This window comes from Rhodococcus qingshengii JCM 15477 (genome assembly GCF_023221595.1).
GTDB lineage: Bacteria > Actinomycetota > Actinomycetes > Mycobacteriales > Mycobacteriaceae > Rhodococcus_F > Rhodococcus_F qingshengii.
Genome location: NZ_CP096563.1, coordinates 1063482 through 1294167, shown reverse-complemented (window position 1 = coordinate 1294167; position 230686 = coordinate 1063482). Strand labels below are relative to the sequence as shown.

Here is a 230686-nt window from a genome sequence, read left to right as displayed (position 1 = left end):
CTGGTCATGCCGCGCGGGAATGCCCAGAGGTTTGTTCCGAGGTCGACCTTCCAATCCATCGATCGAGCAGTGATCACAGTGTCGTTGGGCCCCAAGTAGACCAAGCGTGTACACATCGAAAGCTATCCCTTCGTTACGGCGTGACGATATTGAAACTGGGATCGAAGGTATCGAGCAACCCTCCCAGCGTCTCGAGCGCTGATTCGTCTCCGTCGAGCGAAATCTGCCCGGCCTTGGCCAGTTCGGCGGCCGCGCCCGGTTGCAGAAGCGCTCCCACGAGCGCCGCCTTCGGGCCCGAGACCGTCAGTTGTGTGTTCGGTGACGCACCCTTACGTGCATTGAGGACACCGCGCTTGACCCACGCAGTCCATGCCTCGTCGCCGCGATCGGTGAACACGAAATCGATCCGCAGTTCCGCGTCGGTGGCCTTGTCGCCGATGAGATGTATTGCAACGAAGTCGAAGAGGATGTCGATGGGCATCGCGAGGACACTGTCCTGACTTGCCGTGACGTACGGGGCAGGCTGGGCGCCCTCGCGTAGTTCCAATGCGGCCGAGAGATAGATCCCACGCCACTGCGGCCCTTCGGCTTGATAGCCCATCTGCTCGTAGACGTCGGCTTGCAGGTTCCTCGCTTCGGCGTTCTCCGGTTGCGCGAACACCAACTTGTGCAGGATCTCTGCCGCCCATCGGTAGTCCGCGGCGTCGAATGCCCGCTTACCCTCGTCCAGGATCTTCTGCGCGCCAAGGAGATCGACGAACCTCTTCGCCGATTCGACCGGCGGATGAGGATGAAGCGACACCGGATCGCCGTCCCACATTCCCAGTTCCTTGGTGTACACGGCGCGAACGTCGTGGTGCAGAGTGCCGTGATATCCGCGGTTGTACCACTTGCGCCCGAGTTCGTCCGGTAGTTCGATCACCTCGGCAGCTTCGAGCGGCGTGTACCCCTTGTTCGCGAGACGGAGTGCCTGGTCGTGAATGTACTTGTAAGTGTCCCTTTGCGATTCGATGAACGGCACCAGGTTCTCGTTACCCCACACCGGCCACGTGTGCGGTCCGTAGTGAACAGCCGCGTCGTCTCCCCACCGTTCGAGAGTCTCGTCCAGATACCGCGCGAAGTTCCGAGCGTCGCGAGTGCGCGCACCTCTTAAGGTCTGGATGTTGTGGAGCGAATGATTGGCGTTCTCCGCACAGGTCAGCGCGGCGAGTTCGGGGATCCAGATGTGCATTTCCTCCGGGGCCTCGGTATCCGGCGCGTAGAGGAACTCGAATTCCAGACCGGCTATCTCACGCTTCGTTCCGGTCTCCGTGATGCTGTCAGTGGGGGAAATATACGAGACAAGTGGACCTTTCGTGCTGATCGTGCCGATGCCGCAGGTAACCATCCCTTTGGCATCGAGATCGAGCAATCCACCGAAGGCGTAGAAGGACCGTCTCGCCATGGCATTTCCGGCGACGACGTTTTCCCCGATCGCGAACTTGTCGAACGACGCGATCGTGCCCGGTGCGATGATCGGAACTCGCCCGGACGTCACGTCGTCCAGATCGACGATCCCTTTGACTCCGCCGTAGTGGTCGATGTGGGTGTGCGTGTAGATGATCGCCGAAACTGGCTTGTCGCTGACGTGCTCACGAATCATCTTCATACCCTGGCGCGCCGATTCGACCCCCGCCATACAGTCGATGACGATCAGTCCCTCGCCACCTTCGACAACCGTCAAATTTGCCAGGTCGTTGTTCCGTACCTGGTAAAGGCGATCCGTCACCTGATACAGACCACCTCGGCGCATCAGTTGTCCTTGACGCCACAGGCTCGGATTGACTGTCTCCGGCGCGGCAACATCGTCACCGAGGTATGCCATCGCATCGGGATCGAAGACCGTATGCCCGTCATCGGCGACAACCTTGCCCGGCAACGGAGCGATCAATCCTCGATCCGCGTCGGCAAAATCCTGCCGGTCGTCCATGGCATACCGTGCGACTGCCTCGCGATTCGCCGTGACTGTGGCCGGTGTTGCGTCCTTAGGTGTCTGGCACATGGCACTCCCCGCTCGGATACGACGATCTGATACCCCATCATCTGTATCGGTTGGGCACGCGCTTGGAATCACCCGCGCAGGGTGAAGCTCGCACGAACACGCGAGGTGATCAGCCGGGGAGTTCCTCGGAATTCCGAGATGCGAGTGCAATCACCAGGACCGCGATCCCACATCCGGCAACCAGGATCCATCCCGACCTCGATGCCTGCGCGACATCCACCGATGCACTGCCGCCGATAATGCCACCGGCCAGCGCAACACCGAGAGCAGCACCGAATTGGCGTGCACTGGAGGTTATTCCACCAGCAAGCCCCGCCTGCGATCTCGGCAACCCGTTGACGGCGGTGTTGGTGATCGGGGCATTCGAGAACCCGAATCCGATACCGAGGAACAGGTAAGCGGCCAAGAGCATCGGAATCGCCGTATTGTTGTCGAGCGAGACCAGGCACAGCCCACCGAGTGTCGTGAAGCTACCAGCAATGAGAAGCGGCCGCCGCGGGCCGAAGCGTCCGACGAGTATTCCGGACAACGGCGCGCAGACCGTTGCCGCAACAGCCATCGGAAGGGTGATCGCGCCGGCCAGTGCCGGACTCATTCCGCGGGAGTGCTGCAAGTAGAACGTGCCGAGCAGTAGCGTCGCGTTCAACGCTACGAACACCACGACAGCGCCGACCACAGCCGACGAGAACGGTCTGCGGCGGAAGAGTGCGAGATCCATCAGTGGCTCGCGCTTGCGTGATTCGACGCGGATGAATGCGGCCAACGCTGCAGCAACAACGACATACCCTGCCGTCGCCGCGGCAGAGAACCATCCGATTCGCGGACCCTCGATCAGAAGGGCAACCGCCCCGCCGACAAGAATCACCAGTAGCAACTGACCGGGAAGATCGAGTCGTCGCGACTGCTGCGCTCGGGACTCCGGAACAAACACAGCAGTCAAGACGAGCACGGCCAAGATCACCGGCACGTTGATCCAGAAAACCGATCGCCAGCCGAAACTTTCGATGAGCACGCCGCCGACGATCGGCCCTGCCGCCATACTCAGGCCGAAGACCGCGGCCCACACCCCGATTGCCTTGGCCCGCTCCTTCGGGTCGGTCATCACGTTGACGACGATCGCCAAGGCAACCGGACTGAGCATCGACCCGCCGACGCCTTGGACGATCCGCGCCGCGATCAACATCTCGACGGACGGAGCGAGCGCGCAGGCAATCGACGCCACCCCGAAGACGACGAGCCCGATCTGAAAGACTCGTCTCCTGCCGAAACGATCGGCCACTGCTCCGGACGAGATCAGCAAGCTCGCCAGGACGAGTGTGTATGCGTTGACGACCCATTCCAGACCACGGGTTCCGACGCGAAATCCCTCACCGATCGTCGGCAGGGCCACGTTGACGATGGTGGTGTCCAACCCGACGACGAACAGGCTCGTGCAGCAGATCGCCAGGATGCCCCATCGCCGCCCTGCATCGAGTCCGATCACTTGCGGTTCGATCCCGCTCGAAGGTTTCATGGTCGGACTCCATCTCTCGAAGTGCTCTGCCGTACTCGACTGTCGAAAGGATCGTTGCTCTCCAGCGTCCGAAGTTGGTAAGAATTTTGCGGAAACTGCAAAGATGGACGGCATGGATGCTGAATTCGAGCAGTTGATCACCGATATCGGACCGAGACTGCGCACGCTCCGACGCGATCGCGGATTGACCCTCGAGGGCCTGTCCGAAGCCACCGGCATCTCTGTCAGCGCACTCTCACGCCTCGAATCGGGGAAGCGTCGTCCCACCCTCGATCTGCTGTTGCCGCTTGCCCGAGCGCACCGGGTCGCGCTGGACCAACTCGTCGGCGCCCCCGCTACGGGCGATCCTCGGGTCCATCTCACCCCGAGCCGACGCAAGAACGGCAGTGCCGTCGTTCCGTTGACGCGCTATCCCGGCCGCGTGCAGGTCTTCAAGCAGGTGATCGGTCCGCGTCCACCGAAGCTGGTCACCCACGCCGGCTACGAATGGCTCTACGTCCTCGCCGGGGATCTGCGTCTCATCCTGGGGGCGAACGAGGTTCTCCTACACCCCGGGGAAGTCGCGGAGTTCGACACTGCCGAGCCCCACTGGTTCGGGCCTGCCGATGAACAGGTGGTGGAAATCTTGCATCTTTTCGGCCCGCAAGGCGAGAAGGCACATGTGCGCACGAAGGCAAAAACTACTACTGCACAAGACCTGGTTCCCGAAAGTTAGTTCACTGCATGCGTTTTCAATCGGTTCGACAGTGTGTGAGCGTGCTCGAGGAGCAGCGTTCCCAACTCGGCATGACGCGCGGGCCGGAAGCGTGTTTCCACTCCGGTCAGGCTCAGCGCCCAGGCCGGGCGACCGTTGCGATCGAACACCGCGGCACCCATCCCCCAGCTTCCCTCGACGATGAGGGCTGGATTGACCGCGTACCCGGTGACACGCGTCGACTCGATTCGCTCTCGAATCGATGTCTCACTGTGGATCTCACCCCACTCCGAATCCAGATTCACCCGGGCGAAATAGTCGTCGACGTCCCGCGCCGGTAGGTGGCTCAAGATGGCAAGCCCCGCCGACGCGACCCCCAACGGGAAACGCTTCCCCTCGTGCAGCACGTGAGATCGCAGTGGAAAACTGCCTTCCTGACTCAGGATGCAGACGGTCTCGTCACCTCGGCGTGCCGACAAGAAGGCGCTCTCCCCCGTAACCCGGGCAAGTTCGTCGACGACGTCGCGAGCCCGGTCGGTGATGTCGTACCGATTTCCGGCCGCCGCCCCCAGGAGGTACAACTCCGGGCCGAGAGACCATCGACCGGTTCGTGCGTCACGGTCGACCAGTCCTTCGGCAGCCAGGGACGTGAGCAGTCGGTGCGCAGTGGGCCGAGCGAGGCCGGTGACCTTGCCCAATTCCGTGGTGGAAGTGCCCGTTGGTTCGGACGCGCCGAGGGCTCGCAGAAGTGCAGCCACCCGCGCGACCATGGCCGGCGATTGCCCGTGAGTTGGCATGCAGCCATCCTAGCGTCCATTCAATGAACGAAATTCCTTCATACGATCAGTAGTCGATCAGTTCTCGGTTGATGTTCGAGATTCCTTGAACCTGTGAACTGGAGATAGTTCACTGGATATCGAAGTGAGTGAGTGTCTACTCAATGAACGCTTGGCAGGGAGAGAACATGACAGCAAAGGTGTACGAGTCCGCAGCGGAGGCGGTCGCCGACATCGTCGACGGCGCAACGCTGGCCGTCGGCGGATTCGGCTTGTGCGGCATCCCCGACGTGTTGATCGACGCGATCGCAGCTACGAGTGCAACCGACCTCGAGGTGTTCTCCAACAACTGCGGCGTCGACGATCACGGTCTCGGAATCTTGCTGAGCGCCGGACGTATCCGACGGGTGACCGCGTCGTACGTCGGTGAGAACAAGGAGTTCGCCCGGCAGTACCTGGCCGGCGAACTCGAAGTGGAACTGACGCCGCAGGGCACGCTCGCCGAGCGTCTGCGCGCCGGCGGAACCGGAATCCCCGCATTCTTCACACCGGCCGGAGTGGGTAGCCCCATCTCCGACGGCGGAATGCCATGGCGCTACGACGCCGACGGCTCGATCGCTATTGCATCGCCTCCGAAGGAGACTCGTGTCTTCGGAACCAAGCGTTACGTAATGGAAGAGGCGATCAACGCCGACTACGCACTCGTGCACGCTGTTCTCGGAGACACCGACGGCAACCTCGTGTTCGACAAGACCGCGATGAACTTCAACCCGCTCGCCGCGATGGCGGGACGGGTCACCATCGCGCAGGTGGAACGTCTGGTCGAGCCCGGTGAAATCGACCCGGCATCGGTGCACCTGCCCGGAGTCTTCGTGCAGAGAATTGTGCACACCGGCCCTCAGAACAAGCGAATCGAAAAGCGAACCGTCAGCGCTTCGGAAGGAACCTCACGATGACCGCACCAGTGACAGTGACGGGTTGGACGCGCCAGCAGATGGCAGCGCGGGCGGCTGCAGAGATGATCGACGGGGAGTACGTCAATCTCGGAATCGGCCTTCCCACACTGATTCCCGGATACCTGGGCTCGGACGTTCGTGTGGTCCTGCACTCGGAGAACGGAATTCTCGGCACCGGACCGTATCCCACCGAGGACAAGGTCGATCCTGACCTCATCAACGCCGGCAAAGAGACCGTGACCGTCAACCCCGGTGCGGCATATTTTGATTCGGCCCTCTCGTTCGGGATGATCCGCGGCGGCCACATCGACACCGCAGTCCTCGGCGGTATGCAGGTGTCGAAGACGGGTGACCTCGCAAACTGGATGGTCCCCGGCAAGATGGTCAAGGGCATGGGCGGCGCAATGGACCTCGTCCACGGTGCCCGGCGTGTCATCGTCGTCATGGAGCACAACGACCGCGACGGCAACCCCAAGATCGTCGACGCGTGCACCCTGCCCCTGACCGGCCAGGGCGTGGTGAATCGGATCATCACCAACCTCGCCGTCATCGACGTGAGCGAAGAAGGTCCACTCGTCCTGCGTGAACTCGCCCCCGATGTCAGCGTCGAAGACGTAGTCGCCGCAACCGGCACCGAACTGAAAGTTGAACTGGCATGACCGACACGACCACTGTGATTGTTGCGGGAGCTCGTACCCCGATGGGTCGACTCCTCGGATCGTTGAAAGACCTCTCCGGGTCCGACCTCGGCGGCATCGCCATCAAAGGCGCCCTCGACAAGTCCGGAGTCGCACCCGAACAAGTCGACTACGTCATCATGGGACAGGTCCTCACCGCCGGCGCCGGCCAGATGCCCGCCCGCCAAGCCGCCGTCGCCGCCGGCATCCCCATGAACGTCCCCGCCCTGAGCATCAACAAAGTGTGCCTCTCCGGCATCGACGCCATCGCCCTCGCCGACCAACTCATCCGCGCCGGCGAATTCGACATCGTCGTCGCCGGCGGGCAGGAATCGATGTCCCGCGCACCCCACATGCTCGAAAAAAGCCGCGAAGGCTTCAAATACGGCGACGTCACCCTCCGCGACCACATGGCCTACGACGGCCTCCACGACATCTTCACCGACCAGGCCATGGGCCTGCTCACCGAACAGGTCAACCAACAAGAAACCGCCCACATCACCCGCGCCGAGCAGGACGCCTTCGCCGCCGCCTCACACCAGAACGCGGCCCGCGCCTGGAAAGACGGCCTCTTCGACAACGAAGTCGTCCCCGTCTCCATCCCCCAACGCAAGGGCGAGCCCATCGTCTTCGCCCAGGACGAAGGCATCCGCGCCGACACCACCACCGAATCCCTCGGCAAACTGCGTCCCGCGTTCAGCAAGGACGGCACCATCACCGCCGGCTCCGCCTCCCCGATCTCCGACGGCGCCGCCGCCGTGATCGTGATGAGCAAAACCAAAGCCGAAGAACTCGGCCTGACCTGGATCGCGGAAATCGGCGCCCACGGCGTCGTCGCCGGACCCGACTCCACCCTCCAGTCCCAACCCGCCCGGGCCATCGCCAAAGCCTGCGCGAAGGAAGGCATCGACCCCACCGACCTCGACCTCGTCGAAATCAACGAAGCATTCGCCGCCGTCGGGATCGCCTCCACCCGCGAACTCGGCCTCGACCCCGCCAAGGTCAACGTCAACGGCGGCGCCATCGCCGTCGGCCACCCCCTCGGCATGTCCGGCGCCCGCATCGCCCTGCACCTCGCCCTCGAACTGCAACGCCGCGGCGGCGGCATCGGCGCAGCCGCACTCTGCGGCGGCGGCGGACAAGGCGACGCACTCATCGTCCGCGTCCCCAAGGCGTAATTACTTCCTGCTCACCAGACAGGTCGCCGAGCCCTCATCATGCTCGGCGACCTGTCTGTTTCGTGCCGGAGGTTATTGGTGATCGAGCGTCGTCGAGCGGTTACGCAGCAACGTCTCGATCTCCGATCGCCGGTACCTCCGATGCCCGCCAAGCGTTCTCAGAGTGCCGACTTTGCCCTCCCTCGCCCATCTGGACACCGTGGTCCTGTCGACGTGGAACAGTGCTGCAACCTGTTTGGTCGTCAGCCACTCGTCGACAGGTGCTGTGTGCTCTTCTTCTCGGCTCATTGGCAGTCATTCGTAGCTGCCGACCGAAGGGATGGGTCCGACGATGAATTGGCAACCCCTGGCGTGCTGTGAAAGACTCGCTGCAAAACTTTACTATTCCTTGGGGAAATAATGTCGAAGTCGGTAACTCTGATCCGTTCCACGTCACTCTCTTCGGTGGCTGAATATGCCTATGCAGCAACGGCTCCCGCCGATGCACGGCTGATCTTCCTGGCCGGATCCTGCCCGTTGAACGAGGACGGCTCCACTGCCGCCATCGGTGACTACGCAGGACAGGCAGCCAAGGCCGTCGACAACTTGAGAACAGCTCTCTCGGACGCGGGCGCGTCCATCACCGACGTGATCAACACCCGCGTTCTGGTGGCGTCGAGCAAGCAAGCCGACCTGGTTGCGGCGTGGGAGGTAGTCCGCGACGCGTTCGGTGATCACGACGCCCCGAGCACTCTGATGGGTGTGACCGTTCTCGGTTACGACGATCAACTGGTCGAGATCGAGGCAATCGCGGCCGTCGTCGACTGAACTCGAACCGAACCGGGCGTTCCTACCGAGGATCTTCATGAGCAAGGGCCCGGTAGCCCTTTGCCCCCGCGCGATCCACTGCGGCTCGCACAACAGCGAAGATGGCTCCCTGCAGGGCTGCGGCGATCAGGACTTCCTTGCTCGACCTGCTCAAGTCTTTGGGCTCGGGCGCATTCTTGTCGTCACCGATGCGCTTCCACACCTGCTGGAAGACAGCGCCGGCCAAGATGCCGCCCAGAACGCTGGTCGCCAGTGAGAGTGGCTTGTACATCGCTTTCGATACTGCGCTCATTGCGCGGATCCTCCGTGGTTCGATACGTACCGCCTGAGCGGCTGACCGACTCTCACTACCCAGCAGGCGAGGTGTCGAAACATTGCACCGGCAAGGCACGAAGACGACTGTCGCACGTTGTGTTCCACGGGTTTGCCACTTCTCGAGCCGGGTAGGATCGTCTTAGCGAAAGAAGGTTGTGTAAGTCATGGAAAACTACAGAATCGAACTACCGGACGGTACAACGGTGATGGAAGATTTCGTCTCGGATCGCGCCGCAATCGCATACGCGGTCGATCTGAATCACGGTTGTAGCGAGAAAGTCTCGGTATTCCGTATCACCGCCGAGGGAGAAACCATCCCGACTCGGATGTGCCCCAAACCGAATCCTGGTTCTCGGCGTCGCGCGCGAAGCGTCCGATAGAAGCCGGTCAAGAAGCGTCGAGGCGCGGAAAGAGCGTCTCCCTTGCAAGCAGCAGCAAGGCCGCAGCGACCGGAATCGCCAGCAACGCACCGACAATACCGAGCAACGCTCCACCCAACAGAACCGCGACAACGGTCACCAGTGCCGGGACCGCCACCGTCTTCCCGATGATCTTCGGAACGAGCAGGTAGTCCTCGAGCAGACGTAACGCAATGAAGAACGCAACTGTCGCCAATGCCGTTGGGACAGAGACTGTCAGGGAGACCAGGGCGACGACAACCCCTGCGATCGTGGAACCGACTATCGGGATCAGATCGAGCAGAGCGACCAGCAGCGCCAGGATCAACGGATACGGCACGTCGAAGATCAACAACCACGCGAAGGTGCACACTGCGGTGATCACGGAGATCAGAACATTGCCGAGGACGTACCCACCCACACCTGCCAGTATCTGATCACCGATGGCGATTGCTCGTGGCCGCCGCGAATGTGGCACCAGCCGATACAGATTCGTGCGGATTCGTGGGTAGTCGATCAAGAAGTACGTCGTCAGTACAGCAACGATTCCAGCGTCGGCGACTGCGCTGAACACCGCCCGCCCCGCTCCGAGCAAACCCGTCGCGAGCGCAGACCCCGAACCGTCCAGTTGGGTGGTGAGGTGCTCCTCGAGGTGATACTTCTCGTCGAGGTCGCTGACGATCGGATACCGGTCACGAATGTGTGTCAGAAGTTCGGGAGCGTGTGATGCGAACTGACGTCCCTGCTCGACCAGCGGGGTGATCGCAGCAACCAGAAACAGCGCCAACATCACTGCAATTCCGAGGAGTACCACAGTGACTGCGATCCAGCGTCGGAAATGTCTCCGCTCCAGCCAGACGATCATCGGTTCGATGCCCACCGCGAGAAACAGCGCGACCACGATCAGGATCAGCATGCCTCGCGCCGCCAGGAGCACTTCGATCACCGCGTACGTCACGGCAACACCGGCCGCCGCGCTCAGACCGATGAAGAACGGTGAACGACGATCGAATCTCGGCCCCGGTTCGCCCAGCGGCCGGACGGGAGTCGCCAATGCTGCGGCTTCACGTTCGGCTTCCGCCATCGGATCTGCCGCTTTGACTTCACTGTCGGAGTCCGGTGAGGTGTCCGCGGAACTGGGATCCATTCAAGCCACCTCACGATCCGCGCGACTTCCCGGCACGGGAGTGAGTACCCGTGCCGTGGCCGGATCAACCTCGAGGCTTCTCCGCTCCGCTTCGGGTCAGCGCGAGACCGGTTCCTACCACTCCGATGATCGACACAGCGATGGCGATGCTGGGCCAACCGTCGCTCTGCCAGTAGACGTCGTCGAGAGTGATCAGTAACGCAGCCTCGTCGACGATGAGCCCGAGTGCGATGCCCAACGCGATGCCCATCCATGTTCTTGCGCGAGGGCTTCGGTCTACGAGTCCGAAGATCGCCACCCCGGCCAACAGCAGAATTCCCCATAAATAGTGATGCAGATGAGTGCCACCGGCGCTGATGTCGCCGACGTCTCTGGTGTCGATCTGGATCAACCACGTCACCAGACGTGCTCCGCCGAACGTCAACGTGAAGGCCACCCACGCCAACACCAAACCGCGGCGCGATTCGTCAACCTGATTCCATCTGCGAGGGAATCTGAATCGCTCGGCAGATTTCTCTTCGTCATGGTCTCGAGAAAGCATCCTTCATGTTTACCCGATGCCGCTCAGATCGATAATTTGGGGTAGAGAGACCGAAAACCAGTTGGAGCACAAAAAGCGGTACCCGATCTCCGAAGAGATCGAGTACCGCCTTCTCAGCTACTCGCGCAGTATTGATCAATACCAGACTTTTCGTCCGCCCACTGCGCGCCCGGTAGCACCGAGGATGGACAAAACTGCACCTACGACGACCAAGATGATGCCGACGGTGGTCAGAATGCTCAACCCCGTGAAAAAGCCGATCAACGCCAGAATAATGCCGAGAACAATCATGTGAGAACCTCATCCGGTATGCGTATCAAAATGATCTACTCAACTGACGCTACTACAGAAACTTCACAATCGATAAATCCGATAAATACATTCATAAATGCGAAACTCGTATTACTACCCAATAGTGTCACCGTTAAAACATCAGCCTTTCTCTTATCTCTACGTCACAGTTCCACGTCCTCGATCTTCGCCTCGACCGCCGGCGTGATGTGGCTCAACACGCAGCACCAACGACCGTCTCGCCGCGCGAACACGTCGGTGGTCCACTCGTCGGCGTCGTATTGTCTGCCGCCGTAGTGCGCGGTATTGACGATCCGCGTAGTGAACAGTGCGACGTCACCGAAGAAACGCACGCGAGCGCTCCCGACGCGGTCCATCGCCGAATGAGTCAAGTCGCCCGAGGCCACGAAGCCCAGGAACTCCGCTTTGGTCGACACTCCGGATTCCGAGACGATCACCCAGTCGTCTGCCATGAAATCGCCGATCCGTTCGGCGTCGTTCGAGCACATCGCGACGTTCCACTCGTCTGCGACAGCGACCAATGCCGCACTCTCCTGATCCGACATGTCTTCTCCCTCTACCGTCGTCACCCTCGGCGGGTGATGCCCCGACGGCAGGGTTCCCGCAGGGTGGACTTCGAACCGACGTGCACGACGAGAGGGCAGAGATGACAGACACCAGTCGCACCGAGCTTGCAGCTCAGGCGTATATCTACGGATTTCCCCTCGTTTTCAATCTCGACCAGGTCCATCGGTATGTTCACAACGGTGTCGGAGCGAACCCCGCCGCACCTTTCAACACCTTCAGCCACGCCCGCACACTGGCCGGGCCGGCAGACACTTTCGTCACGATCAACAACGACACCGTGTATTCCATGGCGCAGATCGATCTCTCTGTCGGCCCCGTTTCGCTGCACGTCCCCGATACCGATGGCCGTTACTACGTCCTCCAGTTCGTGGACGCCTGGACAAATAATTTCGCTTACGTCGGGCATCGGGCCACCGGCACGAAGAGCGGAGACTTCCTTCTCGTCCCACCCACCTGGACGGGAACCCCGGCGGACCAGACCACGGTGATCAGATTTCCCACGAACATTGCGTCGATCGTGGGCCGGTGGGCATGCGGTGGCGACGACGACCTCCCTGCGGTGCACGCCTTGCAGGACGCCACCACACTGACCGTCGTCGACTCCACCGGAAACTCGGCGGGTCTCCCAGTGCCCGAACCCGGGGTAAGCCAGGACCTCCTGTTCCTCGAGAAACTCCGCATCTGGTCACAGGCGTTTCCGCCGGCCCCACGCGATCGAGAACTCCAGGATTCCTTCTCCCCGATCGGAATCGACGAGCCCGGGGCCTCTCCCTATAGCTCACACTCTGCCGCTTCACTCTCTGCCGACGAGGCAGCCGCGTTGGCTGACGGATTGACGATCGGTGAGAAGAACCTGCTCGAGGCCCTCACCAAAGGCTCCAGCCCCGAAGTCAACGGATGGAAGCTCACATTCCACGCCTTCGACTACAACCTCGACTACTTCGAGGTCGGCACAATCGACGATCCACAATTCAAGATCGCCGATCCCAAGTTGCGCATCGTCGAACGCGCCGCGGCTGCCAAGGGCGGGCTGTGGGGCAACCACCCTTACGAAGCGGCGTACATCATGACCTACGTCGACGATCAGGGCGAGCAGTTGAACGGAAACCAGACCTACACAATAAGACTCGACCCCACTCCGCCGGTGAGCGCCTTCTGGTCGCTGACGATGTACTCGGTGCCGGACTTCTTCCTCGTGGCGAACCCCGTCGACCGATACTCGATCGGCGACCGCACTCCAGGAATCGTCCACGACGCCGACGGTGCGTTGACGATCACGATCAGCCACGAGGAGCCGAAAGATCCCACGGCGAAGGCAAACTGGCTGCCCGCACCGCGCGGGGATTTCCGACCGGTACTGAGAATGTACGAACCTTCGCCCGCCGTGCTCGATCAGTCCTACGTCGTCCCCGCCATCACTCGCTCGCAAGAATGACGGCTCGCGTCTGACGGCCTGCCTGTGCGGGCCGTCAGACGGACGCAGAATCAGGCGTGCGTGCCGCCGTCGATCCGGATCTCCGTGCCCGTGATGAAGGCACCATCGTCGGATGCCAACATCGCGATAACTCCCGCAACACTTTCCGGCCCGGCCATGGGGGCACCACCGGACTCCAGATCAGTGCTCAGAATCGGTGACAACTTGCCGAAGAGTGACCAGTCGGTGTCTTCCGGCAAGTACGACGCCGTAGTATCGGTGATCCCGCTCTTCACACTGCCCGGAGCCACCGCGACGGCACGCAGACCCTGCTTGCCGTATTCGAGAGCCAGTGCGTGAGTGAAGGACTGGATTCCTCCCTTACTTGCGGCATACGCGGCCATGTACGGGTGCGCGAAGGCAGCGGAGGTGGAACTGAAATTCACCACGACTGCGTTGCCGGTGGCAAGGAGAGCCGGCAGTGCCTGGCGCGTGACGAGGAAAGTGCCCGTCAAATTCACGGAGAGCACCTGATTCCACAGGTCCAGCGAGGTCTCGTGGGTGTGCCCACCACGCAGTATCCCGGCGGCGTTGACCAGTACGTCCAATTCCCCGAGAGACGAAATCGCCTGACCCACAACCTTGATGACGGAACCCTCGTCACCGATATCGACGACGACGGTGTCGAGGCGATCCTCCGTCGAAGCATGTTCTGCCGATTTCCGGGTGTTCGCCAAACCCTGCTCGGAGATGTCGGCAGCGACCACGCGGCCACCTTCGGCGAGCAACCGCAGCGCGGTGGCCTGCCCGATTCCAGATCCTGCGCCGGTGACGAGAATACGACGACCTTCGAAACGATTCATTGCTGTGTACCTTTCACGAAAACGAGTTGGCTGGCATTCCAGGCTCGGTGGCGCCGACACTCACAACTCACCCGCGAGCAACTTCAGGTACGGGAAATGCGCAGCACTGCAACAGGTGTGGCACTGCGAAATCTCGGCGAGGCAATGCTCGCCGAAGTGGCGAATGTCAGACGGATCCGGCCGGTGCGGCCAAGGCTCTTTCGATCCAGACAAGACCGGACGGGCGGCGGTCGATCGCCTTACGCCCACGTCGGAAAGTCGCTACGCCGAATCGGGCCGTGCGCAGTGCACGGCCGGAAGCGAGAGAACAGCGGCGTATGGACATCACAGGCACGGTAGCAGCGCCGGCACCACTCGCTCAACCGCGTCGTTTCGAGACCCGAATCATTCAGGTAATCAGATGTCACTTCTGGACAACTCGCTCGACTTAGGCAGCACTAACCTGGCGGCATCCCGAAAACCCGATCCAGGAGCACAGTCGATGACACATGCAGACGCCTCGCGCACAACAACTCCCCCGACGACCGTCCTACGGACCGCTGACCACAATCGCGGACTCAACGACGTTCTCGCGATCGTCGAAGCGATGGAGCGACCGAGCGATCACCTGCTGCGGATCACAGCTCGTTTGACGGAGTCGACCGACGATCCGACCTGGTCACGCCCGAATGTGACCGTACGCATGAATCTCGGGCCGGCCTTCGACGACGCTTCGCGCGTGTACACGGTGCGTTCCTACGATTCAGCGAGCGGATCGATCGTCGTCGATGTGGTCCTGCACGGACAGACCAGTCCGATGATGAGGTGGGCAGCAGCGTTGGCCGTCGGTGACACCTTCGGCCTCACCGGTCCGCGGCCACACTTCTTGATCCCTGATGTTCCTGGTCGACGTATCGCACTTTTTCTGGACGGCACCGCAATACCCGCATTGCACTCGATCATCGAGCAGTTACCTACCGACGTCGTCGGAATCGGCTGGGTCACAACAGATGACGAGGTCGCCTTCGCCGAACTGCCCGCCCTCCCCGGCCTGGAGCTTCACCGCGTGAGCGCAGATCCGACCGAGCCCGACGGCCCACTGGCGGTACGAGCACGCGAGCTCGCCAATCCCGCGAGCTACGTCGTGTGGGGCGCCGGTGAACGCAACGAGATGCGCGCAATCCGGAAGCACTTTCGATCGACCGTCGGACTCGACAAAAACGACGTCGCGATATTCGGATATTGGAAGGAGGGCGTCAGCAACACCGAAATCGACCTCCGTCGACGCGAGAACTACGAGCGCATCCTCGCCGACGGCGGAACCCTCACCGACATCGACGACCTGGCCATCGAGATCTGATTGCCTCACACCAGCCGACCTGACCGGCGGTGCACTGCGGTGATAAGTTCCTCTGTGCCAGCGGACCTCCACACAGGGGGTCAGGGAATCCGGTGTGAATCCGGAACTGACGCGCAGCGGTGAGGGTGACCGCCCGGGCTTACGCCACTGGATGAGAATCTGGGAAGGCGCTCGGGTGGGGCGATCTCGAGTCCGAATACCGGCTGGCAGCAGGGGTCAACAGGCGCCTGTTCACACGGTAACGGGCTCCGCGAACGAGCCCCTGCGAGAACGAGATTCCATGCGTCTGTCCAGACTTCGCCTACCCGCCGCCGCCGTCGCTGCCCTGTTGAGCGCGTCGTTGGTTGCCTGCTCCTCCGACGACAGTGCTGCCCGACTATCCAACTCTTCCGAACAATCGCGCGTGACAGTCCAGAACTGTGGCCGAGACGTCACGGTGGAGCGACCGATCGAACGGGCAATCGCGGTAAATCAACCTGCAGCAGAGATGCTGTTCGCGCTGGGAGTGCAGGACCGGATGGCCGGGTACGCCATGAGCGATGACGATGTCCTCCCAGAACTGCGCGAGGCGCGTGGTCAGGTCCAGGCGTTCGACACCGAGTTCCCGTCATTCGAAAGTGTCCTCGAACGCGAACCGGACATGGTCTACACGACGTTCAACTACACGTTCACCTCGGAGGGCATCGCCGACCGGATCAAGTTCACCGACCTCGGTGTCGCGACATATCAGTCACCCAGCGAGTGCACCGGTCAGGATGCCGAGCAGAGCAAGGCCCTCACGCTCGACGACTTGTACGACGAAATCGACGACGTGGCAACACTGTTCGATGTCAAGAACAAAGGTGTCGAGCTCACCGAGAATTTGAAGGATCGCGCGGCCACCGCCACGGCGGCACTGGGAGCTGAGAACGTGACGCTGGCGTGGTGGTACGCAGCCACGAAGACTCCGTACTTCGCCGGGTGCTGCGGTGCACCGGGAATCATGACCGACGCGGTGGGTGCGAAGAACGCCTTCGACGACAACAAGCAGTACTGGCCCGAAATCGGTTGGGAGAGTGTCCTCGATCGAGACCCGACCGTGCTGGTGCTCGCAGATCTCGACCGCGGTGGAGACGGCGACAGTGCCGCAGACAAGATCGCGTTCCTCGAATCGGACCCGGTCGCCAGCAAGCTCACCGCAGTGAAGAACAAGCGTTACATCATCCTCGAAGGAACGACGATGGATCCCTCGATCCGCAATGTCGGTGGCATCGAACAGCTCTCCGACGGGCTGCGCCAGTTGGGTGTGGTCTAGATGTCCGCGGAGATCTGTGAACTGGTGCGCCAGTGGGACGACCAGCAGGCGGCATACATCGCCGACCGTGAGAAGCGCTTCGACGTGATTCTCGACGTTCTCGAATTGCAGCACGCGCACACCCCGTTCACGGTTGTCGACCTGGCCTGCGGGCCGGGTTCACTGAGCGCCCGAATTCTCGAGAAGTTCGAGCATGCGAGCGTTGTGGGGATCGACTACGACCCGATGCTGCTGGAGCTCGCCCGCCAGTCGTCGACGCGTTTCGGTGACCGACTGCAGCTGATCGACGCAGATCTGGCGGGAGCCGATTGGCCGAATTCGGTGGCTGCGCCGGTTCAGGCGATAGTGTCGACAACCGCGCTGCACTGGTTGCAACCGCAGCAGCTCGTCGAGGTGTACCGGCAGTGCCGCGAACTGCTGAGTCCGGACGGAGTCCTGCTCAACGGTGATCACTTTCGTTTCGACAGCCGCTTCCCTGTCATCGGGCGATGGGCGAAGGCTCACGACGAGCAGACGCAACGCTCCGCCTTTGCTGCCGGTGCTCCCGAGTGGGAGAGCTGGTGGGAGGAGTTGCGGGCAACTCCCGGCATCGGACCAATGACCGACGAGCGAGAGCGCAGATTCGCCGGACGTGACGCCACTGCGCCCACGGCCGTCGACTTCCAGTTGGCGGCGCTCGCGCAAGCAGGTTTTCGGGAGTCAGGGACGGTCTGGCAGCTGTTCGACGACTACGTGGTCTACGGCGTGAGATGACGACAAGAGTTCGGCTGCGTGACAACCCGACGACCGTCACCCTGCTGTGGATGATCGGTGTTGTCACGCTGGCCGGATCGGCTGCCGTGGCGATCACGTTGGGGCCGGCCGGTCTGTCGGTCGGTGAGGTGGCTTCGATCGTCGTCGGCCATCTCCGCGGTACCGCGGCGGACGTCACCCCTATCCGTGACGGCATCGTCTGGGACCTCCGTCTGCCGCGTACCCTGCTCGCCGCGCTCTGCGGTGCCGGTCTCGGGTTGTGCGGTGCGATCATGCAGTCGCTGCTTCGCAATCCGCTGGCCGATCCGTTTGTCCTCGGTATCTCGTCCGGCGCCTCGACCGGTGCCGTACTGATCGTGATCCTCGGAGTCGGGTCGGGAGTGATCGGCTTGTCGAGCGGCGCCTTCATCGGCGCGGTGATCTCCTTCGCCCTTGTGTTGCTGCTCGCCCATGCGGCCGGCGGCACGCCGGATCGGGTGATCCTGGCCGGTGTCGCCGCGACCCAACTGTTCTCCGCGCTCACCTCGTTCATCGTCATCACCTCGGCCGATCCCGAGCAGACCCGCGGCGTGATGTTCTGGCTCCTGGGCTCACTCGGCGGCGCCGACTGGCTCGACGTCGCACTCTGCGCTGCGGTGGTCGCAGTCGGCCTCGTGGTCTGTCTGACTCACTCCCGCGCACTCGACGCCTTTGCCTTCGGCGAGGACGCGGCGTCGTCGCTGGGGGTGAACGTGTGGCGGGTGCGTGTGACCCTGTTGTTGGCAACAGCCTTGATGACCGCAGTGATCGTGAGCGTCGCAGGCGCCATCGGCTTCGTGGGCCTGGTCCTCCCGCACGCGGCGCGGGCTCTCGTCGGTTCGAACCACCGCCGACTCCTGCCCGCGTCCGCACTGATCGGCTCCATCTTCCTTGTCTGGGTCGACGCTGTGGCACGCACAGCCATTGCGCCGCAGGAACTCCCGGCCGGTGTGGTGACCGCGCTGGTCGGTGTGCCTGCGTTTGCCGTCATCCTCTGGAGACGGAAGGCCAGGCCATGACACTCGAAGCTACCGGCGTCAGTTGGCGGGTCGGCGGGGCGCTCATAGTCGACGACCTCGACGTCTCGCCTACAACCGGAAGTACGGTGGGGCTTCTCGGCCCCAACGGTTCGGGGAAATCGACGCTGCTGAAACTGCTTGCCGGGCACAATCGTCCGACATCCGGTGTCGTGACCCTGGACCGAACCCCGTTGTCCGACTGGAAACGCCGCGACATCGCGCGTCGGATCGCGACCGTTGATCAGCACAGCAACACCGAGATCGATCTGACGGTCGCGGAGGTAGTCGAACTCGGACGCACACCTCACCGCGGACTGTGGGGTGGGCAGTCGGATTCCGATCGCGACGCCGTTCGGGCAGCGATCGAACACACCGACCTCGCCGGCATGCTGGACCGGTCGTGGCACACCCTGTCCGGCGGGGAGCGCCAACGCGTCCAGATCGCGCGCGCCCTCGCTCAGGAACCTCACGAGTTGCTACTCGACGAGCCGACCAATCACCTGGACATCAACCATCAACTCGAATTGCTCGCGCTCGTGCGACGCCTCCCCACCACCACGATCATGGCATTGCACGATCTGAATCTGGCCGCCATGTTCTGCGATTCGATAGTGATGCTGAACCGGGGATCCATCGTTGCCCACGGAAGCCCGACCGAGGTCCTCACCGCTGACCTGATAGCCGAGGTCTACCAGGTCGACGCCGAGGTTCGCCTGGACGGTCCCGGCGGAGTACCTACCGTGCGATACCTTCCGCCTTGCCACATGTAACCGTTCCGAGTGCCAATATGGATACGTGACCCTCGATGATGTCGCCAACGAACTGTACGGGCTCGACCCCGGCGAGTTCGTCGAGGCGCGTACACATCATGTGAAGGCCGCCCGGGAGGACAACGACCGCACATTGGCCGCGGAAATCGGCAAACTTCGGAAGCCGACCACCGTGGGGTGGTTGGTCAATCTCATCTCGCGCGATGCACCAGAGGATCTGGATGCACTTCTCGCGCTTGGCGAATCGCTACGCGACGCTCAACGCCATCTCTCGGGCCCGGACTTGCGACGGCTGACGACACAGAGGCAGCAGGTGGTGCGGAGTCTCGCCCACAAATCCGGTGAGATCGCGGCTTCACGGGGAAAAAGCGTCAGCGAGGATGCTTTACGTGATGTCGCGCAGACCCTCAATGCCGCTCTGGCCGATGAGGAGACTGCCGCGCAGGTTCGACTCGGACGGGTCGTGACCGCGGCGAGTTACAGCGGTTTCGGACCCGCCGGGCTCGCCGTGGTGAATGAGAAATCACCGCAGCACGCCGCGATTGAAGAGCCGACGACTCCGAAGTCGAAAACTCCGGAACCGAAGGCCGAACAAGCCAGAGCAAAAGCAGAATTGAAGGAAGCCACGGCGCAGGCCGACGAGATCCGCCGCCGGGTGAAGTCCGAGACCGCCGAACTCCAGGAAGCCAGAACGACGCTCTCCGACGTCGAACGGCGCGTTGAAGAACTGCGCACCGAACTCGAGCACGCTGAGCAGCAACGGCAGTTCGCACGGAACGCCGAGAAGACCAGTGACGCTGCGGTTCGAGAATCCGAGAAGGAACTCCGTGTTGCTGAGCGTCGCGTCGACAAAGCAGAACAAAACCTCGCCGCAATCAATTCGTAGACATCCTGTTCATTAATCGATAGTCTGCCAATTATCGATCAGGTTGATCATCCTGGGATCCAGCAGTTACGAACAATGCCGTGCCGATGAGGGTTTGGCGTTATCGGCTACTGCCTCGACAGTCTTCGGAGTGTGAACATGGACAGCGACAACACGTCGGAATGGAGTTTCTTACACGGCAAGCGCGTTCTCGACCTCTCTCGCCTTCTGCCCGGCCCGTTTGCGACGACGCTGCTCGCAGATCTGGGCGCCGACGTGGTCAAGGTCGAGAACCCGAAGCGACCTGATCCCACGCGGGCAGCTGGTGAACGGATGGCTTCGTTGAACAGGAACAAGCGATCGATCGCGCTCGATCTCCGTCTCGAATCCGATCGCGAGACGTTCCTTCGACTAGTCGAGACTGCAGATGCAGTGGTCGAGGGGTTCCGGCCACAGGTACTGGCAGGCATGGGACTCGGCTACGACGTACTTCGAAAAGCCAACCCACGCATCGTATTATGTTCGATCACCGGTTACGGGCAGTCCGGACCCTATGCCGACAAGCCGGGGCACGAATTGAACTTCCTCGGCCTTTCCGGCTTTTTCGCAGTTCCCGGGTGCACCGACGGAGTCGTCACCCGCCCTGGTATCCGGGCCGGTGATCTGGTGGGTTCGATGTACGCAGCACTGTCCATCTCGGTTGCTCTCGCCAGCGTGGACAAGCACGGACGCGGACAACACATAGACATTTCCCTCGCCGAGGCTGCAACCGCCTGGTGCGCGCCTTTCGCGCTCATGATCCGCGATATCGAGAACCCTACCGATTCACCGACCGTCCAGGGAGACAACGACATTTTCGAGACGTCCGACGGTTGCTTGCTTTCACTTGCCACTTTCGAAGACAAGTTCTGGATCGAGTTCCGAACAGCATTCAGCGCTGAGTTTCCGGCACTGAACACACTGCGCTACGACGATCGATGGACCCGAACACAGCACAAGGCAGAGTTGCGGGAACTCCTGGTCACCACCTTCGGTACGCACACATACGGGTGGTGGGAAAAATCGTTGACTGCGATCAATGCCCCGTGGGCGCCGGTGTTCACCGACGCCGGACAACTGATGAGCGATCCCCATGTCGTCGCTCGAAACCTGTTCAGCGAGGTCGCGACCGAAAACGGAGAAAGCTGGCCCCAGATGAGATTCCCGGCGCAGTTCAGCTTGGGACTGAACAGTTTTCGACTTCCGACTCCGTACGTGGGCGAGCACACCGAGTCGGTTCTCGACGAAGCCGCCGCGGCAACGGCGAGACGTGACAGCGGCTATCCGGATTTCAATTCGCCGTCGAAACCCGAAGACCAGTAACGTCCCCGCAACGAAAGTTCGAGCAGCATCTCGGTGACTTCTTCCGGCGTCAGCGGTGGCGGGTCGGACTCGAGCCACCACTGCATGACCGCGATCTGTTCACCCACCCATGCCCGCGAGAGTACTTCGATGTCGATTCGCGGAGTAACCCCGAGCGCTTCTGCCCGTGCGGAAAATATCCGCACAGCGGCGACGCTGCGGTCTTCGACGAACTTTCGCAGCGCCTTGCCATCCCCCTCACCACGCAGGATCACACGGTAGACGTCACGTTCCTCAGCGGCATGCCTGAACATCTCGAGCACAGGCTTGCCGGTGAATCCGATCGAAGAGGCGGGAATGAGTGGACCGAGCCGCTCTTGCAGGTCATCGGCCAGATCGGACACGACTTGACCGAGCAAATCGTCTTTGTCGGTGTAGTGACTGTAGAACGTCGCCCGACCCAAATCTGCACGGTCCGTGATGTCTTCGACGGTGATCCCGGCATATCCCCGTTCCAGAACGAGCGAGACCAAGGCATCCCGCAGCAATCGTCGGGTACGCCGGACACGTCTGTCTTCTGGAGGCATTGGGTTCCCTTCCTTCGCACTGTTGTACGAAGCATAGTTCAACATTGACAGGACGATCGAATATAGACAGACTGTCCATTAACATTCGTGATGTCGATTTTCTCTGGAGATGTCCATGAACCTCGGTACTTATCTCGCCCGAAGCGCCAGCTACTACCCCGATCTCGAAGCCCTTGTCTGCGGCGAAGGCCGGTGGACCTACAGCGAGCTCGATACGGCCGCAAACCGTCTCGCGTCCGCTCTCGCAGTGACCGGGACACGGCCCGGACACATGATCGGAACCTTTGCCGGAAACTGCGGGGAACTCGTAGTGACCGAAATGGCCTTGTACAAGGGAGGATTCGTCAGGGTGCCGATCAACGCACGACTGGGCGCCGACGAACTCGGGCATATCCTCGCCGACGCCGATGTGCGTGTCCTCTTCGTCGACCCCGCCCATGCCGAGATGGCGCTGAAGGTCGTCGCCGACGCAGGGCTGAACTGCAGGGTGATCGACTACAGCACTTCGACTCCCGGCGCGGACAGTTATCACGAACTGACGACAAGGGGCAGCGAAGACAACGTCGAGGTGGACGTCGACATTGACGCCCCGGCTGTCCTCAACTACACATCCGGGTCCACCGGCAAGCTCAAGGCTGCGGTCCAGAGTCACGGCAACCGCTTGGCGAACATGCGCAAGCGACTGATGAGCCCCGAAGGCGCGCCGACTGTTGGTGATCGCTACCTCGCCCCCGGCCCGATCACACACGCTTCCGGCATGGTGATGCTCGGAATGTTCGCCAGGGGCGCCGCAGTGGTGATCCTGCCGGCATGGGACACGAGGACGTTCCTGCAGACCATCGAACGTGAGCGGATCACCACCACCATGGTGGTCCCGACGATGCTCAACTTGCTGATGGACCATCCGTCGGTTACCGACGTCGACCTGAGCTCTCTGCGCTGCATCGGCGTAGGCGCAGCGCCGGTTTCTCCACAACGGTTGCGCGACGCGGTAAAGGTGTTCGGTCCCATCGTCATTCAGGGATACGGGCTCGGCGAAACGACCAGCGTCGTCACTGTCTTGACCGCTGAAGACGTGGTGCGCGGTATCGAATCCGACCCTGAGCTTCTTCTCTCGTGCGGCCGGCCGGCATACGACACCGATGTTCGCGTGGTCGACGACAACGGCGTACAGGTCCCGGCCGGCACGATCGGCGAGATCGTAGCCAGTGGTCCGGACTGTGTCCGCGAATACTTCCACGAACCCGAGCTGTCGGCTGAGACGTTCAGGAACGGCTGGGTCCACACGGGCGATGTCGGCTATTTCCGCGAAGACGGCTACCTGTTCATCGTCGACCGCAAGAAGGACATGATCATCTCGGGCGGATTCAACATCTACTGCAGCGAGGTGGAGGCCGCTTTGTACGAACATCCCGCCGTTTCCGAAGTCTGCGTAGTGGGAGTTCCCGATCCGAAGTGGGGCGAAGCAGTCAAGGCTGTTGTCGTGACCAGAGATGGAACTGACACCACCGCAATGGAATTGATCGCGCACTGCTCGACGCGTCTGGCAAGCATGAAGAAGCCACGTTCGGTCGACTTCGCAGATTCGTTGCCTGTCAACCGAAACGGCAAGATCGATCGCCGCGCGATTCGCGCGACCTACTGGACCACCGCTGACCGTCACGTCAACTGACAGGAAATAGACATGTCATTCGCTCTCACCCCTACCTACGAAGACAATCCAAGACTTCAATCGCTCGTCGAGCGTCTACGCGACTATCTCGACGGCGAACTAGCCGAGTACGAAGCCGAATTGGGTCTCACTCAAGAATCCCACTACATCCGTGAGACACTCGAGCCAGTGTGGAGACGCAGCCGCGAACTCGGCTTCTACGGAATACACCTCCCCACTGAACTCGGCGGCCAGAACCTCACCTATACCGAACTCGCCGCACTCAAAGAAGAGGTCGGTGCATCGCCGCGGGTCCTCGCGACGTCCGTGCTCGGAGACATGGGTGGCCCACTCCGCGCGGGATCGATCTTTCAATACGCCACCGAGCACCAGTTGGAAAAGTACTTGATTCCGGTGCTGCGAGGAGAGAAGGCATGCTGCTTTTCTCTCACCGAGAACGACGCAGGTTCCGATGTTCGCGGCATGCTCACCACAGCTACCCCGGACGGTGCCGGATGGCGCCTGAACGGCCACAAGGTGTTCTCGTCCGCGGGCCCCTTCGCCGACTTTTCGGTCCTGATCGCAAAGATGGCATCCGACGGCGACGGACCGGATTCGTACTCGGCCTTCCTGGTCGACTTGGATTCTCCTGGCTGCACAGTGGCGGACGGTGACGTCCCGATGTCCGGTCAGCACATCGAAGCGGACATCATCCTCGACGGCTGCTACGTGGGGCCGGAACAGCTTCTCGGAAATGTGGGCGAAGGCTTGAGAATCGGACTCGGTCGAGTCACAGTCAACCGGTTGTTGCACTGCCCCACCGTCCTCGGCGGAGCCCGCCGAGCACTGGAATTGTCGTTGGAGTACAGCAAGACTCGCCAGGTGCAGGGCGCTCCTCTTGCGATGTTGCAGTCCATCCAACACAAACTCGCCGACATGGCGACCGACTACTACGCTGCGCGCTCGATGACCTACGACGCACTCGCCACACTCGATGCCGGTGGGAGTCCGCGTACCGAAGCATTTATGTGCAAGCTGTTCGTTGCCGAGAAGGCCTTCACCATCGCCGACCACGCAGTTCAGATTCACGGAAAAGCCGGGGTCATCCGTGGTTCGGAGGTCGAATCACTGTTCCAGCGGTTGAGGATGTTCCGAATCCTGACCGGCTCCTCCGAGATTCAGAAGAACGGAATCGCGCGTCAATTACTCACCACCTGAAGATCATTCAAGGACAGTCGTATCCAATTTCGCGCCCGCCAGGTCGTCATACGCTCGACGTGACGGCCTGGCGGGCACTCGACATTTCGGAGGCAATCACCGTGATCGATCACGAACCGGACTACAGATTCAGTCTTGCGAACGAACGAACATTTCTGGCTTGGATACGAACTGCGTTGGGGTTGTTGGCAGGCGGCGTCGCAGTCGGTCAGTTCTACGTATCCGAAAACGACAACAATATGTACAAAATGCTCGGAGTCGTGTGCACCGTCGTGGCGTCGGCTGTAGCGCTCGGCGCGCTCAGACACTGGAAGGCCGTCCAAACCGCGATGAGGCGTGATCTTCCCTTACCCACGTCACCGATGATCGCGCTTCTCGTCGGTGGGGTGTGTGTCGTTGCGGGTCTCGGCGTAGGGATGACCGTGTTGTGACGAAAAACGAGCCGCCCGGACTGCAACCCGAGCGAACCGTGCTCGCCTGGCGACGAACTGCCCTCTCCTCTGTGACTGTGTCAGTGATCACCGGTCGCGAAATCGCTTTGCATCCGTCCGTTCTACGAATCGCAGTGTTCGCCACGCTCATCATTACGACTGCCGGAGTCATCGTGGGCACGACAATCCGTCATCGTCGACTCAGTCTGGACGACAAGGATTCTCGAGAAATACCGTTCATTGTCATGGCGACTTTGGCCGTAGGCGTCACGGTTGCGGGACTCGGCACCTGCACTGTCATCCAACTTTGAACAAAGAGATAGACAGTATGTCTATTTATGTATATTGTCTCCATTAATGCTCACTGTGACTCAGTGCACAGTCGACCGCCGAGCGCTGCCCACCGCGCCCAAGCAATCATCGGCATTTTTCGAGAGGGAACAATGACCACAGAACTTGCGGCACCTACTCAGTTTCCACGCAGTCGGCGAGGTAAGAACCTCGCACTCCTGACCGGCTCCACGGCAATGGACAACGCCGAAAGCAGCGTGACGTCCGTGCTCTTCCCGCTCATGCGCGAGGCCATGGGATTGTCATCGGCGGCGCTCGGCACGATCGTTGCAGTGGCCAAGGCCGTCGGGGTCTTCACGGCAATCCCCTGGGCGTTCCTTGCCCGACGATATTCTCGTAAGTCGGTACTTGCCATCTGTTCAGGGTTCTGGGGTGTCTGGGTAATCCTGGCCGGATTGTCCGGCAGTTTCACTCAGTTTCTCGTCCTCTATGCGATCGGCGCCGCAGGTTTCGCCGGCGCCGGCTCGATTGCATTGTCCATCCTCGGAGATCTGTACGAGGACGCCCGGAGGGGCCGCGCAACGGGATTGGTATACGGCGGCGTCGCCGTCATCACCGGCGCGACCGCCCCGATATTCGGGCTTTTGTCTCGCTTCGAAGATGGATGGCGCTACGGATACATCATCACCGGTGCAATCTGCATCGCCATCGGTGTGCTTATCATGCTTTTCCTCGACGATCCTGAATCCGCCGATGCGCCCGCACAGACGACCACCGACGATCTCGGCTCCAAAGCAAGATTCTGGCGCGAAGGGATACGAGAGCTACTCGCTATCAAGACATTCCGATACTTACTCGTACAACGCGCATTCTCGGGCCAGAACGTCATCATGAGCTTCAGCATCGTATTTCTCGTCGAGGAGCACGGATTCACGACCGCAACTGCTTCGATCATCGCACCGCCCTTCGCAATCGGGTACCTGCTCGGCACGTTCGTCGGCGGACGAGTCAACGACGCCGTACACGTCAAACGACCCCGAAACGGCCGCATCATCATGCTTCAGGCCAGCCAACTCGGATTCGCGGCCGCAGCACTGATCGCTACGCAGATTTCCTGGAACAGCATCGGCGTCTACGCGGTCTTGTTCGGGATCGTCGGCGTCCTTCAAGGTCAGGTCCCAGTGGTCAATCGGCCGATTATCATGGCCGTAGTTCGTCCGGAACTGCGAGCCCTGGCCTTTGCCGTCTCCGTCTCGACAGTCGAAGCGCTGGCCTACGCCGGATACGCTGTCTTGGTCGGAACCCTCGGCGACAGAATCGGATTGCAAGGCGCGCTCTTCATCGTCACCGTAGTGCTGACCACCGTCAACGGGGTCGCTTCAGGCGCACTGTATCGCCCCTACGCCCGCGACAGTGCGGCCCTACTCTCCGGGCCATCCGCCAACCCCCTACATGAACAGAATGCGCTTCGGCACTAGGCAATTCAGTTCATCAACTACGAACGCGGCAATCAACACTCCAACTCGGCAATCAAGACGGAAGCAGACCTCAGATGGCACGAAACATCGCAACGGATGACATCCCCTGGGCGCGCGGATTCACCGACCCGGCCGACGTGCGCCAACAAGCCACAACCATACGAGAGATGGTTGCGACTCGCCGTGTGTGGCGCGGCGACGGACCCAAATGGACCCTCCCGACCGACTACACGGATCTGTCCGGTGTCACATTGAACCTTCCGGATCAGCCGAAGCAGACGGTGTCCGAGTTCCTCGCGGGTGCGCACAGTGACGGTATCGCAGTGCTACATCGGGGACGCATCGTGTACGAGAGTTACTTGCACGGTTGCGAACCGCACGAACCGCACCTCAATGCATCGATGGCGAAATCCTACGTCGGTTTGATGGCTGCACTGGTCGAAGCACAAGGATTGTTCGACCGCGACGATCGGGCGTCGAAATTCATTCCCGAGTTGGCAGGAACTGCGTTCGGAGACAATCGGATTCAGGACCTTCTTCACATGGGCACTGATGTAACGTACGGCGGTCGGCCGTTCCATCGCACCATCGAAGCCAGCCGTTTCTGGGCCGTAGTCGCCCCGAAGCTGCGCCCCATGAATTACCGCGGCCCGGAGACCATTCTCGAGCACCTCGCCACGGCACGCACTGCGGGCCCGACCGGCGTCGAATTCCGCTACGAGAACGGCAATGTCGAGACTGTCGGAGAAATACTGCGCCGCGTGACCGGAACTTCACTCGCCGAACTACTCAGTGAGCTGGTCTGGTCAAGAATCGGAGCCGAAGAAGATGCGTTCTACATAGTCGACTCCGCTGGAACGGAAATGGCGGCGGGCGGATTCAGTGCGACCCTTCGAGACGTGGCCAGAGTGGGTGAGATGATTCGTTGTGACGGTGCCGTCGAGGATCGTCAGGTGATCCCACCGCACATCGCGCGATCGATGACCGGGGGGGTGCCCGCAGGCTATCCTTCGGAGGTCAGAAGCCCGCGTGCCCCTGTCGATTCCCCCGCGACGATGAGCTACCACGACTACTGGTGGATCCTCAATGATCCGTTCGGATCGTTCATGGCAAGCGGAATCCATGGCCAGAGGCTCTTGATCTCACGCGACCTGGAGTTTGTGGTCGCGCATTTCGGAGCCCACATCCTTTCGCCTGCAATCGACACCCCGAACTTCGTACCCGCGTTCCTTCAGATCGGCACTCACTTGGTATCGAACGCTCGCGGAGCGGTCCCCGTCAGCTGAGGTTTCCTCACGCATTCAAATTGCGGCGGCTTCGAGCTCACTCAAGGATTCCTCGAGATGGCCGAGGAGCCGCTGCAAGTGCGGAACATTGCGGCGGCAGCCGACGAGCCCGAACTGCATGGTGTCCGCGTAGCCGATGACGGTGATGTTCATCGCCTGCCCGTCCAACGGAATCGATGCCGGGTAACAGCTCTCGAGTTTCGCGCCATTCCAATAGCGCGTCGTTGTCGGGCCGGGGACGTTGGAAATCACCAGATTGAAGACTGGACGCCCAGTGATCAGTCGGGATGAACCAGGGATCAGCGGCAGCCCGAGACCCGCGACGTTCAATGCACTGAGCGCCGTGATCTGCAGGGGCGTCAGGCCCGACATCAGGGACTTGGCGCTACTCATCGAGTCGTGAACTCTCTGAAGTCGGGCCGCCGGATCTACCAATTCGGTTGCCAGATCACACAACACCGCACCCACGGCATTGCCGGAAGCCTCACCCTCTTCGCCTTTGCGAAGGGATACCGGCACCATCGCGATCAACGGTTTGTCCGGCAACTCGTCCAGTTCGATCAGGTATCGCCGTAGCGCACCCGCGCACATTGCCAACACCGCATCGTTGAGCGTCACGTCTGCAACGCAGCTGACCTTGCGCAGGCGCTCGATCGGCCACGACTGCGCGGCGACACGCCTCGCTCCGGTGATCGGGACGTTGAAGATCGATTTCGGGGCAGCAAACGGCAACGGTGCGACGTGGTCCTTCACTGCCGAGGCAGCGGCGTTCACTATCGCAGGGCCGACCCCGACCACATCTTGCACAGTCTCGATCACGGAGCCCACCCGCCTCTGCAGGTCCAGCCCGCGACCGGCACGAACCCGCCCCGAAGAAGGTCGCTGCGCCCACGGAGGCATCGATTCTCGATCGAGCGGGTCCGACGAGAGGCTGCGGTACCACGCCTGAACAGCAGACACACCATCCATGAGCGCGTGGTGCGTCTTCATGTACACGGCAACTCGGCCGTCGGCGAGACCTTCGATCACGTACGCCTCCCACAGCGGCCGATGCCGATCGAGCAGCGTGCCGTGGAGCATGGAGGTCAGCTCGAGCAACTCGCGGACTCGCCCCGGCTTGGGCAGCGCGAGCAACCGGACGTGATATTCGAGATCGACGTCCTCGTCCTCCGTCCAACGCACCGGCGCGAAGTTCGACAAGAACTGCACCGGCTTGCGACGGAAGAGGGGCCGAATCGAGTCGACGTCGGTCAGCGAACGGTAGAGCGACCTGGCGAATTCGCCGTCGTCCCCTTCCGGCGGAACGAAAAGCGACAGGCCACCGACGTGCATGGGATGCTCCCGTGACTCCATCAGAAGGAACATCGAGTCGAGCGGCAGCATCAGCGTCATGGCGATCCGTTCTCTCGGGCAGCTGCCCGGAGTACCGATCAGCCGCTGTTCGACAAAGTTACTCGCCCTGACTTCCCTCATTGGCGACTCCGACAAAACATTGCCCCCTCGATTTCGACAGGAGTCCGATATTCCCGTCGACGAACGCCTTTTCGGGTCGAAGCACCTCACAGCGATTCGTGGGTGAATGACGAGACACAGAGCACTGCAACAAATTTCAATCCTCACAGCCACAAGTAGTAGCGGAGGCGATCGCAGTAATACTTTTGTCGGAATTGTTTCAAATTGTCTGTACATCCAAGTCACACGTGACTACCGTCACTCATCATCACAATCCCGACTGGTCGGTTGTACCCAAAGGAGAAATACATGTCCCGACGTTCGACGTCGCGTGGGCTTTTCGGCGCACTCGCCACCGCAACTGTGTTCGCCACCGCCGCTGCGGTGGGAAGCTTGTCAGCAAGCATTGCAGGAGCCGCCCCGGCAGCGGAGATCCCCTTCGGCGGTTGGGATTCATGTCCGATCGACAATCCCGAGACCAGCACCTGTATGGACGTCACGGTCACCGGCGGAAACATGAAGATCGGCAAGCTTTCCGTCAGCATTCCCGCCGGGGCGATGCGCATCGCAGGCGGAGTTGCATACCGGGAGAATCCAGAGGCTGAATTCGGATTCGACCAAGTATTCATCCCGCCGAACGACAACAGTCGGGGGATCTACGCCAAACCCATCGACATCCCCGGGGGCGCACTCGGAATCGACCTGCCATTCAACAATCTCTTCGGACTGAACAAGGCTTCGGCCACCGTAGAGTCGACGTCTGCACTCCCCACCGTGGATGCATTTCAGCTTGGTGTGAAGCTACCCGTCAAATTGAAGATCGCGAACCCTCTCCTCGGCGGCAAATGCTACCTGGGCTCGGACAACAACCCCGTCCAACTCAACTTGGATGTGACCGAATACGGTGTCCTCGAAGAGGTTCCAGGTTTCCCGGATACTGCCGTCGTTCGAAACACCGGGCACACCGGACAGCCCTTCGCGGTCCCGACAGCTTCCGGGTGTGGCCCGTTCGGCGTTCTGAATCCAATCGTCAACTGGCGCGCCGGGCTTCCCTCGTCCACCACGTCCAACTCCCTCGCCACGACGAGTGACGTCTACAACATCGGTGCCGACAGCCTCAGGCCCCAGCCGGCCGGCTCACCCGAACCCGCTGCCGTCGTTGCCGAACGTAGTGCCAACTAGCAATCCAACCCACTGCCACAGAACCGTCATCGACGACAGATTGCCACCTCGAAACGGAGTTCACTTGTCCATGCGCACAATACGATTCAGAGCCGCGCTCGCTGTCGTCGCAGCGGGAGTCCTCACTCTCGGGGCGGTGTCAACCGCGACGGCGGCCCCGCTGCCCAATGCGCCGTTCGGGGGCTGGGGAAAATGCCCGATAGCCAATCCGGAGACAAGCACCTGTGTCGACGTCGTCGTCAAAGGCGGCGAAATGAACATCAACGGGCTCAAAGTACCGATTCCTTCCGGCTCGTTGAATATCGCCGGCGGTGTCGCCTATCGCGAGAACCCCGACGCAGAATTCGGGTTCGACCAGATCTTCATTCCTCCCACTGACGGCACCAAAGGCGTCTATTCCAGCCCCATCGAGGTACCAGGAGGAATCTTCGGGCTCGGTATACCGTTCCCCGGCGGCTTGACCACCATCAAGGCAACAGTCGAACCGGTCGCGTTGCCAACAGTCGACGCATTCCAACTCGGTGTCACACTTCCGGCAAGATTGAAGATCTCCAACCCCTTGCTGGGCGGCAACTGCTATCTGGGTTCTGCGAGCAACCCGATCATGTTCAAACTCGGAGTGTCCGAGAATGGTGTCCTGGAAGAAGTTCCAGGATTTCCGGATACCGCCGCCGTCAGAAACGTGACGCACGCCGACCAGACGTTCGCGGTACCGGGCGCATCTGGATGTGGACTGTTCGGCGCATTGAATTGGGCAGTCAATCTTCGCGCCAACGTTCCGTCTTCGAGTGGTCACAACTCGTTGACCACCACAAGCGATGTGTTCAACATCGGCGCCGACAGCCTGCGGACGCAGTAGAGCAAGCACCGGCGACTCACGAAGTATCACCGACAACAAGGAGATATCGATGTCCCATGCAGTTCGCCGCACCACCATCGTCACAGCTGCCGCCGCAGCCGCGATTGCAGTCGCAGCCGGCACCGCTCTGGCTTCGACCGTCGTCACTCCAGCGGGTCAAACCGTGACTGCTTCGAGCAGCAATCTCAGTATCAAGACAGGAACGATCACACTTACCTGCTCCAGTACGACGGGCTCCGGGACCATCCCATCCGCGCCGGGTAATTCCAACACCGGCACCGGCGGAGTCAACGTCAATATCGGCACCCCCAGCCTGACCGGGTGCAAGGCTAACGGCCTACCCGCTGTGGTCACCACCTCCGGCTCGTGGCTATTGAACGTCTCGGCAGACACCGGATCGGCTCAGGGATCCCTGGTCATTCCTGCAGGAGGCGCAGTCGTGACGATGCCCGGATCCACGTGCACAGTCACCGTCGGGGCCAGCACTGTCGGACCGCTGCCATTCGATATTCCCAACCAGCGCGTCGTGGCCAGCAACACCGGCACTGTGAACTACACGCGTACCGGCACCGGGCCCGTCTGCCCCGCCGCAGCCACTGGCACGGCAACCATGTCCGGCACACTGCAGTTCGCGTCGGCCTCGCCGATCAACGTGACGCCGTAACGATCGACAGCTAGACAATAGGCTCGTTGGGGGATCGACGCTTCCGTCGCTCCCCCAACGAACGTCCTGTGGACCGGGTCCGCACACGATCGCCTTCGGTTACGCCACGAAGCGGACCGGCGCGTTATCCATCTCCTGCTTCGGTGGCGTCGAGTAACGCGCCAAGGGCGCGGTGGAGCTCGGCGAGTTCCCGCCCTCCGGTTTTCGTCAGCACTTCCGTATTCTTTGCATCCAATTGGCGGACAATGTCTTTAGCGAGCTCTATGACTCGTTTGCCCTCGTCACTGAGATCGAGGCGAACGGCTCGCGCATCGCGACTATCGCGTTCACTGACAACAAACCCGCTCTTCTCCAACGCTCGCACGAGCTTGGATATGTAGATTCGCTGCAATCCTGTGTGCACTGAGAGTTCTCGCTGACTCGGCCTCTCCCCCGCACTCACCAGACCATGCAGAGACGCGAGCACTGAATACTGGGCGTGAGTCAACCCCAGGTGCGCGATCGCTCGGTCAACCCCCGCCCGCCAGCGCAAGCCAAGGTGCCACACCAGCGACCCTGTCGTCCATGTTTCTCGATCTTGCATACAAATAGAATACATGGCTACTATCTCAATTAGAGTATATGGAAACTATTTGAGGAGTCGCAATGCCCACAATTCCCGTGCTCGACTCGACCATGGCCTACCGCTCGCGCGGTGAAGGACCACCCTTCGTACTCATCCACGGAAACCCCACATCCTCGCACTTGTGGCGAAACATCCTGCCGCAGATAGGAAATCTGGGCCACGCACTTGCCCCTGACCTCATCGGAATGGGGCGGTCAGGCAAACCGCCAATCAACTATGGCTTCCTCGACACCGCCCGCTACCTCGACGCCTGGTTCGACCAGATGGAACTCGACGACGTCGTACTCGTCGGACACGACTGGGGCGGGGCGCTTGCACTGGACTGGGCTGCCCGCCACCCCGATCGCGTCCGAGGTGTGGCCTTCTTCGAAACGATCCTTCGTCCGATGACCTGGGACGAACACTTCCCGGGAGAGGCACGGGCACGGGTGGAAGCTCTGAGGGACTCCGACACAGGAGAGACGAAGGTACTCGACGAGAACTTCTTTCTCGAAATAGCGCTTCACAGAACGGTTCTCGGTGAAATGACCGAAACCGATGCCGAGGCCTATCGCTCCCCTTATCCGTCACGAGAGAGTCGCCGACCGCTTCTCGAGTGGCCACGATCCTTCCCCATCGAAGGAACTCCCGGTGACGTGAATGCACGTGTGGCGGCGTACAGCGATTGGCTCGCAGAAAGCACCGACGTACCCAAACTTCTTCTCACCTTCAGCGGCCCCGCAGAACTTCTCATGATCGGACCTGACGAAGTCACGTGGAGCCGATCGAATATCGCAAATCTCGAGGTGGAACAGTGCGGTCCCGCAGGACATCTCGCCCCCGAGGATCAGCCTGCGGCCATCGCGGCGGCGATCACCGAATGGACACAGCGGCAACACTGTTTCAACCGCGAGTGACGTGGGACCGTCGCCAAGTACTCTGAGGGCCGGTTTCCCCGACCCATGCGGTAGCGATCCAGACGATGCTCCGAAATATGGGACCGACACCACCTCCGCCGGATTTGTCCGATATAACTAACTGGCGAGTACGCCGGTTGGGACGAGGTCGAGAACGAGGGGGCGTGTGTGGTGAACGAGGACGGGTTGGGGCGAACGTCAGGATCGGGGGCTCCACACCGGGTGGGCGGCTTTCTCTATCACCGCAACGGCGATCGGTGGGAGTGGTCGGACGAAGTTGCACGGATTCACGGATACGAACCCGACCAAGTAGCTCCGACGACAGAATTGATGCTCTCGCACAAGCATCCCGACGACCGAAGACACGTTGCTCAAACACTGCACGCCATCCGCACTTCAGGCGGACCGTTCAGCAGCCGCCACCGCATCATCGACACTGCAGGGGACACTCACTCGGTAATCGTCGTCGGCGACAGCGTCGTGGACGAGTCGGGTGCCGTGGTCGGCAGCTCAGGCTTCTACATCGACGTCACCGAAACCCTCGACAGTACGGTGAAAGCGTCTGTCGACGTGCTGGTCAACGAAATCACCGCTTCTCGCGGAGTAATCGAGCAAGCCAAAGGCATGCTCATGGTGATCTACGGCATTTCGGCCGATCGCGCCTTCGACATCCTCGTGTGGCGTTCTCAAGAGACCAACGTGAAACTCCGGGATGTTGCCGAACAGTTGATAGTTCGAACGCTTGACGACTTCCGGGTCCCGACACTACTGCGGACCCGATTCGATCACGTGCTGTTACAGGGTTGAATGACAACAGGGTTGAGGGATCTGCTTAAGGCGGTTCCCGTGGCTGGCTGCTCAACCTCGAGGAACCTCGCCCGCATTGATTCCGGGACGGTCCGATGCGGCCTATCCCCGTTGTTACCCAACGCGGAGTAAAAGGAAACTACTCGTCGTCAGACTTCTCGTCGGAGGTCTCCTCGACCAGTTCAGGCGCCTGTTCTCGCGTTGCCATTCCCCCGTCGCCGCCCTTGTCCACGGGTCCTGGGTGCCCGCCCTTGGGCGACTGGTCGTTGTCGTCTTTGTCGGTCATGCGATCGTCCTCATCATCTCGTCGTCTCGGTCCTGGAGCCGGCGCAAAGAGACCGGGACCCAGCTCCATCTCAATCTAACGCGCTCAGGACTTCTCGCAACCCTCACCGATTTTGTTTGCATTTCAGTGCTTTCGGGCAGGTGACTGCGAACAGCATTTCCACGATGAGAGGTCGATCCCAGTGCGCGCAGTGACTTGGCAAGGCAAACGGAAAGTAAGCGTCGATACGGTTCCGGACCCGAAGATCGTCGAACCCACCGACGCAATCATCAAGGTCACCACGACGAATATCTGCGGATCCGATCTGCACCTGTACGAGACTCTGGGTGCGTTCATGAATGCCGGCGACATTCTCGGCCATGAACCGATGGGAATCGTCGAAGAAGTCGGTTCGGAAGTCACGAATCTCGAGATAGGTGACCGCGTCGTGATTCCGTTCCAGATCTCGTGTGGCAACTGTTTCATGTGCGATTCGAGCCTCTACACACAGTGCGAGACGACGCAGGTCCGCGATCAGGGAACGGGCGCAGCATTGTTCGGCTTCTCCGAGCTCTACGGCTCGGTGCCCGGCGGGCAGGCTGAGTACCTCCGAGTACCGCAAGCACATTTCACACACATCAAAGTTCCCGAAGGTCCCGCGGATTCGCGATTCGTCTACCTCTCCGACGTGCTCCCCACCGCTTGGCAGTCGGTCGAATACGCCGACATTCCGCCGGGTGGGTCCGTGACAATCCTCGGCCTCGGACCGATCGGTGACATGGCGGCTCGTATCGCCCACCACAAGGGGTTTCGAGTAATCGGTGTGGACCGTGTACCCGAACGTCTTGCGCGCCTTGCCGAACGCGGTATCGAGACCCTCAACCTGGACGACTACGGCAGCAAGATCGGCGATGCCATCAGAGACGCGACAAACGGCCGCGGAACCGATTCGGTGATCGACGCTGTCGGTATGGAAGCGCACGGATCTCCGATCGGAAAGCTCGCGCAGCAGTTCGTCGGACTCCTTCCCGATGCTCTTGCCGCGCCTGCGATGCGTAACGCAGGAATCGATCGCCTTGGCGCTGTCTATTCGGCCATCGACATCGTTCGGCGCGGCGGAACCATTTCTTTGATCGGTGTCTACGGCGGAATGGTCGATCCGCTGCCGCTGATGACCATGTTCGACAAGCAGATTCAGCTCAGGATGGGCCAGGCGAACGTCAAGAAGTGGGTAGAGGACATCATGCCCCTGCTCACTGACGACGACCCACTCGGTGTCGACACCTTTTCCACCCATCAGCTGCCGCTCGATCAGGCGCCACACGCCTACGAGATCTTCCAGAAGAAGCAGGAAGGCGCGGTCAAGATCCAACTGAAACCGCACCTGTAGTTCAACGCCGATCAGGTCGACGGTTCATCCGCCACGTCCGCATCTTGTTCGCGAAACCACCGATCGTCATACTCACCTCACACACGCTCGACAGAAAGAACCTGAAACCGAAATGGCTCGCGAACTTACCGTCTCCGACAGCATCGTCGTCAGCTCCCACGCGCTTTCCCTCTACGAGGTCATCAGCGATCCCACTCGTATGGGTGCCTGGAGTCCCGAAAACATAGGCGCAACCTTGCGGGGAGACCGCGAAAGCGCTTTCCTGGGCATGGAGTTCGACGGGCACAACAAGCGTGGGCGCGCGCAGTGGACCACGCGATGCACAGTCACCGCTGCCGAGGCCGGGAAGCTCTTCGAATTCCGTGTTCACAAGATCGGCCTCGGTACTCCCCGGATCCCCGCCTCTATCGCAACCTGGCAGTACCGATTCTCGCCGGTGCCCGACGGAACCCGAGTTACCGAAACGTGGACCGACGACAGGCGCGGCTGGCCGGACTTCGCCGCCGACATGTTCGACAAAATTGCCACCGGAGGAAAGACCTTCGCCGACTTTCAGCGCGGCAACATCCGCAAGACGCTCCTGAACCTCAAGAACGCAGTTGAGCAGGAGGTTTCCGGAATCGAAGGTAACGTCGGCTGACCGGCCGACACCATTTGTGGCAGTTTCTGCCACTTTTGGTACAGTGCGGATATGGCAACAGCCCGCCGCACTGCACTACTTCTCCGCGTCTCGCAGAGTTGTGCTGCCGCTTTCGTCGAACGCGGCGACACTTCGACGACCATCGCGGAGCTCGCCGAGCGGGCAGAAATCTCCGAGCGAACGTTCTACCGTTGCTTCGCCACCAAAGAGGAGAGCATCTGGCCGATGCTCGACGAGGGAAACCGCAGTCTGGCCACGGCACTCAGCGCGCAAGCCCGCGAATTCGGGCTCGCAGCGGCTGTGAAGAATGCCTTTATCGCATCGGTCGGCGAGTCCTTCGAGCCGATGACCCGATCACTGATGCCCATCATCTTCGGTGATGCGGCACTCCGGAGAGTTTGGGAATCAGCAACTTTCGAGACGATGGAACTGATTCGCCCAGAAGTCGCACGCCTGATCGACCGTCCGGAAACCTCGCTCGACACCACAGCGGCTTCGGGCCAGGCAACACTTGCGGTAGTCGCCGCACTGCGTGAGATGGCAGACCTCCGGACGCCCGCACCCGAGGCCATCACCCGCGCGCTCCGGGCGTTCTCGAAGCCATATCTCGCAACACCAACAGGTAAGGAACAATCATGACTCAGGATCTCTCCGGAAAAATCGTTCTCGTCACCGGCGGCGCACGCGGCCTGGGCGAGGCGTTTGCCCGCGGCATCGTCGCGGGCAACGGCCGCGTCGTCATCGGCGACCTACTCGACGACGACGGTCGAGCAGTGGCCGAATCTCTCGGCGACGCAGCGCGTTACGTTCACCTCGACGTCACCGATCCAGCGTCTTGGAAGTCCGCCGCCGAGTACGCGGTATCCGAGTTCGGCGCGATCAACGGTTTGGTCAACAACGCCGGAATCTCGGCGTCCGGCCAGACAGTCGCCGAGGAACCACTCGAGACGTTCCAGCGCATCATCCAGATCAACCTGGTGTCCGTGCACACCGGTATCCACACGGTGGTGCCGTTCATGAAGGCAGCCGGCGGCGGATCCATCGTGAACATCTCCTCGGCCGCCGGCCTGATGGGCATGGCTCTGACCAGCGGTTACGGCGCAGCCAAGTGGGGCGTGCGTGGGCTGAGCAAGATCGCCGCCGTCGAACTCGGCCGCGACAAGATCCGGGTCAACTCGGTTCACCCCGGCATGGTCCTGACGCCCATGACTGCACCGACGGGCATCAGCCTCGAAGAGGGCGCATTCCCCAACAATCCGTATCGCCGTGTCGGTCGCCCGGAGGAGTTGGTCGGAGCGGTCACCTACCTGCTTTCCGACGATGCCTCGTACACAACGGGTTCCGAGATCGCCGTCGACGGCGGTTGGACTGCCGGCCCGTCGATCGAATACATCGCCGGCCAGTAAGGGAGGGATCCGTTCCCGCCCGAATCTGCGCATTCCGAACGCCCTCAGGTGAATACCAAGCTCTCCCTGATTGCATTCGGAGAAGACAACTTTCGCAGTCGCCGCAGCGCCCGATGCAGGTCGAGTGACACCTCGTCTGTCGTACGGGCAAGCGACGTTGCGGTCGCCTTTGTATCGAGCCCGACGATCAGCCGCAACACCAGGACATCGCGTTCGACAATCGGGAGCGTTGTCGGAGGCGGGAGCGATCCACCGCTGAACCCGTCGGATGCCGCCCGAGCAATCGCGATGCTTGTACTCGCGTACAGCACGCGTAGAAAAGGCTGATACGTCTCCGATCCGTCGCACACTGCCGTGAGAACGGCGACGCACGCGGCATCCGCGGCGGAATCGGAAACGGCCTGATCAAGCTCGGCGCGGCACCGCAGCACAACCATCGGACGAAACGCCGCATACAAACTGGCCATGGACTCACGGCTACCGCTCCGCGCCGCGGCGGCCAATACATCCAGCGAGCCTTCCTGCAACATGGGCTCACATCTCTCTTTCTCGACGGGACATTCGTTGTGCGGTCCGAGAGATCAACTGGAACCGAACGGTCCCACGAAGTGGTTCCGGCGGATGGTCATGCCACGATCAATCCCCTGCCCGAAGGATTCTCGAGGCTCTCTCTCAGCCCTGAGGCACACCCCAGTGAAGTCCTGCATCCTTGCCGCTCACTGGCACTGACCTGGCAAATTCCTGGCAGGATGCTGATTCAAACCGAACGCCTTGCACTGCAGAATTTTTCGATCCGGTCAGCGTGTATTTGCTGCTCCAGGTCCGACCGTTCCGTTCCAGGCGACGAGGGGTCACACGGGCGTAGGGTCGAGAGAGTTCGGCTCAGTCGTCAAGAGCGGAAGGACACCCAGACAATGCGGAGCGATGGAGATACGTGGGACATCGTCAGTAGCGTCGGACTTACCGCGCTGGCAGTGGCAACGTTCCGAGCACTGGAGAGCACCCGTCCGGACGCGATCATCGAAGACAAGTTCGCATCGTGGTTCGTAGAAGCTGCAGCCGAGCCGCATTTCACAGCTCTTCTGAAAGATCCCACACTCCTCGAGGACACCCCCTTCGGCGGTTTCATGGGGTTGCGAACCAGGTTCTTCGACGAATTCTTCTCGTCGTCAACCGAATCCGGAGTAAGGCAGGCGGTAATCGTTGCAGCAGGGTTGGATTCGCGTGCGTACCGGCTGGATTGGAGCTCAGGATCGACGGTATTCGAAGTGGATCAGCCAAAGGTGCTGGACTTCAAAGCCGAAGTGCTCGCGGCGCACGACGCCCAGCCGAAGACCGATAGACGCACTGTGCCTACTGATCTGCGAAACGACTGGCCGGCCGCACTCGAGGAGGCTGGTTTCGACCCGAACGAACCCACGGCCTGGCCGGCGGAAGGCCTGCTCGCCTATCTCCCCGGCCCGGCCCACGACGCCCTGTTCGAGCGGATCGACGAACTCTCGGCCACCGGTAGTCGCTTGGCGGTGAACGACTTTCCGGCCGGAACCGACCCGAGCAAGCTGGCGGCCATCAGATCCAAGTACTTCGCCGAGAACCCATTCGGAGACCTGGACATTTCGCAACTGTTCTACAGCGACAAGCGATCCGATCCGGGCCAGTGGTTGGCTGAACACAATTGGACTGTCCGACGCTTCAGCTCGGTCGAGTTGGCAGAACTGTACGATCGCCGGATCCCCGAACTCCCCGAAGAAATCGCAGCGCTGTCAACGCAACCCTCCTTTTTGGCCGCGACCAAGAACTAGCTCTCGCAGTCATCACGAAAGTTCTTCGAGTGCAGCCTTTCTCCCATTTGTCCAGCTGCAAGGTGCGTGTCACCACTACAAGCAGTTGACGGTACTCGAGGATGAACCGATTCAGTACCTCAGGCTGAGTATGTCTACACCTCAGACGGACGCGCGCCGAAGAAGATGCTGATGAAATAAGTCCATGAAACTCGAACACCCACGCAGGAAAGGCCGCCCGCTCGCGCTGGTAGCACTTGCGTCCGCAGCGGTATTCGCCCTCGCCGCATGTACCTCCGGGACTGATTCCGCACAAACCTCTGAAAACAGCACAAAGACCTCTCCCACCGCGGCACCCGCTACGGTCACGATCCCTGACAGCTCCGTCGGCAAGCAGATCACCTGGCTTCTCAATGCGTTCAACACGAGCACGCCGTTGACCCAGGAAGAAATCGCCGAACACTTCGGGCCCACTGCATCCGTCGTCCTGACACCTCCGGACTTCGACTCCATCCGAGCCGGACAGCCTTGGACAACAGTGAAGTACAAGGGAGGCGACTCCGACGGCACAGTTTCCATCACCAGCACCACCGGCGGTGCGTTCGACGTCAACGTCGTCGTCGACGGCAACGGGCTGATCCTCGGAATGGCGATCACACCGACCAAGGACGTTCATGTGCCGGCCGCATCTTGGCAAGAACTCGAGGCAGCCGTCAAAGCGCTTCCCGCGCCGACCAATCTGACCGTCACCGAGGTCACCGAGGGAAAGAACGCCGAAGTCTTCAGTGTCGGCGACACCTCACCACAGCCCACAGGGTCAACGATCAAGCTGTACGTTCTCGGCGCGGTCGCGACGGCCGTCCAAAACGGGACACTCTCCTGGGATCAGAAGCTCACCATCACCGACGACCTCAAATCGATGCCCGGCGGGACCATGCAGGACCTGCCATCGGGAACTGAAGTCACGGTCCGAGATGCCGCCGGCAAGATGATCTCGATCAGCGACAACACCGCCACCGACATGCTGATCGCTGCTGTCGGGCGCGAGCAGGTAGAAGCCGAATTCGCCCCGATGGGCATGGCAAATCCTTCGCTCAACATCCCGCTCAAGCCGACCCGCGCACTGTTCCAACTCGGCTGGGGTGACCAAGGCGCACAACGTATCGCTTGGCGCGACGGAACTCCGGACGAGCGTCGAGCGATACTCGCGGCACTACCTGACGGCCTGGTGGACATCCCGGCGTCTGCATTCACCACCCCCGCATGGCCTTTCGACATCGATTGGTTCGCCTCGCCCGCCGACCTGCGTGCCGCGTTGGTCACGTTGCAAGAGAAGGCGAAGACCGAGAGCGGCGCACCGGTTCGAGACATTCTCGCCGAGGATCCGGCGCTCAGCGACGAGTCCGCGAAATGGTTCACTTACGGCGGATTCAAGGGCGGCAGTTCCATCGGGGTCCTCGCGGGTGCCTATTACGTGGAACACGACGATCGTGCCTGGGTTGTCACCATGCAAACTCATGGTGACGACGCTGCACTGGTTGCCGACCCGGCTCTGTACTTCGATCCGGTCGACGACGCGATGCTCTTGATCCAGACGGATGCAACCAGTTAGTGCCCAGTGGCGGGCCGAAACCACGCACGCCGATTCATTGCCTTCGCCGATGAAGGCGCCGGATACAGAGAAGCCGCTGCACATCCAGTGTCATCCGGATGCACAGCGGCTTCGCTAAGTCTTAGCCCGTGGGGGTCTCGGTCTCGTCCGACGAGAATCCGTCGAAGAATGCGATGACCTTCTGAAGAAGTGCCGCGATGTCGAAATCTTCCAAGCTACCCATTGCGTTCGTCCTTTCGTTTAACACTGAGGATGAAACGTGCATCTTGCAATTTCCAATGTAAAGCATGAAAAGCATTATTTCTCGACCGCGCGACACTTCGGTTGCAAATACGTCACTCAGCAAGATATGGGCAAATCACCGGAAATAACAGCTCCCACCCGCAATATTTCGGTCTTCCGCAACCCGCTTATTTCCCCAACTCGCAAGTGGGTAAATCTTGAGAAAAATTTCCGGGCGCGTCGATCACGAACGATATTCCTGGTGGAACTCTCAATCCAAGAGCACCAGGCAGAAGGAGCGCCGACACAGCTGACACGCAGTTTTGCCCGCATTCAAGAGTCGCCATCCACGCACATAGTGGACATTCGTCTGCAATAACGAACCGGTAGCAACACAATCCCAGGCACTTTCTCCCATCTTCTGACTTTTACACATGACCACTGAAGATGTTCGCTGGTGAAACGCAATACCAGTTCGAAAGTTCCATAACTTCTCCGGATGCTGTGCACGCGATTAACTGATCAAATATCTGCTGACTCACCGACCCCCCACACTCCGCCAGAACGTCACATCCGAATGCTGGACGTTAGTTTAGATGGGTTCGTAATTCTCGGAATCTGCTCGATAACGGCGGCCCCACGGATAAAACCGAGACTGCACCACCGCAGGCCGCCAGGTCATGATCCGCGACTCGGCGAAGGGTGTGCGGACAAGTCCACACGAGGGTGAAATAGGGGGTGAGACATGCCTTGGGGTCTCGTTTTACCGAGTCCGACACAGTACGTTTTCCGAGGCACGCCAGTCCCCAGATTCATACGGTGTGCAAGGACTCGTTGACGCTTCCGAGATGTTGGCAAGGCCGACCACAGGCCCCGTTCTCCCGACGAGAACGGGGCTTCCTCGGGTCGGTTTCCGCCTTCGACCGACCGGGTAGACGCGAGCATGGGCGCCACCTGCTCGACCGAATCCACCGCTGGCCGCCACGAATCGACGACCCCGACCGTCGGCGTCGAAGAAGAATTCATCCTCGTCGACCCGACCTCCTGGTTGCCGTCCACCGACAATGCTGCGGTTGCGGAAACCGCGTCGACACTGGGTTTGGATCTTCAGCTCGAGTTGTCCCGCTGCCAAGTCGAGACCAACTCTCCCGTGTGCCATGGCATCGACGAACTCCGAACCCACTTGACCGACATGCGTCGGCTCGCGGCAAAAGCTGCCGAGTTGAACGGCTGCAGGCTGTTGGCCGTCGGCGCACCTCTTTCGGGGCCTTCGCGTTTCGAGATCAGCGACTCGCCTCGTTACCGCCGGATGGGCGAACGCTTCGGCGCCCTCGCTGCCGAACAAAGCATCTGCGGTTGCCACATCCATGTGGGCGTCGCTGATCAAGTACAGGCCGTGCAGGTCTGCAATCACGTGCGCATCTGGTTGCCCGCCTTGTTGGCACTGAGCGCCAATTCCCGTGTCCACCAAGGAGTCGACACCGACTTCGCGAGTTGGCGGGCGATCCAATGGTCCAGGTGGCCAGTCGCCGGGCCGCCGCCGTACTTCGAGACCACCGGGGACTTCGACACCGCGGTTGCGAAGATGGTGGATTGCGGCGTGATGCTCGACAAGCGGATGGCCTACTGGGATATCCGACCTTCCTGCCACCTACCGACCGTCGAGATCCGAGTCTGCGACGTTCAGCCGACAGCAGAGGATGCAGCGTTACTTGCAACCCTTGGACGGGCTCTGGTGGCAACTGCGTTACGCGCGATAGACCGGGGCATCGAGGCTCCGAACATTTCCCTCGAGAGCCTCCGCCTCGCAACCTGGGTGTCCGCGAAGGAAGGCGTCCTGGGAGCGTCGATCGATCCGATTACCTCACAAAGAATTTCAGCCACGGAACTGTTGCACCGGCTCCTGATCCATGTCCGTGACTCCCTCGACGAGGGAGGCGAGTACTCGAGCGTGGAGTCGGCGCTGCAGCTCAAGTCAGTCACAGGCAACGGCAGCGACTGGCAACAGCGAACGCTGCGCCAGGTCTGCCTTCGGGAACTGATTGCGCGTGCCGTTCAGCGCACCGTACCGACCGCGCCGACTGGCACGGATACGCACGACGAGCCGACAACGGATCAGTAGTAATGCCGCCGACCACCGATGGCGTGCCCGGCCGCGCCCAGCGCGTACAGGATGATTCCGATCACCAGCAAGACGACACCAATCGTCCACAGGATCGGAATGTTCACCACGAAACCGATTATCAGCAGGATCACGCCGAGGATGATCATCACAAGCTCCTTCAGTGCGTTCACTCGGGCGGATACGCCCGCCTCGAGCCGCATACACCGCGGATACCCGTCGGCAGAGCGTTTCATACCCACTCTGACCGGGTATTTCGCTGGGCACCATAATATTTGAAGAATCGAGCCCGCCATGATGAGAATTGTGACTCTGATCGTTCTGATCTGGCTGATAGTCGGGGCCGTCGCGGCCGGCCAACGCGGCTACTACAGCAGTTCGCCGACCAACTGCGCCGGCGTCGGGACCATCGCGCTCACGGTCATCGCGGGTCCGCTGAACTACTTCGGCGTCAACCCCAAAGTCACCGATTGCACGCTCCCCCAGCCCACCGAGTGAGCTGCCGGAAATCCACGCTAAACCGACTAGTCGTTACCCTGGAGGTGAGTCGACACACATCGAAGTGAGGGGCCACCATGACCACTGCACCAGATCGCACCCGAATCGAGTTCCCGGACATCAGCTCGCGTGCGTGGGAACACCCAGCCGATCGGGCTGCATTGGTGACGCTCCGGACGCTTCGGGGGTTCGACACTGTCCTGCGGACGCTGTCCGGACTGCTCCAAGAACGTCAGCACCGCCTCATGTACCTCGCCACGTCGGTGCGAGTCGACGAACGGCAGTTCAGCGACCTGAACGACCTGCGCCGTGACTGCGTCGACATCCTGCAGGCCGACGAGACACCCGAGCTGTTCGTACTCCAGACCCCGATGGTCAACGCCTTCACCATCGGCATGGACAAGCCGTTCATGGTGGTCACTACCGGCCTATTGGACGTGATGAACTACGAGGAACAGCGGTTCATCATCGGCCACGAACTTGGCCACGCGCTGTCCGGTCATGCTGTGTATCGGACAATCCTGATGCATTTGATGCGACTGGCCGGAACCATCGGATGGCTGCCCGTCGGCGGGTGGGCATTGCGCGCGATCATCGCCGCCCTCATGGAATGGCAGCGCAAGTCAGAACTGTCCGGTGATCGTGCCGGACTGTTGTGCGGGCAGGACGTACACACCGCGATTCGCGTCCAGATGAAATTGGCGGGCGGATCCCGAGTCAGTGAAATCGACATCGACGCGTTTCTTGCCCAGGCCGCCGAGTACGACGCCAGCGGCGACCTCCGCGACGGTGTACTCAAGCTCCTCAACATCGAACTGCTCTCTCACCCGTTCTCGGTGCTTCGCGCCGCCGAGCTCAAGAAGTGGGTGGACAGCGGAGACTACGCCGCGATTCTGCGCGGAAACTACCCCCGTCGCGGCGATGACGACGGAGCGAAGATCAGCGACGAGTTCAAGAATGCAGCCAAGACCTACAAGCAGAACTTCGACGAGTCGGAGGACCCTTTGATCCGCATGGTGCGCGACATCGGTAGCGGATTGGGCGGTGCGGTGGGCGCCGTGGGGAATGGCGTCGGCGATGTAGCGTCGGACATCAAGGAACGATTCACCCACTGGCGCAAGAGTTCCGACAGGTCGAAGGGCACTGACGACGCCGAGTAAGCAGAATCGGGACCTGCCGCCGAAGGCAGTCGGCGGCAGGTCCCGGGCTCTTGGCGTGAAGGTGATGCAGGCTTCCCTCTGCACCACCCTCACGTTCACAGACAGTACCAGCAGTCGAACAAACGTGCGAACTGAAAGCGGTCGTGTCGAATCACCGGTTGTCGGGTACGCGGCATAGGACCACTACAGAAGGGAGCCGACATGCATGCTGGGCGACTGAAGAAGGTCGGTTCGAGTGACGGCCCGTTTGCCTCCGTGTACTTCGAAGACGTCCGTAACCGGGAAGATGCGCGCGAGCGCTTCGAACTCGAATGGCGCTCGATGCGCAATCAACTCACGAAACAGGGAGCATCGGAATCGCTGATCGCACGACTGGACGAGGTGAAGGACAACCATCACGGCATCTCAGGTCGCGCCGGACGCGCGATCGTCGCCACTTCCGAGGCAGTGCTGATCGACGATATTCTGCTCGAACCTGCCGGCTCCACTATCGCGACCTTGGGCGAACTGCCCTACCTGATTCCACTGATCGCACACGGATACGACACCGAACCGTTCCTCATCGCCAAGGTCGACCACACTGGCGCGGACCTGTGCGTGCGCGATGCTCGCGGGCGTGACGTGTACGGCGAAACGGTAGACGGAGACGGCTTCCCGGTCCACAAGGCACACGTGGGCGGTCAGGAGCGATACACCGACAGCCAAAGCCTCGTGGAGGAGAATATCCGGAAGAACCTGACTCAGGCTGTGGAGCGCGCGGCGGCGCTCGCCCGTGAACACAAGGTCGCGCTGGTAGTTGTCATCGGAGAAGTACAATCCCGCAAAGCTTTTGCACAGCTTTTGCCGTCGACGCTACGGGTGGTGGACGTCGAAAAGGGTTCGCGTTCAGTCGGTTCGACACCCGCCGAGGTGTCCAAGTCGATTCGTGAACTGATCGACACGCAGCGACTGCGCAGAATGGATGTGGAAACCGAACGCTACGTCGCCGAGCAGGGCCGGGACTCCGGCCTCTCCATCGACGGGACCGCACGCGTCCTCGACGCCCTCGAACAGGGCAAGGTCGAGACGCTGCTGCTCACCGATCCTGACGACAAGGAAGTCACCAGTGGAGAGTTGATCGGGCCCGCCGATCGCGTACTCCCCTACATCGCAATCGGGACCGGCACCGAGTTGGTACAGATCGACGAACGCCTCGTTCTCGCCGACGGATACGGCGCGATACTTCGACACCCTTGAACGCCGGAGCCTGCTGATCAGATTCGGTGGCGAGCACGTTCTATCGAGAAGCGTGCTTGCCCACCGAGTCCGGGAACCCATCGGCAATTGCTGCGACGAGTTCCAGATATGCCCGTGCCGTGCGCTTGTTCAACAACTTCAAGTCGATCGGACCGCCTTCGCCCAGGTGATCGTCGTAGGGCAACGTCTTGACCGCTCGCACTCCACGCTGAGCGAAAACGTCCTCGAGTTGATCGAGGTCGAGCGAAGACGAACCCGGCCGCGTCGAATTGATCGCCACGACCGACCTGCTCACCAGATCTGCGTATCCGTGCTTGGTCAGCCAACTGAGCGTTGCTGCAGCACTACGGGCACCATCCTGAGCTGTCGGGCTGACGACAACCAAAGCATCTGCTTCGTCGAGAATTCCGTACATGGCCGAGTGCATGATTCCGGTGCCACAGTCGGTGATGACGATGTTGTAGTGCACCTCGAGAATTCGGAGAGTATCGAGGTAGTCCTGCTCGTTGAACGACTCCGAAGTTTCCGGATCTGCCTCACTCGCAAGGATTTCGAGTCGGCTATCGCCTTGCGAGGTGTAGTAACGAACATCGCTGTACGTACGAATGTCACCGTCGGCCAACAGATCACGAACGGTCAGGTGATGTTCACGTCGTTCGCGATCAGCCAGGGTCCCCAGGTCGGGATTGGCGTCGATGGCTACGATTCGATCCCCACGGATCGATGCGAACGTCGAACCGACAGTTTTGGCCGCCGTGGTTTTCCCCACTCCACCCTTGAGTGAGATGAAAGCAATCTTGTACACGCCGCGCACCGTTCGGTTGGCACGGCGCACGAGAGCCTGGTGTTCGAGTTCGGCAGCCGACTGCCCAGTGTTGATCCGGCCCCCGGTGAGTTTGAACAACACACTGCCCAAACCGCGTTCGGGTGGACGCTTCGCCCGCTTGATGATGTCCAGGTCGTCGACGGAGGTCATAGGCCTGGGCGTCGAGGTCCGGAAATCGGTCGGCTCTTCACGACGTTGCTGGCGCATCCGCTGACTGGGCAACGGTTTTGCTGCAGGCTCGTCGAATTGTGGTGTGAAGGTGACGGTTCGAATCGACGTTGCATAGCCGTCGTCGGACGCGTCGAAATGGCCGTCGCCCTGAGTCGTTCCGGAGTTGTTCCCCAGGACTCCGTTATTCGAACCGTTGTTATCGCTGCGCACCGTTTTCCTAGGTCGAGTTCGGAATCATTTCGGACATAGCCTCTCGGACGCTATCACTCTGGCGGGCTTGCCGTTCTCTGCTCAATACCGTCGTGGCACAACAGACCGTTACACCCGCACTTCGATGACTTTGGTCCCCAAGCTTGTGCCGATCTCAGCAAATACGAACGTCGTAACGATATGCGGCACAGATATCTTCATCTGCCGCTAGAAACAGCCTTCCGCAATGTCAGGGCAAATCCCTTGGTAACAAACGAGAAAAGGGAGGGCGATCGCCTCGGCGATCACCCTCCCTTCATGGACAAGTGTTCAGCTGCTGCAGAATTCCGAACTACCGAGACTTCCGAAAATCGTCGACAGATCCACACTTCCGAACGAACTGCCCGTATCGCAGCCGTCGGCAGTGAGCGCGAAGTCGACACCGGTGACGTCATTCGTGCTCAGATTCACCGGAATTACTGCTGGATCGGCACCGCATCCGCTGCCGGGAACCACTTCTACGGAATAGCCGTCCTTGGCCGGCTTGTACTGAAAGAAGTAGTCACCGGAATCATCCGTCGTTGTCGTCGCGATTTGCGTGCCGGCATCGAGGAGATTCAACGTCACGTCAGACGCCCCGACCCCGTCAGCACCCGGACACCCAGTGACAGTTCCGACGATGCTGAACACCTTCACCAACTCGAAGTCGATCCCGGTCGCGTCGGACGTCGTCAGATCTACCGCCGTCCTGTCGGGTACGGATCCGCATCCAGCCGGCGAGTATGGACTGACCGTGTAATTGCCCGGAGGAACGTTCGTGATCGTGTATGCGCCACCCACCCCGACAGTGGCCGAGGATATCTGCGTCGAGCCATCCCATACGACCATCCATATCCCGACCGGATCGCCAGTATCGCTACACGAGTTGACAAGGGTGCCCGACACGGAGCGTGTGACCGGGTCCGCCGAGGCCACCGAAGACAGGAAGAGACCGAACGCACCCATCAGGGCGAATATCGCAAAGAATCGACGCCTCATGAAACTCTCCTATGTGTTTGCCCTGCCGTCGACCCGTTGCCGGCGACCAGAGCCAAGTCTGGCACCGGAAAATGACCGTCACGTTTGTTTCACCCGGTCCTCGGCAAAGTTTGGCGAATCGGACAAATCCCCCACCTAACGCGTTCGTCGGTCGGCCACCGAAACGATCTCGACCGATCACCTACTAAGCCCGGTAGTAGGCGCCTGTATCCTTTCGCGTATGACGCCGGGTCCGAAAGATGTCGCGCAGCTGCGCGGCGCTTTCGTGGGCGGCACCTCCGGCGCGGTTTCCGTCGCAGCCCACGCGCTCGGTGGTGGCGGCATGGCCCCGTCCGAAAGCGCTGTCGTGTTGCTGATCCTCGCCTGCGCGAGCGTCGGCGCGGTGGTCACGTCCATCGACACCCGTCGCTCCCCCGCGCTCTTGCTCGCCCTCATGCTCGCTGCGGGTCAGGCCATCGGTCACGCGACGTTGACCATCGCTTCGGATCATCAACACGGCCTGCTCCTGTCCCTTCCGATGCTCGCGGCACACATCGCTGCCGTCGGAGTGTGCGCAGTGCTGATCCGCGGCGCAGAACGCGGATACGTCGTGGCCGCATCGACGGTAGCGGCAATCGTCGCCGTTCTATTGCGCCCGTGGGCAGCTGAACCGTCACCGTTCGCTGCACGTACTCGATACCGCGCCAAAGTTGTTCTACGTCAACTTCTCACCTCAGGCCTGGGCACTCGCGGCCCACCGGCATTCGTGTAACTCACCTCCCCTTTCCTTTCACGCACGTGATTACGTGCGCCACTTTGCTGTGCGCCTTTATTAACCGCCCGCGGTTAACAAAGGCGCACAGCGGGATCGAGTACACGCATGTCCGCACCCGAATTGGAGCGCGCACAGACGCGCGCGTCCAACGACAGTTCTCCGCCGAAGAAGCAGGTTGGCGGCGCCAGACCACTGATCCTGCGTCTGCACTTCTACGCCGGCGTCCTGATCGGACCGTTCATCCTCATCGCCGCTTTGAGCGGTGGCCTCTACGCGATGGCACCCACCATCGAGAAGTTCGTTTACAGCGACTACCTCCAGACCGACACCACCGGACAGATCGCGTCACTGAACGACCAGATCCGTTCCGCTCAGCAGTACCGCCCCGACTTGACGGTCTCGGCAGTACGTCCGTCCCCTGCTGCCGGCGAAACCACCCGAGTCCTGTTCACCGATCCGTCACTGGGCGAATCGGAGAGGCTCGCCGTCTTCGTCGATCCGGTGCTCGCACAGCCGGTCGGCGAGTTGGCGGTCTACGGAAGCAGTGGTTCGCTGCCACTGCGAACCTGGATCTCCCAACTGCATCGCCACCTTCATCTGGGCGAACCCGGCCGCCTCTACAGCGAATTGGCCGCGTCGTGGATGTGGGTGGTCGCACTCGGCGGTGTCTACCTCTGGTTCCGTCGATACCGCACCGCCCGGAACGCTCGACTGCTCACGATCGACCGAGCATCCACCGGACGAAGCCGGACCCTGAACTGGCACGGTGTCGTCGGCATCTGGATAGCAGTTGCATTGGTCTTCCTCTCGGCGACCGGCCTCACGTGGTCGACCTACGCCGGAGAGAACGTCAGCAATCTGAGAACCGCGTTGAGTTGGACGACGCCCTCAGTTGTGAAAACTCTCGGCGACGCTCCCCCTCCGGCGACAGGCGGGCACGAGGGTCACGACATGGCCCCTGCCGCCACCGGCACGCTGACGGACACCAACGTCGGACGCGTCGACACCGTCCTCGGTATCGCCAGGTACAACGGGATCACCGGTCCTGTCGAAGTATCGATACCCGCGAACACCGAGACGGCGTTCACCGTCGCCCAGACACGTCAGCCCTGGGTGTACAGCAACAACACCATCGCAATCGACGGAGCGACGCAAAAGGTCACCGACGAGTTGTGGTTCTCGGATTGGCCACTCGCGGCCAAACTTTCGGCCTGGGGAATCCAACTCCACATGGGTCTGCTGTTCGGCCTTGCCAACCAGATCGCACTCGCCGCACTGGCACTCGCACTGGTCAGCGTGGTCATTCGGGGCTACATCATGTGGTGGCGCCGACGCCCCACTCGTGGCTCCGACTGGGCAGTCGGCCGGGTTCCTGCCCGCGGCGGAATCCGCAACCTCTCCCCGGTCGGCCTCGTTGCTCTCGTCGCGATCACGGCGTTGGTCGGCTGGTTCGTTCCGCTACTCGGCATCAGCCTTCTCGCATTCCTGCTGATCGACCTGTGCATTGCGGCGTTCAAACGCCGTGCCACCACCTGACACTTCACGAATTACGGAGACACACATGACTGTTCGCACAAAGATATTCGCAGCTGTTGCACTGTCCGCAGCTCTCGCCCTGACCGGCTGTTCTTCCAACTCCGACAAGGAAACCGAAGCTGCACAATCCATCACAGTTCAGGATCAATGGGTCAAGGCCGCGCCGGAAGGAATGAGCGCGGCGTTCGCCGAACTCGTCAACTCCAGTGACAAGGACGTACGCGTGGTCTCGGCCACCAGCCCCGCGTCGTCTCGACTCGAACTGCACGAAGTCGTGACCGGCGACGGCGGAACGATGACGATGCGTCCCAAGGACGGCGGTTTCCTGGTCCCTGCCAACGGGTCCGCCTCCCTCACCCCGGGCGGTGACCACCTCATGTTCATGGACCTGTCCGCGCCGCTGCTCCCAGGCGCAGAAACCGACCTCACCTTGATCTACGACGACGGTTCCAGCACCACGTTCACAGCCCAGATTCGCGACTTCTCCGGTAATCAGGAGAACTACGACCCGAATCACGGTGGCTGAGAACACGAACCCGCCCAGCCGAGCAGTCAGTCGGCGGCGCCTTCTCGGAGGAGGCGCCGCCGCGCTCGGCGTGGCGGGAATAACCTGGGGCGCAACCACAGTGGTCGAGCGCAGCCAACAGGAGCAGCAAGCAGGCAAGCTGGTGGAACCGTTCTACGGAGTCCACCAAGCCGGCATCGACACCACGCCGCAAGCGCACGGCACCTTCATCGGGTTCGACCTCTTGCCTGGAACCGATCGAACAGTCGTCGTCGGAATCATGAAGATGTGGTCCGAGGATGCGTCACGGCTCACCGCGGGCAACCCGGCGTTGGCGGACACCGAACGGGAACTGGCTGTGGATCCGGCACGCTTGACGGTGACCGTCGGCTACGGTCCTGGCCTGTTCACCAAGCTGGGATTGCAAGCACGTCAACCGGACTGGTTCGAGCCGTTGCCGAGCTACGAGATCGACCGACTTGACGACCGATGGGGCGGGTCGGACCTGTTGCTGCAGATTTGTGGCGACGATCCGGTGACCATTGCTCATGCTGTGCGAGTTCTGACCAAGAACGTCCGATCACTGACGACAATCCGGTGGACACAAAAGGGATTCCGCAACGCTCGCGGCACCACGCCCGAGGGAACCACGATGCGCAATCTCATGGGCCAAGTGGACGGGACGGTCAATCCTGCTCCGGGAACAGTGGATTTCGATTCACTGATCTGGCACGACGGCGCCGGTCAACCGTGGCTGGCGGGCGGAACCTCGTTGGTACTGCGACGCATTCGCATGGAAATGGATACCTGGGACGAACTCGACCGTTCGGGGCGCGAACTCACGATGGGGCGCACGTTGTCCAATGGCGCTCCGCTCAACGGAACCAACGAATTCGACGAAGCGGATTTCACACTCACGGACAAGTTCGGGATTCCGGTGATCCCGCCAGGATCACACATCGCGCGAGCCCACCAGACGCATGAGAAGGAGCAGTTCTTCCGTCGGGCATACAACTACGACGACGCACCCGAGAGCGGGCAGACCTCGAATTCGGGATTGATCTTCGCAGCATTCCAACGGGACATCGCCGAGCAATATCTACCGGTCCAACAGCGATTGAGTGACTTCGACGCACTCAACGAGTGGACGACGCCGATCGGTTCTGCGGTGTATCTCATTCCGCCGGGATGCACCGAGAACGACTATCTGGGAAGCGGATTGCTCGGCTGACAACCCCGGGCAACGATATTGTGGGGGCTGGATCCGAACGGATCCCGCCCCCACAATTCCTTCTACCTGAAGTTGTTGCGTTACTTGGACTTACGAGGTCCCGGCATGACCGCACCTGGACGGGCGGTAGTCAACCTCGTGACCCAACCACTGACGGGCCACTTCTTCAGTCCGACGTTGTGTGGGGTGACCTCGGTTCCGACGTACTTGGCAGCAAGCTCGTCGTCGACGGTTCCGTTGAACCGCCACAGTTGGCTTCCGTCGGCATTGCGGGTGGACACCTCCCATGACTGAGCACGGAAGGCACCACGAATGATGCTGTCGGCAAACACCAGAACGGGAATTCCGATCTCGGCACGAACAGCCGCACCGGCAGACCACTCGGCGCGCGCGAGTTCGTAGATCTCTTCCGGCGTTGCTCCCGGACGGGCGGAGGCCGGTACGTGGAGGACGATGCTCGGCGTCGGGAGTTCCGGCGCGGGATCAGCCGAGTAGCGCAATGCGAGTTCCTCGACGCGGGTCGCTCGGGCGTCCTTGTCCGAGGTATCGCCTGCGAGATTGGTCAGACCCTCTCCCGCGTCGGTGATCCGCAAGGCTTCCACGATGCCGCGGACGACCTCGTCGGTAGTGGCGGCCGAATCCGTGGCGGCAGAGACCGAGCGGAGGAGTACGAAGTGCTCCACCGCCGAACCTGCGTCGTAGATCTCGCGGATCCGAGCGATCTTGGCTGCCGTCACAGCACCATTCGACTCGGCCGGAGCGTCCGCTCCTTCGAGGTTCGCGAGTTCACCGAGCGCTTCGAATACCGGCGCGAATACTTGATTTCCCGTGCCGTGCCCGACATGGAACACCTGGTCGTTACGCGGGTCACGCAAAGCAAAGACATACTGCCCCAGCCTCTTCCCGACCTTCTCGGAGAACGGCTGCGGAGCGGGCTTCCTGACGACGACCTCGGTGGACAGAGTGCGCATCACGGCCAGACGTAGTGCGTCTGGCACGCTGGTGGAACCGGCAGCACCGGAAAAGATTGCCGCCGAAGCAGCGCTGATCGAGGTGAACGTGCGGCCGACTTGCTTCTCGAGAGAGGCAGAGACCGTACCGACCGCAGTCAGTTTTGCATCGAGGGTGCCGTCACCCTCGACAAGGAACTCCTTGATCAACGGAGCAACGAGCAAGGTGGAGCCGATAGCGCGAGGAACTGTCCAGACAATAGCCATGCCACGAGCCTAGGCGATCACCTCGAGGCGCGAGGCGAACGCGACTCAGCCCGCCGCTGCCGGCCCGGCCAGTCCCTGCACAAGTAGGTTCCAGGCCGAGTGCGCGACTTCTTTTCGCGAGCTCTCGGCAGTCCGTTCCATGATCGCGGCGAACATCGCGATCGCCAGGATCACGTCCTCAGCAGTCACGGACTCGCGTATCTTCCCAGCTCGACGCGCCTCCTCGAGGCGTCCTTCGAGGAGATCGGTCAGGCGGGTGCCTGCCGAATTCAGTCGTGAGTCGCCGAAGGAGACGGGCTTGATGACCTCCACGAACACGATGGAGGTGGTGATCTGGTCTACCAACAATCGAAAAAGATCGTCGAGAGTCGAATCCGGATCGGCAGCCATATCTTGCAGCTCGACGATGTTCTCGTCGAACACCGCGAGTGCGAGGCTTTCGCGAGTGGGAAAGTGCCGGTAGAGGCTGCCCTGACCGACGCCGGCCGTGCGGGCGATCAGGCTGAGCGGAGCAGCAAAACCCTGAGTGGCGAACACCTCGCGAGCTGCTGAGACGAGTGCCGCACGATTGCGCGCCGCATCTCTCGGCCCTCTGTTGAGGGATCCGCTATTGACGCGGCCAGACGATGTCACGCACACTACGATACCAACCGGACAGCATTGTCCGGTTGGTTGCGGCCCGACACCGGTTCACACCCCGACCCGATCGTCGTGAGCGCTCGAACACGCGCCTGCCCTCCGTGCTGCCTGTCCGTGAGATACGTCTGCCCGTGAGATACGAAAGGCAATCCCGCACCGGGAGTTGGACTCGATGAAATCGTTCACGACCATCAGAACCAGATCTGCCATCGCACTCGTCGCCTTGATCACCGTGCTTCCCGTGTGCGTCGCGTCGGCTGAGCCCGCCACTGCCCCGGGCTCGATCCACGAGAACCCGGGTGTCGCTTCCACCGCCGCAAGCCGCGCCGAATGCGGCCCGGGATCGATGCCCGAGACCGGGTTGCAGGGTGATGTTCCGGCCGAGGACCGAAACAGCGGACGCAGCCGAGACGGCTACAGCTGCAACATGTCTCAGATCGGCGGCTACTCGGGTCGCGGCGGCGGGATCACGTCCACCAACTTCGAACACTGCTCGTACGTCGGCAGTTTCTTCCCCGGGAACCTCCTGGGCCCCGCACAGGGCGTCCAAGTTCTCGACGTATCGGATCCTGCCAATCCCGCTCTCACCGCCACGCTGACCGAACCCGCGATGCTGGCCGGAACGTGGGAGAGCCTCAAGGTCAACACCGCGCGAAAGCTGCTGGTGGGCACGGGCGTTCCGCTCTTGACCGGCGTCGGCCTGATGTCGGTCTACGACATCTCCGATTGCGCGCACCCGAAACTACTCAACCCCGGACCAGGAACCGATCTGGGGATGCTGCTGCCCATCACCAATCACGAGGGAGGATTTTCACCGGACGGGAACACCTACTGGTCTTCCGGCACCGCTCCCGGCGTGGCGAGCGCCGTCGATCTCACCGATCCCGCCAACCCACGCGTCGTCTGGCAGGACCTCATCGGGTTGTCGACGCACGGCTTCGGAATCAGTCCCGACGGAAATCGCATGTACTTGTCGAACAATCTCGGCGGAATACATGTCCTCGACATCAGTGAGGTTCAGCGCCGCGTCCCGAATCCTCGGGTGCGCCAACTGTCCCAGCTCTCGTGGACCGACGGGTGGGCCACCCAACACAGCATTCCGGTCACCTACGACGGTTCGCCGTACCTGTTCACCGTCGACGAAGGTGGTTCCGGCGGAGTCAAATTGATCGACGTCTCCGATGACGACGAACCGTCGGTCGTCAATTCGGTGAAGCTCGAAATCAATCTGCCGGAGAATCAAGACGCTGCGCTGGCGTCTGCTGCCGGTGGATCGCTGTTCGCGTACGAATCTCACTACTGTTCGGCAGATCGCCCGGTCGACCCGACGGCGCTGGCATGTGGATGGATCTCGAGCGGGATTCGGGTCTTCGATGTTCGAGATCCCTTCGACGTCCACGAAATTGCGTACTTCAACCCACCTGCTCGGACCGGCGGCAATCTCGAACTCGCCAACTCGCCACACGCTCTCGCGTCGCTCATCGGGGTACCCGTTCTCAGCACCCCGGCAATCGCGCAGTCGATCGCGCAGGGCCAGTTCGACCCCGGCCAAGCACTGAGTTCGCGGTCGGGCATGGTCGCTCTCGGCGACATCTCGACCGATTGGTGCTTCTCCCCGCCCGAATGGCGCGGGACCACGTTGTGGGCGACGTGCGCCGACAATGGCTTTGTTGCCATGCAACTCGAAAACGGTGTCTACACACCACCGGCTGACCAGAAGACGACCGTGGGATCATGACGGCGCCGCGAGCGGTCAAAGCCGTCGCACTCGTGGCTGCAGCACTGATGCTGCTCGTACTCGGCGCAGCACTACGTCCGCTGTTCGCACCCGAGAACCACACGCAGAGAGCTGTTCTGAGCGAAACCGAAATCGGATTCGTGCACGACATGGCGGCCCACCATCAACAGGCCCTCTTCATTCTCGCGCGTCTGAGTCCCGATGTGGACTCGGCGGTGACGAGACTGGCCCAGCAGATCGACGATGTTCAACGAACGGAAATCGGTGTCATGCTCGGTTGGCTGAGGTTGGCCGGTGTCCCGCCGAACAGTAGAACGCCGATGGCGTGGATGGAGGCGTCGCCGAGCGGCGCGGGCGACTCTCGTCATCACCCGGCAACGCTGGACACCGAGACCGACTCCATGCCTGGTATGGCTACGACCGAAGAACTCGAGAAACTGAGCAGCGCTCGCGGGCTCGACGCCGAGGTCCTTTTCCTTCAACTGATGGAACGCCACCACCGTGGCGGGATCGCCATGGCGCAGGCCGCCGACGCCCTACTCGAGAGCGGGCCGGTGAAACAGTCCGCCCGCGACATGATCAACACCCAGAGTCAGGAATCCGGGCTGATGACGCTGATGCTCGAACAACGTGGGGCACAACCACTGCACTGACCCGCATGTGCAGTGACTACCATAGGTGTCGACCTGCGAACTACAGAAGGAATCGACACTTCATCATGACCCTGCTTGTTCGCGGAATCGATTGGTCGAACCCGACAGCACCGCGGATCCGATGCGTCGACGACACCACTTCCGCTACGACCTTCTTCACTCACGACTCGGTGCTGCGATTCTCCGTCGACGAGACGAAGGGCCGCCGCTGCCTCGGCTGGCGAGATCTCACCGCCGAAGGTCCAGGACACTCGCCGTGCGACCGCGGGGCGACGGTCACCGCAGGACGCCAATGCGACCGATGCCGAAATCGTGAGGGGTTCACCACGGTTCATCAGGCACACGTCAGCGGCGCGCACATTCATCCGAATGTGCGTACCTACCTCGCACAACCACAATGGCTCTACGTCGACGTATTCGCCGGCGGCCAGATGAAGGTGGGGACGGCGTCCGAGTTCCGCAAGCATCCGCGAGTCGCCGAACAAGGGGCAGTCTGCGCATTGTTCGTAGCGCGGTCGACGGACGGTTACAGCATTCGCGCCCTCGAAGCCCGAGTTTCGGAGCACTTCCACTTGAGCCAGGCAATACGTACGTCTCGGAAAATCGAAGCGTTGACAGGGCCCTTGGATCGAGAGAAACTACGAAAGTCGTTGCACCACTTCGTATCGTCGATCAAAGACGAGCTGAATGACATCGGATCGGACATCGACGGAATCGAGATCCTGGAGGCTCCCGAAGAATGGACGGCGCCGGCGTGCGCTGACATGGTCTTCGATGCGGCACCGTTGATCGCGTACCCGCACACTTTCGAGTCCGGCGAACATTCCTTGTATTTGGAGGGCCTTGCCGGTTCGATCGCCTCGCTGCGGATCGACCCCGACTCTGAATCGCCACGCTTTGTCGCGGACGTGTCCGGACTGGTCGGTCGAACCATCACCGTCGGCGAGTTCGAGTCCCCTGGCGTGGCGATTCAGGAATCGTTGTTCTGAAAGTAGGTCAGCAACTTCCCGCAGTCGCTGCGGCGAATCCGCGAGTGACCTCGGCCTGCTCGTCGGCAGACAGGCTCGACCATTCGGGATAAGCCTGGATGGAGGTCAGCATGTCGTTTGCCAATGATTCACGCGTCATGCCCATTTCCTCTCCGGACTCGTCGATGGCCGGCTGGTAGGCGTCGAGGTACCGGAGAACGTCGGAGCACGCCTGCGCGTAGGTCCGTGGCAGTGCCGAACTCACATTCGGGTCGGACGGGACCTCAGCCGGAGCACTCGAGTCGACCGAAGGGGTCTCGGTAGGTATTTCCGACGACGTCGCCGGAGCCTCGGATGACGTCGTCGACGTCGCCGTGGTGGTCGCCGAAGCAGAGGAAGTGAGTGTTCCGACCTCGGTCGGCTTGTCTCCGTCAGAACCGCAGGCAACCAGCGCCACCAGCGAGCAGGCACCGATGAACCCGGTGATCGTTTTCTTCATCCCTCAAGGATGCCAGAGGGCCACTGGCGTTCGAACGGACCGGCATCGCCCGTCAGCGCCGATTGCCCGAGCATCCTGCCGAATCCGAGCGCCTCGCCCTCCCGACTGCGGGATTGGACTGTATGCCCCGTTCGCGAACCCATGCTACGGTGACTTAACTGCAAAATAACTACGGGTGGGATTGTCCGGTCTGCCGCGTTCATCCGGAACGCTCCGATCGGAAATAGTTCGTCTATAAGGGGCTGGAACGAGTGGGACTTTTTCGTCGACGAGGTTCCCGCGAGGAAGACGACGATCGCGGGCAAAACCTCGATCGCAGCGACCCCGGGTACGCCGCCTGGTTCGCGAACGTCGCCGACGCGGGTGGTCAGCCGATTCCGTACAAGCGACCGCTGACCGCACCGGTGTATCCGCAACTCCAGCCGCCGGCCCCGGACTACGAGACGGATACGAGACGGCCACTCAACGCACCCGCCGGAGACGGCTGGCTACCCGCAGACCGCATCGACGAATTCGAGTCGTCGAATGGCCGCCCATCTGCACCGAACGGAACGAGCCCACAAATCTCCCAAACTGAAAAGTTGCCGCCCGACCCACTCCCGACGCCGCAACCAACGATTCCACCTCGAAATGTACCGATGACTTCACCACCGAAGCATCACCTGGAGTCGCCCCGCGCGACTCGGCCCTACCAAGGAGAAGCAATGAGCAACATCGACAAGATCCTCGGCGAATTGATGCGCATCGACGGTGCCAGCGGTGCAGCCGTCGTCGACGCCGACAGCGGAATGGTGCTCGGCATGAGCGGCAACCCGTCATTCAGCCTCGAGTACGCCGGCGCCGGCAACTCCGAGGTTGTGCGAGCAAAGCTCCGCACCATGAGTAACTTGGGGATTACCGACACCCTGGAAGACATCCTGATCACCCTGAGCAACCAGTACCACCTCATTCGCGTCCTCGAGACGCCCGGACTGTCGACGCTGTTCGTGTACCTCGTTTTGGACCGTGCGCGTGCGAACCTGGCGCTGGCCCGCCACAAGCTGGGCGAACAGACCCCCAAGATCGAGATCTGACCCTTCCACTCCCTTCCCGACAATGCCCGGTCCTCGCCAACGGCGAGGGCCGGGCATTGTTCGTTCCGAACACTCGATTGGTGAACCTCGCGCCGGCGCCGATACTGGGACCGTGACTATCGCGGATGCTCCTTGCGTGTGGTTGACCACCCTCCGAAGCGACGGCTCGCCGCACACGACTCCGGTCTGGTTCTTACTGCATCAGAACACATTCTGGATACCGAGCGCTGAGCAGAATCGTAAGGTTCGGAACCTGCTGGACGATCCTCGGGTCTCGTTGGCAGTCGACGGATCCGCTGGCGACCCGTGGGTCGCACAGGGCCTCGCGACAATTCATCACGACATCGGCGAATTCGTCGACCTCCTGAGACTTTTCGGCGAGAAGTACGACGGCTGGGATGCCGCAGACGAAACTCGTGACGGTCCGCGGGTCCTCGTCTCGGTCCCGGTGACTCGATGGTTCCTTCGACCAGACTGACAGACAGTGCCGGTTAGGCCCGAATTGTCGTGAATGACATACTTGTAGTTCATCTCTCGCAGAAATGGACTCTCACACATGGCACGCACGGCACATCACAGGCGCGGCATCACCGGCGTCACCATCGGCATTGCTGCCGTGATCGTGCTGGGAGGTTGCGCCAATTCCAACGCCGACGCGCCCGAAACATCTTCTCTCGGTTCGGGAATCGGATCCGGTGTCACCACGACGGTCGTGACCGAAGCCTCGGCTCCTTCGTCCGCCGCAATTGAACTGCTGGCACAGATCCCCGTCAAGGGACGCGCACCCAAGACCGGATACGACCGCGCGCTGTTCGGTACCGCCTGGACCGACGACGTCACCGTCGAATTCGGCCACAACGGCTGCGATACTCGCAACGACATCCTGCGGCGTGACCTCACCGACCTGACATTCAAGGACGGCTCCAAAAGCTGCTCGGTCCAAACCGGTACGCTCCGTGACCCGTACACGAACAAGACCATCGCGTTCACCCGCGGCCAGGACACGTCTTCTGCAGTCCAGATCGATCATGTAGTCGCACTCTCGGACGCCTGGCAGAAGGGCGCACAACAGCTCGATACACAGACGCGAACCAATCTGGCCAACGACCCTCGAAACCTGCGCGCTGTCGACGGGCCCACGAACCAGAAGAAGTCGGATTCCGACGCGGCGTCGTGGCTGCCACCCAACAAGGCCTACCGCTGCCAGTACGTGACTGCTCAAGTGGAAGTCAAAGCGGCATACGGTTTGTGGGTCACCCAAGCCGAACACGACACCATCGCAGACATTCTCGCGACCTGCTGAACTCTTGCGGTGATCAGCGGCCCTTGATCAGATACCGCACAATCGCCATTCCGAGCGCGAGGCCCACTACGGTGGCGAGCGCTGCAACCAGACCGTGACCGGTCAGTGCGACGAACACACCGGTGATGACTGCGACGACGGCAATGATCCCCGCGTCCACTCTGCTTTGACCACGTTCAGGCATGGCACTCTCTCGTGCCGTCTGGTCCGTCCGCTCCCCTCGTAGCGGACGGACCCAGCGGCAATCTGTCGAAATGCGCGAACTCCGGTGGCCTCACCGGGCTGACTTTGCGGGCGGTCCTGCGAGGCCGGCACGTCCCCCGGAGCCAACTCACATCGGTTCACGAAGTCCGTACCTTCGCAGAATATACCGATTGGTAGGTAATTACCGAGGGCTAAAGTCCCTGGTCATGGACTCATGCGACGAGTGGTCGGAAACTCGAGACGAACGAGCACATCCGCGAGGCGAGCGTTAGCCGAGATAGCAGAGGTCCGTGGCCACGGCCAGAGGCCCATCTGGAATCAGAGCGGAGACGTCTATGACCCGAAAAGTGATCCGAGATCCAACGATCCGACTGACGACACTCGCTTCCAATCAGCGCAATATGCGGTGGTGAAGCGAGAATCCGTCAAGAGAATCGTGACTGTCGCCGGTTCGAGGGTGCTTTCGAACTCGAGGACATTCAATTCACCATCGCCGTCGACCTTCGCTCGGCCGTATATGCACGGCATGTCAGCTGATACGGGCCCAGACGTCGTGTAGGTTCCCGGCAACACCTCCCACGGCACGTCGAACAGTCCGTGACCAGGAATCGTTCCCGGCGCTGCTGAGGCCGCAGACGTCCCGATCATTGCCACACCGACAGCTACTGCTGCAGCGGACGCGAGCAAACTAACCTTGCGCATTTTCCCTACCTTGTTCATACCTGAACCGCAGCGGCGAGTTCGAAGGCTTGTTGATGTAAGAACCCGCGGTTCGCGCAGTTCTTCAACTAACGGTAGTAAAAGGGCACGAGTTTTGGTGAGCTACCTTTTTGTGGTTCTGGCCCGATTTCCGTGACGGAGACTCCCATTGAGAAGATCAGAGAACGCCGGCGTTGCGGCTCTCGGCATGATTCGAACCTGTCATTCCAGTATTCGATCACACACCCGTCTTCGAGCCGAAACGTCGACGCTCCCCTGCCGTTTGGGTGACTCAGCCTCCGAGTGAGCCCGTCGGCAGCTTCGAGAAGATGTCCCCGAGGCTTCCGGTTCCACCAGGAGTTTCCGGTTCCGTCGGATCCACCGGCTCGACGACGATGACACCAGGCACGGTGACGGTCACGGTCTTGTCCGCAGATTCCGAAGAACTGAACTTCTTGGTACCCAAGAACTTTGCGGTGATGCGATGCTCGCCCTGGTCGCGGAACGGCCAGACCAGTTCTGCATGGCCATTGGAATCGACTGTGGCGCTGCCGATCTTCGTGTCGCCGTCGAAGAACTCGACCGTTCCCTCACCCGGGTTCGGGTCGATACTCGCCGCAATCTTGACGTCTTCGCCCGTCAGTGCCTCCAGTGCGACAGCGACCATCGTCTCGGTCTGGTTGGTCGTGAAGACCTCGGTAGTCGAGAGGGCGTTGCGTCCTTCCCCCGCAGCAACACAATACCCAGCGGCATTGACCCACCGGGACTCACCGAAACTCATGCTCGTGTCTTTGATCTTGATGCTCGGGCTCGTCGCCCCGGCGCGCAGGTGCGTCGTCGCATTTCCCTCGTCGGACCGAGCTTCGAGTTTCAATTCGACTGCCGGCAAACGAAAGTCCGTGTTCGCCTTGACTTGCAGCCCTTCCTTGGGCTTGTTGTCGTTCGCGCTCGGACCGTCGTTGACTGTCTTGTTGCCGGCACCGGTAATTCGCAGGTACTCACCCGCCGGGTTTGCGTTTCCGTCTGCGCCCACCCGGAGCAGCACCGCAGTCTCGCCGGTCAAGTTGGACGACGAATCACCGACGAGGGAGTACGAAACCAGGGTTGCCCCTTGCGGTAATGCGATGTCGTACTTGATTCGACCGGTGTCCGAATCCGAACTACGCATGGTGCCTGGATGCAATTTCACTGTGAACTGTTCGCCGGGACGCACGGACGTGGGTGCCGTTACCTCCATGTTGTCGGAGAACGACGAATCCCAATCGGTGGCGCCGTCGACCCGGCACTTGTGTTCGAAGGAAACTGTCCGCGTCACGGTATCGGAAGCCGCTGCCACCGGCGCGGACACAGCGAGGAGTCCGGCCGCGAGTGCTGGTACGACAGCGCAAACTGCCAGAGTGCGGGGGTTCATGTGTTGCCTTTCAGAAGAACTCGGCCATTGAAAGTTCAGTGAGGTAGGACCGTGATCACTTGCCACCGAGCGAACCCGTCGGCAGCTGCGGCAGAACGGACTCGAGGCTGCCGAGACCGCCCGGAGTGCCCGGATCGGTCGGGTCGGGATCGACCGGACCTGTGGTGTCACCGGTCACCGTGAGTACGTGTGCCGCCGACGTGTACTTCGCCTCGTCTCCGGTAGCGGTGAATACTGCAGTCACGGACTTGGTACCCGCCTTACCGAAGGTGAGATCCAGGCGCGCAATACCGCGAACCACCGGCCGCGGGTCACCGACGGGTTTGCCGTCGACCATGAACTGTACTGTTCCCGTTGTGTTTTCCGGATCGACGTGAGAAGCAAAAGACACCTTGGTACCGGTCGCGGCGGTAGCCGGTCCTTCGAGCTTAGTCACGATGTCCGCGCCTGGCTCAGGATCAACGGGCCCCAGGTCCCCGTCGATCTTCGTGGATGCCAGGGCGCCGGCACCGGCATTGAGGGGGCCGGTCTCAGCGTCGCGCGGCGAGCAGGATGTGGGCGCCCAGATGGTTCCCGCGAGCCAGTGACTGACCTGAGGGAGGAAGGTCAAAAATGACTCCGGCCCGCCGAAAGTACCTGCAGCACCCGAAGTCCGGACATTGGTTTCGACTGCGCCGGAAGGCCCGGCCTTTACGGTGATTCTGATCTTCGGAAAGACGATGTTGGTCTCGGCACCGGACTGAGCATTGATCGCAAGCCCGCCGTGCGCACCCGACGACGATGACGGACTGTTGCCGATCGCTTCGTTTGCGCCGGACAACCGGAGTATCGGACCGTCCGCTGCGGGAGTGCCGTCTTCGTTGACACGAATCACCGAAGCAGGTTTCCCGGCAATAACATTGCCCGGATCGGTGACCGTCGCCGAAACGAACTCCGCGTTGGTCGGAATCGGCAGATCAATCTTCAGACGCGAGATCTTCTTGACGCTTGCGCCGCTCACATCGTTCGGGATCTGGACGCTACCCGGATCCACGTCGATGTCGAAGACCTGACCTGGCGCGACTACCGTCGGAGCCGAAACCCGCACCGTAGCAGGCTTTCCGTCTGACGAAGGACCGGAGAACGCACTCGGAACTGCGCGGCACGTGACCTGGAACGTTGTCGACGTGGTTTCTGCAACGGGCGCCGCGGTTGCCGGAATCACGGCCACAGCGGTTCCACCGGCAAGGAGGCCGGTAAGGAGCGCAGCATTCAGTAGGCGTTTTGACATGATGTCCTCTCGGAACAACCTGATTGACGTTTGCCGCCGAACTGTAACGGAGCCAGCGCCCGAGTTGACCCGTTTTCAATAAACAAAAACCACACAGTAGGTAAATACTTGGTAAGGGTTACTGGTCGTCACATCTGATCGCCACCGCGAGCCTTGCCCCTCTCGATCAATCTCGCGAATCGAGATTCACTGCGGGGAAACACAATTCGACAGAAGTTCGCACCGTAGCGAGATCTCCGGTCATACTCTACCCTTACAGGAGGGTAGAGTATGAGAACCTCGTCAGGACGGAATCTCATGGCAGTAACCATCGCTTCATCCACCAACGACAATTCGGTTCGGGCCGCGCTCCGGTCACCTCACCGTCTCAAAACGGAGGTTTTGGCCGGACTGGTCGTGGCGTTGGCACTGATTCCCGAGGCGATCTCGTTCTCGATCATCGCCGGCGTCGATCCGCGGGTAGGACTGTTCGCGTCGTTCACGATGGCAGTGACCATCGCCGTCGTCGGCGGACGACCCGCAATGATCTCCGCAGCTACCGGCGCCGTCGCACTGGTCGTCGCTCCACTGACGCGCGAGTACGGAATCGACTACCTGATTGCGACAGTCCTTCTGGCCGGCCTGCTCCAGATCGTGTTGAGCCTCCTCGGCGTCGCCAAGCTGATGCGCTTCATCCCGCGTAGCGTCATGGTGGGATTCGTCAATGCACTGGCCATCTTGATCTTCATCGCCCAACTCCCCCACCTGATCGATGTTCCGTGGCTCGTCTACCCACTCCTTGCAGTCGCACTTCTGATACTCGTATTCCTGCCGAAACTGACGAACGCCGTCCCGGCTCCACTGGTGGCAATCGTGCTACTGACAACCGCCACAGTCGTTTTCGCGTTCAATATCCCCAACGTCGGCGACGAGGGCGAGCTTCCGTCGAGCCTACCGACGCTACTGTTCCCCGACGTCCCCCCGGGCATGCACACACTGTCGATCATTGCGCCGTACGCATTGGCCATGGCGCTCGTCGGACTCCTCGAATCGTTGATGACGGCCAAACTCGTCGACGACGTCACGGATACTCACTCGAACAAGACCCGAGAAGGGTGGGGCCAAGGCGTCGCGAACATCGTCACCGGCTTCTTCGGGGGCATGGGAGGGTGCGCGATGATCGGCCAGACCATGATCAACGTCAAGGTCTCCGGCGCTCGCACTCGAATCTCGACTTTCCTGGCGGGCGTGTTCTTGCTGATACTCGTCGTCGGCCTCGGCGATGTGGTGGCGTTGATTCCCATGGCCGCATTGGTGGCCGTCATGATCATGGTCTCGGTCGGCACTTTCGATTGGCACAGCATCAATCCGAAGACCCTGCGCCGCATGCCGATCGGCGAGACAGTGGTCATGTTGGTCACCGTGGTAGTCACCGTCGCCACCCACAATCTTGCCTACGGCGTGATCATCGGAGTGATCACCGCGATGGTCATCTTCGCCCGCCGCGTCGCGCATCTCACCGAAGTGATCGACGTCGCGCATCCGGACGAGGACACCCGTGTCTATGCGGTTCGAGGCGAACTGTTCTTCGCATCCAGCAACGATCTGATCTACCAGTTCGACTACGCCGGCGACCCGAAGAACATTGTCATCGATCTGTCCGAGTCTCATGTCTGGGACGCGTCGACCGTCGCGACACTGGACGCCATCACCACCAAGTACGCGGCCAGAGGCAAGAATGTCGAGATCGTGGGGCTCGACGACGCATCGGCCGAGCGCCACCTGCGCCTGTCCGGTCGCCTGGGTGACGGTCACTGAGAGTATGGAGGCCCAGCGCGAGGAAAGTGGGAGTGATGTCTGAGCCGGAACATGCGGGCCAAGGGCCGAACATGCAGATCGGACAGGTTGCCGAACGCACCGAACTGTCGATCAAGACGATTCGTCATTACGACGAGGTCGGTCTGGTTACTCCGTCCGAGCGGAGCGCCGGAGGATTCCGCCTCTATACCGAGGCCGATGTCCAACGGCTACTGGTAATCCGACGAATGAAGCCGCTCGGATTCAGTCTCGAAGAAATGAAACAACTTCTCGATTCTCTGGCAGTGCTCGGCGACGAAGCTTCGGACGCGTCAACGCGCACCGCTGCAACCGAATTCGTCACCGACTGCCACACCCGGGCGGAAGAAAGCTGCACACACTTACGTAAGCAACTCGCCTACGCCGAAGAGCTGACGGGTTTGCTCGCCGACCACAGTCTCAACGGTGAACGGCATTCGTGATCTGCAAGCTGAACTAAGCTGAGTTGATGGCCCGATACTTCGACGTTCACCCGGAAAACCCGCAGCCGCGCGCGATCAGCCAGATCGTCGAAATGCTGCGCAACGACGCGGTCATCGCCTACCCCACCGACTCCTGCTACGCCCTGGGCGCCCGAATGGACAATCACTCGGGCACCGATCGGATCCGCGAGATCCGTCATCTGCGTTCGGACCATCACTTCACGCTGGTCTGTGCCGATTTCGCGCAGCTCGGGCACTTCGTCCACGTCACCAACTCGGCGTTCCGCGCGGTGAAAGCGGCTACGCCTGGGCAGTACACGTTCATCCTTCCCGCCACGAAGGAAGTTCCGCGTCGGCTGGCACACGCCAAGAAGAAGACCGTCGGAGTGCGTATCCCCAGCCACCCGGTAGTGCGGGCACTCTTGCAAGAGTTGGGTGAACCCATCCTCTCCAGCACCCTTCTCCTGCCCGGCGCCGAGGAACCGATGACGGACGGCTGGCAGATCAAGGAAGAACTCGACCACCAACTCGACGCCGTCATCGACTCGGGTGACTGTGGAACCGAACCCACCACAGTCGTCGACTATTCGTCCGGTGTTCCCGAAATCGTGCGGGTCGGCGCGGGAGATCCTTCTCGTTTCGAATGATCCCCCGCCCGGGCCACATCATGGAGTCGACCAGTCACGGCGTGACGATATCGAACCACAGATCGAAGTCCTCCAGCAGCGAGATGAACGTCTCCAGTTCGGACTGATCTCCCACAGCTTTTGCCGTTCCGGCCTTGATGGATTCGGTGAGCGAGGTCGTTCCCAGATACACCTCGTTGAACACGGCACGGGTCAAGGTCAGAGTCAGGGCGGCCGAAGCATCTGCCTTGTCCATGTCGTAGTTCAGCACGCCGTTGCGCACTGTGACCAGGACGTTGTCCGCGGTGTCCGACAACACGAATCGCAACGACAGGTCTACATCGGCTGCTTTGGGACCGTCGAGGCGAACTGCCCAGAAGTCCAGCATCTGCTCGAGCGGCATCACTGCGACCACGGCCGGGCCAGTGGGGTTGTTGGACGGCATCGGCGCCAGCGGATGCCGCAATTCCATCGCTCCGACCAGGTAGAAGTTGCGCCACGTACCGTTCTCGGCTTGGTAGCCGAGTTGTTCGTACGTGTCCGCCAACAACTCTCGCGCTTTCTGGTTACTCGGATCGGCGAACACCAGATGGTTCACCAACTCGGCGGCCCAGCGGTAGTCGCCGTCGTCGAACGCCTGCTTGCCCTTGGTCAAAAGTGCGTCCGGCCCGCCGACGGCTTCGACGTAGCGCTTGCCGTTCTCCACCGGCGGATGGGGATTGAGATGAGCGGGAACGCCGTCGAACCAACCGAGATAGAAGGTGTAGATCGCTTTGACGTTGTGACTGAGCGAGCCGTAGTACCCACGGTTGTACCACTGCTTTCCGATCGCGTCGGGTACCTCGATCTGGTCGGCAATCTCTACCGGTGTCAGTCCCTTGTTGGCAAGGCGCAACGTCTGATCGTGCAGATACTTGTACAGATCTGCCTGATCCGACATCAGCTTCAAGATCTTGTCGTTGCCCCACGTGGGCCAATGATGCTGCGCAAAGATGATTTCGACGTCGGGGAACAGTTCCATTGCCAGACGCACGTAGTGCGACCACGCTTTGGCGTCGCGAGTCTTGGCGCCGCGCAACGTGTACAGATTGTGCATCGTGTGCGTGACGTCCTCAGCTGACCCGAGCGCCTTGAAATCTGGTAAATAGAAGAGCATTTCGGATGGCGCTTCGGTTCCCGGCGCGAGCATGAACGTCACGCGCACACCGTCGATGACCTCTTCGTGCACCGGTTCGGTGATGACGTCGGTAGGCACGGCAAACGTCGAAGTGCCGTGCGAAGTGGACAGGCCGAGACCACCGGATACCTGCCCTTGTGGCCCCGGACGCAGGAACGATCCGTACATGTACATTCCGCGACGTGTCATCGCCGTGCCGGCAAGTACGTTCTCGGAAATCGCTTCCTCCGTGAAACTGTCTGGTGCGTAGACCTTTACGGCACCGGACTCGATCTCTTCGTCGGTGACAAATCCTTTGACACCGCCGAAGTGATCGCCGTGGGAGTGCGTGAAGATGATTGCCTTGACCGGAACCTTCGGGCGGTGCTGGTAGTACAACTCCAGCGCGAGAGCGGCTGTTTCCGCGGACATCAGAGTGTCACCGATGATCAACCCGGTGTCGCCCTCGATGATCGTCGTGTTCGACAAGTCCTGGCCGATCACCTGGTACAGACGATCAGCCAGCTTGAACAGTCCACCGCCCTTTCCCATCAAAGTGGCTTGGCGCCACAGACTCGGGTTGACGGTATCCGGTGCATCGCCGTCGGCGAACCCGTAGGCGTCGTACGAGAAGATGAACTGCCCTTTGTCACCTTTGACCAGTCCGCCATCGATGAGCGGTGCCACGAGACCTCGAGAAATCAGTTCGAAGTCGAAGGTGTCGTCGAAAGGAAGGTCACGGAGAACCTGGGCATTTGCCAGGCGAGTCGCTTCGGTGGCGGGCTTGGGGTCGAGTTCGGACGGTGTAGTCATCTTCTCTTACGCTCCTCGGGAACTCGCGGTGACCTGTGTCGGGATATCGGTTCATCCTCGATTCCCACGCAGCCCTCGCGCATCACCCGGAAGGGATGATCAGGTGGCCCGTCCAGCAATCAACAGCGCAACGACGAACTCACGCACCAACGTCCGCTCGTCGTTCTCGTCCGCCCCCGGCACCATGAGCAGCGAGAGGATCACCCGCACGATCCAGCGTGCCCGCGACGCTGTGCCTGCTCCGAGTTCACCGAGCATCGCGACACCAAGTCCGTTGATGACGTCGGACGAATTGGCGAGTTCACCGGCAAGACTCGCATCGCCCGGGGCGAACCATGCAGCCAACGTCGGAGTGCTACGCACCGCGGACACTGCAGTGAGTATGGCCGTCTCCAGACGCTCACTCGGATCGTCGATGGTCGCTACCGATTCCGCGATCGCAGTTCCCAGCCTGCGAGCTTCGCGGTGAACGAACGCAATGTGAAGAGCCTGCCGATTCTCGAAGTACCGATACAAGGTGGCCCGGGAACATCCTGCAGCAGAGGCTATCTCCGCCATACCGACCGCGTTGACGCCTTTCGCGACGAACAATTGTGCCGCGCTGTCGAGGATCTTCTCGGCTGCCGCCAAGGCGCGCCCCTCGCCGAGCCAGTCGTTGCTCATGGCCGAGTCACCGACATCGGAGCCGAGAGCGGACGGCGCACGTAGTTGCCCGGCGCGTATTGCATCGCGTCGATGTCGACATGGAAGTCGGGAATCCGGGAAAGCAACTCTTCCAAAGCAACTCGCGCCTGCATTCGAGCTGCCGACGCGCCCAGACAATGGTGGGCGCCATGGCTGAAGGTGAGGATCTTCTGCGGTCGACGCAAGACGTCCAACTCCGCCGCGTCGGGTCCGTACTTCTCGGGATCACGATTGGCCGCACCGTACATCAGCAGAACCTTACGTCCTGCCGGAATCACTTTGCCACCCAAGGCCACATCTCGCGTCGTGGTGCGTGCCAGTCCTTGGACCGGCGAGGTGAGTCGAAGCAACTCGTCGACCGCGTCGGTGATCAATGCGGGATCGTCCAGCAGGATCTGACGCTGGTCGAGGCGTTCGGTCAGCATCGCCACCGAACCACCCAGCATTCCTGTCGTGGTGTCGTTTCCCCCGGCCACCATGGTGAAGGCGAAGCCCAGAATCGACAGCAGGCCGGACATGTCGCCGTCTTCACCGAGTCCAGCGGCGAGTAGGTGCGAAATCGTGTCGTCACCCGGTTCGACCTTGCGGCGTTCGATCAGCGAAGCGAAGTACATCATCAGCTCACCGGTGGCGGCCTGCGCCGTCGTCGCTGCCGCGGCCACACCACCTGCCGAATTGGCAGCGACAATGGCTTCGGTCCAGCCGTCGAACTGGTCACGGTCCGATTCCGGCACACCCAGATAGTGTGCGACAACCATAGACGGCAACGGTTTGAAGAGCTCGACGACGATATCGCCGCTGCCACGCGCTTTCAGCGCCTCGATACGTTCGACGACAAATTCGCGAACCATCGGCTCGACCGCCGATACCTGACGCGGAGTGAAACCCTTCGACACCATGCGCCGGAACTCCGACTGCACTGGCGGATCCTGCATCACGAACGGCGGATTGTCCTGCATCCCGATCTGTTCGAGTTCACCGTAGACAGTGGTCAATCCCTTTGCCGACGAATATGTCTCGTAGTCGCGAGCGGCGTTGTAGACGTCTTCGTGACGGGTAAGCACCCAGTAGTCGTCCTGCGGCGCAGCTTCCGGCACAACGTTGTGCACCGGGTCGTTCTCGCGCAATGCGTCGTACATGGCCCAGGGCGAACGCCAGGACTCCCCGGTTGAAGGTACAAACCGTGGCGAATGTGACACAGAAGTTGTCATGACTCGACTATGAGACAAATTGCCGAATGTGTCAACGTTCTACGATCAACCGTTCACACGAGCAGCATTGAGTAACTCGCATCCACGCAGAGCACTATCGTGTGTCGGGTGATCACGGATCCGAAGAATCATCCGAACAGCTCTGACGCCGGGCGCCGCGCCGTGGTTGCGGTCCTGCTCCCCCGCGAACATCTTCCCTTCATCAGGGACTGGTGCCTGCACCACATCGAGCAAGGCTGGGAGGTTGTTCTCTACGACAACACCGGTTCCGTCGGGTCCACCCGCAAGACAAGCGCATTCAGTCTCAACCGTTGGCACGGCCGCAGCGAGGACAAGAGAGGCAACTCTTACGGCGCCTTCACCCGATCGATGTCGGACAGTGAAGTTCAGGTCGCATTCCGCAAAGAACTGCACGACCTTCCGGTGACGATCGTCGACTGGCAACCGCGCGACGCGGACGGTCGGATCGTGCACGGACAGGTAGAGGCGTACGTCGATTACGTGAGCCGGTACCGCGACACCGTCGCATGGGCAGCATTCATCGACGCCGACGAATACCTCCAACACGCACCAGGATTGGACTGGGAGGTTCTACTTGCCGGCGTTACTCAAGCGGGTTCGCACCGCGTCGTTCTCGATGCTCTGGTCTACGAATCCAGGTGGACGCGCGACGGGCAATTGCGAGACGTCGAGGAATTGAAATGCCTTGGGCTACAGAGCCATGGTTGCAAGAACATACTGAGGCTGTCGGAGATTTTGCGAGCAGACGTCCACTGGGGATGGAAGACAAGCGAACCGGACAGCCTGGTGCGGCCCGACCGATCCCTCTTCTACTTCCGCCATTACCGCGGTTCGGAGGCGGCACTCGACTTCACTCCGCTGCCGAACTTCGGGCCCCAGGTCCACGAAGAAGGTGTGGATGTGCCGGCAGCAATGGACGTATCACAGAATTGAATGTTCCTGCAAGACACAGATATTCAGGTGCAGATAAACCTCCGGCTCGCATCCACGAAGGCAATATCTTCAGAATGCGAGCCGGAGGAAATCTGACTGCAGAAGCAGATCAGGAAGCGCTGTTGCCACCGAAGAGTGCAGCAATCGTGGCGACGGCTGCGATGCCGCTAACGATGCCGGCGATCGGGCCGAGAACCTTGGCCAGGTCCGTGAGCGGTCCGGTGGTTGCGTTGGCTGCAATGCTGCTGGTGTATGCCATGTCTAGCTCCTCATCATGGAATGTGTACGCGGTCCGCGCGCCCGGTATGTAACGGCGCTCACAATATACGTAAGACGACCGAAAATTGAAGCGGCACCGCTGAGTGGGACGTAACTCACATCTCATCCAGCGGGAACCCACGAGTAACAATGCGCGATTCGGACAACGCTTCGGGAACCGTTGAATGACGAGCAGGAGAACAGCAGTGGGCAAGTTGGATGGAAAAGTGGCCCTGATCACTGGCGCAGGGCAAGGCGTCGGCCAGGGAGTTGCGTTTGCGCTCGCCAAGGAGGGCGCTTCCGTCGCGGTCGCGGGCCGCACTGAGTCGAAACTCGTCGTCACATGTAACGAGATCGCCGAACGCGGAGGCCGTGCCGAACCGGTACTTATGGATATCGCCGACGCGGATTCCATCACCGGAGCCGTGGCGCGAACGGTGGAACTGTTCGGCGGCGTCGACATTCTGATCAACAACGCCAGCCTCAACCCGCTCGGCAACGTCCTCGACCTCACTCCGGAGCGCCTTGCCGACGGATTGACGTCCGGCCCCGTCGCGACTCTGCGAACCATGCAAGCCTGTTACCCGTTCATGAAGGAGCGCGGCGGCGGGGCAATCATCAACATGGTCAGCTCCGTGGCCGTCCGCTGGGACGCTGCCGGCTACGGCGGCTACGCGGCCGTGAAGGAATCCGTCCGAGCCCTCAGTCGCGCGGCAGCATGCGAATGGGGCGTCGACGGGATCCGGGTCAACGCGGTTGCTCCCCACGCGTCGTCGCCGGGGCTGCAGCGGTGGGCAGATGCACGCCCGGAGGAGGCTGCCGCCTTTGTTGCCGGGATTCCGCTACGGAGGATCGGCGACTGCGAAGCGGACATCGGAACCGCGGTGGCTTTCCTGGTCGGCCCGGATGCCGCGTATCTGACTGGAGCAACAATTCCGCTCGACGGTGGTCAGTCGCGCTGGGGCTGAGAGCTGGCGTCGTCGAAGGCAAGCACCGCCGACTTGGCTTCGGCGATCGGGCGGCGGAAAACGAAACCGACCAGAACGGATGCCAAAACCAAGGCGGCCAGAACAATGAGCCCGACCATCCACCACATGGTTTTCAGTATGCCCGAACCGACCTCCGCCGGACGCGCGCCACGGCCGTCGGAAAGCGGCGACAGCCTCGAAAAGTGCTGAACACCAGTCAAATTCCGTTTTGCCCGTTTCCTGAGCTTCTTGAGAAGCCGTGATCGATGACACATATTCGGATCCCGAACCGGAACGAGTGCGTGACTACGACGACACCTCGGTGCATCCTGGCATGTATGGAATCCGCTGTTTCGGCCCAACTCGTCGACGGAAGCACCCTCACACACCCGTGGGGCGGGACAAGCAACATCACCGATCTCGGCGGTGACGTTCACTGGATCGACTTCGGCGGTCCCAGCGGAGCGCCGCCCATCGTGCTCGTTCACGGTCTGGGCGGCTCGCACCTGAACTGGGTGCGGGTCGCACCGGCGCTGGCGGCGCGCACGCGCGTGTACGCCCTTGACCTCGCCGGATTCGGACTCACCTCTGCCCGTGGGCGACACACCGGCGTCGATGCCAACACAGCACTTCTGAATCGCTTTCTCGACACAGTGGTGGGTGAGCCCGCCGTCCTGTTCGGCAATTCCATGGGCGGAATGGTCTCGGCAATGTCGACCCATGCCAGTCCCGAATCAGTCGCCGGCCTGGTCCTGGTGGATCCGGCGCTCCCCCTGCCCGTCCAACTTCCCGATCTGACCGTCGCCGCCCAGTTCGCGCTCTACTCGATGCCGTACGTCGGTGAGCAGGTTCTCGGCTTCGGACGCCGAAAGATGTCAGACCGGCAGTTGGCCGCTCAGATGACCAGATTGTGTTTTGCCGATCCGACGCGAGCCGACCCCGCGGTCCTCGACGCGGGCGCTGCCTTGACGGCGATTCGCCGCAACGAACCTACCCAGGATGCCGAATTCCTTCAGGCAGCACGGTCACTGCTGATGACCCTCGCCCGTCCTGCCTCCTATCGAAAGACATTGCGAGAGATCACGACTCCGACGCTCCTGATGCACGGCGATCGCGATCGGCTTGTCCCGGTCGAGGCCGCACGGGCAGCCGCTGCTGCACATCCACACTGGACCACCATCATTCTCGGCGACACCGGCCACACCCCACAATTGGAGATTCCGGACGAGTTCACCCGTCATGCGCTCGCGTGGCTCGATCGCACGGGGCTGATCAGGAGCTGACACGTACCGGCACTACACCCGCGGAACGGCCTCGCCGATCGAGCAAGTGCCCCATAAACTTCGGAGTATCAAGAACGATTCGGCGGTCGTCTGCGTTGGCAGGTCCGGCCCACCGGGGAACGCGAAACGGTCACATACCCCAAAGCTCTCGAACCCTGGGAATGTGTCGGGGTACGCGCGTAGCGTGAGATTCAGGCCTTCCTCGGCCAAGCATTTCCGCGTCCCCTGCTTGTGTATCCGTTTCGGTTAAGGAGAGTTTTCAGATGCCCGCACGCACAGCGCTCGACGGAACACCCTGTTGGATCGACCTCACCAGCTCCGACACCGAGGTTGCCAAATCCTTCTACACCAACGTGTTCGGCTGGCAGGCTGACACAAACGACGACCCGCAGTACGGCGGTTACGCGATCTTCAGCAAAGACGGGCAGCCCATCGCCGGGCTCGGGCCCCAGCAGGAGGGAAACCCGTACGGCAACGTCTGGACCACCTACATCTCCTCTACTGATGCGGCGGCGTCGGCGTCCAAAGCCGAAGCTGCCGGCGGAATGATCATGATGCCGTCGATGCAGGTCGGCCCCCAGGGCAGCATGGCGATCGTAGGCGATCCGGCCGGTGCCGTCGTCGGTATCTGGCAGGCAGATCAGCACAATGGCTTCGGTCTGGTGGGCGAGGCCGGAGCGCCGGTCTGGCACGAGACCTTGTCCAAGAACTATGCCGCGGTCCTGCCGTTCTACACCGACGTGTTCGGCTGGACTTACGAGTCCATCGGCGACAGCGACGAGTTCCGGTATTCACAAGCCAAGCAGGGCGACACCGTCGTCGCCGGTCTGATGGATGCCAGCTCGTTCCTCCCGGCAGAGGTCCCGTCGTTCTGGCAGGTGTACTTCGGGGCGGACGACACCGATGCTGCCGTCGCCAAGGTCGTCGAATTCGGCGGCAGCGTATTGCGTGATCCCGAGGACACGCCCTTCGGCCGTCTCGCGTCGGTTGCCGATCCACTCGGTGCCAAGTTCCAGATCTCCACGATCATGGAATGAATCTCCGCGCAGAGGCCGCCCCGGTCCGCGGTCTCTGCGCGCCGATCATCTGCAATGTCCGGATCTGACCGCACAGATTTGAACACTCGCCCAGAAGGTATGCAGTTTTCTGCGTCCAACGCCTAATCTCATGGGATGCCCGCCCCCGCACCTCTCCTCGATGTGTACTCCCAGCCGACTCTGTCGACGCTTGCGCCGTCGGTACTCGCTTCTCTCGGAGTAAGCGGCGAAGCAAACCGTCTCGATCTGAATCCCAGCAAGAAGACCGTAATTCTGCTGGTAGACGGGATGGGCGCGAACTTGCTCGCCCGCAACGCCGAACACGCACCATTCCTGAACTCACTCGCCGGAACGCCGATACGGGCAGGTTTCCCCACGACGACGGCCACCAGCATCGTCTCGCTGGGGACCGGGCTGCCCTCGGGAGCGCACGGAATCACCGGCTACCAGTCCTATGTCGAAGAAGCCGATTCGGTGTTCAACTGGCTGGGTTGGCACAGCGCCGGCAAGAAGGAATCTCAGACCGACTCCATCGTTCCGGAGACCCTGCAGCCGCAGGCCACGACCTTCGATCGCGCCGCGGCCGCCGGAATCACCGTCACCACCGTCGTTCCGTCCAAGTTCGACGGCAGCGGCCTCACTCGGGCGGGGATGCGCGGTGCCCAGTTTGCCGGAATCCAGGCATACGGTGACCTCCTCGCTCGCACCGTGGCGGCGTCGAAATCTGCCGAACGGACGTTCACGTACTGCTACATCAGCGAGATCGACGCACTCGGCCACGTCTACGGACCCGAGTCCGAGCCGTGGATCTTCCAACTGATGCTTGTCGATCGACTGGTCGAACAACTCGCAGCCGCTCTCGGTCCGGACGTGAGATTGCTGGTGACGGCAGACCACGGAATGGTCGACGTGCTGGACGAGAACAAGATCGACTTCGACAACACCCCGATGCTGTCCAAAGACGTACTCGCCCTTGCCGGCGAGCCCCGGTGCCGGCACATCCACACCAGAGAAGGCGCTGCACAAGATGTTGCGGACCGCTGGCGCGCCGAACTGGGTGACCGCATGTGGATCGGGACCAGATCCGAGGGCATCGTCGCGGGATTGTTCGGGCCTGCAGTACATTCCGAGTATCACGGCCGGATCGGCGATGTCATCGCCATTGCTTCCGGAGACGTGGCGGTCGTTCGTCGATCGGTCGAATCGGGACTGTCCGGTCTCCGTGGACAGCACGGCGCCCTGACCCCGGACGAACTGCTGGTACCGCTCCTGTCCTCAGGACAGCAGTAGGGCTCGCGCCCGGCGAATCTCGGGAACGCCGACGACCTTGCATGCGCCCAACAGGACGACGACACCTACGGCCGCACCCGCCGACAATGAAATAGCAGCAGCAAGCCTGGGCTCGGGGATTCGGTTCTGAACCGCCACCACCAAAGCGAGCGCACAACCTCCTGCCAGAACTGCCGCTGTCGAAATTCTCCCGACGGTCGCCTGCACCCGACGGAATCCCAACAGCCCGTATCGCTTTCGAAGCAGGACGTGACCGAGCACCGCTCCGCACACGTAGGAGAACGAGCCGGCCGCACAGACGGCCAGGATCAGCGTTTCGTCACTCGCCGACAATGACGCAAGAAGAACGAGCGCCGTCTTTGCAACTACCATCACCACGGCTATCACCGCGGGAGTGCGGGTATTGTTGTCGGCGTAGAACACTCGTAGCTGAAGCATGACCATCGCAAAGGGCACCAACCCGAATGCACTGACTGCCACGGCCGTCCCGATCAACCGGGCGCTACTGCCGTCGACCCGGCCGAAGAAGATCAGGGTGGTCAACGAGGGGCCGAACACCATGAGAGCCACGGTGACCGGAATCAACGCCACCACCGAATACCTGGCTCCCCGGCCGAGATCGGATACGACACCGACGTCGTCACCCGCAGCGACCGACCTGGCGATTCGCGGCATCAGCACCGTCAACAGCGACACTCCGAGGATGCCGTACGCCACCTGAAACAGCAGATCCGCATGCGTGTACATCGAGTACACGTGACGGGAGAGAGTGACCTTCATCGTCACCCACACACCGACCTGACCGGCTACGACGTACACCAGTACCCAACCGAGCAACGGCGCCCCGACGCGCACCGGGCGCCAAGTGTGCGGCACGACCCGCACGCGAAGGCGCCACCGAAAACCGTTGCGGTGCAGCGCTCGAGCAACGACAGCGGTTTGCGCCACTATCCCGAGCAAAGTGCCGATACCGATCACCAGAACCTGCGCGGTGGTCATCGACTCGGGAGTCAGAGCCACCGGCCCCGGAATGCACAGGAAGACCGCGACCGTCACCAGAAGGACGACGTTGTTGATCACCGGCGCCCAGGCCGGCGCGCCGAACACCGATCGAACGCTGAGCACAGCCGTCATCATCGCCGTGACGCCGTAGAAGAAGATCTCCGGCAGAAGCAAGTACGCGAAGAGCGTCGTGAGCTCGCGTTGAGCCGGATCATCGATCACGGCCGAGACCAGAGGCGGCGCGCACAGCACCGCCACAACGGTCACGAGCGCAAGAGCAAGCGCTCCCACAGTGAGAACGCGCTGCGTCTGCTCTCGTTCGAGCGTCCGCCCACGGCTTCGCTGCCGTGTCAGATACGGAAGCAGGACACTGGCGAGAATCCCGCCGAGAAGAAGCTGATAGACCATGTTCGGAAAGCTGTTGGCCGCGTTGTACGCATCACTGACCAGGGCGATCCCGAGGACTGCGGCAAGGGCAAGGGTGCGGACGAAACCGGTGATCCGGCTGACCGTGCTGGCGAGCGCCACGTGCCCGCCCATCTTCGCCAAGCTGCCGCCCGTCTCACCCGTACGTTCGGACTCCCCCACACTCTCGACCATCTCGCCAGAGTGCCACATCGCAGAGGTTCGACGAGCCGGACCGGAAACGACTGCCCTCCTGGAAACGACCGAGCGCCCCGAACCGTGGGTTCGAGGCGCTCGGCGCAAGAGACGATCAGGCTGATTCTGCTCCAGCCAACGGCGGCATGACGACAACCTGACCGGCGAAGGACAGGCCCGCACCGAAGGCGAGAAGCAATGCCTTGTCGCCCGGCTTGCACTGGCCGTCGCGCAGCATCTGCTCCATGGCGAGCGGGATCGAGGCCGCGGACGTGTTGCCCGTCTCGGCGATGTCGTTGGAGACGGGGAAGCCCTCGGGCAGCTTCATGCTGCGAGCGATGACCTCGTTGATGCGCTGGTTTGCCTGGTGCGGCACAAAAGCGTCGATGTCCTCGATACCCAGCCCCGACTTCTCCAGGGTGCGGGTGGCGACCTTGCCCATCTCGAAGGCAGCCCAGCGGAACACCGCGGTACCGGCCATCTTGATCCACGGACGAGGTCCGGTCGGGTTCTTGGTGTAGTCGAGCCAGCTCGGCTCCTGAACGATGGCGTCGGACTGGCTGCCGTCCGAACCCCACTCGACCGGGCCGATTCCGACGGTGTCACTCGGGCCGACGACAACTGCGCCTGCGCCGTCACCGAAGATGAAGCGCACGCTGCGATCGGTGGGCTCGGTGGCCTCGCTCATCAACTCGACGCCGACGACGAGTACGTGATCAACCGTGCCACCGCGAACGAGGTCGCTGGCCACTGCAAGAGCGGTACAGAAACCGGCGCAACCTGCCGCGACGTCGAAAGCAGCCGGACCCTTGATGCCGAGCTCGTGGGCGACGATGGACGCAGCCTGGGGAGTCTGCAGGTCCCACGTCGACGTCGCGATGATCACTGCACCGATCTGCTCGGGTGCAATGCCGCTGACGTCCAGTGCTTTACGGGCCGCGCTGATCGACATCGCGAGGATGCCTTCACCCTCGCCGGAGAACCGGCGCGACTTGATACCCGATCGCGTCTGGATCCACTCGTCGGTGGAATCGATCAGCTCGCAGATCTCGTCGTTGGTCACGACTCGCTCCGGGCGGTGAACGCCGAGCCCGAGAAGGACGGACTGCCGACCTCCGGCCACACTGGCAATCGGCTTACCCATTGATCGATCTCCTCGTTGGTTTCTGGTGATGACGCGCATTCGACATCACACGTTACGTACAGGACATAAGCCCCTGCCTCTCAGGTCACCGTTCGATCACGGCAACAACATGAGGCTGGCTCACATTACGCTTCGGTCAGGTATGTAGTCCAGATCCACGATCAGGCGCGCAAATGAGCTAGAACTGCCAAAACACGACGATGCCCGCTTTCGGAAGCCGACAGGCCGAGTTTTGCGAAGATATTTCCTATGTGCTTGCTCACAGCGGTGTCGCTGACGACCAGTTTCCTGGCGATTTCCTGATTTCCCAACCCCTCCGCCATCAGTCCGAGAACCTCGGACTCGCGTGGCGTCAGCGATCTGATCGGATCGTCGGCGCGTCGACGGCTCATCAGCTGGGATACGACCTCGGGATCCATCACGGTTCCGCCGTCGACGACCCGGTTCAATGCGTCGACGAACTCGGCTACCTTGCCGACCCGTTCCTTGAGCAGGTACCCGACCCCGCCGGCGCCTCCTGCCAACAATTCACCGGCGTAGCGATCCTCGACGTAAGCGGAAAGGACCAGGACGGGAAAGCCCGGGCGAAGCTTGCGCACCTCGATCGCCGCTCGAAGTCCCTCGTTGGTGAAAGTAGGAGGCATCCGGACGTCGAGCACCGCGGCGTCGGGGGCGGTCTCCTCGAACACCGTGAGGAACTGTGCGGCGTCGGAGACGGCAGACACCTCGAAGCCCTCGCCGCGAAGCAGCAGTGCCAGCCCCTCTCGCAGGAGAGCGTCGTCCTCGGCAATCAGAATCCGCACGGTAGTTCCACCCTCATCGTTGTCGGTCCACCCTCCGGGCTCTCCAATACTGCGGTTCCTTCGAAAGCCTCGACCCGGCGTCGGATACCCGCCACGCCGCCGCCCGGGCGTTCGTTCGCGCCGCCGTGACCGTCGTCGATCACGTCGATGAGCATCGTCTCACCCGACGAGTCGTCCGACGTCTCCGTCCGTGCCGTGACGGTGACACTGCGCGCTCCGCTGTGTTTTGCGACGTTGGTCAAGGTCTCGGCGACGACGAAGTACGCAGCAGCCTCGACGGCAGCCGGGGCACGGCGGAGTTCGTCGATCTCGAGTACGCAGGGCACACTCGAGCGCCCCGCGAGCGCGGAGATCGCACCCTCGAGGCCGAGTTCGTCGAGGATCGGCGGATAGATGTCGTGAACCAATGTCCGGAGTTCGCTCAACGCCTCGGTGGCCGCATCTTGGGCCCGATGCAGTTGCGGCAGAGCCTGGTCCGGGTTGATCTGCAACGACCGCTCCGCCATTCCCAGCATCATCACCACCGCGACCAGGCGGTTCTGCGCACCGTCGTGCAGATCGCGCTCGATGCGTTTGAGTTCGGCCGAATGTGCGTCGAGCGCTGCAGCGCGGCTGGCCGTCAGGGCGGTGACGCGCTTCGAGAGGTCCGAACGCGTATCCGGCGCAAGCAAAGTCGTGGTCGACCAACTGATCCACTTCGCCATCGCGGGGATCAACCACCACGCGATCAGGAAGTACAGGATGCCGATCAACGGCATCCCCGCAGCGCCCAACCACGACGTCACGGGGTACGGGTTGTTGACGGGTTCGCCCGCGGGCATCTGCTGCCAGTACAGCGGGACGGCAATCGCATTGAGCGCACCGAGTGGCAGAGCAATGGTCAGCATCGCCGCGACGAAAGCACCCAGACCATGAATCGACAACCAGGCCGCGTCGCGCCTCGTCGACTGATCGGTGAGGAACCGGCTCCAGTCCCCGAATGTCGGATTGCTGGGCATCGGTGGGTATCGCTGCAGAACAGGGCGTCCGGTGTACGCAGCGGTGCGTTTGCGAGCCAGGCCGGCCCACCACCGGAGCACTCGCACGTACGACGGCAACAGCAACCAGCCGACGATCAGAATCGAGAGCGACAACAGAATGAGACCGACCATCAGCAAGAACAGGGAAACCACAGCTGCCGCGCCCTCGACGAGCACGTACACCGCAGCCCTGGTTCTCTTCTTCACTGCCCCAGCATGCCGCACCACACCGCACGATCCACTACAGCTGGCTACACCATTGATTCGGGACTCTGCTGGATGTCGACGAATGGCGAATCTCCATAGTGTTCTTCCCATGAAGAATCGACACTCGGTCCTCGCCCCGCCGGCTCCTGGTGCCACGGGAGCTCGAACATCTGCCGTGCGACTCGAAGGGGTCAGCAAGGTCTACGGCAACGGCCGCGGCGCCGTGACCGCCCTCGACAACATCAGCCTCACTCTGCCGCGCAGCACCTTCACCGCCGTGATGGGCCCGTCCGGATCAGGTAAGAGCACTTTCCTGCACTGCGCCGCGGGCCTCGACCGACCGAGCAGCGGATCGGTGTGGCTGGGCAATACCGAAATTTCACAGCTGAAGCCGAAGGCCCGCAGCATCTTCCGTCGCGATCACATCGGTTTCGTCTTCCAGGCCTACAACCTGCTCGGCGCTCTCGACGTCGAGCAGAACGTCACGCTCCCCCTACTCCTCGCCGGGCGACGAGCCGACAAGCAGTACCTGACCTTCGTCCTGGAATCCGTCGGACTCGGATCACACCGAAAGCGCAAACCCTCCGAACTGTCCGGCGGTCAGCAGCAACGCGTCGCCATCGCGCGCGCCCTCGTCACTCACCCCGACGCACTCTTTGCCGACGAACCGACCGGCGCCCTCGACTCCCGCAGCGCCAAGCAGGTTCTGGAGTTGTTGCGCCGGACAGCTGCCGAGTTCGATCAGACTATCGTCATGGTCACGCACGACCCGGTGGCCGCGTCGTACGCCGATCGTGTGCTGTTCCTCGCCGACGGGAAACTTGTCGGGCACATCGACCGCCCGACCCCGCAGCAGATCGCCGAGCGCATGACACACCTCGGGGACTGGTGATGATGAAAGCGCACACCTTTGCGCACCTGAAAGCGCATCGCTCCGGTTTCGTCGCCGTGTTCGTCTCCGTATTCTGCGCAGCGCTCCTCACCTGCGGTCTGGGTGTGCTGCTGGAATCGGGAGTGCGAGGCGGTGTCTCACCACATCTCTACGCCGGTGCCGACGCCGTCGTGAGTGCGCCACAGGCGCTCGAGGTCAAGGAAGACGCCGATCAGCCCTTTGCCGAGCGAGTTCTCCTCGCCGGCGATACGGTCCGCAAGCTCGACGCACTCGATGTCACCGTGGTTCCCGACATCTCCGTCCCCGTCAGCACCGCCGAGGGCGTCGTACTCGACGCACATCCTTGGGAAACAGCACAATTGGCGCCGTACTCGCTCATCGAGGGGCGCGCTCCGCAGAGCCGCGACGAGGTGGTCTCGACCACGGGCGCCGCGCTCGGCGAGCGAATCACGCTGGCTCACGGCGCGGTAACGGACGAGTACACCGTCGTCGGCACAGCTGATTCGGCTTCGGTGCCGTCACCCGACCGTCCGGCACTCGTCTTCCTCGACGACGCAGAGGCCGAACGGTTGTGGCCGCACCAGAACGCTGTCACCGCAGTCGGATTGATCGCTCCCGAAGGCGTGGATGCTGCCGCTCTCGCCCACGATGCACTCGCCGGAACCGGTGCGGAGGTCTCGACCGGCACTGCACGCGGAGGCATCGAATTCCTCGACGCCGGTGCTGCGCGGACGCAGTTGATCGTGCTCTGCGCGTCGTTTGCCGGTCTCGCGTTGATGGTCAGTATGTTCGTCGTTTCCAGCACGCTGTCGCTCTCGATCAACGCCAGGCGCCGAGAGTTCGCTCTGTTGCGGGCAATCGGGGCCACCACGCGGCAAGTGCACGTCATGATCGGACGTGAAGTGCTGCTCGTTGCTGCTGCGGCGGCAGCTCTCGGCGCGGTGCCCGGATACCTGCTCGCCCGAGTACTGGGCGCGCAGTTCGCCGACGCCGGGGTCATGCCCACCGATTTCGCGCTGGCGTACAGCCCGCTTCCGGCGATCGCAGCTCTCCTGATCTGCGTACTCACTGCCCGCGCGGCAGCGGCGATCGCGGCAAGACGACCGGCGAAGCTCGACCCCGTCGAAGCGCTTCGCGAATCCGAAAGCGGCCCGGCGAAACTGAGCCGCGGACGCATCGTCACCGGGCTGATCTTCGGCGCCGCCGGCCTCAGCGCCTGCGTCCTCCCTGCTTTCCTGCCCGGCAGCGTGGCGGCCGCTGGAGCCGGTTCGAGCGCACTGTTGTTGATCTTCTCGGTCGCGCTGCTCGGCCCCTTGTTGGTGCGCGGCATCATCAAGGTGATCGGCGGTCCGCTGCGCCGCAGTGGGTCGGCGTCCAAAGTTCTCGCTGCCGCCAACGCCGAATCCAATTCGAGACGGCTCTCGTCGGCGGTTGTTCCGTTGGCTCTCGCAATCGCACTGGGCTCGGTGCAGTTCTTCAGCCAGAGCACCGTCGCCGCCGAGGCGACCAACCAGTCGATCAAGGGCGTCACCGCCGACCTGATCGTCGGCGCACCGGCCGGTATCGCTCCCTCGCTCCTCGAGTCGATCGCATCGGTGCCCGGAGTGAGTGCGGCAAACCCGGTGGTCCGCAGTCAAGTCCTCCCGGTACCCAGCGGTGAGGAAGGCGGCTCAGCCGACAGCGCGATCGCGGCCCAGGGCATCGACGCCGCCAGCGCCGACGCGACCCTCGATCTCGCGGTGACCGAGGGCGACCTCAGCGCTCTGACCGGCGATACCGTTGCCGTGAGCGAAGACGGCGCCTTCACACTCGGAGCCAAGGTAGGCCAGCGCGTCGACCTCTATCTGGGTGACGGAACACTGGTACATCCCATGGTCGTCGCAAAATATGGTCGCGGCCTCGGATTCGGGGACGTGACCATGCCGATCGAGACTTTGCGTCAGCACTCCACCGACGCTCTGATCGACACCGTTCTGGTTGCTGCCGAACCCGGACGGTCGGCCGAAGTCCAGCAGTCGTTGCGCTCGTTCCCCTCGATCGCCGCGATGAACCAGGACCAGTTCGGGGCCGCGGGCGAAGATCAGCGCCGTATGCAGTCGTGGGTCAGCATCCTCGCCGTCCTCGTCCTGCTCGGCTATCTCGCAGTCGCAGTCGTGAACACCCTGGTCGCCGCCACTGCCGAGCGTTCCCGCGAGTTCGCGCTCCTTCAACTGGTGGGCTCGCGGACGCGGCAGGTCCGAGCAATGATGCGCATCGAGTCGTTGATGGTGGTGGGAATCGCCGTCGTGGTCGGATCACTGATCGCCCTGCCGCCTCTGATGGGCATTGCCGTAGCGGTGTCCGGGCAGCCGATCCCGGCGATTTCACCGGCGATTTACGGTTCCATCGTCGCGGTGACCGCTGTTCTGGGATTTGTCTCCATCGCGATCCCGACGCGCGCCGCTCTACGCAAGAACCCGATGGACGGAGTGCGTAACCACTGAGTGGCACTACCGTCGTCATCTATGGATGCGGCGGCCTGGGACAAGAAGTACGAAGAAACCGAGCTCGTCTGGGGCGCTCCTCCCAACGAATTGCTGGTGGAATACGCGACGGCCCTCCCCCACGGCCAGGCACTGGACCTGGCGTGCGGCGAGGGCCGTAACGCGTTGTGGCTCGCGACTCGCGGTTGGGAGGTCACCGGCATCGACTACTCGGCCGTCGCGATCGAGAAAGCCCGCACGATCGCGGCCCGCTCACCCCGATCGGTTCTCGACCGGCTCGACTACCGATGCGGCGACGTCACCGTCGCGGATTACGCCTCGAGGAACGGGCAGGGATACGACTTGGCCCTGCTTCTTTACCTTCATCTGCCCGCACCACAACGCACCCTGGTTGTGAACCGTGCCATAAATTCTCTGAAACCTGACGGAATCCTCATGATTTTGGGTCACGACCGAAGCAACATCGACTACGGCGTCGGCGGGCCGCAAGATCCCGAAATCCTTTACACACCAGAAGAATTGATGCAGGAGTTCCGCGGAAAGCTCGAGTTCGAGATCGCCGGAAATCCCCACAGGCACACCGAAACGGGAATCGCGGTCGACGCGCTTGTCATCGGACGCAAATCCGGTGTTGGCAATGCAAAGAACGGCTAGTAACATGTATTAAGTTACCGACGAGTAATAAACTTCGGGCGGTACTAGGAGTGCTGGACCGCACCACCTCACTGGGAGAAGCAGAAGACATGGGCCATTACAAGAGCAACGTTCGGGACCTGGAGTTCAACCTCTTCGAGGTTCTCGGACTGGAGAAGCCACTGAGCGAAGGCGCTTGGGGCGACCTGGATGCCGACACTGTCCGCAACATGCTGGCAGAGGTCGCACGCCTGGCCGAGGGACCGCTTGGCGAATCTTTCGCCGATGCGGACCGCAACCCCCCTGTCTTCGATCCCGAGACGCACACCGTTGCACTTCCGGAATCCTTCAAGAAGTCGTTCAAGGCTCTGTGGGATGCCGAGTGGTACCGCATGGGATTGAGCGAAGAGGTCGGCGGCGTGCCGGTTCCCCGCTCCGTCGTGTGGGCCATCGGTGAGCTGATCCTGGGCGCACAGCCTGCAGCACACATGTACCAGGCCGGACCCGCCTTCGCGGACGTGCTGTTCAACAACGGCACCGAAGAGCAGAAGAAGTGGGCAGCCACCATCGTCGAACGCGGATGGGGCGCCACCATGGTCCTCACCGAGCCCGACGCCGGCTCCGACGTCGGTGCCGGACGCACCAAGGCAATCAAGCAGGACGACGGCTCCTGGCACATCGAGGGCGTCAAGCGCTTCATCACCTCGGCAGACTCGGACGACCTGTTCGAGAACATCTTCCACCTCGTTCTCGCTCGCCCCGAAGGCGCCGGACCCGGCACCAAGGGCCTGAGCCTGTTCTTCGTCCCGAAGACGCACTTCAACTTCGAGACCGAAGAGTTCGGCGAGCGCAACGGCGTCTTCGTCACCAACGTCGAACACAAGATGGGCCTGAAGGTCTCCGCCACATGTGAGGTCACCTTCGGCGGCCACGGCATCCCCGCACAGGGCTGGCTGGTCGGCGAGGTCCACAACGGCATCGCCCAGATGTTCGACGTCATCGAGCACGCTCGAATGATGGTCGGCACCAAGGCAATCGCCACCCTCTCGACCGGTTACCTCAACGCTCTCGACTACGCCAAGCAGCGTGTTCAGGGCGCAGACCTGACCCAGATGACCAACAAGGCAGCACCGCGCGTGACCATCACGCACCACCCCGACGTGCGTCGCAGCCTGGCAATGCAGAAGGCATACGCCGAGGGCCTGCGCGCGGTGTACCTCTACACCGCAGCACACCAGGACGAGGTTGTCGCCCAGCTCGTCTCGGGCGCAGACAAGGACACCGCGTTCCGCGTCAACGACCTGCTGCTCCCGATCGTCAAGGGCGTCGGCTCCGAGCGTGCGTACCAGTACCTGACGGACAGCCTGCAGACCCTCGGTGGCTCCGGCTTCCTGCAGGACTACCCGATCGAGCAGTACATCCGCGACTCCAAGATCGACTCGCTGTACGAAGGCACGACGGCCATCCAGGCTCAGGACTTCTTCTTCCGCAAGATCGCTCGTGACCGCGGCGTCGCGCTCGCTCACGTTGCGGGACAGATCAAGACCTTCATCGACAGCGAAGCCGGCAACGGTCGTCTGAAGGCGGAGCGCGCACTGCTCGCCACCGCACTCGAAGACGTCCAGGCCATGGCTGCCACGCTCACCGGCTTCCTCATGGGAGCTCAGGAGCAGCCCACCGAGCTGTACAAGGTCGGCCTCGGCTCCGTCCGCTTCCTGATGTCCGTCGGCGACCTGCTCATCGGCTGGCAGCTGCTCCGCCAGTCCGAGATTGCTCTCGCAGCACTCGACAACGGCGCTTCCGACAAGGACAAGGGCTTCTACGAGGGCAAGGTCGCCATCGCGTCCTTCTTCGCCAAGAACGTCCTGCCCGAGCTCACCGCTTCACGCGAGATCATCGCGAACACCGAGAACGACATCATGGAGATCGACGAAGCAGCATTCTGATTCGTTCCTGATTCATGAAAAGTGCCGGTCCCGAGAACGTTTCGGGGCCGGCATTTTCGGTTGTCGGCACTCGGTGGTGACTGGTGTCATCTGCGCTCGATGGTCGGGCAACTGATCTGCGCGGACAGTACCGACGTCGTCGGTTGCTCGCCCGGTCGTGCCGCCGTACCCGCCAGGGAAAGCGCCACGCGCCTGCGGTCCGGAGAACTGACTATTTCGACGGACTTGTCGTCGCCACCGCCGAAGGACACGAACTGTCCGCTCTGATCCGAGAACTTCATGATCGCGGACCCGTGCTGACCTGGTTCGGGTTTCTCGTTCACGTAGACCTGCAACTGGAAATCACGTCCCGGATATTCGCCGCCGCCGTCGTACTCGTAGAAGGAACTCGTGTGCACCTCGTAGGCCCACTGACGGTGACCGGCGGGCAGCGAATCCGCCCAGTTGTGCTCGAAACACGTGACGGATCCAGGCAGCGAGACATTGGCTGCGCCGCTCCACCCACCGGACAGGGTGATGGCTCCGTATGGCGCTGCTTCGGACTCGTGCCGATCGGAGGGCAAGGGCGGCACCGTCAAGGGTCCGACATTGCGACCGGTGAACTCGAAAAGCCTTTCGCTCGACACGAACGGGGGCGACTCGCGCTCACCGGCACAGGAGACAACCGACAGGGTGGCCATGACCAGCACCGCGCACATCCCGCGTCTACGAACCGGCACCTCGACTCCCCCGTTCCGTTTCCAACAGAATACATACCGTTCGGTCTCCAAGTTGCCGGACGTGTCCGACACATCCCATTCATGGGACAGCTCGCCCGCTACCGATGTGATTGGGTGAGCACGAACGTCCACTGAACCAGCACTCGGTTCTTTCGAAGGCCGAGTAGATCAACAGACAGGGGATCATCCTGGTCGCACCAGAGCACGCACAACCCGATTACGCCCCTGACCTGGCATTGACCGCCACGGACTTGGCGCTCGACGGCCCATGGGGGCCGGTGTTCGGACCCGTCAATCTCAAGATTCGTGCGGGCGGTGTGACCATCCTCGAAGGCTCGGCCGGTTCAGGACGTACGTCCTTACTTCTGACACTCAGCGGGCGAATGAAAGCCAGTTCCGGATCACTGTCCGTCTTCGGTCGAACGCGTCCCCGAGAGATCTTCGAGATCGCCGGGATCGCCGGGTTCGAGGACATCGACGAGCTTGCCGAGTCCGTCACCGTCCGCGATCTGATCACCGAACAAATTCGCTGGGATGCTCCCTGGTACAAACTCGTCGGACGCGCCGGAGACCGCGAACTCGAAGCGGTGTGCGCTCCCGTCTTCGGCGATCATCCGTTGCCTGCGCTCGGCCGATACGTCAGCGATCTCGGGGAACTCGAGGCGACCCTGCTGCGTATCGCCGTCGCGAACACGAAGAAGCCGGCCTTGCTGGTCGTCGACGATCTCGAACAGGTGCGGCGTGACTCCGAGCGCGCATATCTCGTCGAGCGACTGGTCGAGATGGGGAGCTACCAGACCATCATCGCGTCGACCGTCAACCCGCTGCCCGACGGATCACCCATCGATGCCGTCACCCTGCTCCAAGAAGTCACCAATCCCGACCAAGAAGGGGCGAGGTAACCGCGATGCTCGCTGGAATGTCTCTCGGAACCGAACTCAAGCGGTTCTCCCGCGGCGCGATGCCCAGGATCGCACTCGTCACCATCATCTTGATGCCACTGCTGTACGGCGCGATGTACCTGTGGGCCTTCTGGAATCCGTTCGGTGAGGTCAACAAGGTCCCCGTCGCGCTGGTCAACACCGACCGCGGTGCGATGGTGCAGGGTCAGGAACTCAACGCGGGCGACGAGGTAAGCCAAGCGCTGCTCGATTCCGGTGAGCTCGATCTCCACCTGGTCTCACAGCAGGAAGCCGCTCAGGGAGTCTCGGACGGCACGTACTACTTCTCTCTCACATTGCCTGAGAATTTCAGCGAGGCCGTGGCCTCCCCGACGACCAAGGACCCCCACAAAGCTCAGTTGCAGTTCACCTTCAACGACGTCAACAACTACCTCGGCACCATCATCGGCCAAAACGCCGCCCAGCAGGTCCTCAGTCAAGTCAGCGACAAGATCGGCGCGCAGTCCGTCGAGACGGTCCTGGTCGGATTGACCGACGCGGGTGCAGGTTTGAAGCAGGCCGCCGACGGAGCACTCCAGCTCTCGGCCGGAGTGAACACTGCCAACGCCGGAGCCGGCGAATTGGCGTCGGGCTCGAAAACGCTGGCCGACAACATGGTTACCGCACGTGACGGCGCAGCCACTCTTGCCGGCGGTACAGCGCAACTCTCGACCGGTATCAATACCGCCACGGACGGTGTCCTCGCACTGACCGACGGTTTGGGGCAGCTCGATCTCGGGGCCGTCCAACTGGGCGACGGCGCAAGCCAACTCAGTGGTGGCGTCACCCAGGTCGTCGACCAGCTGAGCGTACTCGGGAACACACAAGCAGACGTCGCACAGCTGGTCGGTCAGGCAGTGGCCAGCCTTCGACTGAACCCGGATCCCGTCAGCCAACAGATCGCCAACGCCCTCGCGCCTGCCCAGGACATGCTGCGCACTCAGGGCTTCGGCGAAGCGACCATGGGTCAACTGGGCGAACTCAAGAGCGGCGCACAACAACTCGCTTACCAACTCGACGATCCCTCGAGCACCTTCCGCGCCGGGCTCAGCGCCGCGGCCAACGGCGGCGGTGAACTCCGCAACGGCCTGGTACAGCTGCGTGACGGCGGTCAGCAAGTCAACGACGGCGCTCAAACCCTCAGCAGTGGACTGGTTCAACTCACCGACGGCAGCGTCCAACTCTCCGACGGTGCAGCCAAACTCGCCGACGGAACCGAGCAACTCCGTGCCGGGTCTGCCGAACTCGCAACCAAACTCACCGAGGGCGCCGGCCAGGTCCCCAGTTGGAGCGATCAGCAGCGAACCGCAACCGCTCAAACCCTCTCCAGCCCGGTCGAACTACAGGAGACGTACGAGAACCGGGCAAGCACGTTCGGTACCGGTTTTGCACCGTTCTTCCTGCCCCTCGCGCTGTTCGTGGGCGGCATCATCACCTGGATGCTGCTCAAGCCGCTCCAGAACCGGCCCATCGCAAACGGACTCGGCGCGCTGCGAGTGGTCCTCGCCTCGTACTGGCCGGCATTGCTCATCGGCATCTGCCAGGTGATCGTGATGTACCTGGTCGTGCACTTCGCCGTCGGCCTGCACCCCACACACGCCCTCGGCACCGTCGGATTCCTGATGCTCATCACTGCCACGTACATGGCGTTGATCCAGGCATTCAACGCCATCTTCGGAGTCTCCGTCGGACGCGTCATCACCCTGGCGTTCCTGATGCTGCAACTGGTTTCGGCCGGCGGCATCTATCCCGTCGAAACCACCGCGAAACCGTTCCAGATCATCCACCCCTTCGACCCGATGACCTACGCGGTGAACGGGCTACGACAACTCACCGTCGGCGGTATCGACTCGAGACTGTGGGTCTCGATCGCCGTCCTCGGCGGCCTTCTCGTCGCCTCACTCGGCGCCAGTTCACTTGCTGCACGCCGAAATCGGCAATGGACCATGGACAGGCTGCATCCGCCGATCGAAGTCTAGGCGAGGGTCTCCGGCCAAGGCTCCACGGTCAGCGCAGGCCATTCCCTGCGCCACCGTGCTGCCTTGGCCTCGTAAACCTCTCGCGGCGCCAGCACCGGGAGGGGCGGACGATCATGTTTTGAAGCTGCCTCGCACGTGATGCAGACCCTGCCAGGAACCTTTACGACAGGGTCTGCATTCGGCTATCTCAGATATCGTCGGAGCTGCCGATCAGCTCACGTCGAATATTCTATTTCGCGCTCATCGATCGAGGCTTGCCCACCCGCCGCCTTCCATTGATGCGGTCCACAACCCGACCAACGTCAGCCCGTAAAACGCTAGCGTGTTCTTGACACTTCCGGTCCAGAAATCAGACGACATGAGTTCACCCTTCTTTACGAGAGTCCGACAAGGAATTGTTGAAGCGGAAACCTAAGGGCGTAGAACGTCATGGTTGCAAGTTCAGCCAGGTCCGTGCTCATTGCGTTGAGCGACATCTAGTTTCTCCTCAGATTGAACAGGGTCACCGGGGGTAACCGAATGACAGTTGGAGCGGGATATCCATCAGATATGTAAATAACATCGGAAGCATCTGTTCTACGGTCTGCCCCAGCGACGCGGTACCTTGCTGCACGGATCCCATCAGCCCTCTCCTCCACTCGCGGACATGTCGAGCGAGATTGCGTTCAATCCATCAAGCCCGTCGCCTAACGATGTTGCAAAGGACGGGATAAATGCCCGCAGGAGGGCCATGAACTGACCTAACATTTGTTACTCCGTTTCCAGTAGGTAATTGCTCTGACTGTGGCGCGGGGCCAGGTCGGTTTATCCGGCACAACAGTGGTTGCCAAGCGAGGTTTTGGGGAAGCCCGCAACTCCTCGTGGTGCCGACAACTGTACCCAAAATTTGCAAATTAGGAACTCGTTCTAGGAATTTTTCTTGCCATAGATGGAATTCATTTAGTTAGCACTAAAGTCCTAGTACTATAGTTCGGTTCATTAAATCTTTAGGACTAGAAATTTTGCACCGAAAGCGAGATGGAACCGCTTGCAGGATCAGAAAGCCACCCGAATCACGGATTCAGGTCGCGCAGCCAACTTCCCGATCACGGCTTCACGAACACTATTCGGTGGCACAAGAATTGATTGCGAGCCAACCTTACGGCGATTGCCCATAAGCCATGACTTCGAGACGATACCGATGCCGTCCAATCCGTGCCGGACGACCGAATTACATCGAGCAGGCTGCGAGACAAAGCCGCAGAGACAGGCCTGCATTCGTCACAGCCGAAGCAGCATTCGCCATCTCCCTGGCGACACCCGCGCCCATTGTCACAATTGCCGAAACACACACCCGAACTCGCAACACGGCGTCATACGGCGAACGGGTTGGAGCACGGAGACCCGCACTCCAACCCGTCCAGGTTCTTACGATCAACCTTGCAGCCGATCGACTTACTGGTAGTAGAAGTTCACCTTCGAGGCCCTATCCGAAAAGATGAACGCATTGCCATGGAGGAGGAACTCCCCTGCATCGATGACGGCGTCCGCCCCGCCGCCCGACCACTGCCCTGTGCGAGTTGTTGTGCCGTCCAACACGGTCGGAGTGTCGGTGGACATCCTGACCTCACCACCGCTCGTCACGGTGCTAGCCATCGCCGAGTCACCCTGCATGCACCATCCACCCGCGGCATTCGTTGTGGCGGTGAAGGTCGTGATCGGAGTCGTGCTGGAGGATGAGCTGTATAGCTTGCCAGTGACCTGGGCGCCCACTACCGCTTTGGCACCAGAAGGCACGCCCGCCACGTGGGCGTCCGGGCCGACGTAGAAATTGCCACATACCTGATACGCAGAGGATGCGGAAAGAGTTACGGCGGAGCCAGCAGCGCCGACGGTGGCAGCGGATGCAATACCGGTTCCGGCGAGCACCATCGCACCGGCTGCGGTACCGAGCAGGACACCTCTGACGGAATTCTTGGCAGTCAACTTCACGAGTTCTTCCTTCGGTTGAATTGATAGACCCCAGGCGTTCAATTCATAGGCGAGAGCGCGGAGTCCTTAACACTCCAACCCGATCTGTTCTGACCATCTCTTATTACCAACCGACCTGCTATCTTCGGGGCTATCGCCAACTTCGCATTTATGGCCCTGCTCGCAGGGCTACAGCTTTCCCTAAAAGGGAATGCCCTGGTGAGAGCTCGCATTGAACAGGACCCGAAGCTCTGGTGACGTGAGTCACTGTACTCACATTTTGTCCATCCGGGAACAGGTTCTAGAAATTTTTCTTCCAACCTCGATATTTTTCTCAATGAAATTTCGAGCATCGAATGCAAAGCGTTTAAACCGACAATCCAAATAGTCGAGAAGTTTGAAAAGCCACGACAGTCGTCGAGCAGAAAATATTCCGATATATCGCACGTTGCACGAAAAGTCACATAGACAAACCACACTTTCACCGTAGAATGTTCATTTGTTAGTGATGATTGCTATTCACATTGGAGAAACCTTATTAGCACTAAAGAATTAGACGTAAAGTATTAGAAACAATCCACCAAATATCGGAAGAGATTTTCACCATGAGGGGACCCAGACAATCATGGATGAACGTCGCAGCACACTGAAAGTTCGTGAAATTAGCGCAGACGATTCCGAAAGGCGCAAGGTCTTGCGGGGGTTCAACTACCAGAACTACAGCTGGATGCGTTGAATCCGGCCGGTTGTCTCCATGCACGGACGGACGAGACAGCAGGGTCGACACGGATCGGCCACAGTTCGTGGCCGTGGCGGACGCACTGCGACCAGGGAAGACACGCCTCTCACGCCGAAATCGGCAATGGACCATGGACAGGCTGCATCCGCCGATCGAAGTCTAGGTCAGGTTCTCCGGCCAAGGCTCCACGGTCAACGCGGGCCATTCCCTGCGCCACCGTGCCGCCTTGGCCTCGTAAACCTCTCTCGGCGCCAGTACCGGATTGGGGCGGACGATCATGTCGAAAAGGTCGTCGTATCCATGCGGGGCATACACGTCGACGGTGCCGTCTGATCCCTTGGTGATCCCGAAACAGCAAGTTGTGGAAGCGAAGTGGTCGATAGCGTCGCAGCAACTGGTGAACGGAACGCCGGGAATCCCGAAATGCTGCTCGTACCACAGGTGCACGCGGGCTTCGTTGCGTACTTCGACATCGGCATCCACATCGGCGAACAGTTCTGCCGCCGAACGAATCACACGGTCCTCCGCGTCGTAGCTCAGATCGCCGGCGTCGAAGTAGAACAGGTCGTAGTCCTTGATTCCGGCGCCGAGATCACGGCCGTCGATGTGATTCCAGACGGTTTGGAAGAGCCCACCCGCCGTCAGGTACCACTCCGGCAATCCCAGCTTCGGCGCACGATCCACGATCGTTGCGACCACCGGATTGGCCAGGGCGATCTCGAGAAATCGTTCACGCATGCTCTTCAGCCTCTCATATGACAAGCAAACTTGACATCTAGTGACAAGTATTCTTTACTTTTTGCATGACTGGAAAGGCCGGCGACAACAACGTGCGGGAGCACCGACGCCTCGCCGGCCTCACCCAGGCGCAACTGGCCACGGCAGGTCAGGTGAGTAGACAGAGCATCGTCTCCGTCGAACGCGGTGACTATGCACCGAGTGTCTACCTGGCACTTCGCCTGGCCCTGGCGCTGGGGACCACCGTCGAAGCGCTCTTCCCCTTACCCGAATCGGAACTCACCACAGAAATTCCAGAGGAGACGGCATGAGCACCATGATGAAGGCAATGCGGTTCGTCGGCGATCTGGACGACGACTTCTACAAGGACGAGCGTCAGCGCGACGTCTGGAACGAAGCCTCGGCGGTGGGACTCCAGAGTGTCTTCTGGGCAATATTCGTCAGCTCGGCGATTCTGCCCTGGGTCGCCGGCCGAACAGGGGCGTGGATCTCGCTCGCCCTGCTGATCGTTGCGTTGTTCGGCTCGTTGATCACGATCATCTATGCACTTCGGTGCGACGTCGATGTCTACGTATTGTCCAACTACAACCGCCCCCGGGTCGTGATCGGCATCGCGCTGTACCTCGTCGCCGCAGTCGGCATCATGGCGCGTCTCAAATTCGATTCCTACGAAGAATCGTCTACCTGGGTCGGCGCTCTCGTCGGCGGAATTGTCGGTGGCGGCATCGCAATCGCGGCAGTCAAGCTTCACCAGCAGCGAGCCAAGCGACGCGAAGCGGCCGAAGAACTTCTCTGACTTCCGGAAGTCTGCCCAGCACAACGGAATCCATAGAGTTGGTAAAATCGTGCCAGGTCAACCGATCGCGAGTAACGTCGAAACGGTGAGCACTCGCCTCGGATACCAGATGCCCAACTTCAGCTACGGCGGTCCGGTCAAGGACCTCTTCCCCACCGTCATAGCGCAGGCCCGCGAAGCCGAAGCCGCAGGCTTCGACACTGCATTCGTGATGGATCACTTCTACCAACTCCCCGGAATCGGAGCGCCGGACGCCCCGATGCTCGAGGCCTACTCGGCGCTCTCCGCGCTGGCGACGGCCACCGAGACCATCCAGTTGTCTGCACTGGTCACGGGAAACACCTACCGCAATCCGCCCATGCTCGCCAAGACCGTCACCACCCTCGACGTGGTGAGCGGCGGTCGGGCCATCCTGGGCATCGGCGCCGGTTGGTTCGAACTCGAACACAATTCGTTCGGATACGAGTTCGGAACGTTCACCGAGCGCTTCCAGAAACTCGACGAAGCACTGCAGATCATCGCGCCGATGCTCCGCGGTGATCGCCCCACCTTCGACGGCAAGTGGTACCACGTCAAGGACGCCATCAACGAGCCTCGCGTCCGCGACGACCTGCCGATCCTGCTGGGCGGTGGCGGTGAGAAAAAGACGTTCGGCCTCGCCGCTCGCTTCGCGGATCACCTCAACATCATCTGCGACCCGTCGGAACTGCCGCGCAAGATGGAAGCACTTGCGGCACGCTGCGACGAAGCCGGTCGCGATCCCGCAACCCTCGAGACCAGCTTCCTCACGTTCATGATGATCGACGAGGACGGCGACAAGGCTCGCGCCCATCAGCGAACGTTTCTCGCGGAGCGTGGCCTCGACATCACCACGGCGCCGGAAGACGTGGTCGCCAAGGCCACCGAACGCCATTTCGTCGGCAGCCCGGACGACGTCGCCGAGCAGGTTCAGACGCGCATCCTCGACCACGGCATCGACGGCGTCGTGATCAACCTGATCACCAACGGCGAAGAGCCAGGCATCGTCGACCTTGCGGGCCGCACCCTCGGCCCACTCGTCGGCAAGTAATCCCCTACTCGCACTTCACGATCGGCACCGGGTCGTACTTGACGGTTCGGGTGTTCGAGGAAATCTCGGCGCCACTCGCGTGGTCGGTGATCACGCGAGTGTCGCTGACCGTGAACCCGGGTGCACCGCTCGAAGCCACACAACCAGGCCCCTCCGGCAACGTCACGGTGTTCGGCGACGTCGGCGACGTACGCGGGCCGGTCGTCGACGTGACATCGACGGTTTTGGTTCCCCAGATCCGAACTGTGATGTTCGACGACGTCGCAATCGTCTCGATCATCACGCCGGTCTTCGCCGGATTACGGAACTGCAGGTCGATCGCACCATCGAAGATGGTCGCCTCACGAGCCTCGGGGTACCGCGAGATGTAGTAACTGTGCTCGGTGTGCGCGACGTCCTCCATACCTGCGAAATACGTCGCGTTGTAGAGCGTCGTCGCGAGCTGGCTGATACCGCCGCCGACAGCCTTGTCCGGGCGACCGTTGTTGATGATCCCCGACTCGATGTATCCCTGCGCCGCACCGCGCGGGCCCGTGTACTCGTTGAGCGAGAACGTGTCACCGGGCTTGATCACGGCCCCGTCGATCTCCGACGCGGCCAGGCCGATGTTCACACCAGACGCGTATTCGAAACCACCGGTAGTGAATTCGCCGATCACCTCGTTGATGCCGAGGGCCTCCGCGGCTTCGGTGGTCAACGCCGGCGGGACCGGTCCGTAAACGGCGGGCGTTGCCCGAGAAGCCGTGCTGCCCAACAGAACCGGAAGTTCCTTGACCGTGTCCGGCCAGTTGATCAGATCACCGACGACACCGGGCACAACCGACGGTTTGCCACCGGCGAAGGTGAACGACGCGTCCTTGGGTTGTACTTCCGTCGACGCCAACTGCGGAGTCAGAATCTTGATCGCAGCATCCGTGTTGTACTGCGGAGTCAGCCCACCCGAGCCGTCGGGTGTGAAGGTCAGAACCTCGCCGATCTGATCGACGCCGAGTGTCGCGACCTTGCCGTCACGGCCGTTGACCACTACGTCACCCGAGACAGCTGGAATAGCGATCTCCTGCAGCGCACGATCGACACCGGCCTGAGTGACCGTCACCGGAACCTCGTCGACCGGAAGATCGACGACGCCACCATCGGACCATTCAGCGGCGAAGGTCGAACCCGCCTGCTGCGTTTCGAGCGCCTGACCGGCAGCGGGCGAAACACCAGTCGCCTTCCCGTTCTCGAACACGACTGCACCTTCGACGGGCGCACGATCGCTGTTCGCCGCGAGCTGCGCCATCGACGCATCCAACGCACCCTGGTCGATTGCCGACACCACGGGCACCTCGCGGGAGCCGAAGAACGACGTGATGCGGGTGATCGGGTTGATGGGCTGAGCGTTCACGCCCGACAGCGTCGCCGACCAGTCGACGTCCACACCCGCAGACGCGGGAACGATCTCGGAGTCGACGCCGCCTGCATGTACCGCTACCGGTTCGACGAGCCTCGGGCCGAGTTGGGCGCGCAGCGTGGCTTCCGCGTCGGCGGGCGTGAGATCACCGATGTCCACCCCGGCGACCTGAGTGCCGCGTGGTGTCTTCCCGGACGAGGTGAAGATGTCCACTCCGTAGGCAATCGCTGCGACGGCAAAGATGGCGCCGACTGCTATCGCCGGTTTGACCCACTTGCGGGAAGACTGCGAAGCGGGCGCCACCGGTTGTTGCGGCGCCGGGGGTGCAACTACCTCTGGTTCTCGGACAACAGGCTCGTACTGCTGCTGGATGGGTTCGAGTTGCTGGGTGTCGTACTGCTGCACGAACTCGGGACGCGGCGGCTTCGGGGGAACCACCACTGCCGGGGGCTCGAACTGCTCTGTCTGCTCGTCGATGGCTTCTGTCGCCGGAGCCGAGTTGACTACTTCCGTCGACGGTGCGTCCTCCGCTGGGACGACAGGGATGACGGTGGTGACCTCGTTTGCCGATTCGTCGACTGTCGCTTCCGTGGAATCGCTTGCTTCTTCGTCGACAGGTCTTGGTGCTTCGGCTGGTTCAGGTTCTACTGATTCAGCCTCGACAACGGCCTCGGTGTCCTCAGGGGCCTCGGGTTCCTCGACCGACTGGGGTTCCTCGACCGACTCGGTCTCTTCGACCGCCTGAGGTTCCTCGACCGACTCGAGTTCCTGTTCCGGGAGGGACGAGTCCTCGCTGTTCGTCTTCTCGACGGACGGACCCTCTTCGTCACTCACCTGTTGGCTCCTCGCTGCATCAACCGTCGCTGCGGCGCTCACCGACAACTCAATACAGGATATCCGGACATACGAGAGCCCCGCGCTGCTGCCAGGTCGGGGGTCAGGCAGCAACACGGGGCTGTCATGAATATCGGTAGCTATTCTGCAGCGTTACACGCCTGCGCGAAAAAGTTTGCAAAGAGTTCGGGGATCCGGCCACCCCTCGTGGCCGGATCCCCGATTACGCATCCCCTCGCGACGATCACTGCAGGTGAGCGCAGTTTTCAGTCGCATGGGGAGATTGTGGAGCGGTTACCGCTCGATGATCGCCGTGACACCCTGGCCACCGGCCGCACAGATCGAGATCAGGCCGCGGCCCGAACCCTTCTCCGCGAGCATCTTTGCGAGGGAAGCCACAATACGTCCGCCGGTTGCCGCGAACGGGTGACCTGCAGCCAAGGACGATCCGTTGACATTGAGCTTGCTTCGGTCGATCGATCCCAATGCGCCGTCGAGGCCGAGGCGTTCCTTGCAGTACTCGTCCGACTCGAAGGCCTGCAGGGTTGCCAGAACCACCGAAGCGAAGGCTTCGTGGATCTCGTAGTAATCGAAGTCCTGCAAGGTCAGACCGTTGCGGGCCAGCAAACGCGGGATCGCGTACGTAGGAGCCATGAGCAACCCGTCTTTGCCGTGGACGTAGTCGACGGCAGCGGTTTCGGAATCGACGAGGTGCGCCAGAACCGGAAGATTGCGTTCGGCTGCCCACTCGTCGGTGGAGAGGAGCACTGCAGAAGCGCCGTCGGTGAGCGGCGTCGAGTTGCCTGCCGTCATCGTCGCGTCGCCGAGCTTGGTACCGAAGACGGGCTTGAGCGTCGACAGCTTCTCGACGGTCGAACCGGGACGGAGGTTGTCGTCGCGGGTCAGGCCGAGGAACGGGGTGACGAGGTCGTCGAAGAAACCGCGGTCGTAGGCAGCTGCCATGTTCTTGTGGCTGGCAGCGGCAAGTTCGTCCTGGTCCTCGCGCTTGATGCCGAATTCCTTGGCGGTGATCGCAGCGTGGTCACCCATCGACTTGCCGGTGCGAGGCTCGCCGTTGCGCGGAATTTCCAGGCCGAGCATGCCCGCACGGACGTTGCCGAGCAGCTTGATGCGGTCGCCCGTGGACTTCGCGCGATTGAGGGAGAGCAGGAACTCGCGCGCCTGATCGTTGACGCCGATCGGGGCGTCGGACGTGGTGTCCGTGCCGCCGCCGATGCCCGAATCGATGCGGCCGGCCGAAATGGCGTCGCCGACGGCGATGATCGACTGCAGTCCCGTGCCACACGCCTGCTGAAGGTCGTACGCCGACGTGTACGGGCTCAGCGCGCTGCCGAGAACGGACTCGCGAATGAGATTGAAATCACGGCTGTGCTTGAGCACCGCACCGCCGACGACCATGCCGAGCTTCTCGCCCTGCAGATTGAATCGGCTCACCAGACCGTCGAGCGTCGCAGTGAACATGTCCTGGTTGGACGCCTGTGCGTACGCCTTGTCCGAGCGTGCGAACGGAATGCGATTTCCGCCGACGATCGCAACCGGACGGCGCTGACCTGCAGAATTTGCAGCGGCTGCGGCCGGTGCAGTGCGCGGTGCGGCGGGCTTTGCATTTGAACGGGCTTTGCTTGTCACTTGCGTCTCCAAGGATGGTGCGATTACCTGTTGAAGACTATTCTTACTCAGTAGTAAGTTACTTGTCTATCGCCGCATTCTTTCGATTGCCCGGTGAGAGACAACCCGAAACACAACAGAAGGTAGGACCGTGGCAGCCAGCAAGGGAGCTCCCGACCTCTATTCACAGTTCCTCTCGTCCGCCCCCGGCGCATTCATCGCGTCGAAGGCCGGCCTGCCCAGGCCCGAGAACCTGCGTCGCTACAAAGCAGGGGAACCCGCACTCGCCGGACCTGTCCTCATCGGCGGCAAGGGTCGGCTCGCAGAACCACTTCGCGTACTGCTCTCCGACTACCCGGCGGCTCAGGCACACGACAGCAGCTTCGGTGGACTCGTGTTCGACGCCACCGGAATCACTCAGGTCAGCGAGCTCGAGCAGCTGTTCGAGTTCTTCCAGCCCGTGATCCGCAACCTCGCACCGTCGGCTCGCGTCGTCGTTCTCGGCACGACGCCGGAAGAAACGTCGAGCGTCGACGAGCATGTCGCGCAGCGCGCTCTGGAAGGCTTCACCCGCAGCGTCGGCAAGGAGATCAAGCGCGGCTCCACCGCTCAGCTGGTCTACGTCTCCCCCAAGGCATCCACCGGACTCTCCGGCGTGGAATCGACTCTGCGCTTTCTCCTTTCGGCAAAGTCCGCCTTCGTCGACGGCCAGGTCATCGTCGTCGGCGCTGAAGATTCCGTCGCGCCCGCAAGCTGGGACAAGCCGCTCGAAGGCAAGGTTGCCGTCGTCACCGGCGCAGCCCGCGGTATCGGCGCCACCATCGCCGAGGTCCTGGCCCGCGACGGCGCGCACGTCGTCTGCGCTGACATCCCGGCCGCCGGCGAAGCGCTGTCCGAGACCGCGAACAAGGTCGGCGGCACGTCCCTCGCCCTCGACGTCACGGCAGCCGACGCAGCCGAGGTCCTCGCAGCTCACCTCCTCGAGCGTCACGGTGGAGCGGACATCATCGTCCACAACGCCGGCATCACCCGCGACAAGACCCTCGCCAACATGGACGAGGGCCGCTGGAACATGGTCATGAACGTCAATCTTCTTGCACCGCAGAAGATCACCGAGCACCTCGTCGAGAAGGGCGCCCTCAAGGAAGGCGGCCGCGTCGTCGACGTCTCCTCCATCGCCGGCATCGCGGGCAACCGCGGCCAGACCAACTACGGCACCTCCAAGGCCGGCGTCATCGGCCTCGTACACGCCGAAGCTCCCGTCCTGGCGAAGAAGAACATCACCATCAACGCCGTCGCACCGGGCTTCATCGAGACCGCCATGACCGCAGCCATCCCCTTCGCCACCCGCGAAGCCGGCCGCCGCATGAGCTCGCTCCTGCAGGGCGGCGAGACCGTCGACGTCGCCGAGACCGTCGCATACTTCGCCAGCCCGGCCTCCAATGCCGTTACGGGACAGGTCGTTCGCGTCTGCGGCCAGAGCCTCCTGGGCGCATGATGGCAACAAAGACCGTCGCGCTCACCGAGCAGCCGAAGACCCTCGACATCTACTCCCGCGCGGTACTGGGATTGTTGCCGTGGAACAAGTCCAACTCGCGCTCGGTGCCACAGCAGACCTTCACCCTCACCGGATTGAAGGTCGACACCGACAATCTGGCGGCGTACTGCCGCGTGACCGGACTGCGGTTCGGCGACACTCTGCCGATCACGTACCCCTTCACCTTGGCCTTCCCTACCGTGATGAAGCTGATGGTGTCGAAGGACTTCCCCTTCGCCGCCGTCGGCTCCGTTCACGCCGAGAACGTCATCGAATCACTGCGGCCCATCTCCGTCAGCGAACCGCTTGACCTCTCGGTGCATGCCGAGAACCTGCGTGAGCACCGCAAGGGCCTGCTGATCGACGTGATCACCGAAATTCGGGTGGGACGGGAACTGGTCTGGCGACAGACCTCGAGCTTCCTGAACCAGCAGAAGACCTCCCTGTCCGGCCAGCCCGGTCCGGAGCCCAAGGCCGACGAGGTCCCCCCGATGCCGATGAGCACCATCCGCGTCGACCAGACCACGATCAGCAAGTACGCCGCTGTCTCCGGCGACCGTAATCCGATTCACGTCTCGTCTCTGGGCGCGAAGGCTTTCGGTTTCCCGAAGACCATTGCTCACGGAATGTGGAGTGCCGCGGCAGTTCTGCGGACCGTCGAGGGGTCCGTCGCGGACAAGGTCACGTACAGCGTGCGTTTCGGGAAGCCGATTCTGCTACCGGCGACGCTGAATGCCTACGCTGATCGCACCGACGACGGCTGGGATCTGTCACTGCGCCACCCGAAGAAGGGTTACCCGCACGTCACTGCGACGCTGCGCTGACCTGAGTTTTGTCGGGTTCCCACCCGCCCCAATTGAGCGAACGTACCTTTCGGCGCCTTGGATGCGCTGAAAGGTACGTTCGCTCAGATTGGTTTGAGAGCTATTCGGACTTCTTCTTGCCCGACAGACCGCGCCACGCGAGGGATTCGAGTAGATCCGCTGCGGCATCCACTTCGATTTCCCCACCCGCAACCCGGTCCGCTACCGCCTCACCGGCGCCGACGAGCGCGATGGCAATGATCCCGTAATCGTGCGCGGCATCAGGATCCTTGGTGCTGGACTCGAGCAGATGCGCGGTCAACTCGATCAACCGATCGCGACTGGACTGCACGGTGCCCGCAAAAGCCTGCTGCCCGACGGCCTGACGGTAGAGCACCATCCACGACTTGCGGTTTGCGCCCACGAACCCGAGGAAGCCCTCGAGAGCGGCGCGCAATTGTTCACGCGGAGTCAGGTTCGGCGCGCCGGCCGGGGCGAGGGCCTCGAGGAAGCGGAGCCCTTCACGATGAATGCACGCCGCGAACAACTCTTCCTTCGAGCCGTAGTACAGGTACAGCATCGGCTTCGAGATCTCGGCCTTGGCTGCGATGGTGTCCATCGAAGTTTCGTGAAACCCCCTGTCGGAGAACACGTCCACAGCCGCGTCGAGCATCTGCTGCTCACGCACTGCGCGTGGCAGTCGCTTGGTACCGCCGGCCATGCTTCCTCCAACCACAGGGTAAATGTCGATCTTACTCTACGGTAAGATTGCGCGTCGAATCCTGACTTCGACTCAGCAGGTCACGGCACCTTTGGCAGCGGCAACTGTGACCACGGCCTGATCGACCCGCGTCTGCGGAAGCTCACCCGACGCGACGGCCTGCTCGAGATGATCGAGAACCCGCGGAACGTCGTCGGTTGTCAGCCACAATGCCTGATCGACTCCAGCCACCAGCGCAGCCTGAACCGCGTCGGCAATATCGTATCGGTCGGTGATCGCCTGCATGCCGCTGAGGTCGTCGGTGAACACCGGGCCGGTGAACGGCGCTGCGCCGTAACCCACTCCGTCGCGAAGCAACGCAACGGCTGCGGGGCTGATGCTGGCAGGGGTACCGGGCTCGGTCAGACCGGGAACCTCGAGGTGACCCATCATGACGCCGACTCCGGTTCCCGACAGCTCACGGAAGGGAATCAGGTCCGACGCGATCAGATCCTGTAGCGGCGGCGTGGTCACCTCGCCCCGGTGCGAGTCACCCGACGCGCTGCCATGCCCGGGAAAGTGCTTGATCACCGGGAAGATTCCGGCATCGCGCATGCCCTGCGCGTACGCACCGGCGTAGGCAACCACGGTCTGGGGGTCGTCGGAGTACGAGCGGTCCCCGATCACGGAGTCGTCGGGTTGGCTGCTGACGTCGACGTCGGGGGCGTAGTTGACGGTGATCCCGAGATCCTTCAAACCGCGTCCACGCTCGAGTGCCATCTGGTACGTCTGTTCCACTGTCATGGTCTGCGCCGTTTCCCTGGCCGACGGATCGGGCCCGAGGATGTCCGCGACGCGGGAAACTCGTCCACCTTCTTCGTCGATCGTCACCATCAACGGCAACTTCGACGCCGAAGCAACCTGCGGCACTTCACGATTGGTGAGCATCGACTGATCGGTCCAACTTCCGACGAATATGCCGCCGATCTCCTCGTTCTGCACTATCGACACTGCGTCGTCGGTCCCGGTGACGCCGACGTTGAGCAGCTGGGCAAGTTTCTGACGCAAGGACAGCGAGGCTAGAAGGTCACTACCGCACGACGCGGCGACGGGTGCGGAGCTCGATGCCGCAGGCGTCGACGTGATCTCGGTGCTGGTGCTGGTCGGGGCGCTCGAAACCGGATCGGCGGTCCCGTTTTCGCCCGAGCATCCCGCAACCAACCCTCCGCACAAAGCAATGGTCGTCGCAGCCTTCAGAAACTTGATCCGCATACCTCGACCGTAACGGACCCGGTACCCATACACTCCCTCACGGGCACATCGGGACGGTAGCCTGGAAGAGAACCGATTCCCCCGCTGACGAGGAGGTCGTGATGCCACAAGGTCTGATGCTCATCGCGTACGACGGTTCCGACAACGCCAAGCGTGCAGTCGACTATGCGGGGCGTTTCCTCTCCGCCAATCGTGCTGTTCTCGTCACTGCCTGGGAGCCCATGGTTCGCCAGGCCGCTCGCATGTCCGGCCTGTCCGGGGTGATGCAACCGGAGTGGGTTCCCGACGACGACGTCGAGGACATCGCGTACACCGACGCCAAAGTCACCCTCGCCGAGGGCGTCGCACTGGCCGAGGCCGCAGGCCTGACCGTCGAAGGTAGAAGCGCCGAGTGCCGATCCGCGATCTGGTCTGCAATCGTCGAAACCGCAGACGAATTGGACGTCGACATCATCGTGACCGGCACCCGCGGCACCACGGGTTTGCGGTCGCTACTGCAGAGCAGCGTCGCGGATCATGTTCTGCGTCACAGTCATCGGCCGGTGTTGATCGTCCCTCCGGGGAAGTGACCTTCGCGCATTCCTGATCCGTGGCCGACTAGTGTCGAAAGCACCATGGACGGTTTTGTTCTCTCGCGCCCCGATCACAGCGTGGTCACCCGCGGCGTACAACGCAGCTTCGACAGCTCCGACGCGGCCACCCACGCTCTGTCGGCAGGTACGACAAAGCTGATCGTCGGAGCGCTCCCCTTCGACCCGGCTGCCGCAACGGCGTTGTACGAACCCGCCGAGGCGACGATCGCGTCGCGGCCGTGGCAACCGCGCGATCCCCAGGCCCTGCCCACGACCCGGGTTGACCGGGAGATCCCGTCGTCGTCGGAGCATCTTCGTCGAGTGGAAAAGTTGATCGGACGCCTCCGCAGTGGAGAGATCGACAAGGTTGTCGCGGCTCGCACTGTGGAACTTCGCACGCAGACCCCGATCTCCCCAACCGCGCTCGCCGCACGCATGGCGGCGCTCAATCCCGTCGCCAACACCTTTGCCGTCGACCTCTCTGCTGCGGGAGCCGAATTCGCGGGCCACAGCCTGGTCGGCGCGACGCCCGAAGTATTGGTCAGTCGACGCGGGCGCGTCGTGACGTGTCGCCCGTTGGCCGGGACCACCAAGCGATCCGCCGACGCCGATCAAGACCGCGAGGCAGGCGAAAGCCTTCTGCATTCGACGAAGAATCTGGCCGAGCACGCCTTCGTGACGTCGTGGATCCGCGAGGTCCTGCAACCGATGTGCAGTGATCTGTCGGTGCCGGCAACTCCCGAACTGACCAATACTCACGAGGTCTGGCACTTGGCCAGCCCGATCCGCGGCACGCTGCGAAACGACACTACTGCGCTCGACCTCGCCATCGCGCTGCATCCGACGCCCGCGCTGTGCGGAACACCCACTGACGCGGCACTGAAGGTCATCCGCGAGACCGAGGAACCTCGGCGTTTCTACGGCGGCGCCGTGGGATGGTGCGACGAGGCCGGTGACGGCGATTGGGTGGTTGCCATCCGCTGCGCCGAGATCGGTGCAGACGGCTTCACTGCCTGGGCCAGCGCGGGTGGCGGAATCGTCGCCGAATCGGATCCGCAGGACGAACTCGACGAGACGTCCACGAAACTGCGCACTCTGTTGACCGCGCTTGGTGCCGAAACCCTCGACTGACCAGCACGTCACGAGGGTAATCGTCCGGATTCTCGAGTGCGGGTGATACCTTGACCCGAGCAGTTCGTACGGGCCGGTAAGTCCGTCCGACCGCGAACGACCGACTAACGACCAATTGGGAGATCCGCGATGACGAAGTTCCTTGTCCCCGGTGTGGCCAGCGCTGTCATCGGTGCCGTTCTGGGTGCCGGCGTCATCTTCGGTGTCACGGCCGCCGCGTCGGACAACACTCGTCCCGAGATCGACCGCAGCGGAAACGCAGATTCTTCCGTGCTGAACCAGGTTGAGTACGGCAGCCGCTGAGAGCGCAGGCCTCGCGAGTTCCCGTTCTTCCGCCGACGCAGCGGTGTCTTCGGTAGACACCGCCCCGTCGGCAGAGCCCCTGTCGAAGCGGTGGCTGTTCGGCGCCTCCGTCGTAGCGTTTCTTCTCACTTTTCTGCAATCGCCGGGTCTGATCACCGCTGACACCAAGTACGACCTGACGCAGAATCCGTTCGGTTTTCTCGAACGCGCCTCGCATCAGTGGAGTAGTCAGGCCCCGCTCGGCCAGGTTCAAAACCAGGCCTACGGATATTTCTTTCCGCACGGGCCGTTCTTCGCGCTCGGCGAGTTGGCGAACGTTCCGCCGTGGGTCACCCAGCGCATCTGGTGGGCGCTGCTTCTGATCGCAGGTTTCTGGGGCATCATCCGAGTTGCCGAGGCTCTCGGCATCGGCAGCCGTAGTTCGCGCGTGATCGCAGCGGTTGCCTTTGTTCTTTCTCCCCGCGTGCTGACCACGCTCGGTTCGATTTCCTCGGAAACCCTTCCGATGATGTTGGCGCCGTGGGTGTTGTTGCCGGTGGTTTTGGCCTTCGGCCCTGTGCGTGGAAAAGGAGTCCCTGGACTCCCTGACCACTCACGGGGGTTGAGGCGGTTGGCCGCACAATCCGCACTTGCCGTCGCACTCATGGGTTCGATCAACGCCGTCGCCACCGCCGCGGCCTGCCTGGTCGCGATCATCTGGTGGCTCTCGCACAAACCCAACCGAACATGGCTGACGTTCACCGCGTGGTGGGCGCTGTTCGTCGCTCTCGGCACCCTCTGGTGGATCGTGCCGCTACTTCTGCTCGGCAAGATCAGCCCACCGTTTCTCGACTACATCGAGTCCGCCGGTGTCACCACTCAGTGGGCATCGCTCGCCGAGATACTTCGCGGCACGGACAGTTGGACCCCGTTCGTCTCCCCCGAACGCATTGCCGGCGCCGTCCTGGTCACCCAACCCGCAGCAGTCGTCGCCACCGGCCTGGTTGCCGCCGCCGGCCTCGCCGGGCTCTGCATGCGGTCCATGCCTGCTCGCGGCCGGCTGACGCTCATCCTGTTCGTCGGTATCACCGGCCTGGCCGCGGGTTACGTGGGTGAACTCAGCTCGCCGGTGTCGGAGTCGGTGCGCCTGTTCCTCGACTCGGCAGGCGCGCCGCTGCGCAACGTCCACAAGCTCGAGCCGTTGGTCCGTCTGCCGCTGGTGCTCGGACTCGCACACCTGCTGGCCAAAGTGCCACTGCCGGGATCGGTTCCACTCGCCCGATGGCGCCGCGCGTTCGCCCATCCCGAGCGCGAACCGATGGTCGCGCTGACCAGCCTGATCCTCGTTGCCCTCACCCTCTCGACCGCCTTGGCCTGGACGGGAAAGCTCGCTCCCCGCGGTGCGTATCCGGACGTCCCCTCGTACTGGAACGAGGCGGCGCAGTGGCTCGAGGACAACACCTCCCCCGGGTCGGAAGCCGAACGTGCCCTCGTCGTCCCGGGAGCGCCCTTCGGCAGCCAAGTCTGGGGTCTGACGCGCGACGAACCGCTTCAGGCGTTGGCGAGTACGCCGTGGGCGGTGCGTGACTCGGTCCCGCTGACCCCTCCCGGCGCCATCCGAGCGCTCGATTCGGTGCAACGTCTCATCGCCGACGGACGTCCGTCGGACGGCCTCGCACAGACCTTGCTGGGGCAGGGCATCCACTACCTGGTGATGCGCAACGACCTCGACGGCGAAACGTCGCGCTCGGCCAGGCCGATACTCGTGCACCAGGCGGTCGAAGGCTCGCCGGGGATCAAGCGAGTCGCCCACTTCGGTGAAGACGACAGCCCCGAACCGATCGAAGGGCTGGTCGCGGACAGCGATCTGCGTCCCGGTTACCCAGCCATCGAGATCTTCGAGGTCACCCCGCCCGACGGCACCCCGGCGGTCAGCGGCCCGTACTCCGTCGACCTGAACCAGGTTCCGCGTGTACAAGGTGGGCCGGAATCGTCTGTGCGACTTCATGAAAGCGGGCTGGTTCCGGGGACCGGGCCGATGATTCTTGCCGCCGACGCCGAAGCTGCGGGACTGCCCGTCGATTCGGTCACCGTCACCGACACACCGCGCGATCGAGAAACCGATTTCGGTCAGGTCGACAACCACAGTTCCGCCCTGCGCACCCCCGACGACGCTCGTCGTACCTACAATCTGGTGCCCGACTACCCGGTTGCGAACACGCCTCTCGTGGAAGGCCGTTGGAGCGGAGCTTCGATCACCGTCTCCAGCGCCGCCTCGGATGCCACCCAGCTGGGCGGCACTTCACCGTCGAGCAGTCCCGCGTCGACGGTCGACGGCGATCCCGCCACCGGCTGGTTCAGCAACGGCATCGAACGAGCCCTGGGCCAGTGGTTGCAGATCGACTTCGACACACCGATTTCCAGCGGGTTGCTTCATCTGACCACCAGTGCCGCGGCAATCGGTGCTCCCGTCAAATGGCTCGAGGTCTCGACACCGAACGGCAGCACAGCGGTGAAGGTGGAGCGTCCCGGTGAGCCCATCACCGTCTCGATCCCGGGCGGCACCACTCCGTGGGTACGCATCACAGCGACTCACACCGAAAACGGATCGCCTGGAACACAGTTCGGCATCAGCGAACTCTCCGTCGAAGACTTCTCCGATCGCAGCGCACCGAAGACCGTACCGATCCGTTTCGACACGGTCCTGCCGAATACGCCGACGGGCGCATCCGTGAACGCCTGGAATCTGAGCCAGGAGTTCCCCGGTCGCAACGCGTGCGCGGACTCGACCGACCGCGTGCGGTGCAGCAATGCATTCATGGCGATACCCGAAGAGCCGAGCCGTTTCCAGCGCACGCTCACGGTGCCCGAAAACACAGTCGTTGCACCGACACTGACCGTCCGGGCGCGTCAGGGCAATGCCCTCGAAGATCTGCTTTCCGTCCCCGGCCGAATCACGGCTTCGGGTTCGAGCGACATCGGCGACACACGCGGATCTGCCTTCGCTGCCACCGACGGCGACGCACGCACCACGTGGTCGGCGCCGCAGAGCACCACAGAACCGGGCGGCCCGAAACCGACGCTGACTCTCAATCTTCCCGAGCCCACCCTGGTCACCGGCCTGGACATCACCCGGGGACTCGGCACCCTGCCGTCGCTGCCGACCAGCGTCGCGGTGAATCTCGGCAACGGGCCGCAGGTGCGAGAGCTGCCCGAACCCTCGGACGACACGCCTCGAACCAGTCGAATTACCCTCTCCCCCTTCGTCACCGACAAGATCGTCCTGAGCATCACCGATTGGGAACCGGTCCTCGATCAGACGGCGCTCGGCTTCGCCCAGGCGCAGCCCACCGGCCTCGCCGAGGTCGGCGTCATCGGTGCCGACGGAACCCCGATCGCCGGTTCGGGAGTGCAGGGCTCGGACTCATTCGACAACCGCACCGTCACCGTCACCTGTGGCGACGGCCCGACCATTTCGGTTGCCGGACAGCAATTCCCCACCTCGATCACGGCGACGGCGACGCAACTTCGGACCGGCGCACCCGTCGAGGCACGTGTGTGCGGTCTGGACGCTTCGGCGACTTTGCCGGCGGGACAGCCTGAAGTGGTCGTCGAACCAGGCCCCGCATTCTCGGTCGACAATCTCGACCTGGCGGCGGTCGGTCCTTCAGCCGCGCAGCGGAATACACCGCTCGAATCGACCGCGTGGACGGCGAATCACCGCGAACTCACCGTCACGAACTCGTCCGCCGATCAGCTGATCGTCAATCCCGAGAGCACCAGCATCGGTTGGATCGCCACGGCGCCGGACGGTTCCGAGCTGACGCCGGTGGTCGTGAACGGTTGGCAGCAGGGCTGGATCGTGCCGGCAGGCACCGCGGGAACCGTCACCATCGACTTCCCCAGCGACCGTTGGTACCGCCTCGGCATCTTCGGCGGGCTCGTGTTGCTGATCCCGCTGCTGTTCGCGGCTCTTGTCCCCACTCGCCGAGAGCCCAAGCCCCTCACACCACCCCGACCGTGGCGCAGCGTCGCGGCAGGATGGGTGGGCGTACTCGCGGCGGCCACCGTCATCGGCGGCGGAGTGGGAGCGGCGATCGCAGTTGTGTGCTCGATCCTCGGACTTGCCGCGCTGCGAATCTTCGGCCCGGCGCGGACCGCACGCATTCTCGTCGGCACCGCCGGCGTGGCCGCGATGATCGGCATCACGCTGCTCTCGACCGGACCGTGGCGGGCACCGGGCGGCTACGTGGGCGACTCGTTCGCGATTCAGTTCTCGATGTTGGTGGCCTTGGTCGTGACCGGGTTGGCCGCGTTGCCCTTTGCCGGTTCACCGATGTGGCGACGCTTCTCCCAGCGCGTCACCGCGACGCGCGCCGGTTCCTCCACCAAGGCGTAACTGGCCGAGGCCACAGCGACGCTCAGGACGACCGTCAGGGCCAGGACGTAGAAGAAGCTGCCCGAGAACGGAACTATGCCGAACACGGGGAACACAGCGTTCAATACGGCCAGGTGCCAGATGAACAGGCCGTAGGACCAGCGTCCGATTGCCAGCGCCAGCGGGCTCGCCAGGAATCGATGCTGCGATTGATCGCGCAGAACCAGTGGAGCGATCAACGAGAAGCTGATGATCGCACCGAGTGCAATCTTGATCGCGTACTGCCACGGCTCAGGCCGCACCAGACCTTCGGGCCCGGCCAGATCAGTGCACGAGAGAACGAAGGCGATAAAGGCAATGAGGGTCAGGAGCACCCGCCGGTGCGCGAGGCGATGCATCCACGTCGACGGGCCCACGGCCAGCTCGGCCAGCACCATGCCGGCGCCGAACCACGGCAGGTAGCCCGGCAGCCAGTTGTCGTGGTGAATGGCGTCCGGAGTCGGGATCGGAATGAAAGCCCACGTCAGCGCCAACACCGACACCCCGAGCAGAAGCGGGAGCCGGAACCGGGCCGAGTTTCCGCGTAGTCGCACCATCAGATACGCGAACAGCGGTAGCAGAACATAGAACGCAACCTCGACCGACAGGCTCCACATCTGCGTGAGGCCCTCGGTGAGTGTCAACGGCACGAAGACCTGCGCCAACCCGAGATTCGCCAGCCACACTTGGTAGCCCCCGCCGGCTCCGGGCAGGAACAGCAGGATCAGCACCACCGCCACCCAGTACGCCGGCAGGATTCGCGTCGCGCGGGAGATCCAGTACCGGACGGTCGACTGCGGCTGCCCGATTCCGCGGGCCTTTGCCGCGTGGGGGCGCCACAGGAGAAATCCGGACAAGGCAAAGAACACCGCTACGGCGAGATCGAGTCGACCGAACGCGCGCCCGATCGCGCCGGACTGCGCTTCACCGGTTTGGAACGCGACATGGGTGACGAGGACACCGAGCGCCGCCAATCCACGCATACCGTCCAAAGCCGGAACGAAGCCCCGAGCCTGTGGCGGGACCGTCTGAGGGGAATTCGTGGAACTGATCATCACGGATAAGTGTGCACCCCAGGCCGATTGAGGGAAACCACCAGGGACTCACAACAAAATGCCTGGCCAATTCATGCCCTCATGCGACAAACCGGGCCGGTGGACTGTTAGTGTTCTGCCACACATGGTGTCCATCGGGGGCCCCATGCGATCTGCGCAGCTCATATTGTGCCGGTTGGGGAACCTCGAAAGACTTAACGGGTTAGGAGTCACAGCATGGCGGAACGCTCAGGGCCGAGCCGGATACTTCCTTGCATTCTGGTGGGCCTCGGTGCCTTCCTTTTGGCCATCGCCATCCTCATTCCTACCTACACGGTAGGCAAGCTGGAGAAGACGCCACTCGACCTCGAGGTGACCACTGTCGCCACAGGCACCGGTAGCGTCCTCAACTCGGCGGCCCTCCTCGGCGGAAAGGCACAGGTCGACACCAACGTGCCGATCGTCGCTCAGCGCTACGTCACCACGCAGGACCCGTCCGACGCCGACATCATCACCGTCGAAGCCGGCCAGACCGTCCGTCGTACCGACAAGCAGGGTGACACCGGACTGCTGACCGCAACCCTGGACCGCGTCACGCTCGATCGCGTCAGCTCGATGCCGACCAACGATCCGGTCGGAACCGTCCAGACGTCCAGCGACCAGCCCGCCGAAGAAGTTTCCCGCGACGGTCTGCAGTACAAGTTCCCGTTCAACACGGAACAGAAGAGCTACCCCTACTTCGACCTGAACGCTCGCGCCACGAAGGACATCGACTTCGTCGAAGAGACCGAGATCAATGGTCTGAAGGTGTACCACTTCCAGCAGACGATCGATCCCGTCGACCTGTCGAAGGTCGTCAACTCCCCCACCAACAAGCTGAGCCTGCCCGCCGACACCTGGGGCGTTCCCGGTGGCGCTACTCCGATCACGATGACGCGTTGGTACACCAACGTCCGTGACCTGTGGGTCGAGCCCAAGACCGGCGTCGTCGTCAAGGGCCAGGAGCAGTTGCACCAGTACTACGGACGCAACAAGGACTCGGTCGACGTCGAGGTTCTCAAGGTCACGCTGCCCTTCGACGAAGCAACCATCGAGTACCAGGTCCAGCAGGCACGTGACGGCATGGACAAGCTCTCGCTGTTCGGCCGCACAGTCCCGATCGTGGCAGGTGTGCTCGGCGTCATCGCGCTGATCGCCGGTATCTTCCTCGGCATTCGCGGCGGCAAGGGCGGAACTCCGGCCCGCGCTGCACACGGCGGAACGAACCAGAATCCCAGCGGCCAGGGCTCGCCCGAGCCGGCTCCGGGTGAGCACGACTGGACCTCGGACGACACTCAGGTGATTCCGCGTCCGGATCTGCGCAAGGACTGATTCAGACAGTAAGCAGAGCGCCCCTTCCACACGGAAGGGGCGCTCTGCTGCGTTTCGGGGCTTTGTTGCCGGATCGGCGTACGGATTGGCGCAACGCGTCGTTCTCTCCGCGTGGTTGCGGGCTTAGCGTTTTCTGGAAGTCCAGACCACCCCGAACACGAGGAGCCACATGCCCGCATCAACAGTTCTGGGTTCGCACATCTGTGTCAGCGATCTGACGCGACGGAGATTTGTTGTCGGCACGGCTGCATTCTCCGGGCTGTTCGCCGCCGGTTGCGCGAGGTCCGCCGGTACCGAGGGCGATTCGGCCGGGATGCGCACGGTCACGACCTCGCTCGGAACCTACGACATTCCGGTGACACCGAAACGCGTCGTCGCCATCGACTCCCGACTCGACCTCGAACCAGCCGTTGCGATGGGCCTGCCGGTCATCGCGTACAGCTTCGACGCCGCCGAGCCGTGGGTTCCGGCCGATCCCACGGCACAGGTGTTCGAGGCACCGGTCAACGTCGAGGCAATTCTCGCGCTGGAACCGGACCTGATCATCTGCACCGACATCGGTGAGGCCTCCGACATGTGGCCGCTACAGCAGTTGAGCCAGACAGCGCCTGTGCTTCCGATGGACTTCACGCGCCCGTGGCGCGAGAACATCGATCAGCTGGCGAGTTGGCTGAATCGCACCGAGAACCCCGACGTCCGTCAGGTCATCGGAGCGTACGAGGACAAGGCAGCCGGATTGAAGGAACGCCACGCCCCGAGCTTGGCGAGCAAGCAGATCGTGCTGCTGAACTACGTGAATCAGAAGGTCAACGGCGTCAACCGCAAGGGCATCTCCACACAGGTGGCCGAAGACCTCGGCGTCCAGCTCCAGTGGCCGGTCGAGGGACAGAAGGAGATCTCTACCGAAAACCTCGTGACTGCCCTCGACTCGGCAGACGGAATGATCGTCACCACCGCGCCCGGCGTGGATCCCGTCAGCGACGACCGCGCGATGTGGAACCGTATCCGCGCAGTACAAGGAGACAACGTCGTCTACACGGGTGGGAACATCAACTACGGATCCGTCTACACCGCGATGCGTACGCTCGACTACTTCGACGATCTGTTCACGCGTCTGGAGAACTGACAGAGCCGCGAGGTGCCGGCCCGGCGCGGTCGGCACTTCGCACTGCGGCGACGGACACCGCCAACGCCGTCGTCGACGCAACCACCACGGCGACGCCGATCAACTCTCCCGGCGTCTTCGCCCACACCAGCATCACCGTCGCCTCCACGGCCAGTCCTGCCCACGCCAGAACGGCCACTCGTGTGCGTTCTGACGCGATTGCGGACAGCAAAGCACCCTGGAGTACCGCCAGCGCTGCACCGTGCAGAGCGAAGGCCCACAGCATCGGAGCCACGGCGGCGTACGCGTCGCCCACGAGCATCGGCACCAGCGGGCCGGCAACCGCCGCCCCCAGAACCAACACGGCGCCGATGCCGACGAGCACCGCCAACGCCGAGCGAACCGCTTGCGCCGAGTGCGCCGGATTCGCCATCTTCGGGTACAGCACGACGCCCACTGCCTGTGGCAGCCAGAACGCCACCTTCGTCGCGACGGCGCCGAGTGCGTAGACACCGGCGTCGTACTCACTGAGGACGACGCGGACGATCAGCAGGTCCAGCGAAGACAACGCGATCAACGCAAGCTGGACTTGTGACGCCGCGAGCACGGAGACGACGCCGATACGCACCGGACGGTCCTCGCTCACCGTGACGGTTCGGTCGACCACTCGAACTATCGCCACCAGCAACGCAGTTCCGGCCGCGCCGGCGACCAATGCCGCGCCTGCTCCGCCACCGAAAGCCAGAACGATCACTGCCGGAAGGACTTTCATCACCCCGGCTCCGGCCAGCACGGCACTGAGAGTGCCGAACCGACCGTGACCCTGCAACAACCCCTGCTCCGTTGCCAGTAGAACCAACATGGGCGCGGTCACCAATGCCGAGAACGACGCCACGATTCCGGTGTCGAGCAGCCACGCCATCGCCGGAGCGAGCGCCACCGCGAGGACGGCGACGATCGCGGTGCATCGATACCCCAACGACCGCAACGCATCTGTGCTCTTGCCACGCACCGCCTCGCGGGCGACCACCGTCTGCAACGCCAAAGCCGGAACCGCAAGTACCAACTGGGCGGCAAGCAGACTCGCGAACTCGCCGTAGCCGACCGGACCCAACCATCGGCTGGCCAACCATGCCAACAGGTACGACGCGACATTGGCCGTCATCGATCCCACCAAAACCATGCCGACCCCGGCCGCGGCGGCGCGATCGAGTGGTTGGCGAGGCATGGCAGTAATGATGCACCACGTATCGTGCGCGTCATGACAGTGCAAGCCGGATACCGCCGTTACCTGCCTGCGGCGTACAGCCTGGCGCTGGCACTGTTGATCCTCGGACCGCTGCTCGGCCCCGGCTACCTCCTGCTGCGCGACGCCGTCAGCACGCCGCGCTCGTACTTGACCGACTCCGCCCTCGGACTCACCGACGCCGCGGCCCGCGCCGTTCCCCAGGACGCACTGATCGCAGCGTTGAGCACCGTGATCGACGGCGGACTGGTGGTCAAGTTCATCCTGCTCGTGGCGCTCTGGCTCGCCGGTTGGGGTGCGGCGCGCATGGTCGCCGTCCTGCTGCCGACGGCCGGTGTCGGTCCACAACTGGTCGCGTCGACGGTGATGCTCTGGAACCCCTACGTGGCCGAGCGCCTGTTACAAGGACATTGGAGCCTGCTGACCGGTTATGCCGCACTGCCGTGGATCGTGTGTGCCGGAATCGGAGTTCGCCGAGCCACGCCCGGGTCCTGGTGGGCGTTGGCCGCGTCACTGGCATACGCGGGTCTGACACCTACCGGCGCTCTGCTCGCTCTGACAGCCGCGCTGGTGGTGGTAGCCACCCCCGGAGGCCGAACCTCGGCCATGCGGCGTGTCTGCGGCGCTATCGGGCTGTTCCTCGTCGCCGCCTCGCCGTGGTTGGTCGCCACCTTCGTATCCGGAGCAGCAGGCGACGGTTCCGATCCAGCGGGAGTCGCCGCCTTTGCCGCCCGAGCAGAACCGGGACTCGCGACGCTCGGCAGCCTCGCCGGGCTCGGCGGTATCTGGAACTCGGCAGCGGTACCGTCCACGCGCACAACACTCTTCGCATTGGTGGGAACAGTTCTTCTGCTTGTCGTGGTGTTTGCCGGTGTGCCCGCTCTATGGCGCCGACGCCGGAACCCCGTTGTCAGTGGACTCGGCGCGCTGGCCCTGTTCGCGGTGCTCGCTCCGACCCTGGGCGCTACTCCGTGGGGGCTCGACGTCGGCCGATGGTCGGTCGAGGTGTTCACCGGCGCCGGTCTACTGCGTGACGCGCAGAAGTGGGTCGCGCTGGCCGTCCCGTTCTACGCACTTGCTGCGGCCGCCGCGGTGATGTGGGCAGGAAATCGGTTCTCCCTCCCCCGCCCGGCATTCTCGGTTGCCGCCGTCGTGGTGACGATCGTGGTACTGCCGGATCTGGTGTGGGGTGTCGGCGGCGCGTTGAAGCCCGTGCACTACCCCGGTTCCTGGACCGTGGTGGCCGATCAACTGCGAGACGAAACCGGTGACGTTGCAGTGCTTCCCGCCGGAATGTTCCGCGCGTTCCCCTACAGCGGTGATGCGCCGGTACTCGACCCTGCACCACGCTTCCTGCCCCTCGACGTTCTGCAGACCGGCCAACTGGTGGTTGCCGGTGGTGCTGTCGGCGGCGAGGGGACTCGGGCAACTCGGGTCGAGGACCTACTGCTGGCCGGCGGAAGTCCTACGCAGTTGGCCGATCTCGGAGTCGGATGGGTACTGATCGAGCGCGGGACACCAGGTCAACTCGGCAACTCGGCAACCACGCTCGACGGCTTGGAACAGGTCTTCGCCGACGACGATCTCGCGCTATTCCGAGTACCGGGAGACATTGCCACGCAGGAAGCCTCGACCGGTGCCCGAACTGCCGTCCTAGTTGCGCATCTCGCGTGGGTCCTGATGGGTGCGATCGCGCTGATCTCAGTCGGACTGAACCAGAACCGAATTCGACTCGCGCGGCGCGGCCAGTCCTGAGACCCACCGACCGTCCTTGTGCGCGGTCAGCACCTCGAGCACTCCGGTGCCGGTCTGTTCCCAGGAGAACTCACCGGACCACACGCGAGCTTTCTCACCGAGCACCATGCGAAGTTCGTGGTCGCGGAGCAGAGTGCCGGCAGCCTGCGTCAGATCGGCGATGTCGCCCTCGCCGGCGTTCTCGCCCCCGACCAGAAGGCCCGTCACTCCGTCGACGATCGAATCGGTCAGACCCTTCGAACTGCGGTAACCGATCGTCGGAACACCGTGCTGCGCAGCCTCGATGACCGCCAGGCCCCACCCTTCCTTCCGCGAAGGCATGAGGTGGATCCACGACTGCGCCAGCAGTTCGTGTTTGCGAGCCTCGTCGACGTGGCCGTAGAACGAGACGGCGTCACCGATCCCCAACTCGGCGGCGCGATCGCGCAGGTTCTGCTCCCACCAACCACCACCGATGACGTCGAGATGGATGTCCGGAAGCGTCGGCCGCAGGGCTGCGACCGCTTCGAGTGCGTCCTCGATCTGCTTGTGCGGCACCAGCCGTGAGAGAACCGAGATGGTGGGACGCTCGGCCCTGGTGATCGATCCGCCCGCGTCGACGCCGACGGGGAGCCGATCGGCACCGTTACGCACCACGGCAATTCGTTCGCGCTCGACACCCAGGTCCACCAATTCTTCCGCTGAGGGAAGCGACACCGTCAGATACTGACTACGTCGATGGGTGCGCGGTGACAATCGCGATTCGACCCACCAGCCGATCCGGCCGACGAGCTTGCCTGCCACCGGCCACTGTTCGCGATGGCAGTGATGGACCAAAAGCGTGACCGGTGCACCCGCCACGGTCTTCGAGAAGAAAGGGATGCCGTTCTGGGTGTCGATCACCGCGTCGGGGCGAATGCCCTTGAGTGATCCGAAACCCAGACGTCCGGCGGCAATGGCGGCCAGAGCGCGGGGGTACACGCTGAAACGTCCACCGGCCCGGCTGATGGTGATGCCGTCTCGAACCTCCGACGCGGGCGCCCCGGGATACGACGCCGTCCGCAGCGTCACCTTGATACCGCGCTCGGCCAACTGGGATCCGACCTGCTCGAGGTAACGCTCGCTTCCACCGCCCTGGGGATGCCCGGTATCGCGCCAGCAGAGCAACAGAACCTCGCGCACGTGCGTTACTCCCTGAGTTGGTCGGTGGCCACCCCGGTTCGGGCGATCCTGCGGGATGCCCCGCCTGACCGGCCGGTAACCCTGCCGAACACCCTAACTGTTCGAGCGTCCGTATTGCCGCCCTCGTGACGGTGTTCGTGGACCGGGCGACCCAGTGGCTAAAGTTGCTACCCGTGACCAAGCCCGCAGTGACCCGCATTTTCGGCCGACGGGCAACCCTGAAACGCTCGTTCGGCCTGCTCAGCGACTTCCGCCACGAGCAGTCCGCGCCCGACATCTTCTACGGCGCGCTTGCGCGCGACTCCGTCGAATTGATCTCGGACCTGCACGAAGGTCACACCGGACGATCCCTCGACGGTCTCACTGTCCTCGACGTCGGCGGCGGTCCGGGCTATTTCGCGGAGGTCTTCCAGGCCGCAGGTGCCCGCTACATTCCCGTCGAACCCGATCCGTCGGAGATGCACGCAGCAGGTCTGACGGTGGGCGGCGCGGTGCGCGGATCCGGTTTGGCACTGCCGTTCCTGGACTCGTCCGTGGACATCTGCTTCTCCTCCAACGTGGCCGAACACGTCAGCGAGCCCTGGCTGATGGCCGAGGAAATGCTGCGCGTGACCAAGCCCGGCGGCTTGATGGTTCTCTCGTACACCCTGTGGTGGGGTCCGTTCGGCGGCCACGAAACCGGACCGTGGCACGCGCTGGGTGGCGAGTACGCAGCCAAGCGGTACCTACGCAAGACCGGACGCGAACCGAAGAACAGATTCGGGGTGTCGTTGTTCAAAGTCGGCGCCACGGACGGCTTACGCTGGGCCCGTGGAACCAGCCAGGGCACGTTGCTCGCCGCGATCCCGCGCTACCACCCGTCGTGGGCGTGGTGGATGGTCCGAGTCCCCGGTCTGCGGGAGTTCCTGGTGAGCAACCTCGTCGTGGTTCTCGAAAAGCGATAGCGACATGCGCCTCGCAGTCGACATCGGTGGTACCAAGATGGCTGCCGGGGTCGTGTCCGAGGACGGCCGCGTTCCCGTGTTCGACAGCGTGCCGACGCCGCAGACCGACCCGTGGGGATCCTGTGCGGCGCTGCTCGAACGAGTCGCAGACGGCCGAGAGGTCGACGGTGTCGGCATCGCGTGCGCCGGGCCGGTGGACACCGTCGCCGGCGTCGTCGCTCCCATCAACATCACCGAGTGGGCACAAGGATTCGAGCTCGTAGCGGGCGTCCGCAGCGTCTTTCCCGATGCCGGAACCGCCCTCGCAATGGACGGAGCCGCAGCGGCATTGGCGGAGTTCCACCACGGCGCCGGACGCGGAACCCCGAACCTCCTGAGCCTGGTCGTCTCGACGGGAATCGGCGGAGGAATCGTTCTCGGCGGTGAGATTGCTCGGGGTCGCACGGGGAACGCCGGTCACATCGGCCATCTCGTCGTTCCAGGATCTGCCGAACCGTGCAGCTGCGGGGGCGTCGGCTGCCTCGAGACGGTGGCAAGTGGACCGTCCGCGGTGCGATGGGCTCGTAGCCAGGGCTGGTCGGGGAACACCGGCCGTGAACTAGCCGAGGGTGCACGCAGCGGCGACGCGATCGCCGTGGACGCGCTTCACCGTGCAGGCACGGCGCTCGGTGGTGCCATCGCCTCGGCGGCTGCCCTCCTGGACGTGGACCTCGCGGTGATCGGCGGCGGTTTCGCCCAGTCGGGTACACCGCTGTGGGAACCGATGCTCGACGCGGCTGCCCGACATGCCCGTTTGTCGTTCGTCGCCGGGCTCCGGATCGTTCCCGCCGAGCTGGGTGGCGCCGGAACTCTGACCGGTGCGGGCCTGCTCGCGCTCACCGCCGTTATCTGACACGCGTTCTTCCCCGATAAATCCGCAGGGAGTCCCACTAAACGGGTGCCACCTGTTCCCAATTTCTGTAACGTGTTTTAGTGTTCTGACTCACACCGTTACGGGCATTGCACGTGACGCCTACGGGAAGGAGGTGACCGTGAGCCCAGACGCTTCCTCATCTGACGTTGCCTCGACTGCTTCTTCGACCGATGAAACCGAGCATCACGCCCAGGTCGCCCGACCAAGCGATTCCCTCCGCGACACCGAAGACCTCCGTGAGCGCCTGGAACGGTGGATGGCCGGCAAGGTGCCGAGCGGATCCACTGTGACCGTCGCCGACGTCACCTTGCCCGCAGCCAACGGCATGTCCAGCGAAACCATCCTCTTCGACGCCACCTGGGACGGCGAACATCATCCCTTGGTCGCTCGGGTGGCGCCGACGGAATCGACCATGCCGGTCTTTCCTGCCTACGACCTCGAATCCCAGTTCCGCACCATGGCTCAGGTGCGCGAGCACTCGGCAGTGCCCGTACCCGCGGTGTACTGGTCGGAATCCGACCCGGACGCGTTGGGTGCGCCGTTCTTCGTGATGGAACGCATCTCCGGCGACGTGCCACCGGACGTCATGCCGTACAACTTCGGATCGTGGGTCACCGAAGCGTCACCCGAGCAGCGAAAGACCCTGCAGCGCAGCTCGGTCGACGTCCTGGCTCAGTTGCATGCCATCGACAAACCTGGTGAGCGTTTCGACTTCCTCCGACTCCCGAATTCGGGAACGACTGCACGAGAAGCATTCACGGCGCACATCGCCGAGCAGCGCGCGTACTACGAGTGGGTGGTCTCCGACGGGATCAGATCACCGCTCATCGAACGTGCCCTCGACTGGATCGAGGAGAACAATCCTGCGGACGATTCGCCGGCAGTGCTCTGTTGGGGCGACTCGCGCATCGGCAACGTCATGTACCAGGACTTCGCGCCGGTAGCCGTACTGGACTGGGAAATGGCAACTCTCGGCCCGCGGGAGATGGATCTGGGCTGGATGGCATTCCTGCACAGGTTCTTCGAGGACATCGCCGGACTGGCGAACCTACCCGGTCTTCCCGACTTCCTTCGACTGCCGGATCTCGCGCAGACCTACGCCGAGATCACCGGCCACACCCCACACGATCTGGAGTTCTACGTTACCTATGCCGCACTGCGTCAGGCGGTCATCATGTGGCGAATCCAGGCTCGCGCCATAGCTTTCGGCCAGTCACAGCGACCCGAAGACCCCGACGACATGATCATGCACCGCGCTTCGCTCGCCGCGATGCTCGACGGTACCTACTGGGAGAGGTTGGCCTGACATGCTCTCACCGATGGACGACTATCCCGTTCACCAGATCGCCGAACCGATCCGTCACGTAGCCACCTCGGATCGAAACTTCTACGACCGCTACTACTTCAACTGCTACCCCACCGAATCCCCCGACGTGTTCCTCATCGTCGGACTCGGCCAGTACCCCAACCTCGGCGTCATGGACGCCTTCGCGGTACTGCGCCGCGGTGACGACCACATCGTTGCTCGTATGTCGAAGGCTCTGGGCGCCGACCGCACCGACACCACCGTCGGGCCTTTGCGCATCGAAGTGCTCGAAGGGCTGCAGAAGCTCCGCGTCGTCCTCGAACCGGGCAGCGAATACGATCTCTCCTTCGACATCACCTTCGATGCCACCATCCCCGCGGCGCTCGAGCCCAAGCACTTTCGCCGTCAACTCGAACGAGTCACGTTCGACACCTCACGCTTCCTGCAGACCGGCACGTGGACCGGATCGCTCACCGTCGACGGGGAGGACTTCGCGATCGACCCGAAGACGTGGCGAGGTAACCGCGACCGCTCGTGGGGTGTGCGTCCGGTCGGTGAAGCCGAACCGCAAGGCAGACGCGCCGTCGACGGAATCCAGAACTTCTTCTGGATCTACGCGGTCATGCAGTTCGACGAGTTCACGATCTCGGTGATCATGCAGGAAGACGAGCAAGGCAGGCGCATCGTCGAAGAAGCCATGCGAGTGTGGCCGGACGAAGCCAGGGACAACGAATGGCTCGGCCGACCCGAACACGAACTGACGTTCTGCCCCGACACCCGCGACGTCACCGGAGCGACCATCACCTTCCACCGGCCAGGCGGTGAAGTCCTCACCGTCGCCTGCGAACTGCTGCTGGCCAACTACATCGGAATCGGCACCGGCTACGGGCTCGAACAGGACTGGCGTCACGGAATGTGGCAGGGCGAACTCGTCGTACAAGGGCTCCGCCACAAGGTCCACGAGATCGAACCGTTCCAACGCATGTTCTCCCCCGTCGACAACCTCGCGTCCTTCACGCTCACCGAAGGCACGAACACCAACACCGGCACCGGTCTTTTCGAGGTAGCCGCCATCGGACCGCACGAGAAATACGGATTCACCAGTTTCACCGACACCGCACAGGCAGACGACGCGTATGCCCTCGCGGCGACCGACAACACCGAGGAATGAATTGATGACTGACTACGACAAGCTCTACATCGGTGGAGCATGGGTGGCCCCGGCCACCGACCAGGTACTCGAAGTGTTCTCTCCCGCAACGGAGGAGCGCGTCGGCAGCTGTCCCATCGCAGCACCGGCAGACATCGACGCGGCCGTGTCCGCAGCCCGCGCGGCGTTCGAGGGACCGTGGTCACGCACCACCCCCGCCGAGCGCGGCGCGATCCTCGCCAAGGCCGCCAAGCTGATCGAAGAGCGCAGCGCGGAGATCAACCAGCTCATCTCCAACGAGATGGGCCAGCCGCCCGCCATGGTCGGCATGATGCAGCAGACCCCGTCGATGGCGACGCTGGGCTACTACGCCGAGCTGGCCGACAAGTTCGCGTGGGAAGAGAAGCGCACCGGCGCATTCGGGCAGACCAAGGTGACCCGTGAGCCCGTCGGCGTCGTCGCCGCCGTGCTGGCCTGGAACGTCCCGCTGTTCCTGGCGATCAACAAGCTGGCCCCCGCACTGCTCGCCGGCTGCACCGTACTGCTCAAGCCCGCACCCGAATCCCCTCTCTCCGTCCACGTGATCGCCGAGATCTTCACCGAGGCAGGTGTTCCCGAAGGCGTCATCTCCGTGCTCCCCGGCGGAGCCGAGACCGGCGAATATCTGGTCTCTCATGCGGGCATCGACAAGATCACGTTCACCGGATCCAGTGCCGTCGGCCGCAAGATCGGTGCCATCGCCGCACAGAACCTCAAGCGCTGCTCCCTCGAACTGGGTGGCAAGTCCGCCGCGATCATCCTCGAGGACGCCGACATCGCCGCCGGAATGCCGATGCTTGTCATGTCCGGCCTGATGAACACCGGTCAGGCCTGTGTCGCTCAGACCCGAATCCTCGCTCCCCGTTCGCGTTACGACGAGGTCATCGAGGGAATGAAGACCGCCGCAGGCTTCATGACCGTCGGCGATCCGTCCGATCCCGCAGCACAACTCGGCCCGCTGATCTCCGAGAAGCAGCGCGAGCGCGTCGAGGGTTACATCGCCAAGGGTAAGGAAGAAGGCGCGCGCGTCGTACTCGGTGGTGGACGCCCCGCCGGCCTGGACAAGGGCTGGTACGTCGAGCCGACCATCTTCGCCGACGTGGACAACTCGATGACCATCGCACGCGAGGAGATCTTCGGACCCGTTCTCTCGGTGATTCCGTACGACTCCGAGGACGAGGCCATCAAGATCGCCAACGATTCGGATTACGGCCTCGCCGGATCGGTGTGGACCACCGACATCGATCACGGACTCGAAGTTGCCGCGCAGATCCGCACGGGTACCTACGCGATCAACTGGTACGCCTTCGATCCCGGATCACCGTTCGGTGGTTACAAGAACTCCGGTATCGGGCGCGAGAACGGACCTGAGGGCCTCGAAGCCTTCTGCGAGACCAAGTCCGTACTCATGCCGCCCGGCTACGTGGGCTGACCCACCCGGGAGTTGGCACCCTTTGCTGACAGTTGGCACCCGTTCCGACCTGCCGGAACGGGTGCCAGCCCCATGAAATGGGTGCCAACTCCCAGCGAATCCACAGATCCACCCGGTACCGTCGAAAACGAATCAGTCATCTCACAAAGGACATTCATATGCTCACCAACGCCATCAACGCTTTCCTCGCACTCTGGGGCAGCGCCTCCGTCGGCAGCAGTGGATACCAGATCCCGCCGGGAACCCTTCCCTTCGGTTCCTGAGACAGGACAACAGAACCCGCTGAGCGCACTTCGCGCTCAGCGGGTTCTCTGTTTCGCCGACCTATATCTACCGGTCCAGAACGTGATCCACCAATTGATTCTCCTGACCTGCGACCAATGCTTCAGCGTCACCGGCGTCCACATGACCGAACCAGGTGCCACCGGGGTTCGCGATCACCAACGGGCCCAGGTTGCACGGGCTCAGACAACCGGTTCCGGTCACCTTTGCCGAAGTGCCTTTGGCCGCCGCACTCATGGCCCGGTGAAGCGGTCCTGCTCCGTACGCCATACAGCGAGGGCCCTTGCACACCAACAGATGCCTATCGTGCTGCTCGATCACGGACCAAGCCGGACTGCGATATGACGCCGGACTCGCGGTGATCGGCTTTCCCGCCGAGTCGAGTTCGTCGATCAACTGCGCGGCCACCGCACCTTCGAGCGTTTCCGATTCGTGGAGCGTCACTTCCAGTTCGGCGTCGATTCGGGTTTCGCGCCAGTTCGCAACCGCCTTGCTTGTCCACGTGAGCAGGTACCGATCCCTCGGCACCGCAACTGGAATCAACACGACCTTGTCGACGTCATCGACATGGGCTCGATCGAGTTCCTCGTGAAGGCTCGGCGAAGCGACATCGAGGTACGCAACGCAAACGTCGGCGTCGGTGCCCGCCTGAACAGCGTCGAACATCCGTCGCGCGGCCGACTCGTCGAGGCCGCTGACGGTCGGCCGCAGTACGACAATCACCCGACGCGAGCACCGGTTGTTGCTCATGCCGACGGCGCGGTTGTCCAGTCGATGCTGCTCGACGGAGCCAGCCCGAACTCTTCGATCTTCGCGCGCAACTCTTCCGCGCCGTAGATATTGGGGAATCCACTGGTGAACATGGCGAGCGGGAGTACGACGAAACGGTTCTGCTTGACGGCGTCGAGATCGCGTAGGCCTTCTCGGCTCTTGATCGCGTCGATCTTGCCCTGTACTTCGTCAGCGCTCCTCTTGTAGTCCATGATCACGATGACGTCGGGTTCTGACTTCGCGACGGTCTCCCAGCTCGCTTTGAACCAGGTGTTGTCGACGTCGGCGAACACATTGGTTCCCCCGGCGACGTCGATGATTCCGTTGGGGGCTCCGTTGCCTCCGCTGGTGTACAGATCTTCTTCACCGCTGTCGTAGATCAAAACCTTCGGCTTGTCGGCGGCATCTGGCGCGGACTCCAGACGTGCCAAACGTGAATCCAATTCGGTCAATGCCTCGGCGGCGGTGTCCTCGGTTCCGAACAGCTTTCCGTAATTGGTCACGTCCGCACGAAGGGCATCCCACGGACCCATCGTGCCGAGCGCGGAATCCGCTGCGGCACTCTGCCGACAACTATCGGAGATCACATATGAGTCGATGTTGTTGCTCTGCAGCGATTCCGGCGTCACACCGGAGGCGCCCTTGAACAAGCCACTGTAGGAGCCGACCACCAGGTCCGCCTGCTTACCCAGAATCGTCTCCATCGTGATCGTTCCGTCCAGGTGTGGGACGTCCGCAATTCCAGGGCCGAACATCGACTCCATGACCGCGTCGTTGTTCGTGTTCAACACGACGGCAGCGAGACGATCCAGACCGCCGACTCGGAGAATGGTGCCGATATTGGCCGCATTGCTTGTGGCAACAACCTTTTCGATCGGAAGTTGGAAAGTGCTTTCCGTTCCGCAGTTCTCCAGCGTGACCGAAGTCTTGTCCGCGGCTTCGTCGACGGGCGCGGTTGCCGAGCATCCGGACACGGCCAACAACGCTGTCGCGGCTACAACCGCACCGAACGACGCGCGGGTCTTGACGTGTATCAAAGTGCACTCTCCGAAAATGTGTGTTGTGGTTGAGAATTTCGTGATTCGAATACGAGGTGTGAACGGCCTGTCGCGGGGTTCACGAGTTCGAAAGTCTCGACGCCGAAAACAGTTGCCACCACCGAGGTGGTGAGTACGTCGGATGGATGTCCGAACGCCCTGGCCACTCCATCCGCGAGCACGAGCACCCGATCGCACACTGCCGCAGCCAAATCGAGGTCGTGCAGTGCCATGATCACCGTCCGGTCCAACGACCGGACCAGATCGAGCAGTTCGAGTTGATGCCGGATGTCGAGATGATTGGTCGGCTCGTCGAGGATGAGCACACCGGCGTCCTGCGCGAGACCTCGGGCGAGAAACACCCGCCGACGCTCACCGCCGGAAAGCGTGTCCATCGAAGAGAACCGGTGCTCGATCATTCCGACCTCGCCCAGAGCACGATCGACGACGGCATTCTCGTGCTTTCCACCGACGCTCCAGGGCTTTGCATGTGGTGTGCGGCCCAGACTCACGTACTCGTGAACCAACAAATCGGCGGGACTCTGCTCTTCCTGCGCCACAAAGGAAATGGCTTTGGCCCGCGACCGCGCGGGCATCGCGTGCACGGAGTCGCCGCCGACACGAATGTCACCGCCGGCGATCGGCCCGAGACCGGCGAGAGCACGCAAGAACGTCGACTTGCCCGATCCGTTCGGACCAACCACGCCGACTACTGCACCGGCGTCGGCCGCGATGTCGACGCCTTTGACGATGGTTCGACGGTCGATGCGGACAACTACTCCGGACGCGGTCAGCGCCAGGGCTCGGGCGCTCACGAACTGCCACCGAATCGGTAGCGCCGACGGCCGAGAAGCAGGAGAAACAGCGGGGCCCCGATCACCCCGGTCACCACGCTCAGCGGGATCTCGGTCGGCCGCAACGAGGTCCGCGCCACGACGTCGACCCACACCAGGAAGGACGCGCCGATCAGTGCTGCCGCCGGTAACACCACTCGATGTCTGGCTCCGACAAGCATGCGTGTGACGTGCGGTATGACCAGGCCTACGAAGGCAATCGCGCCGGACACCGCAACCATCGTGCCGACCAACGCTGCCAGCACGCCGAACAGCACGTTTCGCAGGGTTCGGATGGGAATACCGAGCGAAGCCGCGACGTCCGGTCCGGCCGCCAGCGCGTCCAGCCAACCGTGCAGCGCGAACACCGCTGCCGTCAGCAGGAACACAACGATGACCGGCGCCCACAACTTGTCCCAGGATGCCCCGGCCAAACTTCCCAGGAGCCAGAACAATACGGACTGCGCGGCCTGGGAATCATTGGTACGCAGCACCAGAAAACTCGCGATCGCCGACAGGGCGGATGCGGTAACGGTGCCGGTCAGAACCAATCGCAGTGGAGTGATACCGCCTTGCAGCGTCGCGATGGTGAAGACGAGAATCGCAGCTCCCAACGCCCCGATCATCGCGCCGAAACTGAGCGCCCACACTCCCGCGCCGGCGAACAGTCCGGTGGTGATGACGGCGGTGGCACCGACACTCGCGCCGGACGACACTCCCAGCAGGTGGGGATCGGCGAGAGCGTTACGGACGAGGGTTTGCACCACCGCGCCGGCGACGGCAAGACCAGCGCCGACGGCCAGACCGAGCAGTACCCGAGGTGCTCTGATCCCCCACACGATCGCAAGTTCGGAACGCGTGACGGGTGGGCCTCCGAAGCGCGAGTGCACCACGTCCACCACAGTGGACACGGGGAGCATCTCGGATCCGAACGCCAACGCGCACACAGCAGAGAGCACGGTGACGATCACCAGAGCGGGCAGCACGATACCCGGACCGAGTCGTCCTCGCGGTGCACCAGCCTTCGGCGCAGGCAGGTGGGTAGGTGGAGACAGAGCTCCGCCAACAGCATTCATGGTGTGACCGATCCATCCTCGTGGCATGACACAACGTCAACGAGGGTGGTATCTGGCTACGGTCGACGCAGGGACGACCTCACAGTGGCGGGACCGCGCCGGAATTGCACCGACTTCCCATTACCTCGATGATGACGTCAGAACCATAACGGACCGCGGTCACCATTCTCGACACCGGATCAAGGTTGCGACCCGATCATCGATCTCGCGTGCCGTACGACGGCTTCCGTTCGCACTCGAAGTTCTTCGGGTGAATCCGATTCCAGCACAACCCGATGCACCTGACTGTCCACGGCAGTCACGGTCAGCCGCGACGTCAACAACGCATCCTCCGCACTGAAACCGTGGCTCTGGAGTCGCTCCGAAAAGCCTAGTACCAGTTGACGATTCATTTCTTCGACCTGCTCGATGAGCTCACGCGTACGCGGAACCTGATCGTAGAGCAGGTGAAAGAACTCTCGCGGCTTACTGTTCACTTCGACCGCGCACTCCACCAACATCCGGACGGCCTCCTCCGGGGTGAGCTCACGCTCGACGATGTCGGCAAGGCAGAGCGCAAAACTCTCCCGCGCAGCACTCACGTGACGGTTCGCCAACTCCGAGAGGATCTCGTACTTGTCGCCGAAATACTGGTAGAGCGAGCCCACCGACACCCCTGCTTCGTCAGCGATCCGGTTGGTGGTCGCTGCCATGGCTTCCGAAGCGAAAACGCGAGTAGCTGCCTCCAGGATCGCGTCGTAGGTAGCCCTCGAGCGCTGCTGGGAGGGCCTTTTCCGCCGAGTCGACACGGTCCTCCGATGCGAGTTGTCAGCCGCGACGCCGATACCGAGAATTGTGTAGGTGACCAGCGCCAATTACTCGAAGTTTATGCCCGACCGGTACACCGACCACATGCCGGCGCCGACCCCGACGTGGTGGGAGTGGAACGGCAACACCGTCCACGTCGCACGGGCCGTGGTTCCAGACGCGCCGGTTCGTGTTCTCGGCATCCACGGCGCCGGCGGCTACTCGGGCGCGTTGTGGCCGTTCGCCGGGATCGGCGTGAAACTCGGAGCCGAAGTCCTCTTCCCTGACCTTCCGCTGTACGGCGACACCGTCGTAGCCGATCCCGCCGGCGTCCGGTACGAGCAGTGGGTCGATCTCCTCTGCGATCTCGTCCGGGCCGAGAAGGCAGCCGACGATCGGCCGCTGGTGTTGTTGGGAGCCAGCATCGGCGGTCTGCTGGCCTACGAGGTAGCCGCGCGGACCGGTCTGGCCGACGCCGTCGTCGCTACCTGCCTGCTCGATCCCTCGGATCCATCGGCCAGAGCTGCCGCGGCGCGGTTCGGCCCGATGGGTGTCTACGGCGCTCCCCTGATGCGGCGCACCGAACGACTGGTGGGCCGTATCCGCGTGCCCATCCGTTGGGTCGCCGACGTGGCGAACATGAGCAGCAATCGGGAGCTCGCAACGCTGTGCGCAACCGATCCGCGCGGTGGCGGTGTTCGGGTGCCACTCGGATTCCTCAGCAGCTACTTCTCGTTCGACCACACCGCACCCGAAGCATTTCGGACGACGCCCGTTCTGCTCACCCACCCGGCCGACGACCGATGGACGCCACCCGAACTGAGCCTGCAGTTCCTCCGCCGCATCAACGCACCCACCGAATTCGTGATGCTGGACGGGTGCGGGCACTTTCCCGTCGAAGAGCCGGGCCTGACGCAGTTCCACGACGCCGTCGCCACACTGCTGCACTCCGTCGCCGAGCGTCACCGCACGAAACCGTCGTCACCCGCCTAGCCTGAGAATCGTGAGCACCGAAACGGAAGCATCGGCCGACGAGAGCACCACGACAGTCGTACTGGCGTTTGCGGCGAACGCGCTGATCGCCGGTGCCAAGACGGCGGCCGCCATCGTCACCGGATCTGCATCGATGGTCGCAGAGGCCACCCACTCCTGGGCCGATACCGGCAACGAAGTGCTGCTGCTGATCGCGAACCGCCGCTCGAAAAGGGTTCCCGACCGAGACCAGCCACTCGGCTACGGCCGGGAGGCCTACATCTGGTCGATGTTCGCCGCCCTCGGACTGTTTGCACTCGGCGCGGGTGTCTCGATCACCCATGGCATCCAGGAACTGTTCCATTCCGAACCGGCGTCCGACTTCGGTGTCGCCTACGCCGTCCTCGGCGTCTCGTTCATCCTCGAAGGCATCTCGTTCCGGCAGGCGTACAAACAACTCCGAAACGAAGCGTCCGCCGTGAACCGCGACGTCATGACCCAGGCACTCAACACATCCGACCCGACGACTCGGGCCGTGTTCGCCGAAGATGCTGCGGCACTTATCGGTTTGGTCATCGCGTTCGTCGGTGTTCTGTTGCACCAGGTCACCGGTTCACCCGTCCCCGACGCCCTCGGCTCCATCTTCGTCGGCATTCTCCTCGGGGTCATCGCAATCATTCTGATAGATCGGAACCGCCGCTTCCTGGTCGGCGAAGAGGCCTCACCGACGCTGCGGGCAGCAGCCATCGAAGCTCTCACCCAACTGCCCGAGATCAACCGAATCACGTTCCTGCGTATGGAATACCTCGGGCCGCGACAGGTCTACCTGGTGGCCAGCGTCGACCTGGTCGGTGACTACGCGGAATCCCGTGTGGCCCACACGTTGCGCGAACTCGAGCGCTCACTCGAGCAGAGCCCACGTGTCGTGCGGGCGATCCTGACCCTCTCGACCCCCGAAGAACCGTCGATCACAGTCTGAACTTCCGGCCGGGCGATAGGCTCGGGCGATGCGCACACTGATCGTGATTCTGGCGGTTCTGGGATTTGTCGTCGGGGGAATTCCCCTGGTGGGCAGTCTGATCGACGTGATGACCAGCCCTGACGAGACCATCGTCTATCAGGGCTCCTACGTACCGTTCCGGGACGTGCAGATGGCTCGGGACTACGAGTCGACAATAGCCACCGCCTACGAACCCTTAGACGGACCGCGCTGGCTCGTCCTGGCCTGCTATCCCTTGATCGGAGCAGCATTGGGCGCTGCGACGGCCGTCGTACTGGGACGTCGCGGGTGGCACCTGACGCGAGCCTGAGCCGACGCCGATGGCCACCCGCCGTCTACACGAGGGTGGCCATCGAAGAAGGAGTGCTTCAGATGTACATCGCCGGATCGATGTAGCTGTTCGGGTCCACCAGTTTTTCCTTGGTGGTCCGTGGCCGCGCCACCGCCGGGATACCCGTCGCGATGGATTCGGCCGGAACATCTCTGGTGACAACGGCATTGGCGCCGATAGCGCTACCTTCACCGATGACGACAGGTCCGAGGATCTTGGCACCAGCGCCGACGGTGACCCGGTCTCCCAGCGTCGGGTGACGCTTGACCTGCTCGAGCGAGCGACCACCGAGAGTGACGCCGTGATAGAGCATCACGTCGTTACCGACCTCGGCCGTCTCCCCGATCACGACGCCCATGCCGTGATCGATGAAAAACCGCCGACCGATGGTGGCACCGGGATGAATCTCGATGCCGGTGACGAAGCGTGTCAGCTGCGAGAGCACTCGCGCCGGGCCGCGTAGCGCAGGGACGGCCCACATGCGATGTGCAACCCGATGCGCCCAAATAGCATGCAGCCCTGAATAAACGAGCGCGTTCTCCACATTGCTGCGCGCGGCAGGATCCTGACCGCGCGCAGCCTGCAGGTCCTCGCGAATTGTCCCGAGGATACTCACAAGTCTCAGTCCCGGATGTGTTCGAACAGCGGGGTGGAGATGTAACGCTCGCCGAAGTCGCACACGACAGCCACGATCAGCTTGCCGGCGTTTTCCGGACGCTTCGCCAACTCGAGTGCTGCCCAGACGATGGCGCCGGACGAGATGCCGCCCAGGATGCCTTCCTTGGTGCCGAGTGCGCGAGCGACCTCGATGGAATCGGGGAACGAGACGTCGATGATCTCGTCGTAGATCTCGCGATCGAGGACGTCGGGCACGAAGTTCGCGCCGATTCCCTGGATCTTGTGGGGGCCGGGCTGGCCACCGTTGAGGATCGGCGAGTCGATGGGCTCGACGCCCACGATCTTAACCTCGGGCTTGTACTTGCGAAGGGTGCGTCCGACGCCGGTGATGGTGCCGCCGGTGCCGATGCCGGACACGAAGATGTCGACGGCGCCGTCGGTGTCGGCCCAGACCTCTTCGCCCGTCGTTGCCTCGTGGATGGCCGGGTTGGCCGGGTTCGCGAACTGGCTGGCCGAGACAGCGTTCTCGGTCTGCTCGACGATTTCCTTGGCCTTGGCGACCGCACCGGCCATGCCCTCGGATCCCGGGGTCAGCACGATCTCGGCGCCGTAAGCACGCAGCATCACGCGACGCTCGGTGGACATGGTCTCGGGCATGGTCAGGATGACCTTGTAGCCACGAGCAGCACCGACCATGGCGAGTGCGATACCCGTGTTACCGCTGGTTCCCTCGACGATCGTGCCACCGGGCTTGAGTGCTCCGGACTTCTCGGCGGCGTCGATGATCGCCACGCCGATCCGGTCCTTGACGCTGTTGGCCGGGTTGTAGAACTCGAGCTTGACGGCGACCTGTGCGTCCAGGCCCTCGGTCAGACGGTTGAGCCGCACGATCGGGGTGCGCCCGACCAATTCGGTCACGTTGTTGTAGATCCCGCTCATATCTGGTCCTCCTGAGGATCGAGTGTGTCGACCCGCTCGCTGATCACTGCTTTACGGCTGAACTGCATAACGGCTGAACTGCTTAACGGCTGAACTGCTTAACGGCTACAGGCAAGGGCATACAGACGACCGATGCCGCATCGGTTCATCAAATTGAACCAATGCGGCATCAGGCCACTACATACGGGGGCGGTTTATCAGGCCAACCGCTGCTTCAGAGCTTCGAACTCGTCGCGAATGCCGGTCGGCAGCTTCTCGCCGACGAAGTCGAACCACTCTTCGATGAGCGGGATCTCGGCCTTCCACTCGTCGATGTTGACCGCGAGGGCCTCGGTGATGTCGGCGTCCGACACGTCCAGGCCTTCGATGTCGAGTGCCGATCCGGTGGGAACGACGCCGATCGGGGTGTCGATACCGGCAGCCTTGTGCTCGATACGCTCGACGATCCACTTCAGGACGCGAGAGTTCTCGCCGAAGCCTGGCCACAGGAAGCGTCCGTCGTCGCCGCGGCGGAACCAGTTGACGTAGAAGACCTTGGGGAGCTTGGACGCGTCCGCGGACTTGCCGAGGTCGATCCAGTGCTGGAAGTAGTCACCGACGTTGTAGCCGAGGAACGGCAGCATTGCCATCGGATCGCGGCGAACCGTACCGACCTGGCCTTCGGCTGCTGCGGTCTGCTCGGAGCCGACCGTTGCACCCATGAAGACGCCGTGCTGCCAGTCGCGAGCCTCGGTGACCAGCGGAACCGTCGTCTTGCGGCGTCCGCCGAACAGGATTGCCGAGATCGGCACGCCCTTCGGGTCGTCCCACTCGGGAGCCATGATCGGGCACTGCGACATCGGGGTGCAGTAACGCGAGTTGGGATGAGCCGCATGGGTGCCCGACTCGGGCGTCCACTCGTTGCCCTTCCAGTCGATCAGGTGCTGCGGGTCGCCTTCGAGGCCTTCCCACCAGACGTCACCGTCGTCAGTCAGAGCGACGTTGGTGAAGACCGTGTTGCCCTGGTCGATGGTGCGCATGGCGTTGGGGTTCGAGGACCAGTTGGTGCCGGGAGCCACGCCGAAGAAACCGAATTCCGGGTTGACGGCGTACAGCTGTCCGTCCTCACCGAAACGCATCCAGGCGATGTCGTCACCGAGGGTCTCGGCGCGCCACCCGGGGATGGTCGGCTGGATCATCGCGAGGTTGGTCTTGCCACAAGCGGAGGGGAATGCCGCCGCGATGTAGTAGGCCTTGTCCTCGGGCGAGATGAGCTTGAGGATGAGCATGTGCTCGGCCAGCCAGCCCTCGTCGTGCGCCATTGCCGAGGCGATACGCAGCGAGTAGCACTTCTTGCCCAGGAGAGCGTTTCCGCCGTAGCCGGAACCGAAGCTCCAGATCTCACGATCCTCGGGGAAGTGGGTGATGTACTTGGTGTCGTTGCACGGCCACGCGACGTCTTCCTGGCCTTCGGCCAGCGGAGCGCCCAGCGAGTGCAGCGCCTTGACGAAGAATCCGTCGGTGCCGAGCTTGTCGAGAACCTTGCTGCCCATGCGGGTCATGACGCGCATGGATACGACGACGTACTCGGAATCGGTGAGCTCGACGCCCAGCTTCGGGTCCTCGGCGTCGAGGGGGCCCATGCAGAACGGCACGACGTACATGGTGCGTCCACGCATGCAACCGCGGTACAGGTCACCCATGAGGGTGCGCATCTCCGCCGGGTCCATCCAGTTGTTGGTGGGACCTGCGTCGATTTCTTCCTTCGAGCAGATGTACGTACGCGATTCGACTCGCGCGACATCGGACGGATCGGAGTTGCCGAGGAAAGAGTTCGGCTTCTTCTCGTCGTTGAGGCGGGTGAAGGTTCCTGCCTCGACCAACTTCGTTGTCAGTCGGTCCCATTCTTCGTCCGAGCCGTCTGCGAAGACGACGCGATCAGGCTGGGTGAGTTCGGCAACCTCTTGCACCCATGCAAGCAGTTCCTTGTGCTGCGTGGGGGGCGTGCCGTCAGTTCCATTGAGACCGGGAATGGTCGCTGAGGTCATCAAACTCTCCTGGGGTGAGCCGGAACCGGGTTCTCGTGACACCGGATGCGAACTGCAGCGCCCCGATACCAGTCGATCCCGGTGTCCCCCTCTCGACGGGGTCCAGCCGCGTCATCCACTCACGTGGATTTCACGGACGCCGGGTGTCCTATGTATTGAGGTTAACGCTGGCTGTTCACCTGCAGGTAATCGGGTGCGGTCAGAAATGTCACAGAAACGATTCAGTTGGTGTGTTCAGGTGCCTACCCGGCGCTCAGAGCACATAAACGGAAGCTTTTCAGAGCGCTCCGGCATCGATTTTCTGCCACACGAGGGCGCCTTCGTCGTCTCGACTGCATTCCCAGGCCGAGTAGTCGCCGTCCGACTCGATCATCGTGAGGCGATCGGCGCTACCGTCGCGATCGAAATCGGACACGATCACGACGGCGTCGTCGGAGTGGACGACACGGCTGTCGACCGTTCCGTCACCGTCCAAGTCGAAGGCGTCGAAGTTCAGGTCGCCGGCATCGACCGGTCCCGACGCGGGCCCGAAGGTCTCGGGCTCGATACGCCCAGGATCGAGCGCTTCGGCTTCGTGCCCGTCGATGTGTCCGGCCGTGATCAGAAATGCTTCCATTACTCCCCCTACTGGATGGTGACCTACTGCTTCGGCAACCCCTACCGAAACCGTCCGCTCAGTATTACCAGACCCCGACGATCAGTCGTGGCCGAAATTGCCGCACTGTGGAGAACTCTGCACTCGCGAAATGATCAGTAGGCGGTGTTCAAAACGGCGAGGTCGCGCTCGCACGACGCGAGCTGACCCGATCTGGCCGCGGCGAGCTCACGAAGTTCACCGTCGATCTCCACGATTCGGGCCTGCGCCGACGCCAACTGCTCGCGACTCTCCGCCATGATCGCCGCTCCCAGATCCGCCTCGGCCTCGAGCAGCACGCTCTGCACTCGCTGCTCCCACTGAGCGCGAACCGCCGACATCGATTCGACGATCCACGACCTGGAGTGGGCACGATCGGCCGTCAGCCCGCGAGTTCGCGCCAACCACCACGCCGCGGCGCCACCCAGAATCAACGTCACGGGGATACTTGCGAACTCCAAGGCCGGAATCATTTCCAGCGGAGTCACTGCGATACGGCCGAGGCCGAGACCCGCGGACGCGCCGACAAGAATTGTCACCCGGTCCTCGTTTCCGCGCTGACGGCCCGGCAGGCCCTCCGGAATCTGCGGGGAAGGCATGTATCCGTTCGTCCCCGCAGATTCCACCGCTGCCGCCATCGCGGCGTCGAACACCCGGGTGTGGTGGTCGACCTCGTGCTGCAGTCGCGTCGGCACGCTGCCCAATTCGGCTCGCGAGGCCGTGTCGACCCAGGCACGTGCCCCGGCGACCGTCGCCCGGGTTGCCTCGGCGATTTGTTGTGACAGATCCCCGCGCGCTCGTTGCAGTCGGCTTCGCACCTGCACCAGGCGTTCGCCTCGCCGGCCGTCACGGTCTGCGAGCAGCTGCGATCGCTCTGCCCGCAGTTCGGCACCAGGAACACCGTCACGTAGATTCCGGATCTCCATCTCGATCATCCGGCGCGTCTGTGCGATGACTCCGGAATCCGAACCACCTGCTTCCCTCTCCCGTGCCGCCCGGCTCACGACCGCAACGAGTGACTGCTCCTGACCAGGCGCAATCGGGACCACGGGAGCCTGCGCAAAAGCGGTGCAGTGCGAAGCGAGAATCTCGGCATCACGCCGGCGCACCGCCTGCCAGTCTCGATAGACGTCGACGCGGGTCAGCGCCACCACCACCGGGGTTCCGCTCGCCGCAGCGTCGCCGAGGAGAAGGAGATCCTCGCGTCCGATCACACTGGCAGCGTCGACGACCAGAAGTACGACGTCGGCGTCCACCTCGCGTGTCACTGTCGAACAGTCATCCGAAGCATCGAACATCTGCGCGACGTCTTCCCGTCCACACCGTGGTGGACCGACAACGTAAATGCGAGTGCCCCTGCATGTTTCGGCGGCGACCCGGCGACCCGGATCGGATGCCGGATTCCATCGCTGCACCACGCGGAGCACCGAATCCGGAAGTACCGAAACGCTATTCATCGGTCACCGCCGGGGCAGAGCGATCGCCTCCGAGCTGCGCCCACCGACGCACATACCCGCGTCGAATCAGTGAGACCCTTTGTTGCGGACACTGTTCCGACTCGTCCACGAGCTCGCCCCACCACCGGCTGCACGTGCCCGCGTCGTCAGCGGTACGAGGATCGGGAGGCTCGCCTTGACGCAGGGCTCGAATTTCGGGGCTCATCATCGCCGCCGCAGCGCCGAACAACACCGCGGAGTCCGAACTCAGATACAACTCGATCTCGTCCCTGCCCGCAATGCTGCGCGAGGCAGATCGCCTCAGCGCCGGGCCGATCTGCTCGACCCGGCCCCACCACTGCGCCTCCAGAACAGGTCCGAGAGCCGCGAACAACTCTTCGACGCCGCGCCCGGTCAGTGTCTCCACCGGAACCGTGGGCACGCGGACGTTCTCGGAGATTTCCGCGGCCCGTCCCAGCGCCTCGTCCCAGCGCGGACCGAACAAGTCAGCCTTGTTCGCAGCGACGACCACACGATCGGAAACTCGGGCAATGGCTCGGCCGTCGACGTCGCGGACCGCGTCGACCACCACGTAGACAACGCAACGACGACCCAGATCGGGGTTCGAAGTTCCAGGGACATCGAATGCCCTCGACTCGGTCACCACAACCGGTGCGCCGACAACTCTGCGCGAGAACCGGTCGTCGCGCCCCAGGATCCGCGCCAACGACGACCGCCCCACCCTGGCTCGCCCGGCGACCACCAATTCGAGCGGCGCGCTCAGCGATCCGAGCACCGAGTGAACCGCCTCGGCGGCTCCCGAATCGATCGATGTCAGCCGATATGCCAGAGCGCGCAACTGATCGATCGGCTCCACGCAGGCGTCGTCGATCGATTCTGCGGGCAACATTCGTGACCAATTACTGCATGCAAATCCTGTGTTCATCCCCACCCCACGTCCCCATCGTGTCGGTGAGATTCTGTCAGGTTCTCGGCAAGGACGGCAGGTGACACCGCCCTTTCGCCGACAGTCCGAAGTCGACGGTTTCAGGACTTTCCGTGGAAAGTCTCAACTCAAACTTCAGACCCGTCTGCGCTAAACGGGGGTCATGCGTGACAATGGGTTCGTGAACGAAGCCGATCAGCATGCACCGCAGACCCCTGACACGGGGCAGACGGACCACACCAAGGGGTCCCGTCTCCATCCGAGAGTGACCAGCTTTCGCTCTCGCCGGGGTGCGCTGACCGACGCACAGCAGCAGGCTTGGGACCGTCAGTGGCCGCTCATCGGCGCCGACGTCTCGGACACACCGCTCGACGCGAACGCCTGGTTCGGACGTGAAGCACCCCTGATCATCGAGATCGGTTCGGGTACCGGCACCGCGACGGCCGCAATGGCCAAGGCGGAACCGCACGTGAACCTGATCGCGATCGAGGTGTACCGCCCAGGGCTGGCGCAGCTTCTCCAGCAGGTCGAACGTGAAGAGATTCCCAACGTCCGCGTACTGCGCGGTGACGCGATGGACGTACTCGAGAACATGGTCGCCCCCGAGTCCCTGACGGGCGTCCGGGTGTTCTTCCCGGATCCGTGGCCCAAGGCCCGCCATCACAAGCGTCGCCTCCTGCAGGGGCCGACGTTCGCGCTGATCGCCAACCGTCTCAAGCCTGGCGGAGTGCTGCACGTGGCAACCGATCACGCCGAGTACGCCGAATGGATCGAAGAAGCCGGCAATGCCGAGCCGCTGCTGACCGCACTCGACTGGGAGTCTCCGATGACCCACGAGCGTCCGGTCACCAAGTTCGAGGACAAAGCCCATAAGGTCGGAAGTGCAATCACCGAGCTTATATGGGGGAAGATCAGAGCATGAGCGTCAGCGAACAGCTATCCGACGACGTGACGTCGTCGGAATCTCCTCTCGACTTCGGTCGTGACTCCCGCCACCCCAAGCGGGTGCTTCTGGTCTGGGACGCCCCTAACCTCGACATGGGCCTCGGCGCCATCCTCGGTGGCCGGCCTACCGCCGCCTACCGGCCACGATTCGACGCTTTGGGTCGTTGGCTGCTCTCTCGCACCGCCGAACTGTCCGCACAGAACAGCGGCACGCTCGAGCCTGAAGCGACCGTCTTCACCAACATCGCGTCCGGCAGCGCCGACGTCGTTCGTCCTTGGGTCGAAGCCTTGCGTAACGTGGGTTTCGCGGTGTTCGCCAAGCCGAAGGTCGATGAAGACAGCGATGTCGATTCGGACATGCTCGAGCACATCGCGCTCCGGTACGGCGAGGGCCTCGCCGGAATCATGGTCGCCTCCGCCGACGGCCAAGCGTTCCGCGAACCTCTCGAGGACATCGCAGCAACCGGTATCCCGGTCCAGGTTCTCGGGTTCCGTGAACACGCCAGCTGGGCTGTGTCGTCCGATATCTTGGACTTCGTCGATCTCGAGGACATCCCAGGTGTCTTCCGTGAGCCTCTGCCACGGGTAAGCCTGGACACCCTGCCCGACGAGGGCGCCTGGTTGCAGCCGTTCCGACCGCTTTCTGCCCTGCTCATCGGGCGAAAAAGTGTTGCCGAGTAGGAGTTGATCAGTGTTCGCCAGCTGGGGAAGCATCGTCTATCGAGCCCGCTTCACCGTCATCGCTGTCATGGTGGCGGGGCTCCTCGGGCTCGCTGCGTACGGCCTGAGCCTGCAGGATCATCTCAGCCAGAGCGGCTGGGACGATCCGGGGTCGGAATCGGTAGAGGCTGCCAAACTCGCTGACGGCACGTTCGGACGCAGCACGACGGGTGACGTTCTGGCGCTGTACACGGCGCCGGAGGGCAAGACCGTCGACGACCCCGAGTTCCAAGCGAAGGTCATCGACAATCTGCAGCGACTCGTCGCCGACAACCCCGACCAGATCATGAAGATCAACGGCTCGTACTTCAAGGTCGACAACGGTCTCTCGGTGGCGGCCCTGGCGGACAAGACCAAGCAACACGCGGTCACCAGCATCGCGATCGCCGGAGACAACGACACCGCGGTGTCCAACAACTTCCGCGACGTCGAGTCGCAGTTCTACATCGACGGCGTCGACGTGCAACTCGCCGGCCTGCAACCTGTCGCGAATTCGCTCAACGACACGATGGCCAACGACATCAAGCGCATGGAAATGCTCGCGATTCCTGCTGTCGGTGTCCTGCTGTTCTTCGTCTTCGGTGGCGTCGTCGCTGCTGCCCTCCCGTTGATCGTCGGCGGTCTGACCGTCATCGGCGCCAACGGCATCATTCGACTGATCACCAACTTCACCGAGGTCAACGCGTTTGTTGCGCCCGTGGTCTCTCTGGTCGGCCTGGGTCTGGCGATCGACTACGGACTGTTCATCGTCAGCCGTTTCCGAGAAGAGATAGCCGAGGGGTACGACACCCCGACCGCTGTACGCCGAACGGTCATGACGGCGGGTAGAACGGTCATGTTCTCGGCGACCATGGTTGCCGTCAGCCTCGGCGGTCTGCTGTTGTTCCCGCAGGGCTTCCTCAAATCGGTGGCTTACGGCGCCATTGCTGCCGTCATGCTTGCCGCGATCTCGTCCATCACGATTCTTCCCGCGATTCTCGGCATTCTCGGCAAGCGGATCGACGCGCTGACCTTCAAGAAGCTGCGCCAGACCAAGACCAACGAGGAAATCGAGAACGGTTTCTGGGGCAAGCTCACCCGCTGGGTCATGCAGCATCCGCTCAAGGTCGCGGTCCCGATCGTCGCGGCTCTACTGCTGATGATCATTCCGCTGACGGGCATCAAGTTCGGCGGTATCAACGAGACGTACCTGCCCCCGGACAGCCCCACGCGTGTCGCGCAGGCGCAGTTCGACGAACTCTTCCCCGGCAATCGCACCGAGCCCGTTCGACTCGTCATCGAGGGAGCCGACAACACCACCCTCGGTCAGATTTCCAAGACCGCAAATGCTGCGCCGGGTCTGGTCGAGAAGTTCACCCCGGAGGTTGCGACGAAGGACGGTGTCAACGTCCTCAAGGCCGGTCTGACGGAGCGGAACGAGGCACGTCCCACCATCGACTATCTGCGGTCCGCGGACTGGCCCGAGGGCACAACTGTGCTGGTCGGCGGTACTCCGGCCATCGAGCAGGACAGCGTCGACGCATTGCTCGATCGTCTGCCGCTGATGGTCGTATCCGTCATCCTGCTGACGACCTTGCTGATGTTCTTGACGTTCGGCTCGCTCGTCCTGCCCATCAAAGCCGCATTGATGAGCGCGCTCGGACTGGGTTCGACGCTCGGAATCTTGACCTGGATCTTCATCGACGGGCACGGTTCCGGTCTGTTGAACTTCACACCGGGGCCGATCATGTCTCCCGTCCTGGTGTTGATCATCGCGATCGTCTACGGCCTGTCGACCGACTACGAAGTGTTCCTGCTCTCCCGCATGGTCGAAGCGCGAGCGCAGGGCGCGAGTACTACCGAATCCATCCGTATCGGCACGGCACATACCGGACGAATCATCACCGCTGCCGCACTGATTCTGATCGTGGTCACCGGCGCATTCGGCTTGTCCGATCTGGTGATGATGAAATACATCTCCTACGGCATGATCTCCGCGCTGATCATCGACGCGACTCTCATCCGAATGTTCCTGGTCCCCGCGACCATGAAACTGCTCGGCGACGACTGCTGGTGGGCTCCGGCCTGGATGAAGCGGATCCAGCAGAAGATCGGGCTGGGCGAGCCGATCCTCGACAACGAGCTGGTACTCGCGAACGTCCCGCAGATCGCGCCTGTCGGTGCGATCGCCGGACCGGGTCAGCCGCGCAAGATCGAAGCGGCCTCGCGGGTCATGCCGCCGCCTGCCCCGGCTGCACAGCCGGAAAGCGGACCTCGCGTTCCCGATCCTCTCACCGAGCCCATTCCGCTCAGCGAAATGGCGATCAAGGCACCCAACACGGAGGCTCCCGCCGCGGAGAAGCCGGCACCGCGACGTCGTCTCGATATCGGGAGTGCAGCCAGCGCCCCCCAGAACCTGATCGAGGCACCGGTACCCAATCCCTCGTACCGGCCGCAACCGAATGCCAGCGACAAGCGCAGAAACCCCACGCCCGCTGCGCCGGCCGAGCGTCCCATCGAGAGTTGGTTGTCGGACCTGCGGGCCCGGGAACAGACTCCCCCGGCCTCACGTCCACTGCCGGTGGTCCGGACGCCTTCGCGGACAAACGGTTCGGCGACCAACGGTGCTGCCAGCAGCAGTTCAGGCTCCAACGGCGCGAGCCGGAACGGCTCCGCAAACGGTGCTACCAACGGCTCTGCAACAAACGGTTCAGCCCCGACCTCGGTGGAGGCGACCCCCCAGTCGCCGCCTCCACCGACCGCTCCGGAGCGTCGTAACGGGGTTTTCACGGATTCGCCTTCGCCTACCAACGAGCCCCGAGTCTCGGACGCCACCCCTGACGGCGACGACAACGCCACCGGCAGGCACCGGCCTGACGACGCAGGCGCCATCAGCGTGAGCGAGCTCATCGCTCGCCAGAAGCGAAGCTGACTCATGATCCAGAAGCGAAGCTGACCTGCTCCTGCTCCTGCTTGGCGAAGGCTCGTGCATAACGTGTCCCGACCAGCAGGAGCAGCAAGCCGACCACCAGGAAGGCAACGCTACGCACCAGCCCACTGAGTGTGGCCAGGTCGAAGAGGAACAGCTTTGCCACGGCCGCACTGGTGAGAGCAAGCCCGGCTCCGAGCAAGACGCGAGCGTGCTGGCGGTTGTTCAATCCGAGCACCAGCGCTGACGTGGCGGCAAGCATCCACACGATGGTTGCAACACTGTGCCCGGCAACGAATCCGGTTGCACTGTCGAAAATTTCGACGCCGGATGAGACGAGCGCGCACGTCACCGCGTAGAGGACACCGAACCCTGCGGCCGCCCATAGAACCGCCGCGTTGGAATCGGCAATCAACTTCAGTCGGTGAATCGCCCAGACCAGCATCACCAGCGCGCCTATCGCCGTCAGGCTCGAGAGCGCCGTGATCGCACCGAGTTGCCTGGATGCGGCGCGAGCGGTCGTCAACGCTTCCGGCGGAACCGTCGTGAGGTATCCGATCGATCCGATTGCCGCAAAGGCGGTTCCGAGCGCGAAGACGAAGCGCGAACCCGCATACAGCGAGACTCCGAGGAAGATCATTCCGACCGTGAGGATCAGCGGTACGACCAGAGATTCAGTCGCCCCGGAGAAGCAGCAGAGCAACAATGCGAGGGCGCCGGTTGCGCCCAGTCCGAATCGCAGTTGCGTCGGCAAAGGCTTGGCCGCCGCTGCAGCCGAAAGAAGTAGTGCCGCAGCAATTCCGTACAGCACTGCGGATTCGGTGCGCCCGAGCACGGCTCCGACGCTCATCAGCGGAAGGGACGAGACGACAAAGGTAGCAGTGGACCACGCCCCTGCAATGCCGTCACGCGAGGGCGAACCCGTCCACTGCATAACCATCGCGCAGCCGACCCCCACGATTGCAACCACGCCGGCACTGATCACCAATTGCACTGCACTGTTTCCGGATTCGTCGAAGATGAACTCCGACGCCATCGCTGCGAGCAGTGCGAGAACCACCGGTACGGTGCGCGCCATGCCCAGGTACTTCCAGTCACGACCGAGCTGGGCGGAGAATGTTGCCGATTGGATCGCGAAGAGGAAACCGATGAGGGTCAACGATATTCCCGACGTCAACACGGGAGCCAGCAGCGCTGCTCCCAGAACGATCATGAGCGCCAGCGATTCGGAATCCCACTTCACGGCGAGGGCAACGCCGGCGGCGGCGATTCCGAAGGCAATCACCATCGCGAGCGGTGTCGTCACCCAACCGTAGAGAACGGAGGCTGCGACGACATCGAGATACATCCCTGCAAAACCTGTGGCAGCCAGGGCAATTGCCCCCACTTTGCCCCCTGGCCGTCCGTGGACCCGCACCCCGGCAAACACCAAGGCGCCGGAAAGGAGCGCACCACCGAGCACCCGCAGCGGAGGTCCGAAGAATCCGGCCTGCGCTGCAAGTACCAGCAGCATCACGACGCCGATCAGTGTGACGGCAACACCGGCCGCGGCCAGGAGTCGACTGATGACACCGTCGCGTTGCCACCAGGGCTGGCGAGGTGCGGCAACCGGATACGTCGGCGGCTGCCACGCGGGCACGCTCTGCTGAGGACGCATTGGAGGCACCTGCGGCACCTGTGGCGCCGGAGATGCGGGTGCCGGAACTACCGGCATGGGCGGGGTCGCAGTAGCCGAGGACAGCTGAGTCTGCAGGATCGACAGGTTCTGGCCCATGTGACGCAACTGCCGGCCGATGCTGTCGCACTCGGCCGAGAGGGCGGTCACCAGTCGCGGATCGACGGCGGAAAAGCTCGGTGTGGTCATGGCTTCGAGCTTGCTGCGTGGCCGAACCGATCAGATGAGTAGTACTACTCGATCAGCCTGGGGACTTCTCGTACTCAACTGAGGACAACTTCGACTGACAGCACCCTCGACTGACTGCATCATCGACTGACAGGGCACTAACGCCGAGGTGCCGCGTTCCGCAATCGTTCGGACAGAAGCCGACCCGAAGTGTGAAGCGGAGCGGGATCCTGACGCGCCCGAGCAAGGACCAGCGCGCCCTCGAGTGCGGACAGAGCGAGAATTGCCTCGGACTCGGCGTCTTCGCGGGACCAACCGTCTGCCTCGAGGCGCTGAGCCAGCAGTGCGAGCCACGAGTTGTACCCGTCCGCACAAGCACCGCGGATGACCTCGGATTCGGTTGCGGCATCCAGTGTTGCCGTAGCCAGGGCGCATCCACGTTCGTAGTCCGAATCCGACAAACGCGCAGCCAATGCGGCGGCGAATGCCGAGATCGCGGTGGCTGCATCGGGTGAGCTCTCCAGCAGGTGCCGGATGAAATCGGCCATTGCCTCGCCACGTCGCCTCAGAGCCTCGCCTGCGAGTTCTTCCTTGCCGCCGGGAAAGTGAAAGTACAAGGAACCTTTGGTAGTCGCACTAGCCGAGAGAACTTCCGACACCCCCGTTCCGGCGTAGCCCTTCCGCTGCAACAAATCGGCAGCGGCATCGACCAACAAATCTCTCGTAGACATACGTTCAATATACCGATCAGTACACATATCGACAACACTTGAAGTGCACAAATTGCCAAAACCTTGCATCACTAGACCGATTGGTACATGATTCGGGAATCAACAAACCGGAGCACGGCCAACGACGTTCACGACGGCAAAGGACCAAATCGATGTCACCGAATTCCCCGAACAACACCACCACGACCGTCCTCGGACCGGACGAAGACCTCGCCGGGACCCTCGCGGCCACCGGCGTCCGGATGATGGTTCGTAACAAACAAACCGAGGGAGGTTTCTCTCTTGTACAACACCGCATCGCTCCGCATTCGATGACCTCACCGGTCCATCGCCACAGCCGGGAAGACGAGTACACGGTGGTTCAAAGTGGCCGCGTCGCAGCGATGGTCGGAGACGAGGTCGTCTACGCGGAGACCGGCGCCATGATCTTCAAACCGCGTGGCCAGTGGCACGCCGTGTGGAATCCCGACGACGCTCCAGCACGGATTCTCGAAATCATCACGCCCGGAGGGATGGAAGACCTGTTCGAACTGATGCCGAAACTACTGGCCGAAGCAGGTTCCGCCGCGGAATCGGTTGCAGCGCGGGTAGAAGCAGACTTCGGGATCGAATTCGATCTCGTTGCCACCGCCGAGATCGCACAGACACACGGTGTGGGATTCGGCATCGAAAGTCACTGACCGACTGTCAGCACCTACCGATCGAAGGAAAATTCATGCTTGTACTCACCGGAGCAGAAGACCTCAGCGCCAACCTGAACCAAGAGCTGGGCGTCAGCGACTGGCACGATGTCACCCAGGAGTCCATCGACGAGTTCGCCCGGGTCACCGGCGACGATCAGTGGATTCACGTCGATGTGGATCGCGCGAAGGAGTCGCCGTTCGGCGGAACCATCGCGCACGGCAACTACACGCTCTCACTCGGCCCCAAGTTCTCGTACGCAATGTTCTCGCTCGAAGGTTTTGCGTTTGCTCTCAACTGCGGATTCGACAAGGTCAGGTTGCCCGCTCCGCTTCCGGTCGGCTCTCGTGTCCGCATGCGCGCGACGTTGAGCAAAGTCGAACCGATCAACGGCGGTGTCCAGATCACGGTGACGCAGACGTTCGAACGAGAACACGGTGACAAGCCCGTGTGCGTCGCCGAGATGTTGACCCGCGCGTATCACTGAAAGGTCAGGAGCCGAACATCTTTCGGATCGTGGTACCGAAGGGATGCTTCGCGGTGACACTGCCGAATCGCACCTTGCCGTGCACCACCAGATGCAGCGGGCCCATCTGTGGGCCGGAACGAACCTTGTTCGACGCGCTTCCCCCGACTGCCTCGACACCGTTCATGTCCACCGTCGCCTCTTCGGGAACGATCAGTGAAATCGAGCTGGCGTAGTCGTCGATCGAGATGTTCACGACCTGCGTCTGCATCACCGCACGCGTGAAATCGATAGTCACACTGGACATTCTGGTGTCGACCACGACAGCTGGTGGAACGATCCAGGCACCGTTCCGCGTCACCGTCGCCATTCGTCCACGGATCACGGCAGCATTTGCCGCTCCGTAAGTACCTACAACCGGAGCCCCGACGGGAGCGCGGTAAGGCGGGCTCGGGTGAACCGGCGGCGGTTGGGGTTGGTACGTCGGCGCCGGGTAGGGCTGGCCTTGGTACATCGGCTGACCCGCATTGGGATACGCGGGTGGGTCGTAGTCGGAGATCAGTGTGATGCCCGGAAGATCGGCGAGAACCGAGTTGAGCTCACCTCGTGTCTTTGCGGCCAAGGCAGTGTCCATGCGCTCGGTGAACTCACCGAGCGAGAGCATCCCTTGACCGACAGCTTTCTGCAGCAGCTCGCCGACATGCTCTCGTTCGGCATCGGATACGCGTAGATTCCTGGCCTCCATGATTTCCAGGATAAACGTTATTCGAGACCTTGTTCTATCGCGTATCGCGTGAGCTCGACGCGATTGGCCAACTGAAGCTTCCGAAGCGTTGCCTGCACATGGTTTTCGACGGTCCGGTGGCTGAGCGAGAGCCTCGTGGCGATCTGTTTTGCGCTCAGCCCCTTGGCGACAAGACGGAGCACTTCGGTCTCACGGTCGGTGAGCCGAGGCAGCTCGGGTGCGCGATCGTCGGCCGGTGCCGTCGACATCCGGCGGTACTCACCGAGCACCAATCCGGCGAGGCCGGGGGTGAAGACGGCTTGTCCGTCGAAAGTCGCTCGCACGGCCTCGAGCAGTTCCGCCACCGAAGCACTCTTGACCAGGTAACCCGACGCTCCGGCTTTGACCGCGTCGAGGACGTCGTCACGTTCGGCAGAGGCCGAAAGCACCAGTACCTTGCTCTTCGGCGAAACCTCGAGAACTGCGGTGGTGGCGTCGGCACCGTTTCCGTCCGGCAGGTTCATGTCCATCAGAACCACCGCCGGTTGCACGGCGGCGGCCCGGCGGCGCGCACTCTCGACACCCTCCGCCGTGGCGCTCACGGTGAAGCCGGCAGCTTCGAGGTCCCGGGAGACACCGTCGCGCCACATCGGGTGATCGTCGACGACCATCACCGTCACCGGATTCTCGCCATGTTCGTCAGCCGCGCTCACTTTTCCCCTTCGGAACGTTGATCTCCCATTCGGTGCCCTCCCCCGGCCCGGTTTGCAGGACTGCAGTGCCGCCGAGCACCTGCACTCGGCCGAGAATGGACTTCGATACTCCCATGCGGCCTTCGGCTTCGGCCTGCGCCAAGCGACCCTCGGGGATTCCGACGCCGTCGTCGCGGATGCTGACGATCACCTCGTCCGGCAAATCTTCGAGCAATACGTATGCCTTCGCCGCGGGCCCGGCGTGCAGCCCGACATTGGACAGAGCATTGTCGACGATGGCTGCCAGTTCGATGGCTCGATCACGCTCGATCACGACGGGGTGCGCGGGCGTCGACACCGACACTGACGTGCTTGCCTGCGTGGTCAGCAGCGGACACAGATCCACTGTCTGTCCGCCGACGTCTGCCGCGGCGCCCGAAACCTGCTCGGAGATCAGCATTCTCAAGGCGACCTCCTGCTCACCGGCCAGAGCAGCCAGTTCAGCTGCCTCGCCGCCGAGTGCCGCACCTCGCCTGCGCACCATCGCCAGCACCTGCAGAACGCCGTCGTGTACTTCGCGTGCCAAACGCTCGCGCTCTTCGGTGGCCGCCGCCAGACGGACGGCTTGCTCGAGTTGTCGATGCGAGCGCCGAGCGGTGGTGGTGGCCAAGCCCAACGCCAGGCCGACCGATACGAGCACGGGAGCCGTCGCATCGCGCCAGAGGTCCAGGTTGACCTGGTCGCGGATGATCGCGCTGGCCGCCGAGATGACAACTCCGGACGCCATACCGAGCCACGGCCCGCCGAGAATTGCCGCGGAGATGACCGCGTTGGTGGCCCACAGCGTGGTGGGCAGCGTCTGGTGATTCTGATACCACTCGTGGTCGGAGACCAGCCTCGTCGACGCCATCAGCAAGATGACGACCACCTGATCGGCGATCACCACCTGATACCGCGGCAGCTTCTTCCCGAACAAAGCACCGGATGTCCCGAGCAACAGTGCCGACACCCCGGTCCACACGGCCATCAGAGCGACGAAGAACCAGCTGAGCCGAGAGTTGGTGTAGTCGGAGGCCGAGGCGAACTGGTAGCTGATCGCGTACACCAGCGTGACGAGCCGAAATGCCTGCGCCGCCCGCCACAGCGGGGCATCAGGGTCGGTGTCGACGCCCGACGCCTCGCGAACGGTCGGCTGATAGTGCAGCCGACGACGGCGGGTGGGCTCAGTCATCGGGAGGAGTGGGGTTCACGATGCGAGGCTCGGCGCGCGGCTCGTCGGGTTCGGCGGGGAACAGTGGGGTTTCCGGATCTTCGACGTGCAGTTCGGCGTACGCGATGTCCGGGTCGTCGGCGAGGAGGGAACGAATAGCGGTATTCAGGACCGCGACGATCGGAACAGCCAAGAGCCCGCCGACGATTCCAGCGAGAACGATGCCCGTTGTAATGGCGAGAACGACTGCCAGCGGATGCAGGCGAACAGCGCGACCCAACAACAGCGGTTGCATCACGTGCGCTTCGAGCTGCATGACGCCGATGATGATGCCGAGGACGATCAGCGCCGTCAGGAAACCCTTCGTGACCAGAGCGACAAGCACCGCGAGAAAACCGGTCAGAAATGCACCGACGATCGGAATGAACGCGCCGATGAACACCAACGACGCCAGCGGCAGGGCGAGCGGCACCCCGAGGATCGCCAGGCCGGCACCGATACCGATCGCGTCGGCGGCGGCAACCGCGACCGTGGCGCGCACGTAGCCGATCAGCGACCCGAAACCTGCAGAACCGGCGATCCGTACGCGACGACGCGCGTCGGTGGGAACTATCCGGGTGACGAACTGCCAGATCTGATCGCCGCCGTAGAGGAAGAAGATGAGAGTGAACAGCGTCAGCAATGCCCCGGTGAAGATCTCGCCGATGACTGTCGCCGTGGTCAAAGCGCCGCTGGTCAGGGACTCACGATTGGATTGCACCGACTTGACGACCGAATCACCTGCCTGGCGGATCTGATCCTCGCTGAAGTGCAGCGGACCGCTGGTGAGCCAGTTCTGAATTTGCGTGACGCTGGCCGTGAACTGGTCGGTGAGCTGGGGCAACCCGTCGATGAACTGCTCGACGACAAACGTCATGATTCCCGCGACCAGCCCGATCGAGGCAAGCAGAACGACGATGACGGCTGCCGAGCGGGGAACACCCCACACCTGTAGCCGATCGACAATCGGGATCAGCAGAGCTGATGCCAGCAGAGCCAGCCCCACCGGGATGAGCACGGTTTCGAGGCGGAGTACGACGTACCCGAGAACCAACAGTCCGGCGAAGATCACAATGAGGCGCCACGACCATTCCGCAGCGATGCACACGCCGGGATGCACCGCCCGAGCGTCGGCGGAGATGGGTTTGTTCATCCTCGATGCTCGCTCCGCACGCCCCCTGTTTGCGTTCACATCGCGAGCCTAACCGGCCCGGCCGACACAGGTGAGCGGACGAATAATCGGACGCGCGTACCAACACTTCGACCTCTGCCAGCTAAATTGAACCCTGTGCGGGCCTCATACAGAGCAATAGCGGTGACCATCCGCAGCCGGTGGCCCCTCTATATGCTCTCCATGCTCGCAGCCAATCTGATCGGCGCGGTACTGGTCTTTGCCTTCGTCCGGTACGGCGTGCCGATCCAGGAGTCCGACGCGATAGTTGCCGACCGGGTCCGCAACTTCGCGATCTTCGGCGTGTACCTGGCATTCGCCGGCGCCGTCAGCCTCACGGCGGCGGCGATGATGTTGAAGTCGGTCATTCGCTGGCGGCTGCGCGGGGGTCCACCCACGAGGTCCGAGCAGATGGCGGCACTGCACGCGCCGCTTCGCCAGGCCATCGTCCACCTGGTGCTGTGGATTCTGGGCGGCATCATCTTCGTGTTCCTGACCATCACCGAGATGCCCGGACTCGCGATCGCCGTGATCGTGACGGTCTGCATGGCCGCGACCACGACCTTCGGGTTCACCTACATGCTCGGTGAGCGCATTTTGCGTCCGGTCGCCGCCCAGGCCTTGAGCGAGGGCGAATTCGATCGGACCATGGCGCCTGGCGTCGGAACCCGGCTGGCGATGACCTGGGGTCTCGGCACGCTGATGCCCGTCGCAGGCATCATCTTGCTGTGCTCGACGCAGCTCACGACCGATCTCGAGTTCTCCCCCGACTCTCTCGCGTGGGCGATCCTGCTCATCTCGATCATGGCGATCGTGCAGGCCTTTGCGCTGTCGATGCTGACGGCTACCCAGATCTCCGATCCGATCCGCCAACTGCGACGCGCCATCGAGCGGGTGCAGCGCGGCGCCACCGACGTACGCGTCGAGGTGTTCGACGGCAGTGAGATCGGCCGGCTGCAGGTCGGCTTCAACCGCATGATGAAAGAGTCCGACGAGCGTCGTCTGCTGCGTGAGCTGTTCGGTCAGCACGTCGGCGAGGATGTGGCCCGGCGCGCGTTGAAGTTCGGTACCGAGCTGGGCGGCGAAACTCGATTCGTGGCAGTTCTGTTCGTCGACATGGTCGGATCCACCGGTGCCGCGGCCGAGCGCCCGCCGGGTGAAGTGGTCGAACTGCTCAACGAGTTCTTCCGTGTGGTCGTCGACGTCATCGATCGTCACCATGGTTTTGTCAACAAGTTCATGGGTGATGCAGCGCTCGCCATCTTCGGTGCACCACTCGATCGACCCGACGCTCCGACGGCAGCCCTCGCTGCGGCTCGCGAGCTGCGGTTCAAGCTCAACGACATCACCGGCCTCGACGTCGGAATCGGTGTGAGCGCGGGGCTCGCGGTCGCCGGCAACATCGGTGCTGCCGAACGTTTCGAGTACACCGTGATCGGTGATCCGGTCAACGAGGCGTCACGGCTCACCGAGCTCGCGAAACTTCGGCCCAGCCGGGTGCTGGCGTCGACGAGCGCGTTGTACTTCGCCGACGAAGAGGAACAGGCCGAGTGGGAACTCGGAGAGCAAGTCCAACTGCGTGGGCGCCGACGACTGACGCATCTGGCGTGGCCGGAAAAGTATCCAGAGGTCGATCCGGATCAAATTGGTTAGGGTGAGTCGATGGCTCAGCCTGGAAACACCCCACGGCGACTGAGACGACCACGCTCGCCCGTGGCCGAGACCAGTCGGGCCAGAGGGCGCTTCTGGTGGTTGAAGTGGCTGCTCGGGGTGGCTCTGATCGCTCTTCTGATCGTCGAGGGAATCATCCTGTGGCCTCGTCTCAACGAGTACTGGCAAGCTCTCACCGAAATCCATTGGGGTTGGGTGGCTGCCTGTGTAGCCGCCCAGGCGGTGTCCCTCAGCGGTTACGCGTCCGTTCAGCAGCGCCTTCTCAACGCGGCAGATGTTGTCGCCGGTCACCTCAAGAACCTCTCGGTCATCTACGCCAGCACGGCGATGGCGTTGACGTTGCCTGCCGGCCAGGTCTTCTCGACAGCGTTCACGTACAAGCAGACTCGAAAGTGGGGGGCGACGCCTGTAGTCGCGTCCTGGCAGTTGGCAATGTGCGGTGTCATCGCCGCCGCGACTCTGGCACTCCTCGGTGCCACTGGCGCAGTGGCGTTCGGCACCAAAGTCAGCCCGGTGACGCTGACGATTTCGCTCGTCGGCATGGCGGCACTGTTTCTGGCGTTGCGATACGTAGCCCAGAATCCCGGCAGCATCGAACGCATCGGGCACCGAGTTCTGGCGCTGTACAATCGTTCCCGCAAAAACCCGACCGGGCGCGGTATGCACCGTTGGTCCGAAATTCTCAAGCAACTGGACTCGGTTGAACTCAGTCGGACCGACACTGCGGTTGCCTTCGGATGGTCGGCAGTTCACCGAGTTGCCGACGTCCTCTGTCTCGGTTTCGCTTGTTGGGCAGTAGGAGCCGATCCGTCCTTCGCCGGCCTGCTGATCGCGTTCACAGCGGCGAAAGCGGTGGGCAGTATTCCCCTCATGCCGGGCGGTCTCGGCTATGTCGAGCCCGTGCTCATCACAGCACTGACCATGGCGGGCTCTACCTGGGCGCAAGCCGCAGCAGCGGTATTCGTTTATCGGATAATCAGTTTCGTACTTGTCGCTCTGGTGGGATGGCTCGTCTTCCTCGTGTCATTCCGTGCAACCCACCACGAAGACCTCGAGATGGACCTCGAGTTCGAACGCCGCGAACAGCCGGGCGTCTAGCGTCGCAACGCTGCCGCCATGTCGTCGAGGTGTGCCCGGCTGATCCGAACGGCTGCCTCCGCGTCGCCGGCTTCGATGGCGTCCACCAACATTCGATGTTCGTCCGCGTCGGGCTGGCTGTGGGGATGCAGGTCCAGAACCGCGATCAACTCGATCAACGCCGCCCGCAGACGCGGTACAAAGGTCTCGAAGAGTTCCGACAGCACGGGATTGTGTGCCGCGTCCACCACTGCTCGGTGGACGGCGATGTCGGCGTCGACGAACGCTGCGTCGCCAGAGTGCGCTGCGGCAGTTCTACCGTCGAGCGCTTGCCGCAGAGCCGCGACGTCAACGGCATCGCGCCGCTGCGCGGCGAGGCGAGCTGCTTCGATCTCGACCGCGTTGCGCACCTCGACGACGTGAAGGATCGCCTCGGCTTCGAGCACTCGGGGCCACTGATCCGGAGGCGTCGTACTCCGTAGGAAGACCCCGGCGCCCTGCCGCGATTCGAGCATGCCGAGGCCCGCGAGAGTCCGCACTGCTTCCCTGATAGTGGACCGCCCGATACCCAACTGCGCAGCAAGAGTGGTTTCACCTGGAAGTTTGGCGCCGACTTCCCATTCACCGCTCACGATCCGCGCGCGTAGCAACTCCGCGGCCTGGTCGGTGAGCAGCCGACGCTCGACGATCGGGGACACGTGAACTCCTCAGGTTGTCTGATAAGTAATTTCGTTCTAGTGTAGCCCGCATGGCTACAGGAGTACTCCTTCTCGACTGCCGCGGCGGGGCCTGAAAGACCGGCACCCCTCCGCGGGGTTTCGCCATGCCGGTCTCTCGACTCGACCGCAGGAGAAACCGAAGATGAGTACTACCCGCGCCAACCGCTGGAACAACCAGAAGCCGTCACCCATGCCGTCCGAGCGCTATCGCGCCGCGTGGGATCGCGTCGACATTCCGACTTTCGAGCGGACGTGGCCGTCCAATCGCACCACCGCGGCGCCCCTGTGGGTGCCCGTCGATCTGCGTGACGGCAACCAAGCCCTCGCAGAACCGATGGACCCCGAACGCAAGCGTCGAATGTTCGAACTGATGGTGGCAATCGGCTACAAGGAAATCGAGGTCGGCTACCCCTCCGCGAGTCAGACCGATTTCGATTTCGTTCGCGACCTGGTGCGCTTCGATCTCGTTCCCGACGACGTCACTATCGTCCTATTCACTGCCGCGCGTACGGATTTGATCGAACGGACATATCAATCGATCGAGGGGCTGCCTGACGCGGTTGTCCACATGTACACGGCGACTGCGCCGACGTGGAGAAACGTCGTTCTCGGCAAGGAGCGAGAAGAGTTGCACGACATGATTTTCCGCGCCGCGCAAGACGTTGCTCGTGGCGGCGAAGGCCACGACGGCTGGCGATTCGAGTTCTCACCCGAGGTCTTCAACCTCACCGAACCCGACTACATCCTGCAGGTCTGCAACAGTCTCACCGAACTCTGGGACGCCAGCCCCGATCGCCCGGTCATCCACAACCTCCCTGCCACAGTCGAAATCGCCACCCCCAACATCTATGCCGATCAGATCGAATACATGCACCAGAATCTGGCCCGACGCGATTCGGTGATCCTCTCGGTCCACCCGCACAACGACCGCGGCACCGGCGTTGCGTGCGCCGAACTGGCAGTGCTGGCCGGCGCGCAGCGCGTCGAGGGATGCCTGTTCGGCAACGGCGAGCGGACGGGCAACGTCGACCTGGTCACACTGGGGCTGAATCTGCATGCACAGGGCGTCGATCCGGAAATCGACTTCTCCGACATCGACAAGATCCGTCGAACGGTGGAGTACTGCAACAGAATTCCCGTCCACGAACGCCACCCGTACGGCGGCGATCTCGTGTACACGGCATTTTCCGGAACCCACCAGGACGCGATCAAGAAGGGCTTCGCGCATCACTACGAGAGCGCGGAGGCTGCCGGCGTCGATCCGGGATCGGCGCCGTGGGCGGTCCCTTACCTGCCGATCGACCCCGCCGACGTCGGCCGCGACTACCAGGCAGTCATTCGTGTGAACAGCCAGTCGGGCAAGGGCGGAATCGCATATCTGCTGCAGACCGAGTACGGGATCGAACTCCCCCGGCGCCTGCAGATCGACTTCGCCTCGCGGGTGCAGCTCGAAACCGACGACTCGGGCACCGAAATGACCGCCGACCAGCTGTGGAAACTGCTGCTGCGCGAGTATGGGTACAACGGAGGAGTGCGTCGGTACTCACTGGAACACACCGCCGACGGTGATCAGTTGTTCGTTGCCATCGATCGCGACGGGCGCGAGGTCACCGCCGCGGCCAGTGCGTCCGGGCCGGTCGAGGCATTGAGCAAAATCCTGACCGAACAGGGCTCAGCCGTCGAGGTCGTCTCGCTCACCCAGCATTCACTGCCCCGCAACCCGAATTCTTCCGGGAGTGCGAATTCGGCAGTCACCATTGCAGAGTGCGTGGTGAACGCCGAAGGGCGCTGGGGCATTGCGGTGCATCAGTCGGTGACAGCGTCGGCGCTTCACGCGGTCTACGCCGCAAGCACAAACACTGTGATGCAGCTCACATGATCTTGCGGAAGGATTTCCTGGGGTCCATAGTTGAAGCTACAAGAACTTGAACATTCAACTACTTATTCAGGAGCTTCCATGACCACCGCAACCTTGCCCGCATTGACCGCCGGAACCTGGGTCATCGACACCGTCCACTCCACTGTCGGATTCTCGGTTCGCCACCTCATGGTTTCCAAGGTTCGTGGAACGTTCGACGAGTTCTCCGGAACGATCACCGTTGCCGAAGACGGAACCCCCGCCGTCGAGGCCGAGATTTCCGTGGACTCCATCAACACCAAGAACGAGCAGCGCGACGGCCACATCAAGTCCGCTGACTTCTTCGACGTCGAGAAGTTCCCGAAGGCCACCTTCAAGTCCACCGCAGTGCGCTCCAAGGGCAGCGACTTCGTCCTCGCCGGCGACTTCACGCTCCACGGCGTCACCCGCGAGGTCGAGCTGAACCTCGAGTTCAACGGCGTCAACCCGGGCATGGGCCAGGGCCCCGTCGCAGGATTCGAAGCCACCACCGTCATCAACCGCAAGGACTTCGACATCTCCATCGAGATGCCCCTCGAAGGCGGCGGAGCAGTTGTCGGCGACAAGATCACGATCACCCTCGAGATCGAAGCCGGCCTCCAGGCCTAACAACACTGTGCGCCTTTATTAACCGCCCGCGGTTAATAAAGGCGCACAGTCGTATGGTGTGAGCGTGAAGAAGTACGCACCATTCCTGCTGATCGACGCCATTCTTGTCATAATCTTCTGCGCGATAGGGCGCCGTACCCACGAGGAAGCCAATGCGCTCGCCGGTCTGGCGAAGACATCCTGGCCCTTCCTGACCGGCCTGGTGATCGGATGGGCTGCCACGTTCGCGCTCTACCGCGACAAGTTCAACGCCGTTCTCCTTGTTCCCACCGGCGTTGTCGTTTGGCTCGGCGCCGTCGTCTTCGGGATGATCCTGCGAGTGTTGAGTGGCCAGGGCACCCAGTTCAGCTTCATCGTCGTCGCGACGCTGGTCCTCGGCGCGTTCCTTCTCGGTTGGCGCGCACTCGCTCCGCTGGTAGTGAAAATCCGCACCAAGTCGTAACCAAACTCCACGGCTCGGAACCACCCGAAATGCCCGAGCACGTAGGACACTTTTCGGATGAGCAACACTACGGAGCCCGTCGAACGTAGCGAGAAGGAAGACCGGGGGTTCTTCGGCCAACCCTTTGCGCTGGCGAACCTGTTCGGCGTCGAGATGTGGGAGAGGTTCTCCTTCTACGGGATGCAAGGCATCCTCATCTATTACCTGTACTACAGCGTCAGCGACGGCGGCCTCGGCATCAGCCAGGCGGCAGCGACCAGCATCGTCGGCGCGTACGGCGGCACCGTCTACCTGTCGACGATTCTCGGGGCGTGGGTGGCCGACCGACTGCTCGGCTCCGAGCGCACGCTCTTCTACAGTGCTTCGCTGGTGATGGCCGGCCACATCGCACTGTCGGTTCTTCCCGGCATGTGGGGTGTCGGCGTCGGCCTCGTCATGGTCGCCTTCGGCAGCGGCGGCTTGAAGGCCAATGCGACCTCTCTGGTCGGAGATCTCTATTCCGAACAGGATGTTCGCCGCGACGCCGGATTCTCCATCTTCTACATGGGCATCAACATCGGCGGTCTTGTCGGTCCGCTGCTCACCGGAGCTGTCCAGGACGCCTGGGGATTCCACGCCGGTTTTGCTCTCGCTGCCGTCGGCATGGCGCTCGGCCTGATCCAGTACACGCTGGGCCGCAAGCATCTTCACGGAATCGGTGCCGAACCAGGCAACCCGTTGCCGGCGGACAAGCGCGCACTCTACATCGGGATCGGCATTGCCGCGATCGTCGTCGTCGCGGTCGCCTCCGTCACCGGTTTGATCACGGCGGACAACATGTCCGACGTCGTTGTCGGACTCACGATCGTCGCGTCGGTCGGTTACTTCCTCCTCATGCTCACCAGCAAGAAGGTCACCAAGGTCGAACGCAGTCGAGTCTTTGCGTTCATCCCGATGTTCATCGCGAGCGCGGCCTTCTGGTCGCTGTTTCAGCAGCAGTTCACCACCGTGCCGGTGATCTCAGACAAGCTCCTGGACCGCAATCTCTTCGGTTGGGACTTCCCGCCGACGTGGGTACAGTCGATCAATCCGGTGTTCATCATCATCTTTGCCGGTGTGTTCGCAGCGATGTGGACCAAACTCGGTGACCGTCAGCCGTCGTCGCCGATCAAGTTCGCGCTCGGTACCGGCACGATGGGTCTGGCGTTCCTGGCGTTCATCCCGATCACCGGGGGCGGACCGAACAGTGCGCCGCTCCTCGGCCTTGCCGGTGTGCTTCTGCTCTTCACCTTCGCGGAACTCTTCCTGTCCCCCGTCGGCCTTTCCCTTGCAACCAAACTCGCGCCCGAGCATTTCCACACTCAGATGGTGGCGTTGTTCTTCTTGTCCGTTGCATTGGGTTCTTCGATGGCGGGAACCTTGGCCGGTTACTTCGACATCGACGACAGTCGCCCGTTCTTCCTGATCATCGGTTTCTCGTCGATCGGAATCGGAGTGATTCTTGCTCTTGCCTCGCCGTGGATCAAGAAGCTGATGCAGGGCGTGAAGTAGACGGGCTCACTTCACCCACAACCACAGAGCCAACACGAATCCCGCTATCGCTACTGCCACACGCAGTACCGATGGCGGGATTTTCTTGACGACGGGCGGGCCACACCAACCTCCGGCCAACGCGCCGAGCGCCATCGCCAACGCAGCCACCCAATGCACCTGTCCGGAGAATGCGAAGATGAGTGCAGCCACAAGATTGGCGATGCCGAGAAAGAAACTCTTCAGGATCGTTGCACGCCACACCGTTTCGGAAGTGAGGATGAGCGTCGCAGCCAGGAAGATGACTCCGGCACCGGCACCGAAATACCCGCCGTAAACCGCGACGGCAAACAGTGCTGCCGAGTAGATTCCGGGGCGGTCACCGCCGCCGGACAACTCACGAATCTTCGGTTGCAGCAGCAGCGCGAGCGAGGCGAACACGACCATCGCCGGCACAACGGATTCGAACGAACCTTCCGGTGCCAGCCACAGGATGAGGGCACCGATGATGCCACCGGCCGCCGAATAGAGAGACCAGCGAACAAGTTTCGGACCGGTATCGGCAACTTCACGGGACGAGTTCGCCAACGCTCCGACGCCGACGGCCACCAACGCGACGGTATTGGTCATGTTCGCGCTGACCGGTGAGAGCCCGACGCTCAGCAGCGCCGGATACGAAACGATCGATGCAAGACCGGTGACAAAACCGACTAGACCGCTGAAGAATCCCGCTACGACGAGGAAAAGGAAATCGAGCAGGTTCACGAACCAGGAATCTACTCGCGGTGCCCGGTACTACTTGTCGGCAGGCTTGCCGAGTTCCTGGAAGAGCTTGTCCGTCATCTGCATTGCTCGATCGCCGCCGTCGGCGTCTGCGACGAACACCGCGAACGCGAAGTCTCCGCGTGATCCGTAGAACCAGCGATCGTCACCGCTCGCTGCACCGGCCGCCATCATGTCCGGGTACCCAGCCAGTCCGCCGGCGCCTCGCATGGCGTCACGCAGACGATTGTTGACGTCGCCGGGCAATACCGTCGGCGTGACGTCGGCGGTAGCCGGTTGTCCGAAGACCATCATCGGCATCGGGGCACTGCCGCGGGCGATCGATGCCGCGAGCATCGCCATTCCGAACGGAGTTACCGTCGGTGTGCTCGCGTCGTTGGACGTCTTGTTGGCCATGACGTTGTTCATCGCCTGGTCCACGCCGGGGCGGTTCGCGGCAAGCACTGCTGTCTGCTGTTCGAGTCCCTGAATGTGGAAGCCGTTGCCGAGTCCGAGTTGCTGCCCAGTGTCGGCCAACTGCTCGGGTGACACGGCGCCGGGGTCGACGCCGTTCTGCATCGACGATGCGAGACGGACCAGATCGAGGGCGCCGCCGGCCGGGCGCAACCCGGTGAAGGCGATCGGGCCCTGTTCGATGGCCTGATTGTTCTGTGCGGCAGCCAGAATGGCGCCGTCCGACGGGCGGATCGCGACGATGGCCGCAGGAGTACCTGCACTGACGACAGCTTCGATCGCGGCGAGTTGAGCGTGCGAGTCGAGGGTCGCGGCGACGTCGGGCCCGGGAGGTCCTTGGAAGCCGGCTTGCTTGATCGGGAATCCGTTGGGCTCGACCAGATTGACCGCCCAACCGGCGGTGGCGTCGCGATTGGCCTGCCACACGGTCCGCAGTGGGTCCAGCAACGGCGAGTTGATTCGACGGTCGGAGGCGATCAGCTTGGGTGTCTTGACCACGACGACGCCGGGGATCGCAAAATCGCTTTCCAGGTAGGCGTAGTCGGGATCGCGGAGCAATACGGCGGTGACGGGCTTGCCGGGGTTTGCGGCGAGGTCGGCCAACATCGACTCCGAAGTGACCAACGGTGCGACAGGTTCGAGCACCGTGGCGAGGCGACGAGTGGTGTCGACGGGGTCCGGCATGGTGGCCGGGTCGAGAGTGATCGCGTTGATGGTCTGCTCGTTCATGAGCAGGGTGCCGGTGCTGTCGACTACCTTCGGCGGCGCTGCGTCCGTGCGGGTGTACGAAACGGTGCGACCGTTGCCGAGGTCGGGGACGAGGACCGACGGGTCCCAGGACACACGCCAGCCGACCGACAGATCACGAACCTCACCCTGCGACTGGTAGCTCCAGTCCTTGCCTTCGCCGAAGTTCCAGGACGCGTCGAGTGTGAAGAGTCCGGAGTCGCTACCCAGATCCATGACCTGAGCGACGTCGAAGTCGGTGGACTTGGCGGCCAGTCCGTCGAACATCTGCTGGATCGACGGCCGCGCCGCGTTGGGGTACGACGTGAGCGCCGCGGCAGCTTCGGCGTCGTGGTTGTTGAGGGCGGTGACGAAGTCCTCCACCACCGAGGCGGCGTCGGATTTCTTCTCCCCACCGATGACACACGACGCGAGCGCCACTGTCAGAACGACAGCAGTTATCGACGCAACGACATATTTTCCACGACGGTTGTGCTGTCCTCCGGGCCCCATGCATGTAACTCTTTACTTCTGTCACACGAGTAACAAGCACGGGATGCCTACGAACGTGTCACGGTTGAGCTACGACGGTGTGATCCAACTGCAACGGAAAACAGGTTTCAGCGCAGAAAAGTGCCCGCTACCTGCACTGCAGGCGCGGAGCTGTCCGCACCCGCGATGAATACCGCAAATGCGAGGTCTCCCTTGATTCCGACAAACCATCCATGTGCCGGGCCACCCTCGGTTTCGGCCGTGCCGGTCTTGCCGAGAAGCCCCGGAATGTCCTGCAACGACGTCGCCGTACCGCCTGTGACGGTCTCGCGCATCATCACCCGCAACTGTTCGGTCACCTCCGCGGGAGCCGGTACAACGGTCTGATCTGCCACGCCGGGCTGTCCCTTGACCAACATCGGCGCGGGTGTCGTTCCGTTGGCGATCGAGGCCGCCACGAGAGCCATCCCGAAGGGCGTGGCGGTCACCGTGCCCTGTCCGATCGCGGACTCGACGCGTTCGGCGGGGGTGTTCGCGTCAGGGACGTTGCCCGTCACCGTCGTGAGTCCGGGGGTGACGTAGTCGACGCCGAGCCCGAACTGCAGCGCCGCTTTGTGCAGAGCATCGGCGGGCAGACCGACGGCCATCCTCGCCATTGTGGTGTTGCACGACTTCGCGAACGCGGTGTGCAGCGGAACCGATCCGAGGTCGAACTCGTCGTCGTTGGGAATCTGACGGCCCTCGATGTTCTCGGTACCCGGGCACGGCAGAACGGTGTCCGGTGTAGCGACGCCGGCTTGCAGGGCCGCGGACGTCGTCACGGTCTTGAACGTCGAACCCGGTGGGTACAGGCCGGTCAGAGCGATCGGGCCCTGTGCGTCGGCGGGGGCGTTCTGGGCCACCGCCAACACCGCTCCGGTCGACGGCTGCAGCGCAACGATCGCCGCCTGTTGTGTCACCCCGGCAAGCGCATTCTCGGCCGCGAGTTGCATCGGTCGGTCGATCGTTGTGGCGATGTTCGGAGCAACCGGCCCGTCTTGGCCGGCGACGGTGGTGACGGTTCCGTTCTGCTTCACCTGCTGTACCGCCCAGCCCGCGGACTTGTCCTGCCCCTCCTGCCACAGATCGGACAACCCACTGAAAGTCGGCGACGCCAGAGTTTTGTCCACCGAGAGCAACCGAGCCTGCGGCGCCAAGCTCACTCCGGGAATCGCCACCAACCTCTCCTCGATCGGTGCAAGATCCTCGGCCCGCAAAGTGATTGCGGTGACCGGCTTCCCACTTGCCGACGCAAGATCGGTGGTCAGCGATGCCGCCGTGATCGTCGGTGCGATGGGCGAGAGAAGGGCCGCCACGGCTGCCGTGTCCACCGGGGGCACCGCGGCGGAATCGAGATTGACCAGCGTCACCACCTGCTGCTCCATGATCGGCTGGCCCGCCGCGTCCAGCACCGACGGCGGAGCACCGGTGGTGGGTGTGTAGCGCAAGGTCGTCGAGGAGGTCAGGTCCGGAGCCAACAGCGCCGGGTCCCACTGAATCAGCCAGTTGTCCCCGCTTTTCGACGCGTTTCCCTGCGTCGAGTAGTTCCAGTCCTGACCTTCACCGAACTTCCACGCCGCATCGAGTGTGAACGTCCCCGCAGAATCACCGGACTCGGTGGCGTCGGAGACGGTGAATGTTCCCTCGTCCTTGCGCAGCCCGTCGATCAGAGCCGAAATCGCAGTCGACGCCGCCGCCGGATCGGTGGTCAGGGCTGCCGCCGCTTGCACGTCATCGGACGTGAGCGCGGAGGCGAACTCCTCTGCCACTGATTTCGGCTGGTCAGGGCCAGAACTGCAGGCAACTACCGATCCTGCGGCCAATACCCCCAGAGCCACGGCAGCCACGGGACGACGGAAAGTTCGGAAGCTCTGACGAGCGTGTGATAGGCGCACGACTCCGATCATGCCCGAATTTGTGGCGCCAGTTCGACTATCGGTGTAATCATGTAATCAGTGCAATAAACGCACGCCACACTCCACCAGCCCTCCGAGGAGAATGCCATGAAGAACTCACAAAACTCCGGCGACCGCAGGTTCGGCCGTCCCGGAGGTTGGCAACAGGCGTCGGTTCCCGACGCGAGTGATGCGTCCGACTGGTTTGCCGGTCGACTTCCAGATGACTGGTTCACCGGAACGGCCGACGTCCAGGTCGACCGCGAAGAAATCGTCGTGATCGGTGAACTCCCGGCAGTCGACGGTGGCGAGGCCGCCGCGGACGGAAGGATCTCACGCTTTCGCGAAACCACGCGCGCCGACCGGATGCGCATCGCCGACGAGGCCGAGGCTCGCTACGGGCGCAAGGTCGCCTGGGGTGTACGTCTGGACGAAAAGACCGTCCTGTTCACACATCTCGCAGTTCCGGTGATGACACGACTACGTCAGCCCGAACGCAAGGTTCTCGACACCTTGGTGGACGCGGGAGTTGCTCGCTCCCGAGCGGACGCTCTCATGTGGACAGTCCGGTTGGCGGGCAAGCACAGCGAACAATGGCTCACCGAACTCCGCGAAGCGATGTCGAAGGTCGACGACCTCCGATCCGAAGGCCCGAAAATCTGAAGGCCCGAAAATCTGAGCACCGAACACCGACGAGACCGACAGCACAGAATAATTCGATTGCACGGGACCGTTCGAGTGTTCTAACCTGGAACACGAATCATTCCCGACAGAACAGGAAACGGGCCGTTGCTCCTCTAGAGGTTCATCACGCGAAGGCACTCGCACCCATCAGCACTTGCTGAGCCGGGCGCACAGTCCAAGCACCCTCTGGAGTACTCATGACCCAATCCCATCTTTCTCTGTCGCTCTCGGATCTCACCTTCATCTGGCCGGACGGCGAATCAGTCTTTTCCCACACCAATTTTGTATTCCCCAGTGGCCGTGTCGGTCTCGTGGGACTCAACGGATCGGGAAAGTCGACTCTGCTGCGATTGATCGCAGGAGAGCTCTCACCGGAATCCGGATCCGTGACCGCTTCCGGCGAGGTCGGCTACCTCCGTCAGGACATCACACTCGATCCGAGCGTTCGGGTGGATGACATCCTCGGTATCCACGAACTCCGAAACGCTTTGCACCGCATCGAAACCGGCGACGGCTCCGAATCCGACTTCGCGCTCGTGGACAACAACTGGGATATCGAGGAGAGCGCTCTCTCCACCTTGCATCGACTCGGCCTCGAGAAGGTGGTTCCGGATACCGCAGCATTGAGCCGAACTGTCGGCACCCTCTCCGGCGGAGAGACCGTCCTACTCGGCCTGACCGCAACGCTGCTGAAGAATCCACAGGTACTTCTCCTGGACGAGCCGACCAACAACCTGGACCGCGACGCTCGATCACGAGTTCATGCTGCAGTCCAACAGTTTCCGGGAACCGTGCTGATCGTCAGCCACGACCGGGAACTGCTCGACACCGCGGAGTACACGATCGAACTACGTCGGGGGGATCTACGCGTGTTCGGCGGCAACTACTCGCACTACCAGGAGGTCGTGACCGCTGAGCAGGAAAACGCACTCGCCACCGTTCGCGACGCCAAGGCCGATCTGGCAAAGCAGAGCCGCGAGCTGATCGACGCTCGAACGAAACTGGACCGGCGTAAGCGCTATGGGCAGAAGATGTTCGAGAACAAGCGGATGCCGCCGATCATCGCGCAGACACGAAAACGTCAGGCCCAAGTTTCAGCGGGAAAGCTGGCCCTCAACCATATCGGGAAGGTGGACGAGGCCAAGTCTGTCCTGTCGGAGGCAGAGGAACTCCTTCGAGACGATCGCGAGATTCGTCTGGATCTGCCTGCTACAGAGGTTCATCCGGGGCAGCAGGTTGCGCGGCTCGACGAGGTGCCGTTGCAGAGCGGCCAAGTGGTATCGCTCCAGATCACCGGGCCGGAGCGGATTGCGATAGTGGGACGCAACGGAATCGGCAAGACGACGTTGCTCGATGCACTCGCCGCGTCGACTCCGTTCGTAGCCTCTCGTGCGCTCCCCCAACGTCTCGACGTGTTCGACGAGGACCTCTCGGTGGCGGACAACGTCGCGTTGGCCGCGCCACACGCGACAGCCGAGGAAATTCGCGGGCAGTTGGCACGGTTCCTTTTCCGGGGAACGGATTCCGACGTATCGGCATCCGCACTCTCCGGCGGTGAACGATTGCGTGCGGCGTTAGCCACGATCCTGCTGGCCGAACCCGCGCCCCAGCTGCTTCTTCTCGACGAGCCGACCAACAACCTGGACCTACCGAGTCTCGCCCACCTCACGCAGGCACTTTCCGATTTTCGCGGCGCCATGGTGGTGGTGAGTCACGATCTGCCGTTTCTGCGCGACATCGGTATAACGCGGTGGATCAGCATGGACGAGAATGGTATTCGAGACATCGATCCCGAGTAGGCCGACGGTTGACGCTATCGGTGCTCGACGGTCTGGCCTACCGTGGGGCGATGTCCCTTCACCTCGACGCAACCGCCGCGCTGTCGCTCGCAGGTTGGGTTCGCGAAGAACCTACTCGATCGGCCTCTGCCCCAGTTCCGCAACCACTGGTCGGCGGTTGTGACCAACTCGTAGTGTGGGCGAGTTCCTTCTCCGTACTTGCCAGTTCCGACGACCAGGTGTGGTTTCTCTCGGCGGAGAACTATGCCGGTGGCGTTGGCGTCAGCGATGAGGCGTTTCCCTGGAATGCGTTCCGGCACGAGAGCCTGGCGGTCGCTTCCGGGCCGGCGGAACGCGCGGCGATCAACGCCTTCTGGTCCACTCACCTCCCGGTCCTGATGTCGGTCCGCAATGGGTACGAGTACTTGGCGCTCGCACCCGACGGTCAGGTTGTCCGTGGAGGAGAGCCGGAGTTCGAGGAGGTCACCATCGTCGCCGCTGATTTCGAGGCTCTGATTCGGGGCATAGCCGCAGGCGTCAGCACTGCAGACCCCTCCACCGATGCATTGCTTGGAACAGTGGGTACTGCCCCGCCGGGCAGTGACCGGTAGCTCTGGGGGAGGCCGAGTTGACGGCCCGACTGTTCGTGAGAGTCCACGCCATCCGTCGAATGGGACCGGACGACTACTCGAGTTCACGTGCGTAGCAACTGGCACCCATACTGGACGGGTGTTGCACGACGTGAGAAATCCGGTGGACGGTGCGCGGATCACCTATCAGATCGTGGGCGATGGCCCACCCCTGTTGATGGTGCACGGCACAGCGTTGTCGCGCTCCATCTGGCGTGGCTTCGGGTACGTCAAGGCACTTCAGGAGCAATATCGTCTGATCCTCGTCGACATGCGGGGTCACGGACGCAGTGACAAACCACACGACTCCGATTCGTATGCAATGGATCTGGTGGTCGGCGATCTCCTGGAGATCCTCGACACGGAGTCTCCGTTCGAACCGGCACACGTCCTCGGATACTCGTTCGGCGGACGCTCGGTGATGTCGCTGACAGTCGAGCACTCCGAACGGGTGCGATCGCTGACCGTCGGGGGCGGTAGCAGCCGACCGATGACGGGCGCGTTCGACGCATTGTTCTTCCCGGGCTGCATCGACGTACTCGAAAGCGGCGGTATCGAGGGATTTCTGACCGGTTGGGGCGTGAGGCGCGGCAAACCGGTGGATCCTCAGACTGCGACTGCCTTCCGAATCAATGATGCCCTCGCGCTCGCTGCCTACATGCGCCGCGCAGAGAAGGAGCACGGCATCGACGACGCCGTGCTGCAACGGATCACCACACCGGCGTTGTTGTTCGTCGGATCGAGAGATCGCGAGCGCCTGCCGGATACCGAGCATCTCGCGTCGCTGATCCCGGACAGTGCCTTGACTGTGATCGAAGGGGCTGACCACGCAAGCGCAGTCGCAGACTCCGATGCTGTACTGCGTGCGCTCATTCCGTTCCTGAGCCGACAGTAGTCCGCCTTCAACCTCTCGCTACTGCGATGTGAGCACTCTCGACTCCAACGCGGTCACCGGTGGTTGCCGCAAGTCCAAGCGCCTCAACAACTGGGCATTCGCGGCAACGACCACAGTGGATACCGACATCAGGATTGCTCCGACCTCCATCGGCAGCACGAACCCGACGGGCGCCAGTACTCCCGCAGCGAGGGGAACCGAGATCGCGTTGTATCCCGCTGCCCACCAAAGGTTCTGAACCATCTTCCGGTAGGTGGCGCGGGAGAGCTCGATGACCGAGCTCACCGAACGCGGATCATCGCTGGCCAGAACAACTCCCGCCGACGCGATCGCCACGTCGGTTCCGGCACCGATCGCGATGCCCACATCCGCCTGGGCGAGTGCCGGCGCATCGTTGACCCCGTCACCGACCATCGCCACGCGGTGGCCCTCAGCCTGAAGCCGAGATACCTGCGCTCCCTTGTCCTGCGGAAGCACTTCGGCGAAAACTTCGTCGATCCCGAGCCTGCGAGCCACCGAATGGGCCACGGCCTCCGCGTCTCCGGTGACCATGGCCACCCGCACACCGCGAGCATGGAGGGCGTCGACGGCCAATGCTGATTCCGGGCGAATCTCGTCGGCCAATGCCAATGCGCCGATTACCTTCTCGTCACGCACTACATGCAGGACGGTCGACCCGTCACTGAGCCACTCTTCGGTCCCCGGGATCGCGGTGGCCCCGACCGATCGCAGCATCCCCGGTCCGCCGACACCGACGCGTGCACCGGCGACGTCCGCAGCAACCCCGATCCCGTTGTGCGCCCGAAAGTCGGAACCCGAAGTGAATTCGAGCGACAACTCCCGCGCCGCCGCGACGACGGCGCGCCCGAGTGGATGTTCGCTGTCGAACTCGACGGCAGCCGCTGCGCTGAGAACGTCGTCATCGGAATACCCGTCGACACCGCGTACACCGACCACTGCGGGCTCCCCCTTGGTGAGAGTGCCGGTCTTGTCGAAGAGAACGGTGTCTACGTTACGCATCGCCTCGAGGGCCATGCGGTCGGTGATCAGAATCCCAGCCCGAGCTGCTCGTTCCGTCGCGATGGAGACGACCAGTGGAATCGCCAACCCGAGCGCGTGCGGGCAGGCGATCACCAGAACGGTGATCGTCCGGGTGACTGCGCTCTCCGGGGTGCCCCAGATACTCCAGGCGATCGCGGTCAGCACTGCCGCGCCCAGTGCGTACCAGAACAGCAGAGCAGCGGCCTTGTCCGCCAACACCTGCGCGCGACTCGACGAGTTCTGGGCTTGCTCGACCAGGCGCCGGATACCGGCGAGCGCGGTGTCTTCTCCCACGGCGGTGACTCGAAGCCGAAGTGCCGAGTCGGTGGCTACCGTGCCGGCCACCACCTGATCTCCGACAGTCCGGCGGACGGTCTTCGACTCGCCCGTGATCATGGATTCGTCCATGTCGGCGCTTCCCTCGACCACCGTTCCGTCCGAGGGAACACGGGCGCCGGGACGAACTATCACCAGGTCGCCGGTCGCCAGAGCTGCGGTGGGCACGGTTTCCACCGATTCCCCCACCACCCGTTCTGCCTCGTCGGGCAGCAAAGCGGCAAGTGAATCCAAGGCGCTCGATGTCTGACTGAGCGAACGCATCTCGATCCAGTGGCCCAACAACATGATCACGATCAGAAGCGCGAGCTCCCACCAGAAATCGAGAGTGTGATCCACCCAGTGCAGACTCGCAGACCATGACGCGAAGAAGGCCACGGTGATCGCGAGCGCGATCAACAGCATCATTCCCGGCTGCCGAGAACGGATTTCGGCAACAGCGCCGGCGAGGAACGGCTTGCCACCCCAGAAGTACATCACCGTGCCGAGTACCGGTGAGATCCATTCCACCAGAGAGTTTTCCGGCAGTGTGTACCCGACCAGATCAGCGAACATCGCGTCTGCCGCAACGACCGGAACCGCGATGACCAGCATGACTGCAAACAACGTCCGGAACTGTGCGACGTGATCCCCGTGACCACCGTGTGCCCCATGGTCCATCTGGCCATGGTCCATCTGACTGTGATCCATGTGGCGGTCATCCCCTCGCGTGTGATTGCAGCACAGCACCGGTCAAGCCATCAGCCTCGAACGTATGCCCAGGTAGCCACCCGAGCAAGGTCACGCGGCCAAGGCCTCCTGTTCAACTCCCCTTCAACATCGCTTCCATCTGAGTGATTTCCGCCTGCTGACCGGCAATGATCGCTTCTGCCATCTTCTCCGCCGACGGGTCGAGCCCGTTGTCGAGTTCGGTCTGGGACATGGTGATGGCACCCTTGTGGTGCTCGATCATCATCGTCAGCCACAACTTGTCGAACTCCGCGCCACTGGCATCGGTGAGGGCGGTCATGTCGTCGGCCGACATCATTCCCGGCATCTCGGCCATCCCGACGCCGTGTCCCGCGTGCGCCGACTCATCCATGCCCTCCATCGAACTCGACGAAGGCTCGGGGCGTCCCCACTCCGTCAACAATTCGGTCATCTGAGCCATCTCCGGGCCTTGCGCTGCCTCTATCTGCGCTGCAAGAGAGAGAAGTTCGGCATTGTCGGTTCGACCGTCGACCATCCTGGCCATGTCCAATGCCTGCGCGTGATGCGGGTACATCCCTTCGAGAAACTCGATGTCGGCGGCATTGACACCCGCAGGAATCTCCGACTGTGCTGCAACACTGGTTGTTTCGGAAGAATGGTTGATGCTCTCCCCGGAGTTGTCCGAGCATCCGGCAATCAACAGTGCTGCCGCTGCCACAACCGGAACGAACCGCGCGGCGCTCTTCCTGACCGTCAAAGACATGTTTTCACTCCCGAGAATTGATTCTGTTCGATATGCACTGCACCACAATTGATTTGACAAGAGTGCTGCGCATGCACAGTTGCCACGTTACCGGCGAAAATCCACCGCGAAGCCCGATAACCGGCTCGAACAGGCTTCCTTCATCGAATCTTCACAGTCGAGTGGAAACCACCACGCGCCAGCAATGCAGACACGCAGTCGACTAACCTCGGTCTGATGAGCGCCGAACTACGACCTGGCGAGGAACCGGGGCGCGTTCTTGTCGTCGACGACGAGACTGCCCTCGCCAAGGTTGTCGCCAACTATCTGACACGCGAAGGATTCACCGTGCGCCTCGCCCACGACGGGCCGAGCGCAGTACGTTCGGTGCGCGAATTCGAGCCCGCGCTGATAGTGCTCGATCTAATGCTCCCGGGCTTCGACGGCATGGAAGTCTGCCGACGAATCCGTACCTTCTCCGATGCGTACATCCTGATGCTGTCCGCCCGCGGTGAAGAGTCGGACAAGGTGACGGGTCTGGCGGCCGGCGCAGACGACTACGTGGTCAAACCCTTCGGCCCCCGCGAACTGGTTGCGCGAGTGAAAGCACTGCTCAGACGGCCACGCGCGTCGAGTTTGCTGCCAAAAGTGCTGCCGACGCCTCCCGGTCTCGACATCGACGTCCTCGCCCGCACCGTGCATGTCGACAACCACCCTGTCGATCTCACTCCCACCGAGTTCGCGTTGCTCTCCGCGCTTGCATCCCGACCCGACGCTGCCTGGAGTCGGGCCGAGATCATCGCCTCGGTGTGGGGCTCGTCCTGGTTCGGGGACCAGCACATCGTCGACGTCCATGTGCGTGCATTACGCCGCAAACTCGGCGACGACGCGACCGATCCTCGGTTCATCAGAACCGTCAGGGGCGTCGGATACTCCCTGAGGTCGTCATGAACGCGGTCGTCATGAACGGGGTCGTCATGAAGAAACTCGGGCTACGCGGAAAACTGCTGCTGGCGCAGCTTGTCGTCCTGTTCGTCTCCTGCCTCGCCATCGCCGCAGTCGCCATTGCCGTCGCTGCCCCGCTCTTTCACAACCACCTCATGATGGCCGGCATCGAAGACTCGAATGTCCGTACCCACACCGAAGAGGCATTCGCTCAGACCATGACCATTGCACTGTTGTGCGGGATCGCGGTCGCACTGGTAGGCGCAGGCATCGCCGCGGTCTACATCGTCCGACGCATCACGGCCCCGATCTCAACGCTGGCGGAGGCGGCGCAAAGCGTCGCAGACGGGAACTTCGACGTGACTATCGGCAGGTCCGACGTAGATGCCGATTTCACGCGTCTCGAAACTGCCTTTGCCGACATGGCGGCACGCCTTGATCATTCGGATCGGGTCCGCAAACGCCTGCTTGCCGATCTTGCCCACGAATTACGCACTCCGGTATCGACTTTGGCTGCGTACGTGGACGGCATCGAGGATGGCGTCCTCCCCACGGACAACTCTTCATGGTCGGTCATGCGCGATCAACTCGAAAGACTGCGTCGGCTCTCTTGCGATCTGGCGGACGTCTCCGCGGCCGACGAACACGCTCTCGAACTCGATCGCCGAGACGAGAAGATCGACGACATCGTTTGCAGCGCAACGGCAGCAGCGGCGCCACGTTTCGCCGATCGTGGAGTCGAATTGACGACCGCGCTACCTCCGCAACCGATCACGGCCGAGGTCGATCGCCAACGAATCGAACAGATCCTCGCCAATCTGCTCGAAAACGCGTTGCGGCACACTCCGAGCGGAGGTTCGGTGACGGTGACACTCGCACGGGAAGGTGACCACCTCTCGGTGTCCGTCACCGACACCGGTGACGGAATTCCCGCAGACCAACTCGAATCAGTCTTCGACCGTTTCCATCGCGGTGATCGATCCGACGGTTCCGGTTTGGGGCTCACGATTGCGCGCAGCCTCGCGCTCGCACACGGCGGCGATCTGTCGGCGCTCCGAAACGAGCAACCTCTCGGCAGCACGCTGATCCTCACCTTGCCGACAGGTTTCAGGCTGCCGCTTTGAACGGATCGTGCTCGGCGATCAGCTTCTCGAGTCGAGCCTCGTCCACTCGAACCCTGACTGTGGATGCCTCCTGCTGATCACGAATCACCTTGGCCAACGTGAACGTACTGGTGACCAAGAACAGCAAGGACATTCCGAGAAATCCGCGTTGCCACGCATCGATCGGAAGATACGCAATTCCGAGGAGGGTGCCGACAAAACTGACGGCAAAGGCTATTCCGGCCTGAAGATAGAAGGCTGCAGTGGTCTTCGAGGGTGTTGTCGGTGCGCTCATGCTTCGAAGTCTGCTCGCCCATCCCGGCACTCGGATGCGTAGTCCTACTCGAGTGCGCACGGTACTTCCCCGGCAAAAATCAGATGCCGTCACCCATCCTGGTGGATAGTCTCGGTCCGGTATCCGGAGTTGTTCCAGAACAGTCAGACGGCAGGAGTGATCGATGACCCGCAGACATATCGCCATGGTGAGCATTCCGGCACCGGGCCACGTCAATCCGAGCCTGGCGATCATCGCGCGTCTCGTCGCCGCCGGTCACCGCGTCACCTATGCCAACGACGAGTCGATGCGTGAGATCATCGAGGCGACCGGGGCCGAATTCGCACCGTACGTCTCCACGCTGCCCAGCCTCGTCCCTTCTCCCGACGGCGCCGAACCGGAGAAGAGTTGGGACGGGGATCTGATCGATCAGTTGACGATTTTCCAGGACGATTACGAGTCGATGCTGCCGCAGCTACGCCGAATCTACGAAGACGATCGCCCTGACCTCTTTCTCTACGACATCGCCGGCATTCCGGCACGAATACTGGCTCAGCAGTGGGGCGTTCCCATCATCCAGTTGTCGCCGACGTACGTTGCCTGGGACGGTTACGAAGCCGACGCCGCACCGATGTACGACGAAATTCGTTCCGATCCGAGAGGCGTCGACCTGCTCGATCGGGAGACCCGGTTCTTCCGCGCCGAAGGCGTCGAGGTCGATCCACGTGAGTTCACCGGACGCCCACCCCGTGCAATCGTGCTGATCGCAGAATCGATGCAGCCCAACGCCGATCGCGTGAACCGCGACGTCTACACGTTCGTCGGCCCCGCACTCGAACCGAGCAGTCAACCTTGGGTGAACCCGGATCCCGAACGCAAGCTCATGTTGATCTCGCTGGGTTCAGCATTCACCGATCATCCGGATTTCTACCGCACCTGCGTCGAGGCTTTCGGCCAGATGGACGGCTGGCACGTCGTCCTCCAGATCGGAAAGCAGGTGCAGATCTCAGATCTCGGACCATTGCCCGACAACGTCGAAATACACCGTTGGGTACCGCAGTTCGCGATTCTGCAGCAGGCCGACGCGTTCGTGACCCACGCGGGTATGGGCGGATCCAGCGAGGGACTGGTGACCGGGACACCCATGATCGCAGTGCCGCAAGCCGTCGATCAGTTCGGCAACGCCGACTCGCTCGTCGACGCCGGTGTCGCAGTACGCGTCGACAGCGCTACCGTCACGGCAGTAGAGCTTCGTGAGGCGCTGACTCTGGTGAGCGCCGACGAGTTCCGCCGACGCAGCGCGGAGTTGGCAGAAGAACTCGCAGCGGCGGGCGGTGTGTCCCGTGCCGTCGAATTGATCGAAGCCGCTCTACCCGGCAGCGGGCCCGGATAATGTCTGCTACCAGTGCCAGGCGTCGCCGCCCACGTTCTTGATGGTTCGCTGCAGCACAGTGATGGTGGTGACAAACTCCTCTTCGGTGATTCCCTGCATCCGCTCTTCCTGCAGCATCTGCTGTACCCGCGCGGCGCGATCGAACTGCTCGGAGCCCGCATCAGTCGGGCGAAGGACAGACCCGTCTTCGCGCGCCCACCCCAGTTCGAGGGCAGAGTCGACGGCGTCATCGATCACGTCGGTGGATTCGTTCGGACCGATCGTCCGCAAGAGGACAGCGCGCTCCACCCCTTCAGGGTGCAGCGAAAGTTGGTGCAGGACCCACCACCCCGGCTGGGTGACGCCGATCGCTTCGAGTGCTCCGCGCGTGCGCGTGCGAATCGCTTCACCGGCTCGCGCGGTCCAGAATCCGATCGGCTGGTTGGCCGGTGGCTGCATCGCTTGTTTGTTCATGCACACGACGATAAAACCTCAACGGAAGTTCAGGTCAACCACCAGCGAGGTGAAGTTCTACATATGTTGCGTGATTGCTCGGCCGATAATGCGGGCGGCGTCGGGGAACTCACCCGGGTTCGGTCCGGCGTAGTTGAGCCGCAAGAACTTTCCAGTCGGTTCTGCCGGGAACCAATCGTCACCGGCCCCGACGATGACGCCGGCCGACCGGCAGTCCTGCACCACGCGTTCGACGTTCGTGGTGTCCGGGAGCCGAAGCCAGAGGTTGAGTCCGCCTTTCGGTACGGCGTCGAGGTGAGCGTCCGGCGCGTGCTCGCGCAGACTCGACACGAGGAGGTCGCGTCTGGCCTCCAGTTGGTGACGAAGCCTGCGCAAGTGCGTTCGCCAGGCCGGTTGGGTCACGACGTCGAGCGCTACCGCTTGCAGCATCCCGCTGACATACATCGAATCTGCCTGTGTATCAGCCAGAATCCGCTCGTACGCCGGCCCCCGAGCGATCAATCCGGCAACTCGCACCGACGGGGACACGCTCTTGGTCAGCGCACGAAGGTAGACGACGTGACCGCTGTCGTCTCGTGCAGCGATGGGGCTGGGATCTGCGGTGATTCCGAAGTCGAGCGCCGAACTGTCCTCGATGAGGAATGCGCCGTGCCGACGGACGGTGTCGAGAACCTTGTCAGCCAACGACGGCGACCACAGCGCTCCCGTCGGACTCGCGAAGCTCGGTTGTGCGTAGAACGCACGGGCACCGGTCTGTTCGAATGCACGCGAAAGCTCTTCAGGATCAGGCCCGTTGGCGCCGCTGGAAATCGGAATGACCGTGACTCCAGCCTGCGCGGCGGCCAGGATCGCTCCCCAGTAGGTCGGCGATTCCATGAGCAACGGACGTCCCTCCCCCACCAACGCGCGAAAGGACGTCGCAAGCCCACCCTGACTGCCCGGAAGTACAACCACGTCGTTCGGCCCCGGCGGAGTGATCCCGGCAGGAGTGGCGGAACCCAATTCGGAGGCAAACCAGGACTGCAGTTCCGGAAGCCCGGCAGCGAGGGGCCGATTGAACACGGCGTCGGTTCGCGTCGCCCTGGTGAAGGCTGCACGAACCAGACCTTCCGGCAACAGCTCTCGGGCCGGATAGCCGGAATGCAGCGCGATCACGTCGTTGGAGGTGGACTGCAGCGCCATGGGCAACTGCAGACGATAGTTCGGCGATCCGAGCGCCGCTGTCTGCCACCCGTAGTCGTTGGGTCGCACGACGCGCGCCGCGCGCACGAAGGTCCCCACACCGGGACGAGCCTCCACAACCCCCTGAGATACCAGTGTTCGCAGCGCCTTCTGCACGGTGACCGGACTCGCCCCGTGCAGGCTGACGAGCGACCGAGTGGACGGAAGCTTCGCGCCTGGAGGAGCCGTCGCGATCCACTCACGCAAGGCTGCGACAATCCTCGAACTGCTATCATTGGACATGTCGAATCATAGTAGCGCTACTCCTCTTTCGCCGCTAGCGCTATCGCGAATCAATGTCCGTTTCCAGACCGAACCCTGAGGCGCCCTTCTCATCTGAAACACAACTCGCCCACCCGAACCGGAGAGGTACGTAACCGCGTGAACACACCCATCGATCAGGCCCGCAAGCTCGAGAATGTCAGGTACGACATCAGAGGGCGAATTCTCGACAAGACCGAAGAACTCGAGGATCAGGGACACACGATCCTGCGACTCAACGTCGGCAATCCGGCCCCCTTCGGGTTCGAAGCTCCGGACGAAATCATGATGGCCATGATCCGCAATCTCCCTACCGCGCAGGGATATTGCGATTCTCGCGGACTGTATTCGGCGCGCACTGCGGTGGTCCAGTACTACCAGACGCGGGGTATCACCGACGTCACCGTCGACGAGATCTATCTCGGAAACGGTGTGTCCGAACTGATCACCCTGACGATGCAGGCCCTCTGCAATCCAGAGGACGAGATCCTGATTCCCGCTCCCGACTATCCCTTGTGGACGGCTTCGGTTTCACTTGCCGGCGGCACGCCCGTCCACTACCTCACCGATGAAAGCCAAGGCTGGGCACCGGACTTCGACGATCTGGAAGCTCGGATCACGCCGCGCACCCGAGGGATTGTCGTCATCAATCCCAACAATCCGACGGGCGCCGTCTACTCGACGGAGGTGCTGCAACGCTTCGTGGATCTAGCGCGCAAACACGATCTGATGCTCTTCGCCGACGAGATCTACGAAAAGATCGTCTACGACGGCCGATCCATGACAAACCTTGCGACGATGACCGGGCGAGACGTTCTGTGTCTGACGTATTCGGGACTGTCCAAGGCCTACCGCGTGTGCGGATTCCGAGCCGGATGGCTGGCCATCACCGGACCACTCGAGCGGGCGTCGAGCTTCATCGAAGGCATCAAATTGCTGGCCAACATGCGAATGTGTGCCAACGTGCCGGCGCAGCACGCTATCCAGACTGCACTCGGCGGACGCCAGTCCATCGAGGACCTGTTGCTTCCACAAGGTCGGCTGACGGCCCAGCGCGATCTCGCACACACCACGCTCAACAGCATCGACGGGATCAGTTGCCAACAGGCCGACGGGGCGCTGTACCTGTTCCCCAAGCTCGACGTCGACAAGTTCGGCATCGTCGACGACGAGAGGTTCGTTCTCGATCTACTGGAATCGGAGAAGATTCTTGTCAGCCACGGTCGCGCGTTCAATTGGATCGAACCCGATCACTTCCGGTTGGTGACTCTCCCCAACACCGACGATCTCTCGACGGCACTCGAGCGACTCGGCAACTTCCTCAGTTCCTACAGCCAGTAGCCCTGGGTACCGGGCCCACATACGACTGAACGCCGACCGGATTTCCGGTCGGCGTTCAGTGGTGAAAATCAGCAGGCGATCAGGCAGTGACGATCGCGTCGAGGGCCGAGTAGAACAAGCCCAATCCGTCGTCACTGGGACCGGTGAGAGCCTCGGTGGCGTGCTCGGGGTGCGGCATCAAACCGACGACCCGGCCGTTGGCCGAGGAGATGCCGGCGATACGACGCTGCGAGCCGTTGGGGTTCTCCTCCGAGTAACGGAAGACGACGCGGCCTTCGCCCTCGAGTTCGTCGAGAACCTTCTCGGACGCCTGGAAGCGACCTTCACCCGACTTGAGGGGGATGAGGATCTGCGCGCCGGCCTCGTATCGCGAGGACCACGCCGTGTTGTTGGCTTCGACCGTCAACCACTCGTCGCGGCAGATGAAGTGCAGACCCTGGTTACGGGTCAGAGCACCGGGCAGCAATCCTGCTTCGCAGAGGATCTGGAAACCGTTGCAGATGCCCAGGACCGGCATGCCGCCCTTGGCTGCTTCCACAACCTTGCCCATCGCGGGAGCAAAACGTGCGATCGCGCCGCAACGAAGGTAATCGCCGTACGAGAATCCGCCGGGAACGATGACCGCGTCGACACCCTTGAGGTCTGCATCGCCGTGCCAGAGTTCGACAGCTTCACCGCCGGCCAGGTTCACTGCCCGCGCCGCGTCGATGTCGTCGAGCGTGCCGGGGAAAGTGATTACTCCGATACGTGCGCTCATGCCTCGACTCGCCTGACGGTCCAATCCTCGATCACCGTGTTGGCCAGCAGGCCTTCGGCGATCTTCTCGAGTGCGGCGTCTTCGACACTGCCGTCGATCTCCAACTCGAACCGCTTGCCCTGACGGACATCGGATATTCCTGCAAAGCCCAGGCGAGACAGTGCCCCGACAATTGCCTGTCCCTGGGGGTCGAGAATCTCGGCCTTGGGCATGACTTCGACGACGACACGGGCCACGTGCTGCTCCTCGGTACTAGTGCGCGAACCCGGAGTGAAACGCTCGGGTGATGGCCAGTTTACCGGGCGGACCCGAGATGGTTCGCATCGAGTGATCGGGGCGTGACGGCGACCACCTGTGAAACCCGCCTGCGAGTCCCTTCGGGGCGGCGCATACTCGAAATCATGCGACTGACACATTTTGGCCATTCCTGTGTGCTCGTGGAGTTGAACGGCTCGAAGATCCTCTTCGATCCCGGCAACTTCTCGCACGGATTCGAAGGCATCACCGGCCTCGACGCCATCCTCGTGACACATCAACACCCCGATCACGCCGACCCTGCGCGGCTGCCCGAACTGGCCGAAGCGAATCCCGACGCCGTGCTCTACAGCGATCCGCAGACGGCTGAAAAGCTCGGTGGGCGCTGGACCGGCGTCCGGCCGGGCGACCGGTTCAGCATCGGCGACGTCGAGGTGACCGGAACGGGCGGAGAGCACGCAATCATCCATCCGGACCTACCGATGATCGACAACACCGCGTTCCTCCTCGGTGACGCCACCAACCCGGCACGGTTCATGCATCCCGGCGATTCCCTCTACGTCCCCGAACAAAAGATCGACGTTCTCGCCCTCCCCGCCGCCGCACCGTGGCTCAAGATCTCGGAGGCCATCGACTACCTCCGCGCGGTGGCGCCGCGCGTTGCGGTTCCCATTCATCAAGCGATCATCCGCGACGAGGCCGCAGGCATCTTCTACGGTCGCTACTCGGAAATGGCTGCCGACGGCACCGAGTTCCGAGTTCTCGACGAGGAGTCGAGCGTCGAAGTCGCCTGATTGGGTTCTCACGCACTCACATCGACGATGATCCAGCCGGTGCTCGTGCCACCGGCTGCGTCGGTGAGTGTGTAGAGAATCCTGTCGGTGCCTGCCTTCGTTCCGGCTTCGAACACCACTTCGCCGTTTTCGAGCTTCACGGTGCCACCGAGAAGTGACGTCGCCCCGACGCCGGTCACTTTGATCGAATCTCCGTTGCTGTCATGATCATTCGCGACGGCGTCGACGGTGACTGTGCCGCCTGAGCGGACCCGCGCGGTGTCGAGTGCGGCGTACGGCGGGATCGGGCTTGCCGTGTACCGACCGACGTCGTCGAGTCGAGCCGAGGCAACCTCCGCCGCATCGACGATGGCAGCGAATTCGGTGCCGTCGAAGCGCGAGAGGTCGTTACCGTTCATGATGGTCGATCCCTCGGCGCCGCCGCCGTGGTAGTCGTCGGCATAGAAGTTGTGGCCCAACTCGTGGCGGAGAACGCGGCTGAAGTTGCCGTCGGACTCGGCACCGACATGCGCGTAGCTGTGGTCGAGTTCGAACTTCGAGTAGTAGGCATTTCCGCCACCGGATGCGCACACGACGGTTGCCTGATCGACACTCGACCCGACCTGATCGGACCACAGATCTTCCAACTGCTCGAGATTTTCACAACTGCTCGAGTACGGATCGCCGGCGGAATCTGCCCGCAGGACAACTCGACCGAGGACCGGCCGAATCCCGACGTCTCTGATCCAGATGGCAGCGGTGCGGGCCATTGATTCCTCGGCCCGATCCAGAGCGACGGCGGCACTGCCTGCGCCGTGCGCGGAGTACCACTCGCCACTGAGGTCCAGTCCGACCACGAACTGCTTGACCGTCTTGCCGACCCTTGCGGCCGAGGCCGGCGCAATGGCCGCGGTGGGCCACTTGGGTTTTGCGTCGATCGGCGCCGTGCTGCGACCGACCACCTCGGATCCGACGAACTCTATCGAAACACCACGATCGAAAATCACCTGCCCGCGCAGTGTTCCGGCGGAGTCGACGATGGCCGAGACGATTGCGTCCGGACGCCCTTCCACGCTGCCGATGTACGAACGGGGCGCCGGGATCACCGCGTCGGTCAGCTCTCCGTCGCTGTCTTGCACAGCCATCGAGAACTCGGATCCCCGCAGGTTCATCTTGTGAAGGCGCAGTGTGAGTTGCTCACCTTCATCGTCGACGGTTGCGGTGCGGACGCCATCGCTCGATCCGCTCGATCCGCTCGACCCGCCGTCGACACTGCCCGTCGGCAGCGTGTGAACCGCGCCGGTCGGAGCGGCAGACGCGAGCGCCGGAACGAACGCAGCACAGACGACTGCGCCCACAGCCACGGCGACAAGACCCTCGGCCGACTTGGAGAACACTCTCGTGCGCATGGCGAGATCCCAATCCCATCTACTAGCGGCAGATTAACTGCACGCACTCTAGCAGTGGGAGAGTTGGCTGACCCAGCGCTCTAATTAATCGTCCGTTTTATGCGATTTTGACCCACTCTGCACTACTACCAGCAAGGAAGTGGAGAAACGCGAAGAGTCTGCCCGCTCGGACAACCCGGACAGACGACATAGTCTCGTAGCTATCAAATAGTTGCCAACTGCCGAATTCAGGCAGCGCCGAGCTCCTGAGACGGGGAGTTCCACCGATACACCTGCGAGTCGGCTTCGTGGAAGAGGGCAAGGTCGACGGCGTCGAGGACGGCCTGACGTGGGCCCTCGTTTCCCAACTGCTTGGCCGTGATCGACAATCTGACCAGCCCCCCACGTTTGGCGGCACGCCCGGCTCCGAGAACCAATGCGCGACACCACCACGGCTCGGCCTTGAAGCCTTCGCCGATCCCGAAAACCCTTCCCCGTTGCAAGGTTCCGCGGGTCAGATCATGTACTGCCCCGAGGCCTGCCATCGTGCGAAAGCCCGTCTCCGGCAACACCGACATGGCACCGGGCGATGCCACCCAGCGCGGCGGTGCGAACACCCGGGTCCGAAGGCCTGCATGCTCGAGAACGCGGTCCGCAGCGAGTAGTCGCAGTTTCGCTTCGTGCTTCGACAGAGTGGCGAACTCGGCTCGGCGACGCTTGGTCGCGGCCTGGTCGTAGCCGTGCAGAACGATGGCATCGCCGTGCTCGCGACGCTCACGCAGCCAAGCCGTCGTCACCGCGTCGTCGGCCAGTCGGTATTTGTCCTTCAGTCGCGGCGCCACCAGGAGCGACAAGCGGACACCTCGAGTGTCCATCTCGTCTGCGAATCCGGCAGCGAGATAACATGTCTCGTCTCTGATTCCGGATACCGACACGATCAGTTCTGCGGACATACTCCGATAGTGGCAGCTGTGGGTGAACAGCACACTGCCGCCGGATGATCATCCGGCGGCAGTTTTCAGCGCACCTACTGGTTCTTGGAAACCTCTAGTTCTTGGGAAGCGCAGCTTCGATCGCGGCGACAACCTCGGGTGCGTCAGGCTCGGTCCGCGGACGGAAGCGGTTGACGACGGTGCCGTCCGGTCCGATCAGGAACTTCTCGAAGTTCCACTGAATGTCTCCCGCAGCGCCTTCGGCGTCGGCCGCCTTGGTGAGCTCGGCGTACAGCGGATGCTGGTTTTCGCCGTTCACCTCGATCTTCTCGAGAAGCGGGAACGTGACGCCGTAGGTAGTGGAGCAGAACGTCTCGATCTCTTCGGCGGTACCCGGTTCCTGCCCCATGAACTGGTTGCACGGGATACCGATCACGGTCAGACCGCGATCGGCGTACTCGCTGGCCAGCTTCTCGAGCGCCGCGTACTGCGGGGTCAGTCCACACTTGGACGCGACGTTGACCACGAGGACGGCGCGGCCGTCGTATTCACCCAAAGAGGTGGGCACGCCACCGAGGGTGTTGATCGCGATGTTCTGTACTGGAGTTGTCATAGGCTCCAACTTAGCGACTCTCTCACGCACTGCTCCTTCGCGCACTGCTAATTCGACGCTCCGAGAATGCGATCGAGGTCGTCCAGAACGGTGAGGCCGCCGAGCGGTCCGACGCCGGTGATCCAGTAGGACATGTCCACCAGATGCGGGTTCGGGAAGAATCCGGCGTTGTCGGCCACGGCCTTCGGCATCGTGCCGGCATCGGCCGGTTTCGCGGAGGTGACCAGGATGAGGTCGGCGTTGGCTCCGGAGACGAATTCCGGGGAGAGGTCCACCGAGATCGAGTTCTCCCAGTCGCGTGCGGGAATCGTGAGTCCAGCACATTCGAGAGTGCTTCCGGCAAACGACGTGGGTCCGTACAGCGTCAGAACGTCGTCGCGTGGGCGGATCAGCTGAGCGGTCTTGCCCTCGGTGCTGTGCTTGCTCGCCACTTCCTCGCAGCGTGCCGTGTAGTCACCGAGCAGTTCACCTGCCTGATCGGTCTTGTTCAACGCCTCTGCGACGAACTGGACGTTGTCCTGCCACGGATCGGTCTGAGTTGCCATGTAGACGGTCGGTGCGATGGCAGCGAGCTGCTCGTACATATCACCGTGCCGCGATTCCGTTCCGATGATCAGGTCCGGGCTCAGTGCGACGATCTTCTCGAGGTTCGGTGCCGCGACGGTTCCGACCATCTCGATCTCCGCCGCTTTCTCACCGAGGTACGCCGGAACGCCGGTCGTCTCGCTGAGTACCGCGGTGCCCACGGGAATCACGCCGAGCGCTACCGACGTGTCGAGCTGAACCGGCTCGAGCACGACAACTCGCTGCGGATCCGTCGGTACGTCGGTAGTTCCGCGGGCGTGGGTGACCGCGTGCACGGTGTCGGCAGACTGACTGCCGGAATCGGTCTTGTCGTCACTGCCACACGCCGTTGTCGTTGCCACGATGGCGGCGAGGACAAAACCACCCAGCACGTACTTCGCCCGCGAGTTACTGCGTTTCATTCCCAACACTCCTGTTACCGACTGCTTTCGACCGTCACAGCCACGCGCATTCACCACGGCTGAGCAAAGGATTCACCATCCAATAGTCTGGTGAGCCTAACCTACGAGACTGGAGCCTCATCATGTCTTCCCTCCCCTGCCACAGCGACGGTGTCCTGGGGAAGGCATCTATGCAGTGCTTTCCGGAATTTGTCGCCAATCCGCAAACCAGTCGACGCCCTCACGCCTGTACACGGCAGTCGTCGACCGCCGGCGAACCTATGGTCGGTCGCGCCGGAATGACACATCTGTGGGTATTGATCGAGCACCCCGACCCCTGGCCGGCGTCCGCCCCTGACGACATTCTCCCCGTCGCGCTCACCGAAAAAATCTACGCAGCGCAGGGCCGTATCCGTGTCGTGGTGATCCGGCGGACCCGCAACCGCCGAGTCCTCACCCCGACGTGCGTACTCGCCTGGACGGACGGCACACGCCAATGGATGCGGGAAGGGTCGGTCGACCGATACGAGGACCTGTCGGTACTGCCGTTCGAATCGATGGCCACCGGAGCGGAACCCGACTTCGGCCGCTCCCGCACGGAACCGCTCTTCGCAGTCTGCACACATGGAAAGAAGGATGCGTGCTGCGCGGAACTCGGCCGCCCGGTCGTGGCGGCGCTGAACGCGGCACAGATCGCAGATGTGTGGGAATGCAGTCACATCGGCGGAGATCGTTTCGCGGCCAACATGATTGCGTGGCCCGCCGCAGTCTATTTCAGCCGACTGGACGGCAACTCCGCAATCGATGCAGCCGAAAAATACCAAGCCGGAGAATTGGAGCTGCTGCACCTGCGCGGCCGGGCGGCACTGTCACAGGCCGCTCAGGCCGCCGAACACGCAGTCCGACGCGCCACCGACATCGTCGCCACGGACGCACTCGAGAGCATCAGCGAGAGTATGGACGGAGAACACACGACTGTCGATCTTCGGTTGGAGGGGAGAGACTTTCGCGTCGTCGTTCGCTCCGGTCCTCCAGGGCTGCCGTTCCGACATGATTGTGGTGCCGGAGGGACCGTCGAATGGAGCGGATGGACCGTCGAGCACGTTCGCGAGCAACCCCACTGACCACTCGATTTCGACAAGAGTGCCCGGCAGGCCATCGAACCGAGATTTGCGCTGACTGACAACACTTCGAATCAGGTCGCGATGAAGGATCGACGCCCCTGGTGTTTACAGCTTGCATTCTTCCCATGACCACCGCACTGACGCCGAATGCCGTACCCCGGTCTGCTGATCCGATCAAAAGTGAGGTCGACTACGAAACACTGGCAGAGAAATTCCGTCCGATCTTCGCGGACATCGCACAAGGCGTCGTCGAACGCGAACGCGATCACGTGCTTCCCTTCCGACAGATCGACGCGCTCAAGAATGCAGGCTTCGGCGCCGTTCGGGTGCCGACAACACACGGTGGATCGGGTGCGAGCATCCCGCAATTGATCCGCTTACTAGTCGAGCTGTCGAGCGCCGATTCCAATATCACCCAGGCCCTGCGCGGACATTTCGCGTTTGTCGAAGACCGACTGGTCGCCGACCCCGGCCCGGAGCGTGACATCTGGCTCCGACGCTTCGCGGAGGGACAGTTGGTCGGCAACGCATGGACCGAAATCGGCGACGTTGCATTGGGCGAAGCCAATACCAAGGTCTCGCCCGCACCCGATGCCGACCATTTCCTGGCGAACGGGGCAAAGTTCTACAGCACGGGTTCCATCTTCGCCGACTGGATCGACCTGTACTCGCAGCGCACCGACACCGGCGCATTCGTGATCGCGGCGGTCGAGGCGAGACAACCCGGTGTCACACACAGTGACGATTGGAACGGGTTCGGTCAGCAGACGACTGGCTCCGGTTCGTCCGTCTACGAGGACGCAATAGTCCAGCCGGAGAACATCTTCGACTTCTCGACGCGATTCAAATACCAGACCGCGTTCTACCAATTGTTCCACCTCGCCACTCTCGCCGGCATCGCCAAGGCTGCGACGATCGAGATCTCTCGTCGAGTTGCCTCTCGTACTCGAACCTTCAGTCACGGCAACGCTTCGAGATACGCGCAGGATTCGCAGATCCAGCAAGTTGTCGGCGAGGTGTCCTCTGCTGCCTTTGCAGCCGAGGCCGTTGCACTGCACGCAGCACAGTCGTCCCAATGGGCTTACGAAGCCGCATTCTCCGGCTCGCCGGAGGAAGAGAAGGCCGCCAACATCGCAGCCGAAATCGATTCGGGGCGAGGGCAAGTCGCCTCAATCGGACTCGTCGTGCCGGCCACGGCCAAGATCTTCGACGCACTCGGTGCTTCCGGAGTCAGCCGCGACCTCGATCTCGATCGATTCTGGCGCAACGCCCGCACGGTCGCCAGCCACAATCCGGTCGTCTTCAAATCCAAAGTTGTCGGCGACTACGAAATCAACGGAACCGAACCGATTTACGTGTGGGCCATCGGGACCGCACCGACCGAAAAGGATGAACACGCATGACCGTGACCAGTGAAACCGAAGTCTTCGTCGGCGTTCCCGAAACATCCGAGGGCTGGATCGACCGGGCTCGCGAGGTGAGCAACATCCTTGCCGCCGACGCACTCGCCCGCGACCGAGCCGGCGAACCACCGTTCCGAGAAGTTCAGCTGCTCAAGGACAGTGGTCTTGTGACGCTCCTGGGCCCGGTCGAGTTCGGCGGCGGCGGGCAGCGATGGGAGACCGCCTACAAGGTGGTTCGGGAGATCGCCCGCGCCGACGGCTCCATCGGACAACTGCTCGGATACCACTACCTGTGGGCATGGGCAGCCAGATTGGTCGGAACCGATCCGCAGATCTCCGCTGTCGAGGAGCTGTACACGAGCAACCGATTCTTCTTCGGCGGCGCGGTCAACCCTCGAGACACCGACCTCACCGTCGCGGACCGCGGAGACACCCTGGTGTTCAACGGTGTGAAGTCGTTTTCCACCGGCGGCCGAGTCACCGACCTCACGGTGCTCGAAGGAATCATCGACGGAACTGCGACGCATGTGTTCGCAATCGTGCCGACTGCTCAGGACGGCATAGTCTTCCGCGGCGATTGGGACAACCTCGGGCAGCGCCTCACCGATTCGGGCAGTGTCGAGATCAACGACGTCGAGGTCGACTGGGCAAGTGCGGCAGGCTTTGTCGACAAGGAATTCCAACCTCTGGTCTACAACACCCTGAACTTCCCCGCGATCGAGATCGTGTTCGCGAACTTCTACCTCGGGATCGCCCGTGGCGCACTGGACACTGCGGCCGAGTACACCCGAACCCGTACGCGTCCATGGCCGTACGGCGGTGACAACCGCGAAATCGCAACCGACGAGTGGTACCTCCGTGAGGGCTACGGCGACTTGCAATCGAAGCTGTGGGCGGCGGAGGCCTTCGTGGATCAGGTCAGCCGTGAGGCCGACGCAGTGCTCCACGACGCTCGCGAAAACCTCACCGAGCAGGCTCGCGGCGACCTCGCCGTACGCATCGCGGCCGCAAAACTTCGCGCCGCCGACGTCTCCTTGGAGATCAGCAACAAGATCTTCGAACTGACCGGTGCCAGAGCCACGTCCAACGATGTCGGCCTGGATATCTACTGGCGCAACATCCGGACGCATACCCTTCACGATCCGCTCGCGTACAAGCGCCGTGAAGTCGGTAGTCGTTTTCTGACCGGCGAGATTCCCGAACCCACCTGGTACACATAGCACCCACGAACAGAAAGAGACCGTCGCACGGTTGGTGCGGCGGTCTCTTTCATCGTTACGACCAGGATCACTGATCGTAGATCGGGTTCCGCGCCTGCTGTGCGGTCAAACGTTCAGCAGCGCGGAAGTATCTAGTGATGGCTCACAAATGACTGCTTGGTGCCGGTCGGAGCCGTTTCGAGTTTGTGCTGCTCTTCTTCGTCCTCGTCGTCGAGCATCGTGGCTTCGTTGAACGGAATCTTCCCGTCGAGCACCTCGATGACGCGTTCCTTGTCGATCGTCTTGGTCCACGCGCCGACCAGGAGAGTCGCGACCGCATTGCCCGAGAAGTTGGTGATCGCTCGCGCTTCCGACATGAAGCGGTCGATTCCGACGATGAGTCCGACGCCGTCGAGAAGTTCGGGGCGATGGCTCTGCAGTCCGCCGGCCAGCGTGGCCAGACCGGCGCCGCTGACTCCCGCAGCGCCCTTGGAGGCGATGATCATGAACACCAGCAGCGAGAGCTGTTCACCGAAGGCGAGCGGCTGTCCCATGGCGTCGGCGATGAAGATCGAGGCCATCGTCAGGTAGATCGCGGTGCCGTCGAGGTTGAACGAGTAGCCGGTGGGAACGACGATGCCCACCGTGGTGCGCTCGACGCCTACGTGCTCCATCTTGGCGATCAGACGCGGCAGTGCCGATTCGGAGGACGACGTGGCGAAGATGAGCAGGTACTCACGGGCCAAGTACTTGACCAGCTTGAAGATGTTGAATCCGGTGACCGCGCGCAGCAGCGTTCCGAGAACACCGAAGACGAAGATCAGGCAGGTCAGGTAGAAGCCGATCATCAGGGTTCCGAGCTGGACGACGGCGTTCAAACCGGTCTGGCCGACGACGCTGGCGATGGCGCCGAAAGCACCGATCGGGGCGAGCCAGAGAATCATCGTCAGGATCTTGAACACGAGCTTCTGGATGTATCCGACGGCCTTGAGGATCGGTTCACCCGACTTGCCGAGCGACTGGATCGCGAAGCCGACCAGAAGGGCGACGAACAGAGTCTGCAGCACGCTGCCGGCTGTGAGAGAGGACAGCATCGACGTCGGAATGATGGACGCGATGAAGTCCCAGGTACCGCCCGCGCTGTGGGCCTGATCTGCAAGCTTGGCCACGGAGGCCGCATTGGGCGTGATGTTCAGGCCACTGCCCGGGTTGAGCAGGTTGCCGACGCCCAGGCCGATCGCGAGTGCGATGGTGGACATCCCGATGAAGTAGGCGAGTGCGAGGCCGCCGACCTTGCCGACCTTGGCCGCCGCTCGAACCGAGCCGATGCCGAGCACGATGGTGCAGAAGATGACCGGGCTGATCATCATCTTGATCAGGCTGACGAACAACGTGCCGAGTACACCGACGGACTTACCGAACTCGGGTGCGAGCCAACCGACGAGGATGCCTCCGATGACCGCGACGATGACGCTCATGTAGAGCCAATGCGTCTTGTCGCGCTTTGCCTTGGTGCCCTCGGGCTGTGGGGAACCGTCTACTGTCCCTGTTGCCGTGCTGCTCATGGGGTGTCCTTTGGATCGGATATCTGTGAAGTGATCGGGATCACTTCGAGTCGTGGAGAATTCTTGTTGCAAACAGGTGGGCCCGGAAGTTTGTGTTCATTACGTTCAGGAGGCGCTCGATGGTCGAACGAAAGACCGGCCGACGTATGAGCGTCGCCAGGCAGATCCTGCTCCTGCAATTGGCGTTGTTGGCGCTGGTCATCGGTGTGGGAGCCGCGCTCGCAGTTGTCGACGAACGCCGAGACAGCGACGACGCGATCCGCAGGCAGGTGAGCTCGATAGCGCAGACTCTCGCCCTGTCGGATTCGACGGCGGCAGCCCTGACGAGTCCGGACCCGACCGCGATTCTGCAACCACAGACCGAGAAGATCCGACAGGCAACCGGCGTCGATTTCATCGTGGTGATGGCGCCTGATCGCACTCGGTTCACCCACACGAGCCCGGAGCTGATCGGTCAACTCTTCACCGGGAACATCGACCGCGCACTTGCCGGCGTGACCTTCACAGAGACGTACGCCGGGTCGCTGGGGCCGTCGATCCGCGCAGTCACTCCTGTCTACGATTCCGGCGGAACCCTGGTCGGTCTGGTTTCTGCCGGTGTCACCCGCGAGCAGATCAGCAAGCAGTTCGCCCAAAGTGTTCCGGTCATCCTGTTCGTTGCCGGCGGCGGTCTTCTTGCCGCCCTCCTGAGTTCACTTCTGGTGAGTCGGCGTATCCGGCGACAGACCCTGGGGATGGCGCCGGATGAACTGCGCACCATGTACGAACACCACGACGCCGTCCTGCACAGCATCGGTGAGGGTCTGGTGGTGATCGGGCGAGGCCGAAGCAGAGATGCGCGAGTGGATATCGTCAACGACGAAGCGCGTCGCCTCCTCGATCTACCGGACGGGCCCGTGCCACTTTCGTCCATCCCCGAGACCATGCGAGTCGACGACGCCTCTCCCGCGAAGGATCAAGTGCACCTCACCGACAAGCGTGTGCTGGTGGTCAACCAACACCCGGTTGAGTGGGAGGGCAACAGAATTGGCACCGTGCTGACAATTCGCGATCACACCGAATTGCAGAACGTACTCGGGGAATTGGATTCGGTACGCAGTTTTGCCGAGTCGCTTCGATCGCAAGCCCACGAGAGTGCAAATCGTCTGCACACGATCATCACGATGGTCGAGTTGGGCCGGAACGAAGACGCAGTGGCCTTCGCCACTAATGAATTGCGAGTGTCCCAACAGTTGATAGATCGTCTGATGAATGCGGTCCACGAGCCGGCGCTCGCCGCACTGCTGCTCGGGAAAATGAGTGAAGCGACCGAACGCGGGGTCGACCTGACCATCACCGAAGACACCGCGCTCGGTCCGGTTCCTTCGCTCAATGCACGCGAGTTGGTCACGCTGGTCGGCAATCTCGTGGACAATGCTATTGACGCATCGCGCGCGAGCGAGTCTCCGTGGGTGGAAGTGACGGTAATGGAAGAGGATTCGATGATGGTTGTTGCCGTCGCCGACAGCGGCCCGGGAATGACACCCGAAGCACTCGAAAAGGCCAAGGGCCGTGGCTACTCCACAAAATCCGGCTCTCGCGGACTCGGGCTCGCACTCGTCTCTCAAGTGGTGAAACGGCACGGCGGCACGCTCACCAGCGAACCGGCGATGGGCTCCATGCTGGTTGTCCGAATCCCGCTGCGCGAGGCGGAAGCACCGCGATGATCCGTGTACTGATAGTCGACGACGAACCGTTGATCGCCCAGGCGCACCGTTCGTACGTCGAGCGAGTGCCGGAATTCGTGGTCCACGGCGTGGTTCATTCCGGGAACGCCGCCGTGCGTGCAGTTACGGCGGCCAACGCCACCGACCAGCCCATCGACCTGGTCCTGCTCGACATCGGGTTGCCCGACGCCAGCGGTCTCGACGTGGCTTCCGCCCTGGGCGGTTTGCGCCCGAGTCCGGACATCATCGCGGTTACCTCGGCGCGCGATCTGGAGGTGGTCCGAAGCGCCGTGGCTCGCGGGATCGTCCTCTATCTTCTCAAGCCGTTCACTTTCGCAGCATTCCGCGACAAGCTCGAGCGCTACCTCGAATATCGTGCAGCGCTTCCCGCTGGAGAGTCTGCGGTCAGTCAACACGACATCGACCGCGCGATGTCCGCGCTACGAACGTCCGACGATCGAGCAGCGGCACCGAAAGGCTTTGCGTCTCAAACACTCGGACTCGTCGCAGCGTCCGTCCGGGATTCTGAGGGACCCGTGACCGCTGCAGAGGTGGCAGCATCGGTCGGCGTGTCCCGGGTGACAGCCTGGCGCTACCTGGAAAAGCTGGCAGACGACGGCATGCTCACCCGGGAGACCGAGTACGGGCGCGCTGGGCGCCCTCAGGTTCGTTACCGCAGAACCTGATTGACACAGAACCTGACAGTCACCGAACCTGATTGACACAGAAGCTAGTTCGCGCCCACGGTGTCCAACACCCAGGCGAACTCGAACGCGACCTCTTTCCACTTCTCGTACCGACCGCTGACACCGCCGTGTCCGGCGCTCATCTCGGTCTTGAGAAGTAGCGGAGCATCACCGGTCTTGGTGGCGCGCAGTTTTGCGACCCACTTGGCCGGCTCCACGTACAGAACACGGGTGTCGTTGATGCTCGTGATCGCAAGAATGGCGGGATAGTCCTTGGCTTCCACGTTCTCGTACGGGCTGTACGAGCGCATGTAGTCGTAGACGTCCTTGTTGTGCAGCGGATCTCCCCATTCGTCCCACTCGATGACCGTCAACGGCAGCGACGGATCGAGAATCGACGTCAACGGGTCGACAAACGGAACGTTGGCGAGAATGCCGGCAAACAGTTCCGGAGCGATGTTGGCGACAGCGCCCATCAGCAATCCACCTGCACTACCGCCGTCGGCAACCATCCGGTCGGCCGACGTGACACCGGTGTCGATCAAATGCTTTGCGCAAGAGACAAAATCGGTGAAGGTGTTCTTCTTGGTGAGCGTCTTGCCGTTTTCGTACCAGTGACGGCCCATCTCGCCGCCGCCGCGCACGTGTGCGACGACGAAGACGACACCGCGATCGAGCAACGACAAGCGGGCAACCGAGAACGACGGGTCGATGCTCGCCTCGTAGGAACCGTAGCCGTACAACAGCAGCGGCGCGGGACCTTGCGGCGCACCTACGCGCCTCACGATCGAGAGCGGAATGCGGGTTCCGTCGTCGGCTACTGCCCAGTCGCGACGCTGCTCGTAGTTACTCGCATCGAAGTCTCCGAGAACGGGCTGCGACTTACGCAGTGCCAGTTCACCACTGGCGACGTAGTAGTCGTACACCTGCCCGGGAGTGATGAATGAGGTGAACCCGAGCCGGATGGTGGGCTGCGCCCATTCCGGGTTGGACCCCATGCCGATGCTGAAGAGTTCTTCGTCGAAGTCGATCTCGTGGCGTTCGCCGTAGCCGTCATCCGTCAACGGCCACACGGCAACCCGAGTGAGCGCCTCGCGTCGGTAGCTCAGGACGAGGTGTCCGGCAAAGGCTTCGGCTTCTTCCAGCCGAACGTCCGCGCTGTGCTCGATCAGCGTCGTCATGTTCATCGGATCCGACACGGGAGCTTCCACCAACACGAAGTTCTCTGCCTTGATGCCGTCGACGACGTCGTTGTGGAGGATCAGGAAGCGGTCCTCTCCCCCGATCACGGCGTGCTCGGCCCCGTACTCGACGCCCTCGCGACGCGGGATGATGACGCGGAAGTCGCCTTCCGGGTTCGCCGATTCCAGCATCCAGCCTTCGCTGGTCACCTTGGAACCGACCCAGATCATCAGGTACTTCTCGCTGCGGGTGGACCCCACCGAAACCCAGTACCGTTCGTCGGGCTCGTGGAACACCGAAACATCTTGACTCTGCGGCGTTCCCAGCTTGTGACGCCACACCGTGTCCGGACGCCAGGAGTCGTCGACCGTCATGTAGAAGACGTGACTGTGGTCGATCGCCCAGGTGGCGCCAGGCGCGGTATCGGGAATCTCGTCGGCGAGCATCTCACCGGTCTCGAGGTTCTTGAACCGCAAGGTGTACCGCTCGTCGCCGACGATGTCCACCGAGTACGCGAGCAACGTGCCGTCCTCGCTGATGGAGAACGCGCCGAGCGAAAAGAACTCGTGCCCTTCGGCTTCGACGTTGCCGTCCATGAGGATCTGCTCGTCGGCCAGCTCGACGCCGGGCGTCAGGTCGGGCGGAGTCCAGTCATCTTCACCGGCGATGGGGCACCGGCACTGGACGGTGTACGACTTGCCTTCCACGCTGCGCGAGTAGTACCACCACTTACCCATGCGCGTGGGCACCGACATGTCGGTTTCCTGCGTCCGCGACTTGATCTCCTGGAAGATCTTCTCGCGCAAGGGCTCGAGCGCGGCCGTCTGCTCGTCGGTGTACGCGTTTTCGGCTTCGAGGTATGCGACTACCTCGGCGTTGTCCTTGTCCCGCAGCCACTCGTAGTCATCGACGAACGTGTGTCCGTGATGGGTACGTTCGGTGGGGACCTTCTTTGCGACCGGCGGGATCAGGCTCATGCGCTGGGACCGACCCAATCGTCGAAGGACAGACCGGAAATACGCTCGTACGCCTCGATGTAGCGTGCCCGGGTCGCGTCGACGATCTCCTGCGGCAACGGCGGCGGTGTCGTGTCCGAGCTACGGTCCCAGCCGGATTCGGGGCTCGTGAGCCAGTCGCGCACGAACTGCTTGTCGAAACTGGGCTGCACCTTGCCCGCTTCGTAGCCTTCGAGAGGCCAGTAGCGCGACGAGTCGGGGGTGAGCACCTCGTCGGCGAGCACGAGGTTTCCAGCGGAGTCGAGACCGAATTCGAGCTTGGTGTCGGCAAGGATGATTCCGCGATCCGCTGCGAAGTTGGAGGCGCGGGCATAGACGTCGAGAGTGTCCTCACGAAGCTGCACTGCCAGCTTCTGGCCGACCTTCTCCACTACCTGATCGAAGCTGATGTTCTCGTCGTGATCCCCGAGAGCCGCCTTGGACGCCGGGGTGAAGATCGGGTCGGGCAGACGGGACGCCTCGACGAGGCCCTCGGGCAACGCGACGCCGCACACTGCGCCGGTGTTGTTGTAGTCGACCAGGCCGGAGCCGGTGAGGAAGCCACGAACGACGCATTCGACGGGAACCATGTCGAGGGAGCGCACCACGAGAGCGCGGCCGAGAACCTCTTCCGGGATACGATCGTCGTCGGGCTCGCCGGCCAGGTGGTTGGTGCCACCGAGGACGTTGAAGAAGAACACGCTCATCGCGGTGAGCACGCGCCCCTTGTCCGGGATCGGTGTGCTGAGCACGTGGTCGTAGGCCGAGATCCGATCACTCGCGACAAGCAGCAGATGCTCGTCGTCGATCGTGTAAAGGTCACGGACCTTGCCACCGGCCAGATGAGTGTAGGAATCAAGTGTAGGACGCACCCGGTCACCCTATCGGGCGTTCGCAGTTCGTACAGAACCCCGGTAGCCGGGACAGGTAAGCGTCCTCGCCGTTCGGAGAGCTGTCCGCCCTGCTCATCCGGATATGCAGGTGGCCCCTCGCCATCAGGCGAGAGGCCACCGTCACAGTCGATGAACTACTGGTTTGCGGGCAGCTTCGACAGGCCCTCGTCGATCGAATCCAGCGTCAGAAGGGCCGTCTGATAGGTCGCGGCCAGCGAATGCTGGACCTGGACGACGTTGCCGGCCTTCACTGCGGGCAATTCCTTCCACAGCTCGGAATTGACCAGCTCCTGCAACTGGGGCGACATCGAGCCGTCGGCATTGAGGCCGTAGACGATCACGTCGACATTTCCGAGATTTTCACCGATCTTCTCGATGGATACCTGTTCGACGTGGATGTCGGCAGGGTCTGCGGGGGTGCCGGGGAACTGCAGTCCGAGGCCGTCGAAGAGATTGGTCGTGTACGAGGACGCGTACTCGCGTGAGAAGGTGCCGGCTTCCGGCTTGCAGACGTTGCACACGCCGCCGAAGGTCAGCGAGCCGAGCTTGTCCTTGTACTTCGCGGCCAGTTCGGCGGTTTTGGCGTCGTAGTCGTCCTTGAACTCGCCGTAGTTGTCGGAGACATTCGCGGCATCGGCGAACTGCTCGCCCAGCACTCGCCAATCAGCAGGAACCGTCGGTCCCAGGAAGACGACGGGAGCGGCCGCCTCGAGCTGCGCCATGTCCAGCTGGCTTTCGACTCGAGCGGGAACACCCATGATGATCAGATCGGGCTCGGCAGCGACGATTCCCTCGTAGTTGAGCTGGGAGACGTTGCCGTCGGGCGCGACCTTCGGCAGAGCTTCGTAAGCGGCCTTGGTCTTGTCGTCCATGTCGCCGAGTTCACGGGTCCACTCACATACTGCTGCCAGGTTCGCTCCCGCCTGAATCAGCGGCAGAACTGCGTATCCGCAGGCCACGATCCGTTGCGGGTCGCTCGGGATCTCGATGGATCCGTTCTGTGCCTCGAAGACACGGGTCTGCGAGCTCGCGGCTGTCGTCGACGATTCGGACGACGCCTCCTCGGAGTTGCTACAGCCGGCGACGCCGACCGCCAGCGCAGCTGCTGCGCCGATCACCACTGCGCGGCGAAACCGCGACAGACCTTGAACCCGCATGTTGAACTCCATCTGAACGCACCGGACTGCTCCGGAATTGATTTGGTGAGGCTAACCAATATCAGGGCACTGGACCTTTACACAAACACAGCTCCCGAGGAATGAACTGCGCCTCCCGAGCCGCCCACGCTCACAGCAGCACGCCTCCCACTGAGAGGGAGCAAAGCAAGATTCCTCTCGAATCGGACACGCGAACTCGCTACCTTGCCTTCGCGATACCTCATCGACTCGCCACTCTCTCCGCTCGACGAAGGGCTCACACATGTCCCGATCCACCCGTACCTGCTCACTACGGTCTGCCGCGGCCATTGCGTTGACCAGTAGCTTTCTCATCACCGGTTTCGGCGCCTCGATCGCGCAGGCCGAACCTGGCCCCTCGGCTCCGCTGTTCGGCTCGCTGGATTTCGGATCCAGCAACCTCGGCAGTTCCGAGCAGACCCCAGATGCGCCGCGGCTGACCGGAATCGACAATTTCCGCGACGTCGCAGGCACCGGCGCCGGATACTCGGGGACTTTCGGCCTGCCCGTGAACAAGGGAGTCTTCTACCGCGCGAACGCGATCACGCCCAAGGGCGATGACATGAGCAATCTCGAAAAGCTGGGACTGACAAAGGTTTACGATCTGCGCACTGAACCCGAGATCGCCAGTAAGCCCGATGTCTTGCCCGACGGGGTTGCGTACGAGAACATTCCGATCCTGTCCGGGAACATCGCCGAGATGATCGCGAAGATCAAGTCCCCCGAGGACTCACGATCGATGATGCAGGACATGAACCGCGCCTTCGTCACCGGAGCGACGGAGCGAGCCGGGTTCGCGCAGTTGCTCACGGGTCTCGCGGAAACCGAAGGTGCACAGGTCTTCCACTGCACCGCAGGCAAAGACCGCACCGGCTGGACGTCGTTTCTGCTGCTGAGTATCGCCGGTGTCGACCGCTCGGTGATCATGAACGACTACTTGCTGACCAACGAGTACACAGCCGAAGGCATGAAGGCCACGCGCGCGGGCATCGCGGCGAGCCTGGGCGAACAGATGGCCGTCAACATGGAGCCTCTGTTGGGTGTCGAGGCAAGCTATCTCGATGCCGGTCTCGCCCAGTTGGACCAGACCTACGGGTCGGTCGATCGGTACCTGACCGAGGGCCTGGGTCTGAGCCCGGCGACTGTCATGACGCTCAAAGCCAAACTGCTGGGCTGAGTGGCACGGATGCCCCGGGTTCGACGAGGGATCGGACCCGGGGCACGTGTACTTCTCTGCCCGTGCCGCGGCGGATGCGCCGCAGCGTCCCGTGCGTCAGCGCGATACGGCGATCACGTTGTTTCGGTACGCCCAGATGACGATCTGCACACGGGTACGCACCTGCAGCTTCTTGCAGATGTTGCTGATGTGCGACTTCACCGTGCTCTGTTCGAGGCTGAGGGAATCTGCGATGTCGTTGTTTCCCAAGCCTTGTGACAGCAACTGCACCACATCCATCTCACGCGCACTGAGACCGTGATCCGATCCGGAGCGCGCCGTGGACATCGGTGCCGGCTTGCGCCTCGCGAACTCCACGATCAGTCTCGACGTCAATCTCGGCGAGAGCACCGAACCACCTTCGGCCACGGTCAACACTGCCGACGAGAGCTCTTCGGGATCGGCGTCTTTGAGCAAGAACCCTGCGGCACCGCTGTCGAGCGCCTCGAAAACGTACTCGTCGAGATCGAACGTGGTGATCACGATGACGCGGGTCCCGGGAAACTCGGCAAGGACCTCCCGAGTCGCAGTCAACCCGTCGCCGTGCGGCATTCGGATGTCCATCAGCACGACGTCCGGACGCAGTGCACGCACCTGCTCGTACGCCTCGACTCCCGTCTTGGCATGCCCGACGACGCGAATCTCGGGGTGACCGGAGAGAAACAGCTCGAACCCCTGCCGTACCACCTGCTGGTCGTCTGCAATAAGGACATCGATCATGCGTTGATCCTCCCGTTCACCGGCACCAGTGCCTGCACAGCCCACTCACCTTCCGAATTCGGTCCGGCGTCCAGTTGACCACCCATGAGCGTCGCGCGTTCGCGCATTCCCACAATTCCGAGGTTTTGCCCGTCGGAGGCCGGGCGAGCATTCCCGAGAGTATTGACCACCCGTACCCTCACCGCACCGGCTTCTCGACTCAGACACACCTTGGACTCGCTACCCGGCGCATGGCGAAGGACGTTCGACAACGCCTCCTGCACGATGCGGTAACACGTCAACTGGACTCCGCTGTCCAGGTCGTCGAAGCGGCCGACCTTCTCCAACGAGATCGACGAGATGGTGCGCTTGCAGTCGTCCACCAACTCGTCGATGTCGGAGACCATGGGCGTCGGGAAATCGGGGTCTTCCTCACCCAGGCGAAGTATCCCCACGATCTGCCGCAAGCTGTTGAGGGCCCGCTGACCCTGCTCGATGACGCCCCCCAGAAGGGCTTGTGCTTGTTCGGGATTGCTCGAGAAGAACTTGTCGGCGGCACGAGCCTGGATGATCATGCCGGTCATGTGGTGGGCAGCGACATCGTGCAGTTCACGTGCCATGTCCTGCCGTTCGGCGACAACGGCATTCGCGATCTTGCGTTCGCGGTCCCGGTGCAGATCCGCTACTGCCTGACTGTTCTCCACTGCTTGTTTTCGCAGGCGCGCGACGATCTTTCCCATGGCTGCGACGACCAGAAAACTCGTGACGGTGTTTGCCGCCGGTTCGAGGAACAAGTGAGGCAACTCCCCCACCTGAACCTCGGCGACCGTCAGCCCGTCCCGTTCGGTGAGATACATCGCCAAGATCACGTCCATCGCCATTCCGAGGACCAGCAGTCCGACCAGGCGCATGCCTGTCACTCGGATGGACACTGCCATGATCGCGAACCAGAAAAGCGGCGTGGCCCCGAGCGATCGACTGCCGAGGAAGAGCATCAATCCGCCGGATCCTGCCAACGTCAGGAGGTAGTACGCGATCGGGTACCGCCGGCGCGCACACGCCACAACGGTCAACACCGTCAGGAAACCCATGATGCCGACGACGGTTCCCGGATCGCTCAGCACTCGATTGCTCGTCTCGGGTTCAGTCTTGAGACTGGCGAGACCGAACACCCACGGCACACTCAGCAGGCCGACGATCACGGCCGCCGTGGCCGGGTTGTTCAGGTTGAAACGTCCCCACCCTCGCGATGCCAGGGCTTGCCCCGGGGCATTCTGACCAGCCGAGTCGAACATCCACTCCCCATTCCGCATCCGATGATTGACGTTCATGGTGGCATGCGCGCACCACTTGGTCCCACATTCGGCGAACGTGAAGGGAATGTTCGATTCCCGGCTCCTACCAAAGCACTAGTTGAAGGTGAAAGGCCTAGTACTTATGGCTCAGCTGAACTGCTCGACCAACCGGTTCACCATGTTGGTTGCGCTGTAGTAGTCGAGACGGAAGGTGTCCAGACCCACGGCATAGACGTGGTGATCACGAATTGCCGGATGCTGGGCCAACAGTGGAAGTGCCTCGACCGCCTTCACCGCACCGTCGTCGGCACTGACCAAGATCAGGGTGTTGCCCGCGATACCGTCGTAGAGGTTCTCCGCCGAGACCTGAATGATGTCCTTGCGCTTACCCATGGATTCACTGCTCTTCGCGGACTCGGGAATGTCGGCGACCGTGAAACCCATCGCCGTGAGCAACTTCGCCTGCCCCGACTCGTGCGTCCAGATATTGGCGCCGCTGCCGTCCTCGTAGTAGACCAGCGCAGTGGTCGGCTGCGGGGGAAGTGTGATCTTGGCCTTCGCGGCCTCTACTGCGCTGTCGAACTTCGCGACCGTGGCCGCCGCGTTGTCTTCGAGACCTGTCGCCTTACCCAGCACAGCGGCGACTTCCTGCCAACTACTTCCGCCGTAGTCCACCACGATTGTCGGCGCGATGGCCGTGAACTGTTCGTACAGATCGACGACGGAGTCACCTCCAGTTGCCGAGACGACGATCAGGTCCGGGTTCTGCGCCAGAACGGATTCCGCGTTCGCACCGCCCATCGGCAACACTGCAAGTCCGCGTTCTTCTGCTATGTGGCCCCACTGTGTGAACAACCCCTGCGCATCCGAGACGTCGGTGTTCGGTCCCGTCGATGCGGTAGCCACCACCGGAGCGTCGATCGACAACAGCGTGCCCGTCAGCGTCACACTGGTCGAGACGATCCTCTCCGGCTTCGACGTGATCTCCACCGGCCCCTTCGGCGTTTCCACGGTACGCGGCCAATTACCCTGCGATGCAGCTGAGTCAGCATCGGAATCGGCATCCGCAGAACTACAACCGGCGAGGGCGAACCCTGCTACCAAGACTGCGGAGAGCACCTTCAGGGTGCGTGATTTTTTCATTGTGACGCCCACTGGCGGACCACTCCTCGAATTCAAAAGCCCATCAAATTAGGTTAGGCTGTGCTCATGCTAACTCAGGCGGTGACCGAATTGTCCGCTACCCTCGCGGCCTCGCCCGACATCGAGACGTCCTGGAATCGGATAGTGCAACAAGGAACGCCGATCATCGAAAGCGTTGATACACAGACTGTTCGAGTTACGTTCCTCTGGCGTCAGCCCGAGGAGACCGAGGTCGAGCGCGTTTACCTGGATGCAAATTCGCTGACCGACCATCACGCAGAACAACTCAGCGTGATGCAGCGACTCGGCGACAGTCCGGTGTGGTTCTACACCGCCGAAGTCTCGAACACCTGGCGTAGCAGTTACAGCATCATCCCGGTACCGAAGTCCGTAGTCGACGAGTTCGACTATCCGGGAGCAGGCAAGGAAGACTCGACCCGCCGCACACGCTGGTTGGGGTTGCTCGAGCACCGAATTGCCGACCCACTCAATCCGCTTTCCGCAGGTGTGGACACAAGGCGTTCCGTCGCCGAGATGCCCTTGGCGCCGGTCCAGTTCGGTTGGGATGCTCCAGTTTTCAGGAAGTCGGTACAGCTCACCTGGGCTAGTTCGACTTTGGACGTCGAGCGGCCGGTGTGGATCTACGAGACCGTGGACGACGGATTGACACCGCTCGAAGAACGGCCGCTCGTGATACTTCTCGACGGGCGTCACTGGGCCGAGGTCATGCCGGCAGGCGCCGCCTTCGATCGTGCGGTCCAGACCGGCAAACTGAAATCCTGCGTTCTGCTGGCCATCGATTCCGTTGACAATCAACGCCGTTCGCAGGAATTGCCGTGCAACCGCGACTACTGGAGTGCAGTCGTCGACGAACTGCTTCCGCAGGTGCGCGCCGTCACACCTTTCTCGTCTGATCGAACGCGAACGGTGGTCTCGGGGCAGAGCTTCGGCGGCCTGGCTTCGATGTTCGCAGCACTCGAATTCCCCGAACACTTCGCGCTGGTCGCCAGCGGGTCCGGTTCGTTCTGGTGGCCAACCGGCTTGAAGCGCGGGGAAGACGGCCCGCCGGGTGGAGACATAGCCGCACGCATCGAGCGCGACGGCGTACCGGACGGATTACGCGTTGTCCTCGAAGTAGGTAAGCACGAGTCCGACATGGTCGGGCACAGCGCAGCGGTCGCACAGGCGCTGGAGGCCGCAGGAGCGCAAGTGTCGTGTCGGATCTTCGACGGCGGCCACGACTGGTTGTGCTGGCGCAGTGTCCTTCTGGACTCCGTTGTCGAACTGATCGGCAGTCCGTGAGACAGACCACGCTCTAGGCCGGCTCGATGTCACCAAGCTTCCAAGTCCGATCGAAATACGGTTCGAGCGGTCCGTAGAAGCGGAAGTACGAGAACCAGTGCTGACCCGCAATGGTCTGAACCCAATTGGGTTCCTTCCCTACCGGAGCTGTAGGTCCGTAGTAAAGATCCACCGAACCGTCCTCGTTGACAACAAGATCGGGATCTCGCGAGCCACGGTCACCTCGGCCCTGCTCGTTGTCGACAAGGCAGCGTGTGTCGACCGAGTAGACCGTCGCGGACCAGAACAACTTTGCCGGGACATCGGCGGGTACGTGGAGTGTGTAACTCTTTGCTCCGTCCAACCAGTGGCCCTCGGCGTCGGCGTAGCTACCCAGATATGCCTGCCCAAGTCCGGGCGTCGTACTCTTCATCGCCTCGGAGAAGGTGACCGCCTCGTAGAACCACGACGCGCGTTCGTAGAACTCGTCGTAGTTGTCCCCTCGCTGAGCTGAGTTGTCCAGGACAATCGCCAAGTCCCACTGGCGATCCGGCCAGTAGCGCGAACCGGGGAAGCGTTTGACGAACGCATTCGCCTGGGCGAACACCTCCCCCACTTCGACGGCCCGTTGCAAGATCTTTCTCGCTCGATCATCCGGGGCGAATGGCTTGCCCTTCTCAATCCCCAGCTGCCGAAGCCACGCCATCGGGAAGCGGTCGCGCTCTTCGACAGGTTCGTCCTGCACGATGTCGTGCAGGAGTTCCCAGTATCGAAGGTCTCGCGGCTGAATTCCGCTCCAGGGCTTGCCGTCCGGTGAGACCAGACGCGTCGGAGTCGGATTCTCACGATCGGAGTACGGGTACACCCGGACGGCGTCGACCAACGCGTCCGAGCGCGCCGGGTCGGGATCGAGCGTGCGGAAGCCGAACATGATGTGCATCATCGGGGAGTGGACAACGGTGTAATCACCTGTGTCCTCGGCACTCTGGCCTGGGCCGACTACCAGGGTCTTGCCACCCTTGCCTGCATCGGGGCCCATCTCACCGAGCACCGCGAATTCTCGTTGCCAGAAATCTGCGATGCCCCCGGCGGTCGGCCCTGGCGGCAATTCGATCACCAACGGCCCCGTTGCACCGAGATCGAAAAAGTTCAAGATGTACGGAGTCGTCGCGTTGGCGGTGATCAGGCCTAGTCGGTCACGATATGAGCGGTAGACGACGATATCGGAGGCAGTTGCTCCGAAGATGTTGGTATGCACGTCCATCCACTGAGCCCAGGACACGATGGGTATGGCCCACAAGTACGCCTGCACTGCTGTTTGGAAGTCGAGCTCGTCGAAGACCGTTGCGATGGTTTCGCGAGCGGGAAGCTCTCCGTCCCTCGGGACAAGTCCGCAGGAATACGTCAGTTCGATGTCGGCCATACCCAGATGGTGCTGGGAGAAACCTCGGCGCGAATCACCCACACCGGGTGAACCTCTAGTTCAGTGCGCCTCGAATGACGGCAGCCGTGCTGTCGAGGATTGTCCGATTGGGCGTGCGAGGTAGGGCGCGCAGGCCGAAGCCGTCGCCGCGATTTCGCGGAATGACATGCAGATGAACATGGAAGACTTCCTGCCCCGCAACAGCTCCGTCGGAGAGGTGCAGATTCACTCCGTCGACGGGAAGAGATCCGGTACGCATCGCCGCGGCGATCTTCTGCGCGACGGCGAAGATCCTGGCACCGTCGTCGGGATCGAGCGTGGACAATCCACTGGCGTGGCGCTTCGGCACGACCAGGAGATGGCCGGATGTGAACGGCCGAATATCCATGAAGGCAAGGACATTCGCGTCGTCGTAGACGACGCTGGCCTCGGCCTCACCGGCGATGATGGAACAGAAGATGCAGTCCATGGTCTCCGGCCCCTGTGCGCCTTTTCGGTAGTGGTGACCACCGAAAAGGCGCACGGGGCGTAGCCCTTACAGAATCGGCGACGGCGCGTACGCCGCAGCTTCGGGGTTGGCGTCGACAAGTTTCTGCACCTCGGCGACAACGGCATCGACCTGAGCCGAAGCGGCACCGACAAAAGCAGCCTTGTCGGCCAGGGCCTCGTCGAGTGCAACGCGGTCGAGCGGCAAACGGTCGTCGGCGGCAAGGCGATCGAGCAGGTCGGGCTCCTTGCCCTCTTCACGCATCGCCAGCGCAACTGCGACGGCATTCTCCTTGATCGCCTCGTGTGCGGTCTCGCGTCCGACGCCGGCGCGGACGGCGGCCATGAGCACGCGCGTCGTGGCGAGGAACGGCAGATACCTGGTCAGTTCCTTCTCGATGACGGCCGGGTACGCGCCCATCTCGATCAGCACGGTCAGGAAGGTCTCGAACATGCCGTCGATCGCGAAGAACGCGTCCGGAAGCGCGACGCGGCGCACGACGGAGCAGAAGACGTCGCCCTCGTTCCACTGCGCACCCGCAAGCTCGGCTGCCATGGAGCCGTATCCGCGCAGGATCACCTGAAGTCCGTTGACTCGCTCGCACGAGCGGGTGTTCATCTTGTGCGGCATCGCCGAGCTGCCGACCTGGCCGGGCTGGAAGCCTTCGGTGACCAACTCGTGGCCGGCCATCAGGCGGATCGTGTGTGCAAACGACGACGGTCCCGCGCCGACCTGAACGAGCGCGGAGATGACGTCGTGGTCGAGGGAACGCGGGTACACCTGGCCGACGCTGGTCAACACGTGAGCGAATCCGAGGTGCTCCGCAACCTTCGCTTCGAGCTGCTCGAGTTTGGCCGCATCGCCGTCGAGGAGGTCGAGCATGTCCTGAGCGGTCCCCATCGGGCCCTTGATCCCACGAAGCGGGTACCGGTCGATCAGCTGGCGCAGACGCGTCAGTGCAACCAGCAGCTCGTCGGCGGCCGAAGCGAAACGCTTGCCCAAGGTAGTGGCCTGAGCTGCGACGTTGTGCGAGCGGCCGGCCATAACGATGGACGAGTACTCGGCAGCGCGCTCACCCAGACGGGCGGCGACGGCGATGCCGTGGCTGTAGACGTGTTCGAGAGAACGCACGATCTGCAGCTGCTCGACGTTCTCGGTGAGGTCGCGGCTGGTCATGCCCTTGTGGACCTGCTCGTGCCCGGCAAGTGCGTTGAATTCCTCGATGCGTGCCTTCACGTCGTGGCGGGTGACCCGCTCGCGGTCCGCGATGGACTCGAGGTCGACGTTGTCGATGACACGCTCGTAGTCGTCGATGGCGTCGGCCGGAATGTCGATGCCCAGCTCTGCCTGCGCACGCAACACCGCCACCCACAATTGACGCTCGAGCACGATCTTGTACTCGGGAGACCACAGAGCAACGAGCTCCGGGCTGGCGTAGCGGTTGGCAAGGACATTCGGGATGCGGCTCACGAGGCCTCAGTCTAACGGGGGCCAAGCAGTGCCGTTACCCCCGATAGAGACCGAGCTAGACCGGCGGCGCCATCACGTCGATCGATTCCAAGAGCATTCCCCTGGCCAACCCCCGTGGGTCCGGGTCGTACTCCCCCAGAGCCGTGATCATCGCACCGTCGACCATCGCGACAAGACGGCGCAATTGCCCCTCGGGAGCCGACCGGCCCGAGCGTCGAAGCGCATCGGTCAACAGGTCGTCGAGCTGGGCTCGTAGGCGCAACTGCACGTCACGAAGTGCGGGATGACGGGCACACGCGACGAATCGTTCGTAGCGCGAGATCAAACGCTCGCGGCTCTCCGGCCGCTTCTCTTCGTCTCCGAGCAGCAGCTCGACCAACAGTTCGACGGTTGATTCCGCGCCCCGCCGACGTTGGGTCACCGCAGCCACTCTGGCGCGCATCGCTTCCATGTCGGCGTTGCCGTTGAGCTCGACGGCACACGCGATCAGATCGTCGAGTGAGTCGAAGTAATAGGTCGTCGAAGCCAGTGGAAGGTCAGCTCTGGTTGCCACCGCTCGGTGACGAACGGCGTCGAACCCGCCCTCCAGCAAAAGTTCAGCAGCGGACGCCACCAGAGCTTGGCGACGTCGTTCGCCCTTGGGCGTAGCTGCAGAAGACACCACGACATCGTGCCAGCAGAGGGCACCTCCGCATGGCGAAACAGCTCGAAGACCCTGCTGTTTGTTACCCGAGCCACTTCTCGAGGCGGGCCAGTGCCTCCTGGATGTCTGCTGTCGCACCCGCGAACGAGAGTCTGACCATCCGGTTTCCGTGGACGGTGTCGAAATCGATTCCGGGTGCCAGCGCGACCCCGATATCTGTCAGCAACCGGGCACACCACGCGGCGGCGCCCTCGTCGCCACACAGATGGCCGATGTCCGCGTAGACGTAGAACGCACCGTCGGCGGGAGCCAACTCGGTGATGCCCAGTTTCGGCAACCCGGTCAACAACAGTTCACGATTGACGGCGTACCGCTGAACGTGCCCGTCCAACTCGACCTTCGCCTCGTCCGAGAATGCCTCGACGGCGGCGTACTGAGAGATCGCGGGCGGACACACGGTCATGTTCGACGCGAGTCTCTGCAGCGGGCGCCGAAGATAGGTCGGCACCAACATCCACCCGAGTCGCCAACCCGTCATCGAGAAGTACTTGGACACCGAGCCGATCACGACGGATTCGCGTGAGGTCTCCCAGGCGCTCGACGTGTGCTGATCGCCGTATCCGATGCCGTGGTAGATCTCGTCCGAGACCAGAAGAGTTCCGTGCTGCTCGCACCACGTCGCCAATGCAGCGAGCTCCTCGGGCGAGATCACCGTGCCCGTGGGATTTGCCGGGCTCGCGACGATCAGACCGGCAGGCGGCGACGGCAAAGCCTCGAGCATTTCCACTGTCGGCTGGTATCGAGTTGCCGGCCCGCAGTCGAGTTCGACGACGTTGCAGCCGAGAGCGGCAAGGGTATTGCGGTACGCGGGATATCCGGGTCGAGCAACCACCACGGTGTCGCCCTCGTCGAACGCGGCCAGGAAGAGCAAGGTGAACGCCCCGGACGAACCGGTCGTCACCACCACGTCTTCGGCGTCGACGGCGATTCCCGATCGCTCGCTGTGGTAGCGCGCAATAGCCTCGCGTAGCTGCAGGATCCCGAAAGTCTCGGTATACCCGAGTAGTTCGGTGCCCAGAATCTCTCGCGTCGCACGTAGCACCGGTGCCGGCGCGGGCGTCGACGGTTGACCTGCCGCCAAGGTCAGGACGTCACCATGTGTCCGCTGACGTTCGGTCGCGGCCTTCCATACATCCATGACATGGAAGGTCTGGATATCTGATCGACGAGATTCTGAGCGCACACTCCGACGGTAGTCGAACCGTGGTGCGGCAAGAAACGACGACCACCCATTGTGACGATCCGACAGATTCAGGCGCTCAGCATGAGTCGATTCAACGAGACCTGGGCCACGTCCCTCGCGCAACATTGATCAACGACTTCCTTCGATCAAAAGGTGCATCAGATGAAAGCTCGCTCAGTGCCCACTGCGGCTCTGGTCACGATCGGCGTTCTCACGGTTGCCTCGTGCGGAAGCACCTCTGATCCTGGCGGCAATTCTTCCGGCGACTACGCGAAGGACGGCAGTTTCACCACGATCGTGAACACCGATCCCGGCAACCTTCATCCCCTGATCACCAATCTGACTGCCACGCAGGCGATCAACAGCTATACGAACGACTCGTTGTTGGCCATCGACCCCAAAACCCGCGCAGCGGGCTCGTATCTGGCCGAAAAATGGAGCGAGAACGGAACTTCGCTGAACTTCACCCTCAAAAAGGGGATCACGTGTGAAGACGGCACGACCTTCACTGCCCAGACAGCGGCAAACAACATCAACTGGGTCGTCGACACGACCAACGGCTCGCCGTGGTTGGGAGCATCCGTACCCGAAACTGCGGTAGCAACCGCTGATGGTGACGAGCTCACGATCAAGACAACGGAACCCGCGCCCTTCCTCCTCGAGCGCATCGGCGCTCTCAAGATGGCGTGCCAGGCAGCCCTCGACGACCCTGCCAGTGTTCGAGGCAGCAGCAACGGAACCGGACTGTTCAAGATCACCGAAGTAGTGGCCAACGATCACGTCACGCTCGAACGCCGCGACGGATACAACTGGGGGCCGAACGGCGAAACCACGTCGGACACGCTCGGAGTGCCCAAGACGGTCACGATCAAGGTCGTGACCGACGCCGCGACGACGGCGAATCTCGTCCTCACCGGAACGGTCAACGCGGCCCCGGTTGCCGGCGCGGATATCGAACGTGTGGAAGCTTCAGGCCTCGAGTCGATGACGTCCAACACCCTGAGCGGACAGTTCATCTTCAACCACAATGCGGCTCTCCCCACCAAGGACGAAGCCGTACGCACCGCACTCGTGCAAGCGATCGATCTCGACGATTACACGGACATCAACACCGGTGGCAAAGGCTCACGAGCTACGGCACTGGCAGTAGTCGATCCGCGGGCGTGTGACTTCGACAGCGTCACCGGTGTAGTTCCGAAGTTCGACATGGCCGCTGCGAAAAAGACTCTTGCGGACGCCGGTTGGAAACCCGGATCCGACGGTGTCCTGACCAAGGACGGTCAAGCGCTGCAATTGACGGTCATCTTTGCCAACTACCGCGACACCACCTCTGCAGCAGCAGAATACGCGATGAAGCAGTGGCAGGAGCTCGGCGCGAAGGTAGAGCTTCGTGGTGGTGACAACAACTTCATCATTTCCAACACATTCGCAGCGAAAGACCTGACGTCATGGTCGATCTCGATCGGACTGACCGTCCAGAGCGATACCCCCAGCATCTTCGTTCCGTACTTCGCCGGCCCCACCCCACCGTCGGGTGTCAACTTCGCATCGATCGACAATCAAAAGTACGCCGAACTGGCGGCGAAGGCCTCGGTTCTGCCCGGGCAGGAATCCTGCTCGGTGTGGAAGGAAGCGGAACAAGCACTGTTCACCTCGTCCGACGTCATTCCGGTGTCCACGTCGCCGAACTTCATGTTCTTCAACGGCGCAACGGCCCTGTATGCACCAGTTGGCGGCACCCTGGCCGGCCCTGGCGTTCGCGTTCTGAAATAAGCCGGAAGACAAAGCTTTACGTCTGCATCTATTTCTCCGATTCGAAGGATCTACATGACTGACCGTCCATTTGTTCTCGACGACCTCCACCGTGTGGTCACACCCACTGAGACCTCAATCTCTCCCGACGGCACCGTGGTCGTCTTCGTTCGCTCGGAAATTGTTGCTGGAAAGGCAACTACATCGCTCTGGGCGGTGTCCCGCGATTCCCAGGCTCGCCGCCTCACCGCAGGGCCCGCCGATTCTGCCCCTCGGTTCTCTCCGGACGGAACCTCGATTGCCTTCCTGCGTAAGGTCGGCGACTCCGCGCAGCTGCACCTGATCCCGCTCGCCGGTGGCGAGGCCGAAACTCTCACCACATCAGCATCACTCCCCCTCGGCGCCGGTGCAGCAGCCTGGAGCCCGGACGGAAATGCCATCGCGTTCGCCGCTGTGGTCTCACGCTCGGACTCCGCCGATCCGAATGCTCCCATCGTCACCGACCGACTCGGATACAAGGTGGACGGTGCCGGTTGGCTCGGCACCTTCCGTCGCCACCTTCACACTGTCGATCTGGAGACGAAGGCAGTTCGACGGCTCACCGACGGTGATTGGAATGCCGACGTTCCGTCCTGGTCGCCCGACGGCACGGCCCTTGCCTTCACCGCGAATCTCGAACCGGACAGCGATCTGAACCTCACGTTCAGCGCTTACCGCATCCTCGTCGACGATCTGTCGGTTCCCCCGCAGCGACTCGGTCATGCCACCGGAGTGCAGGGCTCCACACTGTGGCATCCGCAGGGAGATTCGGTCGTCGCCATCGGCACTCCCGAGGTCCGTGTCGGAACTGCAGACCTGATCCGGCTGTCCGTCCCCGGCCCAACCGAGACACCGGTCGACGTCACCCTCACAGCTCATCTCGATCGCAACGTGATGCCCGGTGCACCCGGTTACCCCGGCGGCACACCGGCACTGTCGAATACTCGCGACGAAATCGTGTTCTGCCTACGCGATCGTGGATGGACGCATCTGTACGCGGCCGACATCGAAACCGGCACCTCTCGATCCCTCGTCGCCAATCCCAACGAGGTCGTCTCGGCGCTCTCCGTTGCCCGTGACGCCCGCGTCGCCTCCGTCATCGTCACCACGCAGCAGTCCTTCGGCGAGGTCGCACTCGTCGATCTCGACAGCGGCGCGGTCACCACGCTGACGAAATTCACCGCAGAAGCACTCCCCGAGGTGACACTGTTTGCCGCCGAGGAACGCGAGTTCACCATCTCCGACGGCCGCACCGTGCATGGTTGGTTGCTGTCCGCTCCCGAAACCAGTGGCGCTGCACCTCTTCTGCTCGACATTCACGGCGGACCGCACAACGCGTGGACCGGCGTTGCAGATACCTATCACCCCGCCCACCAGGTTCTCGCCGCCCAGGGTTGGCGCATCCTGACCCTCAATCCACGTGGGTCGGACGGGTACGGCGCAGACTTCATGTACGCCGTCAACGGCGCCTGGGGTACCTCCGACCAAGCCGACTTCCTCGAGCCGATCGACGCGCTTGTCGCCGAGGGACTTGTCGACGGGGACCGTCTGGCGATCACCGGGTACAGCTACGGCGGATACAGTACGTGTCACCTGACGTCCGCGACGGATCGTTTTGCCGCTGCAGTTGCCGGCGGGCTGATCTGCGATTTCAACGCCATGGCCGGAGTCTGCGATTTCGGTCCGCACCTCGCGTCACTCGCCACCGGCACGACTGTTCCCGAGAACTCCGCGGGGCTGCTGGCAGCCTCACCGCTCGCCGCCGTGAAGAATGTGGTGACCCCGACGCTGATCCTGCACGGAAAGTCGGACGAGCGGTGCCCGCTGGGTCAGGCCGAGGCCTGGTTCGCCGCACTGCGCCAGCAGCATGTACCCACCCGACTGGTGGCGTATCCCGGTGCAAGCCACGGGTTCCTCGTCAACGGCTCGATCTCGCACCGAATCGACTACAGCACGCGGCTCATCGAGTGGGTGAAGCGATACACCTCCGCGAAGCTGCCCAAGACCGGCCTGGCCAATGCATCTGCCGGCGCCGACGCGTGGAAGCGCTCACTGGACGTACTGTGTGAGCGTTACGGCGTCACCGGTGCTCAATTCGGTATTCTCACACTCGATTCCAGCGGCAAGGAAATCACCCGTACGACGGTGGCTTCCGGCGTGATCAACGCAGACACCGGGGTCGAGGTATCCACCGACTCCCTGTTCCAGATCGGATCCATCACCAAGGTATGGACCGCGATGCTGGTCATGCAGCTTGTCGACGAAGGCTTGCTCGACCTGGACGCGACCGTCCGGTCGATCCTGCCCGATTTCGCACTGCAGGACGAGGAAACAGCTGCCCGCATCACGGTTCGCGCACTTCTGAACCATCGCAACGGAATCGACGGTGACCTGTTCATCGACAAGGGTCGCGGCGACGACGTCGTCGAACGCTACGTCGAGGGCCTGCGTGACTTCCGTCAGGTTCATCCACTCGAGGACGGCTTCGCGTACTCGAACTCCGCGTACGTCCTTGCAGCTCGTATCGTCGAGGTTCTTCGCGGCGGCATCTGGGACGACATCCTCAAGGAGCGGATCATCGATCCGCTCGGCCTCGCGCACACACTCACGTTGACCGGGGATACACCGAGATACTCTGTGGCAGCGGGTCATACGGGGAACTCCGTCGTGATGCCCGTCTGGCCGATCACCCGCTCGATGGGGCCCGCCGGCTGCATCACTGCCAGCATCGGAGATCTACTCACGTTCGCGGAACTCGGTCTTCTCGAAGGACAGAGCGTCGACGGCGTACGGATAGTGTCGGAAAAATCGGCCGCCGCGATGCGCACACCCGAAATCGACATCAGCGAACTGTTCCCGGACAAGTCGGGTTGGGGCTTGGGCTGGTTCCACGAAACCTGGTCGGGCGAAGAGATTTTCGGGCACGACGGCAGCACCATCGGGCAGCACGCATATCTGCGTATCTTCCCCCGCCACAATGTCGCGATCGCACTGCTGACCAGCGGCGGCAAGGCCGACGGCCTCTACCGTGATCTCTTCACCGAAGCCGCGGCCGCGTTGGTCGGACTCGAACCTCCGCAAGCCCTCGCCCCGAACCCCGCGAGTGTGGAGTCGATTCCGGATTCGGTTCTGGGAAAGTACAGCTCGGGCGGAATAGCAATCGAGTTCCGTCGTGGAGAGTCCGCTGACGAGGCCGTGATCACCGTCATCGGCGACGTAATCCCGAATCCCGAGGAAGACGAAACAGCTCCGAAGAAGCCTGCAACGGTAGCCACTCTCGTACCGTCGCAGATCCCGGGGACCTGGACCACCCGTCAACCCGGGGCCGCCGGTTGGACGACGGTACGGCCGCACCGAGACGGAGTGTACGTCGGATTCCGCTTCCTACCACGGGTTAACGCGTGACGATGACCGATACACATACGATGACGGAAACACAAAACGCCGAAACACAGAACGCCAGCGAACTCGAGGAATCAAAGATGCAAGAACAGCTTCAAGAACTCGTCGATCAGTGGAGGGTCGAGGCGAACATCCCCGGCGTCTCGGTCGGCATCGTTCACGGCGACAACGACATCGTCGTCACCAGTGGCATCGAGAGCGTCGAAACCCAACTCCCGGTCACCGACAAGACGATGTTCATGATCGGCTCCACCACAAAGGTGTTCGCCGCAACAGCCGCGATGGCACTCGTCGAGGACGGCCTACTCGATCTCGACACCCCGTTGGTCGAGTACGTCCCCGAACTGACCTTCGCCGACGAAACAGCCACGCGCACAGTCACGATGCGTCACCTCCTCACCCACACCGGCGGATTCACCGGCGACGCGGGCCTCTCGGCAGGCTGGGGCGAAGACGCCCTGGGACGCTCGGTTTCACGGCTGAACGAACTGCGACAAGAATTTCCCGTCGGAGAAGTCTTCTCCTACAGCAACTCCGGATTCGTTCTCGCCGGACATGTCGTGGCCAAGATCAGCGGACTGACCTTCGAAGAGCTGGTCAAGCAGCGCGTGCTCGACCCCCTCGACATGAAGAACTCGGCCTTCCTGCCCTGGGACGTGATGACCCACCGGTTCGCACTCGGTCACTACATCCGCGACGGTGTGCCGTTCGTGTCCAACGAAACCGGGCTGGACCGCGGCATGATCCCTTGCGGCGGAATGTGGTCCTCGGTGCGAGACCAACTCGTCTGGGCACGTTACGCACTGTCTGGCGAACACCCCGGCGAAGGACAACCGCTCGACGAGTCCACCCGGTTGTTGATGCAGAAGCCGCAGCGTCCCGCCGCGATGATGTTCGAAGAAGTCGGCCTGGGATGGCTGTTGACTCGATACGGAACCACACAGGTAGTGCGGCACGGCGGAAACGTGAGCAACCTCCAGGTCTCCGAGTTCATGACAGTGCCCGAGAAGAACTTCGCCGTCACCGTGCTGACCAACGCCCTCGGCGGCGGAATCGGCAAGAAGATCGTCGACTGGTGCATGGCCAACCTCACTGAACTACCCACGCCGGCATCCCTCGACGTGGTCGAGCCCGAACCCGCTGCCGTCGACGCAGTCCTGGGCAAGTATCAGGCCGGCTCACTGACGATGACCGTCGCCCCCGGTGACGAGGGAATCGGCATCCGGATGGGCAGCGCGCAGGATCTCGGTGAATACGAGGACATCGTCTGGCCGCCGGCAATCCCGATCGCCTTCCTCAACGACCGTGACTTCGCTGCGCGCGCCGACACCACCCGGGCGTTGGGACGCTTCGTCACCGACGACACCGGTCGCGCCGTGATGCTCGAATTCGGCGGCCGCACCGCCAAGCGAGTGGCTTGATCCTCTAGACGGGTGACGCGGTCCGAACAAGTGCGATCGAACTCGCCGATCTCACCGGACCGCGTCACCCGTTTTTGCGTCTGCGGGCTGCCGTTCATTGCTCGGTTCTGGCAGAACATCGACTTTGGTGCCAGTGAGAAAGGCGACCAGCGCGACGATCACGATCGTGAAGACAATGCTCACCACCGTCGGCCCGAATCCCAAGCCGCCCTCATCTCGGTCTTGGGTCAACAGGTCACCGATGGACGCTCCCAATGGACGAGTGACAACATAAGCGATCCAAAATGCAAGTACAGCATTGAGTTTCAGGCCGAAGTGCGCGGCGGCCACTACGGCGATCACGACGCCGAACAACACAGCAGACTTCGCATACCCCAGGTCCACCTGTTCGGCAATCAAGTCTCCTGCCGCCGTTCCCAGTGAAAATGTGAACAGGATGGCGAACCAGTAGAACGCTTCGCGCTTCGGCGTGCGAATACTGTGGATGGACAACGTCCGTTCACTGGCAAACCAGATCCCGAACGTAGCGGCCAGGGCAACCGCAAAGACTCCCGTACTCACTTCGAGCGGTACACCGAGATCGTCGGTCAGAATGTCGGTGATGAGCGTTCCGACTACGCTGATCAGAACTACCACCAGCCAATAAATCCACGGTACATACTGTTTCCGCGTGAACTGGATGATCAGCGCGACGACCAAGAACACCGAAGTCAACGCAGCGGTGCCGATCAGTCCGATACCTAGATCCGCGTCGAGTGAATCCGCGGCAGTCTCCCCCACCGTCGTGCCCAGAATCTTGATCAGCCAGAAGTACAGTGTGACCTCTGGGACCTTGCTCGCCATTTCACGCGTGAACGCCATGTCGGCCAGCGTGGCACCTGGTTGTTGAAGGGAAGCTGAGAACGTTCGCCGCGATTGCGCCGGAGAGTACAGACTGGACGTCATGGAGCATCTTGCCTCGTCGATTCTGCACCCGTCCCGGTGGAGCGTGCGCGCGCGGTCGACCGTGGCTTCGACACTCGTGATCGCCTTCTGCCTGGTGATCGCCGGGCTTGCACTGGTTTTCGTGCTGGCAAACTCCCTGCATCTGTCCGCGCTGAACAGCTCCGACGCTCGCGCCACGCAATTGGTCCAGCAGCTCAACGGAAAAAACCCGGCCGATCTCGACCCTTCGCTTCTGTCCACAGACAGTCAGATCGGAATCGTGCAGATCGTCGACGCCGATCACCGAATAGTCGCCCAATCACCTGGAACCGACAGCGACCTCCTGTCCGAACGTTTTCTCGGCCCTGACGAGTCGGACGCTCTCGGAAGGGTCAAGAAGTCCGACGACGAGGACTACTGGCTGATCGGGCGAGGCGCTCAGACGGCGACCGGACCAGTCACCGTCTTCGTCGGCGCCGACCGCGAACCGGTTGAAACCGTGGTGACGACCGTTGCCGTTCTGCTGGCCATCGTCGGACCTCTGGTCCTGGGGCTGGCAGCGTTTGCCACCTACCGCCTCGTCGGTTCGGCCCTCGCTCCCGTCGAACGCATCCGCGCTCGGGTAGCATCGATTTCGAGTGGGCGTCAAGGTGAACGAGTGCCTGTCCCGTCAGGGAACGACGAGATAGCCCGACTGGCAACAACAATGAACGACATGCTGGCGCGCCTCGACGAAGGTGCGCTGGCCCAGCAACGATTTGTCAGCGATGCCTCACACGAGTTACGCAGTCCGCTGTCCACGATCACGACGGCCCTCGAACTGGCACACCGACGCCCGGATCTCCTCGACAACGCGCTGATCGAAGACGCACTACTTCCCGAGGCGCGCCGGATGCGGCAGTTGATCGAAGACCTGTTGATTCTCGCGCGCTCTGACGAAAGCGAACTCGAAAAGTTCGGCATCGTCGTCGACGTCGACCTCGATGACATCTTGTTCGCCGAGCAGAAAAGGATCGACGGTATCTCCGCAGTTACGGTCGCCGCTGCCGTGGCTCCGGTTCGGGTCTCCGGAGACCCGAGAGCATTGACGCGGATGGTGCGAAACCTCGTGGACAATGCAGTGCGGCATGCGGAGACCCTCGTGTATCTCGAGTGCTCCGAAGCCGGAAACGAAGCCCACATAGTGATCGAGGACGACGGGCCCGGAATCCCTGCAGCAGAACGCGAACGAATCTTCGGACGCTTCGTCCGCCTGGACCAGCCGCGGTCGAGGCAGGGAGGCGGGTCCGGACTTGGACTCGCCATCGCGTCGGAAATAGTTGCGGCGCACCACGGAACCATTTCCGTCAGCGAGAGGGCGGGCGGTGGAAGTCGATTCGAGGTGACGATTCCGGTACCGAACGACTGACGATCAGGCAGTGCCGACAAAGCGGTACCCGACGCCTCGGACCGTTTCGATGCTCTGAGTTCCGAACGGGAGGTCGAGCTTCTTACGAAGGTAACCGATATACACCTCGACGATGTTCTCGTCACCTTCGTAGTTGGTGTCCCAGACAGAGCGAACGATCTCGGTCTTCGTGACCACCACACCATTGTTGCGCATCAAGAATTCGAGAACGCTGTACTCCCTTGGCGTCAGGGTCAATTCGATTCCCGCTCTGCTCACCTGATGTTTGGCCGGGTCGAGGGACAGGTCTCCAACGGAGAGTATCGCCGGACGTTGTGGAGCGCCGCGACGCACCAGTGCGCGCAGCCGAGCGAGAAGCACGACAAACGAGAATGGCTTGACCAGGTAGTCGTCGGCGCCGAGATCGAATGCATCAGCCAGGTCGTATTCGCCGTCCTTTGCCGAGAGCATGAGGATCGGCGTCCAGATCTCCCGGGCGCGTAGATCCCGCACGATGTCGTACCCGTGTTTGCCCGGCAACATGATGTCGAGAACGATCACGTCGAATTCGTCACTGCACGCAGTCGCGAATCCGTCGTCACCGTTGAGTTCGACGGCGGTCACGAATCCCTCGGCCACCAATCCCCGCCGGATCGTCTCGGCCAGGCGCACTTCGTCTTCGACCACCAGTACTCGCACCACCGGCCCCGTTTCGTCGCCACGCAGTTGTTCGGATGCACCCAGTAGAGCAGACGGTAGACCCAGAGCCGAGTTCCGTTCAGCGTTTCTTCAGCTTCGGCTCGTCACACTGCATTCATGCCTGCAACTGTGTCGACCGTGCGAAACGTGGTCACCGAAGTCCTGACCGAGAGCACCACCGCAGAGATCGCGGTCGCCGCAATCGTGGTGGCCGCAGCTCTGTTCGCGTTCGGTTCGATCTACCGAGCTTCCGGCGTTCGGTCTACAGCCCTTCGCACGTGCGGACTCGTGCTTGCACTGGTGACGCTGTCGATCCAGGTGTATGGAAGCGGGTGGTTGACGAGCTTCGACGGGCCGGTGACCGACTGGATGGTCGATCATCGGAGCGGCGCCCTGAACCAGATCGCGGTCGCCGTCACAGATCTCGGTAGCCCGGTCGCCACCGCGCTACTCGGGATCACCTGCGGAGTGCTCATCTCATGGCGTGCGCGTTCGGTCGTTCCGGGCTTGATCGTGATCGGAACCGTTGGCGGGGCGGCGGTCGCCAGCACGGTAATCAAAGCGCTCGTCGGTCGCGAACGTCCGCCGACCAACATCCAGGTTCTTCTCGAGACCGGCCACTCGTTCCCCTCCGGTCACGTGACGGGCACAGCAGCGCTGTTCGGCATTGCCGTTCTCGTTGTGAGCGTCGACCGAACACCGGCCGTCAAACGCCTTCTGATGCTCCTCGCCGTGACGGTCACCGTCGTCGTCGCGCTGACTCGCCTCTACTTGGGTGCGCACTGGCTCACCGACGTCATCGCCGGAGCCATTCTCGCGACGCTTGCAGTCACGGTGGGTGGAGCCCTCTTCCGATTCGTCGGCACTCACAACCAAGCTGAATCGACTACTGCTGCAATGCGCTCTGCAGAACCTTCAGCACTTCACGAGCCGCAGTCGGCCCGGTATTGAGGTAAAAGACGTCATCGTCAACAGCGACGGCGTGGTTGGCGACCACACCACGTAACTGCGCCCACAACGGCGCGTTCGTCAATGTCGCCGGGTCCCCGCCCTGCACGCCGTAGAAGATCCAGTCGGCGTCCGCCACGTTCAACTCTTCTTCACTGATGTCTCGGGAAGTGTCGTCGAACTGCTGCGACTGCGGACGGGTCAAGCCGGCATCCTCGGCGATACTGCCGGTGAACGAAGGAATACCGAAGATGCGCAGACGATTTCCGTTCTGGCGCGTGAACGACACCGTCGGCGGCGACGAGAGGGAAGCACCGAGGGCCGCGGCATCGGTATTGAAGGTATCCAGCAGTACCGTCGCCTGCTGCGTCTTACCTACCCCGTCGGCAACCAGCAGGAAGTCCTGCTTCCAGTAGACGCCGGTTCCCTGTGTTGCCACCGTGGGTGCGATGGCAGAAAGCTGGTCGTACAGCGAATCAGCGTCCTTTCCTGCAACATTCATCAAGATCAGGTCAGGATCGAGCGTGACGATCGCTTCGAAATTCGGTGTGAAGCGTCCACCTGCGTCAACGACATCACTTAGCTGAGTACGGAATTCGGGGTATGCAGACAACAAGTACGGAGGCACCAGGTCCGCACCGTCACCACGCGTCGAACCTGCGGGCACGACACCGAGCGACAGGAGAGCATCTGCTTGCCCGGTCGAGATGACGACAACCTTTTCGGGCTGCGATTCGATCGTGGTGTCCCCTTTGAAGTGTGAGACGGTACGAGGGAACTCGCCGTCCGACTTTCCGCTCCCCATTCCAACCAGGACTTCTCGCGGAGCGACAAACGCAGAGTCCGCCGGAGCCGACGCACTGATCTCGGCATCTGTGGGCGACGCGTCCTCGCTCGAGCAGCCACTGAGAGCTGCCACCAATGTCAGTGCGCCGATCAGCATTACACTGCGTGACTTCTTTCGAAAATTCATGATCGTGTCCCGTACGTCGTGAAGCATGACAGCTTCATCTTCCGTCATGGTTAGGTGACCCTACCCTTTGAAGAACTGTAAACTATATCTGTGTCAGATACAGTTCCAGGGCGTGGATCACACGAGGTCGATCGCTACTCCGATCGCGTGCCCACCGCGGAAGAAGCATCGAGATCACTCATCGCTGCGGCGTTCGAATTGCGTCGAGCGCTGCGGGAATACATGGATACGTCGGGTACCGACGCGACTCTGCCAGAGGCACAATCCGAAGTACTTCACGATGTCGCACACCATCCGGGCACTCGCATCGGGGCCGTGGCCGATCGCCTCTCCAGACGCCCGAACACCGTCAGCACGCTGGTGCGCACACTCTCCGACAAAGACCTGATCGAACGGCGACCCGATCCCACGGACGGCCGAGTGAGCACACTTTTCGTGAAGGACGAGCGAAGCGCACGACGGGACCGTCGATCCGAACTACGCATCGGTGTCCTCGCCGAAGAATTGGCGTCCCTCGACGAGGGCGACCTCGACACATTGACCACTGCCGTCGGTATCCTCGACCGAGTCAATCGATCATTGCGAGATCACGCACCGCGGTGACACTCCGGGACATACAGAAGCGGTGCGGTGCAGCACCTGCCGCACCGCACCGCACCTGCTGACGAGTTACCGCCCTAGTTCATGTCGTTCGCAATGATGTTCTCGATATTCCGTTCGGCCAGAGCGGTGATGGTGACGAACGGATTGACTCCCACATTGCCCGGTACGAGGGATCCGTCCATGACGTACAGACCCGGGTACTCCGGCAGACGACCGTAGCCGTCGGTCGCCTTGCCGAGCACACAACCGCCGAGGGGGTGGTACGTCAACTGATCGCCCCACGTCTGCGTCGGGCCGAAGAGGTCGGTCCGGTAGATCGTGCCTTCCTTCTTGTTGATCTTGTCGAAGAGCTTCTTCGCCATGTCGATCGACGGCTGGTTCTGCGAGCGCTGCCAGTTCAATCCGACTTTGCCTGTTGCCGAGTTGAATTGGAACTGAGCACGTTGCGGATTCTTGGCAATCGCCAAGTACAGGCTGACCCACAGTTCGGTACCGGCCGGGAAGGGTGCGATTTCCGCAAAGACGGGAGCGGATGTGTCGGCCCAGTTGTCGATACCCATCACGGGGATCGCGGACTGCTTCGCACCGGTGGCGTCCCACATGTGATTGGCGCGGCCCACCATCACGTTGCCGTTGTGACCCCATTCCTGTCCAACTGCACCCGGCAAATTCGCCAGCTGCCCTTGCGCTTTCATCGCGACCAGGAGCTTGCTGGTCCCGATACTGCCGGCCGCGAAGAAGACCTTGTCCGCCGTCACTGTCTTGGTGCCGACGGTATTGCCCTGCTCGTTGATCTGGTTCATCACCACTTGATAGCCACCGCCGGTCGCGGCCGGGGCAACCGAGGTCACGACGTGCAGAGCTGAAATGGTGAGCTTGCCGGTGGCGGATGCCGCAGCGAGGTACGTCTTGTCCAGAGATTTCTTTCCGGCATTGTTGCCGTAGATGACCTCACTGACCAGAGCAGACTTGGTGACCTGGCCGGCAGCTTCCTGCTTCATGTAGTTGAAGTCGTAGACATTCGGCACGAACGTTGTTGTGTAACCGGATCTCTCAGCGGTCTTTCGCCCCGTCCGCGCGAACTTGTAGTACTCGGTCGATTCGAACCAGGCCGGGTCGATGTTGTTGACTCCGAGCGCAGCGTTCGCGCGCGGGAAATACGTCGAGTACATCTCGTTGGAATCGACACCGGGCAGGATCTCTTCGAAGTAGTTACGCTTGGGTGTGACGGCCATACCGCCGTTGACCAGCGACCCACCGCCGACCCCTCGGCCCTGGTAGACCTTGATCCCGCCGAAGTCCTCGGCGTCGAGAACACCGACGTAGCGGCTGATGTTCTTGTCCACCGAGCCGCCGGAGAAGTGTGAAACCGGTTGAACTGTACGGTCTCTGAGCCAGAAGGACCGACCGTCGGGCGAGAGCATCGGGCAGAAGATCTTGCCGTCGGACCCTGGTGTGGTCCACGACTTCCCCATCTCGACCATGTGCGTGTCGATACCGGCCTGTGTCAGGCGAAGTGCCGCAACGGCACCGCCGTATCCACTGCCGATCACGAGCGCGGGGACACGGTCACCGTCGTTCAATGCTCGTCTGGGCGCAGCGGCCGCCGTGGTCCACGAGGACGAGAGTGCGGCGGCCCCCACAGCTAATCCTGTTGCTGCCAAGAAGTTTCTACGCGAGAGCGTGGAATTGGTACGTGCGTGCCGTTCGTTGGATCCAGCGCGAATGCTCAAGTGTGCCCTTCTCTTTCCGTGACCCCCGCGCTGAGATATACCGGGAGAAACCGAACGAGAAGTCCATACTCGTGGGTAACTTCGAGGAACCGTTGATTTTCCATGAAAAGGGCCGATGAACAGAAAGTTCACCGGCCCTCCGAAAGAACGAGTCAGGGAATTGAGATGCGACCTTCGACGGCGCCGAGCCCGATGTCCTTGCGGAAATGACCGCCGGGAAGCTTGACGTCGGCGATCTTTGCGTAGGCGTCGTCGCGAGCTTCGGTCAGATCCTTGCCCACTCCGACAACACTCAGCACACGCCCGCCGGCCGAGACGACGGCACCGTCTTCACGCTTCTTGGTACCGGCGTGCAGGACTCCGTCGGCGTCGGCTCCGGTGATCACGTCGCCGGTGCGTGGGGTTGACGGGTAGTTCTCCGCGGCAATCACGACCGTGACAGCGGAACCGTCGCGCCACTGCAACGGACCGACCGAATCGAGTGTTCCGGTCGAGGCCGCATTGAGTAGACCGCCCAGCGGCGTTTCGAGGAGAGCAAGCACGGCCTGAGTTTCGGGGTCACCGAACCGGCAGTTGAATTCGACGACGGCCGGGCCGTCGACACCGATCGCCAGACCGGCGTAGAGAAGGCCGGAGAAACTGCTACCGCGCGCGACCAACTCGGCAGCGACAGGCTTGACGACGTCGTCGACGATCTGCATGACCATCTCGTCGGGCAGCCACGGCAATGGGGTGTACGCGCCCATGCCGCCGGTGTTGGGTCCGGAGTCTCCGTCGCCTACTCGCTTGTGGTCCTGAGCCGGGAGCAGCGGGATCACGGTGTCGCCGTCGACGAGGCAGAAGAGCGAAACTTCCGGACCGTCGAGGAAGGACTCGAGGAGAACCGGGTGTCCGGTCTCGAGCAGTTCTGCGGCATGATCGCGCGCGGCGAGACGATCCGTCGTGACGACTACGCCCTTACCCGCGGCCAGTCCGTCGTCCTTGACCACCCAGTTGGGACCGAAGCGGTCGAGTGCTTCGTCGAGCTTGGCCGGATTGTCGACGATCTCGCTGTGAGCGGTCTTGACGCCGGCGACAGCCATCACGTCCTTGGCGAAAGCCTTCGATCCCTCGATGCGGGCGGCGTCGGCCGAAGGCCCGAAGCAGGCGATACCTGCTGCGCGCACCGCGTCTGCGACACCGAGGACCAGCGGAACCTCGGGTCCGATGACGACGAGGTCGGCTTCGACCTTCTGGGCCAGCGCGGTAACCGCGTCACCCGAAGCGACGTCGATGGGGTGCTGCTCGGCGATTTTTGCGATCCCGGCATTGCCAGGCGCGCAGATCAGGGCCGTGACACCTGGATCGCGAGCAAGAGAGAGAAGGAGGGCATGTTCACGGGCTCCGGAGCCGATTACTAGTACGCGCACGGTGAACAGACTACGGCCTGCGATAACAGGGCTCTCGGAGTGCCACTGGCGGGGCCAAGGTCCCAGCGTTCGGCCTTTGTGCGAAATATCCGTTTCGAGATGAGATCATATGAATACCTGAATAGGTGAACAGATGTTTTCGTACACCTGTCCACCAAGGAAAGGACACCCGTGAAACTCCACAAACCAGGCGTTCTGACGCTCACCGCAACCGCCGCAATCGGCGCACTTCTGATCACGTCGTGCAGTAGCCCGACTGGCACCGACTCCTCGGGCAACAACGACGGCCTGGTCTTGGCCGACGGCTACGAGCTGGGCGGCTACAACCCGGTCGCAGGCTTCGGCGCTGCCGGTGAGGCCAAGATGTACGACGGCCTCGTCCGGCTCACCGGAGGGACCGGCATGCCGGGATTCGAGCCGTCTCTGGCCGCGGAGATGCCCACTGCCAATGCCGACGCGACAGTCTGGACGGTCAAGCTACGTGACGGCGTCACCTTCTCCGACGGGTCGACCTTCGACGCCGACGACGTGGTTGCCACGTACAAGGCGATCCTCGATCCGGCTTCCGCCTCCGAAGCGCGGTCGTCGTACGACATGATCAGCGACGTCGTGGCCGTCGACGACAGCACAGTCGAGTTTCGTCTCGCCTACTCGTATGCGCCCCTGCTGACGAAGATGCTGATCGGCATGGTCCCGTCGGAATCCCTCGCGACACCCGGACTGGCCGCCGAATCGCCGTTGAACACCGCACCTGTCGGTACGGGTCCGTACACACTCGTCGATCTCTCACCGGATCGAGCGGTCTTCGAGGCGAACGAGAACTACTGGGACGGTGCACCGGAGATCAAGAAGCTCACTCTCCTCTACGTTCCGGACGACAACACCCGCGCCCAACGTATGGTATCCGGCGAGATCGACGGAACCAATCTCCCTCCACTGCTTGCCAATACGTTCTCGGGCAAAGACAACATGTCGGTGACTGCCCATCAGTCAGCGGACTGGCGCGGTCTCTCACTTCCGACGAACAATCCCGTGGCAGGCGACAAAGCCGTACGGATGGCGCTCAACCTCGCCGCCGATCGCCAGTCGATGATCGACAACGTCCTGGGCGGACACGGCCGCGTCGCCGCCACCCCGATCCCCGAGGTCTACGGCGATTCGTACAACCCGAACGCAACCTTCGCCTACGACCCGGCCGAGGCCGAGCGAATTCTCACCGAAGCGGGCTGGATCGAAGGTTCCGACGGAATCCGTTCGAAAGACGGTCAGCGGGCGCAGTTCACGATCATGTACAACTCCGTCGACACCGTTCGACGTGATCTCGCTCAGGCATTTGCCTCCGATGCTCTCGCTGTCGGCATCGAGGTGGATCTCGAAGCGCTCTCCTGGGACCGCATAGACCCTCGAATCAACCAGGATTCGACGCTTCTCGGTGGTGGAGACGAACCTTTCGATCCAGACACGCAGGCGTACGACGCGCTGAACTCGAAGTACATAGCGCCCGGGGTCGGCAGCATCTACGACAACGCCAGCGACTACTCCAATCCAGCAGTCGACGCAGGCTTGGAAGTAGGACGCCGCAGCCTGGATCAGGCAACGCGTGACGCCGCGTATCGCGACGTGCAGCAGGCGTACGTCGAGGATCCCGGATTTGTCATCCTCGTATTCCTCGACCATACGTACGTTTCGAAGGATTCCGACTGGCAGATGTCCGGACCTGTACTCGAGCCACACTCACACGGTGTGACCTGGGGCCCGTGGTGGTCACTGCAGACGTGGGCCAGAGGGCAATGACAGCGGTCGACGTTCGGGTAGACGCGAGGCAATCGCTCGACCACCGTGGCAACTCCCGCCGAAAGGCCATCCTCACGATGGTCGGTCGGCGGGCGTTGTTCATCGTGCCGGTGATCGCCGTGGTGTCCGCGGGACTCTTTGCCGCCGCCGCGATCTCACCGTTCGATCCACTTGTCGGCTACCTGGGCACGCGATACATGACGACCAGCGACGCGGACAAAGCGTTGATCGCCGATCAGATGGGTTTCGACAACCCCTGGTACAGCACGTACTGGAATTGGCTCCAGGGCGTGTTCACCGGTGATCTCGGGATCTCCAGATCGTTCAATCAGCCTGTTTCCCAAGTTATCTCCGAGCGTCTGCCATGGACCCTGCTGCTGGTCGGTATCTCACTCCTCATCGCGATTCTCGCCTCGCTGACACTCGGTGTTCTCGCCGGAATCCGCAGTGGAGGATTCTTGGACAAGACCGTGTCCGGGCTGAGCGTCGTGGTCCAAGGACTTCCGCCGTTTGTCTTGTCGCTGGGTGCCATCGCGCTCTTCGCGTTGACTCTCGGCTGGCTCCCGGTCGCCGGGTTGACCGACGGGGGTGCCGATCCCACACCGGGACAGGTGATCCGGCACTTGGTCCTACCGGTGACGGTCCTCTCCATCTCGCAGATGCCGTGGCTCCTACTCGCGGTCCGAGAATCCGTCGTGGGTTCGAAAAGTGAGGGATTTGTCGCGGGCGCCGTAGCACGCGGAATCCCGACGCCGACCATCACGAAACGCCACATACTGCCGACCTCACTGGCGCCTTTCGTGAACATCGTCGGCGTGCGACTGCCCGAGCTGATAGTCGGGGCAGTGCTGGTGGAAGAGGTCTTCAGTTGGCCAGGGATCGCCGGCGCCATCGTCTCGTCAGCCCGTGACCTCGACATGGCACTGCTCGCGTTCCTCACCGTCGGTACGACATTGACGGTCATGCTCGGCTCACTGATTGCCGACGTCCTCGTTGCAGTACTCGACCCGAGAGTGAGTACCGATGGCTGAACGACGCTTCAAGATCGCCGTCGGCGTGCTGATCCTCGTGGCGCTGTACGCGGCGTTGGTCCCATGGTTGGCCGACGTCGACGACCGAGTCACAGACTTCTCGGCGGCTCGCCTGGCTCCGTCGTTCGATCACCCGTTCGGAACTGACTCGGCGGGCCGAGATCTATTCGTGCGCATAGCTGCAGGCATCAGAACCTCACTTCTGATCGCACTCGCCTGCGCGCTGCTCGCCACGGTGATCGGCGTCGCCGTTGGCACTACGGCCGGACTGGTCGGCGGCTGGGTGGACAGGTTCGTCATGCGCGGCACCGATGCCGTCAACGCACTCCCCCACCTGTTGCTCGGCATCGTCATCGTCGCGATGTTCCGTGGAAGCATTGCCGCCATCGTGCTTTCGATCGCACTGACCCACTGGACCCAAGTGGCCCGGATCATCCGCTCCGAGATCTTGAGTCTGCGCGACCGTCCCTACATCGACGCCGCCATTCTCGCGGGAGCCAGTCGACGTCACGTGATCATGCGCCACCTCGTGCCGGCGACGGCGCCACAGGCTTTGATCGCAGTCGTTCTCCTGCTGCCCCACGCCGTCTGGCACGAATCGACGTTGTCCTTCCTGGGATTCGGCCTTCCCCCGCACAAGCCCAGTCTCGGGACGCTTCTCGAAGAGGCACGCGGTTCTCTGCTCCTCGGCGGTTGGTGGACGCTGGTATTCCCCGCCGCAGTTCTCGTGATCGCCACCGTCGCAGTTGCCGTCGCCGGTTCGGCCCTGCGGTCGATGCTCACGCCCCCTCGACCTTCGGAGTTGCGACTGTGAACCACGGCCTGCGCATCGAATCTCTCACCGTCAGGATCCCTCTACTCGGAGGATCGGTAGTTCACGCTGCGAGCGACATCGACCTCGACGTTCAAGCTGGCACGGTGACCGCACTTGTCGGGGAATCGGGGTGTGGCAAGTCGATCATCGCCACCTCGGTCATGAACATGTTGCCGCCGAATGCTTCTCGAACCGGAACGGTCACCGTCGGAACACCGGACCTCGAGATCGACGTCTTCTCCGGCGCCGCGTTCCGTGGGCGGCACGTGGCTCTCGTTCCACAATCCGCCGCAACACATCTCACCCCCGTCCGCACTGCGCGATCGCAGCTACAGGAGACGATCGACGCACTCGGCAGCGATCACACTTGCGATGCCTTGGCACTTCGCGTCGGACTCGAACCGTCGGCCCTGGACTGCTACCCGCACGAACTGTCGGGCGGCATGGCGCAACGCGTGGCCATTGCCGGTGCGCTGGCCGGGAATCCGTCGGTGATCGTCGCAGACGAACCCACCGCCAACCTCGACCGCGAACTCACCGACCACGTCATGGGATTACTTCGAGAGTGCGCGGACGCCGGAGCGGCGGTCCTGCTCATCACCCATGACCTGGCATCCCTCACCCGCAGCGGTGTCGCTGATCGACTTGCCGTCATGTACGCATCACGCATCATGGAGACCGGTCCGGCCGCGCTGGTGTTCAAAGATCCGCTTCACGATTACACCCGAGACCTTCTCGGCGCCTTACCTTCCAGAGGTTTGACTCCCATGCCGGGATCGCCACCGCAACTCACCGATCTCCCCAAGGAGTGCGTCTATCACCTACGACGCCCGGAGTCGAAACAATCCGGTGGCCCGACCGAACTCGTCACATTGGGTGACCGCACGTACCGAACGCTGCGGAAGGTGGGCTGACATGAGTCTGCAAGCTCTGGGAATCACCAGCGGTTACCGTCGCAACCGGCCAGTTCTCGAGAACGTCTCGCTCGAGATTCCGTCGGGAAAGCTGATCGGCCTGACCGGGCCTTCGGGCACCGGAAAATCAACACTTGCAAGGATTCTCGCTTCGCTGGATGCACCGTGGTCAGGCGAAGTGCGGATCGACGGATCACCCGTTGTGGGTACCAAATTCTCGGTACCCGCGGCACTACGCGGCACGGTGTCCATGCTGTTTCAGTCACCTCGCGCATCGACCGACCCTCGGCAGACGCTCGCCTCGATCATCGGCCAACCCGGTGACATTGCCAGTAGGTCAATCGATGTGGCCGCGCTGGCAGCAGAAGTGGGCCTCACTCCCGATCTCTTGTCGCGCAGACCACACCAGGTGAGCGACGGCCAACTACAGCGCGCCTGCCTGGCGAGATCGCTGGCGCAACAACCGAAATACCTCATCTGTGACGAGGCGACGGCGATGCTCGACGCCGCCACGACGGCAGCGCTCATTCGGTTGATCGAGAGTCGCGCCGCCGAAACCGGCGTCGGTGTATTACTCATCAGCCATGATCGCGAATTACTCGGCGCCTGCTGCGACGTGGTCCACGACCTCGACAGTATCAGCGCTTAGCCCCTGCGAAATCGACCCTTGACCCGAACGTATGTTCGAGTATGATTTGGGCAGGGGATCGGGGGATTCAATGAGTGTCTTGTTGTCGGACGTGGTGTCTGGTTCTGCGGTGGGGTTACGCGGACGCCTGTGGCAGTTGTCTGCTTCTGAGTTGCGTACCGCTGCTGTCGAGGCGAGTGCGGAGATTCTGCGTCTCGAGGCTCTGCGGGTGGCGGTGGTGGACGGTTTGTCGTTGCGTTCCGATGATCAGGTGATTGCCAGCCGCGGAGTGGGTGCGTGGTTGGCGGCCAACACGATGCTGCAGGTTCGGGACGGGAAGAAGATCGCCGCGTTGGGTGCGGCGTTGCGGCCGTTTCCGGCGGTGGCGGCTCGGTTCGATGGTGGGGATTGCTCCTTCGATCATGCCGTGTTGATCGTGGCGTTCTGCGAGTCACCGCCGAAAGGCATGCCGGAGGAGGCATTACCGAAGTGCATCGATTTGTTGTTGGCTGCTGCGTCGGGTGTGGAGGCGACGACGACGAAAGTGCGGAACGTGATCGCGACCCTGGAGCGGTTGTTCGAATCGGATGAGATCCCGCCCGCCGAGGATGTCGATCTCAATGAGTTGCGGATCGCGTCGACATTGAACGGTCGGGTGGTGGTGCGCGGCGATTTCGACGCCCTGACCGGGGAAATGCTGCTGTCGGCGTTGTCGAATCTGACGATGCCCACCCCGGCACCCGATGGAACCCCGGATGCTCGGTCGACGGCGAAGCGCACGGCGGACGGGTTCACCGAACTGATCCGCCGCTATCTCGATTGCGCCAAGACCGGAATCGATGGTGGTCAGCGTCCGCACGTGAATGTGCACATCGCTGCTCGGGATCTGGCGGAGCATCGGGACTGCGCCGCAACACCCTCCATGGCTGATGGTGGAGTGGCTGTGTCTGATCTTGATGTCGGGCACATGCCCTGGCTGGGCCCGCTGTCCGTATCGCAGACCAGGCTTCTCGGGTGTGATTGTTTCCTCTCCACCGTTCTGCTCGACGATCACGGCGCGCCGCTCGATGCGAAACCAGGGAAGAGGTTGGTCACCGCCGAACAACGGACTGCGTTGATTGCCCGCGACAGAGGCTGCGCGTTCCCCGGCTGCACGTGCGTACCCGCCTGGACGGATGCGCACCATATCCGGCACTGGGCGAACGGTGGCCCGACGGTGATGAACAACCTGGTGCTGCTGTGCCGTTCACATCATCGGTTGATGCACCGAAAAGCCGGGTTCGTCGGGAAATGGGTGATCCGAATCGGTGTCGACAACAAACCGTGGTTCATCCCGCCACCCTCGATCGACCCGCAGCAGCACCCGCGGCCGGCGAACACCACCTTCAAAACCTGAGGACGAACCTCAGGCATACAACTTCACGCCAGGTCCGCATCGGAGGAAGCACCTCCGATGCGGACCTGGCGTGCGTTCCTGTTGGTCAGCCTGCAACCGTCAAGTCGTAGAGGGTTACTCCGTCCACCGTTGTGGCGGTGAAGTTTTCGGTCACCCACGTCGAGATGGCGGTAGCGGTGCCTTCGGCGTTCATACCGCCACCCATCCCACCGCCGGCGATGAAGAAGTGAATCTTGCCCTCTGCCACGTACTGCTGGAACTGCGCGAGCGTCGGCGACGGATCGCTCCCGTTGAACCCTCCGATAGCCATGACCGGTGACTGCGTCGCAAGCTGATATCCCGATGCGCTGTTGGACCCGATTGCCGCGGCTACCCAAGTGAACTGGTCGGAGTTCTCTTCGAGAGTGGACACAACAGCGGCTCCCGGCGTGCTGCCCTGCAGTAGACCACCGGCACCGCCTCCCATTGCGCCTCGCGTCCCGTCGGTGGTCGGCGTGGTACCGCCCGGAACTGTTGCACCACCGGGCATCTGACCCATTCCTACAGGGGGCGTGCCCGGCATTCCGGTCCCAGCCCCGTCAGTCCGACGGTTACCGCCATCAGCCGTGCCACCGAATCCACCGAAGCCTCCGCGGCCACCGCCGGGCCCGCCCATTCCACCTTCGACGCTCGGTCCGGCCGAAACTATGGAACCGGTATGCGGAGTGTTGATCGTGTCGATCGCGTATGCAGTCGGACCTGCCAGACCGGTGAAGATCGCTGCGAGAATCACTCCCACAGCCAATCGACCTCGCGTCACTGCCGGCATCAGCACTGCCACGGCGCTGACGATGCCGACCACCAGAATGGTCCAGCGAAGCCACGGTACGAACGAAGGCGAGCGTCCGAGCAGTACCCACGCCATCGCGACGGTTGCGGCCAAGGACACCGCCAGAATGATGCGAACCCAGAGGACGTCACGATGACGCCACGCCACTACCGATCCTGAACCGATCAGCGCGGCGATCGCCGGCGCAAGCGCAACGGTGTAGTAGGCGTGGAAGATTCCCGCCATGAAACTGAAGGTCAGTCCGGTCACCAACAGCCACAGTCCCCAGACGATGAATGACGCGCGCTGTGTATCAGCGCGGGGTGCCCTGCCTCGCAGCACGATTCCAGCCACCAGAAGTATCAGCGCAGCAGGAATCAACCAGGCGATCTGTCCGCCCTGGGCCGATTCGAACAGTCGGGTAATACCGGTACTCCCCCACATACCACCGCCGGCCGCACCACCTGGTGCCATACCTCCCCCGGCCATACCACCCGCGGCCTCGCCCATACCTGGGAAACCGCCCGCAGCAGCGCCGGCCGCGGCATCACCAGCACCGCGCATTCCGCCGCCGACGCTTCCGGTCTCGTTGCCGCTCAAGCGCCCGAGCCCGTTGTAGCCGAGCGTCAGTTCGAGAATCGAATTGTTCTGTGAACCACCGATCCACGGACGCGAGTCGGCCGGCCACAGTTCGACGATTGCCAACCACCATCCGGCGGAGACGATCAGTCCGCCCAGTGCCGCGAACAGTTGGAGTACGCGCTTACCCAGTTTCGGCGGTCCGGCGATCAGATAGGTGAGCGCCAGCGGTGGAACTACCAGCATGACCTGTAATTGCTTTGTCAGGAAACCGAATCCGCAGAAGATACCGACCAACACGAGCCAGCGGGTGCGGCCGTCCTGCACGGCGCGCATCATCGCCCACACTGCTGCGATCATCAGGAGCACCAGCAGAGCATCCGGGTTGTTGAACCGGAACATCAGCGCCGCTACGGGTGTGAGCGCAAGTACCAGGCCCGCGAGGAGGCCGGCGGCCGCACCGAAATACCGTCGAACCGTTCCCCACAACAGTGCAACCGATCCGACCCCGAGGAGTGCCTGCGGCACCAACATCGCCCAGGAATTGAGTCCGAAGATGCGAACCGACAGCGACATCAACCACAGGGACATGGGCGGCTTGTCGACGGTGATCGAGTTTGCAGCGTCCGAGGAGCCGAAGAAGAAAGCCTTCCACGACACCGAACCTGCCTGTACCGCAGCGGCATAGAACGAGTTGGCCCATCCGGACGCGCCCAGGCCCCAGATGTAGGCAACTCCGGTGCCCACTAACAACACTCCCAGCGCCCACGGTTCCCAGCGCACCTGACGTTGCGGTTCCGGCGCTGGCAGCGGCGCGGCGAGTGTCTCTGCAGTGGCGGTCATCGATTGGCTCCTACGGATTGTGCGGTGCGAAACACCCAGCGCAGTGCGATGAATCGACTGACTGTGGCAACAAGATTGGCGATGACGAGTACGGCAAGCTCCACGTGCTTGGAAGCATCGGGCGCCATGACGTCGAGCACGAACAATGATCCGCTGGTGAGCAGTAGACCGAACCCGAACACGAGCAGTCCCTGCATCTGGTGACGAGCGGATCCTTCCGACCCTCGGATCCCGAAGGTGAAGGCCCGGTTGGCGGCGGTGTTGAATACCGCGGTCACCAGCAATGCGACGGCGTTGGCCCACTGCGCACCCATGATCGAGTGCAGAGCGAGGTAGAGCAGCGCGTACGCGAGCGTCGAAATGACTCCCACCACGGCAAAGCGTGAGAGCTGCCCGACCATTCCTCGTGGAACTCCGGGAACCAACGGTTCACGTCCGAAACTTGCCCTGAGCTCGGCCAATGGAAGGGAACCGGTAGACAGTGCTCGCCCGACACGGACCACACCTTTGAGGTCGGCAACTGCCGTGGCAATGATGTCCACCCGACTGTCCGGGTCGTCCACCCAGTCGACAGGGACCTCGTGAATCCGCATGCCCGCTCGCTCGGCCAGCACCAGCAATTCGGTATCGAAGAACCACCCGGTGTCCTCCACCAGC

Annotated in this window: 213 protein-coding genes, 2 pseudogenes and 2 riboswitches (2 of these 217 only partly in view); of the genes and pseudogenes, 118 read left to right on the top strand and 97 right to left on the bottom strand. The window is 62.4% G+C overall.

Annotation, left to right across the window (positions count from 1 at the left end):
• The 3 genes from M0639_RS05910 to M0639_RS05900 all read right to left on the bottom strand — a co-directional run.
• Window positions 1–116: the beginning of a linear amide C-N hydrolase gene (locus M0639_RS05910; protein WP_064075789.1), read on the bottom strand. Its footprint begins 865 nt before the window's first position; the window shows 116 of its 981 coding nt (coding positions 1–116); its start codon is at window positions 114–116; the stop codon falls past the left edge of the window.
• A 17-nt stretch (window positions 117–133) separates the two neighbouring features.
• Window positions 134–2041 (bottom strand): alkyl/aryl-sulfatase, encoded by a 1908-nt coding sequence (locus tag M0639_RS05905; RefSeq protein WP_042452401.1) that lies wholly within the window; start codon window positions 2039–2041, stop codon window positions 134–136.
• A gap of 109 nt (window positions 2042–2150) precedes the next feature.
• The gene (locus M0639_RS05900) at window positions 2151–3554 is read right to left on the bottom strand and encodes an MFS transporter (RefSeq protein WP_064075790.1); all 1404 of its coding nucleotides are present in this window, start codon (window positions 3552–3554) and stop codon (window positions 2151–2153) included.
• A 112-nt stretch (window positions 3555–3666) separates the two neighbouring features.
• Between M0639_RS05900 and M0639_RS05895 the strand changes: the two genes are divergently transcribed.
• Entirely contained in the window at window positions 3667–4269 is a 603-nt protein-coding gene (locus M0639_RS05895; protein WP_064075792.1) for a helix-turn-helix domain-containing protein, read from the top strand.
• Here M0639_RS05895 and M0639_RS05890 read toward each other — a convergent pair.
• Window positions 4266–5045 (bottom strand): IclR family transcriptional regulator, encoded by a 780-nt coding sequence (locus M0639_RS05890; protein WP_007726402.1) that lies wholly within the window; start codon window positions 5043–5045, stop codon window positions 4266–4268. The two genes, M0639_RS05895 and M0639_RS05890, sit on opposite strands and share 4 nt — an antisense overlap.
• A 167-nt stretch (window positions 5046–5212) precedes the next feature.
• Here M0639_RS05890 and M0639_RS05885 point away from each other — a divergent pair, with 167 nt between their 5' ends.
• Genes M0639_RS05885 through M0639_RS05875 form a run of 3 tightly spaced genes read left to right on the top strand, consistent with a single transcriptional unit; the run spans window position 5213 to window position 7835 of the window.
• The gene (locus M0639_RS05885; protein WP_172403426.1) at window positions 5213–5980 is read left to right on the top strand and encodes a CoA transferase subunit A; all 768 of its coding nucleotides are present in this window, start codon (window positions 5213–5215) and stop codon (window positions 5978–5980) included.
• Window positions 5977–6639: a 3-oxoacid CoA-transferase subunit B gene (locus M0639_RS05880; RefSeq protein ID WP_064075791.1), complete on the top strand. Its 663-nt coding sequence runs from the start codon at window positions 5977–5979 to the stop codon at window positions 6637–6639. Before M0639_RS05885 ends, M0639_RS05880 begins: the two co-directional genes overlap by 4 nt.
• Window positions 6636–7835 carry an acetyl-CoA C-acetyltransferase gene (locus M0639_RS05875; protein ID WP_063314911.1) on the top strand — a complete coding sequence of 400 codons (1200 nt, stop codon included), beginning with the start codon at window positions 6636–6638 and terminating at the stop codon, window positions 7833–7835. The genes M0639_RS05880 and M0639_RS05875 overlap by 4 nt, the downstream gene beginning before the upstream one ends.
• 72 nt (window positions 7836–7907) lie before the next feature.
• Here M0639_RS05875 and M0639_RS05870 read toward each other — a convergent pair whose 3' ends face one another.
• Complete coding sequence (locus M0639_RS05870; protein ID WP_003945782.1) at window positions 7908–8123, bottom strand: BldC family transcriptional regulator; 216 nt, start codon at window positions 8121–8123, stop codon at window positions 7908–7910.
• Between the two features lie 111 nt (window positions 8124–8234).
• Between M0639_RS05870 and M0639_RS05865 the strand changes: the two genes are divergently transcribed.
• Window positions 8235–8642 (top strand): RidA family protein, encoded by a 408-nt coding sequence (locus M0639_RS05865; RefSeq protein WP_054800685.1) that lies wholly within the window; start codon window positions 8235–8237, stop codon window positions 8640–8642.
• A gap of 22 nt (window positions 8643–8664) precedes the next feature.
• On the opposite strand, the gene M0639_RS05860 is transcribed toward M0639_RS05865, so the two are convergent.
• The 5 genes from M0639_RS05860 to M0639_RS05840 all read right to left on the bottom strand — a co-directional run bounded on the left by M0639_RS05860 (window position 8665) and on the right by M0639_RS05840 (window position 11900).
• Window positions 8665–8934 (bottom strand): DUF4235 domain-containing protein, encoded by a 270-nt coding sequence (locus M0639_RS05860; protein ID WP_003945929.1) that lies wholly within the window; start codon window positions 8932–8934, stop codon window positions 8665–8667.
• 410 nt (window positions 8935–9344) lie between these two features.
• The gene (locus M0639_RS05855; RefSeq protein ID WP_042453495.1) at window positions 9345–10502 is read right to left on the bottom strand and encodes an AI-2E family transporter; all 1158 of its coding nucleotides are present in this window, start codon (window positions 10500–10502) and stop codon (window positions 9345–9347) included.
• A 64-nt stretch (window positions 10503–10566) separates the two neighbouring features.
• A complete protein-coding gene (locus M0639_RS05850; protein ID WP_003945539.1) occupies window positions 10567–11043 on the bottom strand; it encodes a hypothetical protein in 477 nt (158 codons plus the stop codon).
• A 135-nt stretch (window positions 11044–11178) separates the two neighbouring features.
• A complete protein-coding gene (locus M0639_RS05845) occupies window positions 11179–11334 on the bottom strand; it encodes a DUF6131 family protein (protein WP_003945564.1) in 156 nt (51 codons plus the stop codon).
• Window positions 11335–11498: 164 nt separating this feature from the next.
• A complete protein-coding gene (locus M0639_RS05840) occupies window positions 11499–11900 on the bottom strand; it encodes a nuclear transport factor 2 family protein (protein WP_007734703.1) in 402 nt (133 codons plus the stop codon).
• A gap of 101 nt (window positions 11901–12001) precedes the next feature.
• On the opposite strand from M0639_RS05840, the gene M0639_RS05835 reads away from it, so the two are divergent.
• Window positions 12002–13357, top strand: a complete 1356-nt coding sequence (locus tag M0639_RS05835) for a DUF1254 domain-containing protein (protein ID WP_064074083.1) — start codon at window positions 12002–12004, stop codon at window positions 13355–13357.
• Window positions 13358–13407: 50 nt separating this feature from the next.
• On the opposite strand, the gene M0639_RS05830 is transcribed toward M0639_RS05835, so the two are convergent.
• Window positions 13408–14199 (bottom strand): SDR family NAD(P)-dependent oxidoreductase, encoded by a 792-nt coding sequence (locus M0639_RS05830; RefSeq protein WP_064074084.1) that lies wholly within the window; start codon window positions 14197–14199, stop codon window positions 13408–13410.
• A 166-nt stretch (window positions 14200–14365) separates the two neighbouring features.
• On the bottom strand, window positions 14366–14524 hold the full coding sequence (locus tag M0639_RS05825; protein ID WP_155419158.1) for a hypothetical protein: 159 nt from the start codon (window positions 14522–14524) through the stop codon (window positions 14366–14368).
• A gap of 156 nt (window positions 14525–14680) precedes the next feature.
• On the opposite strand from M0639_RS05825, the gene M0639_RS05820 reads away from it, so the two are divergent.
• The 7 genes from M0639_RS05820 to M0639_RS05790 all read left to right on the top strand — a co-directional run bounded on the left by M0639_RS05820 (window position 14681) and on the right by M0639_RS05790 (window position 21619).
• Window positions 14681–15538 carry a siderophore-interacting protein gene (locus M0639_RS05820; protein WP_064074157.1) on the top strand — a complete coding sequence of 286 codons (858 nt, stop codon included), beginning with the start codon at window positions 14681–14683 and terminating at the stop codon, window positions 15536–15538.
• A 41-nt stretch (window positions 15539–15579) separates the two neighbouring features.
• Window positions 15580–15760, top strand: a riboswitch (cobalamin riboswitch).
• 58 nt (window positions 15761–15818) lie between these two features.
• Window positions 15819–16832, top strand: coding sequence for an ABC transporter substrate-binding protein (locus M0639_RS05815; protein ID WP_054800688.1), 1014 nt, complete (start codon window positions 15819–15821; stop codon window positions 16830–16832).
• On the top strand, window positions 16833–17585 hold the full coding sequence (locus M0639_RS05810; RefSeq protein WP_064074085.1) for a class I SAM-dependent methyltransferase: 753 nt from the start codon (window positions 16833–16835) through the stop codon (window positions 17583–17585).
• A complete protein-coding gene (locus M0639_RS05805) occupies window positions 17582–18622 on the top strand; it encodes a FecCD family ABC transporter permease (RefSeq protein WP_054187945.1) in 1041 nt (346 codons plus the stop codon). Before M0639_RS05810 ends, M0639_RS05805 begins: the two co-directional genes overlap by 4 nt.
• Window positions 18619–19392, top strand: a complete 774-nt coding sequence (locus M0639_RS05800) for an ABC transporter ATP-binding protein (RefSeq protein WP_064074086.1) — start codon at window positions 18619–18621, stop codon at window positions 19390–19392. The genes M0639_RS05805 and M0639_RS05800 overlap by 4 nt, the downstream gene beginning before the upstream one ends.
• Before the next feature lie 25 nt (window positions 19393–19417).
• Window positions 19418–20278 carry a hypothetical protein gene (locus tag M0639_RS05795; protein WP_064074087.1) on the top strand — a complete coding sequence of 287 codons (861 nt, stop codon included), beginning with the start codon at window positions 19418–19420 and terminating at the stop codon, window positions 20276–20278.
• Window positions 20279–20416: 138 nt separating this feature from the next.
• Window positions 20417–21619: a CaiB/BaiF CoA transferase family protein gene (locus tag M0639_RS05790; RefSeq protein ID WP_064074088.1), complete on the top strand. Its 1203-nt coding sequence runs from the start codon at window positions 20417–20419 to the stop codon at window positions 21617–21619.
• Here M0639_RS05790 and M0639_RS05785 read toward each other — a convergent pair.
• Window positions 21577–22185, bottom strand: coding sequence for a TetR/AcrR family transcriptional regulator (locus tag M0639_RS05785; protein ID WP_064074158.1), 609 nt, complete (start codon window positions 22183–22185; stop codon window positions 21577–21579). The two genes, M0639_RS05790 and M0639_RS05785, sit on opposite strands and share 43 nt — an antisense overlap.
• Window positions 22186–22300: 115 nt before the next feature.
• Here M0639_RS05785 and M0639_RS05780 point away from each other — a divergent pair, with 115 nt between their 5' ends.
• The 6 genes from M0639_RS05780 (at window position 22301) to M0639_RS05755 (ending at window position 28540) form a co-directional block, all read left to right on the top strand.
• Window positions 22301–23857 carry an acyl-CoA synthetase gene (locus M0639_RS05780; RefSeq protein ID WP_064074159.1) on the top strand — a complete coding sequence of 519 codons (1557 nt, stop codon included), beginning with the start codon at window positions 22301–22303 and terminating at the stop codon, window positions 23855–23857.
• A gap of 12 nt (window positions 23858–23869) precedes the next feature.
• Window positions 23870–25054, top strand: a complete 1185-nt coding sequence (locus tag M0639_RS05775; protein ID WP_063314921.1) for an acyl-CoA dehydrogenase family protein — start codon at window positions 23870–23872, stop codon at window positions 25052–25054.
• 59 nt (window positions 25055–25113) lie between these two features.
• Window positions 25114–25485, top strand: a complete 372-nt coding sequence (locus tag M0639_RS05770) for a YidH family protein (protein ID WP_081557457.1) — start codon at window positions 25114–25116, stop codon at window positions 25483–25485.
• A complete protein-coding gene (locus M0639_RS05765) occupies window positions 25482–25796 on the top strand; it encodes a DUF202 domain-containing protein (protein ID WP_007734680.1) in 315 nt (104 codons plus the stop codon). Before M0639_RS05770 ends, M0639_RS05765 begins: the two co-directional genes overlap by 4 nt.
• Window positions 25797–25928: 132 nt before the next feature.
• The gene (locus tag M0639_RS05760; RefSeq protein WP_064074089.1) at window positions 25929–27254 is read left to right on the top strand and encodes an MFS transporter; all 1326 of its coding nucleotides are present in this window, start codon (window positions 25929–25931) and stop codon (window positions 27252–27254) included.
• A 74-nt stretch (window positions 27255–27328) separates the two neighbouring features.
• Complete coding sequence (locus M0639_RS05755) at window positions 27329–28540, top strand: serine hydrolase domain-containing protein (protein ID WP_064074090.1); 1212 nt, start codon at window positions 27329–27331, stop codon at window positions 28538–28540.
• Window positions 28541–28555: 15 nt separating this feature from the next.
• On the opposite strand, the gene M0639_RS05750 is transcribed toward M0639_RS05755, so the two are convergent.
• Window positions 28556–29932 carry a WS/DGAT/MGAT family O-acyltransferase gene (locus M0639_RS05750; RefSeq protein ID WP_064074091.1) on the bottom strand — a complete coding sequence of 459 codons (1377 nt, stop codon included), beginning with the start codon at window positions 29930–29932 and terminating at the stop codon, window positions 28556–28558.
• Window positions 29933–30301: 369 nt separating this feature from the next.
• Between M0639_RS05750 and M0639_RS05745 the strand changes: the two genes are divergently transcribed.
• The 3 genes from M0639_RS05745 to M0639_RS05735 all read left to right on the top strand — a co-directional run bounded on the left by M0639_RS05745 (window position 30302) and on the right by M0639_RS05735 (window position 32697).
• Window positions 30302–31174 carry a hypothetical protein gene (locus M0639_RS05745; RefSeq protein WP_007734676.1) on the top strand — a complete coding sequence of 291 codons (873 nt, stop codon included), beginning with the start codon at window positions 30302–30304 and terminating at the stop codon, window positions 31172–31174.
• A gap of 70 nt (window positions 31175–31244) precedes the next feature.
• A complete protein-coding gene (locus tag M0639_RS05740) occupies window positions 31245–32033 on the top strand; it encodes a hypothetical protein (protein ID WP_021333197.1) in 789 nt (262 codons plus the stop codon).
• A gap of 49 nt (window positions 32034–32082) precedes the next feature.
• Entirely contained in the window at window positions 32083–32697 is a 615-nt protein-coding gene (locus M0639_RS05735; protein ID WP_064074092.1) for a hypothetical protein, read from the top strand.
• A gap of 124 nt (window positions 32698–32821) precedes the next feature.
• Here M0639_RS05735 and M0639_RS35165 read toward each other — a convergent pair whose 3' ends face one another.
• Entirely contained in the window at window positions 32822–33280 is a 459-nt protein-coding gene (locus M0639_RS35165) for a MarR family winged helix-turn-helix transcriptional regulator (protein WP_172403485.1), read from the bottom strand.
• A 62-nt stretch (window positions 33281–33342) separates the two neighbouring features.
• Between M0639_RS35165 and M0639_RS05730 the strand changes: the two genes are divergently transcribed.
• Entirely contained in the window at window positions 33343–34218 is an 876-nt protein-coding gene (locus M0639_RS05730) for a haloalkane dehalogenase (protein WP_064074093.1), read from the top strand.
• 168 nt (window positions 34219–34386) lie between these two features.
• Window positions 34387–35025 (top strand): PAS and ANTAR domain-containing protein, encoded by a 639-nt coding sequence (locus tag M0639_RS05725; RefSeq protein WP_037132380.1) that lies wholly within the window; start codon window positions 34387–34389, stop codon window positions 35023–35025.
• Between the two features lie 139 nt (window positions 35026–35164).
• Here the strand turns inward: M0639_RS05725 and M0639_RS05720 are convergent, their stop codons facing one another.
• Complete coding sequence (locus M0639_RS05720; protein ID WP_003945804.1) at window positions 35165–35311, bottom strand: hypothetical protein; 147 nt, start codon at window positions 35309–35311, stop codon at window positions 35165–35167.
• Between the two features lie 181 nt (window positions 35312–35492).
• On the opposite strand from M0639_RS05720, the gene M0639_RS05715 reads away from it, so the two are divergent.
• The 4 genes from M0639_RS05715 (at window position 35493) to M0639_RS05700 (ending at window position 38726) form a co-directional block, all read left to right on the top strand.
• A complete protein-coding gene (locus M0639_RS05715; protein WP_042452468.1) occupies window positions 35493–36680 on the top strand; it encodes a zinc-dependent alcohol dehydrogenase in 1188 nt (395 codons plus the stop codon).
• Window positions 36681–36792: 112 nt separating this feature from the next.
• Entirely contained in the window at window positions 36793–37320 is a 528-nt protein-coding gene (locus M0639_RS05710) for an SRPBCC family protein (RefSeq protein WP_058037542.1), read from the top strand.
• A 51-nt stretch (window positions 37321–37371) separates the two neighbouring features.
• Window positions 37372–37959: a TetR/AcrR family transcriptional regulator gene (locus M0639_RS05705; RefSeq protein WP_064074094.1), complete on the top strand. Its 588-nt coding sequence runs from the start codon at window positions 37372–37374 to the stop codon at window positions 37957–37959.
• The gene (locus M0639_RS05700; protein WP_003945779.1) at window positions 37956–38726 is read left to right on the top strand and encodes a glucose 1-dehydrogenase; all 771 of its coding nucleotides are present in this window, start codon (window positions 37956–37958) and stop codon (window positions 38724–38726) included. Before M0639_RS05705 ends, M0639_RS05700 begins: the two co-directional genes overlap by 4 nt.
• A 44-nt stretch (window positions 38727–38770) precedes the next feature.
• Here the strand turns inward: M0639_RS05700 and M0639_RS05695 are convergent, their stop codons facing one another.
• The gene (locus M0639_RS05695; protein WP_064074095.1) at window positions 38771–39256 is read right to left on the bottom strand and encodes a hypothetical protein; all 486 of its coding nucleotides are present in this window, start codon (window positions 39254–39256) and stop codon (window positions 38771–38773) included.
• A gap of 384 nt (window positions 39257–39640) precedes the next feature.
• On the opposite strand from M0639_RS05695, the gene M0639_RS05690 reads away from it, so the two are divergent.
• The 4 genes from M0639_RS05690 (at window position 39641) to M0639_RS05675 (ending at window position 44463) form a co-directional block, all read left to right on the top strand.
• Window positions 39641–40528 (top strand): class I SAM-dependent methyltransferase, encoded by an 888-nt coding sequence (locus M0639_RS05690; protein WP_064074096.1) that lies wholly within the window; start codon window positions 39641–39643, stop codon window positions 40526–40528.
• A gap of 184 nt (window positions 40529–40712) precedes the next feature.
• Complete coding sequence (locus M0639_RS05685) at window positions 40713–42119, top strand: serine hydrolase (protein WP_064074097.1); 1407 nt, start codon at window positions 40713–40715, stop codon at window positions 42117–42119.
• Window positions 42120–42378: 259 nt separating this feature from the next.
• Entirely contained in the window at window positions 42379–42720 is a 342-nt protein-coding gene (locus tag M0639_RS05680) for a hypothetical protein (RefSeq protein ID WP_156525020.1), read from the top strand.
• Window positions 42721–43284: 564 nt separating this feature from the next.
• On the top strand, window positions 43285–44463 hold the full coding sequence (locus M0639_RS05675; RefSeq protein ID WP_064074098.1) for a carboxylate-amine ligase: 1179 nt from the start codon (window positions 43285–43287) through the stop codon (window positions 44461–44463).
• Here M0639_RS05675 and M0639_RS05670 read toward each other — a convergent pair.
• On the bottom strand, window positions 44457–44612 hold the full coding sequence (locus tag M0639_RS05670) for a DUF6131 family protein (RefSeq protein WP_003945912.1): 156 nt from the start codon (window positions 44610–44612) through the stop codon (window positions 44457–44459). The genes M0639_RS05675 and M0639_RS05670 overlap by 7 nt on opposite strands.
• Window positions 44613–44757: 145 nt before the next feature.
• Here M0639_RS05670 and M0639_RS05665 point away from each other — a divergent pair, with 145 nt between their 5' ends.
• The 3 genes from M0639_RS05665 to M0639_RS05655 all read left to right on the top strand — a co-directional run bounded on the left by M0639_RS05665 (window position 44758) and on the right by M0639_RS05655 (window position 47357).
• Complete coding sequence (locus M0639_RS05665) at window positions 44758–44961, top strand: hypothetical protein (protein WP_003945456.1); 204 nt, start codon at window positions 44758–44760, stop codon at window positions 44959–44961.
• 77 nt (window positions 44962–45038) lie between these two features.
• Window positions 45039–46121, top strand: a complete 1083-nt coding sequence (locus M0639_RS05660) for a M48 family metallopeptidase (protein WP_042452503.1) — start codon at window positions 45039–45041, stop codon at window positions 46119–46121.
• A gap of 201 nt (window positions 46122–46322) precedes the next feature.
• Complete coding sequence (locus M0639_RS05655; RefSeq protein ID WP_007734628.1) at window positions 46323–47357, top strand: baeRF2 domain-containing protein; 1035 nt, start codon at window positions 46323–46325, stop codon at window positions 47355–47357.
• A gap of 40 nt (window positions 47358–47397) precedes the next feature.
• Here the strand turns inward: M0639_RS05655 and M0639_RS05650 are convergent, their stop codons facing one another.
• Complete coding sequence (locus M0639_RS05650; RefSeq protein WP_003945525.1) at window positions 47398–48564, bottom strand: MinD/ParA family ATP-binding protein; 1167 nt, start codon at window positions 48562–48564, stop codon at window positions 47398–47400.
• A gap of 309 nt (window positions 48565–48873) precedes the next feature.
• The gene (locus tag M0639_RS05645) at window positions 48874–49581 is read right to left on the bottom strand and encodes a hypothetical protein (protein WP_003945876.1); all 708 of its coding nucleotides are present in this window, start codon (window positions 49579–49581) and stop codon (window positions 48874–48876) included.
• A gap of 220 nt (window positions 49582–49801) precedes the next feature.
• Here M0639_RS05645 and M0639_RS05640 point away from each other — a divergent pair, with 220 nt between their 5' ends.
• From M0639_RS05640 to M0639_RS05625, 4 genes are all read left to right on the top strand, one after another.
• Window positions 49802–50332: a hypothetical protein gene (locus M0639_RS05640; RefSeq protein ID WP_007734626.1), complete on the top strand. Its 531-nt coding sequence runs from the start codon at window positions 49802–49804 to the stop codon at window positions 50330–50332.
• Window positions 50333–50440: 108 nt separating this feature from the next.
• A complete protein-coding gene (locus tag M0639_RS05635) occupies window positions 50441–51871 on the top strand; it encodes a PepSY-associated TM helix domain-containing protein (protein ID WP_064074099.1) in 1431 nt (476 codons plus the stop codon).
• 25 nt (window positions 51872–51896) lie between these two features.
• A complete protein-coding gene (locus M0639_RS05630; protein WP_003945769.1) occupies window positions 51897–52397 on the top strand; it encodes a copper chaperone PCu(A)C in 501 nt (166 codons plus the stop codon).
• A complete protein-coding gene (locus M0639_RS05625; RefSeq protein ID WP_064074100.1) occupies window positions 52390–53607 on the top strand; it encodes a Dyp-type peroxidase in 1218 nt (405 codons plus the stop codon). The genes M0639_RS05630 and M0639_RS05625 overlap by 8 nt, the downstream gene beginning before the upstream one ends.
• Window positions 53608–53687: 80 nt before the next feature.
• Here the strand turns inward: M0639_RS05625 and M0639_RS05620 are convergent, their stop codons facing one another.
• Window positions 53688–54824, bottom strand: a complete 1137-nt coding sequence (locus tag M0639_RS05620) for a GIY-YIG nuclease family protein (RefSeq protein WP_054800699.1) — start codon at window positions 54822–54824, stop codon at window positions 53688–53690.
• Between the two features lie 45 nt (window positions 54825–54869).
• A complete protein-coding gene (locus tag M0639_RS05615; protein WP_223304676.1) occupies window positions 54870–55457 on the bottom strand; it encodes a TetR/AcrR family transcriptional regulator in 588 nt (195 codons plus the stop codon).
• A 178-nt stretch (window positions 55458–55635) separates the two neighbouring features.
• Here M0639_RS05615 and M0639_RS05610 point away from each other — a divergent pair, with 178 nt between their 5' ends.
• The 3 genes from M0639_RS05610 to M0639_RS05600 all read left to right on the top strand — a co-directional run bounded on the left by M0639_RS05610 (window position 55636) and on the right by M0639_RS05600 (window position 58843).
• The gene (locus M0639_RS05610; RefSeq protein ID WP_064074101.1) at window positions 55636–57201 is read left to right on the top strand and encodes an LVIVD repeat-containing protein; all 1566 of its coding nucleotides are present in this window, start codon (window positions 55636–55638) and stop codon (window positions 57199–57201) included.
• Window positions 57198–57854 (top strand): DUF305 domain-containing protein, encoded by a 657-nt coding sequence (locus tag M0639_RS05605; protein ID WP_064074102.1) that lies wholly within the window; start codon window positions 57198–57200, stop codon window positions 57852–57854. Before M0639_RS05610 ends, M0639_RS05605 begins: the two co-directional genes overlap by 4 nt.
• 65 nt (window positions 57855–57919) lie before the next feature.
• Entirely contained in the window at window positions 57920–58843 is a 924-nt protein-coding gene (locus M0639_RS05600; protein WP_054187969.1) for a DUF2797 domain-containing protein, read from the top strand.
• Between the two features lie 7 nt (window positions 58844–58850).
• Here the strand turns inward: M0639_RS05600 and M0639_RS05595 are convergent, their stop codons facing one another.
• Window positions 58851–59321, bottom strand: a complete 471-nt coding sequence (locus M0639_RS05595; protein ID WP_003945723.1) for a hypothetical protein — start codon at window positions 59319–59321, stop codon at window positions 58851–58853.
• Between the two features lie 251 nt (window positions 59322–59572).
• Here M0639_RS05595 and M0639_RS35070 point away from each other — a divergent pair, with 251 nt between their 5' ends.
• The 3 genes and pseudogenes from M0639_RS35070 to M0639_RS05580 form a co-directional block, all read left to right on the top strand.
• Window positions 59573–60394, top strand: a complete 822-nt coding sequence (locus tag M0639_RS35070; protein WP_007734612.1) for a roadblock/LC7 domain-containing protein — start codon at window positions 59573–59575, stop codon at window positions 60392–60394.
• 112 nt (window positions 60395–60506) lie between these two features.
• Window positions 60507–60872 carry a pyridoxamine 5'-phosphate oxidase family protein gene (locus M0639_RS05585; protein ID WP_230359547.1) on the top strand — a complete coding sequence of 122 codons (366 nt, stop codon included), beginning with the start codon at window positions 60507–60509 and terminating at the stop codon, window positions 60870–60872.
• Window positions 60873–60950: 78 nt separating this feature from the next.
• Window positions 60951–61694 (top strand): annotated as a pseudogene (locus M0639_RS05580) (HNH endonuclease family protein); the annotation flags it as partial.
• A 16-nt stretch (window positions 61695–61710) separates the two neighbouring features.
• Here the strand turns inward: M0639_RS05580 and M0639_RS05575 are convergent.
• The 4 genes from M0639_RS05575 to M0639_RS05560 form a co-directional block, all read right to left on the bottom strand.
• Window positions 61711–61881 (bottom strand): hypothetical protein, encoded by a 171-nt coding sequence (locus M0639_RS05575; RefSeq protein WP_007734610.1) that lies wholly within the window; start codon window positions 61879–61881, stop codon window positions 61711–61713.
• 353 nt (window positions 61882–62234) lie between these two features.
• Entirely contained in the window at window positions 62235–62603 is a 369-nt protein-coding gene (locus M0639_RS05570) for an Rv1352/Rv1906c domain-containing protein (protein ID WP_029537646.1), read from the bottom strand.
• Window positions 62604–62892: 289 nt separating this feature from the next.
• The gene (locus M0639_RS05565; protein WP_064074103.1) at window positions 62893–64011 is read right to left on the bottom strand and encodes an Ig-like domain-containing protein; all 1119 of its coding nucleotides are present in this window, start codon (window positions 64009–64011) and stop codon (window positions 62893–62895) included.
• Between the two features lie 55 nt (window positions 64012–64066).
• A complete protein-coding gene (locus M0639_RS05560) occupies window positions 64067–65281 on the bottom strand; it encodes an Ig-like domain-containing protein (protein ID WP_064074104.1) in 1215 nt (404 codons plus the stop codon).
• A gap of 297 nt (window positions 65282–65578) precedes the next feature.
• Here M0639_RS05560 and M0639_RS05555 point away from each other — a divergent pair, with 297 nt between their 5' ends.
• Genes M0639_RS05555 through M0639_RS05545 form a run of 3 tightly spaced genes read left to right on the top strand, consistent with a single transcriptional unit; the run spans window position 65579 to window position 68186 of the window.
• Window positions 65579–67078 (top strand): SulP family inorganic anion transporter, encoded by a 1500-nt coding sequence (locus M0639_RS05555; protein WP_231915009.1) that lies wholly within the window; start codon window positions 65579–65581, stop codon window positions 67076–67078.
• Window positions 67079–67113: 35 nt separating this feature from the next.
• Window positions 67114–67539, top strand: a complete 426-nt coding sequence (locus M0639_RS05550) for a MerR family transcriptional regulator (protein WP_007734605.1) — start codon at window positions 67114–67116, stop codon at window positions 67537–67539.
• Window positions 67540–67565: 26 nt separating this feature from the next.
• Window positions 67566–68186: an L-threonylcarbamoyladenylate synthase gene (locus M0639_RS05545; RefSeq protein WP_003945756.1), complete on the top strand. Its 621-nt coding sequence runs from the start codon at window positions 67566–67568 to the stop codon at window positions 68184–68186.
• Window positions 68187–68220: 34 nt separating this feature from the next.
• Here the strand turns inward: M0639_RS05545 and M0639_RS05540 are convergent, their stop codons facing one another.
• The 3 genes from M0639_RS05540 to M0639_RS05530 form a co-directional block, all read right to left on the bottom strand.
• Window positions 68221–70134 carry an alkyl/aryl-sulfatase gene (locus tag M0639_RS05540; protein ID WP_003945738.1) on the bottom strand — a complete coding sequence of 638 codons (1914 nt, stop codon included), beginning with the start codon at window positions 70132–70134 and terminating at the stop codon, window positions 68221–68223.
• A 99-nt stretch (window positions 70135–70233) separates the two neighbouring features.
• Window positions 70234–70797, bottom strand: coding sequence for a TetR/AcrR family transcriptional regulator (locus M0639_RS05535; protein ID WP_054827319.1), 564 nt, complete (start codon window positions 70795–70797; stop codon window positions 70234–70236).
• Window positions 70794–72029: a cytochrome P450 gene (locus tag M0639_RS05530; protein ID WP_042920218.1), complete on the bottom strand. Its 1236-nt coding sequence runs from the start codon at window positions 72027–72029 to the stop codon at window positions 70794–70796. The genes M0639_RS05535 and M0639_RS05530 overlap by 4 nt, the downstream gene beginning before the upstream one ends.
• A gap of 108 nt (window positions 72030–72137) precedes the next feature.
• Here M0639_RS05530 and M0639_RS05525 point away from each other — a divergent pair, with 108 nt between their 5' ends.
• Window positions 72138–72983, top strand: a complete 846-nt coding sequence (locus M0639_RS05525; RefSeq protein WP_064074106.1) for a glycosyltransferase family protein — start codon at window positions 72138–72140, stop codon at window positions 72981–72983.
• Between the two features lie 109 nt (window positions 72984–73092).
• Here the strand turns inward: M0639_RS05525 and M0639_RS05520 are convergent, their stop codons facing one another.
• Window positions 73093–73242, bottom strand: coding sequence for a hypothetical protein (locus tag M0639_RS05520; protein WP_021343080.1), 150 nt, complete (start codon window positions 73240–73242; stop codon window positions 73093–73095).
• Between the two features lie 205 nt (window positions 73243–73447).
• Here M0639_RS05520 and M0639_RS05515 point away from each other — a divergent pair, with 205 nt between their 5' ends.
• Entirely contained in the window at window positions 73448–74209 is a 762-nt protein-coding gene (locus tag M0639_RS05515; protein ID WP_064074107.1) for an SDR family NAD(P)-dependent oxidoreductase, read from the top strand.
• Here the strand turns inward: M0639_RS05515 and M0639_RS05510 are convergent.
• A complete protein-coding gene (locus tag M0639_RS05510; protein WP_003945592.1) occupies window positions 74191–74328 on the bottom strand; it encodes a hypothetical protein in 138 nt (45 codons plus the stop codon). The genes M0639_RS05515 and M0639_RS05510 overlap by 19 nt on opposite strands.
• A 219-nt stretch (window positions 74329–74547) precedes the next feature.
• On the opposite strand from M0639_RS05510, the gene M0639_RS05505 reads away from it, so the two are divergent.
• The 3 genes from M0639_RS05505 to M0639_RS05495 all read left to right on the top strand — a co-directional run bounded on the left by M0639_RS05505 (window position 74548) and on the right by M0639_RS05495 (window position 77819).
• Window positions 74548–75492 (top strand): alpha/beta fold hydrolase, encoded by a 945-nt coding sequence (locus tag M0639_RS05505; protein WP_064074108.1) that lies wholly within the window; start codon window positions 74548–74550, stop codon window positions 75490–75492.
• Window positions 75493–75755: 263 nt separating this feature from the next.
• Window positions 75756–76529 (top strand): VOC family protein, encoded by a 774-nt coding sequence (locus tag M0639_RS05500; RefSeq protein WP_064074109.1) that lies wholly within the window; start codon window positions 75756–75758, stop codon window positions 76527–76529.
• 135 nt (window positions 76530–76664) lie between these two features.
• A complete protein-coding gene (locus M0639_RS05495) occupies window positions 76665–77819 on the top strand; it encodes an alkaline phosphatase family protein (RefSeq protein WP_064074110.1) in 1155 nt (384 codons plus the stop codon).
• Here M0639_RS05495 and murJ read toward each other — a convergent pair.
• From murJ to M0639_RS05475, 4 genes are all read right to left on the bottom strand, one after another.
• A complete protein-coding gene (gene murJ, locus M0639_RS05490; RefSeq protein ID WP_231915008.1) occupies window positions 77805–79421 on the bottom strand; it encodes a murein biosynthesis integral membrane protein MurJ in 1617 nt (538 codons plus the stop codon). The genes M0639_RS05495 and murJ overlap by 15 nt on opposite strands.
• 115 nt (window positions 79422–79536) lie before the next feature.
• Window positions 79537–80565, bottom strand: a complete 1029-nt coding sequence (locus M0639_RS05485) for a beta-ketoacyl-ACP synthase III (protein ID WP_003945837.1) — start codon at window positions 80563–80565, stop codon at window positions 79537–79539.
• A 161-nt stretch (window positions 80566–80726) separates the two neighbouring features.
• Complete coding sequence (locus M0639_RS05480) at window positions 80727–81368, bottom strand: response regulator transcription factor (RefSeq protein WP_003945784.1); 642 nt, start codon at window positions 81366–81368, stop codon at window positions 80727–80729.
• Entirely contained in the window at window positions 81356–82594 is a 1239-nt protein-coding gene (locus M0639_RS05475; RefSeq protein WP_231915007.1) for a sensor histidine kinase, read from the bottom strand. Before M0639_RS05475 ends, M0639_RS05480 begins: the two co-directional genes overlap by 13 nt.
• 109 nt (window positions 82595–82703) lie before the next feature.
• Here M0639_RS05475 and M0639_RS05470 point away from each other — a divergent pair, with 109 nt between their 5' ends.
• From M0639_RS05470 to M0639_RS05455, 4 genes are all read left to right on the top strand, one after another.
• A complete protein-coding gene (locus M0639_RS05470; protein ID WP_064074112.1) occupies window positions 82704–83486 on the top strand; it encodes an ABC transporter ATP-binding protein in 783 nt (260 codons plus the stop codon).
• Window positions 83486–85969 carry an FtsX-like permease family protein gene (locus M0639_RS05465; RefSeq protein WP_064074113.1) on the top strand — a complete coding sequence of 828 codons (2484 nt, stop codon included), beginning with the start codon at window positions 83486–83488 and terminating at the stop codon, window positions 85967–85969. Before M0639_RS05470 ends, M0639_RS05465 begins: the two co-directional genes overlap by 1 nt.
• 21 nt (window positions 85970–85990) lie before the next feature.
• Window positions 85991–86623 carry a class I SAM-dependent methyltransferase gene (locus M0639_RS05460; protein WP_007734580.1) on the top strand — a complete coding sequence of 211 codons (633 nt, stop codon included), beginning with the start codon at window positions 85991–85993 and terminating at the stop codon, window positions 86621–86623.
• A gap of 89 nt (window positions 86624–86712) precedes the next feature.
• Window positions 86713–88548 carry an acyl-CoA dehydrogenase gene (locus tag M0639_RS05455; protein WP_007734578.1) on the top strand — a complete coding sequence of 612 codons (1836 nt, stop codon included), beginning with the start codon at window positions 86713–86715 and terminating at the stop codon, window positions 88546–88548.
• Between the two features lie 86 nt (window positions 88549–88634).
• Here M0639_RS05455 and M0639_RS05450 read toward each other — a convergent pair whose 3' ends face one another.
• Entirely contained in the window at window positions 88635–89267 is a 633-nt protein-coding gene (locus tag M0639_RS05450; protein WP_223304492.1) for a hypothetical protein, read from the bottom strand.
• Between the two features lie 230 nt (window positions 89268–89497).
• On the opposite strand from M0639_RS05450, the gene M0639_RS05445 reads away from it, so the two are divergent.
• Both M0639_RS05445 and M0639_RS05440 read left to right on the top strand, forming a co-directional pair.
• The gene (locus tag M0639_RS05445) at window positions 89498–90169 is read left to right on the top strand and encodes an ATP-binding cassette domain-containing protein (protein WP_428481019.1); all 672 of its coding nucleotides are present in this window, start codon (window positions 89498–89500) and stop codon (window positions 90167–90169) included.
• Window positions 90170–90174: 5 nt separating this feature from the next.
• Complete coding sequence (locus tag M0639_RS05440) at window positions 90175–92187, top strand: YhgE/Pip domain-containing protein (RefSeq protein ID WP_007734572.1); 2013 nt, start codon at window positions 90175–90177, stop codon at window positions 92185–92187.
• Window positions 92188–93621: 1434 nt separating this feature from the next.
• Here M0639_RS05440 and M0639_RS05435 read toward each other — a convergent pair.
• Together M0639_RS05435 and M0639_RS05430 are read right to left on the bottom strand one after the other, a co-directional pair.
• Window positions 93622–94158 (bottom strand): hypothetical protein, encoded by a 537-nt coding sequence (locus M0639_RS05435; protein ID WP_054781872.1) that lies wholly within the window; start codon window positions 94156–94158, stop codon window positions 93622–93624.
• A gap of 877 nt (window positions 94159–95035) precedes the next feature.
• Complete coding sequence (locus M0639_RS05430) at window positions 95036–95614, bottom strand: nucleotidyltransferase family protein (protein ID WP_064074115.1); 579 nt, start codon at window positions 95612–95614, stop codon at window positions 95036–95038.
• Window positions 95615–95679: 65 nt separating this feature from the next.
• Here M0639_RS05430 and M0639_RS05425 point away from each other — a divergent pair, with 65 nt between their 5' ends.
• From M0639_RS05425 to M0639_RS05415, 3 genes are all read left to right on the top strand, one after another.
• The gene (locus tag M0639_RS05425; protein WP_007734566.1) at window positions 95680–95925 is read left to right on the top strand and encodes a helix-turn-helix transcriptional regulator; all 246 of its coding nucleotides are present in this window, start codon (window positions 95680–95682) and stop codon (window positions 95923–95925) included.
• The gene (locus tag M0639_RS05420) at window positions 95922–96410 is read left to right on the top strand and encodes a hypothetical protein (protein WP_007734564.1); all 489 of its coding nucleotides are present in this window, start codon (window positions 95922–95924) and stop codon (window positions 96408–96410) included. Before M0639_RS05425 ends, M0639_RS05420 begins: the two co-directional genes overlap by 4 nt.
• A gap of 85 nt (window positions 96411–96495) precedes the next feature.
• A complete protein-coding gene (locus M0639_RS05415; protein WP_007734562.1) occupies window positions 96496–97479 on the top strand; it encodes an LLM class F420-dependent oxidoreductase in 984 nt (327 codons plus the stop codon).
• A gap of 4 nt (window positions 97480–97483) precedes the next feature.
• Here M0639_RS05415 and M0639_RS05410 read toward each other — a convergent pair whose 3' ends face one another.
• Both M0639_RS05410 and M0639_RS05405 read right to left on the bottom strand, forming a co-directional pair.
• Window positions 97484–99706, bottom strand: a complete 2223-nt coding sequence (locus M0639_RS05410) for a VanW family protein (protein ID WP_064074116.1) — start codon at window positions 99704–99706, stop codon at window positions 97484–97486.
• A 294-nt stretch (window positions 99707–100000) separates the two neighbouring features.
• Window positions 100001–101356, bottom strand: coding sequence for an acetyl-CoA C-acetyltransferase (locus M0639_RS05405; protein ID WP_003945465.1), 1356 nt, complete (start codon window positions 101354–101356; stop codon window positions 100001–100003).
• 130 nt (window positions 101357–101486) lie between these two features.
• Here M0639_RS05405 and M0639_RS05400 point away from each other — a divergent pair, with 130 nt between their 5' ends.
• Window positions 101487–102833, top strand: coding sequence for a 3-oxoacyl-ACP reductase (locus tag M0639_RS05400; RefSeq protein ID WP_003945596.1), 1347 nt, complete (start codon window positions 101487–101489; stop codon window positions 102831–102833).
• Entirely contained in the window at window positions 102833–103696 is an 864-nt protein-coding gene (locus M0639_RS05395; RefSeq protein ID WP_007734551.1) for a MaoC/PaaZ C-terminal domain-containing protein, read from the top strand. Before M0639_RS05400 ends, M0639_RS05395 begins: the two co-directional genes overlap by 1 nt.
• 100 nt (window positions 103697–103796) lie before the next feature.
• Here the strand turns inward: M0639_RS05395 and M0639_RS05390 are convergent, their stop codons facing one another.
• Both M0639_RS05390 and M0639_RS05385 read right to left on the bottom strand, forming a co-directional pair.
• A complete protein-coding gene (locus M0639_RS05390) occupies window positions 103797–104396 on the bottom strand; it encodes a TetR/AcrR family transcriptional regulator (protein WP_003945885.1) in 600 nt (199 codons plus the stop codon).
• Between the two features lie 72 nt (window positions 104397–104468).
• A complete protein-coding gene (locus tag M0639_RS05385; RefSeq protein WP_007734549.1) occupies window positions 104469–105647 on the bottom strand; it encodes a glycoside hydrolase family 3 N-terminal domain-containing protein in 1179 nt (392 codons plus the stop codon).
• Window positions 105648–105748: 101 nt separating this feature from the next.
• On the opposite strand from M0639_RS05385, the gene M0639_RS05380 reads away from it, so the two are divergent.
• From M0639_RS05380 to M0639_RS35065, 4 genes are all read left to right on the top strand, one after another.
• Window positions 105749–106216, top strand: a complete 468-nt coding sequence (locus tag M0639_RS05380; RefSeq protein ID WP_058039142.1) for a universal stress protein — start codon at window positions 105749–105751, stop codon at window positions 106214–106216.
• A gap of 45 nt (window positions 106217–106261) precedes the next feature.
• Complete coding sequence (locus M0639_RS05375; RefSeq protein WP_064074117.1) at window positions 106262–107350, top strand: isochorismate synthase; 1089 nt, start codon at window positions 106262–106264, stop codon at window positions 107348–107350.
• Between the two features lie 129 nt (window positions 107351–107479).
• On the top strand, window positions 107480–107653 hold the full coding sequence (locus M0639_RS05370) for a DUF2613 domain-containing protein (protein WP_003945488.1): 174 nt from the start codon (window positions 107480–107482) through the stop codon (window positions 107651–107653).
• A 43-nt stretch (window positions 107654–107696) separates the two neighbouring features.
• Entirely contained in the window at window positions 107697–112031 is a 4335-nt protein-coding gene (locus M0639_RS35065; RefSeq protein WP_064074118.1) for an alpha-(1->3)-arabinofuranosyltransferase, read from the top strand.
• Window positions 112032–112054: 23 nt separating this feature from the next.
• Here M0639_RS35065 and M0639_RS05360 read toward each other — a convergent pair.
• Window positions 112055–113104, bottom strand: a pseudogene (locus M0639_RS05360) (acyltransferase family protein); the annotation flags it as partial.
• A gap of 216 nt (window positions 113105–113320) precedes the next feature.
• Here M0639_RS05360 and pgfA point away from each other — a divergent pair.
• Window positions 113321–114454: a cell envelope lipid trafficking protein PgfA gene (gene pgfA / locus M0639_RS05355; protein WP_007734539.1), complete on the top strand. Its 1134-nt coding sequence runs from the start codon at window positions 113321–113323 to the stop codon at window positions 114452–114454.
• A 169-nt stretch (window positions 114455–114623) separates the two neighbouring features.
• On the top strand, window positions 114624–115580 hold the full coding sequence (locus tag M0639_RS05350; protein ID WP_064074119.1) for an ABC transporter substrate-binding protein: 957 nt from the start codon (window positions 114624–114626) through the stop codon (window positions 115578–115580).
• On the opposite strand, the gene M0639_RS05345 is transcribed toward M0639_RS05350, so the two are convergent.
• Complete coding sequence (locus M0639_RS05345; RefSeq protein WP_064074120.1) at window positions 115561–116787, bottom strand: lipopolysaccharide biosynthesis protein; 1227 nt, start codon at window positions 116785–116787, stop codon at window positions 115561–115563. The genes M0639_RS05350 and M0639_RS05345 overlap by 20 nt on opposite strands.
• Before the next feature lie 33 nt (window positions 116788–116820).
• Here M0639_RS05345 and M0639_RS05340 point away from each other — a divergent pair, with 33 nt between their 5' ends.
• Window positions 116821–118560, top strand: coding sequence for an MmpA family trehalose lipid delivery protein (locus M0639_RS05340; protein ID WP_064074121.1), 1740 nt, complete (start codon window positions 116821–116823; stop codon window positions 118558–118560).
• Here the strand turns inward: M0639_RS05340 and M0639_RS05335 are convergent.
• Entirely contained in the window at window positions 118507–119721 is a 1215-nt protein-coding gene (locus M0639_RS05335; RefSeq protein WP_058039147.1) for a glycosyltransferase family 4 protein, read from the bottom strand. The two genes, M0639_RS05340 and M0639_RS05335, sit on opposite strands and share 54 nt — an antisense overlap.
• Before the next feature lie 173 nt (window positions 119722–119894).
• Here M0639_RS05335 and M0639_RS05330 point away from each other — a divergent pair, with 173 nt between their 5' ends.
• The 5 genes from M0639_RS05330 (at window position 119895) to M0639_RS05310 (ending at window position 125505) form a co-directional block, all read left to right on the top strand.
• Window positions 119895–120665 carry a class I SAM-dependent methyltransferase gene (locus M0639_RS05330; protein WP_003945692.1) on the top strand — a complete coding sequence of 257 codons (771 nt, stop codon included), beginning with the start codon at window positions 119895–119897 and terminating at the stop codon, window positions 120663–120665.
• Between the two features lie 4 nt (window positions 120666–120669).
• Window positions 120670–121557, top strand: a complete 888-nt coding sequence (locus M0639_RS05325; RefSeq protein WP_064074122.1) for an ROK family protein — start codon at window positions 120670–120672, stop codon at window positions 121555–121557.
• A 139-nt stretch (window positions 121558–121696) separates the two neighbouring features.
• On the top strand, window positions 121697–122884 hold the full coding sequence (locus tag M0639_RS05320; protein ID WP_007734522.1) for a phosphotransferase family protein: 1188 nt from the start codon (window positions 121697–121699) through the stop codon (window positions 122882–122884).
• A 1-nt stretch (window position 122885) separates the two neighbouring features.
• Entirely contained in the window at window positions 122886–124055 is a 1170-nt protein-coding gene (locus M0639_RS05315) for an Rv3169 family protein (RefSeq protein ID WP_042452600.1), read from the top strand.
• 4 nt (window positions 124056–124059) lie between these two features.
• Entirely contained in the window at window positions 124060–125505 is a 1446-nt protein-coding gene (locus M0639_RS05310) for an aldehyde dehydrogenase (RefSeq protein ID WP_003945530.1), read from the top strand.
• 330 nt (window positions 125506–125835) lie between these two features.
• Here the strand turns inward: M0639_RS05310 and M0639_RS05305 are convergent, their stop codons facing one another.
• The 5 genes from M0639_RS05305 to M0639_RS05285 all read right to left on the bottom strand — a co-directional run bounded on the left by M0639_RS05305 (window position 125836) and on the right by M0639_RS05285 (window position 130358).
• On the bottom strand, window positions 125836–126537 hold the full coding sequence (locus M0639_RS05305) for a (2Fe-2S) ferredoxin domain-containing protein (RefSeq protein ID WP_054802059.1): 702 nt from the start codon (window positions 126535–126537) through the stop codon (window positions 125836–125838).
• Window positions 126534–127595 carry an ABC transporter substrate-binding protein gene (locus M0639_RS05300; protein ID WP_064074123.1) on the bottom strand — a complete coding sequence of 354 codons (1062 nt, stop codon included), beginning with the start codon at window positions 127593–127595 and terminating at the stop codon, window positions 126534–126536. Before M0639_RS05300 ends, M0639_RS05305 begins: the two co-directional genes overlap by 4 nt.
• Entirely contained in the window at window positions 127592–128410 is an 819-nt protein-coding gene (locus M0639_RS05295) for an ABC transporter ATP-binding protein (RefSeq protein WP_064074124.1), read from the bottom strand. The genes M0639_RS05300 and M0639_RS05295 overlap by 4 nt, the downstream gene beginning before the upstream one ends.
• On the bottom strand, window positions 128407–129414 hold the full coding sequence (locus M0639_RS05290; RefSeq protein ID WP_064074161.1) for a FecCD family ABC transporter permease: 1008 nt from the start codon (window positions 129412–129414) through the stop codon (window positions 128407–128409). The genes M0639_RS05295 and M0639_RS05290 overlap by 4 nt, the downstream gene beginning before the upstream one ends.
• A gap of 117 nt (window positions 129415–129531) precedes the next feature.
• Window positions 129532–129667: riboswitch (cobalamin riboswitch) on the bottom strand.
• Window positions 129668–129683: 16 nt separating this feature from the next.
• Window positions 129684–130358: a TetR/AcrR family transcriptional regulator gene (locus M0639_RS05285; RefSeq protein ID WP_231915005.1), complete on the bottom strand. Its 675-nt coding sequence runs from the start codon at window positions 130356–130358 to the stop codon at window positions 129684–129686.
• Between M0639_RS05285 and M0639_RS05280 the strand changes: the two genes are divergently transcribed.
• From M0639_RS05280 to M0639_RS05270, 3 genes are read left to right on the top strand one after another with little or no spacing between them, the layout of a single operon-like run.
• Window positions 130345–131283, top strand: a complete 939-nt coding sequence (locus tag M0639_RS05280) for an alpha/beta hydrolase (RefSeq protein WP_082893151.1) — start codon at window positions 130345–130347, stop codon at window positions 131281–131283. The genes M0639_RS05285 and M0639_RS05280 overlap by 14 nt on opposite strands.
• A gap of 10 nt (window positions 131284–131293) precedes the next feature.
• Window positions 131294–132241 carry a cation diffusion facilitator family transporter gene (locus tag M0639_RS05275; RefSeq protein WP_064074126.1) on the top strand — a complete coding sequence of 316 codons (948 nt, stop codon included), beginning with the start codon at window positions 131294–131296 and terminating at the stop codon, window positions 132239–132241.
• A 28-nt stretch (window positions 132242–132269) separates the two neighbouring features.
• A complete protein-coding gene (locus tag M0639_RS05270; protein WP_063314961.1) occupies window positions 132270–132572 on the top strand; it encodes a hypothetical protein in 303 nt (100 codons plus the stop codon).
• Window positions 132573–132630: 58 nt separating this feature from the next.
• Here M0639_RS05270 and epsC read toward each other — a convergent pair whose 3' ends face one another.
• From epsC to M0639_RS05240, 6 genes are all read right to left on the bottom strand, one after another.
• A complete protein-coding gene (epsC, locus tag M0639_RS05265) occupies window positions 132631–133209 on the bottom strand; it encodes a serine O-acetyltransferase EpsC (RefSeq protein ID WP_003945907.1) in 579 nt (192 codons plus the stop codon).
• 5 nt (window positions 133210–133214) lie between these two features.
• Window positions 133215–134150 (bottom strand): cysteine synthase A, encoded by a 936-nt coding sequence (cysK, locus tag M0639_RS05260; RefSeq protein ID WP_003945916.1) that lies wholly within the window; start codon window positions 134148–134150, stop codon window positions 133215–133217.
• A 197-nt stretch (window positions 134151–134347) separates the two neighbouring features.
• Window positions 134348–136177 carry a phosphoenolpyruvate carboxykinase (GTP) gene (locus M0639_RS05255; RefSeq protein WP_003945806.1) on the bottom strand — a complete coding sequence of 610 codons (1830 nt, stop codon included), beginning with the start codon at window positions 136175–136177 and terminating at the stop codon, window positions 134348–134350.
• Between the two features lie 277 nt (window positions 136178–136454).
• Entirely contained in the window at window positions 136455–136793 is a 339-nt protein-coding gene (locus M0639_RS05250) for a DUF6802 family protein (RefSeq protein ID WP_063314962.1), read from the bottom strand.
• 134 nt (window positions 136794–136927) lie between these two features.
• Entirely contained in the window at window positions 136928–138079 is a 1152-nt protein-coding gene (locus M0639_RS05245; protein WP_231915004.1) for a hypothetical protein, read from the bottom strand.
• 181 nt (window positions 138080–138260) lie between these two features.
• A complete protein-coding gene (locus M0639_RS05240) occupies window positions 138261–139157 on the bottom strand; it encodes a GTPase domain-containing protein (RefSeq protein ID WP_064074128.1) in 897 nt (298 codons plus the stop codon).
• A 199-nt stretch (window positions 139158–139356) separates the two neighbouring features.
• On the opposite strand from M0639_RS05240, the gene trmB reads away from it, so the two are divergent.
• Genes trmB through M0639_RS05225 form a run of 3 tightly spaced genes read left to right on the top strand, consistent with a single transcriptional unit; the run spans window position 139357 to window position 143769 of the window.
• Entirely contained in the window at window positions 139357–140115 is a 759-nt protein-coding gene (trmB, locus tag M0639_RS05235) for a tRNA (guanosine(46)-N7)-methyltransferase TrmB (protein WP_037132323.1), read from the top strand.
• Window positions 140112–140819, top strand: coding sequence for an NYN domain-containing protein (locus M0639_RS05230; protein WP_003945733.1), 708 nt, complete (start codon window positions 140112–140114; stop codon window positions 140817–140819). The genes trmB and M0639_RS05230 overlap by 4 nt, the downstream gene beginning before the upstream one ends.
• A 10-nt stretch (window positions 140820–140829) precedes the next feature.
• Window positions 140830–143769: an MMPL family transporter gene (locus tag M0639_RS05225; RefSeq protein WP_007734492.1), complete on the top strand. Its 2940-nt coding sequence runs from the start codon at window positions 140830–140832 to the stop codon at window positions 143767–143769.
• Window position 143770: 1 nt separating this feature from the next.
• Here the strand turns inward: M0639_RS05225 and M0639_RS05220 are convergent, their stop codons facing one another.
• Window positions 143771–145630 carry a DUF2339 domain-containing protein gene (locus M0639_RS05220; protein ID WP_064074129.1) on the bottom strand — a complete coding sequence of 620 codons (1860 nt, stop codon included), beginning with the start codon at window positions 145628–145630 and terminating at the stop codon, window positions 143771–143773.
• A 137-nt stretch (window positions 145631–145767) separates the two neighbouring features.
• Window positions 145768–146340, bottom strand: a complete 573-nt coding sequence (locus M0639_RS05215) for a TetR/AcrR family transcriptional regulator (protein ID WP_042920278.1) — start codon at window positions 146338–146340, stop codon at window positions 145768–145770.
• A gap of 152 nt (window positions 146341–146492) precedes the next feature.
• On the opposite strand from M0639_RS05215, the gene M0639_RS05210 reads away from it, so the two are divergent.
• Together M0639_RS05210 and M0639_RS05205 are read left to right on the top strand one after the other, a co-directional pair.
• Window positions 146493–147020, top strand: coding sequence for a cupin domain-containing protein (locus M0639_RS05210; protein WP_007734488.1), 528 nt, complete (start codon window positions 146493–146495; stop codon window positions 147018–147020).
• Between the two features lie 35 nt (window positions 147021–147055).
• Complete coding sequence (locus tag M0639_RS05205; protein ID WP_003945664.1) at window positions 147056–147508, top strand: MaoC family dehydratase; 453 nt, start codon at window positions 147056–147058, stop codon at window positions 147506–147508.
• A 4-nt stretch (window positions 147509–147512) separates the two neighbouring features.
• Here the strand turns inward: M0639_RS05205 and M0639_RS05200 are convergent, their stop codons facing one another.
• The 4 genes from M0639_RS05200 to M0639_RS05185 are packed head-to-tail and all read right to left on the bottom strand — an operon-like array spanning window position 147513 to window position 151305.
• Entirely contained in the window at window positions 147513–148232 is a 720-nt protein-coding gene (locus tag M0639_RS05200; RefSeq protein WP_007734485.1) for a DUF1707 SHOCT-like domain-containing protein, read from the bottom strand.
• 17 nt (window positions 148233–148249) lie between these two features.
• Window positions 148250–148882: a response regulator gene (locus M0639_RS05195; protein WP_047269712.1), complete on the bottom strand. Its 633-nt coding sequence runs from the start codon at window positions 148880–148882 to the stop codon at window positions 148250–148252.
• Window positions 148883–148910: 28 nt separating this feature from the next.
• Entirely contained in the window at window positions 148911–150134 is a 1224-nt protein-coding gene (macS, locus tag M0639_RS05190) for a MacS family sensor histidine kinase (protein WP_007734482.1), read from the bottom strand.
• Window positions 150127–151305 (bottom strand): AI-2E family transporter, encoded by a 1179-nt coding sequence (locus tag M0639_RS05185; protein WP_064074130.1) that lies wholly within the window; start codon window positions 151303–151305, stop codon window positions 150127–150129. The genes macS and M0639_RS05185 overlap by 8 nt, the downstream gene beginning before the upstream one ends.
• 192 nt (window positions 151306–151497) lie before the next feature.
• Between M0639_RS05185 and M0639_RS05180 the strand changes: the two genes are divergently transcribed.
• Entirely contained in the window at window positions 151498–152976 is a 1479-nt protein-coding gene (locus M0639_RS05180) for an adenylate/guanylate cyclase domain-containing protein (RefSeq protein WP_003945952.1), read from the top strand.
• 9 nt (window positions 152977–152985) lie between these two features.
• Window positions 152986–154092 carry a lysylphosphatidylglycerol synthase transmembrane domain-containing protein gene (locus M0639_RS05175; protein ID WP_042920288.1) on the top strand — a complete coding sequence of 369 codons (1107 nt, stop codon included), beginning with the start codon at window positions 152986–152988 and terminating at the stop codon, window positions 154090–154092.
• Here M0639_RS05175 and M0639_RS05170 read toward each other — a convergent pair.
• A complete protein-coding gene (locus M0639_RS05170) occupies window positions 154089–154769 on the bottom strand; it encodes a FadR/GntR family transcriptional regulator (protein ID WP_007734477.1) in 681 nt (226 codons plus the stop codon). The two genes, M0639_RS05175 and M0639_RS05170, sit on opposite strands and share 4 nt — an antisense overlap.
• Before the next feature lie 163 nt (window positions 154770–154932).
• Here M0639_RS05170 and M0639_RS05165 point away from each other — a divergent pair, with 163 nt between their 5' ends.
• The 4 genes from M0639_RS05165 (at window position 154933) to M0639_RS05150 (ending at window position 159268) form a co-directional block, all read left to right on the top strand.
• A complete protein-coding gene (locus M0639_RS05165) occupies window positions 154933–156669 on the top strand; it encodes a 2-isopropylmalate synthase (RefSeq protein ID WP_064074131.1) in 1737 nt (578 codons plus the stop codon).
• 78 nt (window positions 156670–156747) lie between these two features.
• The gene (locus tag M0639_RS05160; protein ID WP_003945643.1) at window positions 156748–157296 is read left to right on the top strand and encodes a YceI family protein; all 549 of its coding nucleotides are present in this window, start codon (window positions 156748–156750) and stop codon (window positions 157294–157296) included.
• A 64-nt stretch (window positions 157297–157360) separates the two neighbouring features.
• The gene (locus tag M0639_RS05155) at window positions 157361–157738 is read left to right on the top strand and encodes a DUF3054 domain-containing protein (RefSeq protein ID WP_050655475.1); all 378 of its coding nucleotides are present in this window, start codon (window positions 157361–157363) and stop codon (window positions 157736–157738) included.
• A 57-nt stretch (window positions 157739–157795) separates the two neighbouring features.
• Entirely contained in the window at window positions 157796–159268 is a 1473-nt protein-coding gene (locus tag M0639_RS05150) for a peptide MFS transporter (RefSeq protein WP_003945468.1), read from the top strand.
• A gap of 6 nt (window positions 159269–159274) precedes the next feature.
• On the opposite strand, the gene M0639_RS05145 is transcribed toward M0639_RS05150, so the two are convergent.
• The 3 genes from M0639_RS05145 to M0639_RS05135 all read right to left on the bottom strand — a co-directional run bounded on the left by M0639_RS05145 (window position 159275) and on the right by M0639_RS05135 (window position 163647).
• Window positions 159275–160012, bottom strand: coding sequence for a sulfite exporter TauE/SafE family protein (locus tag M0639_RS05145; protein WP_003945554.1), 738 nt, complete (start codon window positions 160010–160012; stop codon window positions 159275–159277).
• 30 nt (window positions 160013–160042) lie between these two features.
• Window positions 160043–161722: an NTF2-like N-terminal transpeptidase domain-containing protein gene (locus tag M0639_RS05140; protein ID WP_064074132.1), complete on the bottom strand. Its 1680-nt coding sequence runs from the start codon at window positions 161720–161722 to the stop codon at window positions 160043–160045.
• A 107-nt stretch (window positions 161723–161829) separates the two neighbouring features.
• Complete coding sequence (locus tag M0639_RS05135) at window positions 161830–163647, bottom strand: penicillin-binding transpeptidase domain-containing protein (RefSeq protein WP_064074133.1); 1818 nt, start codon at window positions 163645–163647, stop codon at window positions 161830–161832.
• A gap of 96 nt (window positions 163648–163743) precedes the next feature.
• Here M0639_RS05135 and M0639_RS05130 point away from each other — a divergent pair, with 96 nt between their 5' ends.
• The 4 genes from M0639_RS05130 to M0639_RS05115 all read left to right on the top strand — a co-directional run bounded on the left by M0639_RS05130 (window position 163744) and on the right by M0639_RS05115 (window position 167621).
• Entirely contained in the window at window positions 163744–164298 is a 555-nt protein-coding gene (locus M0639_RS05130) for a hypothetical protein (protein ID WP_003945732.1), read from the top strand.
• Between the two features lie 218 nt (window positions 164299–164516).
• On the top strand, window positions 164517–166118 hold the full coding sequence (locus tag M0639_RS05125) for an ABC-F family ATP-binding cassette domain-containing protein (protein ID WP_064074134.1): 1602 nt from the start codon (window positions 164517–164519) through the stop codon (window positions 166116–166118).
• A gap of 50 nt (window positions 166119–166168) precedes the next feature.
• Window positions 166169–166708 (top strand): hypothetical protein, encoded by a 540-nt coding sequence (locus M0639_RS05120; RefSeq protein WP_231915003.1) that lies wholly within the window; start codon window positions 166169–166171, stop codon window positions 166706–166708.
• Window positions 166709–166850: 142 nt separating this feature from the next.
• On the top strand, window positions 166851–167621 hold the full coding sequence (locus tag M0639_RS05115) for an alpha/beta fold hydrolase (RefSeq protein WP_003945805.1): 771 nt from the start codon (window positions 166851–166853) through the stop codon (window positions 167619–167621).
• 18 nt (window positions 167622–167639) lie between these two features.
• On the opposite strand, the gene M0639_RS05110 is transcribed toward M0639_RS05115, so the two are convergent.
• Together M0639_RS05110 and M0639_RS05105 are read right to left on the bottom strand one after the other, a co-directional pair.
• The gene (locus tag M0639_RS05110) at window positions 167640–169688 is read right to left on the bottom strand and encodes a heavy metal translocating P-type ATPase (RefSeq protein WP_064074136.1); all 2049 of its coding nucleotides are present in this window, start codon (window positions 169686–169688) and stop codon (window positions 167640–167642) included.
• 112 nt (window positions 169689–169800) lie between these two features.
• A complete protein-coding gene (locus M0639_RS05105) occupies window positions 169801–170451 on the bottom strand; it encodes a DUF305 domain-containing protein (RefSeq protein WP_054188009.1) in 651 nt (216 codons plus the stop codon).
• A 216-nt stretch (window positions 170452–170667) separates the two neighbouring features.
• Here M0639_RS05105 and M0639_RS05100 point away from each other — a divergent pair, with 216 nt between their 5' ends.
• Window positions 170668–171381 carry a response regulator transcription factor gene (locus M0639_RS05100; RefSeq protein WP_007734457.1) on the top strand — a complete coding sequence of 238 codons (714 nt, stop codon included), beginning with the start codon at window positions 170668–170670 and terminating at the stop codon, window positions 171379–171381.
• The gene (locus M0639_RS05095) at window positions 171378–172499 is read left to right on the top strand and encodes a sensor histidine kinase (RefSeq protein ID WP_082893152.1); all 1122 of its coding nucleotides are present in this window, start codon (window positions 171378–171380) and stop codon (window positions 172497–172499) included. Before M0639_RS05100 ends, M0639_RS05095 begins: the two co-directional genes overlap by 4 nt.
• On the opposite strand, the gene M0639_RS05090 is transcribed toward M0639_RS05095, so the two are convergent.
• Window positions 172483–172773: a YiaA/YiaB family inner membrane protein gene (locus M0639_RS05090; protein ID WP_054800678.1), complete on the bottom strand. Its 291-nt coding sequence runs from the start codon at window positions 172771–172773 to the stop codon at window positions 172483–172485. The two genes, M0639_RS05095 and M0639_RS05090, sit on opposite strands and share 17 nt — an antisense overlap.
• 163 nt (window positions 172774–172936) lie before the next feature.
• On the opposite strand from M0639_RS05090, the gene M0639_RS05085 reads away from it, so the two are divergent.
• Complete coding sequence (locus M0639_RS05085) at window positions 172937–174145, top strand: macrolide family glycosyltransferase (RefSeq protein ID WP_064074137.1); 1209 nt, start codon at window positions 172937–172939, stop codon at window positions 174143–174145.
• Between the two features lie 6 nt (window positions 174146–174151).
• Here M0639_RS05085 and M0639_RS05080 read toward each other — a convergent pair whose 3' ends face one another.
• Window positions 174152–174598: a MarR family winged helix-turn-helix transcriptional regulator gene (locus tag M0639_RS05080; RefSeq protein WP_007734451.1), complete on the bottom strand. Its 447-nt coding sequence runs from the start codon at window positions 174596–174598 to the stop codon at window positions 174152–174154.
• A 57-nt stretch (window positions 174599–174655) separates the two neighbouring features.
• Window positions 174656–176062 (bottom strand): aminotransferase-like domain-containing protein, encoded by a 1407-nt coding sequence (locus tag M0639_RS05075; RefSeq protein WP_042452643.1) that lies wholly within the window; start codon window positions 176060–176062, stop codon window positions 174656–174658.
• Window positions 176063–176200: 138 nt separating this feature from the next.
• Here M0639_RS05075 and M0639_RS05070 point away from each other — a divergent pair, with 138 nt between their 5' ends.
• A complete protein-coding gene (locus M0639_RS05070; protein ID WP_003945423.1) occupies window positions 176201–177421 on the top strand; it encodes a pyridoxal phosphate-dependent aminotransferase in 1221 nt (406 codons plus the stop codon).
• Between the two features lie 79 nt (window positions 177422–177500).
• Here the strand turns inward: M0639_RS05070 and purQ are convergent, their stop codons facing one another.
• Both purQ and purS read right to left on the bottom strand, forming a co-directional pair.
• The gene (purQ, locus tag M0639_RS05065; protein ID WP_003945887.1) at window positions 177501–178178 is read right to left on the bottom strand and encodes a phosphoribosylformylglycinamidine synthase subunit PurQ; all 678 of its coding nucleotides are present in this window, start codon (window positions 178176–178178) and stop codon (window positions 177501–177503) included.
• On the bottom strand, window positions 178175–178414 hold the full coding sequence (gene purS, locus M0639_RS05060) for a phosphoribosylformylglycinamidine synthase subunit PurS (RefSeq protein WP_064074138.1): 240 nt from the start codon (window positions 178412–178414) through the stop codon (window positions 178175–178177). Before purS ends, purQ begins: the two co-directional genes overlap by 4 nt.
• 165 nt (window positions 178415–178579) lie before the next feature.
• On the opposite strand from purS, the gene M0639_RS05055 reads away from it, so the two are divergent.
• Entirely contained in the window at window positions 178580–179227 is a 648-nt protein-coding gene (locus M0639_RS05055) for an MBL fold metallo-hydrolase (protein ID WP_054781003.1), read from the top strand.
• 8 nt (window positions 179228–179235) lie between these two features.
• Here M0639_RS05055 and M0639_RS05050 read toward each other — a convergent pair whose 3' ends face one another.
• The 4 genes from M0639_RS05050 to M0639_RS05035 form a co-directional block, all read right to left on the bottom strand.
• Window positions 179236–180615, bottom strand: a complete 1380-nt coding sequence (locus tag M0639_RS05050) for an Ig-like domain-containing protein (RefSeq protein WP_039973421.1) — start codon at window positions 180613–180615, stop codon at window positions 179236–179238.
• Window positions 180616–180842: 227 nt separating this feature from the next.
• Entirely contained in the window at window positions 180843–181547 is a 705-nt protein-coding gene (locus M0639_RS05045) for a DUF2334 domain-containing protein (protein ID WP_007734443.1), read from the bottom strand.
• 94 nt (window positions 181548–181641) lie between these two features.
• Window positions 181642–182139: a glutathione peroxidase gene (locus tag M0639_RS05040; RefSeq protein ID WP_064074139.1), complete on the bottom strand. Its 498-nt coding sequence runs from the start codon at window positions 182137–182139 to the stop codon at window positions 181642–181644.
• 47 nt (window positions 182140–182186) lie between these two features.
• Entirely contained in the window at window positions 182187–183125 is a 939-nt protein-coding gene (locus M0639_RS05035) for an ABC transporter substrate-binding protein (RefSeq protein WP_054781002.1), read from the bottom strand.
• 122 nt (window positions 183126–183247) lie between these two features.
• Here M0639_RS05035 and M0639_RS05030 point away from each other — a divergent pair, with 122 nt between their 5' ends.
• The 3 genes from M0639_RS05030 to M0639_RS05020 all read left to right on the top strand — a co-directional run bounded on the left by M0639_RS05030 (window position 183248) and on the right by M0639_RS05020 (window position 186851).
• Entirely contained in the window at window positions 183248–184228 is a 981-nt protein-coding gene (locus M0639_RS05030; protein ID WP_248671223.1) for a sucrase ferredoxin, read from the top strand.
• A gap of 125 nt (window positions 184229–184353) precedes the next feature.
• A complete protein-coding gene (locus M0639_RS05025; RefSeq protein WP_064074141.1) occupies window positions 184354–185631 on the top strand; it encodes an acyl-CoA dehydrogenase family protein in 1278 nt (425 codons plus the stop codon).
• On the top strand, window positions 185628–186851 hold the full coding sequence (locus M0639_RS05020; RefSeq protein WP_064074142.1) for an acyl-CoA dehydrogenase family protein: 1224 nt from the start codon (window positions 185628–185630) through the stop codon (window positions 186849–186851). Before M0639_RS05025 ends, M0639_RS05020 begins: the two co-directional genes overlap by 4 nt.
• Window positions 186852–186982: 131 nt before the next feature.
• Here M0639_RS05020 and M0639_RS05015 read toward each other — a convergent pair whose 3' ends face one another.
• On the bottom strand, window positions 186983–188395 hold the full coding sequence (locus M0639_RS05015; protein ID WP_003945501.1) for a C4-dicarboxylate transporter DctA: 1413 nt from the start codon (window positions 188393–188395) through the stop codon (window positions 186983–186985).
• A gap of 119 nt (window positions 188396–188514) precedes the next feature.
• Here M0639_RS05015 and M0639_RS05010 point away from each other — a divergent pair, with 119 nt between their 5' ends.
• The gene (locus M0639_RS05010) at window positions 188515–190101 is read left to right on the top strand and encodes a sensor histidine kinase (protein ID WP_054826964.1); all 1587 of its coding nucleotides are present in this window, start codon (window positions 188515–188517) and stop codon (window positions 190099–190101) included.
• Complete coding sequence (locus tag M0639_RS05005; protein WP_003945570.1) at window positions 190098–190787, top strand: response regulator; 690 nt, start codon at window positions 190098–190100, stop codon at window positions 190785–190787. The genes M0639_RS05010 and M0639_RS05005 overlap by 4 nt, the downstream gene beginning before the upstream one ends.
• A gap of 44 nt (window positions 190788–190831) precedes the next feature.
• Here M0639_RS05005 and M0639_RS05000 read toward each other — a convergent pair whose 3' ends face one another.
• The 3 genes from M0639_RS05000 to M0639_RS04990 form a co-directional block, all read right to left on the bottom strand.
• Entirely contained in the window at window positions 190832–192946 is a 2115-nt protein-coding gene (locus M0639_RS05000) for a S9 family peptidase (protein WP_063314976.1), read from the bottom strand.
• Window positions 192943–193836 carry a phosphoribosylaminoimidazolesuccinocarboxamide synthase gene (locus M0639_RS04995; protein ID WP_003945463.1) on the bottom strand — a complete coding sequence of 298 codons (894 nt, stop codon included), beginning with the start codon at window positions 193834–193836 and terminating at the stop codon, window positions 192943–192945. Before M0639_RS04995 ends, M0639_RS05000 begins: the two co-directional genes overlap by 4 nt.
• Before the next feature lie 155 nt (window positions 193837–193991).
• Window positions 193992–195026: an ABC transporter substrate-binding protein gene (locus M0639_RS04990; protein ID WP_082893153.1), complete on the bottom strand. Its 1035-nt coding sequence runs from the start codon at window positions 195024–195026 to the stop codon at window positions 193992–193994.
• A gap of 250 nt (window positions 195027–195276) precedes the next feature.
• Between M0639_RS04990 and M0639_RS04985 the strand changes: the two genes are divergently transcribed.
• Window positions 195277–196209 carry a tyrosine-protein phosphatase gene (locus tag M0639_RS04985; protein ID WP_007734429.1) on the top strand — a complete coding sequence of 311 codons (933 nt, stop codon included), beginning with the start codon at window positions 195277–195279 and terminating at the stop codon, window positions 196207–196209.
• Between the two features lie 96 nt (window positions 196210–196305).
• Here the strand turns inward: M0639_RS04985 and M0639_RS04980 are convergent, their stop codons facing one another.
• From M0639_RS04980 to fepB, 3 genes are all read right to left on the bottom strand, one after another.
• A complete protein-coding gene (locus M0639_RS04980; protein ID WP_003945911.1) occupies window positions 196306–196968 on the bottom strand; it encodes a response regulator transcription factor in 663 nt (220 codons plus the stop codon).
• A complete protein-coding gene (locus tag M0639_RS04975; protein WP_007734428.1) occupies window positions 196965–198242 on the bottom strand; it encodes a sensor histidine kinase in 1278 nt (425 codons plus the stop codon). Before M0639_RS04975 ends, M0639_RS04980 begins: the two co-directional genes overlap by 4 nt.
• Window positions 198243–198389: 147 nt before the next feature.
• The gene (gene fepB, locus M0639_RS04970) at window positions 198390–199385 is read right to left on the bottom strand and encodes a Fe2+-enterobactin ABC transporter substrate-binding protein (RefSeq protein WP_064074143.1); all 996 of its coding nucleotides are present in this window, start codon (window positions 199383–199385) and stop codon (window positions 198390–198392) included.
• Window positions 199386–199451: 66 nt separating this feature from the next.
• Here fepB and fes point away from each other — a divergent pair, with 66 nt between their 5' ends.
• The gene (gene fes / locus M0639_RS04965; RefSeq protein ID WP_003945472.1) at window positions 199452–200687 is read left to right on the top strand and encodes an enterochelin esterase; all 1236 of its coding nucleotides are present in this window, start codon (window positions 199452–199454) and stop codon (window positions 200685–200687) included.
• 13 nt (window positions 200688–200700) lie between these two features.
• Here the strand turns inward: fes and M0639_RS04960 are convergent, their stop codons facing one another.
• The 5 genes from M0639_RS04960 to M0639_RS04940 all read right to left on the bottom strand — a co-directional run bounded on the left by M0639_RS04960 (window position 200701) and on the right by M0639_RS04940 (window position 205887).
• The gene (locus M0639_RS04960; protein ID WP_063315148.1) at window positions 200701–202089 is read right to left on the bottom strand and encodes a DUF1254 domain-containing protein; all 1389 of its coding nucleotides are present in this window, start codon (window positions 202087–202089) and stop codon (window positions 200701–200703) included.
• Between the two features lie 55 nt (window positions 202090–202144).
• A complete protein-coding gene (locus M0639_RS04955; RefSeq protein WP_042920316.1) occupies window positions 202145–202558 on the bottom strand; it encodes an HIT family protein in 414 nt (137 codons plus the stop codon).
• Between the two features lie 66 nt (window positions 202559–202624).
• Entirely contained in the window at window positions 202625–204046 is a 1422-nt protein-coding gene (gene purB / locus M0639_RS04950; protein ID WP_058039170.1) for an adenylosuccinate lyase, read from the bottom strand.
• A 55-nt stretch (window positions 204047–204101) separates the two neighbouring features.
• Complete coding sequence (locus M0639_RS04945; RefSeq protein ID WP_003945736.1) at window positions 204102–204707, bottom strand: TetR/AcrR family transcriptional regulator; 606 nt, start codon at window positions 204705–204707, stop codon at window positions 204102–204104.
• Between the two features lie 64 nt (window positions 204708–204771).
• A complete protein-coding gene (locus M0639_RS04940; RefSeq protein WP_197486157.1) occupies window positions 204772–205887 on the bottom strand; it encodes a pyridoxal phosphate-dependent aminotransferase in 1116 nt (371 codons plus the stop codon).
• A 207-nt stretch (window positions 205888–206094) separates the two neighbouring features.
• Between M0639_RS04940 and M0639_RS04935 the strand changes: the two genes are divergently transcribed.
• From M0639_RS04935 to M0639_RS04925, 3 genes are read left to right on the top strand one after another with little or no spacing between them, the layout of a single operon-like run.
• Window positions 206095–207705, top strand: coding sequence for an ABC transporter substrate-binding protein (locus tag M0639_RS04935; RefSeq protein WP_063314977.1), 1611 nt, complete (start codon window positions 206095–206097; stop codon window positions 207703–207705).
• Window positions 207706–207759: 54 nt separating this feature from the next.
• Window positions 207760–211128 (top strand): serine hydrolase, encoded by a 3369-nt coding sequence (locus M0639_RS04930; protein ID WP_064074144.1) that lies wholly within the window; start codon window positions 207760–207762, stop codon window positions 211126–211128.
• Between the two features lie 20 nt (window positions 211129–211148).
• Window positions 211149–212546, top strand: coding sequence for a serine hydrolase domain-containing protein (locus M0639_RS04925; RefSeq protein WP_064074166.1), 1398 nt, complete (start codon window positions 211149–211151; stop codon window positions 212544–212546).
• Window positions 212547–212597: 51 nt separating this feature from the next.
• Here the strand turns inward: M0639_RS04925 and M0639_RS04920 are convergent, their stop codons facing one another.
• Complete coding sequence (locus M0639_RS04920; protein WP_054782118.1) at window positions 212598–213407, bottom strand: COG4705 family protein; 810 nt, start codon at window positions 213405–213407, stop codon at window positions 212598–212600.
• Between the two features lie 82 nt (window positions 213408–213489).
• Between M0639_RS04920 and M0639_RS04915 the strand changes: the two genes are divergently transcribed.
• A complete protein-coding gene (locus M0639_RS04915) occupies window positions 213490–214878 on the top strand; it encodes a sensor histidine kinase (protein ID WP_058039172.1) in 1389 nt (462 codons plus the stop codon).
• A 3-nt stretch (window positions 214879–214881) separates the two neighbouring features.
• Here M0639_RS04915 and M0639_RS04910 read toward each other — a convergent pair whose 3' ends face one another.
• Window positions 214882–215556, bottom strand: a complete 675-nt coding sequence (locus tag M0639_RS04910; protein ID WP_037132434.1) for a response regulator transcription factor — start codon at window positions 215554–215556, stop codon at window positions 214882–214884.
• 117 nt (window positions 215557–215673) lie between these two features.
• Between M0639_RS04910 and M0639_RS04905 the strand changes: the two genes are divergently transcribed.
• Window positions 215674–216507 carry a phosphatase PAP2 family protein gene (locus tag M0639_RS04905; protein ID WP_207624134.1) on the top strand — a complete coding sequence of 278 codons (834 nt, stop codon included), beginning with the start codon at window positions 215674–215676 and terminating at the stop codon, window positions 216505–216507.
• Here M0639_RS04905 and M0639_RS04900 read toward each other — a convergent pair.
• Window positions 216443–217525: an ABC transporter substrate-binding protein gene (locus M0639_RS04900; RefSeq protein WP_231915000.1), complete on the bottom strand. Its 1083-nt coding sequence runs from the start codon at window positions 217523–217525 to the stop codon at window positions 216443–216445. The genes M0639_RS04905 and M0639_RS04900 overlap by 65 nt on opposite strands.
• 42 nt (window positions 217526–217567) lie before the next feature.
• Between M0639_RS04900 and M0639_RS04895 the strand changes: the two genes are divergently transcribed.
• Window positions 217568–218080, top strand: a complete 513-nt coding sequence (locus tag M0639_RS04895; protein ID WP_231914999.1) for a MarR family winged helix-turn-helix transcriptional regulator — start codon at window positions 217568–217570, stop codon at window positions 218078–218080.
• 74 nt (window positions 218081–218154) lie between these two features.
• Here the strand turns inward: M0639_RS04895 and M0639_RS04890 are convergent, their stop codons facing one another.
• Window positions 218155–219813, bottom strand: a complete 1659-nt coding sequence (locus M0639_RS04890; protein ID WP_039973389.1) for a GMC oxidoreductase — start codon at window positions 219811–219813, stop codon at window positions 218155–218157.
• A 152-nt stretch (window positions 219814–219965) separates the two neighbouring features.
• Window positions 219966–221222 carry a phosphoribosylamine--glycine ligase gene (purD, locus tag M0639_RS04885; RefSeq protein ID WP_064074145.1) on the bottom strand — a complete coding sequence of 419 codons (1257 nt, stop codon included), beginning with the start codon at window positions 221220–221222 and terminating at the stop codon, window positions 219966–219968.
• Between the two features lie 171 nt (window positions 221223–221393).
• Between purD and M0639_RS04880 the strand changes: the two genes are divergently transcribed.
• From M0639_RS04880 to M0639_RS04855, 6 genes are all read left to right on the top strand, one after another.
• The gene (locus M0639_RS04880; RefSeq protein WP_058039175.1) at window positions 221394–223016 is read left to right on the top strand and encodes an ABC transporter substrate-binding protein; all 1623 of its coding nucleotides are present in this window, start codon (window positions 221394–221396) and stop codon (window positions 223014–223016) included.
• Window positions 223013–224047: an ABC transporter permease gene (locus M0639_RS04875; protein WP_007734398.1), complete on the top strand. Its 1035-nt coding sequence runs from the start codon at window positions 223013–223015 to the stop codon at window positions 224045–224047. The genes M0639_RS04880 and M0639_RS04875 overlap by 4 nt, the downstream gene beginning before the upstream one ends.
• Entirely contained in the window at window positions 224040–224861 is an 822-nt protein-coding gene (locus tag M0639_RS04870; protein ID WP_058039176.1) for an ABC transporter permease, read from the top strand. The genes M0639_RS04875 and M0639_RS04870 overlap by 8 nt, the downstream gene beginning before the upstream one ends.
• Window positions 224858–225775, top strand: coding sequence for an oligopeptide/dipeptide ABC transporter ATP-binding protein (locus tag M0639_RS04865; protein WP_058039177.1), 918 nt, complete (start codon window positions 224858–224860; stop codon window positions 225773–225775). Before M0639_RS04870 ends, M0639_RS04865 begins: the two co-directional genes overlap by 4 nt.
• 1 nt (window position 225776) lies before the next feature.
• Window positions 225777–226424, top strand: a complete 648-nt coding sequence (locus tag M0639_RS04860) for an ABC transporter ATP-binding protein (RefSeq protein WP_003945821.1) — start codon at window positions 225777–225779, stop codon at window positions 226422–226424.
• A 70-nt stretch (window positions 226425–226494) separates the two neighbouring features.
• Window positions 226495–227799, top strand: coding sequence for an HNH endonuclease signature motif containing protein (locus M0639_RS04855; RefSeq protein WP_064074146.1), 1305 nt, complete (start codon window positions 226495–226497; stop codon window positions 227797–227799).
• Between the two features lie 85 nt (window positions 227800–227884).
• Here M0639_RS04855 and M0639_RS04850 read toward each other — a convergent pair whose 3' ends face one another.
• Complete coding sequence (locus M0639_RS04850) at window positions 227885–230029, bottom strand: ArnT family glycosyltransferase (protein WP_064074147.1); 2145 nt, start codon at window positions 230027–230029, stop codon at window positions 227885–227887.
• Window positions 230026–230686, bottom strand: the 3' portion of a protein-coding gene (locus M0639_RS04845; protein WP_007734387.1) for a bifunctional glycosyltransferase family 2/GtrA family protein. Its footprint extends 581 nt past the window's final position; 661 of the gene's 1242 nt are visible here — the last part of the coding sequence; its start codon lies beyond the right edge, outside the window — the gene reads right to left on this strand; it ends in the stop codon at window positions 230026–230028. The genes M0639_RS04850 and M0639_RS04845 overlap by 4 nt, the downstream gene beginning before the upstream one ends.

Coding starts and splice junctions, on each gene's coding strand:
- M0639_RS05905 (WP_042452401.1), bottom strand. CDS start 2,041: ATGTGCCAGACACCTAAGGACGCAACACCGGCCACAGTCACGGCGAAT.
- M0639_RS05900 (WP_064075790.1), bottom strand. CDS start 3,554: ATGAAACCTTCGAGCGGGATCGAACCGCAAGTGATCGGACTCGATGCA.
- M0639_RS05895 (WP_064075792.1), top strand. CDS start 3,667: ATGGATGCTGAATTCGAGCAGTTGATCACCGATATCGGACCGAGACTG.
- M0639_RS05890 (WP_007726402.1), bottom strand. CDS start 5,045: ATGCCAACTCACGGGCAATCGCCGGCCATGGTCGCGCGGGTGGCTGCA.
- M0639_RS05885 (WP_172403426.1), top strand. CDS start 5,213: ATGACAGCAAAGGTGTACGAGTCCGCAGCGGAGGCGGTCGCCGACATC.
- M0639_RS05880 (WP_064075791.1), top strand. CDS start 5,977: ATGACCGCACCAGTGACAGTGACGGGTTGGACGCGCCAGCAGATGGCA.
- M0639_RS05875 (WP_063314911.1), top strand. CDS start 6,636: ATGACCGACACGACCACTGTGATTGTTGCGGGAGCTCGTACCCCGATG.
- M0639_RS05870 (WP_003945782.1), bottom strand. CDS start 8,123: ATGAGCCGAGAAGAAGAGCACACAGCACCTGTCGACGAGTGGCTGACG.
- M0639_RS05865 (WP_054800685.1), top strand. CDS start 8,235: ATGTCGAAGTCGGTAACTCTGATCCGTTCCACGTCACTCTCTTCGGTG.
- M0639_RS05860 (WP_003945929.1), bottom strand. CDS start 8,934: ATGAGCGCAGTATCGAAAGCGATGTACAAGCCACTCTCACTGGCGACC.
- M0639_RS05855 (WP_042453495.1), bottom strand. CDS start 10,502: ATGGATCCCAGTTCCGCGGACACCTCACCGGACTCCGACAGTGAAGTC.
- M0639_RS05850 (WP_003945539.1), bottom strand. CDS start 11,043: ATGCTTTCTCGAGACCATGACGAAGAGAAATCTGCCGAGCGATTCAGA.
- M0639_RS05845 (WP_003945564.1), bottom strand. CDS start 11,334: ATGATTGTTCTCGGCATTATTCTGGCGTTGATCGGCTTTTTCACGGGG.
- M0639_RS05840 (WP_007734703.1), bottom strand. CDS start 11,900: ATGTCGGATCAGGAGAGTGCGGCATTGGTCGCTGTCGCAGACGAGTGG.
- M0639_RS05835 (WP_064074083.1), top strand. CDS start 12,002: ATGACAGACACCAGTCGCACCGAGCTTGCAGCTCAGGCGTATATCTAC.
- M0639_RS05830 (WP_064074084.1), bottom strand. CDS start 14,199: ATGAATCGTTTCGAAGGTCGTCGTATTCTCGTCACCGGCGCAGGATCT.
- M0639_RS05825 (WP_155419158.1), bottom strand. CDS start 14,524: ATGTCCATACGCCGCTGTTCTCTCGCTTCCGGCCGTGCACTGCGCACG.
- M0639_RS05820 (WP_064074157.1), top strand. CDS start 14,681: ATGACACATGCAGACGCCTCGCGCACAACAACTCCCCCGACGACCGTC.
- M0639_RS05815 (WP_054800688.1), top strand. CDS start 15,819: ATGCGTCTGTCCAGACTTCGCCTACCCGCCGCCGCCGTCGCTGCCCTG.
- M0639_RS05810 (WP_064074085.1), top strand. CDS start 16,833: ATGTCCGCGGAGATCTGTGAACTGGTGCGCCAGTGGGACGACCAGCAG.
- M0639_RS05805 (WP_054187945.1), top strand. CDS start 17,582: ATGACGACAAGAGTTCGGCTGCGTGACAACCCGACGACCGTCACCCTG.
- M0639_RS05800 (WP_064074086.1), top strand. CDS start 18,619: ATGACACTCGAAGCTACCGGCGTCAGTTGGCGGGTCGGCGGGGCGCTC.
- M0639_RS05790 (WP_064074088.1), top strand. CDS start 20,417: ATGGACAGCGACAACACGTCGGAATGGAGTTTCTTACACGGCAAGCGC.
- M0639_RS05785 (WP_064074158.1), bottom strand. CDS start 22,185: ATGCCTCCAGAAGACAGACGTGTCCGGCGTACCCGACGATTGCTGCGG.
- M0639_RS05780 (WP_064074159.1), top strand. CDS start 22,301: ATGAACCTCGGTACTTATCTCGCCCGAAGCGCCAGCTACTACCCCGAT.
- M0639_RS05775 (WP_063314921.1), top strand. CDS start 23,870: ATGTCATTCGCTCTCACCCCTACCTACGAAGACAATCCAAGACTTCAA.
- M0639_RS05760 (WP_064074089.1), top strand. CDS start 25,929: ATGACCACAGAACTTGCGGCACCTACTCAGTTTCCACGCAGTCGGCGA.
- M0639_RS05755 (WP_064074090.1), top strand. CDS start 27,329: ATGGCACGAAACATCGCAACGGATGACATCCCCTGGGCGCGCGGATTC.
- M0639_RS05750 (WP_064074091.1), bottom strand. CDS start 29,932: ATGACGCTGATGCTGCCGCTCGACTCGATGTTCCTTCTGATGGAGTCA.
- M0639_RS05745 (WP_007734676.1), top strand. CDS start 30,302: ATGTCCCGACGTTCGACGTCGCGTGGGCTTTTCGGCGCACTCGCCACC.
- M0639_RS05740 (WP_021333197.1), top strand. CDS start 31,245: ATGCGCACAATACGATTCAGAGCCGCGCTCGCTGTCGTCGCAGCGGGA.
- M0639_RS05735 (WP_064074092.1), top strand. CDS start 32,083: ATGTCCCATGCAGTTCGCCGCACCACCATCGTCACAGCTGCCGCCGCA.
- M0639_RS35165 (WP_172403485.1), bottom strand. CDS start 33,280: ATGCAAGATCGAGAAACATGGACGACAGGGTCGCTGGTGTGGCACCTT.
- M0639_RS05730 (WP_064074093.1), top strand. CDS start 33,343: ATGCCCACAATTCCCGTGCTCGACTCGACCATGGCCTACCGCTCGCGC.
- M0639_RS05720 (WP_003945804.1), bottom strand. CDS start 35,311: ATGACCGACAAAGACGACAACGACCAGTCGCCCAAGGGCGGGCACCCA.
- M0639_RS05710 (WP_058037542.1), top strand. CDS start 36,793: ATGGCTCGCGAACTTACCGTCTCCGACAGCATCGTCGTCAGCTCCCAC.
- M0639_RS05705 (WP_064074094.1), top strand. CDS start 37,372: ATGGCAACAGCCCGCCGCACTGCACTACTTCTCCGCGTCTCGCAGAGT.
- M0639_RS05700 (WP_003945779.1), top strand. CDS start 37,956: ATGACTCAGGATCTCTCCGGAAAAATCGTTCTCGTCACCGGCGGCGCA.
- M0639_RS05695 (WP_064074095.1), bottom strand. CDS start 39,256: ATGTTGCAGGAAGGCTCGCTGGATGTATTGGCCGCCGCGGCGCGGAGC.
- M0639_RS05690 (WP_064074096.1), top strand. CDS start 39,641: ATGCGGAGCGATGGAGATACGTGGGACATCGTCAGTAGCGTCGGACTT.
- M0639_RS05685 (WP_064074097.1), top strand. CDS start 40,713: ATGAAACTCGAACACCCACGCAGGAAAGGCCGCCCGCTCGCGCTGGTA.
- M0639_RS05675 (WP_064074098.1), top strand. CDS start 43,285: ATGGGCGCCACCTGCTCGACCGAATCCACCGCTGGCCGCCACGAATCG.
- M0639_RS05670 (WP_003945912.1), bottom strand. CDS start 44,612: ATGATCATCCTCGGCGTGATCCTGCTGATAATCGGTTTCGTGGTGAAC.
- M0639_RS05665 (WP_003945456.1), top strand. CDS start 44,758: ATGATGAGAATTGTGACTCTGATCGTTCTGATCTGGCTGATAGTCGGG.
- M0639_RS05660 (WP_042452503.1), top strand. CDS start 45,039: ATGACCACTGCACCAGATCGCACCCGAATCGAGTTCCCGGACATCAGC.
- M0639_RS05655 (WP_007734628.1), top strand. CDS start 46,323: ATGCATGCTGGGCGACTGAAGAAGGTCGGTTCGAGTGACGGCCCGTTT.
- M0639_RS05645 (WP_003945876.1), bottom strand. CDS start 49,581: ATGAGGCGTCGATTCTTTGCGATATTCGCCCTGATGGGTGCGTTCGGT.
- M0639_RS05640 (WP_007734626.1), top strand. CDS start 49,802: ATGACGCCGGGTCCGAAAGATGTCGCGCAGCTGCGCGGCGCTTTCGTG.
- M0639_RS05635 (WP_064074099.1), top strand. CDS start 50,441: ATGTCCGCACCCGAATTGGAGCGCGCACAGACGCGCGCGTCCAACGAC.
- M0639_RS05630 (WP_003945769.1), top strand. CDS start 51,897: ATGACTGTTCGCACAAAGATATTCGCAGCTGTTGCACTGTCCGCAGCT.
- M0639_RS05620 (WP_054800699.1), bottom strand. CDS start 54,824: ATGGCTATTGTCTGGACAGTTCCTCGCGCTATCGGCTCCACCTTGCTC.
- M0639_RS05610 (WP_064074101.1), top strand. CDS start 55,636: ATGAAATCGTTCACGACCATCAGAACCAGATCTGCCATCGCACTCGTC.
- M0639_RS05605 (WP_064074102.1), top strand. CDS start 57,198: ATGACGGCGCCGCGAGCGGTCAAAGCCGTCGCACTCGTGGCTGCAGCA.
- M0639_RS05600 (WP_054187969.1), top strand. CDS start 57,920: ATGACCCTGCTTGTTCGCGGAATCGATTGGTCGAACCCGACAGCACCG.
- M0639_RS05595 (WP_003945723.1), bottom strand. CDS start 59,321: ATGAAGAAAACGATCACCGGGTTCATCGGTGCCTGCTCGCTGGTGGCG.
- M0639_RS05575 (WP_007734610.1), bottom strand. CDS start 61,881: ATGCCTGAACGTGGTCAAAGCAGAGTGGACGCGGGGATCATTGCCGTC.
- M0639_RS05570 (WP_029537646.1), bottom strand. CDS start 62,603: ATGCGCAAGGTTAGTTTGCTCGCGTCCGCTGCAGCAGTAGCTGTCGGT.
- M0639_RS05565 (WP_064074103.1), bottom strand. CDS start 64,011: ATGAACCCCCGCACTCTGGCAGTTTGCGCTGTCGTACCAGCACTCGCG.
- M0639_RS05560 (WP_064074104.1), bottom strand. CDS start 65,281: ATGTCAAAACGCCTACTGAATGCTGCGCTCCTTACCGGCCTCCTTGCC.
- M0639_RS05555 (WP_231915009.1), top strand. CDS start 65,579: ATGGCAGTAACCATCGCTTCATCCACCAACGACAATTCGGTTCGGGCC.
- M0639_RS05550 (WP_007734605.1), top strand. CDS start 67,114: ATGTCTGAGCCGGAACATGCGGGCCAAGGGCCGAACATGCAGATCGGA.
- M0639_RS05545 (WP_003945756.1), top strand. CDS start 67,566: ATGGCCCGATACTTCGACGTTCACCCGGAAAACCCGCAGCCGCGCGCG.
- M0639_RS05540 (WP_003945738.1), bottom strand. CDS start 70,134: ATGACTACACCGTCCGAACTCGACCCCAAGCCCGCCACCGAAGCGACT.
- M0639_RS05535 (WP_054827319.1), bottom strand. CDS start 70,797: ATGAGCAACGACTGGCTCGGCGAGGGGCGCGCCTTGGCGGCAGCCGAG.
- M0639_RS05530 (WP_042920218.1), bottom strand. CDS start 72,029: ATGACAACTTCTGTGTCACATTCGCCACGGTTTGTACCTTCAACCGGG.
- M0639_RS05520 (WP_021343080.1), bottom strand. CDS start 73,242: ATGGCATACACCAGCAGCATTGCAGCCAACGCAACCACCGGACCGCTC.
- M0639_RS05510 (WP_003945592.1), bottom strand. CDS start 74,328: ATGGTCGGGCTCATTGTTCTGGCCGCCTTGGTTTTGGCATCCGTTCTG.
- M0639_RS05505 (WP_064074108.1), top strand. CDS start 74,548: ATGGAATCCGCTGTTTCGGCCCAACTCGTCGACGGAAGCACCCTCACA.
- M0639_RS05500 (WP_064074109.1), top strand. CDS start 75,756: ATGCCCGCACGCACAGCGCTCGACGGAACACCCTGTTGGATCGACCTC.
- M0639_RS05495 (WP_064074110.1), top strand. CDS start 76,665: ATGCCCGCCCCCGCACCTCTCCTCGATGTGTACTCCCAGCCGACTCTG.
- murJ (WP_231915008.1), bottom strand. CDS start 79,421: ATGGTCGAGAGTGTGGGGGAGTCCGAACGTACGGGTGAGACGGGCGGC.
- M0639_RS05485 (WP_003945837.1), bottom strand. CDS start 80,565: ATGGGTAAGCCGATTGCCAGTGTGGCCGGAGGTCGGCAGTCCGTCCTT.
- M0639_RS05470 (WP_064074112.1), top strand. CDS start 82,704: ATGAAGAATCGACACTCGGTCCTCGCCCCGCCGGCTCCTGGTGCCACG.
- M0639_RS05465 (WP_064074113.1), top strand. CDS start 83,486: ATGATGAAAGCGCACACCTTTGCGCACCTGAAAGCGCATCGCTCCGGT.
- M0639_RS05460 (WP_007734580.1), top strand. CDS start 85,991: ATGGATGCGGCGGCCTGGGACAAGAAGTACGAAGAAACCGAGCTCGTC.
- M0639_RS05455 (WP_007734578.1), top strand. CDS start 86,713: ATGGGCCATTACAAGAGCAACGTTCGGGACCTGGAGTTCAACCTCTTC.
- M0639_RS05440 (WP_007734572.1), top strand. CDS start 90,175: ATGCTCGCTGGAATGTCTCTCGGAACCGAACTCAAGCGGTTCTCCCGC.
- M0639_RS05430 (WP_064074115.1), bottom strand. CDS start 95,614: ATGCGTGAACGATTTCTCGAGATCGCCCTGGCCAATCCGGTGGTCGCA.
- M0639_RS05425 (WP_007734566.1), top strand. CDS start 95,680: ATGACTGGAAAGGCCGGCGACAACAACGTGCGGGAGCACCGACGCCTC.
- M0639_RS05420 (WP_007734564.1), top strand. CDS start 95,922: ATGAGCACCATGATGAAGGCAATGCGGTTCGTCGGCGATCTGGACGAC.
- M0639_RS05395 (WP_007734551.1), top strand. CDS start 102,833: ATGGCAACAAAGACCGTCGCGCTCACCGAGCAGCCGAAGACCCTCGAC.
- M0639_RS05390 (WP_003945885.1), bottom strand. CDS start 104,396: ATGGCCGGCGGTACCAAGCGACTGCCACGCGCAGTGCGTGAGCAGCAG.
- M0639_RS05385 (WP_007734549.1), bottom strand. CDS start 105,647: ATGCGGATCAAGTTTCTGAAGGCTGCGACGACCATTGCTTTGTGCGGA.
- M0639_RS05380 (WP_058039142.1), top strand. CDS start 105,749: ATGCCACAAGGTCTGATGCTCATCGCGTACGACGGTTCCGACAACGCC.
- M0639_RS05375 (WP_064074117.1), top strand. CDS start 106,262: ATGGACGGTTTTGTTCTCTCGCGCCCCGATCACAGCGTGGTCACCCGC.
- M0639_RS05370 (WP_003945488.1), top strand. CDS start 107,480: ATGACGAAGTTCCTTGTCCCCGGTGTGGCCAGCGCTGTCATCGGTGCC.
- pgfA (WP_007734539.1), top strand. CDS start 113,321: ATGGCGGAACGCTCAGGGCCGAGCCGGATACTTCCTTGCATTCTGGTG.
- M0639_RS05350 (WP_064074119.1), top strand. CDS start 114,624: ATGCCCGCATCAACAGTTCTGGGTTCGCACATCTGTGTCAGCGATCTG.
- M0639_RS05345 (WP_064074120.1), bottom strand. CDS start 116,787: ATGCCTCGCCAACCACTCGATCGCGCCGCCGCGGCCGGGGTCGGCATG.
- M0639_RS05340 (WP_064074121.1), top strand. CDS start 116,821: ATGACAGTGCAAGCCGGATACCGCCGTTACCTGCCTGCGGCGTACAGC.
- M0639_RS05325 (WP_064074122.1), top strand. CDS start 120,670: ATGCGCCTCGCAGTCGACATCGGTGGTACCAAGATGGCTGCCGGGGTC.
- M0639_RS05315 (WP_042452600.1), top strand. CDS start 122,886: ATGCTCTCACCGATGGACGACTATCCCGTTCACCAGATCGCCGAACCG.
- M0639_RS05310 (WP_003945530.1), top strand. CDS start 124,060: ATGACTGACTACGACAAGCTCTACATCGGTGGAGCATGGGTGGCCCCG.
- M0639_RS05305 (WP_054802059.1), bottom strand. CDS start 126,537: ATGAGCAACAACCGGTGCTCGCGTCGGGTGATTGTCGTACTGCGGCCG.
- M0639_RS05270 (WP_063314961.1), top strand. CDS start 132,270: ATGCGCACACTGATCGTGATTCTGGCGGTTCTGGGATTTGTCGTCGGG.
- cysK (WP_003945916.1), bottom strand. CDS start 134,150: ATGAGCGGGATCTACAACAACGTGACCGAATTGGTCGGGCGCACCCCG.
- M0639_RS05255 (WP_003945806.1), bottom strand. CDS start 136,177: ATGACCTCAGCGACCATTCCCGGTCTCAATGGAACTGACGGCACGCCC.
- M0639_RS05250 (WP_063314962.1), bottom strand. CDS start 136,793: ATGGAAGCATTTCTGATCACGGCCGGACACATCGACGGGCACGAAGCC.
- M0639_RS05240 (WP_064074128.1), bottom strand. CDS start 139,157: ATGTTGCCCGCAGAATCGATCGACGACGCCTGCGTGGAGCCGATCGAT.
- trmB (WP_037132323.1), top strand. CDS start 139,357: ATGCGTGACAATGGGTTCGTGAACGAAGCCGATCAGCATGCACCGCAG.
- M0639_RS05230 (WP_003945733.1), top strand. CDS start 140,112: ATGAGCGTCAGCGAACAGCTATCCGACGACGTGACGTCGTCGGAATCT.
- M0639_RS05220 (WP_064074129.1), bottom strand. CDS start 145,630: ATGACCACACCGAGCTTTTCCGCCGTCGATCCGCGACTGGTGACCGCC.
- M0639_RS05215 (WP_042920278.1), bottom strand. CDS start 146,340: ATGTCTACGAGAGATTTGTTGGTCGATGCCGCTGCCGATTTGTTGCAG.
- M0639_RS05210 (WP_007734488.1), top strand. CDS start 146,493: ATGTCACCGAATTCCCCGAACAACACCACCACGACCGTCCTCGGACCG.
- M0639_RS05205 (WP_003945664.1), top strand. CDS start 147,056: ATGCTTGTACTCACCGGAGCAGAAGACCTCAGCGCCAACCTGAACCAA.
- M0639_RS05200 (WP_007734485.1), bottom strand. CDS start 148,232: ATGGAGGCCAGGAATCTACGCGTATCCGATGCCGAACGAGAGCATGTC.
- M0639_RS05195 (WP_047269712.1), bottom strand. CDS start 148,882: ATGGTCGTCGACGATCACCCGATGTGGCGCGACGGTGTCTCCCGGGAC.
- macS (WP_007734482.1), bottom strand. CDS start 150,134: ATGACTGAGCCCACCCGCCGTCGTCGGCTGCACTATCAGCCGACCGTT.
- M0639_RS05185 (WP_064074130.1), bottom strand. CDS start 151,305: ATGAACAAACCCATCTCCGCCGACGCTCGGGCGGTGCATCCCGGCGTG.
- M0639_RS05180 (WP_003945952.1), top strand. CDS start 151,498: ATGCTCTCCATGCTCGCAGCCAATCTGATCGGCGCGGTACTGGTCTTT.
- M0639_RS05175 (WP_042920288.1), top strand. CDS start 152,986: ATGGCTCAGCCTGGAAACACCCCACGGCGACTGAGACGACCACGCTCG.
- M0639_RS05165 (WP_064074131.1), top strand. CDS start 154,933: ATGAGTACTACCCGCGCCAACCGCTGGAACAACCAGAAGCCGTCACCC.
- M0639_RS05160 (WP_003945643.1), top strand. CDS start 156,748: ATGACCACCGCAACCTTGCCCGCATTGACCGCCGGAACCTGGGTCATC.
- M0639_RS05150 (WP_003945468.1), top strand. CDS start 157,796: ATGAGCAACACTACGGAGCCCGTCGAACGTAGCGAGAAGGAAGACCGG.
- M0639_RS05140 (WP_064074132.1), bottom strand. CDS start 161,722: ATGGGGCCCGGAGGACAGCACAACCGTCGTGGAAAATATGTCGTTGCG.
- M0639_RS05135 (WP_064074133.1), bottom strand. CDS start 163,647: ATGATCGGAGTCGTGCGCCTATCACACGCTCGTCAGAGCTTCCGAACT.
- M0639_RS05130 (WP_003945732.1), top strand. CDS start 163,744: ATGAAGAACTCACAAAACTCCGGCGACCGCAGGTTCGGCCGTCCCGGA.
- M0639_RS05125 (WP_064074134.1), top strand. CDS start 164,517: ATGACCCAATCCCATCTTTCTCTGTCGCTCTCGGATCTCACCTTCATC.
- M0639_RS05120 (WP_231915003.1), top strand. CDS start 166,169: ATGTCCCTTCACCTCGACGCAACCGCCGCGCTGTCGCTCGCAGGTTGG.
- M0639_RS05110 (WP_064074136.1), bottom strand. CDS start 169,688: ATGGATCACAGTCAGATGGACCATGGCCAGATGGACCATGGGGCACAC.
- M0639_RS05105 (WP_054188009.1), bottom strand. CDS start 170,451: ATGTCTTTGACGGTCAGGAAGAGCGCCGCGCGGTTCGTTCCGGTTGTG.
- M0639_RS05100 (WP_007734457.1), top strand. CDS start 170,668: ATGAGCGCCGAACTACGACCTGGCGAGGAACCGGGGCGCGTTCTTGTC.
- M0639_RS05095 (WP_082893152.1), top strand. CDS start 171,378: ATGAACGCGGTCGTCATGAACGGGGTCGTCATGAAGAAACTCGGGCTA.
- M0639_RS05090 (WP_054800678.1), bottom strand. CDS start 172,773: ATGAGCGCACCGACAACACCCTCGAAGACCACTGCAGCCTTCTATCTT.
- M0639_RS05085 (WP_064074137.1), top strand. CDS start 172,937: ATGACCCGCAGACATATCGCCATGGTGAGCATTCCGGCACCGGGCCAC.
- M0639_RS05080 (WP_007734451.1), bottom strand. CDS start 174,598: ATGAACAAACAAGCGATGCAGCCACCGGCCAACCAGCCGATCGGATTC.
- M0639_RS05075 (WP_042452643.1), bottom strand. CDS start 176,062: ATGTCCAATGATAGCAGTTCGAGGATTGTCGCAGCCTTGCGTGAGTGG.
- purQ (WP_003945887.1), bottom strand. CDS start 178,178: ATGAGCGCACGTATCGGAGTAATCACTTTCCCCGGCACGCTCGACGAC.
- M0639_RS05055 (WP_054781003.1), top strand. CDS start 178,580: ATGCGACTGACACATTTTGGCCATTCCTGTGTGCTCGTGGAGTTGAAC.
- M0639_RS05050 (WP_039973421.1), bottom strand. CDS start 180,615: ATGCGCACGAGAGTGTTCTCCAAGTCGGCCGAGGGTCTTGTCGCCGTG.
- M0639_RS05045 (WP_007734443.1), bottom strand. CDS start 181,547: ATGTCCGCAGAACTGATCGTGTCGGTATCCGGAATCAGAGACGAGACA.
- M0639_RS05040 (WP_064074139.1), bottom strand. CDS start 182,139: ATGACAACTCCAGTACAGAACATCGCGATCAACACCCTCGGTGGCGTG.
- M0639_RS05035 (WP_054781002.1), bottom strand. CDS start 183,125: ATGAAACGCAGTAACTCGCGGGCGAAGTACGTGCTGGGTGGTTTTGTC.
- M0639_RS05030 (WP_248671223.1), top strand. CDS start 183,248: ATGTCTTCCCTCCCCTGCCACAGCGACGGTGTCCTGGGGAAGGCATCT.
- M0639_RS05025 (WP_064074141.1), top strand. CDS start 184,354: ATGACCACCGCACTGACGCCGAATGCCGTACCCCGGTCTGCTGATCCG.
- M0639_RS05020 (WP_064074142.1), top strand. CDS start 185,628: ATGACCGTGACCAGTGAAACCGAAGTCTTCGTCGGCGTTCCCGAAACA.
- M0639_RS05015 (WP_003945501.1), bottom strand. CDS start 188,395: ATGAGCAGCACGGCAACAGGGACAGTAGACGGTTCCCCACAGCCCGAG.
- M0639_RS05010 (WP_054826964.1), top strand. CDS start 188,515: ATGGTCGAACGAAAGACCGGCCGACGTATGAGCGTCGCCAGGCAGATC.
- M0639_RS05005 (WP_003945570.1), top strand. CDS start 190,098: ATGATCCGTGTACTGATAGTCGACGACGAACCGTTGATCGCCCAGGCG.
- M0639_RS05000 (WP_063314976.1), bottom strand. CDS start 192,946: ATGAGCCTGATCCCGCCGGTCGCAAAGAAGGTCCCCACCGAACGTACC.
- M0639_RS04990 (WP_082893153.1), bottom strand. CDS start 195,026: ATGGAGTTCAACATGCGGGTTCAAGGTCTGTCGCGGTTTCGCCGCGCA.
- M0639_RS04985 (WP_007734429.1), top strand. CDS start 195,277: ATGTCCCGATCCACCCGTACCTGCTCACTACGGTCTGCCGCGGCCATT.
- M0639_RS04980 (WP_003945911.1), bottom strand. CDS start 196,968: ATGATCGATGTCCTTATTGCAGACGACCAGCAGGTGGTACGGCAGGGG.
- M0639_RS04975 (WP_007734428.1), bottom strand. CDS start 198,242: ATGTTCGACTCGGCTGGTCAGAATGCCCCGGGGCAAGCCCTGGCATCG.
- fepB (WP_064074143.1), bottom strand. CDS start 199,385: ATGAAAAAATCACGCACCCTGAAGGTGCTCTCCGCAGTCTTGGTAGCA.
- fes (WP_003945472.1), top strand. CDS start 199,452: ATGCTAACTCAGGCGGTGACCGAATTGTCCGCTACCCTCGCGGCCTCG.
- M0639_RS04960 (WP_063315148.1), bottom strand. CDS start 202,089: ATGGCCGACATCGAACTGACGTATTCCTGCGGACTTGTCCCGAGGGAC.
- M0639_RS04955 (WP_042920316.1), bottom strand. CDS start 202,558: ATGGACTGCATCTTCTGTTCCATCATCGCCGGTGAGGCCGAGGCCAGC.
- M0639_RS04940 (WP_197486157.1), bottom strand. CDS start 205,887: ATGGATGTATGGAAGGCCGCGACCGAACGTCAGCGGACACATGGTGAC.
- M0639_RS04935 (WP_063314977.1), top strand. CDS start 206,095: ATGAAAGCTCGCTCAGTGCCCACTGCGGCTCTGGTCACGATCGGCGTT.
- M0639_RS04930 (WP_064074144.1), top strand. CDS start 207,760: ATGACTGACCGTCCATTTGTTCTCGACGACCTCCACCGTGTGGTCACA.
- M0639_RS04925 (WP_064074166.1), top strand. CDS start 211,149: ATGACGGAAACACAAAACGCCGAAACACAGAACGCCAGCGAACTCGAG.
- M0639_RS04920 (WP_054782118.1), bottom strand. CDS start 213,407: ATGGCGTTCACGCGTGAAATGGCGAGCAAGGTCCCAGAGGTCACACTG.
- M0639_RS04915 (WP_058039172.1), top strand. CDS start 213,490: ATGGAGCATCTTGCCTCGTCGATTCTGCACCCGTCCCGGTGGAGCGTG.
- M0639_RS04905 (WP_207624134.1), top strand. CDS start 215,674: ATGCCTGCAACTGTGTCGACCGTGCGAAACGTGGTCACCGAAGTCCTG.
- M0639_RS04900 (WP_231915000.1), bottom strand. CDS start 217,525: ATGACGGAAGATGAAGCTGTCATGCTTCACGACGTACGGGACACGATC.
- M0639_RS04875 (WP_007734398.1), top strand. CDS start 223,013: ATGACAGCGGTCGACGTTCGGGTAGACGCGAGGCAATCGCTCGACCAC.
- M0639_RS04870 (WP_058039176.1), top strand. CDS start 224,040: ATGGCTGAACGACGCTTCAAGATCGCCGTCGGCGTGCTGATCCTCGTG.
- M0639_RS04860 (WP_003945821.1), top strand. CDS start 225,777: ATGAGTCTGCAAGCTCTGGGAATCACCAGCGGTTACCGTCGCAACCGG.
- M0639_RS04855 (WP_064074146.1), top strand. CDS start 226,495: ATGAGTGTCTTGTTGTCGGACGTGGTGTCTGGTTCTGCGGTGGGGTTA.
- M0639_RS04850 (WP_064074147.1), bottom strand. CDS start 230,029: ATGACCGCCACTGCAGAGACACTCGCCGCGCCGCTGCCAGCGCCGGAA.